The organism is Thermus thermophilus (genome assembly GCF_019974155.1).
In the GTDB taxonomy this organism is placed as follows: Bacteria; Deinococcota; Deinococci; order Deinococcales; family Thermaceae; genus Thermus; species Thermus thermophilus_C.
In genome coordinates this window covers 812,205-1,030,963 of the sequence record NZ_AP025158.1, presented here as the reverse complement: position 1 = coordinate 1,030,963, position 218,759 = coordinate 812,205, and the positions used below count along the sequence as shown (strand labels likewise).

210 protein-coding genes, 14 pseudogenes, 2 CRISPR repeat arrays and 1 riboswitch (2 of these 227 cut by a window edge) are annotated in these 218,759 nt (G+C 68.7%); of the genes and pseudogenes, 119 read left to right on the top strand and 105 right to left on the bottom strand.

Translation table 11 applies throughout. The annotated features are described in order from the left end of the window. The 3 genes in view from ftsA to TthTMY_RS05550 are tightly spaced (at most 13 nt apart) and all read left to right on the top strand, a layout consistent with a single transcriptional unit that may run on beyond the window. On the top strand, positions 1-1,195 hold the 3' portion of the coding sequence (ftsA, locus tag TthTMY_RS05560; RefSeq protein ID WP_011173162.1) for a cell division protein FtsA. Its footprint begins 41 nt before the window's first position; only the last 1,195 of its 1,236 coding nucleotides appear in the window; the start codon falls outside the window, past its left edge; the stop codon is at positions 1,193-1,195. Positions 1,196-1,207: 12 nt separating this feature from the next. Then, a complete protein-coding gene (gene ftsZ, locus TthTMY_RS05555; protein WP_096410573.1) occupies positions 1,208-2,266 on the top strand; it encodes a cell division protein FtsZ in 1,059 nt (352 codons plus the stop codon). A gap of 13 nt (positions 2,267-2,279) precedes the next feature. After that, positions 2,280-2,780, top strand: a complete 501-nt coding sequence (locus TthTMY_RS05550; protein WP_096410572.1) for a crossover junction endodeoxyribonuclease RuvC — start codon at positions 2,280-2,282, stop codon at positions 2,778-2,780. A gap of 107 nt (positions 2,781-2,887) precedes the next feature. Here TthTMY_RS05550 and TthTMY_RS05545 read toward each other — a convergent pair whose 3' ends face one another. Continuing rightward, positions 2,888-3,373: an adenosine-specific kinase gene (locus tag TthTMY_RS05545; protein ID WP_096410571.1), complete on the bottom strand. Its 486-nt coding sequence runs from the start codon at positions 3,371-3,373 to the stop codon at positions 2,888-2,890. A gap of 48 nt (positions 3,374-3,421) precedes the next feature. On the opposite strand from TthTMY_RS05545, the gene mqnC reads away from it, so the two are divergent. Beyond that, entirely contained in the window at positions 3,422-4,564 is a 1,143-nt protein-coding gene (mqnC, locus tag TthTMY_RS05540; RefSeq protein WP_096410570.1) for a cyclic dehypoxanthinyl futalosine synthase, read from the top strand. Between the two features lie 56 nt (positions 4,565-4,620). On the opposite strand, the gene trpA is transcribed toward mqnC, so the two are convergent. Together trpA and trpB are read right to left on the bottom strand one after the other, a co-directional pair. Further along, positions 4,621-5,418, bottom strand: coding sequence for a tryptophan synthase subunit alpha (gene trpA, locus TthTMY_RS05535; RefSeq protein ID WP_096410569.1), 798 nt, complete (start codon positions 5,416-5,418; stop codon positions 4,621-4,623). After that, positions 5,415-6,674 carry a tryptophan synthase subunit beta gene (gene trpB / locus TthTMY_RS05530; RefSeq protein WP_096410568.1) on the bottom strand — a complete coding sequence of 420 codons (1,260 nt, stop codon included), beginning with the start codon at positions 6,672-6,674 and terminating at the stop codon, positions 5,415-5,417. The genes trpA and trpB overlap by 4 nt, the downstream gene beginning before the upstream one ends. 36 nt (positions 6,675-6,710) lie before the next feature. Between trpB and thyX the strand changes: the two genes are divergently transcribed. Beyond that, the gene (gene thyX, locus TthTMY_RS05525; RefSeq protein ID WP_096410567.1) at positions 6,711-7,523 is read left to right on the top strand and encodes an FAD-dependent thymidylate synthase; all 813 of its coding nucleotides are present in this window, start codon (positions 6,711-6,713) and stop codon (positions 7,521-7,523) included. On the opposite strand, the gene ligA is transcribed toward thyX, so the two are convergent. Beyond that, a complete protein-coding gene (gene ligA, locus TthTMY_RS05520) occupies positions 7,520-9,550 on the bottom strand; it encodes an NAD-dependent DNA ligase LigA (RefSeq protein ID WP_096410566.1) in 2,031 nt (676 codons plus the stop codon). The two genes, thyX and ligA, sit on opposite strands and share 4 nt — an antisense overlap. Positions 9,551-9,621: 71 nt before the next feature. On the opposite strand from ligA, the gene TthTMY_RS05515 reads away from it, so the two are divergent. Then, positions 9,622-10,809, top strand: a complete 1,188-nt coding sequence (locus tag TthTMY_RS05515) for a BMP family lipoprotein (protein WP_096410565.1) — start codon at positions 9,622-9,624, stop codon at positions 10,807-10,809. A gap of 58 nt (positions 10,810-10,867) precedes the next feature. Then, positions 10,868-12,358 carry an ABC transporter ATP-binding protein gene (locus TthTMY_RS05510; RefSeq protein WP_096410564.1) on the top strand — a complete coding sequence of 497 codons (1,491 nt, stop codon included), beginning with the start codon at positions 10,868-10,870 and terminating at the stop codon, positions 12,356-12,358. An 85-nt stretch (positions 12,359-12,443) separates the two neighbouring features. On the opposite strand, the gene TthTMY_RS05505 is transcribed toward TthTMY_RS05510, so the two are convergent. From TthTMY_RS05505 to TthTMY_RS05480, 6 genes are all read right to left on the bottom strand, one after another. Beyond that, complete coding sequence (locus TthTMY_RS05505) at positions 12,444-13,373, bottom strand: hypothetical protein (RefSeq protein ID WP_096410563.1); 930 nt, start codon at positions 13,371-13,373, stop codon at positions 12,444-12,446. Further along, entirely contained in the window at positions 13,374-14,234 is an 861-nt protein-coding gene (locus tag TthTMY_RS05500; RefSeq protein ID WP_096410562.1) for an LptA/OstA family protein, read from the bottom strand. It abuts the gene before it with no gap. Further along, positions 14,231-14,779 carry a hypothetical protein gene (locus TthTMY_RS05495; protein ID WP_418952566.1) on the bottom strand — a complete coding sequence of 183 codons (549 nt, stop codon included), beginning with the start codon at positions 14,777-14,779 and terminating at the stop codon, positions 14,231-14,233. The genes TthTMY_RS05500 and TthTMY_RS05495 overlap by 4 nt, the downstream gene beginning before the upstream one ends. Before the next feature lie 11 nt (positions 14,780-14,790). Beyond that, positions 14,791-16,011: an IS256-like element ISTth4 family transposase gene (locus tag TthTMY_RS05490; protein WP_096410503.1), complete on the bottom strand. Its 1,221-nt coding sequence runs from the start codon at positions 16,009-16,011 to the stop codon at positions 14,791-14,793. 74 nt (positions 16,012-16,085) lie between these two features. Next, a complete protein-coding gene (locus TthTMY_RS05485) occupies positions 16,086-17,108 on the bottom strand; it encodes a lipid II:glycine glycyltransferase FemX (RefSeq protein ID WP_096410561.1) in 1,023 nt (340 codons plus the stop codon). A 3-nt stretch (positions 17,109-17,111) separates the two neighbouring features. Beyond that, on the bottom strand, positions 17,112-17,861 hold the full coding sequence (locus TthTMY_RS05480) for a response regulator (RefSeq protein WP_223903516.1): 750 nt from the start codon (positions 17,859-17,861) through the stop codon (positions 17,112-17,114). Between the two features lie 38 nt (positions 17,862-17,899). Between TthTMY_RS05480 and pheA the strand changes: the two genes are divergently transcribed. Then, the gene (pheA, locus tag TthTMY_RS05475; protein ID WP_096410560.1) at positions 17,900-18,733 is read left to right on the top strand and encodes a prephenate dehydratase; all 834 of its coding nucleotides are present in this window, start codon (positions 17,900-17,902) and stop codon (positions 18,731-18,733) included. On the opposite strand, the gene TthTMY_RS05470 is transcribed toward pheA, so the two are convergent. Together TthTMY_RS05470 and TthTMY_RS05465 are read right to left on the bottom strand one after the other, a co-directional pair. Next, complete coding sequence (locus TthTMY_RS05470; protein ID WP_096410559.1) at positions 18,720-19,121, bottom strand: hypothetical protein; 402 nt, start codon at positions 19,119-19,121, stop codon at positions 18,720-18,722. The two genes, pheA and TthTMY_RS05470, sit on opposite strands and share 14 nt — an antisense overlap. Next, a complete protein-coding gene (locus tag TthTMY_RS05465; protein ID WP_223903515.1) occupies positions 19,118-20,551 on the bottom strand; it encodes an O-antigen ligase family protein in 1,434 nt (477 codons plus the stop codon). The genes TthTMY_RS05470 and TthTMY_RS05465 overlap by 4 nt, the downstream gene beginning before the upstream one ends. Before the next feature lie 66 nt (positions 20,552-20,617). Between TthTMY_RS05465 and TthTMY_RS05460 the strand changes: the two genes are divergently transcribed. The 3 genes from TthTMY_RS05460 to bshA are packed head-to-tail and all read left to right on the top strand — an operon-like array spanning position 20,618 to position 23,460. Further along, positions 20,618-21,247, top strand: a complete 630-nt coding sequence (locus TthTMY_RS05460; RefSeq protein WP_096410558.1) for a hypothetical protein — start codon at positions 20,618-20,620, stop codon at positions 21,245-21,247. Beyond that, positions 21,244-22,350, top strand: a complete 1,107-nt coding sequence (locus TthTMY_RS05455) for an LptF/LptG family permease (RefSeq protein WP_096410557.1) — start codon at positions 21,244-21,246, stop codon at positions 22,348-22,350. Before TthTMY_RS05460 ends, TthTMY_RS05455 begins: the two co-directional genes overlap by 4 nt. A 9-nt stretch (positions 22,351-22,359) precedes the next feature. Then, a complete protein-coding gene (gene bshA, locus TthTMY_RS05450; protein WP_096410556.1) occupies positions 22,360-23,460 on the top strand; it encodes an N-acetyl-alpha-D-glucosaminyl L-malate synthase BshA in 1,101 nt (366 codons plus the stop codon). On the opposite strand, the gene lon is transcribed toward bshA, so the two are convergent. Then, complete coding sequence (gene lon / locus TthTMY_RS05445; protein WP_223903514.1) at positions 23,457-25,871, bottom strand: endopeptidase La; 2,415 nt, start codon at positions 25,869-25,871, stop codon at positions 23,457-23,459. The genes bshA and lon overlap by 4 nt on opposite strands. Before the next feature lie 112 nt (positions 25,872-25,983). Here lon and TthTMY_RS05440 point away from each other — a divergent pair, with 112 nt between their 5' ends. Then, positions 25,984-26,838 (top strand): DUF1517 domain-containing protein, encoded by an 855-nt coding sequence (locus tag TthTMY_RS05440; RefSeq protein ID WP_096410555.1) that lies wholly within the window; start codon positions 25,984-25,986, stop codon positions 26,836-26,838. Here the strand turns inward: TthTMY_RS05440 and TthTMY_RS05435 are convergent. Beyond that, complete coding sequence (locus tag TthTMY_RS05435; protein WP_096410554.1) at positions 26,835-27,767, bottom strand: L-lactate dehydrogenase; 933 nt, start codon at positions 27,765-27,767, stop codon at positions 26,835-26,837. The two genes, TthTMY_RS05440 and TthTMY_RS05435, sit on opposite strands and share 4 nt — an antisense overlap. Positions 27,768-27,782: 15 nt before the next feature. Here TthTMY_RS05435 and TthTMY_RS05430 point away from each other — a divergent pair, with 15 nt between their 5' ends. From TthTMY_RS05430 to TthTMY_RS05420, 3 genes are read left to right on the top strand one after another with little or no spacing between them, the layout of a single operon-like run. Then, positions 27,783-28,721, top strand: a complete 939-nt coding sequence (locus TthTMY_RS05430; RefSeq protein WP_223903513.1) for an alpha/beta hydrolase-fold protein — start codon at positions 27,783-27,785, stop codon at positions 28,719-28,721. Beyond that, complete coding sequence (locus tag TthTMY_RS05425) at positions 28,718-29,392, top strand: TerC family protein (RefSeq protein WP_096410553.1); 675 nt, start codon at positions 28,718-28,720, stop codon at positions 29,390-29,392. Before TthTMY_RS05430 ends, TthTMY_RS05425 begins: the two co-directional genes overlap by 4 nt. Then, positions 29,385-29,921 carry an SAM-dependent methyltransferase gene (locus TthTMY_RS05420; protein ID WP_096410552.1) on the top strand — a complete coding sequence of 179 codons (537 nt, stop codon included), beginning with the start codon at positions 29,385-29,387 and terminating at the stop codon, positions 29,919-29,921. Before TthTMY_RS05425 ends, TthTMY_RS05420 begins: the two co-directional genes overlap by 8 nt. Here the strand turns inward: TthTMY_RS05420 and TthTMY_RS05415 are convergent. Further along, a complete protein-coding gene (locus tag TthTMY_RS05415; protein ID WP_096410551.1) occupies positions 29,911-31,896 on the bottom strand; it encodes a (Fe-S)-binding protein in 1,986 nt (661 codons plus the stop codon). The two genes, TthTMY_RS05420 and TthTMY_RS05415, sit on opposite strands and share 11 nt — an antisense overlap. Positions 31,897-31,963: 67 nt before the next feature. Between TthTMY_RS05415 and TthTMY_RS05410 the strand changes: the two genes are divergently transcribed. Further along, positions 31,964-32,167: a hypothetical protein gene (locus tag TthTMY_RS05410; RefSeq protein WP_096410550.1), complete on the top strand. Its 204-nt coding sequence runs from the start codon at positions 31,964-31,966 to the stop codon at positions 32,165-32,167. On the opposite strand, the gene TthTMY_RS05405 is transcribed toward TthTMY_RS05410, so the two are convergent. From TthTMY_RS05405 to TthTMY_RS05350, 12 genes are all read right to left on the bottom strand, one after another. Next, positions 32,143-32,598 carry a divergent PAP2 family protein gene (locus tag TthTMY_RS05405; protein ID WP_008632547.1) on the bottom strand — a complete coding sequence of 152 codons (456 nt, stop codon included), beginning with the start codon at positions 32,596-32,598 and terminating at the stop codon, positions 32,143-32,145. The genes TthTMY_RS05410 and TthTMY_RS05405 overlap by 25 nt on opposite strands. Continuing rightward, the gene (locus TthTMY_RS05400; RefSeq protein ID WP_096410549.1) at positions 32,582-33,430 is read right to left on the bottom strand and encodes a bifunctional methylenetetrahydrofolate dehydrogenase/methenyltetrahydrofolate cyclohydrolase; all 849 of its coding nucleotides are present in this window, start codon (positions 33,428-33,430) and stop codon (positions 32,582-32,584) included. The genes TthTMY_RS05405 and TthTMY_RS05400 overlap by 17 nt, the downstream gene beginning before the upstream one ends. Further along, positions 33,431-33,886 carry a transcription antitermination factor NusB gene (gene nusB / locus TthTMY_RS05395; RefSeq protein ID WP_223903512.1) on the bottom strand — a complete coding sequence of 152 codons (456 nt, stop codon included), beginning with the start codon at positions 33,884-33,886 and terminating at the stop codon, positions 33,431-33,433. Beyond that, positions 33,870-34,208, bottom strand: coding sequence for an Asp23/Gls24 family envelope stress response protein (locus TthTMY_RS05390; protein ID WP_096410548.1), 339 nt, complete (start codon positions 34,206-34,208; stop codon positions 33,870-33,872). The genes nusB and TthTMY_RS05390 overlap by 17 nt, the downstream gene beginning before the upstream one ends. A 10-nt stretch (positions 34,209-34,218) precedes the next feature. Next, entirely contained in the window at positions 34,219-35,556 is a 1,338-nt protein-coding gene (accC, locus tag TthTMY_RS05385; protein WP_096410547.1) for an acetyl-CoA carboxylase biotin carboxylase subunit, read from the bottom strand. Beyond that, positions 35,553-36,050, bottom strand: a complete 498-nt coding sequence (gene accB / locus TthTMY_RS05380; RefSeq protein WP_096410546.1) for an acetyl-CoA carboxylase biotin carboxyl carrier protein — start codon at positions 36,048-36,050, stop codon at positions 35,553-35,555. The genes accC and accB overlap by 4 nt, the downstream gene beginning before the upstream one ends. 94 nt (positions 36,051-36,144) lie before the next feature. After that, complete coding sequence (gene efp, locus TthTMY_RS05375; protein ID WP_096410545.1) at positions 36,145-36,699, bottom strand: elongation factor P; 555 nt, start codon at positions 36,697-36,699, stop codon at positions 36,145-36,147. Further along, positions 36,696-37,598, bottom strand: coding sequence for a quinate 5-dehydrogenase (locus TthTMY_RS05370; protein WP_096410544.1), 903 nt, complete (start codon positions 37,596-37,598; stop codon positions 36,696-36,698). The genes efp and TthTMY_RS05370 overlap by 4 nt, the downstream gene beginning before the upstream one ends. 6 nt (positions 37,599-37,604) lie before the next feature. Then, the gene (locus tag TthTMY_RS05365; RefSeq protein ID WP_172844615.1) at positions 37,605-37,769 is read right to left on the bottom strand and encodes a hypothetical protein; all 165 of its coding nucleotides are present in this window, start codon (positions 37,767-37,769) and stop codon (positions 37,605-37,607) included. Between the two features lie 9 nt (positions 37,770-37,778). Next, on the bottom strand, positions 37,779-38,663 hold the full coding sequence (locus tag TthTMY_RS05360; protein ID WP_096410543.1) for an alpha/beta hydrolase family protein: 885 nt from the start codon (positions 38,661-38,663) through the stop codon (positions 37,779-37,781). A gap of 29 nt (positions 38,664-38,692) precedes the next feature. Beyond that, a complete protein-coding gene (gene speB / locus TthTMY_RS05355) occupies positions 38,693-39,574 on the bottom strand; it encodes an agmatinase (protein ID WP_096410542.1) in 882 nt (293 codons plus the stop codon). Between the two features lie 18 nt (positions 39,575-39,592). After that, positions 39,593-40,918, bottom strand: coding sequence for a M20/M25/M40 family metallo-hydrolase (locus tag TthTMY_RS05350; RefSeq protein WP_096410541.1), 1,326 nt, complete (start codon positions 40,916-40,918; stop codon positions 39,593-39,595). A gap of 17 nt (positions 40,919-40,935) precedes the next feature. Here TthTMY_RS05350 and TthTMY_RS05345 point away from each other — a divergent pair, with 17 nt between their 5' ends. The 11 genes and pseudogenes from TthTMY_RS05345 to TthTMY_RS05295 all read left to right on the top strand — a co-directional run. Further along, positions 40,936-41,427 (top strand): roadblock/LC7 domain-containing protein, encoded by a 492-nt coding sequence (locus TthTMY_RS05345; RefSeq protein ID WP_096410540.1) that lies wholly within the window; start codon positions 40,936-40,938, stop codon positions 41,425-41,427. A 6-nt stretch (positions 41,428-41,433) separates the two neighbouring features. Next, positions 41,434-42,024: a GTP-binding protein gene (locus tag TthTMY_RS05340; protein ID WP_223903511.1), complete on the top strand. Its 591-nt coding sequence runs from the start codon at positions 41,434-41,436 to the stop codon at positions 42,022-42,024. Between the two features lie 185 nt (positions 42,025-42,209). Beyond that, on the top strand, positions 42,210-42,314 hold the full coding sequence (gene cbaD, locus TthTMY_RS05335) for a ctochrome c oxidase polypeptide 2A (protein ID WP_008632613.1): 105 nt from the start codon (positions 42,210-42,212) through the stop codon (positions 42,312-42,314). A 2-nt stretch (positions 42,315-42,316) separates the two neighbouring features. Then, positions 42,317-42,823 (top strand): ba3-type cytochrome C oxidase subunit II, encoded by a 507-nt coding sequence (gene cbaB, locus TthTMY_RS05330; protein WP_011173203.1) that lies wholly within the window; start codon positions 42,317-42,319, stop codon positions 42,821-42,823. Positions 42,824-42,826: 3 nt separating this feature from the next. Next, positions 42,827-44,515: a ba3-type cytochrome C oxidase subunit I gene (gene cbaA / locus TthTMY_RS05325; protein WP_096410539.1), complete on the top strand. Its 1,689-nt coding sequence runs from the start codon at positions 42,827-42,829 to the stop codon at positions 44,513-44,515. A gap of 55 nt (positions 44,516-44,570) precedes the next feature. Continuing rightward, positions 44,571-45,041, top strand: coding sequence for a hypothetical protein (locus TthTMY_RS05320; protein ID WP_096412900.1), 471 nt, complete (start codon positions 44,571-44,573; stop codon positions 45,039-45,041). After that, a pseudogene (locus tag TthTMY_RS05315) lies at positions 45,038-45,667 on the top strand (MFS transporter); the annotation flags it as partial. The gene TthTMY_RS05320 and the pseudogene TthTMY_RS05315, both read left to right, overlap by 4 nt. 34 nt (positions 45,668-45,701) lie before the next feature. Continuing rightward, positions 45,702-45,971 (top strand): 30S ribosomal protein S15, encoded by a 270-nt coding sequence (gene rpsO / locus TthTMY_RS05310; RefSeq protein WP_096410538.1) that lies wholly within the window; start codon positions 45,702-45,704, stop codon positions 45,969-45,971. A gap of 61 nt (positions 45,972-46,032) precedes the next feature. Next, positions 46,033-48,174 (top strand): polyribonucleotide nucleotidyltransferase, encoded by a 2,142-nt coding sequence (gene pnp, locus TthTMY_RS05305; RefSeq protein WP_223903510.1) that lies wholly within the window; start codon positions 46,033-46,035, stop codon positions 48,172-48,174. Between the two features lie 56 nt (positions 48,175-48,230). Then, positions 48,231-49,952 carry a ribonuclease J gene (locus TthTMY_RS05300; protein ID WP_223903509.1) on the top strand — a complete coding sequence of 574 codons (1,722 nt, stop codon included), beginning with the start codon at positions 48,231-48,233 and terminating at the stop codon, positions 49,950-49,952. 3 nt (positions 49,953-49,955) lie between these two features. After that, positions 49,956-50,369, top strand: a pseudogene (locus TthTMY_RS05295) (universal stress protein); the annotation flags it as partial. Positions 50,370-50,423: 54 nt separating this feature from the next. Here the strand turns inward: TthTMY_RS05295 and TthTMY_RS11775 are convergent. The 4 genes and pseudogenes from TthTMY_RS11775 to TthTMY_RS05275 all read right to left on the bottom strand — a co-directional run. After that, a pseudogene (locus TthTMY_RS11775) lies at positions 50,424-50,513 on the bottom strand (signal transduction protein); the annotation flags it as partial. A gap of 26 nt (positions 50,514-50,539) precedes the next feature. Next, on the bottom strand, positions 50,540-52,957 hold the full coding sequence (locus TthTMY_RS05285; RefSeq protein WP_096412893.1) for a cation-translocating P-type ATPase: 2,418 nt from the start codon (positions 52,955-52,957) through the stop codon (positions 50,540-50,542). A gap of 31 nt (positions 52,958-52,988) precedes the next feature. Further along, on the bottom strand, positions 52,989-53,345 hold the full coding sequence (locus TthTMY_RS05280; RefSeq protein ID WP_096412891.1) for a response regulator transcription factor: 357 nt from the start codon (positions 53,343-53,345) through the stop codon (positions 52,989-52,991). Further along, positions 53,323-56,217, bottom strand: coding sequence for an ATP-binding protein (locus TthTMY_RS05275; protein WP_096410536.1), 2,895 nt, complete (start codon positions 56,215-56,217; stop codon positions 53,323-53,325). The genes TthTMY_RS05280 and TthTMY_RS05275 overlap by 23 nt, the downstream gene beginning before the upstream one ends. Positions 56,218-56,314: 97 nt before the next feature. On the opposite strand from TthTMY_RS05275, the gene TthTMY_RS05270 reads away from it, so the two are divergent. From TthTMY_RS05270 to TthTMY_RS05260, 3 genes are read left to right on the top strand one after another with little or no spacing between them, the layout of a single operon-like run. Beyond that, complete coding sequence (locus tag TthTMY_RS05270; protein ID WP_096410535.1) at positions 56,315-57,460, top strand: acyl-CoA dehydrogenase family protein; 1,146 nt, start codon at positions 56,315-56,317, stop codon at positions 57,458-57,460. Between the two features lie 11 nt (positions 57,461-57,471). After that, positions 57,472-58,215, top strand: coding sequence for an electron transfer flavoprotein subunit beta/FixA family protein (locus TthTMY_RS05265; protein WP_096410534.1), 744 nt, complete (start codon positions 57,472-57,474; stop codon positions 58,213-58,215). Between the two features lie 9 nt (positions 58,216-58,224). Then, the gene (locus TthTMY_RS05260; protein ID WP_172844614.1) at positions 58,225-59,169 is read left to right on the top strand and encodes an electron transfer flavoprotein subunit alpha/FixB family protein; all 945 of its coding nucleotides are present in this window, start codon (positions 58,225-58,227) and stop codon (positions 59,167-59,169) included. A gap of 153 nt (positions 59,170-59,322) precedes the next feature. Here the strand turns inward: TthTMY_RS05260 and TthTMY_RS05255 are convergent, their stop codons facing one another. Then, the gene (locus TthTMY_RS05255; RefSeq protein ID WP_223903508.1) at positions 59,323-59,763 is read right to left on the bottom strand and encodes a hypothetical protein; all 441 of its coding nucleotides are present in this window, start codon (positions 59,761-59,763) and stop codon (positions 59,323-59,325) included. A 92-nt stretch (positions 59,764-59,855) separates the two neighbouring features. Here TthTMY_RS05255 and TthTMY_RS05250 point away from each other — a divergent pair, with 92 nt between their 5' ends. Together TthTMY_RS05250 and TthTMY_RS05245 are read left to right on the top strand one after the other, a co-directional pair. Beyond that, a complete protein-coding gene (locus tag TthTMY_RS05250) occupies positions 59,856-61,421 on the top strand; it encodes an acyl-CoA carboxylase subunit beta (protein WP_223903507.1) in 1,566 nt (521 codons plus the stop codon). Between the two features lie 13 nt (positions 61,422-61,434). Next, complete coding sequence (locus TthTMY_RS05245; protein ID WP_096410531.1) at positions 61,435-62,094, top strand: type-5 uracil-DNA glycosylase; 660 nt, start codon at positions 61,435-61,437, stop codon at positions 62,092-62,094. On the opposite strand, the gene polX is transcribed toward TthTMY_RS05245, so the two are convergent. Then, positions 62,072-63,799 (bottom strand): DNA polymerase/3'-5' exonuclease PolX, encoded by a 1,728-nt coding sequence (gene polX, locus TthTMY_RS05240; protein ID WP_096410530.1) that lies wholly within the window; start codon positions 63,797-63,799, stop codon positions 62,072-62,074. The two genes, TthTMY_RS05245 and polX, sit on opposite strands and share 23 nt — an antisense overlap. 34 nt (positions 63,800-63,833) lie before the next feature. On the opposite strand from polX, the gene TthTMY_RS05235 reads away from it, so the two are divergent. The 3 genes from TthTMY_RS05235 to TthTMY_RS05230 all read left to right on the top strand — a co-directional run bounded on the left by TthTMY_RS05235 (position 63,834) and on the right by TthTMY_RS05230 (position 65,674). Continuing rightward, positions 63,834-64,082 carry an HTH domain-containing protein gene (locus TthTMY_RS05235; protein WP_096410529.1) on the top strand — a complete coding sequence of 83 codons (249 nt, stop codon included), beginning with the start codon at positions 63,834-63,836 and terminating at the stop codon, positions 64,080-64,082. A gap of 202 nt (positions 64,083-64,284) precedes the next feature. Then, complete coding sequence (locus TthTMY_RS11860) at positions 64,285-64,416, top strand: hypothetical protein (protein ID WP_267874007.1); 132 nt, start codon at positions 64,285-64,287, stop codon at positions 64,414-64,416. A 31-nt stretch (positions 64,417-64,447) separates the two neighbouring features. Then, positions 64,448-65,674 (top strand): aminopeptidase, encoded by a 1,227-nt coding sequence (locus tag TthTMY_RS05230; RefSeq protein ID WP_096410528.1) that lies wholly within the window; start codon positions 64,448-64,450, stop codon positions 65,672-65,674. 85 nt (positions 65,675-65,759) lie between these two features. On the opposite strand, the gene TthTMY_RS05225 is transcribed toward TthTMY_RS05230, so the two are convergent. Continuing rightward, the gene (locus TthTMY_RS05225) at positions 65,760-66,998 is read right to left on the bottom strand and encodes an O-acetylhomoserine aminocarboxypropyltransferase/cysteine synthase family protein (RefSeq protein WP_096410527.1); all 1,239 of its coding nucleotides are present in this window, start codon (positions 66,996-66,998) and stop codon (positions 65,760-65,762) included. 97 nt (positions 66,999-67,095) lie between these two features. Here TthTMY_RS05225 and TthTMY_RS05220 point away from each other — a divergent pair, with 97 nt between their 5' ends. From TthTMY_RS05220 to TthTMY_RS05205, 4 genes are read left to right on the top strand one after another with little or no spacing between them, the layout of a single operon-like run. After that, a complete protein-coding gene (locus TthTMY_RS05220; RefSeq protein ID WP_096410526.1) occupies positions 67,096-68,040 on the top strand; it encodes a TAXI family TRAP transporter solute-binding subunit in 945 nt (314 codons plus the stop codon). A 56-nt stretch (positions 68,041-68,096) separates the two neighbouring features. Continuing rightward, on the top strand, positions 68,097-70,070 hold the full coding sequence (locus TthTMY_RS05215; RefSeq protein WP_223903506.1) for a TRAP transporter permease: 1,974 nt from the start codon (positions 68,097-68,099) through the stop codon (positions 70,068-70,070). Next, positions 70,067-70,810, top strand: coding sequence for an amino acid ABC transporter ATP-binding protein (locus TthTMY_RS05210; RefSeq protein ID WP_324615480.1), 744 nt, complete (start codon positions 70,067-70,069; stop codon positions 70,808-70,810). Before TthTMY_RS05215 ends, TthTMY_RS05210 begins: the two co-directional genes overlap by 4 nt. An 8-nt stretch (positions 70,811-70,818) precedes the next feature. After that, a complete protein-coding gene (locus TthTMY_RS05205) occupies positions 70,819-71,214 on the top strand; it encodes a hypothetical protein (protein ID WP_093008220.1) in 396 nt (131 codons plus the stop codon). On the opposite strand, the gene TthTMY_RS05200 is transcribed toward TthTMY_RS05205, so the two are convergent. From TthTMY_RS05200 to TthTMY_RS05190, 3 genes are all read right to left on the bottom strand, one after another. Beyond that, positions 71,189-72,016, bottom strand: a complete 828-nt coding sequence (locus tag TthTMY_RS05200) for a patatin-like phospholipase family protein (RefSeq protein ID WP_096410524.1) — start codon at positions 72,014-72,016, stop codon at positions 71,189-71,191. The two genes, TthTMY_RS05205 and TthTMY_RS05200, sit on opposite strands and share 26 nt — an antisense overlap. Before the next feature lie 3 nt (positions 72,017-72,019). Continuing rightward, positions 72,020-72,433, bottom strand: coding sequence for a helix-turn-helix domain-containing protein (locus TthTMY_RS05195; RefSeq protein ID WP_096410523.1), 414 nt, complete (start codon positions 72,431-72,433; stop codon positions 72,020-72,022). Positions 72,434-72,494: 61 nt separating this feature from the next. After that, a complete protein-coding gene (locus TthTMY_RS05190) occupies positions 72,495-73,106 on the bottom strand; it encodes a PIN domain-containing protein (protein WP_096410522.1) in 612 nt (203 codons plus the stop codon). A gap of 26 nt (positions 73,107-73,132) precedes the next feature. On the opposite strand from TthTMY_RS05190, the gene trpC reads away from it, so the two are divergent. The 5 genes from trpC to TthTMY_RS05165 all read left to right on the top strand — a co-directional run bounded on the left by trpC (position 73,133) and on the right by TthTMY_RS05165 (position 78,092). Then, positions 73,133-73,897 (top strand): indole-3-glycerol phosphate synthase TrpC, encoded by a 765-nt coding sequence (gene trpC, locus TthTMY_RS05185; protein WP_096410521.1) that lies wholly within the window; start codon positions 73,133-73,135, stop codon positions 73,895-73,897. 4 nt (positions 73,898-73,901) lie between these two features. Continuing rightward, on the top strand, positions 73,902-74,609 hold the full coding sequence (gene hisA / locus TthTMY_RS05180) for a 1-(5-phosphoribosyl)-5-[(5-phosphoribosylamino)methylideneamino]imidazole-4-carboxamide isomerase (protein ID WP_096410520.1): 708 nt from the start codon (positions 73,902-73,904) through the stop codon (positions 74,607-74,609). Further along, entirely contained in the window at positions 74,597-74,914 is a 318-nt protein-coding gene (locus TthTMY_RS05175; protein ID WP_011228484.1) for a lipopolysaccharide assembly protein LapA domain-containing protein, read from the top strand. The genes hisA and TthTMY_RS05175 overlap by 13 nt, the downstream gene beginning before the upstream one ends. Further along, complete coding sequence (gene recJ / locus TthTMY_RS05170) at positions 74,911-76,911, top strand: single-stranded-DNA-specific exonuclease RecJ (protein WP_223903505.1); 2,001 nt, start codon at positions 74,911-74,913, stop codon at positions 76,909-76,911. Before TthTMY_RS05175 ends, recJ begins: the two co-directional genes overlap by 4 nt. 147 nt (positions 76,912-77,058) lie before the next feature. Further along, positions 77,059-78,092 (top strand): IS630 family transposase gene (locus TthTMY_RS05165; protein WP_096410519.1). Its coding sequence is split into 2 segments (ribosomal slippage): positions 77,059-77,548 and positions 77,548-78,092, totalling 1,035 coding nucleotides; the frame shifts between segments, so codons are not numbered across the junction. Positions 78,093-78,190: 98 nt separating this feature from the next. Here the strand turns inward: TthTMY_RS05165 and TthTMY_RS05160 are convergent. Further along, entirely contained in the window at positions 78,191-78,499 is a 309-nt protein-coding gene (locus TthTMY_RS05160; RefSeq protein ID WP_096410518.1) for a CopG family antitoxin, read from the bottom strand. Further along, the gene (locus TthTMY_RS05155; RefSeq protein ID WP_223903504.1) at positions 78,500-78,808 is read right to left on the bottom strand and encodes a BrnT family toxin; all 309 of its coding nucleotides are present in this window, start codon (positions 78,806-78,808) and stop codon (positions 78,500-78,502) included. A 378-nt stretch (positions 78,809-79,186) separates the two neighbouring features. On the opposite strand from TthTMY_RS05155, the gene TthTMY_RS05150 reads away from it, so the two are divergent. Continuing rightward, entirely contained in the window at positions 79,187-80,797 is a 1,611-nt protein-coding gene (locus TthTMY_RS05150) for an IS200/IS605 family accessory protein TnpB-related protein (protein ID WP_096410517.1), read from the top strand. Positions 80,798-80,799: 2 nt separating this feature from the next. Then, positions 80,800-82,104 (top strand): annotated as a pseudogene (locus tag TthTMY_RS05145) (amylo-alpha-1,6-glucosidase); the annotation flags it as partial. Between the two features lie 49 nt (positions 82,105-82,153). Here the strand turns inward: TthTMY_RS05145 and TthTMY_RS05140 are convergent. Genes TthTMY_RS05140 through TthTMY_RS05075 form a run of 14 tightly spaced genes read right to left on the bottom strand, consistent with a single transcriptional unit; the run spans position 82,154 to position 91,696 of the window. Continuing rightward, positions 82,154-82,993 carry an alpha/beta fold hydrolase gene (locus TthTMY_RS05140; protein WP_096410516.1) on the bottom strand — a complete coding sequence of 280 codons (840 nt, stop codon included), beginning with the start codon at positions 82,991-82,993 and terminating at the stop codon, positions 82,154-82,156. Positions 82,994-83,003: 10 nt separating this feature from the next. After that, positions 83,004-83,186, bottom strand: coding sequence for a hypothetical protein (locus TthTMY_RS05135; protein ID WP_096412884.1), 183 nt, complete (start codon positions 83,184-83,186; stop codon positions 83,004-83,006). Positions 83,187-83,202: 16 nt separating this feature from the next. Further along, the gene (locus tag TthTMY_RS05130) at positions 83,203-83,979 is read right to left on the bottom strand and encodes a 2-keto-4-pentenoate hydratase (protein ID WP_096410515.1); all 777 of its coding nucleotides are present in this window, start codon (positions 83,977-83,979) and stop codon (positions 83,203-83,205) included. Continuing rightward, positions 83,976-84,506 (bottom strand): Uma2 family endonuclease, encoded by a 531-nt coding sequence (locus tag TthTMY_RS05125; RefSeq protein WP_096410514.1) that lies wholly within the window; start codon positions 84,504-84,506, stop codon positions 83,976-83,978. Before TthTMY_RS05125 ends, TthTMY_RS05130 begins: the two co-directional genes overlap by 4 nt. Before the next feature lie 9 nt (positions 84,507-84,515). Continuing rightward, entirely contained in the window at positions 84,516-86,024 is a 1,509-nt protein-coding gene (locus TthTMY_RS05120) for an aldehyde dehydrogenase (protein WP_223903503.1), read from the bottom strand. Positions 86,025-86,034: 10 nt separating this feature from the next. Next, positions 86,035-86,730, bottom strand: a complete 696-nt coding sequence (locus TthTMY_RS05115; protein ID WP_096410513.1) for a 2-keto-4-pentenoate hydratase — start codon at positions 86,728-86,730, stop codon at positions 86,035-86,037. Beyond that, positions 86,727-86,921: a tautomerase family protein gene (locus tag TthTMY_RS05110; protein ID WP_096410512.1), complete on the bottom strand. Its 195-nt coding sequence runs from the start codon at positions 86,919-86,921 to the stop codon at positions 86,727-86,729. The genes TthTMY_RS05115 and TthTMY_RS05110 overlap by 4 nt, the downstream gene beginning before the upstream one ends. After that, positions 86,921-87,367, bottom strand: a complete 447-nt coding sequence (locus TthTMY_RS05105) for a DMT family transporter (RefSeq protein ID WP_223903502.1) — start codon at positions 87,365-87,367, stop codon at positions 86,921-86,923. The genes TthTMY_RS05110 and TthTMY_RS05105 overlap by 1 nt, the downstream gene beginning before the upstream one ends. A 6-nt stretch (positions 87,368-87,373) precedes the next feature. Beyond that, positions 87,374-87,607 (bottom strand): hypothetical protein, encoded by a 234-nt coding sequence (locus TthTMY_RS05100; RefSeq protein ID WP_223903501.1) that lies wholly within the window; start codon positions 87,605-87,607, stop codon positions 87,374-87,376. A 49-nt stretch (positions 87,608-87,656) separates the two neighbouring features. Continuing rightward, complete coding sequence (locus TthTMY_RS05095; RefSeq protein WP_161791374.1) at positions 87,657-88,127, bottom strand: flavin reductase family protein; 471 nt, start codon at positions 88,125-88,127, stop codon at positions 87,657-87,659. Further along, a complete protein-coding gene (locus TthTMY_RS05090) occupies positions 88,127-88,981 on the bottom strand; it encodes an NAD(P)-dependent oxidoreductase (RefSeq protein WP_096410509.1) in 855 nt (284 codons plus the stop codon). The genes TthTMY_RS05095 and TthTMY_RS05090 overlap by 1 nt, the downstream gene beginning before the upstream one ends. Before the next feature lie 9 nt (positions 88,982-88,990). Continuing rightward, positions 88,991-90,034 carry a 4-hydroxy-2-oxovalerate aldolase gene (gene dmpG / locus TthTMY_RS05085; RefSeq protein ID WP_096410508.1) on the bottom strand — a complete coding sequence of 348 codons (1,044 nt, stop codon included), beginning with the start codon at positions 90,032-90,034 and terminating at the stop codon, positions 88,991-88,993. Further along, entirely contained in the window at positions 90,031-90,954 is a 924-nt protein-coding gene (locus TthTMY_RS05080; RefSeq protein WP_096410507.1) for an acetaldehyde dehydrogenase (acetylating), read from the bottom strand. Before TthTMY_RS05080 ends, dmpG begins: the two co-directional genes overlap by 4 nt. Beyond that, positions 90,944-91,696, bottom strand: a complete 753-nt coding sequence (locus TthTMY_RS05075; protein WP_223903500.1) for an IclR family transcriptional regulator — start codon at positions 91,694-91,696, stop codon at positions 90,944-90,946. Before TthTMY_RS05075 ends, TthTMY_RS05080 begins: the two co-directional genes overlap by 11 nt. Before the next feature lie 307 nt (positions 91,697-92,003). On the opposite strand from TthTMY_RS05075, the gene TthTMY_RS05070 reads away from it, so the two are divergent. From TthTMY_RS05070 to TthTMY_RS11950, 3 genes are all read left to right on the top strand, one after another. After that, entirely contained in the window at positions 92,004-93,569 is a 1,566-nt protein-coding gene (locus TthTMY_RS05070) for a 4-hydroxyphenylacetate 3-hydroxylase family protein (protein ID WP_096410506.1), read from the top strand. A gap of 200 nt (positions 93,570-93,769) precedes the next feature. Further along, positions 93,770-94,744, top strand: coding sequence for a catechol 2,3-dioxygenase (locus TthTMY_RS05065; RefSeq protein WP_096410505.1), 975 nt, complete (start codon positions 93,770-93,772; stop codon positions 94,742-94,744). A 108-nt stretch (positions 94,745-94,852) separates the two neighbouring features. After that, positions 94,853-95,338, top strand: coding sequence for an ABC transporter substrate-binding protein (locus TthTMY_RS11950; RefSeq protein ID WP_418952564.1), 486 nt, complete (start codon positions 94,853-94,855; stop codon positions 95,336-95,338). Here TthTMY_RS11950 and TthTMY_RS05055 read toward each other — a convergent pair. From TthTMY_RS05055 to cas6, 16 genes and pseudogenes are all read right to left on the bottom strand, one after another. After that, the gene (locus TthTMY_RS05055; RefSeq protein WP_096410503.1) at positions 95,246-96,466 is read right to left on the bottom strand and encodes an IS256-like element ISTth4 family transposase; all 1,221 of its coding nucleotides are present in this window, start codon (positions 96,464-96,466) and stop codon (positions 95,246-95,248) included. The genes TthTMY_RS11950 and TthTMY_RS05055 overlap by 93 nt on opposite strands. 65 nt (positions 96,467-96,531) lie before the next feature. Beyond that, entirely contained in the window at positions 96,532-97,662 is a 1,131-nt protein-coding gene (locus TthTMY_RS05050; protein ID WP_223903498.1) for an IS4 family transposase, read from the bottom strand. Positions 97,663-97,704: 42 nt separating this feature from the next. Next, positions 97,705-98,004 carry an NAD(P)-binding domain-containing protein gene (locus tag TthTMY_RS05045; RefSeq protein ID WP_223903497.1) on the bottom strand — a complete coding sequence of 100 codons (300 nt, stop codon included), beginning with the start codon at positions 98,002-98,004 and terminating at the stop codon, positions 97,705-97,707. Then, entirely contained in the window at positions 97,997-98,665 is a 669-nt protein-coding gene (locus tag TthTMY_RS05040; RefSeq protein ID WP_096410502.1) for a 4-carboxy-4-hydroxy-2-oxoadipate aldolase/oxaloacetate decarboxylase, read from the bottom strand. Before TthTMY_RS05040 ends, TthTMY_RS05045 begins: the two co-directional genes overlap by 8 nt. Positions 98,666-98,677: 12 nt before the next feature. Continuing rightward, positions 98,678-99,388 carry a PIG-L deacetylase family protein gene (locus tag TthTMY_RS05035; RefSeq protein ID WP_096410501.1) on the bottom strand — a complete coding sequence of 237 codons (711 nt, stop codon included), beginning with the start codon at positions 99,386-99,388 and terminating at the stop codon, positions 98,678-98,680. Continuing rightward, the gene (locus TthTMY_RS05030) at positions 99,385-100,296 is read right to left on the bottom strand and encodes a DUF6282 family protein (protein ID WP_223903496.1); all 912 of its coding nucleotides are present in this window, start codon (positions 100,294-100,296) and stop codon (positions 99,385-99,387) included. The genes TthTMY_RS05035 and TthTMY_RS05030 overlap by 4 nt, the downstream gene beginning before the upstream one ends. Continuing rightward, positions 100,293-100,955 carry a GntR family transcriptional regulator gene (locus tag TthTMY_RS05025; RefSeq protein ID WP_096410499.1) on the bottom strand — a complete coding sequence of 221 codons (663 nt, stop codon included), beginning with the start codon at positions 100,953-100,955 and terminating at the stop codon, positions 100,293-100,295. The genes TthTMY_RS05030 and TthTMY_RS05025 overlap by 4 nt, the downstream gene beginning before the upstream one ends. Before the next feature lie 3 nt (positions 100,956-100,958). Continuing rightward, positions 100,959-101,366 (bottom strand): annotated as a pseudogene (locus TthTMY_RS05020) (VOC family protein); the annotation flags it as partial. Next, a pseudogene (locus TthTMY_RS05015) lies at positions 101,270-102,365 on the bottom strand (IS4 family transposase). The pseudogenes TthTMY_RS05020 and TthTMY_RS05015, both read right to left, overlap by 97 nt. 63 nt (positions 102,366-102,428) lie before the next feature. Next, positions 102,429-103,127 (bottom strand): annotated as a pseudogene (locus tag TthTMY_RS05010) (VOC family protein); the annotation flags it as partial. 61 nt (positions 103,128-103,188) lie between these two features. Further along, positions 103,189-103,626: pseudogene (locus tag TthTMY_RS05005) on the bottom strand (hypothetical protein). 671 nt (positions 103,627-104,297) lie between these two features. Continuing rightward, a CRISPR array of direct repeats spans positions 104,298-105,205; the repeat unit is 30 nt; unit sequence GTTTCAAACCCTCATAGGTACGGTCAAAAC. A gap of 180 nt (positions 105,206-105,385) precedes the next feature. Further along, positions 105,386-105,646: a CRISPR-associated endonuclease Cas2 gene (gene cas2 / locus TthTMY_RS05000; RefSeq protein ID WP_096410498.1), complete on the bottom strand. Its 261-nt coding sequence runs from the start codon at positions 105,644-105,646 to the stop codon at positions 105,386-105,388. Continuing rightward, entirely contained in the window at positions 105,647-106,432 is a 786-nt protein-coding gene (gene cas5 / locus TthTMY_RS04995) for a CRISPR-associated protein Cas5 (RefSeq protein ID WP_223903495.1), read from the bottom strand. It abuts the gene before it with no gap. Next, a complete protein-coding gene (gene cas7b, locus TthTMY_RS04990; RefSeq protein ID WP_096410496.1) occupies positions 106,360-107,325 on the bottom strand; it encodes a type I-B CRISPR-associated protein Cas7/Csh2 in 966 nt (321 codons plus the stop codon). Before cas7b ends, cas5 begins: the two co-directional genes overlap by 73 nt. Next, positions 107,306-109,201 (bottom strand): TM1802 family CRISPR-associated protein, encoded by a 1,896-nt coding sequence (locus TthTMY_RS04985; protein WP_096410495.1) that lies wholly within the window; start codon positions 109,199-109,201, stop codon positions 107,306-107,308. Before TthTMY_RS04985 ends, cas7b begins: the two co-directional genes overlap by 20 nt. Beyond that, positions 109,194-109,922, bottom strand: a complete 729-nt coding sequence (gene cas6 / locus TthTMY_RS04980; RefSeq protein ID WP_096412881.1) for a CRISPR-associated endoribonuclease Cas6 — start codon at positions 109,920-109,922, stop codon at positions 109,194-109,196. The genes TthTMY_RS04985 and cas6 overlap by 8 nt, the downstream gene beginning before the upstream one ends. Before the next feature lie 43 nt (positions 109,923-109,965). Between cas6 and TthTMY_RS11855 the strand changes: the two genes are divergently transcribed. From TthTMY_RS11855 to cas1b, 3 genes are read left to right on the top strand one after another with little or no spacing between them, the layout of a single operon-like run. Further along, positions 109,966-112,212 (top strand): CRISPR-associated endonuclease Cas3'', encoded by a 2,247-nt coding sequence (locus TthTMY_RS11855; protein WP_267874004.1) that lies wholly within the window; start codon positions 109,966-109,968, stop codon positions 112,210-112,212. 11 nt (positions 112,213-112,223) lie between these two features. Further along, positions 112,224-112,709, top strand: coding sequence for a CRISPR-associated protein Cas4 (gene cas4, locus TthTMY_RS04970; protein WP_229365150.1), 486 nt, complete (start codon positions 112,224-112,226; stop codon positions 112,707-112,709). Continuing rightward, positions 112,702-113,685, top strand: a complete 984-nt coding sequence (gene cas1b / locus TthTMY_RS04965; protein WP_096410491.1) for a type I-B CRISPR-associated endonuclease Cas1b — start codon at positions 112,702-112,704, stop codon at positions 113,683-113,685. Before cas4 ends, cas1b begins: the two co-directional genes overlap by 8 nt. A 65-nt stretch (positions 113,686-113,750) precedes the next feature. Here the strand turns inward: cas1b and TthTMY_RS04960 are convergent. Continuing rightward, positions 113,751-114,843 (bottom strand): annotated as a pseudogene (locus tag TthTMY_RS04960) (IS4 family transposase). 207 nt (positions 114,844-115,050) lie between these two features. Then, a CRISPR array of direct repeats spans positions 115,051-117,169; the repeat unit is 30 nt; unit sequence GTTTTGACCGTACCTATGAGGGTTTGAAAC. 112 nt (positions 117,170-117,281) lie between these two features. Here TthTMY_RS04960 and cmr1 point away from each other — a divergent pair. The 15 genes from cmr1 (at position 117,282) to TthTMY_RS04885 (ending at position 135,871) form a co-directional block, all read left to right on the top strand. Further along, a complete protein-coding gene (gene cmr1 / locus TthTMY_RS04955; RefSeq protein WP_096410489.1) occupies positions 117,282-118,271 on the top strand; it encodes a type III-B CRISPR module RAMP protein Cmr1 in 990 nt (329 codons plus the stop codon). A gap of 11 nt (positions 118,272-118,282) precedes the next feature. Next, entirely contained in the window at positions 118,283-119,188 is a 906-nt protein-coding gene (locus tag TthTMY_RS04950) for an RAMP superfamily CRISPR-associated protein (protein WP_096410488.1), read from the top strand. After that, entirely contained in the window at positions 119,185-122,163 is a 2,979-nt protein-coding gene (locus TthTMY_RS04945) for a hypothetical protein (RefSeq protein WP_223903494.1), read from the top strand. The genes TthTMY_RS04950 and TthTMY_RS04945 overlap by 4 nt, the downstream gene beginning before the upstream one ends. Positions 122,164-122,176: 13 nt before the next feature. After that, positions 122,177-122,833 (top strand): RAMP superfamily CRISPR-associated protein, encoded by a 657-nt coding sequence (locus TthTMY_RS04940; RefSeq protein WP_096410486.1) that lies wholly within the window; start codon positions 122,177-122,179, stop codon positions 122,831-122,833. Positions 122,834-122,849: 16 nt separating this feature from the next. Then, positions 122,850-123,695, top strand: coding sequence for a transposase (locus tag TthTMY_RS04935; protein WP_096410485.1), 846 nt, complete (start codon positions 122,850-122,852; stop codon positions 123,693-123,695). Positions 123,696-123,716: 21 nt separating this feature from the next. After that, entirely contained in the window at positions 123,717-124,136 is a 420-nt protein-coding gene (locus tag TthTMY_RS04930) for an RAMP superfamily CRISPR-associated protein (RefSeq protein ID WP_223903493.1), read from the top strand. After that, complete coding sequence (locus tag TthTMY_RS04925) at positions 124,136-124,504, top strand: hypothetical protein (protein WP_223903492.1); 369 nt, start codon at positions 124,136-124,138, stop codon at positions 124,502-124,504. The genes TthTMY_RS04930 and TthTMY_RS04925 overlap by 1 nt, the downstream gene beginning before the upstream one ends. Continuing rightward, positions 124,501-125,436 (top strand): hypothetical protein, encoded by a 936-nt coding sequence (locus TthTMY_RS04920; RefSeq protein WP_096410483.1) that lies wholly within the window; start codon positions 124,501-124,503, stop codon positions 125,434-125,436. The genes TthTMY_RS04925 and TthTMY_RS04920 overlap by 4 nt, the downstream gene beginning before the upstream one ends. Before the next feature lie 82 nt (positions 125,437-125,518). Then, the gene (locus TthTMY_RS04915) at positions 125,519-125,677 is read left to right on the top strand and encodes a hypothetical protein (RefSeq protein ID WP_223903491.1); all 159 of its coding nucleotides are present in this window, start codon (positions 125,519-125,521) and stop codon (positions 125,675-125,677) included. An 825-nt stretch (positions 125,678-126,502) separates the two neighbouring features. Beyond that, entirely contained in the window at positions 126,503-127,297 is a 795-nt protein-coding gene (locus TthTMY_RS04910; protein WP_096410482.1) for a carbohydrate deacetylase, read from the top strand. A gap of 13 nt (positions 127,298-127,310) precedes the next feature. Further along, on the top strand, positions 127,311-128,564 hold the full coding sequence (locus TthTMY_RS04905; RefSeq protein WP_096410481.1) for an MFS transporter: 1,254 nt from the start codon (positions 127,311-127,313) through the stop codon (positions 128,562-128,564). A gap of 2 nt (positions 128,565-128,566) precedes the next feature. Next, a complete protein-coding gene (locus TthTMY_RS04900; protein ID WP_223903490.1) occupies positions 128,567-130,291 on the top strand; it encodes a glycoside hydrolase family 2 protein in 1,725 nt (574 codons plus the stop codon). Between the two features lie 11 nt (positions 130,292-130,302). Further along, a complete protein-coding gene (locus tag TthTMY_RS04895; RefSeq protein WP_223903489.1) occupies positions 130,303-132,705 on the top strand; it encodes a glycoside hydrolase family 31 protein in 2,403 nt (800 codons plus the stop codon). After that, positions 132,702-134,750, top strand: coding sequence for a glycoside hydrolase family 2 TIM barrel-domain containing protein (locus TthTMY_RS11850; RefSeq protein WP_267874003.1), 2,049 nt, complete (start codon positions 132,702-132,704; stop codon positions 134,748-134,750). Before TthTMY_RS04895 ends, TthTMY_RS11850 begins: the two co-directional genes overlap by 4 nt. After that, the gene (locus TthTMY_RS04885) at positions 134,747-135,871 is read left to right on the top strand and encodes an MFS transporter (protein WP_223903488.1); all 1,125 of its coding nucleotides are present in this window, start codon (positions 134,747-134,749) and stop codon (positions 135,869-135,871) included. Before TthTMY_RS11850 ends, TthTMY_RS04885 begins: the two co-directional genes overlap by 4 nt. On the opposite strand, the gene TthTMY_RS04880 is transcribed toward TthTMY_RS04885, so the two are convergent. Beyond that, positions 135,847-136,944: an IS4 family transposase gene (locus tag TthTMY_RS04880; RefSeq protein WP_096410490.1), complete on the bottom strand. Its 1,098-nt coding sequence runs from the start codon at positions 136,942-136,944 to the stop codon at positions 135,847-135,849. The genes TthTMY_RS04885 and TthTMY_RS04880 overlap by 25 nt on opposite strands. Positions 136,945-137,007: 63 nt before the next feature. On the opposite strand from TthTMY_RS04880, the pseudogene TthTMY_RS04875 reads away from it, so the two are divergent. Further along, positions 137,008-137,196: pseudogene (locus TthTMY_RS04875) on the top strand (MFS transporter); the annotation flags it as partial. 168 nt (positions 137,197-137,364) lie between these two features. Here the strand turns inward: TthTMY_RS04875 and TthTMY_RS04870 are convergent. After that, a pseudogene (locus tag TthTMY_RS04870) lies at positions 137,365-139,979 on the bottom strand (BTAD domain-containing putative transcriptional regulator). Between the two features lie 203 nt (positions 139,980-140,182). Here TthTMY_RS04870 and TthTMY_RS04865 point away from each other — a divergent pair. Both TthTMY_RS04865 and TthTMY_RS04860 read left to right on the top strand, forming a co-directional pair. Further along, positions 140,183-140,644 carry a YbjN domain-containing protein gene (locus tag TthTMY_RS04865; RefSeq protein WP_093008743.1) on the top strand — a complete coding sequence of 154 codons (462 nt, stop codon included), beginning with the start codon at positions 140,183-140,185 and terminating at the stop codon, positions 140,642-140,644. Between the two features lie 9 nt (positions 140,645-140,653). After that, positions 140,654-141,334 (top strand): hypothetical protein, encoded by a 681-nt coding sequence (locus TthTMY_RS04860; RefSeq protein WP_223903487.1) that lies wholly within the window; start codon positions 140,654-140,656, stop codon positions 141,332-141,334. Positions 141,335-141,368: 34 nt separating this feature from the next. Here TthTMY_RS04860 and TthTMY_RS04855 read toward each other — a convergent pair whose 3' ends face one another. Next, complete coding sequence (locus TthTMY_RS04855) at positions 141,369-142,466, bottom strand: IS4 family transposase (RefSeq protein ID WP_096410480.1); 1,098 nt, start codon at positions 142,464-142,466, stop codon at positions 141,369-141,371. Between the two features lie 119 nt (positions 142,467-142,585). On the opposite strand from TthTMY_RS04855, the gene TthTMY_RS04850 reads away from it, so the two are divergent. After that, complete coding sequence (locus TthTMY_RS04850) at positions 142,586-143,458, top strand: hypothetical protein (RefSeq protein ID WP_223903486.1); 873 nt, start codon at positions 142,586-142,588, stop codon at positions 143,456-143,458. Between the two features lie 24 nt (positions 143,459-143,482). Here the strand turns inward: TthTMY_RS04850 and TthTMY_RS04845 are convergent, their stop codons facing one another. The 7 genes from TthTMY_RS04845 to cobT are packed head-to-tail and all read right to left on the bottom strand — an operon-like array spanning position 143,483 to position 149,295. Next, positions 143,483-144,802 (bottom strand): cobyrinate a,c-diamide synthase, encoded by a 1,320-nt coding sequence (locus TthTMY_RS04845; protein ID WP_096410479.1) that lies wholly within the window; start codon positions 144,800-144,802, stop codon positions 143,483-143,485. Next, positions 144,802-145,365, bottom strand: a complete 564-nt coding sequence (cobO, locus tag TthTMY_RS04840; RefSeq protein ID WP_096410478.1) for a cob(I)yrinic acid a,c-diamide adenosyltransferase — start codon at positions 145,363-145,365, stop codon at positions 144,802-144,804. Before cobO ends, TthTMY_RS04845 begins: the two co-directional genes overlap by 1 nt. A 20-nt stretch (positions 145,366-145,385) precedes the next feature. Then, on the bottom strand, positions 145,386-145,724 hold the full coding sequence (locus TthTMY_RS04835) for a DUF1640 domain-containing protein (RefSeq protein WP_096410477.1): 339 nt from the start codon (positions 145,722-145,724) through the stop codon (positions 145,386-145,388). 4 nt (positions 145,725-145,728) lie between these two features. Then, positions 145,729-146,451 carry an adenosylcobinamide-GDP ribazoletransferase gene (locus TthTMY_RS04830; RefSeq protein ID WP_223903485.1) on the bottom strand — a complete coding sequence of 241 codons (723 nt, stop codon included), beginning with the start codon at positions 146,449-146,451 and terminating at the stop codon, positions 145,729-145,731. Further along, positions 146,452-146,682, bottom strand: coding sequence for a hypothetical protein (locus TthTMY_RS04825; protein WP_223903484.1), 231 nt, complete (start codon positions 146,680-146,682; stop codon positions 146,452-146,454). 4 nt (positions 146,683-146,686) lie between these two features. Then, on the bottom strand, positions 146,687-148,261 hold the full coding sequence (locus TthTMY_RS11845; RefSeq protein WP_267874002.1) for a hypothetical protein: 1,575 nt from the start codon (positions 148,259-148,261) through the stop codon (positions 146,687-146,689). A 23-nt stretch (positions 148,262-148,284) separates the two neighbouring features. After that, complete coding sequence (gene cobT / locus TthTMY_RS04815) at positions 148,285-149,295, bottom strand: nicotinate-nucleotide--dimethylbenzimidazole phosphoribosyltransferase (RefSeq protein ID WP_096410476.1); 1,011 nt, start codon at positions 149,293-149,295, stop codon at positions 148,285-148,287. A 23-nt stretch (positions 149,296-149,318) separates the two neighbouring features. On the opposite strand from cobT, the gene TthTMY_RS04810 reads away from it, so the two are divergent. From TthTMY_RS04810 to TthTMY_RS04730, 17 genes are all read left to right on the top strand, one after another. Then, positions 149,319-149,852, top strand: a complete 534-nt coding sequence (locus TthTMY_RS04810) for a histidine phosphatase family protein (RefSeq protein ID WP_223903483.1) — start codon at positions 149,319-149,321, stop codon at positions 149,850-149,852. Between the two features lie 3 nt (positions 149,853-149,855). Then, positions 149,856-150,021: riboswitch (cobalamin riboswitch) on the top strand. Between the two features lie 89 nt (positions 150,022-150,110). Further along, positions 150,111-150,773 (top strand): nickel permease, encoded by a 663-nt coding sequence (locus tag TthTMY_RS04805; protein WP_223903482.1) that lies wholly within the window; start codon positions 150,111-150,113, stop codon positions 150,771-150,773. Further along, complete coding sequence (locus TthTMY_RS04800; RefSeq protein ID WP_223903481.1) at positions 150,770-151,870, top strand: cobalt-precorrin-5B (C(1))-methyltransferase; 1,101 nt, start codon at positions 150,770-150,772, stop codon at positions 151,868-151,870. The genes TthTMY_RS04805 and TthTMY_RS04800 overlap by 4 nt, the downstream gene beginning before the upstream one ends. Continuing rightward, positions 151,863-152,561, top strand: coding sequence for a precorrin-8X methylmutase (locus tag TthTMY_RS04795; protein WP_172844611.1), 699 nt, complete (start codon positions 151,863-151,865; stop codon positions 152,559-152,561). Before TthTMY_RS04800 ends, TthTMY_RS04795 begins: the two co-directional genes overlap by 8 nt. Further along, entirely contained in the window at positions 152,562-153,773 is a 1,212-nt protein-coding gene (gene cbiE, locus TthTMY_RS04790) for a precorrin-6y C5,15-methyltransferase (decarboxylating) subunit CbiE (protein WP_096410475.1), read from the top strand. Further along, positions 153,770-154,441 (top strand): SAM-dependent methyltransferase, encoded by a 672-nt coding sequence (locus TthTMY_RS04785; RefSeq protein WP_096410474.1) that lies wholly within the window; start codon positions 153,770-153,772, stop codon positions 154,439-154,441. Before cbiE ends, TthTMY_RS04785 begins: the two co-directional genes overlap by 4 nt. Beyond that, complete coding sequence (locus tag TthTMY_RS04780; protein WP_096410473.1) at positions 154,438-155,181, top strand: cobalt-precorrin-4/precorrin-4 C(11)-methyltransferase; 744 nt, start codon at positions 154,438-154,440, stop codon at positions 155,179-155,181. The genes TthTMY_RS04785 and TthTMY_RS04780 overlap by 4 nt, the downstream gene beginning before the upstream one ends. Before the next feature lie 4 nt (positions 155,182-155,185). Further along, entirely contained in the window at positions 155,186-156,073 is an 888-nt protein-coding gene (gene cobJ, locus TthTMY_RS04775) for a precorrin-3B C(17)-methyltransferase (RefSeq protein ID WP_096410472.1), read from the top strand. Beyond that, the gene (locus tag TthTMY_RS04770) at positions 156,066-157,145 is read left to right on the top strand and encodes a cobalt-precorrin 5A hydrolase (protein ID WP_096410471.1); all 1,080 of its coding nucleotides are present in this window, start codon (positions 156,066-156,068) and stop codon (positions 157,143-157,145) included. The genes cobJ and TthTMY_RS04770 overlap by 8 nt, the downstream gene beginning before the upstream one ends. Next, positions 157,142-158,245 carry a CbiX/SirB N-terminal domain-containing protein gene (locus TthTMY_RS04765; protein ID WP_096410470.1) on the top strand — a complete coding sequence of 368 codons (1,104 nt, stop codon included), beginning with the start codon at positions 157,142-157,144 and terminating at the stop codon, positions 158,243-158,245. The genes TthTMY_RS04770 and TthTMY_RS04765 overlap by 4 nt, the downstream gene beginning before the upstream one ends. Next, positions 158,246-158,608: a DUF3209 family protein gene (locus TthTMY_RS04760; protein ID WP_096410469.1), complete on the top strand. Its 363-nt coding sequence runs from the start codon at positions 158,246-158,248 to the stop codon at positions 158,606-158,608. Beyond that, entirely contained in the window at positions 158,605-159,300 is a 696-nt protein-coding gene (cobA, locus tag TthTMY_RS04755; RefSeq protein ID WP_096410468.1) for a uroporphyrinogen-III C-methyltransferase, read from the top strand. The genes TthTMY_RS04760 and cobA overlap by 4 nt, the downstream gene beginning before the upstream one ends. Then, the gene (gene bluB / locus TthTMY_RS04750) at positions 159,278-159,916 is read left to right on the top strand and encodes a 5,6-dimethylbenzimidazole synthase (RefSeq protein WP_096410467.1); all 639 of its coding nucleotides are present in this window, start codon (positions 159,278-159,280) and stop codon (positions 159,914-159,916) included. Before cobA ends, bluB begins: the two co-directional genes overlap by 23 nt. Next, a complete protein-coding gene (gene cbiB, locus TthTMY_RS04745) occupies positions 159,913-160,761 on the top strand; it encodes an adenosylcobinamide-phosphate synthase CbiB (RefSeq protein WP_096410466.1) in 849 nt (282 codons plus the stop codon). Before bluB ends, cbiB begins: the two co-directional genes overlap by 4 nt. Positions 160,762-161,052: 291 nt before the next feature. Continuing rightward, positions 161,053-162,048, top strand: a complete 996-nt coding sequence (locus TthTMY_RS04740; RefSeq protein WP_172844610.1) for a pyridoxal phosphate-dependent aminotransferase — start codon at positions 161,053-161,055, stop codon at positions 162,046-162,048. After that, positions 162,045-163,637: an IS200/IS605 family accessory protein TnpB-related protein gene (locus TthTMY_RS04735; RefSeq protein ID WP_223903480.1), complete on the top strand. Its 1,593-nt coding sequence runs from the start codon at positions 162,045-162,047 to the stop codon at positions 163,635-163,637. The genes TthTMY_RS04740 and TthTMY_RS04735 overlap by 4 nt, the downstream gene beginning before the upstream one ends. A gap of 132 nt (positions 163,638-163,769) precedes the next feature. After that, positions 163,770-165,794, top strand: a complete 2,025-nt coding sequence (locus TthTMY_RS04730) for a cobyric acid synthase (RefSeq protein ID WP_223903479.1) — start codon at positions 163,770-163,772, stop codon at positions 165,792-165,794. Here TthTMY_RS04730 and TthTMY_RS04725 read toward each other — a convergent pair. The 3 genes from TthTMY_RS04725 to TthTMY_RS04715 all read right to left on the bottom strand — a co-directional run bounded on the left by TthTMY_RS04725 (position 165,791) and on the right by TthTMY_RS04715 (position 170,171). After that, positions 165,791-167,299, bottom strand: coding sequence for an alkaline phosphatase (locus TthTMY_RS04725; RefSeq protein WP_223903478.1), 1,509 nt, complete (start codon positions 167,297-167,299; stop codon positions 165,791-165,793). The genes TthTMY_RS04730 and TthTMY_RS04725 overlap by 4 nt on opposite strands. Before the next feature lie 75 nt (positions 167,300-167,374). After that, entirely contained in the window at positions 167,375-167,812 is a 438-nt protein-coding gene (locus TthTMY_RS04720; RefSeq protein ID WP_223903477.1) for a hypothetical protein, read from the bottom strand. 301 nt (positions 167,813-168,113) lie between these two features. Further along, positions 168,114-170,171 (bottom strand): argonaute PAZ domain-containing protein, encoded by a 2,058-nt coding sequence (locus tag TthTMY_RS04715; protein ID WP_096410463.1) that lies wholly within the window; start codon positions 170,169-170,171, stop codon positions 168,114-168,116. Between the two features lie 270 nt (positions 170,172-170,441). Here TthTMY_RS04715 and TthTMY_RS04710 point away from each other — a divergent pair, with 270 nt between their 5' ends. The 5 genes from TthTMY_RS04710 (at position 170,442) to TthTMY_RS04690 (ending at position 174,584) form a co-directional block, all read left to right on the top strand. Then, positions 170,442-171,632, top strand: coding sequence for a hypothetical protein (locus tag TthTMY_RS04710; protein WP_096410462.1), 1,191 nt, complete (start codon positions 170,442-170,444; stop codon positions 171,630-171,632). Between the two features lie 5 nt (positions 171,633-171,637). Beyond that, entirely contained in the window at positions 171,638-172,051 is a 414-nt protein-coding gene (locus tag TthTMY_RS04705) for a hypothetical protein (protein ID WP_096410461.1), read from the top strand. After that, a complete protein-coding gene (locus TthTMY_RS04700) occupies positions 172,048-172,935 on the top strand; it encodes a metal ABC transporter substrate-binding protein (protein ID WP_096410460.1) in 888 nt (295 codons plus the stop codon). Before TthTMY_RS04705 ends, TthTMY_RS04700 begins: the two co-directional genes overlap by 4 nt. A gap of 51 nt (positions 172,936-172,986) precedes the next feature. Next, positions 172,987-174,096: a hypothetical protein gene (locus TthTMY_RS04695; protein WP_157745759.1), complete on the top strand. Its 1,110-nt coding sequence runs from the start codon at positions 172,987-172,989 to the stop codon at positions 174,094-174,096. 86 nt (positions 174,097-174,182) lie between these two features. After that, positions 174,183-174,584, top strand: a complete 402-nt coding sequence (locus TthTMY_RS04690) for a SaoD/DsrE family protein (protein WP_096410458.1) — start codon at positions 174,183-174,185, stop codon at positions 174,582-174,584. A gap of 76 nt (positions 174,585-174,660) precedes the next feature. On the opposite strand, the gene surE is transcribed toward TthTMY_RS04690, so the two are convergent. Both surE and TthTMY_RS04680 read right to left on the bottom strand, forming a co-directional pair. Further along, positions 174,661-175,395 (bottom strand): 5'/3'-nucleotidase SurE, encoded by a 735-nt coding sequence (gene surE, locus TthTMY_RS04685; RefSeq protein WP_093008343.1) that lies wholly within the window; start codon positions 175,393-175,395, stop codon positions 174,661-174,663. A 9-nt stretch (positions 175,396-175,404) separates the two neighbouring features. Beyond that, complete coding sequence (locus tag TthTMY_RS04680; RefSeq protein WP_096410457.1) at positions 175,405-176,169, bottom strand: sugar phosphate isomerase/epimerase family protein; 765 nt, start codon at positions 176,167-176,169, stop codon at positions 175,405-175,407. Positions 176,170-176,477: 308 nt separating this feature from the next. Here TthTMY_RS04680 and TthTMY_RS04675 point away from each other — a divergent pair, with 308 nt between their 5' ends. After that, positions 176,478-177,092, top strand: a complete 615-nt coding sequence (locus TthTMY_RS04675) for a bifunctional 4-hydroxy-2-oxoglutarate aldolase/2-dehydro-3-deoxy-phosphogluconate aldolase (protein WP_223903476.1) — start codon at positions 176,478-176,480, stop codon at positions 177,090-177,092. On the opposite strand, the gene TthTMY_RS04670 is transcribed toward TthTMY_RS04675, so the two are convergent. Then, positions 177,070-177,750 carry an IclR family transcriptional regulator gene (locus TthTMY_RS04670; protein ID WP_223903475.1) on the bottom strand — a complete coding sequence of 227 codons (681 nt, stop codon included), beginning with the start codon at positions 177,748-177,750 and terminating at the stop codon, positions 177,070-177,072. The two genes, TthTMY_RS04675 and TthTMY_RS04670, sit on opposite strands and share 23 nt — an antisense overlap. On the opposite strand from TthTMY_RS04670, the gene TthTMY_RS04665 reads away from it, so the two are divergent. The 9 genes and pseudogenes from TthTMY_RS04665 to TthTMY_RS04625 all read left to right on the top strand — a co-directional run. Then, a complete protein-coding gene (locus TthTMY_RS04665; RefSeq protein ID WP_223903474.1) occupies positions 177,718-178,632 on the top strand; it encodes a C4-dicarboxylate TRAP transporter substrate-binding protein in 915 nt (304 codons plus the stop codon). The two genes, TthTMY_RS04670 and TthTMY_RS04665, sit on opposite strands and share 33 nt — an antisense overlap. 41 nt (positions 178,633-178,673) lie before the next feature. Further along, positions 178,674-179,135, top strand: a complete 462-nt coding sequence (locus TthTMY_RS04660; protein WP_096410454.1) for a TRAP transporter small permease — start codon at positions 178,674-178,676, stop codon at positions 179,133-179,135. 47 nt (positions 179,136-179,182) lie between these two features. Next, the gene (locus TthTMY_RS04655) at positions 179,183-180,409 is read left to right on the top strand and encodes a TRAP transporter large permease (RefSeq protein ID WP_229365149.1); all 1,227 of its coding nucleotides are present in this window, start codon (positions 179,183-179,185) and stop codon (positions 180,407-180,409) included. A gap of 9 nt (positions 180,410-180,418) precedes the next feature. After that, a complete protein-coding gene (locus TthTMY_RS04650) occupies positions 180,419-181,123 on the top strand; it encodes an SDR family oxidoreductase (protein ID WP_096410452.1) in 705 nt (234 codons plus the stop codon). Continuing rightward, a complete protein-coding gene (locus TthTMY_RS04645) occupies positions 181,120-182,154 on the top strand; it encodes an Ldh family oxidoreductase (protein WP_096410451.1) in 1,035 nt (344 codons plus the stop codon). Before TthTMY_RS04650 ends, TthTMY_RS04645 begins: the two co-directional genes overlap by 4 nt. Beyond that, positions 182,147-183,076, top strand: a complete 930-nt coding sequence (kdgK, locus tag TthTMY_RS04640; RefSeq protein ID WP_096410450.1) for a 2-dehydro-3-deoxygluconokinase — start codon at positions 182,147-182,149, stop codon at positions 183,074-183,076. Before TthTMY_RS04645 ends, kdgK begins: the two co-directional genes overlap by 8 nt. A 14-nt stretch (positions 183,077-183,090) precedes the next feature. Next, the gene (locus TthTMY_RS04635; RefSeq protein ID WP_096410449.1) at positions 183,091-183,810 is read left to right on the top strand and encodes an SDR family NAD(P)-dependent oxidoreductase; all 720 of its coding nucleotides are present in this window, start codon (positions 183,091-183,093) and stop codon (positions 183,808-183,810) included. A gap of 321 nt (positions 183,811-184,131) precedes the next feature. Continuing rightward, a complete protein-coding gene (locus TthTMY_RS04630; RefSeq protein ID WP_096410448.1) occupies positions 184,132-185,124 on the top strand; it encodes a LacI family DNA-binding transcriptional regulator in 993 nt (330 codons plus the stop codon). A gap of 139 nt (positions 185,125-185,263) precedes the next feature. After that, a pseudogene (locus TthTMY_RS04625) lies at positions 185,264-185,386 on the top strand (family 1 glycosylhydrolase); the annotation flags it as partial. 100 nt (positions 185,387-185,486) lie between these two features. On the opposite strand, the gene TthTMY_RS04620 reads toward TthTMY_RS04625, so the two are convergent. The 6 genes from TthTMY_RS04620 to TthTMY_RS04600 form a co-directional block, all read right to left on the bottom strand. After that, the gene (locus TthTMY_RS04620; RefSeq protein WP_223903473.1) at positions 185,487-186,404 is read right to left on the bottom strand and encodes an MBL fold metallo-hydrolase; all 918 of its coding nucleotides are present in this window, start codon (positions 186,402-186,404) and stop codon (positions 185,487-185,489) included. Positions 186,405-186,631: 227 nt separating this feature from the next. Next, the gene (locus TthTMY_RS04615; RefSeq protein WP_172844608.1) at positions 186,632-186,850 is read right to left on the bottom strand and encodes a DUF4926 domain-containing protein; all 219 of its coding nucleotides are present in this window, start codon (positions 186,848-186,850) and stop codon (positions 186,632-186,634) included. Then, a complete protein-coding gene (locus TthTMY_RS11900) occupies positions 186,847-187,080 on the bottom strand; it encodes a DUF6883 domain-containing protein (protein ID WP_324615482.1) in 234 nt (77 codons plus the stop codon). Before TthTMY_RS11900 ends, TthTMY_RS04615 begins: the two co-directional genes overlap by 4 nt. A 161-nt stretch (positions 187,081-187,241) precedes the next feature. Continuing rightward, positions 187,242-188,105, bottom strand: a complete 864-nt coding sequence (locus TthTMY_RS04610) for a complex I NDUFA9 subunit family protein (protein WP_096410447.1) — start codon at positions 188,103-188,105, stop codon at positions 187,242-187,244. Beyond that, positions 188,106-188,693, bottom strand: coding sequence for a helix-turn-helix domain-containing protein (locus TthTMY_RS04605; RefSeq protein WP_096410446.1), 588 nt, complete (start codon positions 188,691-188,693; stop codon positions 188,106-188,108). Continuing rightward, positions 188,690-189,547, bottom strand: a complete 858-nt coding sequence (locus TthTMY_RS04600; RefSeq protein ID WP_096410445.1) for a MerR family transcriptional regulator — start codon at positions 189,545-189,547, stop codon at positions 188,690-188,692. Before TthTMY_RS04600 ends, TthTMY_RS04605 begins: the two co-directional genes overlap by 4 nt. Positions 189,548-189,656: 109 nt before the next feature. Here TthTMY_RS04600 and TthTMY_RS04595 point away from each other — a divergent pair, with 109 nt between their 5' ends. From TthTMY_RS04595 to hepT, 13 genes are all read left to right on the top strand, one after another. Next, entirely contained in the window at positions 189,657-190,508 is an 852-nt protein-coding gene (locus tag TthTMY_RS04595; RefSeq protein WP_096410444.1) for a phytoene/squalene synthase family protein, read from the top strand. Then, positions 190,508-191,770, top strand: coding sequence for a deoxyribodipyrimidine photo-lyase (gene phr / locus TthTMY_RS04590; protein WP_223903472.1), 1,263 nt, complete (start codon positions 190,508-190,510; stop codon positions 191,768-191,770). The genes TthTMY_RS04595 and phr overlap by 1 nt, the downstream gene beginning before the upstream one ends. A gap of 45 nt (positions 191,771-191,815) precedes the next feature. Beyond that, a complete protein-coding gene (locus tag TthTMY_RS04585; protein ID WP_096410443.1) occupies positions 191,816-191,995 on the top strand; it encodes a hypothetical protein in 180 nt (59 codons plus the stop codon). A gap of 9 nt (positions 191,996-192,004) precedes the next feature. After that, positions 192,005-193,174: a cytochrome P450 gene (locus tag TthTMY_RS04580; protein ID WP_096410442.1), complete on the top strand. Its 1,170-nt coding sequence runs from the start codon at positions 192,005-192,007 to the stop codon at positions 193,172-193,174. Then, complete coding sequence (locus TthTMY_RS04575) at positions 193,171-193,869, top strand: lycopene cyclase domain-containing protein (RefSeq protein WP_096410441.1); 699 nt, start codon at positions 193,171-193,173, stop codon at positions 193,867-193,869. Before TthTMY_RS04580 ends, TthTMY_RS04575 begins: the two co-directional genes overlap by 4 nt. Positions 193,870-193,873: 4 nt before the next feature. After that, on the top strand, positions 193,874-194,545 hold the full coding sequence (locus TthTMY_RS04570; protein ID WP_096410440.1) for a lysophospholipid acyltransferase family protein: 672 nt from the start codon (positions 193,874-193,876) through the stop codon (positions 194,543-194,545). After that, complete coding sequence (locus TthTMY_RS04565; RefSeq protein WP_223903471.1) at positions 194,542-195,564, top strand: glycosyltransferase; 1,023 nt, start codon at positions 194,542-194,544, stop codon at positions 195,562-195,564. Before TthTMY_RS04570 ends, TthTMY_RS04565 begins: the two co-directional genes overlap by 4 nt. Before the next feature lie 53 nt (positions 195,565-195,617). Continuing rightward, positions 195,618-195,878 carry a type II toxin-antitoxin system Phd/YefM family antitoxin gene (locus TthTMY_RS04560; RefSeq protein ID WP_223903470.1) on the top strand — a complete coding sequence of 87 codons (261 nt, stop codon included), beginning with the start codon at positions 195,618-195,620 and terminating at the stop codon, positions 195,876-195,878. Between the two features lie 20 nt (positions 195,879-195,898). Further along, a complete protein-coding gene (locus TthTMY_RS04555; protein WP_229365148.1) occupies positions 195,899-196,291 on the top strand; it encodes a type II toxin-antitoxin system VapC family toxin in 393 nt (130 codons plus the stop codon). 97 nt (positions 196,292-196,388) lie between these two features. Continuing rightward, positions 196,389-197,957: a phytoene desaturase family protein gene (gene crtI / locus TthTMY_RS04550; protein ID WP_223903469.1), complete on the top strand. Its 1,569-nt coding sequence runs from the start codon at positions 196,389-196,391 to the stop codon at positions 197,955-197,957. Next, entirely contained in the window at positions 197,954-198,952 is a 999-nt protein-coding gene (gene fni, locus TthTMY_RS04545; RefSeq protein ID WP_096410437.1) for a type 2 isopentenyl-diphosphate Delta-isomerase, read from the top strand. Before crtI ends, fni begins: the two co-directional genes overlap by 4 nt. A gap of 9 nt (positions 198,953-198,961) precedes the next feature. Continuing rightward, a complete protein-coding gene (gene mntA, locus TthTMY_RS04540) occupies positions 198,962-199,354 on the top strand; it encodes a type VII toxin-antitoxin system MntA family adenylyltransferase antitoxin (RefSeq protein WP_014511244.1) in 393 nt (130 codons plus the stop codon). Continuing rightward, the gene (gene hepT / locus TthTMY_RS04535) at positions 199,341-199,754 is read left to right on the top strand and encodes a type VII toxin-antitoxin system HepT family RNase toxin (protein ID WP_014630573.1); all 414 of its coding nucleotides are present in this window, start codon (positions 199,341-199,343) and stop codon (positions 199,752-199,754) included. The genes mntA and hepT overlap by 14 nt, the downstream gene beginning before the upstream one ends. On the opposite strand, the gene TthTMY_RS04530 is transcribed toward hepT, so the two are convergent. From TthTMY_RS04530 to TthTMY_RS04485, 10 genes and pseudogenes are all read right to left on the bottom strand, one after another. Continuing rightward, positions 199,751-200,698, bottom strand: a complete 948-nt coding sequence (locus tag TthTMY_RS04530; protein ID WP_096410436.1) for a YbgA family protein — start codon at positions 200,696-200,698, stop codon at positions 199,751-199,753. The two genes, hepT and TthTMY_RS04530, sit on opposite strands and share 4 nt — an antisense overlap. Further along, positions 200,695-201,471, bottom strand: a complete 777-nt coding sequence (locus tag TthTMY_RS04525) for a tryptophan-rich sensory protein (RefSeq protein ID WP_096410435.1) — start codon at positions 201,469-201,471, stop codon at positions 200,695-200,697. Before TthTMY_RS04525 ends, TthTMY_RS04530 begins: the two co-directional genes overlap by 4 nt. A gap of 79 nt (positions 201,472-201,550) precedes the next feature. Then, a complete protein-coding gene (galT, locus tag TthTMY_RS04520; protein ID WP_096410434.1) occupies positions 201,551-202,600 on the bottom strand; it encodes a galactose-1-phosphate uridylyltransferase in 1,050 nt (349 codons plus the stop codon). After that, a complete protein-coding gene (locus tag TthTMY_RS04515) occupies positions 202,584-204,014 on the bottom strand; it encodes a glycoside hydrolase family 36 protein (RefSeq protein ID WP_096410433.1) in 1,431 nt (476 codons plus the stop codon). Before TthTMY_RS04515 ends, galT begins: the two co-directional genes overlap by 17 nt. 220 nt (positions 204,015-204,234) lie before the next feature. Next, on the bottom strand, positions 204,235-205,836 hold the full coding sequence (locus TthTMY_RS04510; protein WP_223903468.1) for an acyl-CoA dehydrogenase family protein: 1,602 nt from the start codon (positions 205,834-205,836) through the stop codon (positions 204,235-204,237). A 308-nt stretch (positions 205,837-206,144) separates the two neighbouring features. Further along, positions 206,145-206,399: pseudogene (locus tag TthTMY_RS04505) on the bottom strand (chromosome partitioning protein ParB); the annotation flags it as partial. Positions 206,400-206,505: 106 nt separating this feature from the next. Beyond that, positions 206,506-206,982, bottom strand: a complete 477-nt coding sequence (locus tag TthTMY_RS04500; RefSeq protein ID WP_229365135.1) for an IS630 family transposase — start codon at positions 206,980-206,982, stop codon at positions 206,506-206,508. Positions 206,983-207,050: 68 nt separating this feature from the next. Continuing rightward, complete coding sequence (locus tag TthTMY_RS04495; RefSeq protein ID WP_223903126.1) at positions 207,051-207,578, bottom strand: winged helix-turn-helix domain-containing protein; 528 nt, start codon at positions 207,576-207,578, stop codon at positions 207,051-207,053. Positions 207,579-207,832: 254 nt separating this feature from the next. After that, positions 207,833-210,418, bottom strand: a complete 2,586-nt coding sequence (locus tag TthTMY_RS04490) for an arsenate reductase (azurin) large subunit (protein WP_096410431.1) — start codon at positions 210,416-210,418, stop codon at positions 207,833-207,835. Positions 210,419-210,429: 11 nt separating this feature from the next. Next, complete coding sequence (locus TthTMY_RS04485; RefSeq protein WP_096410430.1) at positions 210,430-210,912, bottom strand: arsenate reductase (azurin) small subunit; 483 nt, start codon at positions 210,910-210,912, stop codon at positions 210,430-210,432. A 213-nt stretch (positions 210,913-211,125) separates the two neighbouring features. Between TthTMY_RS04485 and TthTMY_RS04480 the strand changes: the two genes are divergently transcribed. The 3 genes and pseudogenes from TthTMY_RS04480 to TthTMY_RS11945 all read left to right on the top strand — a co-directional run bounded on the left by TthTMY_RS04480 (position 211,126) and on the right by TthTMY_RS11945 (position 212,418). Then, complete coding sequence (locus TthTMY_RS04480; protein WP_096410429.1) at positions 211,126-211,479, top strand: ArsR/SmtB family transcription factor; 354 nt, start codon at positions 211,126-211,128, stop codon at positions 211,477-211,479. A 39-nt stretch (positions 211,480-211,518) separates the two neighbouring features. After that, positions 211,519-211,617 (top strand): annotated as a pseudogene (locus TthTMY_RS04475) (DUF72 domain-containing protein); the annotation flags it as partial. A 471-nt stretch (positions 211,618-212,088) separates the two neighbouring features. Next, positions 212,089-212,418: a hypothetical protein gene (locus TthTMY_RS11945; protein ID WP_418952567.1), complete on the top strand. Its 330-nt coding sequence runs from the start codon at positions 212,089-212,091 to the stop codon at positions 212,416-212,418. Here TthTMY_RS11945 and TthTMY_RS04465 read toward each other — a convergent pair. From TthTMY_RS04465 to TthTMY_RS11840, 3 genes are all read right to left on the bottom strand, one after another. Next, positions 212,405-213,246 (bottom strand): IS5 family transposase gene (locus TthTMY_RS04465; protein WP_324615479.1). Its coding sequence is split into 2 segments (ribosomal slippage): positions 212,405-212,883 and positions 212,883-213,246, totalling 843 coding nucleotides; the frame shifts between segments, so codons are not numbered across the junction. The genes TthTMY_RS11945 and TthTMY_RS04465 overlap by 14 nt on opposite strands. 86 nt (positions 213,247-213,332) lie before the next feature. Continuing rightward, positions 213,333-216,311: a DUF11 domain-containing protein gene (locus TthTMY_RS04460; RefSeq protein WP_223903467.1), complete on the bottom strand. Its 2,979-nt coding sequence runs from the start codon at positions 216,309-216,311 to the stop codon at positions 213,333-213,335. A gap of 8 nt (positions 216,312-216,319) precedes the next feature. Continuing rightward, positions 216,320-218,759 carry the end of a hypothetical protein gene (locus TthTMY_RS11840; protein ID WP_267873999.1) on the bottom strand. The gene runs 2,948 nt beyond the window's last position, so the window shows 2,440 of its 5,388 coding nt (coding positions 2,949-5,388); the start codon falls outside the window, past its right edge; its stop codon occupies positions 216,320-216,322.

Here is a 218,759-nt window from a genome sequence, read left to right as displayed (position 1 = left end):
CACCGTCATCGGGGAGCTCGCCCCTGACGGCGTTTTGGACATCATCGGCGAGGGCACCGTCCCCTCCCAGGGGCTGCGGCGCGGGGTGGTGGTCAACCTGGAAAGGACCACGGAGGCCATCCGCCAAAGCCTCTTCCAGGCGGAAAGGGTGGCCGGGGTCAAGGTGGAGCGGGTGGTGGTGGGCGTGGGTGGCCCCCACCTCAAAAGCGTCACCAGCCACGGCCTCGCCGCCATCCGCCGCGGCCACACCATCGCCGAGGCGGACGTGGAGCGGGCCATAGAGCAGGCCAAGGCCTACCCCTTTGAAGGGGAGCTGGAGCTTTTGCACGCCCTGCCCCTGGAGTTCAAGGTGGACGGCCAGGAGGGGATCCGGGACCCCGTGGGGATGGCGGGGGTGCGCCTCGAGGTGGACGTCCACCTCATCGCTGCGGGCCGGGGCCCCCTCGCCAACCTGCGCCGGGCCGTGGAGGAAGCGGGCCTCGCCCTGGACGCCGTCTGCGTCCAGGCCCTGGCCAGCGGGCTCGCCGTCCTCACCCCCGAGGAGGAGGAGATGACCGTCCTCCTCCTGGACATCGGCGGCGGCACCACCGACGTGGCCGTCTTCCGGGGCGGAAGGCTCGCCCACTCGGCCGTGGTGCCCCTGGGCGGGGACCACGTGACCCACGACATCGCCCAGCTCCTCAAGATCCCCTTTGAGGAGGCGGAACGGGTCAAGCGCAAGTACGGGGCCGCCCTGCCGGAGCTCGCCGACCCGGAGCTCGTCCTGGAGATCAACCAGGAGGGCGGCGCCCTGGGCGAGGTTCCGGCCCCGGAGCTCGCCCGCATCATCCGGCCGCGGATGCGGGAGATCCTCCATCTGGCGCGCCAGAGCGTGGACGAAACCCTGGGGCCTTTGGAGATCCAGGTCAACCGCGTGGTCCTCACGGGGGGCGGGGCCCTCCTCCGGGGCACCGACCTCCTCGCCCGGCAGCAGTACGGCCTCCCCGTGCGGGTGGGCAAACCCCAGGGGGTTTCGGGGCTTACGGACGTGGTCGCCTCCCCCGCCCACGCGGCGGCGGTGGGGCTCGTCCGCTACGGGGCAAGCCTCCCCCTAAAGCCCCAGGAGGCCAAGCGGATCAGGGAAAAACCGGAGGACAAGCCCAAGGGCGAGGGGCTTTGGGCCAGGATCAAGGAGTTTCTGAGCAACCTGTTCTAGAGGGAGGGGGGTATGGAAGGAGCGGTCATCAAGGTCATCGGGCTCGGGGGTGCGGGGAACAACGCGGTGAACCGCATGATTGAGGCGGGGCTTTCCGGCGTGGAGTTCATCGCCGCCAACACGGACGCCCAGGTGTTGGCCAAAAGCCTCGCCGACCACCGGATCCAGCTCGGGGAGAAGCTCACCCGGGGCCTCGGGGCCGGGGCCAACCCCGAGATTGGGGAGAAGGCGGCCCTCGAGGCCGAGGACCTCATCGCCGAGGCCCTGGAGGGGGCGGACCTCGTCTTCATCACCGCGGGCATGGGGGGCGGCACGGGGACGGGAAGCGCCCCCGTGGTCGCCGACATCGCCAAGCGGCTCGGCGCCCTCACCGTGGCGGTGGTGACGCGCCCCTTCAGCTTTGAGGGCCCCAAGCGCATGCGCACCGCCGAGGAAGGCATCAAAAAGCTCAAGGAGCGGGTGGACGCCATGGTGGTGGTCCAGAACGACCGCCTCCTCTCCGCCGTGGACAAGAAGATGACCTTAAAAGACGCCTTCCTCATCGCCGACCGGGTGCTGTACCACGGGGTCAAGGGGATCACCGACGTCATCAACCTCCCCGGCCTCATCAACGTGGACTTCGCCGACGTCAAGGCCCTCTTGGAGGGCGCGGGCCAGGTGCTCATGGGCATCGGGGCGGGGCGCGGGGAAAACCGGGTGGAGGAGGCGGCCAAAAGCGCCATCCACAGCCCCCTCCTGGAGCGCTCCATTGAAGGGGCCAGAAGGCTCCTCCTCAACGTGGTGGGCTCCGAGGAACTCTCCCTCATGGAGGCCGCCGAGGTGGTGGAGAGGATCCGGGAGGCCACGGGCCACGAGGACGTGGACATCCTCTACGGGGTCACCTACGACGAGCGGGCCCAGGACGAGCTCCGGGTCATCCTCATCGCCGCGGGCTTCGCGGAGAGCACCGTGGTGCCCCGCCCCGCCCGCCCCGTGGACTTCCCCACGGGCCACGTGGACCTGACGAACTACGACATCCCCGCCTTCATCCGCTACGGGGACGGGGACTACCCGCCCAGGCGGGGCAACTGAGCTTCCCCTTCCCGTGGTCGTGGCCGGCATAGACCCCGGGATCACCCACCTGGGCCTCGGGGTGGTGGCGGTGGAGGGGAAGGGGGCCCTCAAGGCCCGCCTCCTCCACGGGGAGGTGGTGAAGACCTCGCCGCAGGAGCCCGCAAGGGAGAGGGTGGGACGGATCCACGCCCGGGTCCTAGAGGCCCTCCACCGCTTCCGGCCCGAGGCGGTGGCGGTGGAGGAGCAGTTCTTCTACCGCCAAAACGAGCTCGCCTACAAGGTGGGCTGGGCCCTGGGGGCCGTCTTGGTGGCGGCCTTTGAAGCGGGGGTGCCCGTCTACGCCTACGGCCCCATGCAGGTGAAGCAGGCCCTGGCGGGGCACGGCCACGCCGCCAAGGAGGAGGTGGCCCTCATGGTCCGGGGCATCCTGGGCCTGAAGGAGGCCCCGAGGCCAAGCCACCTGGCGGACGCCTTGGCCATCGCCCTAACCCACGCCTTCTACGCCCGCATGGGCGCGGCGAAGCCTCTCTAGATCCCACCCCATGCCGGCTTGCGCCAGCATGGGGGCCCCGGCAAAAGGTCCTAGGGAGCTTCCCCAAGCCAGTTGGACGAAGGGAAACCGGAAAGGGTATAGAGGCCCTAAAGCTTGTACCCCAGGCGCCGGAGGAGGTCCTTTCGCCAGGCCACCTCGGCCTCGTCCTCCACGCCCAGGGGCGTGAAGCCGTCCATGACCCCGAGGATGGCCCTTTGCTCCCCCTCCTCGGCCACCACCACCTTGAGGGGGTTGGCGGTGGCGGCGTAGATCCGCACCACCTCGGGGCAGGCCTTCACCGCGTGGAGGACGTTGATGGGGTAAAAGCCCTCCCCCAAGACGATGAGGAAGGCGTGGCCGCAGGCGAGGTTGAAGAGGTTTTTCACGGCGAGCTCCACCAGGGCCTCGTCCGTCCCCGAGCGGCGGATGAGGCGCTTGCCGCTCGCCTCGGAGAAGGCGAGGCCGAACTTGATCCCGGGGACTGCGGTCACCAGGGCCTCGTGGAGGTCCTCCACCGTCTTGATGAAGTGGGCCTGGCCCAGGATGACGTTGAGGTTCTCGGGCTTTTCAATGGGAATCACCTTGAGCTCCATGCCCCGATTTTACCGAAGGCCACCTTGCCCCGGGAAAAGGGGTGTAGGATGAAGGGCATGGACGTCCTGGAGAAGGCCGTGGCCGGGGAGAGGCTTTCCGAAGGGGAGGTCCTAAGCCTCTTCAGCCTCCCCTTGCCCGAGCTCGCCGCCGCCGCCCACGAGGTGCGGCTTAAGAAGACCGACCCCGAGGTGGTGACCTTCCTCATAGACCGCAACATCAACTACACCAACGTCTGCACCGTGGCCTGCGCCTTCTGCGCTTTTTACCGCACCAAGAGGCAGAAGGACGCCTACACCCTGAGCTACGAGGAGATCGCGAGGAAAGTGGAGGAGCTCTACCAGGTGGGGGGCAGGCGGATCCTCATGCAGGGCGGGGTGAACCCCGAGCTTCCCCTGGATTGGTACCTGGACCTCCTCCGCTACCTCAAGGGCCGCTTCCCCGACCTCCGCATAGACGCCTTCAGCCCCGAGGAGATCCTAGGCCTGGAACGCCTCACGGGCCTTAGGGCGGAGGCGATCCTGGAAAAGCTAAAGGAAGCGGGCCTGGACGGCCTGCCCGGGGCCGGGGCGGAGATTTTGGTGGACGAGGTCCGCCTAAAGGCGGCCCCCGCCCGGATCCGGACGGCGGACTGGTACCGCATCGTGGACGCGGCCCAGGCCCTGGGGCTTTACACCCTCGCCACCATGGTCATTGGCTTCGGAGAGGGCCCCAAGGAGCGCGCCCTCCACCTCCTCGGCCTCCGCGCCCAGCAGGACAGGGCCCTGGAGCGCTACGGGAACGGCTTCGCCGCCTTCGCCCTGTGGACCCTTCAGGTGGAGCACACACGCCTCAAGGGCAAGGCCCCCGGGGCCACGGCCCACGAGTACCTGAAGACCCTGGCCATCGCCCGCCTCGCCCTGGACAACTTCGCCCACTTCCAGGCCTCCTGGCCCACCCTGGGCTTCAAGGTGGCCCAGGCGGCCCTCTACTACGGGGCCGACGACTTCGGGAGCACCATGCTGGAGGAGAACGTGGTCTCGGCGGCGGGGGGGCACGGGCGCACCCACGCCACGGTGCGCCAGATCGTCCGCCACATCGTGGACGCGGGGTTTAAACCGGCGGAGCGGGACCCCCTCTACCGCATCCTCCGCTACCCAGACCCCGAGGCCATCCTGAAGGAGCCCGAGCCCCTGGAACTCCCCCTCGCCTAAGGGCGGTTCCCCCATGCTGGCCCAAGCCAGCATGGGGGCCCCGGTTTTTCTCAGGATTAGCCTTCCCTCGGGCCGGGGTTGGCCTCGAGGCGCTGGAGGCCCTGGCGGATCTCCTGGAGGAGGGGCGCAAGGGGCCTCCCCTCCTCTAGGGCCCGGATCAGGGCGCTTCCCACCACCACCCCGTCCGCCACCGCTGCCTGGGCAGCCGTGGTCCTGCCGGAAACCCCGAAGCCCACGGCCACGGGGAGGGGGGTCCTGGCCTTGATGCGCCGCACCAGGTCCTTCACCTCCTCGGGAAGCCTTTCCCGCATCCCCGTGACCCCGGTGACGGAGACGGCGTAGACGAAGCCCGTGGCGTGGCGGACCACGGTGGCGATGCGGGCGTCCGTGGAGGTGGGGGCGAGGAGGAAGACCGTCTCCAGGCCGATCTCCTGGGCGAGGCGCACGAGGCCTGGGTCCTCGTCGGGAGGGAGGTCGGGGAGGATCACCCCCGTGGCCCCCGCCTGCTTGAAGAGGCCGAAGAAGCGCTCCGGCCCCCAGGCCAGGACGGGGTTCAGGTAGGTCATGAGGAAGAGGGGCTTTTCCGTCATGGCCCGCACCTCCCGCACGAGCTCCAGGGTCCCCTGGACGCTCATCCCCTTCCTCAGGGCCAGTTCGCTTGCCCGCTGGATCACGGGGCCGTCCCCCAGAGGGTCGGAGTAGGGGAGGCCGATCTCCAGAAGGTCGGCGTAGGGCAAAACCTCCTCCACCGCCTGCAAAAAGCCTTCCCGGCTGGGGAAGCCTGCGGTGAGGTAAGGGATGAGGGCGGCCCTTCCCTCGGACCGGGCCTTGGCGAAGGCCTCCTGGGTGGTCACAGCTCCCCTCCCAGAAGGCGCATGGCCTCGGTCACGTCCTTGTCCCCCCGGCCGGAGAGGTTGATGACCACCACCTGGTCCTTGTCCATCTCCGGCACCACCTTGGCGGCGTGGGCGATGGCGTGGGCCGATTCCAAGGCGGGGATGATGCCCTCAAGCCGCGCCAGGAGCTTGAAGCCCTCGAGGGCCTCCTCGTCCGTGACGCTGGCGTACTCCGCCACCCCGGCGTCGGCGTAGTAGCTGTGCTCCGGCCCCACCCCGGGGTAGTCCAGCCCCGCGGAGACGGAGTGGGCCGGGGTGATCTGGCCGTCGTGGTCGTAGAGGAGGTACATGTAGCTCCCGTGCAGCACCCCCCGCTTCCCCGCCCCGATGCTCGCGGCGTGCCTGCCCGTGGAAAGCCCCTCCCCGGCGGCCTCCACCCCAATGAGCCTGGGGCGCTCCTCCTCGGGCAGGTAGGCGAAGGGGGCGAAGAGGCCGATGGCGTTGGACCCGCCCCCCACCGCGGCGATGAGGGCGTCGGGGAGGCGGCCGAAAAGCTCCTGGCTTTGCCGCTTCACCTCCTCCCCGATGACGCTCTGGAAGTCCCGGACCATCATGGGGTAGGGGTGGGGGCCCACCACGGAACCCAGGATGTAGAAGGTGGTGCGCACGTTCGTGATCCAGTCGCGGATGGCCTCGTTGGTGGCGTCCTTGAGGGTGCGGCTCCCCGCGGCCACGGGCCGCACCTCGGCCCCGAGGAGCTTCATGCGGAAGACGTTTAAGGCCTGGCGCCTGACGTCCTCCTCCCCCATATAGACCACGCACTCCATGCCGAAGAGGGCCGCCACCGTGGCCACGCTCACCCCGTGCTGCCCCGCCCCCGTTTCGGCGATGACCCGCCTCTTGCCCATGCGCCTGGCCAGGAGGGCCTGGCCCAGGGTGTTGTTGATCTTGTGGGCCCCGGTGTGGAGGAGGTCCTCCCGCTTGAGGTAGACCTGGGCCCCGCCCCAGTGCTCGGAAAGCCGCTTGGCGTGGTAGAGGGGGGTGGGCCTGCCGGCGAACTGCCTGAGGTAGTGGTCCAGCTCCTCCAGGAAGGCCGGATCCTTCTTGGCCTCCCGGTAGGCGGCCTCCAGCTCCTCCAGGGCGGGGATCAGGGTCTCGGGCACGTACCGCCCCCCGTAGGGGCCGAACCGCCCCCTCGCGTCGGGCAAGGGAAAGTCGGGTAGGGTCAGCATGCTTCGCTCCCTAAAGGCGCCTCGCGCCAAGACAACTCCCATCCTACCCCGGAGGGGCCTCCCGGTAAACTCGGGGGGATGGAAGGGCCTCTCACGATCCCGGTCTTGGACAAGGGCTTCGTCCGCCTGGTGGACCAGATGGGGGACGACCGCGCCATCGTCCAGGCGGCCCGGGTGTCCTACGGGGAAGGGACGAAGACGGTGCGGGAGGACGCCGCCCTCATTGACTACCTCATGCGCCACCGCCACACAAGCCCCTTTGAGATGGTGGTCTTCAAGTTTCACGTCAAGGCCCCCATCTTCGTGGTCAGGCAGTGGTTCCGCCACCGCACGGCGAGCGTCAACGAGGTCTCGGGGCGCTACTCCATCCTCAAGGAGGAGTTCTACGAGCCCGAGGCCTTCCGCAGGCAGGCGAGGAGGAACAAGCAGGCTTCGGAAGGGGCCCTCCTGGACGAGGAGGCCTTGGCCCTCCTAAGGAGGGTGGAGCAGGAGGCCTACGGGGCCTACCGGGCCCTTCTGGAGAAGGGCGTGGCCCGGGAGATGGCCCGGATGGTCCTTCCCCTCAACCTCTACACCGAGTTCTACTGGAAGCAGGACCTGCACAACCTCTTCCACTTCCTCAAGCTCCGCCTCGCCCCCGAGGCCCAGTGGGAGATCCGCCAGTACGCCCAGGCCATCGCCGAAATCGTCAAGGAGAGGGTCCCCTTGGCCTGGGCCGCCTTTGAGGAGCACCTTTTAGGAGGGGCTCTTCTCTCCCGCACGGAGCTTCGGGCCCTAAGGGGCCTCCTCACCCCCGAGGTCTACGAGAAGGCCCTGGCCTCTTTGGGCCTCGAGGGAAGCCGCCTTAGGGAGGCCCTGGAGAAGCTCTTCGGGCCCGGGGAGGTCCCTTAGACGAGCTCTTCCGCCTTCTTCCCCGTGCGGGCCTCTATGAGCCGGTAAAGCTCCTCCTCCGTGAGGGTGGGGACCCCTAAGGCCTTGGCCTTTTCCAGCTTGCTCCCCGGGGCCTCCCCCACCACGAGGTAGCTCGTCTTGCGGCTCACGGCGTCCGTCACCTTGGCCCCAAGGCGCCGGAGGAGGGCCTTCACCTCCTCCCGGGGGCGGGAAAGCTCCCCGGTGATCACGAAGGTGAGCCCTTTAAGGGCCTCCCCGCCCTTCTCCTTGGCCTCCATCTCCACCCCCGCCTCCTTGAGCCTTCGCACCAGGTGGCGGAAGGCGGGGTCCCTCAGGGTTTCCAGGATGGCCCTCGCCGTGAGCTCCCCCACCTCCTCCACCTCCAAAAGCTCCTCCAGGCTGGCCTCGAGGAGGCGGTCCATGGTCTGGAACTTGGCCGCCAGGTTCCGGGCCAGGACCTCCCCCACTCCCGGAAGCCCCAGGGCGTAGAGGAGGCGCTCTAGGCCCCTTTTCTTGCTCTCCTCTATCTGGCGGAGGAGGTTTTGGGCGCTCTTTTCCCCCATGCGCTCCAGGCCCACCAGGTCTTCCTTCCTCAGGCGGTAGAGGTCGGCCACGTCCTTGACCAGGCCCTTCTCCAAAAGCTTCTCAACGAGCTTCTCCCCCAGGCCCTGGATGTCCATGGCCTTGCGGGAGGCGAAGTGGCGGATGGCCTCAAAGCGCTTGGCGGGGCACAAGGGGTTGGGGCAGCGGTGGACCTTCCCCTCCTGGATGAGGCGATGGCCGCACTCGGGGCAGGCCTCGGGCCAGCGCACGGGCCGCTCCTTTCCCGTGCGCCGCTCCTTGAGGACCCGGAGGACCTCGGGGATGACCCCGCCCGCCTTGTGCACCAAAACCCAGTCCCCGATGCGGATGTCCAGCTCCTCTATGTAGCTTTCGTTGTGCAGGGTGACCCGGGAAACCTCGCTGCCCTCTAGGAAGACGGGCTCGAGGACCCCCACCGGGGTCACCCGCCCGGTGCGCCCCACCTGGAAGACCACGTCCAAAAGCCGGGTCTCCTTCTCCTCGGCGGGGAACTTGTAGGCGATGGCGAAGCGGGGGGCGCGGGCGGTGTAGCCGAGCTCCCGCCAAAGTTGCAAATCGTCCAGCTTCACCACCACCCCGTCCGCCTCAAAGGGAAGCTCCCGCCGCTTCTTCAGCCAGTCCTGGTAGATTCCCTCCACCCCTTCCGCCCCCACGGCCCGCGCGTAGCCGTGCTCCACGGGGAAGCCCTTCTCCTTGAGCCAGTGGAGGAGGGCGAACTGGGTCGCCACCCCTTCCCTCTCCACCTCTTCCAGCCCGAGCCCCAGGGCGTAGAAGGTGGCCCTGAGGCCCCGCTTGGCGGTGATGCGGGGGTCTTTTTGCCTTAGGGAGCCCGCCGCGGCGTTCCTAGGGTTTTTGAAGATCTTCTCCCCCCGCTCCTCCAGCTCCTCGTTGAGCCGGAGGAAGGCCGCTATGGGCATGTAGACCTCGCCCCGGACCTCGAGGCGCTCCGGCACCCCCTTGAGCCTCCTCGGGATGGTGGGGATGGTGAGGAGGTTCTGGGTCACCTCCTCCCCCACCTCCCCGTCCCCCCGGGTGGCCCCGTAGACCAGGACCCCATCCTCGTAGTAGAGGTTGACGGAAAGGCCGTCCACCTTGTGCTCCACGGTGTAGGCGAAGGGGCCCTTCCGGCCCAGGGCCCGCTCTATCCGCTCCTCAAAGGCCCTGACCTCATCCAGGGTGAAGGCGTTGTCCAAGGAGTACATGCGGGTGGGGTGGCGGACGGGGCGGAAGGTGGCCTCGAGGGGCCTCGCCCCCACTTGCTCCGTGGGGGAGTCCGGGCTTTTGAGCTCGGGAAAGCGCTCCTCAAGCTCCTTGAGCTCCCTAAGAAGCCGGTCGTACTCGGCGTCGGAGATCTCCGGGTCCGCCAGGACGTAGTAGCGGTAGTTGTGGTAGCGGATGAGGTCCCGTAGCTCGTTCACCCGCTTCCTCGCCTCTTCCAGGGTCATGACCCTAGTGTACCTTGGGCTATACTTTTCCTTGGACTAGGGGTGCGCCCCCTATCCCGAAAGGAGGCGTTATGAGGAGGCTTTTATGGTTGCTCACCTTAGGCGCGCTCGCCGTGGCCCTCACGGCCTGCCCCAGGAAAGCGGAGGAGCAGGCCGCCACGGAGACGGCTCCGGCCGAAGGGACGACCCTTCCCGGGGCCGACATCCGGGTGGGGCTTGCTTTTGACGCCGGCGGCAAGTTTGACCGCTCCTTCAACCAGTCCGCCTGGGAAGGGGCGCAGCGGGCGGCCCAGGAGCTCGGCGTCCAGATCTTTGACTTTGAACCCGCCGACCCCTCCCAGGTGGGCCAGGGCATCCGCACCTTCGCCGAGGAAGGGTTTGACCTGGTGATCGGGGTGGGCTTCGCCAACGAGCCCGCCATCACCGCCACGGCCGAGGAGTTCCCCAAGGTGAAGTTCGCCGTGATTGACGCCGTGCCCGGGGAAGGGCAGCTGGCCAACGCCCTGGGCGTGGTCTTCCGGGAGCACGAGGGGAGCTTCCTCGTGGGCTACGTGGCGGGCAAGCTCTCCCGCACCGGCGTGGTGGGGTTCATCGGCGGCATGGACATCCCCCTCATCCACAAGTTTGAGGCGGGCTTCCGCGCCGGGGCGGAGTACGCCTTCCAGGAGGACGGGATCCAGGGCCGGGTCCTGGTGGGCTACGTGGGCAACACCCCCGCCGCCTGGAACGACCCCGCCAAGGCCAAGGAGATCGCCTCCAGCCAGGCCCGCCAGGGGGCGGACATCATCTACGCCGCCGCCGGGGGCTCCGGCCTTGGCCTCATTGACTTCGTGAAGGAGGAGATGTGCCTCAGGGAAGGCAGGGCCGTACGCTTCGTCCGCGAGGACCGCTTCGCCGACGTGCCCAAGTACCCCGCCTACGAGGAGAAGTGCGGCGAGGGCGCCACGCCCCTCTTCTTCATCGGCGTGGACTCCAACCAGAACTACCTCGGCGACACCGACAACGACCCCACCACCCTCAACCACGGCCTGACCTCCATGGTCAAGCGGGTGGACGTGGCCGTGTACGACGCCATCAAGAGCGTCGTGGACGGCACCTTCCAGGGCGGGGTCAAGGACCTAGGCCTCGCCGAGGAGGGCGTGGGCTACGCCCTGGACGAGTACAACCAGGCCCTGATCCCGGAGGAGGTGAAGGCCCGCCTCGAGGAGCTGAAGCAGGCCATCATCAACGGGGAGATCCAGGTGCCCGAAACCCGCTAAGGGGCAGGGGCCCAAAGGCCGGGGCCTTTTGGCCCCGGTTTTCCCGTATACTCCTCCCGTGGCGAAGGCCCTGGTCCTCAAGGACATCACCAAGCGCTTCCCCCTGGTCCTGGCCAACGACCGCATCGGCCTGGACCTGGAGTGGGGCGAGGTCCTGGCCCTGGTGGGGGAAAACGGCGCGGGCAAGTCCACCCTCATGAAGATCGTCTACGGCCTCCAGCCCCCGGACGCCGGGGAGATGTGGGTGGACGGGAAGCCCTACCGGCCCAAAAGCCCCCAGGACGCCATCAGGGCGGGCATCGGCATGGTCCACCAGCACTTCATGCTGGTGGAGCCCTTCACCGTCTTGGAGAACCTGGTCCTGGGCCTCGAGCCCGGAAGCCCCCTCTTCCTGGACCTGGAGGCGGCCAGGAGGCGGGCGGTCCGCCTCATGGAGGAGCTGGGCTTTGAAGTGCCCCTGGACGAGAAAGTGGAGAACCTCCCCGTGGGCCTGCAGCAGCGGGTGGAGATCCTCAAGGCCCTCTACCGGGAGGCCAAAATCCTCATCCTGGACGAGCCCACCGCCGTCCTCACCCCCCAGGAGGCCGAGGAGCTCTTCCGTTTCCTAAGGGGCTACGTGGCGAGGGGGAACGCCGCCATCTTCATCAGCCACAAGCTGAAGGAGGTCCTCCAGGTGGCGGACCGCATCACGGTGATCCGGGACGGGAAGGTGGTGGGCACGGTGCGGGCCGAGGAGACCTCCCTGGAAGCCCTCGCCCGGATGATGGTGGGCCGGGAGGTGGTCTTGCGGGTGGAGAAGGGGCCGGCGAGGCCGGGGGAGGTGGTCTTGGAGGTGGAGGGCCTCGAGGCCCCGCCCCGCCTCAAGGGGGTGAGCTTCCAGGTGCGGGCCGGGGAGATCGTGGGCATCGCCGGGGTGGAAGGGAACGGCCAGACCGAGCTCGTGGAGGCTCTCACCGGCCTCAGGCCCTTTAGGGGCAAGGCCCTCCTCCTGGGCCGGCCCCTTCCCCCCTCGGCCCGGGGGGTCAGGGACTTTGGGGTAAGCCACGTGCCCGAGGACCGGCTCGCCCGCGGCCTCGTCCTGGACTTCTCCGTGAAGGAGAACGCCGTCCTCGGGGACCAGCACCGACCTCCCTTCCGAGGGTTTTTGGGCTTCCTGGAAGACGAAGCGGCCGAGGAGCACGCCAGAAGGCTCGTGGAGGCTTACGATGTCCGCCCCCGCTCCACCGCCCTCTCCGCCCGCCGCTTCTCCGGGGGGAACCAGCAGAAGATCGTGGTGGGAAGAGAGGTCCTACGAAGCCCAAGGCTTCTCGTGGCCGCCCAGCCCACCCGGGGCGTGGACGTGGGGGCCATTGAGTTCATCCACAAGGAGCTCGTCAAGGCCCGGGACCAGGGGCTCGCCGTCCTCCTCGTCTCCGCCGACCTCTCGGAGATCCTCGCCCTCTCCGACCGCATCCTGGTGATGCACGGGGGGCGCATCGTGGGGGAGCTCGCCCCGGAGGAGGCCACGGAGGAAAGGCTCGGCCTCCTCATGGCCGGGGTGACCGCCTAAGGCCCTCCCCGTTCCCGGCCGGGGAAGCCCTCTGAGGGCCTTTTGCCGGGGCCCGCACGCCGGCGCAAGCCGGCGTGGGGTGGCCTTACTCGCGAAGCTCCCCGGCCACCCGGCCGAGGACCACCACCTCCCCCGTCTTGAGGGCGTAGCGCACCCGCTCGCCCCGGACGAAGCCCTTCTCGTCCCGGCTCTCCACGCCGCCGTAGAGGTAGGCGTACCCCTCCTTCTCCCGGAGAAGCGCCCGCTCCGCCCGGGTGGTGCGGCCCCCCTGGACGAACTCCACGCCCCCAAGAAGCCAGAGGGCGTCCTCGTCCAGGAAGTAGCGGAGGGCCTGGGCCTTGCCCTTTAGGGGCTTCTCCCCTTCCCGGCTCAAGGCCAAGGGCCCTTCCAAGAGAGCCTCCCCGGTGTCATTGCGGTAGCGGAGCCTCACCCCCTCCACCCGGGTCGCCCCCTGGGCGAGGGCCACCGCCCCCGGGGCGGGCCGGACCTCGAGGCGCCCCTCCTCCTCCAGAAAGCGGGCCTCGCCCCCGGAGAGAAGAAGCTCTTCCCTCCCCCCCCGCTCCACCAGGGCCAGGGGCCCCCGGGCCTCCACCTCCTCCCCCAGGCGCACCTCCACCCCCTTGGGGTCGTAGAGGACGAGGCGGAGGTAGGTCTTCGCCCCTTCCTCCCCCGCCCGCCTAAGGCGCATCAGGTAGGGAAGCCCCTCCCGGAGGAGGTCCTTGTTGTAGGCGGCCTCCACCCGGTCCCCCGGGGAAAGGCCCTCCTCGAGGACGCTCCCCGCGTCCAGGAAAAAGGCCCGCTCCCCCACCACCGCGCGGTCCCCGGTGAGGGCCACAAGCTCCCCCACGTGGAGGTCCCCGTAGTCCGCGTAGAAGAGGCTCCCCTCCTCCCCCGAGACCCAGGCCACCACCTTCTTGTCCTTGCGGACGAGCTCCACCTCCGGGCGGTAGACCTCCTGGGCCAGGGCGAGGGCCAGGCCGAGGAGGAAAAGGAGGGGGAGCCTAGGCCAGGGCACCTACTTCTCCCCAAGCTTCTTAAAGTCCTCCACGGGGAGGCGGAAGGCCTTTCCGTAGACCCGGACCTGGTGGCGGTTCACGTTGTGGAGGAGGGTGGCCCCGGAAAGGCGGAAGCCCTCCTTCGCGTTCTCGCTCACGGCGGGCCTCCCCAAGACGATGGCCTCCCCGGTGGTGTCGTCGTAGTAGAGGCTCTCCCCCCGGGTCACGAGGTCGCCGTCCTCGAGGACCACTCCCCCGGTGGCGATGAGCTTCTTGGGGCCGGTGAGGCTCCGCACCTCCTTGGCCCGGATCCTCAGGTCCCCGTCCTTGCGCTTGCGGACGAGGACCACCTCCTTGGGGTCAGTGAAGACGGCGAGGCCCCGCTCCTCCTCGTAGTACACAAACCCCGCCCGCCCCTCCTGGTTGCCGCTCTTGAGGAGGGCGTTTTCCGTGGTGGAGGTGTCCGTGTCCACCTGGAAGGTCATGCGGCTCCCCTCCACCTCCACGGGATCCTCCCCGGGCTTGGGCTCCTGGCGCATGCGGGCAGGCCCCATCAAGACCCCTTCCCCGGTGCTTTCCCGGTAGACGAGGGTGGGCCCCCGGGCCTCCACCCGGCCCCTCCGCACCACCACGCCCCCCTCAAACCGGGCCTCCCGCTCCCCCTCCGCCTCCTGCATGGTCTTGCCCTTCGGGGCGATGAGGGTGGCCTTGGGGGCGAGGATGGCGAGGTCCTTCACCCGCCCCCGCACCTCCCCCTCAAAGACCCAGGGACCGTAGCGGAGGTCCCCGGAAAGCCGCCCTCCCTCCACCCGGATCACCCGCACCTCCGAGGCCGCGAAGACCAAGGCCATGCCCAAGAGCACCCATGCCGTCCGCTTCATCCGCTTCCTCCTTCCACCTGGCAAGGTCCGAAACTCCCCCCGGCGGGGAACTCAAACCGAGGGTTTTCCGCTTCAATCCGCTCCAGGGCGAAGTCGGAGCGGAAGCGCTCCGCCTCGCCCCGGAGGTTGGGCGCCTCAATCCGCACCCATGGGGCCAAAAACCCCTCCTTCTGCCGGATGAGGACGTCCCCGAGGCCGGGCCGGGAAAGCTCCAGGCGGTAGCACCCCTTCAGGATCTCCACCCGGGCGTAGGGGAGGCGGAGGTTGTCCCCGGGCTCCACCACCACCTCGGGGGCGAACAGGCGCAGGTCCAGCCTGCCCTCCACGTACCGCCCTCCGGAAAGCCCCCCCCGCACCCTAAAGCGCCCCCCCTCCTCCACCATCTCCTCCGCGGCAAAGCGCCACTCCACCCCTTCCTCCTCGGGAAAGAGGTGAAAGGCCACGCCGTAAAGCCGCACCCCCGCCTCCTTGGGCGCCTCGGCGGGACGGGGCCAAAGGACAAGGGCGAGGCCTAGGGCGAGAAGGAGGAGGAGAAGCCGCACCACGCCCGGTCGTGTCAAGAGTTATGTGTAAGAGTCTGTGTACGGGGGGCATACCGCTCCTGAAGCATCTTCTCCAGCACCTCCTTCACCTCCGAGAACCCCTTTAGTTTCCGTTCTGCCCACCTCCCTTCCTGCCTCTCTGACTCCAGGTAAAGGAGCTTGTACACCGCCTCTTCCTTAGGAAACTTGTGGTCCCGCACCTTCGTCCCCCGCCGTAGCTCCCGGATAAACCGCTCCATCAGGTTGGTGCTCCGCAGGTACGGCCAAAGCACCTTGGGGTACCCGTAGAACCGCAGGAAGGCCCCCGAATCCTGTACCCAAAGCCCCACCACCCCCGGGTACCGCGAACCCCAGGCGGCCTTCACCTCCTCCAAGGCCCTAAGGGCTTCATCCCTGCTCTCCGCCCCGTACACCCGCCTCAGGTCCTCCGCCAGCAGGCCCCGGTCCCGCGCCCGCACCTGGGACAGGCTCCACCGCACCCCGTGCACCACGCACCGCTGCCACTCCGCCTGAGGGTAGACCCTGCGGATCGCTTCAGGAAGCCCGGGCAGCCCGTCGGTGATGAAGAGCAATACCCGCCGCAGGCCCCGCTGCCAAAGCTCCCCCAGGACCCCCTCCCATCCCAGGGCGCTCTCCGTGGGCAACAGCCAGAACCCCAGGACCCGCCTCTCCCCATCAGGGGCGATGCCCAGGGCCACATACACCGTTTCCCGCACAATCCCTTCCCCTTCCCTGAAGACCTTTAAGGAAAGCCCGTCCAGGTAGACGAAGGCCATCTCCTCGGGCAAAGGCCGGGTGCGGAAGGCTCCTGCCGCCTCCAGGACTTGGTCGGTCAGAGCGCTTAGGGTCTCGTGGGAGTAGCGGTGGCCTAAGAGCAGGCTCAATATCTCGGCCGCCTTGCGCTGACTGACCCCGGCGGCGTACAAGGCCACAGCTACTTCCCCCACGTCCACCAGGCGGCGGGCGTAGGGCTTAAGGAAAGCCGGGTAATACCGAGATTCCCGATCCCTAGGGACCTTCAGGTCCACCTGGCCGAAGGTGGTCTCCAGCTTGCGGGGGTAGTAGCCGTTCCTGCGCCCCCCGTGCACCTGCAAGAAGGCTGTCCGGTCCAGCTCCAGAACCGTCTGCAGAACCTCGGCTACTGTCTCCCGCACCGCTTCCCTCAGCAAGATCCGCAAGGTATCCTGGTCCACGGGGCACCTCCTCGTGCTAAGGTGTGCCCCCCTATTAAACACGGGCCCTTACACATAAATCCTTACACGACCCCACGCCCCCCACGATAGCGAAAGGCGCTTGAGAAAGATGACACTCAGCCAAGGACGTCCCGAGGGTTGCCCCGCACCCGCAGGTTGACCCAGGTCTTCCTCAGGCGGAGGAGGAGCCTTAGGGGGCGGTAGAGGGGGGAGAGGGGCAGGACATAGGCGGGGAACTGGACCCGCTGGCCCCCAAACCCCTCCTTGAAGCGGTGGATCCCCTCGGCGTGGCTCCCCTGGGGGTTTTTGGGGATGCCCCAAAGGTCGTAGACGCGGTAGCCCCGGGCCATCCCGTGCCGGATGGCGGCGAGGTGCATGCCCATGGGGGCCTTGGCCTCGGGGTGCTTGCGGGTGCTGCCGCCGTAGAGGTAGGCCACCTTGCCGGCGAAGGCCACGAAGAGGCCCGCCGCCAGGGCCTCCCCGTCCTTCCGCGCCAGGGCGAGAAAGGCCTCCCCCAAGGGCTGGTTCATCTCCTTGAGGACCGCCCGGTAGTAGGCCTCGTCGTGCTGGAGGAGGCGGGCCCTCCGGTTGGTCTCCGTGAAGAGGCGGTAGAACTCCGGGAAGGCCTCCTCCCCCTCCACGGAAAGGGCCACCCGCTTGAGGGCGAGCCGGGCGTTCCGGCGGTGCATCTCCTTCATCCCCTTGAGGAGGGCCTCCTCCCCCTGGGTGAGGTCCAGCCAGAGGGAGTGGGCGGGCTGGATGGGCTCCTCCAAAAGGAGGCCGGGGAAGCGGGGGGCAGGAAGGTGGGCGGGAAGCCCCGCCTCCGGCTCCAGGACCAGGTGGGTGGCCCGAAGGGCCCGCCCCAAGGTCCGGGCCACCTGGGGCAGGTCCTCGAGGCGGTGGAGGGCGGGCCCCCTAGGGGCGTAGGCCAGGGCAAGCCCCCCGGGGAGGGGGCGGAGAAGAACCTGGGCCGCCCCCAAGAGCTCGCCCTCCCGGTAGACGGCCAGGCGCTTGGGCACCCAGCCGGAAAGGCGCTTCACCTCTCCCCAGCCCCAAGACTGCAGGGGGCTGGCGATGGGAAAGGCCGCCACGAGGGTATTCCAGGCCTCGGGCTCGTGGACTTCCAGAAGCTCCCACACCCCTCAAGGGTACAGGGCCCGAGCGAGGTCTTCCAGGAGGCCGTCCCCCTCCAGGGGAAGGCCCTGGCGCTCCAGGTAGGCCTCGAGGAGCCCGGCGAAGCGGGGGTCCTTCGCCCGGGCCGCCCGCTCGGCGATGGGCACCAGGGGCCAGCCGTAGGCCAGGTGGCCCAAAAGGTCGTAGAGGTCGTACGGCCCGGGGAGGATGCGGCGCAAAAGCGCCTCGGTCCAGCCCTTGGCCACCAGGTTTTGCAGAAGGGCCCGACGGCCTGCCGTTTTCCGCCAAAGCTCCCGGAAGCGCTCCTCCTTGGGGAGGGCCTGGGCGAGGCGGGAGCACACCTCCTGAAGGGTGGCCACCCGCTCCCCCCCGGGCAGAAGGTACCCCTCCCGGCCCAAAAGGCTTTCCACCGCCTGCTTCAACCGCCGCCCGGACACGGGTTTTTCCAGGAAGAGGTCCGCCCCCAAGGCCTTCCCCACCCCTTCCAGCTCCCGTCCTCCCCCGGTGAAGAGGATGACGGGGACCTTGCTCAGGCAGCGAACGGCGCGGATGCGCCCCAGGAGGGAGAGGCCGTCCATATCGGGCATCATGATGTCCAAAAGGATGAGGTCGGGGGTCTCCTTGCGCAGGTGCTCCAGGGCGGCCCTGGCCGAGTCCGCCACGGTCACCTCGTGGCCCGAGCCGGAAAGGAGCACCTCCAGGAGGTAGCGGATTTGGGGGTCGTCGTCCACCACCAAAAGGCGCGCCACGAAACCCATGCTACGGCAAGGGCCAAGGCCTAAGGTATCATGGGGCGATGAGGATCGCCTTCCAAGGCACGGAAGGGGCCTACAGCGAGGAGGCCTTGCTCAAGGCCTTCCCCGAGGCGAAGCCCGTGGGCTTTCCCACCTTTCACCAGGTCTTTGAGGCGGTGGAGGCGGGCGAGGCGGAGCTCGGGGTGGTGCCGGTGGAGAACACCACGGCGGGGAGCATCAACCAGACCTACGACCTCCTCCTGGAGAGCGACCTCCACGTGGTGGGGGAGATCGTCCACCGGGTGGAGCACTGCCTCCTCGCCCCCAAGGGCACGACGCTCAAGGACCTGCACGCGGTGAAGAGCCACCCCCAGGCCCTGGCCCAGTGCGACGGCTTCCTCGCCCGGATGCGCCTCTCCCCCATCCCCGTCTTTGACACTGCGGGGGCCGCCCGGGCCCTGGCGGAGAACCCGGAGCCCGGGGTGGGGGCCATCGCCTCGAGGCGGGCCGCCGAGCTCTACGGCCTGGAGGTCCTGGCGGAGAACATTGAGGACTACCCCCACAACTACACCCGCTTCTTCGTCATCGGGCGCGAGGAGGCGAAAAAGGGGGAGGGGCCCCACAAGACCAGCATCGTCTTCGCGGTGCGCCACCGCCCGGGAGGGCTTTTGGAGGCCCTTTCCGTCTTCGCCGAGGCGGGGGTGAACCTCACCAAGCTGGAGTCCAGGCCCCGGAGGGACAAGCCCTTCAGCTACCTCTTCTACCTGGACCTGGAGGGGCACCTGGAGGACCCCGGGCCCGCCCAGGCCCTCCTCCGCCTCCTCAGGCGGGTGGCCTTCCTCAAGGTCCTGGGCTCCTACCCCGCCCACGCCAACGGGGGCGTTAGCGCACCCTAAGCTCCCGCAGGAAGAGGTTCCGATCCTCCGGAGGGGCGTAGAGGTCGTTGAGGAAGGCGAGGACGAGCACGCCCCGCCCCGTGGTCCGGACCCGCACTTCCTTTAGGCCCAGGACCTCCCCCTGCCAGAGCACCCGGTCCCCCTCGGCCACCACGGCCCAGGGACCCTCCCCTTTCGCGGGGGTGCCCTCGAGGCGGAGGACCACCTCCGCCTCCCGGCAGAGGGGGATCTCCACCACGCCGTTGGCGTAGAGGTCCGCCCGCTCGGGGAGGGGCCCCGGGCGGCACCCGCCAAAGGGGAGGGGCTTCGGCGCAAGCCCCCCTTCCAGCCCCCAAAGCCCCGCCCCAAGCCCCAGGGCGAGGGCCAGGACCCCCAAGGCCCACCTCACCGCCCCACCTCCCCCTCCAGGAGGAAGGCGGGCCGCAAGGCCAAGCCCCCCTCCCGGAAGAGCACGAGCACGAGTCTCTTCCCCTCTATGGGGGTCTCGGGAAGGGGGAAGCGGACGGGCTTCTCCGCCGACCACTCCCAGCCGAGCCTCCGGCACCCCTCGGCGCAGAGCCAGACCTGGAGGCGGTACCCCTCGCCTTTCTCCAGGGCCACCGCCCCCTCGCCGCCCCGATCCGGGACGACGAGGTAGCGGAGGGCCGGGGGAGGCCCCTCGGGGCGGGCCGCCAGGTAAAGGAAGGGGAGGGACCAAAGGAGGGCCACCCCCCCGGCAAGCCCCAGCCCCAGGGGAGCCCGCCCCCCCTCGAGGCGGGCCAGGGCCATCCCCCCGAGGAGGAAGAAGACCTCGCCCCGGAAGGGGCTCGGGACGCTGAAGGGGTTGTCCACCATCCCCATCCCCAAATAGGCGGCGAGAAGGCCGAAGAGGAGGCCGTCCCCCCAGGCCCCCGCGAGGAACCCCCCGGCGAGGAGGAGAAGCCCCACCGCCCCGAAGACCCCCCCTTCCCCCAGGGCCTGGAGGAGGTGGTTGTGGGCGAAGGTCCAAAGCCCGCCCCAGGGCCTGAGCCAGTCGGGACAGGTAAGCCCCCGGGCCTCGAGGAGGGGAAAGAGGAAGCAGTCCCCGAAGAGCACCCCCCCGATCCGCTCCCCGAGGAGGTAGGGCCCCACCCCCGTCCAGGGGTGCTCCTGGAAGACCCGGTAGGCGGCGAGCCACACCCCCTCCCTCCCGGAAAGGTGGGCCTGGAAGAAGCGCTCCGTGGCGGGAAGGTTCAGGGCGAAGGCGGCGAGGAGAAGCCCACCCCCTAAGGCCAGGGCGAGAAGGCCCCGCCTGCGGAAGAGGAGGGCCGCCGCCCCGCCCACGAGGAAGCCCAGCATCCCCCCACGGCTCCCCGAAAGGAGGAGAACCGCCCCCCCCAGAAGGCCCAGGAGGGCCCGGAAGGGCCAGGGGTAGCGGAGGTGGAGGGCGAGGAGGAGGCCGAGCCCCCCGAGGAAGCCGAAGCCCACGGGGCTGTGGAAGGGGTGGCTGAGCCGGGCCCGCACCGCCCCGTCCCCCCAAACCCAGTAGGTGGCGGCGAAGCCCGTGAGGTAGAGGAGGAAGAGGCCCACGCCCCAAGCCCCAAGGGCCCGCTCCGGCCTGCCCAGGGCCACCCCAAGCCCCACCAGGCCGAGGACGTAGAGGAAGCGGAAGAGGGCCAAAGGCCAGGCCAAAGGCTCCGGGGCGAAGAGGGCGGGCAGGAGGAGGCTCGCCCCGTAGAGGGCGAGCAGGGCCTGCCCCCAAAGGGGAAGCCGCCGGACCCAGGGCACGAAGAAAAGGGCAAGCCCCGCAAGCGGGGGAAGGAGGGGCGCCAAGGCGAGGAGGAAGGCCAGACCGCGCACAGAGGCACTATACCGGGAAAGCCCCGCCTAAGCTTCCTTTCAGAAAGGACGGGTAGAGTAAAACCCATGAAGCGCCTGGCCTGGACCCTCCTCTTGGGCCTCGTGGGCCTCGCCCTGGGGGCCCGGTTCGCCACCTTCAGCGTGGAGCCCTTCGGGGCCCAGCGCCTGGACCTGGACACCGGCGTCACCACCCTCCCCCAGGGAGGGATCCTCACCGACAACGAGAACGGCCTCCGCCTCAAGGCGGCCTACATCGCCTACAAGGAAGGAAGCTTCGTCCGGGCCAGGGAGGTGGAGCTCCTCTCCGAGAAGGAGCGGTTTGCGGCTGCCTCCCTGGAGCACGACATCCCCAAGCAACAGGCCCTCTTCCAGGACCTCCTCTTCGCCAACCCCGACTTCCAGGACCTGAGGGCGGACCGCGCCCTGGCCCTCTTTGAGGAGGAGGTGGTGGTCCTGAAGGGGCGGGTCCAGGCCAAGTCGCCCAGGCTCCAGGCCGAGGCCCTGGTGGTGGACCTCAAGGCCCGGGAGGCCCTGGCCCTGGGGAGCTTCACCTACCAGGAGGGGAAGGCCACGCTGCGGGGCCAGGGGAAGGACGCCCGCCTTTACCTCCGCTTCGCGGGAGGGAAGGTGCAGGCCACGACCAAGCTCCCGGCCCAGGCGGCCCGCCTCGAGGCCTACGCAAAGCGCCTCCCATGATCCTCCACCGCTACCTCCTCAGGGAGAGCCTCCCCGTCCTCCTCCTCGCCCTCCTCTTCCTCACCGCCGTCTACCTCTTCGGCTTCTTCTACGCCGGGGCGAGGTGGCTTGAGGGGGTGCCCCTCCCCAAGATCCTCCGCTGGCTCTCCTACCACGTCCCCGGGATCTGGGTCCAGGTCTTCCCCATCGCCTTGGTGACCACCACGGTCCTGGTCTTCGGCAGGCTCGCCGCCGAGGGGGCCCACTTCGCCCTTCTTTCCGCCGGGATCCCCTTGGGGCGGGCGGCGCTCCCCCTCGTGGCCGTGGGGGCGGTCCTAAGCGGCCTCGCCCTCTACCTCCAGGAGTACGTGGTCCCGGAGGCCAACAACCGGGTGCGGGTGGCCTGGTGGGACGAGATCCACACCCAAGGGGCGGGCCTCTTCCGGCTCAAGGGGATGCAGATCCCCATAGGCCAGGGCAAGAGCCTTTACTTCCAGGACTTTGACATGGCGGCCAAGGAGATGGTGGGGGTGCGGATCACCGCCTTCCAGGGGGAGGTGGGCACCTTCCTCTTCGCCGAGCGGGGCACCTGGGAGGACAAGACCCTCACCCTCAAGGACTACCGCTACTACCAGGTGGACTTCGGCCAGGTGCCGGGGCTGGAAACCGCCCCCGACCTCCTCGCCCAGGTGCGCCGGGTCTTCCGGGTGGTGAGCCAGGGAAAGGCCCTGGAGGTAACCTCGGACCTCTCCCGGGCCCGGGCCATCGCCGACTACGCCGACACCTTCAGCTTCGGCCAGGACAGCCTTTCGGAGGCCTGGCGGAAGCTCAAGGACCCCTTCCTGCCCCCCTTGGAGAAGTGGCGGGCGCGGCTTGAGCTCCACTCCAAGCTCGCCCTTCCCCTCGCCAACCTGGTCCTCGTCCTCCTCGCGGCGGCCATGGCCCTCCGCTACGGGAAAAGCCCGGGACTTGCCCTGGGGATGAGCGTGGTCCTTGCCCTGGCCTACTACGGCGCCTTCTTCCTGGGCCGGGCCCTGGCCGGGATCGGGGCCCTCCCCCCTGAGCTTGGGGCCTGGGGGGCCAACCTGCTCTTCCTCCTTCTGGGCCTCAGGGCCCTTCGCTAGGCTTAGGGCATGCGCCGGGAGGAGCTTCGCCTGGGCCTCGTGGCCTACCCGGGCCTTGGGGGAAGCGGGACGGTGGCCGCCGAGCTCGCCGACCGCCTGGCCCGGATGGGGCACCGGGTCTACCTCTTCGCCACGTCCCGCCCCTTCCGCCTCCCCGAGGCGAGCCCCGTGGTCCACGTCCCCGTGGACCTCCCCTACTACCCCGTCTTCCCCGGACCCCTCTACACCCTCTCCCTGGCGGGCACCCTGGAGCGGGAGGCCAAGCGGCTTGGCCTGGACCTCGTCCACACCCACTACGCCGTCCCTCACGCCGCCGCGGCCTACCTCGCCTTCGGGGAAGGCCTCCCCCTGGTCCACACCCTCCACGGCACCGACGTCTCCGTGGTAGGGATGGACCCCGCCTTCCACGGCCCCACCCGCCGCGCCCTCGAGGCCGCCCGGGCGGTCACGGCGGTAAGCCGGGCCCTGGCCCAGGAGGCCAAGCGGGCCTTCGGGGTGGAGGCGGTGGTGGTCCCCAACGCCGTGGACCCGGAGCGCTTCCGCCCTAGACCTGAGCGCAAGAGGCTCTACGCCGAGGAGGGGGAGTGGCTCCTCGTGCACGCCTCCAACTTCCGCCCCATCAAGCGGGTGCCCGACATCGTCCGGGCCTTCGCCAAAATCAGGAAGCGCCTTCCCGCCAGGCTCCTCCTTCTGGGCACCGGCCCCGAGGAGGAGGAGGCCCGGCGGGTGGCGGCGGAGCTCGGCGTCGCCCCCTGGGTCACCTTCCACCCCCCCACCCCCCACCCGGAAGAGGTCCTGGGGGCGGCGGACCTTTTCCTCCTGGCCTCGGAGGAGGAGTCCTTCGGCCAGGCAGCCCTCGAGGCCCTGGCCTCCGGCGTCCCCGTGGTGGCCACGGCGGTGGGCGGGGTGGCCGAGGTGGTCACCCCCGAGGTGGGCCGGCTCGTGGAGCTCGGCAACCTGGAGGCCCTGGCGGAGGCCGCCTTGGACCTCCTGGGAAGCCCCCGCCTCCCCGAGATAAGGAGGAGGGCCCGGGAGTGGGCCCTCCTGCGCTTCCACCCGGAAAGGATCACCCGGGCCTACCTGGAGGTCTACGCCAAGGCCCTGGGCTAGGCGTGGGCCACGAGCTCCTTCTTCCTCCGGACGCTCCTAGAGCGCCTGCCCCCCTCCTCCAAGGCCTTGAGGCCGCCCACCAGGGCCAGGTCCAGAACCTGGTCCAGGTGCTCCACGAAGTGGAAGGTCATGTTCTGCCGGAGGGGCTTGGGGATGTCGGAGAGGTCGGGCTCGTTGAGCTTGGGCAGGATCACCTCCCGGATCCCGGCCCGCCTCGCCCCCAGCACCTTCTCCTTCACCCCGCCGATGGGGAGGACCCTGCCCGTGAGGGTGATCTCCCCGGTCATGGCGATGTCGTGCCGCACCGGCACCTCGGTGAGGGCGGAGACCAGGGCGCTCACGAGGGCCACCCCCGCGCTCGGCCCCTCCTTGGGGATGGCCCCCGCGGGCACGTGGATGTGGATGTCGGACTTGTCAAACTTCTCCAGAGGGATGCCGAAGCGGTGGGCGTTCTTCTTGGCGTAGGAGAGGGCGGCCCTGGCCGACTCCTTCATCACGTCGCCGAGCTGCCCGGTGAGGATGAGGTTGCCCTTTCCGGGCATCACCGAGACCTCCACGAACATGATGTCCCCGCCCACGGGGGTGTAGTACATCCCCGTGGCCACCCCCACCTGGGGATGGCGGGCCTCGGTCTCGGGGAGGAAGCGGGGCGGGCCGAGGTAGGCCTCCAGGTCCTTCTCCGTGATCCGCACCCGCTTCTTGCCCTCCTCCAGGATCCTGCGGGCGGCCTTGCGGAGGAGGGCCCCGATCTCCCGCTCCAGCTGCCGCACCCCCGCCTCCCGGGTGTAGTGGGTGATGAGGCGCATGAGGGCGGCCTCGGTCACCACCACCTGCTCGGGCTCGAGGCCGTTTTCCTTTAGCTGCCTGGGCAGGAGGTAGCGCTTGGCGATCTCCAGCTTCTCCTGCTCGGTGTAGCTGGTGAACTCAATGGGCTCCATCCGGTCGTAGAGGGGGGCGGGGATGTTCTGGGGGAAGTTGGCGGTGCAGATGAACATCACCTCGCTGAGGTCAAAGGGCACCCCCAGGTAGTGGTCCACGAACTCCTTGTTCTGGGCGGGGTCCAAGACCTCCAGGAGGGCCGCCGCCGGGTCCCCCTGGTAGGAGATGCCCAGCTTGTCCACCTCGTCCAGGAGGAAGACGGGGTTCTTGGTCCCGGCTTGCCTCAGGCCCTGGATGATCCGGCCCGGCATGGCCCCGATGTAGGTGCGGCGGTGCCCCCGGATATCCGATTCGTCCCGCACCCCGCCCAAGGAGATGCGCACGTACTTGCGGCCCAGGGCCTCGGCGATGCTCTTGGCGATGGAGGTCTTCCCCACCCCCGGCGGCCCCACGAAGAGGAGGATGGGGCCCTTGTTTACTTCTTCGGCCGGGATCTCCCCCCGCCTGGCCCTTTCCGCCTTGAGCTTGCGCACCGCCAGGTACTCCAGGACCCGGTCCTTCACCTTCTCCAGGCCGTAGTGGTCCCGTTCCAGGATCTCCTTGGCCCGCTCCAGGTCCAGGTTGTCCTCGGTGCGGGTGTTCCAGGGGAGGTGGACGATCCAGTCCAGGTAGGTGCGGATGACGCTGGCCTCGGCGGAGTCGGGGTGCATGCGGGCGAAGCGGTTGAGCTCCCGCTCCGCTTCCTGGCGCACCACAGGGGGAAGGTCCAGGGCCTCAAGCTTCCTGCGGAACTCCTCCACCTCCTGCTCCCCCTCCTCCCCGTGGAGCTCCCGCTGGATGGCCTTCATCTGCTCCCGGAGGAAGTACTCCCGCTGGTTGCGGTCAATCTCCTCTTTGACCTGCTGCTGGATGCGCCGCTGGGTCTCAATGAGGGCGAGCTCCCCCTCCAGGAGCACCAAAACCGCCCGCAGGCGCTCGGCCACGTTCGCCGTCTCCAGGACCTTCTGCTTGTCCTCGAGGCGGAAGTCCATGTGGAAGGCGACGTAGTCGGCGAGCTGCGAGGGGTCCTCCAGGTTCAGGATGAACTGGGCCACCTCCGGGGCCAGGTACTTCCCCTCCTTGAGGAGGGCCTGGAACTTGTCCTTGACCTCCCGGACCAGGGCCTTGACCAGAATGGGCTCCCCGGGCTCGTCGGCGAGGACCTCGCCGCGGGCCTCGAGGTGGTCCCCCAGGTCCAGCCACTCCTTCACCCGGACCCGGGCGAAGGCCTGCACCAGCACCTGGACGGAGCCGTCCGGGTTCTTGCGCATCTTGAGGATGTTGCAGGCCGTGCCCACCTCAAAGAGGTCCGAGGGCTTGGGGGTCTCCACCTCCTTGTCCCTCTGGCTCACGATGAGGAGAACCCGGTCGCGGGCCAGGGCCTCGTCAATGGCCCGGATGGAGATGGGCCTCCCGGCGTCTATGGGCATCACCATGGTGGGGTAGATGACCGAGCCCCGCACCGGGCAGACGGGCAGGGTTTCCGGTAGCATGCGTTCCCTCCTTTCTTCAGCGGTTCTGCGTTCGTCCATAGCCTAAGCCTACCTATGTCAAGTTTACTGCAAATCCTCGTTTTACGCAAAGGGCCCGGACGGAAAGCCCTTTATGCTAAGGGGCGTGAAGGCCCTGCGGGCCCTCGGCCTCCTCCTCCTCCTCCTCGGCCTCGCCCTCGGGCAGAAAAGCGGGGGCGGGGTCGGGGGCAGGCCCTACGCGCCCTCCACCCCGCCGCCCGTGAGCCCGGGGCCCGCCCCAGTCTACCCCACCCCCGCGCCCTCCTACCCCGTTCCCGGACCGGTGTACGTGTACCCCGGGGGCGGGGGGAGCCTGGGGGTGGCGCCGGTCCTCGTCTTCCTCGGCCTCGCCCTGGTGGCCTTCCTCATGGTCCGGGGGCTGAGCCAGGCCGGGGAGGAAGGGCCCCAGGCCAGCGTGGGCCGCCTGCGCCTCGCCCTCCTCCTTAGCCCGAGGGTGCAGCGGGCCCTGAGGCGCCTCGCCGAGGAGGCGGACACCACCACGGCCAAGGGGCTTGCGGACCTCGTGGACGAGGTGGCCTTGGTCCTCCTCCGGGAAGCTCCCGCCTGGCGCTTTGCAAGCTACGAGGCGCGGGAAGGGACGGAGGAAGAGGTCCTGGGCCGGTTTGACGCCTGGATGCTGGAGGACCGGAGCACCTACCAGGAGACCTTCCGGCACTTTGAGGGGAAGAAGGTGGAGGCGGCCTACGCCCCCAAGGTGGAGCCGGGCGGGCGCTACCTGGTGGCCTCCCTCGTCCTCGCCGTCCGGGGAAGCCTGCCCCCCCAGGCCCCCCTGGACCGGGAAAAGGCGAGGGAGGTCCTCCTCGCCTTCGCCGCCAGCACCCCCTTCACCCTCCTCGCCTTCCACCTGGCCTGGACGCCGGAGAAGGAGGGCGAGGGCCTCACGGAGGAGGAGCTCCTCGTCCTCTACTCAAATCTGGAAAAGATCTAAAACCCCAGGGCGAAGGCCGCCTCCTTGAGGATCTCGGCGCTTCGCCGCAAGGCCTCCCGCTCCTCCGGGCTCAGGCTCGGGTAGACGGTCTCCTCCACGCCCCCTGCGCCCAGGATGCGGGGCAGGGAAAGGCTCACCTCCAAGACCCCCTCCACCTCGGGGGTGAAGGCGCTCACGGTGTACACCCCCTTTTCGTCGGTGAGGATGGCCCGCACAAGCCGGGCAAGGCCCGCCCCGATGCCGTAGTACGTGGCTCCCTTCCCCTCAATGATCCGGTAGGCGGCCCGGCGGACCCCCTCGTCAATGCGGGCCCGGTCCTCCGGGGAGAGGGCCCGCCCCCGGGCCTCGGCGAACTCCAGGAGGGGCACCCCGCCCACCTGGGCGCTGGACCAGACCAGCACCTCCGAGTCCCCGTGCTCCCCCAGCACGTAGGCGTGGACCGACTGGGGAGCCACCCGAAGGTGCTCCGCCAGGAGGGCCCGGAAGCGGGCCGTGTCCAGGATCGTCCCCGAGCCCACCACCCGCCCCGGGGGCAGGCCGGAGAGGCGGTAGGCCACCTGGGTCATCACGTCCACCGGGTTCGTGGCCACGAGGAGCACCGCCTCCGGGGCCGCCTCCAGAACCCGGGGCACCACCTGGGCGAAGACCTGGGCGTTGCGGTCCAGAAGTTGCAGGCGGGTCTCCCCGGGGCGCTGGGCCACCCCAGCGGCGAGCACCACCGCCCGGGCCCCCTCGAGGTCCCCGTACGACCCCGCCCGCACCCAGACCGGGTGGGCGAAGGGCGTGGCGTGGAGGATGTCCTCGGCGTGGGCCTGGGCCAGCTTCCGGTCCAGGTCCACGAGGACCACCTCCCGCGCCACGCCGAGGAGGGCCAGGGCATAGGCGGTGGCGCTCCCCACCATGCCGCTTCCTACGATGCCGACCTTCACGGGTAGAGTATACCCGTGGTACGGGTAGGACGGAGGAGCGCCACCTTTTACCCGCCGGAAGGGGCCACCGCCCTCATCGGAGACTTCACCGACTGGGAGAGGAACCCCATCCCCCTCGAGGGCCCCCTCACCCTGGAGTTCCCCGAAGGGGCGTACGTGGAGTACGCCTTCCTGGACCGGGAGGGAAGGCCCTTTCCCGACCCCGAAAACCCCGAGAAGGCCGAAAACCCCTGGTGGAGTTACGCGCGGGCCATAAGGCTTCCTGGCTTCCGCTACGAGGCGCCCCCCGAGCCCATGGAAGAGCCCAAGGTGGCCCGGCACCGCCTGGGGGAGAGGCGCTTCTACGTGGCGGAGACGGGGCCTTCCCCAAAGGCCACGGTGGTGGCCCAGGACGGGGTGGCCTTCTACCGCACCGCAGGGCTCCACAAGGTGGCCCGGGCCCTTTTGGAGGCGGGGGAGGTCCCCCCGGTGCGCCTCGTCTTCGTGGAGCCCATAGACCGCAACGCCGAATACCGCTTCAGCGAGGCCTACGAGGCGGAGTTCCACCGGGTGCTGGAGGCGGTGGAAGGGGCCTACGGGCCCCTTAAGGAGGTGGTCCTGGTGGGGGCCTCCTTGGGGGGGCTTTTCTCCCTGTGGCAGGCCTGGAGGCACCCGGAGCGCTTCCCCAAGGTCCTCGCCCTCTCCCCCGCCCTCAAGGCCCACCCCGGGGGGAAAGACGCCTACCGGGACGAGGAGTGGCTTCTTGCCCGTTACGCCGAGGCCAGGCGCCTTCCCCGGGTCTACGTGGAGGTGGGGCTTTTGGAGTGGCTCCTCGCCCCCAACCGCCGCTTCGCCGCCCTCCTCGCCGACAGGAAGGCCCCCCACGCCTACCGGGAAAGGCCCAGCGGCCACAACTGGGTCACCTGGAAGCAGGCCCTGGCCCCGGGGCTGCGCTACCTCTTGGGGCCGCAATGAGCGGGGAGGGCCTCCTGGCGCTTTTCTCCGTGGCGGCCCTCGAGGCCTTGCTCTCCGGGGACAACGCCCTGGTTCTGGCGGTGATGGTGAAGCCCCTGCCCCCGGAGCTGAGGCGTAAGGCCCTCTTCTACGGCATCCTGGGGGCTTACCTTCTGCGAGGCCTCGCCCTCCTCTTCGCCGTCTTCCTCATCCGGCTCTGGTGGGTCCAGGTCCTGGGGGGGCTTTACCTCGTCTACCTCATGGTCCAGCACTTCCGCGACCACCCGGAGGCCAAACCCCTTCCCGAGGCCACGGCGGGGGAGTTTTGGCGGGTGGTGGTCCTCATCAACCTGGTGGACCTGGCCTTCGCCGTGGACTCCATCCTGGCGGTGGTGGCCTTCTCCAAAGACTTCCTCCTCGTGTTCCTCGGGATGGCCCTGGGGATCCTCTTCATCCGCCTCCTGGCGAGCTCGGTGGTGGCCCTGATGGAACGCTTTCCCGGGCTGGAAAAGGTGGCCTACGCCCTGGTGGGCTGGGCCGGGGTCAAGCTCCTCCTGGAGGGCACCCACACCCTCGCCCACCTCCTCCACCGCCCCGGGCTCGCCCTCACCCTCCCCAAGGGGGTCTTCTGGGGAGGTACCCTCCTCATCCTCCTCGTGGGGAGCCTCCTCGCCCTTCGCCGCCATGCCTAGGGACTGGGACGCCTTCTATCGGGAAGCCCAAGAGGAAAGGAAGCCCGCCTTTGTGGTGCGGGCCTACGGCCCCTTCGTCCCCGAAGGGCCGGTGCTGGACCTGGCGGGGGGGTTGGGGCGGAACGCCCGTTACTTCCTAGGGCGGGGCCACCCCGTGGTCCTGGTGGAGAAGAGCCGGGAGGCCCTGAAGAGGCTCCGGGGGACCCCGGGGCTTTCTCTCCTGGAGCTGGACCTCGAGGCCCCCGGGGCCCTGGCCCGCCTGCCCCAAGGCCCCTTCGCCGGGATCGTGATGGCCTACTACGTGAACCGGCCCCTCCTCCAAGGCCTCGCCCCCCTCCTCCTCCCCGGGGGGCTTCTCCTCGTGGAGGGCTTCACCCGCAAGGAGGCCCAAAGGCGGGGAAGGCCCCATAGCCCCTTCTACTGGGAAGGGGAAGAACTCCTCACCCCTCCCCCGGGCCTGGCCTTAAGGGCCTTTGGGGAGGGGTGGATGGGAGGGTACCGGGCCTACGCCGTCTACCTCAGGCCTTGAGGCCCCGGGCCACCAGCTCGGCGACGTCCAAGACCTCGAGGGGCCTCTCGTCCTGGGCGGTCTCCACGTTCATCATGGCCATGCAGAAGGGGCAGCCCGTGGCGATGACCTCGGCCCCCGTTCCCTTGAGCTCCTTGTAGCGGTTCTCGGAAACCCGCATGGCCCCAGGCTCCTCCTCCTTCCAGAACTGGGCCCCGCCCGCCCCGCAACAGAAGCTCCTCTCCCGGCTCCGGGGAGGCTCGGCGAGGGCGAAGCCCACCTCCTTTAGCACCTCGCGCGGGGCCTCGTAGACCCCGTTGTGGCGGCCCAGGTAGCAGGGGTCGTGGAAGACCACCTTGCGGGTTTCCTCCTCCACCCGGATCCGCCCCTTGCGCAAGAGCTCGGCGATGAACTCCGTGTGGTGGACCACCCGGTAGTGGCCGCCGAAGTCCTTGTACTCGTTCTTCAGGGTGTGGAAGCAGTGGGGGCAGGTGGTGACGATGGTCTTGGGGGCCACGGCGTTCAGGGTCTCCACGTTCTCCGTGGCGAGCTGGAAGAAGAGGTACTCGTTGCCCGCGCGCCTGGCGGCGTCCCCGGTGCACTTTTCCCGCCTACCCAAGACGGCCCAGTCCACCCCGCTGGCGTTCAGGATCTCCACCATGCTGCGGGCGATCTTCTGGGCCCGGGGGTCGTAGCTCGGGGCGCACCCCACCCAGTAGAGGACCTCGGGGTGGGGCTTCTCCTCCACCGTGGGGACGTTGAGCCCCTCCGCCCAGTCCAGGCGCTTGCCCTGGCCGATGCCCCAGGGGTTCCCGGAGCGCTCCATGCCCCGGAAGGCGTTGTTGAGCTGCTGGGGGAACTCCCCCTCCATGAGCACCTTGGCCCGGCGCACGTCCAGGATGTGAAGCATGGGCTCGTTGCCCACGGGGCAGACCTCCACGCAGGCCATGCAGGTGGTGCAGGCCCAGAGGGCCTCCTCGTTCAGGGCGAAGTCCATGAGGGGCCTGGGACTCTCCTTCCCGGCGGCGAACTCGGGGAGGATGGCGTTTAGCTCGTAGCGCTCGGAGATGAGGATGGCGGCCGGAGAAAGGGCCTTTCCCGTGGCGTAGGCGGGGCAGGCCTCCTGGCAGCGGTTGCACATGATGCAGGCGTAGGCGTCCAAAAGCCGCTTCCAGGAGAGGTCCTCCAGCTTCTCCGCCCCAAACTTCTCCTCCTCCTTCTCCAAGTCCAGGGGCGCGAGGGCCCCCGGCACCTCCTTGCGGAAGGCCAGGTTGATGGGGGCCATGAAGAGGTGGATGTGCTTGGAGCGGGGGAAGTAGGGCAGGAAGAGGAGGATGGAGCCCAAGGCGCCCCACCAGAAGAAGTGCTCGCCAAAGGTGAGGAGGGCGGGGGAAAGGCCGGAAAGCGCCCCGGCGAGGGCGCTCGCCACGGGCTGGAAGGGGTCCGGGCCTTCGCTTGCGAGCTGGAAGGCCTTGGAGAGGAGGCGGCTTCCCACGTGGAAGGCGATGAAGGCCCCCACGATGGCCGAGTCCCGGGCGATGCCCGCCTGGGCTTTCTCGTGCAGGCGCACCTTGGGGTTCCAGGTGAAATCCTGGGGAGCGAGGAGGTAGCGCCTAAGCATGAGGCCCAGGATGCCCACCAGGATCAGGGCGGTGAGGAGGTCGGCGATGAGGTTATAGGGGTTCCAAAGCCCTCCCCGGGCGTGGAGGCCGAAGAAGCCCTCCAGGAAGTCCACGAGGTTCACCAGGAGGTAGTAGACGAAGCCGTAGAAGACGAAGGCGTGGAGGAGGGAGACGAGGGGCCTCCTCTTGAAGACCGTCTGCTGGGTGAGGACAAGCCAAAGGGCCCGGCCGATGCGCTCGGGCAGGCGGTCAAAGCGCTCCTCAGGCCGCCCCCGCCTTATGGCCAGGTAGACCCGGCGGAAGCCCGTGTAGGCGTAGTAGAGGCTCAGGGCCGCGAGGAGGACGAAGAAGATTTTTTCCGGCAAGGTGAGCATGGGTGCCACCTCCTTATACTCGGTAAAAGTTTACCCCAAACTTGGCAAGGGCGTACAATGGCCTGCCGTGGAGACGGCGGCCTTTCTCCTCATGGCCTTCTTCGGGCTTCTGAACCTCTGGGTGTTCCATCGCTTCCGCAGGCCCCTCCTGCCCCTGGTGGCGGCCCTCTTCGCGAGCTTCTTCGCCTTCTTCCTCTCCCCCCTACTCGGCCTTGTCGCCTTCCTGGTGGGCCAAACCCTGGCCTTTTACGCCGCAGGGAAAAGCCGGTAGGCCCCAAGGGCCACGAGCCCTCCGATCAGGGCCCCCACCGCCACCTCCAAGTAGGTGTGCCCCAAAAGCTCCTTCAGGGGGCCCCGCTGGGGACCCAGGCGGATCACCTGGCCGAGCTCCTCCATGAGCTGGTTGAGGAGCTGGGCGTGAAGCCCCGCCGCCCGGCGGATCCCGGCGGCGTCGTACATGACGATGAGGGCGAAGACGGCGGCCACGGCGAAGAGGCTGGTGTCAAACCCTTCCCTGAGGCCCACGCTCACCGCGAGGGCGCTCACCGTGGCGGAGTGGGTGGAGGGCATCCCTCCGGTGTCCAGGAAGCGGTGCCACTGGAAGCGCCCCTCCAGGAGGTAGTAGAGGAGGAGCTTGAGGGTCTGGGCGGTGAGGTTGGCGAGGACCGCCGTCCAAAAAACGGCGTTAGCCAGAAGCTCCATGGCGCCTCAAGAGGGCGGCCTCGAGGGTGTTCCCCATGAGCATGGCCACGGTCATGGGCCCCACCCCGCCCGGCACGGGGGTGAGGGCGGAGGCCACCTCGGCCACCTCGGGGTGCACGTCGCCGAGAAGCCTCCCCTCCACGCGGTTCACGCCCACGTCCACCACGATGGCCCCTTCCCGCACCCACTCCTTCCGCACCAGGTGGGGCCGGCCCACGGCCACCACCAGGACCTGGGCCCTTCGGGTGACCTCGGGCAGGTCCTGGGTCTTGGAGTGGGCCAGGGTCACGGTGGCGTCCTCCCGCAGAAGAAGCCCCGCCAGGGGCTTTCCCACGATGTTGGACCGCCCCACCACCACCACCTCCTTGCCCCTAAGGTCCACCCCATAGTGCTTGAGGAGACGGACCACCCCTAGGGGGGTGCAGGGGAAAAGCCCCTTTCCCCCGCTCCAAAGCCGCCCCACGTTCAGGGGGTGGAAGCCGTCCACGTCCTTCAAGGGGTGGATGGCCTCGAGGACCCGCTGGGTGCGGATGTGCGGGGGGAGGGGAAGCTGGACCAGGATCCCGTCCACCTCCTCGTCGGCGTTGAGGGCGGCGATCCTTTCCAGAAGGGCCTCCTCGGGGAGGTCCTCCGGATAGACCTCCACCTGGCTTCGGTACCCCAAAGCCCGCGCCCGCTTGTCCTTAAGCCGCACGTAGGCCACCGAGGCCGGGTCCTCCCCGAGCCGGATCACCCGCAGGGAAGGGGTGAAGGAAAGGCCGCGTAGCCGGGCGCGGATCTCCTCGTAGACCGCCTCCGCCGCCTCGTGTCCCGAAAGCACCTGGGCCGCCACCTAAGCCTCCTTGGCCACCGTCTTCAGCTCCCCGGCCACTACCCGGCGGTAGACCCGGGCGAGCACCCCGTTGACGAAGCTCCCCGAGTGCTCGCCGCCGTAGCGGTTGGCGATCTTCACCGCCACCTCAATCAAGGGCTCAAAGGGCGTGGGTTCGTAGAGCATCTCGTAGACGGCCAGGCGCAGCACGGCCAGGTCCGTCTTGGCCATCTGGCGGAAGTCCCAGCCCTCCACCGTCTCCTCGAGCACCCGGTCCACCTCCTCCTGGTGGGCCTTGTACCCCGAGAGGAGGCGCCGGGCAAAGGCCACCCCCTCCTGGTCCAGGGGCTCGGCGTACCCCTCCTCCTCCCCGCCCATCTCCTCCAGGGCGTGCTGGAAAGCCTCCTCCAGCCCCATCCCCCCCACGGTGTGGGCGAAGAGGGCCCGCATGGCCAGCTCCCTAGCCCGCCTGCGCATGGTCCTCCTCCGGCACCACCTGGCCCACGGTGACGTTCACCGCCCGCGCCCGCCTCCCCGTGGCCAGGAAGAGGGCCTCGTCCACCTCCTGCTGCACCCGGGCGGCAAGCTCCGGAATGACCACCCCGTAGGGCACGGCCAGCAGCAGGTCCACCACAAGCCCCTCCGGGGTAGACTCCAGCCGCACGGGCCGCCCCCGGCGGAAGACATCCGCCAAGGAACGGGGGACGGCCTCGAGGGCCCTTACCCCCTCTATCCCCTTTAGGGCGCAAAGGACCACGGCCTCGAGGGCCTGCTCGCTGATCTCGTAGTCCACCCGCACAGGCCTCAGTCTACATCTCCATCCGCCGGGCCACGAAGTTGGTGTATACGGCCCCCCTGCGGAAGAAGGCGTTCTGGAGGACCTTCTGGTGGAAGGGGATGGTGGTCTTGAGGCCCGGGCCCTCAATCACCGTCTCGGAGAGGGCTCGCTCCATGCGCCTTATGGCCTCCTCCCGGGTGGGGGCCCAGACGATGATCTTGGCGATGAGGCTGTCGTAGTGGGGCGGGATCTGGTAGCCGGTGTAGAGGTGGCTGTCCACCCGCACCCCAGGCCCCCCGGGGAAGAGGAGGGTTTCCACCTTGCCGATGGAGGGCCTGAAGCCCTTCTCTGGGTCCTCGGCGTTGACGCGCACCTCTATGGCGTGCCCCCGGACCTGGATCTCCTCCTGCTTGAGCCAGAGCTTCTCCCCCTGGGCGATGCGGAACTGGGCCTGGACCAGGTCAATCCCCGTGATCATCTCGGTGACGGGGTGCTCCACCTGGATGCGGGTGTTCATCTCAATGAAGTAGAAGTTCCCCTCCTTGTCCACCAAAAACTCCAGGGTGCCCGCGGAGACGTACCCCACGTGCTCGGCGAGGCGCCGCGCCGCCTCGGCGATGGCCCGGCGGGTCTCCTCGGGAAGGAGGCTCGGGGCCTCCTCCAAAAGCTTCTGGTGGCGGCGCTGGATGGAGCAGTCCCGCTCCCAAAGGTGCACCACCCGCTCCCCGTCCCCCAGGACCTGGATCTCAATGTGCTTGGGCTCCTCTATGTACTTCTCCAGGTAGATGGCGGGGTTCCCGAAGGCGGCCCGGGCCTCCTCCTGGGCCTGGAGCACCGCCCGCTCCAGTTCCTCCTCCGTGTGGACCACGCGCATGCCCCGGCCCCCGCCTCCCGCGCTCGCCTTGAGGATCACGGGGTAGCCGATCTCCTGGGCCGCCCGCTTGGCCTCCTCCACGCTACCCAGCTCGTCCGTGCCCGGCACCGTGGGCACCCCCGCCTCCCGGGCCACCTTCCTCGCGGTGGCCTTGTCCCCCAGGGCCCTCATGTTCTCCGGGGTGGGGCCGATGAAGGTGATCCCGTGCTCCCGGCACATCTCGGCGAAGGTGGCGTTCTCCGCCAGGAAGCCGTAGCCCGGGTGGATGGCGTCCGCCCCGGTGACGATGGCCGCGGAGAGGAGGTTGGGGATGTTGAGGTAGCTCTGCCCCGAGGGAGGCGGCCCGATGCAGATGGCCTCGTCGGCGAGGAGAACGGGCAAGCTCTTCTCGTCGGCGGTGGAGTGGGCCACCACCGTCTTGATCCCGAGCTCCCGGGCCGCCCGGATGATCCTCAAAGCGATCTCGCCCCGGTTGGCGATCAGGACCTTCTTCATACCGGCTGGATAAGGAAGAGGGGCTGGCCGTACTCCACGGGCTCCCCGTTCTCCACCAGGATCTTCTTGACGATCCCCGAGACCTCGGACTCGATCTCGTTCATGAGCTTCATGGCCTCAATGATGCAGAGGACCTGCCCCTTCTCCACCCGGTCCCCCTCCTTCACGTAGGGAGGAGCGTCCGGGGCCGGGGCCCGGTAGAAGGTGCCCACGATGGGGGCCCGGACCTCCACGCACCCCGGGCAGTCGTCCTGGGGCTCCGCCTTGGCCTGGGGCTGGGGCTCCGCCGCCGGGACCGCCGGCGCGGGCGGGGTCGGGGCCGGTACCTCCGGGGGGGCCGCCAGAATGGGGGCCTGGACCTGGGGAACGCTCACCACCTGCACCTCCCCGCCCCGCCGCACGGTGAGCTTGTAGTCCGGGGTCTCTAGGGTGAGCTCGTTCACCCCGTGCTCCACCAAGGCCTGCAGGATCTGCTTCAGCTCCTTCGGCGTCATCGGTGCACCTCGCGGGAAAAGCTTACCCCATACACCCCTTACGGATTTCTGCACCGCGTCAAAATCCCGTAGAGGGGGCGGCTCCCCAGGCGGCCTAGGCCCGGCCCACGTACTCGCCGGTCCGGGTGTCCACCTTGATGACCTCTCCGGGTTCCACGAAAAGGGGCACCTGGACCACGGCCCCCGTCTCCAAGGTGGCGGGCTTGGACCCCCCGGAGACCGTGTCCCCCCGCACGCCCGGGGGCGTGTCCACCACCTTGAGCTCCACCACGGTGGGCGGGGTCACCTTGATGGGCTGCCCCTCATACATGTCCCCGAGGGCGGTCATGCCCTCCTTGAAGAACTCCGCCCCCACCACCCGGGAGCGGGGCACGGCGAACTGCTCGTAGGTCTCCAGGTCCATGAAGACCATCTCCTCCCCCTCCGGGTAGAGGTACTGGAGCTCCCGGGTTTCCACGTAGACGTCCTCCAGCTTCTCCCCGGAGTTGAAGGTGCGCTCCACCGTGGCCCCCGTCTCCAGGTTCTTGAACTTGGCCACCACCTTGGCGCCGCCGCGGCCCAGCTTCTGGTGCTGGTACTCCACGCACTCCCAAAGGCCGCCGTCCATCTTCACCTTGGTTCCGGGTCGCAGATCCGTCACGCTGATCATGCCTGTCCCTCCAGTTCCAACACCTGGGGCTTCAGCCCTATTTGGTCAATATAGCGGAGGTAGTCCGCCTCCCCGAGCTCCCGCCCCGCGAGGGCGACCAGCATGGCCTCCATCACGTTGGTCCCGAAGCTCCGGCCGCCAAGCCTCGGGGTGGTGGTGACGAGGCGCCTCACCCCCCGCTCCCGGAGGAAGGCCACGTCCTCCTCCGTGGTGGTGTTGGTGAGGACCGTCTTGCCCCGCATGTCCTTGGGCATGTGGCGCCGGATGTAGTGCCAGTCCCCGGCCACCACGTCGGCCCAGGCGTAGTAGCGGGCGCGCCAGTCCTCCCGCACCTCCTCCTGCTTCTTCCCCGTGGGGTAGAGAACGGAAAAGGGCAGGCGGGTGAAGAGGGGAAGGAGGAGGAAGGCGAGCTTCTGCAGGAAGGAGAGGCTGTAGAGGGGAATGGGCAGACCCAGGGCGAAGATGAAGTCCCCGTAGAGCACCTTCGCCCCCGCCTCGTCCAAGGCCTCGGCGAGGCCGAACCGGTCCACGGCCGAGGGCAGGAGGACCTTGGTCTTCCTCCAGTCTATAAGGGAGGCGAGCTCCCGCACCGCCCGCCTCTCCAAGGTGTGCTTGAGGCCGGAGCCGTCCACCACGGGGGTCTTCTTGGCCGCCTCCTTGAGCCTCAGGGCGTCCCGGAGGGCGTACCGCCGCCCTCCGGCGAAGAGGTAAAGGTCAATCCCGCCTAGGCCGATGGCGTCCACCTTGCCGTCCAGCTCCTGGATGAGGCAGAGGGCCCTCTGGAAATCCCCGTCCGTCCCCCGCCGCTCCAAGAGGACCCGCTCCCCCAAAAGCTCCACCTCGGCCGCGGCGTCCCGGCGGCTGCTGCCCAAGGAGACGGAAACCACGCGCTTGGCCACGGGGGGCTATTTTACACCCCAAAAGAGCCCGAGGAGAAAGAGCAGGAGGGCGAGGAGGAAGAAAAGCCAGGGGCGCCCGGCGCCGAGAAGCCGGGCGAGAACCCCGAAGACCAGGGCGCCGAAGGCCAGGGCGAAGAAGAGGGCAGAAAGGTGCTCCAAAAACGCCCGCACGGCCCAAGCCTAAAGCACCCGGCCCAGGAAGGCCAACACCCGCTCCCGGAAGACCCGGTCCACCTCCCCCCGGAAGAGGTGCCCCCCGGGGTAGCTGAAGCACTCCACGGGCTTTTTCAGGGCCTTGAGCCTGCGGCAGAGCTCCCAGGACCACTCCGGGGGCACCTGGGCGTCTTGAAGCCCGTGGTGGACGCTCAAGGGCACGGAAAGCTCCGCCAGGTAGGTCCAGGCGGAGGCCCGCCGGAGGAGCTCGGGCGAAAGGGCGAACAGCTCCCCTCCCCGAGCTCCCCCCGACCAGTAGCGGATCCGCTCCAGGTTCCTCCGCTCGTCCCCGCTCATGCTCCCGTAGAGGACCACGCCTCTTAAAGCAGGGTCCACCAGGCTCACGATCTGGGCGACGCCGCCCCCCATGGAGTGGCCGAAGAGGGCGATGCGGGCGGGGTCCGCCTGGGGGAAGGCCCCCCGGCGCACCTCGGCGAGGAGGTTCAGCACGTCCACGGCGTAGACGTGGCGGAGGCCTTGGGCCGGGGCGCCCTCGGAAGGGGGGTGGCCCCGAAAGTTCGGGTGGAGGACGAGGTAGCCCCTTTCCGCCAGGAAGTCGGCGTAGGGGGTGGTGTAGGCGAGGAGGCGGTAGCGGCTCGGCTCCACGTAGCCGTGGAGGACCACCACCACGGGGAAGGGGCCTCGGCCTTTGGGCAGGTTGGCGAACCCGTGGACCCGGAGGCCGTCGGAGAGGTGGGAGAACTGGACCCGGGTGAAGGCGGGCCTCTCCTCCAGGACCCGCTCCACGCGAAACCCTCCCTCCCCGTAGGTCCGCGCCCGGAGGTCAGGGAGGGTGAGGACCTGGGCCAGGGCCGGGAGGAGGAAGCAGGAAAGCCAAAGCCCGAAGCGCATGCCCCCAGGCTAAGGGGAAACCCCTCGGGCTAAATGTGGTCCACTTCCCGGGAAAGCCAGCCCGCCTGAAGCCCTTTCAGGCCGATGGCGTGGTAGACGAGCTGGGCCGCGGTCATCTCGGCGTGGAACTGGCCGTTGGGGGAGAGCTCCACGAAGTCCATGCCCACCACCTCTTTCTCCTGGAAGACGGCCTCGAGGAGGTCCACCACCTGGCGGTAGGAAAGCCCTCCCGGCAAGGGCGTCCCCACGCTGGGCATCACCGAGGGGTCCAGGGCGTCAAAGTCCAGGCTGATGTAGACCCGCTTCCCCAGGGCCTTAAGGATCTCCTCCAGGGGAAGCCCCTCCCGGTGGATCCGGTGGGCGGGAAAGAGGGCCACGCCCTTCTCCTGAGCCAAGCGCAAGGCCTCCCGGTCCATGGCCCGGATCCCCACCTGGACCAGGGGAAACCCCTCCGTGAGGAGGCGGTAGAAGGGGCTTGCGTGGGAGTAGACCGAGCCCTGCCACTCCGGGTAGAGGTCGGCGTGGGCGTCAATGTGGAGGAGGGAGAAGTCCCCCAGAGCCTCCCGGTGGGCCCGGACCAGGGGGTGGGTGATGGAGTGGTCCCCGCCCAGGGCCACCACCCACTTCCCCGCCTCGAGGTGCTTTAGGGCCTCCTCCCGGATCAGGCGGTGGCTTTCCTCGGCCATCCCCGCCACCCAGGGCACGGGCTCGGCGGCGTGGACCCCCACCTCCTCGGGGGCCACCCCGAGCTCCAAAAGAAAGGGCTCAAGCTCACGGCTCGCGAGGAGGATGGCCTCGGGGCCCCTCCGGGCCCCCGGGAGGAAGGAGAGGGAGAGGTCGTAGGGCACGGGCAGGACGACGACCCGCGCCTCCTCGTAAGGGGTATCCTTTTCGCCAAAGACGAGGCGCATACGCCAAGAGGGTAAGGCCTACCGGCCCAGGAAGAAAAGCTCCAGGAGGCGCAGGAGGGCCCGCACCCCCCGTTCAAAGTCCCGGATGCGGATGTGCTCGTTGGGGCTATGCACCCGGCTTCCCGGGTACCCCACCCCAAGGCCCACCGCCGGGGCCTTGAGGTGGTGGAGGAAGGGGTGCATGGGCCCCGAGCCCGCCATGTTGGGGTAGAGGACGGCCTTTTCCCCGAAGGCCTCCTCCAGGGCCCGCCGCGCCAGGGCCACGAAGGGGTGAGCGAGGTCGGAGCGGGCCGGGCGTTCCCCCTTCTCCAGGATCACCACCTCCACGTCGTGGAAGCCCTGGGCCTCGAGGTGACGCCGAAGGAGCTCCGGCACCTCCTCCGGGTCCTGGTCGGGGACGAGGCGGAAGTCCAGCTTGGCCCGGGCCTCCGCGGGGAGGACGGTCTTGGACCCGGGGCCCCCGTAGCCCGCGTGGAAGCCGTTGAAGTTCACGCAGGGCTCCGTGTAAAGGCGCTGGTTGAAGTCCAAGTTCCTCGCCCCGCCCAGGAAGTCCCTCACGCCAAAGGCCTCCCGAAGGGCCTCCGACTCGTCCGGGATCTCGGCCAAGACCTCCATCTCCAAGGGGGTGAGGGGGCGCACCTTGGCGTAGAAGCCCGGGATCAAGACCCGCCCCTCCTCGTCCCGAAGGGAGGCCAGGGCCCGGCTCAAGCGGTAGATGGGGTTTTCCACCACCGCCCCGTAGGAGGAGTGGAGGTCAAAGGCCGCGGTGCGCACCCTAAGCTCCAGGGCCACGATGCCCTTGAGCCCGGCGTAGAGGTAGGGCCTGCCCTTGGCGTCCACGCCTCCCGCCTCCCAGAGGATGGCCTCGGCCTTCAGGCGGTCCCGCTTGTCCGCCACGTAGGCCTCGAGGTGGGGGCTTCCCACCTCCTCCTCCCCCTCCACCACGAACTTCACCCGGGGGAGGAAGCCGTGCTTCTCCTGGAAGAGCCTCAGGGCCAGCACGCGGGCCACGAGCTCCCCCTTGTCGTCGTGGGCGCCCCGGGCGTACCAGGCCCCTTCCCGCTCGGCGAGGACGAAGGGGTCCGTGTCCCAAAGCTCCAGGGGGTCCGGGGGCTGGACATCGTAGTGGTTGTAGAAGAGGAGGGTCCTCTCCCCCTCCCCCTCCTCGGCGAAGACCACAGGGGGGCCGTAGCCCTCGTGAAGCTCGGCGCGAAGCCCCAGGCCCTCCAGCACCTCGGCCACCTTTTCCGCCCCTTCCCGAAGGGCCTTCCCCTCGGCGCTCACCGAGGGCACGGCCACGAGCTCGGCAAGGAGCGCCTTCGCCTCCGCGATCCAGGCCTCCATGGTAGACTGAGCATACTATGGTGGAGCCTTCCCTGGTCCTTTACGGCGCCCCCTACGAGCGGGCCGTGGAGGTCCTCGAGGAGACCCTAAGGGAAACGGGCGCCCGCTACGCCTTCCTCGTTGACCGCAAGGGCTTCGTCCTCGCCCACAAGGAGGCCCTCTGGGCCCCCAAGCCTCCTCCCTTGGACACCCTCGCCACCTTGGTGGCGGGGAACGCCGCCGCCACCCAGGCCCTGGCCCAGCTTCTGGGCGAAGCCCGCTTCCAAGAGGAGGTCCACCAGGGAGAGAGGATGGGCCTCTACGTGGACGAGGCCGGGGAGTACGCCCTCCTCGTCCTCGTCTTTGACGAGACCGCGCCCCTCGGCAAGGTGAAGCTCCACGGCAAGCGGGCCGCAGAGGCCCTCGCCCGCATCGCCGAGGAGGCCCTGGCCAACCCTCCCCGCCTCGCCCTGGACACGGAGTACCGGGAAGGGGCAGAAGCCCTCCTGGACGACCTCCTCCGCAACTAACCCCCCATGAGCACCATCAACTTCGCCAACCGGGAGATCAACTTCAAGATCGTCTACTACGGTCCCGGCCTCTCCGGAAAAACCACCAATCTGAAATGGATCTACAGCAAGGTGCCCGAGGGGCGCAAAGGGGAAATGGTCTCCCTGGCCACGGAGGACGAGCGCACCCTCTTCTTTGACTTCCTTCCCCTGGACCTCGGGGAGGTGAAGGGCTTCAAGACCCGGTTCCACCTCTACACCGTGCCGGGCCAGGTGTTCTACAACGCAAGCCGCAAGCTCATCCTGAGGGGCGTGGACGGGATCGTCTTCGTGGCCGACTCCGCGCCGAACCGCCTTAGGGCCAACGCCGAGAGCATGCGCAACATGCGGGAGAACCTGGCCGAGTACGGCCTGACCTTGGACGACGTGCCCATCGTCGTCCAGGTAAACAAGCGGGACCTGCCGGACGCCCTGCCGGTGGAGATGGTCCGGGCCGTGGTGGACCCTGAGGGGAAGTTTCCCGTCCTCGAGGCGGTGGCCACCGAGGGCAAGGGGGTCTTTGAGACCCTCAAGGAGGTGAGCCGCCTGGTCCTCGCCCGCGTGGCGGGGGGGTCTTAAGCGGCCCAGGGGCCCGGGGGCGGGGCGACCCCGCCCCCTTTTTACTCCCCACCCGTATCCCGGATTTTATAGGGACAAATGTCCCAAAAAGTCCCTTGTCCAAGGGACAAATGTACCTCACCGCAAAACGCGGTTTCCGCTACCATAGAGGCCGTATACGGCACCCGCCGTTAGGGAGGAGGGGTATGGAGGAAAAACCCAAAGGCGCACTGGCGGTCATCCTGGTCTTGACCCTCACCATCCTGGTCTTCTGGCTGGGGGTGTACGCCGTTTTCTTCGCTAGGGGGTAGGTATGGTGGACGAGCACAAGGCCCACAAGGCGATCCTGGCTTACGAGAAGGGGTGGCTCGCCTTCTCCTTGGCGATGCTCTTCGTCTTCATCGCCCTCATCGCCTACACCCTGGCCACCCACACCGCCGGGGTCATCCCCGCGGGGAAGCTGGAGCGCGTGGACCCCACCACGGTAAGGCAGGAAGGCCCCTGGGCCGACCCGGCCCAGGCGGTGGTGCAGACCGGCCCCAACCAGTACACGGTCTACGTCCTGGCCTTTGCCTTCGGCTACCAGCCGAACCCCATTGAGGTGCCCCAAGGGGCGGAGATCGTCTTCAAGATCACGAGCCCGGACGTGATCCACGGCTTCCACGTGGAGGGCACCAACATCAACGTGGAGGTGCTCCCGGGCGAGGTCTCCACCGTGCGCTACACCTTCAAAAGACCCGGGGAGTACCGCATCATCTGCAACCAGTACTGCGGCTTAGGCCACCAGAACATGTTCGGCACGATCGTGGTGAAGGAGTGAGCCATGGCGGTGCGTAGCGGCGAAATCGGCCGGATCTACGAGGCCTATCCGGAGAAGAAGGCGACCCTCTACTTCCTGGTCCTGGGCTTCCTCGCCCTCATCGTGGGAAGCCTCTTCGGCCCCTTCCAGGCCCTGAACTACGGGAACGTGGACGCCTATCCCCTTCTCAAGCGCCTCCTTCCCTTCGTCCAGTCCTACTACCAGGGCCTGACCCTGCACGGGGTCTTGAACGCCATCGTCTTCACCCAGCTCTTCGCCCAGGCCATCATGGTCTACCTGCCCGCTAGAGAGCTGAACATGCGGCCCAACATGGGCCTCATGTGGCTCTCCTGGTGGATGGCCTTCATCGGGCTCGTGGTGGCCGCCCTTCCCCTTCTCGCCAACGAGGCCACGGTGCTTTACACCTTCTACCCGCCCCTCAAGGGGCACTGGGCCTTCTACCTGGGGGCGAGCCTTTTCGTCCTCTCCACCTGGGTGAGCATCTACCTCGTCCTGGACCTCTGGCGGCGCTGGAAGGCGGAGAACCCGGGGAAGGTGACCCCCTTGGTCACCTACATGGCCGTGGTCTTCTGGCTCATGTGGTTCCTCGCCTCCATCGGGCTCGTGCTGGAGGCGGTCCTCTTCCTCCTGCCCTGGTCCTTCGGCCTGATCCAGGGCGTTGACCCCCTTATCGCCCGCACCCTCTTCTGGTGGACAGGCCACCCCATCGTCTACTTCTGGCTCCTGCCCGCTTACGCCATCATCTACACCATCCTTCCCAAGCAGGCCGGGGGGAAGCTGGTCTCCGACCCCATGGCCCGCCTCGCCTTCCTCCTCTTCCTCCTCCTCTCCACCCCCGTGGGCTTCCACCACCAGTTCGCCGACCCCGGGATTGACCCCACCTGGAAGATGATCCACTCCGTCCTCACCCTCTTCGTGGCCGTGCCGAGCCTCATGACCGCCTTTACCATCGCGGCGAGCCTGGAGTTCGCGGGGCGCATGCGGGGCGGCAAGGGGCTTTTCGGCTGGATCCGGACCCTCCCCTGGGACAACCCCGCCTTCGTGGCCCCGGTCCTGGGCCTCCTCGGCTTCATCCCCGGGGGCGCCGGGGGCATCGTGAACGCCAGCTTCACCCTGGACTATGTGGTGCACAACACCGCCTGGGTCCCCGGCCACTTCCACCTCCAGGTGGCGAGCCTCGTGACCCTCACCGCCATGGGCTCCCTCTACTGGCTCCTCCCCAACCTCACGGGCAAGCCCATCTCCGATGCGCAAAGGCGGCTCGGCCTGGCGGTGGTGTGGCTCTGGTTCCTCGGCATGATGGTCATGGCGGTGGGCCTCCACTGGCAGGGCCTTCTCAACGTGCCCCGGCGGACCTACATCGCCCAGGTGCCGGACGCCTACTCCCATGCGGCGGTCCCCATGGTGTTCAACGTCCTGGCGGGGATCGTCCTCCTGGTGGCGCTCCTCCTCTTCATCTACGGGCTTTTCAGCGTCCTTTTGGGCCGGGAGCGCCGCGTGGAGCTCGCCGAAGCCCCCCTTCCCTTCGCCGAGGTCCTCTCCGGCCCCGAGGACCGCAGGCTCGTCCAGGCCATGGACCGGATCGGCTTCTGGTTCGCCGTGGCGGCAATCCTCGTGGTCCTGGCCTACGGGCCCACCCTGGTGCAGCTTTTCAGCCACCTCAACCCCGTGCCGGGGTGGCGGCTCTGGTAGCCTAGGCCCTTTGTCCCTTGACCCCCTCCCCCAGGGAGGGGGAGACTTTTTGGGGATGCTCCTCGCCCGCGCCTACGCCATCGCGGCCCTCGAGGTCCTGCCCTTCTTCCTCCAGTTCCTAGGGCTTGGGCTTTCGGAAACCCTGGGGGAGGGGCTCTGCGGGAGCGCCCTCGGGGTCTCGGAGGCCGAGGCGGTGCGGTACGGCCTCGTGAGCGAGTACTACTTCTACGGCCAGGCCTTCCTCGTCCTCCTCGCCCTCAAGGCCACCTACGCTCTGGGGCTCGTCCTCCTCCGCTTCATGTACCCCGGGGAGGACCCCCCCTTCGCCCCCCTGGTGTGGCGGCTCGGGGTGGGGCTCTCCTCAGCCCTCCTCCTCCTCTTCTTCCTCACCCGCACCCTGCCCCTTCCCTTCCCCACCTCCCAGGGCCTAGCCCTCCTCTCCCCCGCCCCCCTGGACCCCCTCTCCCTCCTGATGACCGTCCCGGAGCCCTTCCTTCTCGGGCTCCTCTGGAGGGCCCGGCCGTGAGGCTTCCTCCTCTGGTCTACCTCCTCGGCGCCGTGAGCTTCCTCATGGACGTGGCGAGCGAGATGGTCTACCCCCTCCTCCCCCTCTTCCTGGCGAGCCTCGGAGCAGGCCCCGGGACAATCGGGCTGGTGGAAGGGGTGGCGGAGGCCACGGCGAGCCTCTTCAAGGTGGTGGGGGGGAGGCTTTCCGACCGGCTCGGGAGAAGGCGCCCCTTCCTCCTCCTGGGCTACGGCCTCCCCGCCCTGTTCCGGCCCCTCTTGGCCCTGGCGCAGACCCCCTTCCACGTCCTCCTCTACCGCTTCCTGGACCGGACCGGAAAGGGCCTCCGCACCGCCCCCCGGGACGCCCTCATCGCGGAAAGCGCCCCCAAAGAGGCCCTGGGCCGGGCCTACGGCCTCCACCGGAGCCTGGACACCCTCGGGGCCACCCTAGGCCCCTTCCTGGCCTTCCTTCTCCTGCCCCTTCTGGGCTTCCGGGGCGTCTTCTGGCTCTCCGCCCTGCCCGCCCTCTTGGCCTTCCTCCTCCTCTTCGCCGTGCGGGAGACGCCGTCTTCCTGGTTGACGGGACGGGGAGGAGGGCCTATCCTGGGTAAGGCTTGGCGGGAGACCGCCTCGAGGAGGAAGGGGCTTAAAGCGCCTTCCCGCCTGACGGAGGGAAAACATGCCCATCACGAAGGAAGAGAAGCAGAAGGTCATTCAGGAGTTCGCCCGTTTCCCCGGGGACACGGGGAGCACCGAGGTCCAGGTGGCGCTCCTTACCCTGAGGATCAATCGGCTTTCCGAGCACCTCAAGGTCCACAAGAAGGATCACCACTCCCACCGCGGCCTCCTGATGATGGTGGGCCAGCGCCGCAGGCTCCTCCGCTACCTGCAGCGGGAGGACCCCGAGCGGTACCGGGCCCTTATTGAGAAACTGGGCCTCCGGGGTTAAACTGGGGAACAGGTCGGGGGCGGGGCCGAAAGCTCCGCCCTTCGCTTTTGGAAGGAGCGCCATGGAAGGTACATCCAATGTCCCCCAAGCCCACCGCTACGAGCTCACCCTGGCGGGGCGGCCCCTCGTCCTGGAGACGGGCAAGTACGCCAAACAGGCCTCGGGGTCCGTCCTGGTCCGCTACGCCGACACCGTGGTCCTGGCGACGGCCCAAGCCTCGGAGACACCGGTGGAGGCCGACTTTCTCCCCCTCACGGTGGAGTTTGAGGAGCGGCACTACGCCGTGGGGAAGATCCCGGGGAGCTTCATGCGCCGGGAGGGGCGTCCCGGGGAGAAGGCCATCCTCTCCGCCCGCATGACGGACCGCCCCATCCGGCCCCTCTTCCCCAAGGGGTTCCGGCACGAGGTCCAGATCATCGTCACCGTCCTCTCCGCCGACCAGAAGAACCCGCCGGACATCCTGGGCCCCATCGCGGCGAGCGCCGCCCTCATGCTCTCGGACATCCCCTGGGAGGGCCCCATCGCCGCCGTGCGGGTGGGCCTCATCGGCGGGAGCTTCGTCCTGAACCCCACCCTGCAGGAGCTGGAGGAAAGCCAGCTGGACCTGGTGGTGGCGGGGAGCAAAGAGGCCATCCTCATGGTGGAGGCGGAGGCCGGGGAGGTGGACGAGGAGACCCTGGTTCAGGCCCTGGAGTTCGCCCACAAGGAGATGCAGCCCATCCTGGAGCTCCAGGAGGCCATGGCCCGGGAACTCGCCAAACCCAAGATGGCCTGGACCCCCCCGGAAAGCCTCCCCGAGGAGGAGAAGGAGGCCCTCTACCGCCTTGCCCTGGAGCGGGGGCTTTCCCAGGTCCTGCAGACGGCGAGCAAGGGGGAAAGGAGCCGGGCCCTTTCGGAGTTCGCCGAACGCCTCATCGCCGAGGCCCTCCCCAAGGGGGAGGACGGCACCCCGGACGAGGGCAAGAAGCCCCTCTACAAGAGCGCCTTTGACGAGGTGGTGCGCAGGGAGCTCAGAAGGCTCGTCCTCGAGGAGGGCAAGCGGGCGGACGGCCGCGGGCCTAAGGACCTCAGGCCCATCTGGATTGAGGTGGACGTCCTGCCCCGGGCCCACGGCTCCGCCGTCTTCACCCGGGGCGAAACCCAGGTCCTGGGCACCGTCACCCTGGGCACGGGCCGGGACGAGCAGATCCTGGACGACCTGGGCATAGACGAGACGGAGAAGTTCCTCGTCCACTACAACTTTCCCCCCTTCTCCACCGGGGAGGTGCGGCGCCTAAGGGGGGTCTCCCGCCGCGAGGTGGGGCACGGCAATCTGGCCAAGCGGGCCCTCAAGGCGGTGATGCCCAAGGAGGAGGACTTCCCCTACACCATCCGCGTGGTGGGGGACGTCCTGGAGTCCAACGGCTCTAGCTCTATGGCCACGGTCTGCGCCGGCTGCCTCGCCCTCATGGACGCGGGGGTGCCCATCCGGGCCCCGGTGGCCGGGGTGGCCATGGGCTTGGTGTGGGAGGGGAACCGGGCGGTGATCCTCACGGACATCCTGGGCCTCGAGGACGCCCTCGGCGACATGGACTTCAAGGTGGCCGGGACCCGCAAGGGGGTCACCGCCTTGCAGATGGACAACAAGGTGGGGGGCCTTCCCCGCGAGGTCCTGAAGGAGGCCCTCCTCCAGGCCCGGGAGGCCAGGCTCAAGATCCTGGACCTGATGGAGACCGTCCTCCCCGCCCCCCGGCCCGAGCTCAAGCCCTTCGCCCCAAGGATCCTCTCCCTCAAGGTGCCCGTGGAGAAGATCGGCCTCGTCATCGGCCCCGGGGGCAAGAACGTGCGCGCCCTGGAGGAGCTTGGGGTGGAGGTGGACATTGAGGAGGACGGGACGGTGCGCATCTACTCCAGCGACCTCGAGGCCGCCCTGGAGGCCAAGAAGCGCATAGAGGACCTCACCCGCGAGGCCAAGGTGGGCGAGATCTACGAGGGCACCGTCACCCGCATCACCCCCTTCGGCGCCTTCATCAGCCTCTTCCCCGGCACCGAGGGGCTTCTCCACATCAGCCAGATCGCCCCGGGCCGCGTGACGCGGGTGGAGGACCACCTCAAGGTGGGGGACGTGATCAAGGTCAAGGTCCACCGCATTGACGAGCGGGGCAAGATTGACCTGATCCGCCCCGAGCTGGAAGGCAAGATCCCCCCCAGGCGGCGCAAGTAACCCCTGGGGGCCTGACCTAACGCGCGTCCCGGCCAGGCCGGGAAGATGGGAGGCGTATGGAAAACCAGGAACGGAAGCCGAGGAGGAGGCGCCGGCGGAAGCCCCAGGAGGGGTCCCAGGGCGGCCCCCAGGATTACGTGGAGATCATCCCCTTGGGGGGGATGGGGGAGATCGGCAAGAACATCACCGTTTTCCGCTTCCGGGACGAGATCTTCGTCCTGGACGGAGGGCTCGCCTTCCCCGAGGAGGGGATGCCCGGGGTGGACCTCCTCATCCCCCGGGTGGACTACCTCATAGAGAACCGCCACAAGATCAAGGCCTGGGTCCTCACCCACGGGCACGAGGACCATATCGGGGGACTGCCCTTCCTCCTTCCCATGATCTTCGGCAAGGAAAGCCCGGTGCCCATCTACGGGGCGAGGCTCACCTTGGGGCTCCTACGGGGGAAGCTGGAGGAGTTCGGCCTGAGGCCCGGGGCCTTCAACCTGAAGGAGATCTCCCCCGACGACCGCATCCAGGTGGGGCGGTACTTCACCCTGGACCTCTTCCGCATGACCCACTCCATCCCCGACAACTCTGGGGTGGTGATCCGCACCCCCATCGGCACCATCGTCCACACGGGGGACTTCAAGCTGGACCCCACCCCCATTGACGGGAAGGTCTCCCACCTGGCCAAGGTGGCCCAGGCGGGGGCGGAAGGGGTTTTGCTCCTCATCGCCGACGCCACCAACGCGGAAAGGCCCGGCTACACCCCAAGCGAGATGGAGATCGCCAAGGAGCTGGACCGGGTCATCGGCCGCGCCCCGGGGCGGGTCTTCGTCACCACCTTCGCCAGCCACATCCACCGCATCCAGTCCGTGATCTGGGCGGCGGAGAAGTACGGGCGGAAGGTGGCCATGGAGGGGCGGAGCATGCTCAAGTTCAGCCGCATCGCCCTGGAGCTCGGCTACCTCAAGGTGAAGGACCGCCTCTACACCCTGGAGGAGGTGAAGGACCTCCCCGACCACCAGGTCCTCATCCTGGCCACGGGGAGCCAGGGCCAGCCCATGTCCGTCCTCCACCGCCTGGCCTTTGAGGGGCACGCCAAGATGGCCATCAAGCCCGGGGACACGGTGATCCTCTCCTCAAGCCCCATCCCCGGGAACGAGGAGGCGGTGAACCGGGTCATCAACCGCCTCTACGCCCTGGGGGCCTACGTCCTCTACCCCCCCACCTACAAGGTCCACGCCTCGGGCCACGCCTCCCAGGAGGAGCTGAAGCTCATCCTCAACCTCACCACCCCCCGCTTCTTCCTGCCCTGGCACGGGGAGGTGCGGCACCAGGTGAACTTCAAGTGGCTCGCCGAGTCCATGAGCCGCCCCCCGGAGAAGACCCTCATCGGGGAGAACGGGGCCGTTTACCGCCTCACCCGGGAGACCTTTGAGAAGACGGGGGAGGTGCCCCACGGGGTCCTCTACGTGGACGGCCTGGGGGTGGGGGACATCACCGAGGAGATCCTGGCCGACCGCCGCCACATGGCCGAGGAGGGCCTGGTGGTGATCACCGCCTTGGCGGACGAGGAGCCCGTGGTGGAGGTGGTCTCCCGGGGGTTCGTGAAGGCAGGGGAGAAGCTCTTGGGAGAGGTCCGGCGCATGGCCCTCGAGGCCCTGAAAAACGGGGTGCGGGAAAAGAAGCCCCTGGAGCGCATCCGGGACGACATCTACTACCCGGTGAAGAAGTTCCTGAAGAAGGCCACGGGCCGGGACCCCATGATCCTGCCCGTGGTCATAGAGGGGTGAGGGATGTATCGGTCCATCCTCCTGCCCACGGACGGAAGCGAGGCGGCGGAGAGGGGAGTGCGGGAGGGCCTCCGCCTGGCCCAAGCCCTGAAGGCCAAGGTGGCCTTCCTCTACGCCCTGGAGCCCTTGGGGCCGAGGCTTCTTTTGGGCCCGGAAGCCCTCCCCTACTACCAGGAGCTGGTGGAGGACCTGCGCAAGGAGGGGCTTGCCGCCCTGAACCGGGCCACCCGCATGGCCGAGGAGCTGGGCCTAGCCTTTGAGGCCCACCTCCTGGAGGGCCTGGCGGCGGAGGTCATCCTGAAGGAGGCGGAAAAGCACGACCTCGTGGTCCTGGGCACCCACGGGCGCACGGGGCTGGACCGCCTCCTCCTGGGGAGCGTGGCCCGGGAGGTGGCGCGGAGGAGCCCCAAGCCCGTTGAGGAAATCGCTCTCGGTCACGATGCCCACCAGCTTCCCCTTCTCGTCCACTACCAGGACGCTGCCGATGCGCTTTTCCAGCATCAAGGCCGCCACCTGGTCCAAGGTGGTCCCCAAGGGGACGCCCACCGCCGGGCTTGTCATGAGGTCTTTGACCTTGATGTCCTCCCTCATCTGGCCTCCTTTCGCCATACTACCCGGTCCACCGCCTCCGCCAGCCCCCAGGCCGAAAGGGCGCTGAAGAGCACCAGGCCCCAGGTCCAAGGAGGTAAGGGGACGGCCTCGAGGAGGCCAGGCCCCAGGGTCCCCAGGACGAGCTGCACGAGAATCCCTAGGGCCACGGCCCCGTGCAGGTAGGGGTTGGGGAGAGGACGGATGTGGGTATGCCGGGCGGCGTAGGCGAAGAAGAGCTGGCCGATGGCCATGAAGTGGAAGGTGGCGCTCCGGGCGGCCTCGAGGCCCACCGCCCCGGGAAGGAACCCCAAAAGCCCCAGGGCGACCCCCGCCTTGAGGGTGCCGGTGAGGAGGACGAAGCGGAGAGAAAGCCCGTCTAGGAGAGGGCTTTCCTTGGGTCGGGGGGGGCGGTCCAGGACCCCGGGGTTCCGGTCCAAGGACAGGGCTAGGGCGGGAAGCCCGTCGGTGATGAGGTTGATCCAGAGGATCTGCACGGCGGTGAGGGGGAGGAGGAGGTGCCCCGCCTCGTCGCGGAGGCCCAAGAGGGCGGCGAAGACCATCCCCAAGGCCACCACCAGGACCTCGGAGAGGTTGGTGGAGAAGAGGAAGCGCAGGAACTTCTGGATGTTCTCGTAGATGCTCCGCCCCTCCTCTATGGCGGCCACGATGGTGGCGAAGTTGTCGTCCAGAAGCACCAGGTCCGCCACCTCCCGGGCTACGTCCGAGCCCCGTTGCCCCATGGCCACGCCCACATCCGCCCGCTTGAGGGCCGGGGCGTCGTTCACCCCGTCCCCGGTCATGGCCACCACTTCCCCAGCCCTCTGGAACGCCTCCACGATGCGAAGCTTGTCCTCGGGCTTCACCCGGGCGAAGACGTCCACCTTCAGGAGCTCCTCCTCGGAAAGCTTCCCGATCTCTTCCCCTATGACCACGGTCTTCGCCGGAATCCCCACCCTCCGGGCGATGGCGAGGGCGGTGGCCGGGTGGTCCCCGGTGACCATCACCACCCGCACCCCCGCCCTCTGGACCCGCTCCACCGCTTCGGGCACCTCGGGGCGGGGCGGGTCCAGCAGGAGGACAAAGCCCAGAAAACGAAGCCCCTCTTCCCTCTCCCCCTCCCCGAAGGCCAAGGCCAAGACCCGGTAGCCCTCCCGGGCGTGGGCCTCGGCCTCTCCGAGAAGCCGCCGCTTCTCCTCCTCGGACAGGTCCAGGCGGGGAACAAGGGCCTCCGGGGCGCCCTTGAGGAAGCTCCCCAGAGAAGTGGTGACCCGCATGAACTTCCAAGCGCTGTCAAAGGGGCGCTCGGAAAGGCGGGGGTAGGCCTTTCTCAGCGCCTCCACGTCCAGGCCCCTCGCATGGGCGTGGCGGAGGAGGCCGAGCTCCAGAGGATCCCCCGCCCCGGTGGCGGGATCGGCGTCGTTGCAGAGGACCATGGCGAGGAGGGCCCCCTCGAGGTCGGGCCCCACCACCCGCTCCACCTCCATGCGGTTCTCCGTGAGGGTGCCCGTTTTGTCGGTGGCGATGACGGTGACGCTTCCCAGGGCCTCCACCGCCGAGAGGCGCCGCACCACCGCCTTCCGCCGGGCCATCCTTTCCACCCCCAGGGCCAAGGCCAGGGTGAGGACCGCGGGAAGCCCCTCGGGCACCGCCGCCACCGCCAGGGCCACGGCGAAGAGGACCACCTTGGCGGAAAACCCCTCCACCAGGAAGCCTAAGAAGGCAAGGAAGAAGGCGAGGAGGAAAACCCAGCGGGCCACCCGGCGGCCAAAGGCCTCCAGGCGTTTTTCCAGGGGGGTTCTCTCCTCCTCCATCCCCGCAAGGAGGTGGGCGATGCGCCCCATGGCGCTTTTCAAGCCGGTGCGCCTCACTTCCATCAGTGCCCTTCCCCGCACCACCAAGGTGCCGGCGAAGACCTCCTCCCCTACCCCCTTCTCCACGGGGACGCTCTCCCCGGTAAGGACGCTCTCGTCCACCGAGAGGCCGCTCCCTTCCAGGAGGACGCCGTCTGCGGGGACGCGGTCGCCGGCCTCGAGGCGCACCACGTCCCCAGGGACGAGCCCGCGGGCGGAAAGGCGTTGAAACCTTCCGTCCCTCAAGACCCAGACGGAAGGCTCGGCCAAGGCCTTGAGACGCTTCAAGGCCTCCTCGGAGCGCTTCTCCTGGAAGGCACCGAGGAGCGCGTTGAGAAGGAGGATGGCCAGGATGGCCAAGGCCTCTAGGGGCGCGCCCCGCCCTCCCTCGTAGAACCAGAGCAAAAACTCCAGGACGAAGGCAAAGAGCAGAAGGTAGACGAGCGGATTTTGAAGCTGGCGCAAGGCCTTGCGCCAAAAAGGCGGAGGAGGGCGCTCGGGCAAGGCGTTTGGCCCGTGGACCCTAAGCCTTTTCCCCGCCTCCTCTGAAGTGAGGCCCAGCATCATCCCTAGCCTATACCAAGGCCTTCGGGACCTATGCCCCCCGGAGAAGCCCCTCCACCACCCGCAAGAAGGCCTGGGCCTCAAAGGGCTTGCCCAGGAAGGCCTGGGCCCCGGCCTCGAGGGCCCGGCGCTGGCTTTCCTGGGAGACGCTGGCCGAAACGGCGAGGACCGGCGGTCCCGCCCCCTCCCGGATGCGGCGGATCACCTCCTCCCCGGGAATCCCGGGCATGATGAGGTCACAGACCACGAGGTCAAACCCTTCGGCCAGGCGCCTAAGGCCCGCCTCCCCGTTCGGGGCCCAGACCACCTCGTGCCCTGCCCGCTCCAGAAAGCGGCGGAGCATGTGCCCCACCAGGGGCTCGTCCTCAATCACCAGGATGCGGGCCATACAGAGGCAGGATAACCCGGAAGAGGCTCCCCTTTCCCTCCTCGCTCTCCACCTCTATCCGCCCCCCGTGGGCCTCCACGATGTGCTTGGAGATGAAAAGGCCAAGCCCGGTGCCGGAAACCCCCCGGGCGCGGGCGTTTTTGGCCCGGGCGTAGCGCTGGAAAAGCCGGGGGAGCTCCTCCTTGGGGATCCCGGGCCCGGTGTCCCGGACCTCCACCCACACCTCCTCCCCCCGCACCCCGGCCCAAAGCCGCACCGATCCCCCGGAGGGCGTGAACTTGAAGGCGTTGGCGAGGAGGTTGCCCACCACCTGGACGATGCGGTCTGGGTCCACCTCCACGAGGGGAAGCTCCTCCACCTCCACACAGAACTCCACCCCGGAAAGCCGGGCCACCCCCTGGAAGCTCCGGGCCAGGTCCAGAAGGAGGGGCTTAAGGTGCACGGGGCGCCGGGAGATCTCAAAGCGGCCCGCCTCGAGGCGGCTTGTGTCCAGAAGGTTGTCCACCATGGTCTTGAGGCGGAAGGCGCTTTCCAGGATGAGCTCCACGGACTCCTGGGCGCTTGGGGAAAGGGCCTCCTCCTGCAAGAGTTCCGCCAGGCCCATGATCACCGCGAGGGGGGTGCGGAGCTCGTGGCTCACCGCGGCGATGAACTCCCCCTTGACCCGGTCCGCCTCCAGCCTGGGCCTGAGGTCCCTCAGGTCCACCACCACCCCCCCCACCCTGGGGTCCTGGAGGAGGTTCCGCCCCCAGGCCTCCATGGGGATAGGGGTGCCGTCTTTGTGGAGGACCCGGAACGCCCCGGTGAGGGTGTGCCCCGGCTGGGAAAGGAGCTCCCCAAGCAGGGCTTCCGCCTTGGGCCGGTCCTCCGGGTAGACGAAGTCCAAGGCCTTCACCGGGGCCTCCTTGTACCCCTCGGGCTCGTAGCCCAAAAGGGTGCGCACGCTGGGGCTCGCGAAGCGGATGAAGCCTTCTTGGTCCAGCACGTAGACCACATCCTGGGAGTGCTCCAGAAAGGCCTTCAGGCGCTCCTCCTCGGCCTCCAGAAGGGCCAGGAAGCGCCCCTTCTCCAGCACCAGGGCGAGGAGGGTGGCCACCTGCCCCAGGCGGTGGAGAAGCCTCTCGGAAAAGCGCCGCCCCTGGCGGTAGCCAAGGAAGAGGGCCCCCCGGAACCCTTGCGTCCGGAAGGGGACCACGAGGGCGCTCTTTAGGCCCAAGGCCTCCGCCAGGGCGCAGTCCTCCGGGGCCAAGGCCTCCACCCCCAAGGGGGCCTCCTCCCCCAGGGCCCGCTCCAGGAGGTTGGGCCGGGGAAGCTCTTCGGGAAGGGCACAGGTGCTGTAGAGCACCTCCCCTTTCCCCCCGCTTTCCGCAAGGAGCACCCCTTCCTGGGCGGCGAAGAGGGCCAAGAGCCGCTCCACGATGGCCCGGGCCAAGGAGGGAAGGTCCCGCTGGCGGAGGGCCTCCTGGGCCACGTCCACCAGGGCCTGGGTGAAGGCCACCTGGTCCCTTAGAGCCCGCTCCGTGCGGGTGCGCTCGGTGATGTCGTGGAGGACCAAAATCCTCGCCTCCCCCACCTGCCGCCCCCGCACGCTGTAGGTGGCCCCGCCCAGGGCGAGCTCCAGCCTCCCCCCTTCCAAGGCGGGGGCCAAGGCGGCGGGAAGGTCCTCCAAGGCCACCTCCGCCCCCAAGCCCAAGGCCTCCCGGGCCCGGCCGTTGGCGAAACCCCGCTCACCGAAGAGGACCACCACGCCGTCGGGAAGCTCCTCCAGGATCTGGGAAAGCCGGGTCCTCTCCGCGGCCAGGGCTAAGGAGAGGCGGGTCTTTTCCCGGTAGAGCTCGGCGTTGCGGAAGGCCACCCCCGCCGCCCCGGCCAGAAGCTCCAGGTAGCGCACCTCTTCTTCGGAAACGGGAGGCCCTCCGGGCCCGTGGTCCACGGCCAAGACCCCGAGGACGGCCTCCTCGGCCACCACGGGCACGAAGGCCACGGTGGGCCCCATCCCCTGGGCCACCCCAGGGGGAAGGGCCTCCCGGGGCACCAGGAGGCTTCGCCGCTCCCGGGCGGCCCGGGCCATGGGGTCGGGGGAGGAGGCCAGGGCGAGGTGAAGGGCGCTTTTCCCCTCGGTCCAGAAGACCTGCCTTCCCTTCACGGTGAGGTGGCCGAGGAGGCTCTCCCCCCGCACCAGGGCCACGGTGGCCCGGTAAAAGCCAAGGCGCTCCACCAGGGCCCGGGCCAGGGTCTCCAGCACGGCGTTGGGGTCCAGGGCCCGGGCCACCTCGCGGGTGAGGGCGCCCACGTGGGCCAGAGCCTCCACGTGCCGGGAAAGGCGGGCCAGGGCCTGGTCCCTCTGGGCGAAGAGCTCCCCGTTTTTCAGGGCCAAGGCGGTGAGCTGGGCGAGGAGGGGAAGAAGGGGCTGGAGGGAGGGGGGAACCCCTTCCAGGGCCAGCACCCCCTTGGCGGCGAACCGGGGGCAGGAGGGGCAGATGAGGGCCCGGGTCTCTTGCGTGGCCCGGGGACGCTCCCGGCAACGCCTTTCAGGATCGGCCCAGCAGAAGGCCTCCTCCTCCCCCACCACGGGAAGAAGCCACTCCTCTCCCCGCCTAAGGGGTCCCTCGGCGAAGAAGGCCTCCTGCACCGGCCCCTTGGCGTAGAGGGGCAAGGCGATGGCCGAGACCGTGTAGTGCCGCCCCCGCCCCGAGGCCACCTCCCCCACGAGCTCCCGGGTCTCGGGGTGGTAGAGGAAGAGGGCCGCCCGCTCCACCCCCTCCTCCGTGGCCACCTCCAGGAGGTTCCGGAGGATCTGGGTGGGCTCGAGGTCCTTTAGAAGCGCCCGCTGAAACCGGGCCAGGACCTCCATCTGCCCCACAAGCCGCATCTTGCCCCAATGGTAGCATGGGGGCCGGGGTTGCCAGGGGCTTCCAAAAATCTTAGACTCGGTCAAAGGGGGAGCCCCCGGCGGAAGGAGGTGCGGGATGCCCATAGACTTCAGCCTCACGGAGGAGCAAAGGCAGCTCCAGGCCCTGGCCCGGCGCTTCGCCAAGGAGGTCATCCTCCCCGTGGCCCGGGAGTACGACGAGAAGGAGGAGGTCCCCTGGCCCGTGATTGAGAAGCTCCACGAGGTGGGCCTCCTGAACGCCATCATCCCCGAGGAGTACGGGGGGATGGGGCTCAAGATGCTGGACGAGGTCATCGTGGGGGAGGAGCTGGCCTACGCCTGCATGGGCATCTACACCATCCCCATGGCGAGCGACCTGGGCATCACCCCGGTGCTCCTCGCAGGGACGGAGGAGCAGAAGGAGCGCTTCCTGAGGCCCCTCACAAAGAAGCCCGCCCTCGCCGCCTTCGCCTTAAGCGAGCCCGGAAACGGCTCCGACGCCGCCGCCTTAAAGACCCGGGCCATCCGCCAAGGCGACCACTACATCCTGAACGGCACCAAGATGTGGATCTCTAACGGCGGCGAGGCGGAGTGGGTGGTGGTCTTCGCCACGGTGAACCCCGAGCTACGCCACAAAGGGGTGGTGGCCCTGGTGGTGGAGCGGGGCACCCCCGGCTTCAAGGCCGTCAAGATCCACGGGAAGATGGGGCAAAGGGCCTCGGGCACCTACGAGCTCATTTTTGAGGACGTGAAGGTGCCGGTGGAAAACCGCCTGGGGGAGGAGGGGGAGGGCTTTAAGATCGCCATGCAGACCCTGAACAAGACCCGGATCCCCGTGGCCGCGGGAAGCGTGGGGGTGGCGAGGCGGGCCCTGGACGAGGCCAGGAAGTACGCCAAGGAGCGGGAGGCCTTCGGCCAGCCCATCGCCAACTTCCAGGCCATCCAGTTCAAGCTCGCCGACATGCTCATCGGCATTGAAACCGCCCGCATGTACACCTACTACGCCGCCTGGCTCGCGGACCAGGGCCTTCCCCACGCCCACGCCAGCGCCATCGCCAAGGCCTACGCTTCCGAGATCGCCTTTGAGGCGGCCAACCAGGCCATCCAGATCCACGGCGGCTACGGCTACGTGCGGGAGTTCCCCGTGGAAAAACTCCTCAGGGACGTGAAGCTCAACCAGATCTACGAGGGGACCAACGAGATCCAGAGGCTCATCATCGCCAGGCACGTCCTGGCGGAGTGAGGAGGTGAGGGATGAAGTTCGTGGCGGTGATCCGGCAGGTGCCCGACGGCGAGAGCAGGCTCAGGGTCCAGGGGGACCGCGTGGACCTCTCCGGGGCCACGATGATCCTGGACCAGATGGACGAGTACGCGGTGGAGGAGGCCCTCCGCCTCAAGGAGAAGCACGGCGGGGAGGCGGTGGTGGTGGGCTTCGGCCCCGAGCGCACCGAGGAGGCCATCCGCACCGCCTTGGCCATGGGGATGGACCGGGGGGTGCACGTGGTCTACGAGGGCTTTGCCGACCCCGTGGCCGTGGCCGAGGCCCTGGTGGAGGTGCTCAAGGAGGAAGCCCCCACCCTGGTCCTCACCGGGGGGCAGCAGGCGGACTGGGACAGCCAAGCCCTGGGGGGGGCCCTGGCGGAGGCCCTAGGGGTGCCGGTGGTGGCCTGGACCACCGCCCTCGAGCTGGAAGGGGACACGGCCAAGGCCAAGCACGACCTAGACGAGGGGGCGGAGTGGGTTAGGGTGCGGCTTCCCGCCGTCTTCACCACGCAGCAGGGCCTGAACGAGCCCCGCTACCCCACCCTGCCCGGGATCATGAAGGCCAAAAAGAAGGAGATCCGGAAGGTGCAGGCGCGCCTTACCCCCAAGGTCACCCTGATTTCCGAGGAGATCCAGGAGAAGTCCAGGCTCGGCAAGATCCTGGACGGCAAGGACCCCGTGGCGGCGGCGGAAGAGCTCGTGCGGCTCCTCCACGAGGAGGCCAAGGTCATCTAGGAGGTGCCTATGGTGCTCGTAGTCTTGGACCACGACGGCAACCGGCTCAGGAAGGGAAGCCTCGAGGCCCTGACCCGGGCCCGGGACCTGGCCCAGGCCCTGGGGGGGAAGGTGGCCGGGGTGCTCCTCGCCGAGGAGAAGGCCCCCGTGGAGGAGGCCCGCAAATACGTGGAGGTTCTCTACACCGCCACCCTAGGCCCCTACACCGCCGAGAAGTGGGCGGCCGGGGTGCTTAAGGCCGCCGAGGCCAGTGGGGCCAAGGCGGTGGTGGCCCCCTCCTCCAGGCAGAGCCGGGCCTACTTGGGCCGGGTGGCCTACGCCCTAAGAGCGGGGCTTCTTGAGGACACCCTCGAGTCCCGCCTGGAAGGCGGCGAGGTCCACGCCACCCGCTACGCCTACCTGAACCGGGTGACCCAGAGGGTGAAGGCGGCCCTTCCCGTGGTCCTCACGGTGAAGCCCAACACCACTCCCCTCGCGGAGCCCCTTGGGGGCGAGGCCGAGGTGGTGGCCCTCAGCGTGCCCGAGGTGCCCACGGTGGAGGTCCTGGAGCGCCTCCAGGAGGAGAAGAAGGGCGTCTCCCTCACCGAGGCGGACGTGGTGGTCACAGGGGGCCGGGGCATGGGGAGCGCGGAGGCCTTTGGGCTTGTGGAGGAACTCGCCGCCCTCCTTGGGGGCGCGGTGGGGGCCACCCGGGCGGTGGTGGACGCGGGCTGGCGTCCCTACGCCGAGCAGGTGGGCCAGACGGGCAAGACCGTCCAACCCTCCCTCTACATCGCCCTGGGGGTCTCCGGGGCGGTGCAGCACCTGGCGGGGATGAACAAGAGCAAGTACATCGTGGCGGTGAACAAAGACCCCGAGGCCCCCATCTTCAAGCACGCCGACTACGGCATCGTGGGGGACGTGCACCAGGTGCTCCCTGCCCTGATTGAGGCGGTGAAAAAGCTGAAGGACTAAGTGGCTGCACGTTGATTTCGCAACACGGGTTGCCCGAAATAAGGCTTGGGAAGGTCCTTTTGGGGCCCCCACCGCGGCGAAAGCCGCGGTGGGGTACTTAGGGGAAAAGCCCCCCGCCTAGAGGCGGGGGGCTTCCTCTCCTTCCGGGTGGGATCACTCCTTTCTCGGCTCCTCCGGGGGAGGGGGTGGCGCTCCCTCGTCCAGCATCCGGGCCTCCTCCACCCCTTCGGGGGAAGCGGCCTGGCTTGGGCTTTTTTCCTCGGCCTTCTCGGTGGCCCTTTTGGGCTTTTCGGGGGCGCGGAGAAGCCGAAGGAAGAGGTAGAGGAGGAGAAGGAGGACGAGCACCCCCACCACGTAAGGCCAAGCGGGGGGCGCCGGCACCTCAGGAGCCGGGGGCGGGGAGAGAGGCTCGGCGGGGGTGCGGAAGACCTCCTCCTCCAGCCGGGCCACCCGCCCGGAAAGGGCCTTCAAGGCCTCCCCCTGGCCCTGGACCTGGGCCTCGAGGGCGGCCACCCTGGCCTGAAGCCCTTGGTAGGCCGTGTAGGCCTGGTACCCCAAAAACACGAGGACCGCCACCAGGACCAGTGCCAGCAACGCAGGAAGCCACCTTCTCACGCTTCACCTCCTTTCCGGGATAGGCCCAAGGTTTTCCGGCCGTCCCCGGCCATTGTATCATGCCCTGGACTATGGCCGATAACGCCCGGCTCATCCTGGACGAGCTCTTGGCGGAGCTGGAAGAAAGGCGCAAAAAGGTGCTCCTAGGAGGGGGCGAGGAGCGCATAAGGAAGCAGCACCAGCAGGGCAAGCTCACCGCGAGGGAGCGCTTAGACTACCTCCTGGACCCGGGGAGTTTCGTGGAGCTCATGCCCTTCGCCGAGCACCTGGAAACCGGGCTCATGGAGGGGATAGAGGCCCCCGCGGACGGCGTGGTGACGGGCTACGGCACCATTGGGGGCCGCCTGGTCTTCGTCTTCAGCCAGGACTTCACCGTGCTGGGCGGCTCCCTGGGCAAGATGCACGGCCGCAAGATCGCGAGCCTCATGGACCTCGCGGCCAAGGTGGGGGCCCCCATCGTCGGCCTGAACGACTCCGCCGGGGCCCGGATCCAAGAGGGGGTGGACAGCCTCTCGGGCTACGGGGAGGTCTTCTACCGGAACGCCATCTACTCCGGGGTCGTCCCTCAGATCTCCGCCATCCTGGGGCCTTGCGCCGGGGGCGCGGTCTACAGCCCCGCCATGACCGACTTCGTCCTCATGAGCCGGGGCACGAGCTACATGTTCATCACCGGCCCCGAGGTGATCAAGAGCGTCACCAAGGAGGAGGTGACCTTTGAGGAGCTCGGGGGGGCCGACGTCCACATGGAGAAAAGCGGGGTGGCCCATCTGGAGGGGAAGGACGACAAGGAGGTCCTGGACCTCATCAAGAAGCTCCTTTCCTACCTCCCCCAGAACAGCCGGGAAAAGCCCCCCGTCCTCACCCCCAAGGACGACCCCTTCCGCCCCACCCCGGAGCTTCTGGAGATCGTCCACCCCGATGCCCGCCGCCCCTACAACATGCACCAGGTGATCCGCACCCTCCTGGACGACGGGGAGTTCCTGGAGATCCAGCCCCGCTTCGCCCGGAACATCATCGTGGGCCTGGGGCGGCTCGGGGGGTACCCCGTGGGGGTCATCGCCAACAACCCCCGCTTCATGGCCGGGGCCTTGGACATCAACGCCTCGGACAAGGCGGCCCGCTTCATCCGCACCATGGACGCCTTCAACATCCCCCTCCTCACCCTGGTGGACGTGACGGGCTTCCTGCCCGGCGTGGCCCAGGAGCACGGGGGGATCATCCGCCACGGGGCCAAGATGCTCTTCGCCTACGCCGAGGCCACGGTGCCCAAGATCACCCTCATCGCCCGCAAGGCCTACGGGGGGGCCTACCTCGCCATGAACTCCAAGGACATGGGGGCGGACGTGGTCCTGGCCTGGCCCACGGCGGCGGTGGCGGTGATGGGGGCGGAAGGGGCGGCGAACATCATCTACCGCAGGGAGATCCAGTCCTCCCCTAACCCCGAGGAGACCCGGAGGAGGAAGATTGAGGAGTACCGCCGGGCCTTTGACAACCCCTGGGTGGCGGCGGGGCGGGGCTACATTGACGACGTCATTGACCCCACCCACACCCGGCGCGTCCTCTACCAGCACCTAAGGATGCTCTGGGAGAAGCAGGAGGAGAGGCCCAGGAAGAAGCACGACAACATCCCCCTGTAGGCACCTTTTAGGCGTGGACCTCGAGGCCTTCCGCACGGAGCTTGCCGCCTGCCGCCTCTGCCCCAGGCTCGTGGCCTGGCGGGAGGAGGTGGTGGGGAGGAAGCGGGCCTTCCGGGGCGAGCCCTACTGGGCCAAACCGGTTCCGGGCTTCGGCGACCCCCAGGCCAAGATCCTCCTCTTCGGCCTCGCCCCCGGGGCCCACGGGTCCAACCGCACGGGCCGCCCCTTCACCGGGGACGCCTCCGGGGCCTTCCTCTACCCCTTGCTCCATGAGGCGGGCCTCGCCAGCAAGCCGGAAAGCCTTCCCGGGGACGACCTCAGGCTCCACGGGGTCTACCTCACCGCGGCGGTGCGCTGCGCCCCGCCCAAGAACAAGCCCACCCCCGAGGAGCTCCGCGCCTGCGCCCGCTGGACGGCGCTGGAGCTCGGCCTCCTCCCCGAGGTGCGGGTCTACCTGGCCCTGGGGAGGGTGGCCCTCGAGGCCCTCCTCGCCCACTTCGGCCTGAGGAAGAGCGCCTACCCCTTCCGCCACGGGGCCCACTACCCCCTCCCCGGGGGAAGGCACCTCCTCGCGAGCTACCACGTCTCCCGGCAGAACACCCAGACGGGAAGGCTCACCCGGGAGATGTTCCTTGAGGTCCTGAAGGAGGCTAAGCGCCTCGCCGGGCTTTGAGCCAGGAGAGGAGGTCCTCGTAGTCCAAAGTGTTGAGCACCCGCTCGGGGCCGATCCAGGCCCTTTGCGCCGTGCCCACGGCGAGCTCCATGAAGCGGAGGTGGTCGGTCTGGTGGGCGTCGGTGGAGAGGCTTACCCAAAGCCCCATGCTGTAGGCCATGCGGGCGAGGTCGTCGGGGAGGTCCATGCGGTCGTAGTAGCCGTCAATCTCCACCGCCACGCCCTTTTCCTTGGCCTTCCGGAAGACCGCCTCCCAGTCGGCCTCAATGGGGGCGCGGCGGCCCAAAAGCCTCGCCGTGGGGTGGGCGAGGACGTGGACGAAGGGGTTCTCCAGGGCCTTGAGGAGGCGCCTGGTCTGGTCGGCCTTGGGGAGGTTAAAGCGGGAGTGGACGGAGACCAAAACCAGGTCCAGCTCCCTTAAGACCCAGTCCGGGTAGTCCAGGGTGCCGTCGGGGTGGATGTCCACCTCGGCCCCGGCGAGGAGGTAGGGGGGGCCGTGGGTCTCGTTGAAGCGGCGGATCTCCTCTATGCGCTTCAAGGCCTCCTCGGGGGAAGGCCCCCCCGCCACCCGCACCGCCGGGGAGTGGTCGGTGACGGCGAGGTAGCGGTAGCCCAGGGCCCTCGCCGCCTCCCAGAGCTCCTCCAAGGTGTTCTTCCCGTCGGAGTAGGTGGAGTGGACCTGAAGATCCCCTTTGATCTGGGAAAGCTCAAGGAGCCTAGGAAGCCTTCCCGAAAGGGCCGCCTCTATCTCCCCGTGGTCCTCCCGAAGAGGCGGTGGGATCCAGGGAAGGCCCAAGGCGGCGTAGACCCCCTCCTCCGTCTCCCCGGCGATCCTTTGCTCCCCCCGGAAGACCCCGTACTCGGAAAGCTTCAGGCCCTTTTCCTGGGCGAGGGCGCGAAGGCGGATGGAGTGGGCCTTGCTCCCCGTGAGGTACTGGAGGCCCGCCCCGTAGCTTTCCAAGGGGACCACCCTCAGGTCCACCTGGAGGCCGTTTTTCAAAAAGACCGTGGCCCTTTCCTTCCCCTTGGCGAAGACCTCCTTCACCTGAGGAAGGCGCACGAAGCCCTCCACCACCCGCTCGCCCTCTCTGCTCGCCACCAAAAAGTCCAGGTCCCCCACGGTGTCCTTGTAGCGCCTCGCCGAGCCGCAAAGCTCCGCCCGCTCCACCCCGGGAAGCCCCCTTATGGCCTCGAGGAGGCTTCGCGCCAGGGAGAGCACCGCCCCCAAGGGCCTCCGCTTCCCCGCCGCCTGGGCGAGGGCGAGGCCTTCCCGGATGCGGTCCGCCTTCTTGGGGCCAAAGCCTTTGAGCCGGGTGAGGTCCCCCCGCTCCAGGGCCTCCTTGAGCTTTTCCAGGGAGTCTATGCCGAGCTCCTGGAAGAGCTGCCGGGCCGTCTTGGGCCCCACCCCGGGGACCTCCATCACCTCGAGGACCCCCCGCGGGACCTTCCGGGAAAGCTCCTCGTGCTTCCCCACCTTCCCCGTGCGGAGGAACTCCAGGATCTTCTCCGCGAGGTCCGGCCCCACCCCGGGAAGCTCCATGAGGGCCTCCTTGCCCCTCTTGGCGATCTCCTCTATGGGGGTGTCCAGGTCGTAGAGGGTGCGGGCCGCCTGGTGGTAGGCCCGGACCCGGAAGGGGTTGTCCCCTAAAAACTCGCTCATGAGCCCGATTTCCTCAAAGATCCGGGCGAGCTCCTGGTTCCGCATACCCCCACTATACGGGTAGACTGGACGAAGCCCCATGCCGAGGCCGGACCGGTTTCGTAAAAAAGTTCTGGAGCTTCTCAAAGAAGCGGGAAGGCCCCTCCACTACACGGAGATCGGCCGCCTCCTCAAGGAGGACGGGCTCTGGAAGGACGTGAAGGAACCGGAGAAGATCGCCAAGATCCGCCTTTCCGCCCTGGCCCGCTGGCACCGAAGCCCGGTGGTGGCCCTGGGGGAAGGGCTTTACGCCCTCAGGGAAGAAGGCGGTACGAGCCCAGAACCCTGAGGTAGTTGGCCCGCTCAAAGGCGGCGGGCTCCGCCACCCGCCCTTCCATGTGGATGCGGTCTTTGACGACCGGGATGCTGTGCGGCGGGGAGGCCGGGGCGGGTGGCCACCCATCAATCCCGCGGGCGCGGATGCCCGGCAACCAGGGCGGTAGGGCCTCCCTCAGGGGGCAAGATACCTGTCCCAGGGGTAGAATGGGGGCATGCTCCGCTACCTCCTGGCCCTCGCCCTGGCCGCCTTGGGGGTGGCCCTCGAGGCCTACCGCCCCTTCCTCCTCCTCCTCGCGGGCCTCGTCCTCCTCCTCGCCCGGCCCCGAAGCTGCCCCAGGCCTTGACGAAGCCCCCCTTTAGGCGAAGACTTGGGGCGTGGACGCCTTCAAGCGCAACCTGGAAAAGCTGGCGGAACTCGCCATCCGCGTGGGGCTCAACCTGGAGAAGGGGCAGGAGGTCATCGCCACCGCCCCCGTTGAGGCGGTGGACTTCGTGCGCCTTCTCGCGGAGAAGGCCTACCGGGAGGGGGCGAGCCTCTTCACCGTGATCTACGGGGACCAGGAGCTTGCCCGCAAGCGCCTCGCCCTGGCGCCGGAAGAGGGGTTGGACAAGGCCCCGGCCTGGCTCTACGAGGGGATGGCCAAGGCCTTCAGGGAAGGGGCGGCGAGGCTTGCCGTCTCGGGGAGCGACCCCAAGGCCCTAGAAGGGCTTCCCCCGGAGAGGGTGGGCCGGGCGCAAAAGGCCAACGCCCGCGCCTACAAGCCCGCCCTCGAGGCCATCACGGAGTTCGTCAGCAACTGGACCATCGTCCCCTTCGCCCACCCCGGCTGGGCGAGGGCGGTCTTCCCAGACCTCCCCGAGGAGGAGGCGGTGAGGAGGCTCTGGGAGGCCATCTTCCAGGCCACCCGGGCCGACCAGGAAGACCCCGTGGCCGCCTGGGAGGCCCACAACCGCGCCCTCCACGAGAAGGTGGCCTACCTGAACGCCCGCCGCTTCCACGCTCTCCACTTCCGGGGGCCGGGGACGGACCTCGTGGTGGGCCTCGCCGAGGGGCACCTCTGGCAGGGCGGGGCCACCCCCACCAAGGGGGGCCGGCTCTGCAACCCCAACCTGCCCACGGAGGAGGTCTTCACCGCCCCCCACCGGGAGCGGGTGGAGGGGGTGGTGCGCGCAAGCCGCCCCCTGGCCCTGGGGGGCACCTTGGTGGAGGGGATCTTCGCCCGGTTTGAGAGGGGCTTCGCCGTGGAGGTGCGGGCCGAGAAGGGCGAGGAGGTGTTGAAGCGGCTTCTGGACACGGACGAGGGGGCGAAGCGCCTCGGGGAGGTGGCCCTGGTCCCCGCGGACAACCCCATCGCCAAGACGGGCCTCGTCTTCTTTGACACCCTCTTTGACGAAAACGCTGCAAGCCACATCGCCTTCGGCCAGGCCTACGCGGAAAACCTGGAGGGCCGCCCCTCGGGGGAAGAGTTCCGGAGGCGGGGGGGTAACGAAAGCCTCATCCACGTGGACTGGATGGTGGGCTCCGAGGAGATGGACGTGGACGGGCTTTACGAGGACGGCACCCGCATTCCCCTCATGCGGCGGGGAAGGTGGGTGGTCTAGGCGTCCCGCTAGAGCGACTTTCCCGAAACCCTAGCCCGGGCTGCGCGAAGGAACCTTCTCCGGGGGCCGCATGGGGGGAACAGACCTACACCGCCCCTAGGGCCTCCTCAAAGAGGGCGAGGAGGTCCTGGGGGTCTTCCAGGCCCACGGAGACCCGCACGAGCCCCGGGGTCACCCCGGCCTGGAGCCTCGCCTCCTCGGTGAGGCGGCTATGGGTGGTGGTCCAGGGGTGGACGAGGAGGGTCCGGGCGTCCCCGAGGTTCGCCGCCTTAAAGAGGCGGATGGCCCGGAGGAAGCGGCTTGCCGCCTCCTGGCTTCCCAGGTCCAGGGTGAGGATGGGCCCGCCCGAGGCCAGGTACTTCCGGGCGTTCCTGTGGGCGGGGTCCTCGGGAAGGCCCGGGTAGCGGAGGGCCTTCACCTTGGGGTGGCCCTGGAGGCGCTCGGCGAGGAGGCGCGCGGTCTCGCTCATCCGCGCAACCCTCAGGGCCACGGTCTCCAGGCCCTGGAAGAGGAGGTAGGCGTTGAAGGGGGAAAGGGCCATGCCGCAGAGGGAAAGCCCCAGGGTGCGGACCCTTTCGGGGAAGCACCTCGCCCCCAGGGCCTCCCAGGGGACCTGGCCCTTGAGGTCGGGCTGCAAAAACTGGGGGTAGTTCCGCCAGAGCCCGGTTTCCCGGGAAAGCACCGCCCCGCCCAAAACGGAGCCATGCCCCGAGGCCCACTTGGTGAGGCTTTCCACCACCACGTGGGCCCCCCAGGCCAAAGGCCGGCAGAGCGCCCCCGCCGCCCCGAAGGTGTTGTCCACCACCAGGGCCACCCCCTTCTCCTCGGCCAGGGTGGCCAGGGCCTCGAGGTCGGGCACAAGGAGGGCGGGGTTCGCCACGGTCTCCACGAAGACCGCGCGGGTCTTCTCGCTGAAGGCCTCCCGCACGGCCTCGGGCTCGGGGTCCACGTAGCGCACCTTTACCCCCATGAGGGAAAGCACCTGGCCGAAAAGCCCGATGGTCTGGCCGAAAAGCCCCTTGGCCGCCACCACCTCGTCCCCCGGGCGGAGGAGGGCGAGGAGGGCGGCGAAGGTGGCCGCCTGGCCCGAGGCCAGGACCACGGCCTCCAAGGCCCCCTCCAGGGCCTTGAGCCTCTCCTCCAGGGCCTTGGCCGTGGGGTCCTTCTGGCGCGCGTAGACGTAGCCTTCCCCGGTGGCGAAGCGCTCCTGGCCCTCTTCCAGGGTTTTGAAGCCGTAGGCGGCCACGGCGTAGACGGGAAGCCCCACCGCCCCGTGGGGGTCTTCGGGAAGCCCAGCGAGGACCGCGAGGGTGGCGTACTCCATACCCCCTAGTCTAACGAAAAACCCCTCCCCGGGCCGCGCGGCGCTTGCCAGAAGGGCAAGGGCCGGGTATACTACCGGCGGCACCAAGGAGGTGTGTATGAGGAAGCTCATCCTTGCCGCTTTGACGCTCGCAGGCCTGGGCCTGGCCCAGGAGTTCCTCACCATCGGCTCCGGCTCCACCACGGGGGTCTACTTCCCCGTGGCCACGGGCATGGCCAAGCTGGTGAACGACGCCAATGTGGGCCTCCGGGCCAACGCCCGCTCCACCGGGGGAAGCGTGGCCAACATCAACGCCATCGCCGCCGGGGAGTTTGAGATGGCCCTGGCCCAGAACGACATCGCCTACTACGCCTACCAGGGCTGCTGCATCCCCGCCTTTGAGGGCAAGGCCGTGAAGGGGATCCGGGCCCTCGCCGCCCTCTACCCCGAGGTGGTCCACATCGTGGCCCGGAAGGACGCGGGGATCCGCACCGTGGCCGACCTCAAGGGCAAGCGCGTGGTGGTGGGCGACGTGGGCTCCGGCACGGAGCAGAACGCCCGGCAGATCCTCGAGGCCTACGGCCTCACCTTTGACGACCTCGGCCAGGCCATCCGGGTGAGCGCCACCCAGGGCATCCAGCTCATGCAGGACAAGCGGGCGGACGCCCTCTTCTACACCGTGGGCCTGGGGGCTTCTGCCATCCAACAGCTCGCCCTCACCACCCCCATCGCCCTGGTGGCGGTGGACCTGAACCGGATCCAGGGCATCGCCAAGAAGTACCCCTTCTACGTGGGCTTCAACATCCCCGGCGGGACCTACAGGGGCGTGGACGTGACCACCCCCACCGTGGCGGTCCAGGCCATGCTCATCGCCTCGGAGAAGCTCTCTGAGGAGACGGTGTACAAGTTCATGAAGGCGGTCTTCGGCAACCTGGAGGCCTTCAAGAAGATCCACCCTAACCTGGAGCGCTTCTTTGATATACGGAAGGCGGTGAAGGGGTTGCCCATCCCCTTGCACCCGGGGGCGGAGCGCTTCTACAAGGAGCTGGGGGTCCTGAAGTAGGCTGAGAAGGAACGCCCTGGGGGCCCCGCCTGGGGCCCCCTTTGCCTGGAGGAAGGATGGCGCAGGACGCTTCGCTTTTGGTGGAGGAAAGTGAGCTCGGGGGGCGGAAGCCCAGGGGCCTGGCCCGCTACCTGCTCGTGGCCCTAGGGGTGGCCTGGAGCCTCTTCCAGCTCTGGGCCACGGAGGTCGGCACCCTGGACCCCTTGCGCCTGCGGGCGGTCCACCTGGCCTTCGCCCTGGCCCTGGCCTTCTTGGCCTACCCGGGGAAGAGGGGCCCCAAGGACCGGGTGCCCCTTTCGGACTGGGTCTTGGCCCTTTTGGGGGTGGCGGGGGCGCTTTACGTGGTCTTGGACTACTACGGCATCACCCAGCTCCGGGGCGGCATCCCGAGCGGGCGGGACGTGGTCATGGGGACCCTCACCCTCCTCGTCCTCTTCGTGGCGAGCTGGCGGGTGGTGGGGCCCGCCTTGCCCGTCATCGCCTCCCTTTTCATCCTCTACGCCCTCACCGGGCCCAAGGGCCTCATCCCCTACATGCTCCCCTCCTGGCTTCAGCTCCACGCCGGGAGCCAGTGGAGCCAGCTCATGGGCCAGCTCTACACCACCGCCGAGGGGATCTGGGGCGTGCCCCTGGGGGTCTCGGCCACCTTCGTCTTCCTCTTCGTCCTCTTCGGGGCCCTTTTGGAGAAGGCGGGGGCGGGGCGCTTCTTCATCCAGGCAGCCTACGCCCTCCTCGGCCACTTCCGGGGGGGGCCCGCCAAGGCGGCGGTGGTGGCGAGCGCCCTCACGGGGGTGGTCTCGGGGAGCTCGGTGTCCAACGTGGTCACCACGGGCACCTTCACCATCCCCCTCATGAAGCGGGTGGGCTACCCCCCGGAGAAGGCGGGGGCGGTGGAGGTGGCGAGCTCTTCCAACGGGCAGCTCATGCCGCCGGTGATGGGGGCCGCGGCCTTCATCATGGCGGAGTTCCTGGGCATCCCCTACAACCAGCTCATCCTCATCGCCCTCGTCCCCGCCCTCCTCGCCTACGCCACCCTCTTCCTCACCGTCCACCTCGAGGCCCTCGCCTTGGGCCTCAAGGGGGTGCCCCGCTCGGAGCTTCCCCCCCTTGGTCCCATCCTCCGCTCGGGGGCCCACTACCTCCTGCCCCTGGCCTACCTCCTCTACGCCCTGGTGGGCCTGAGGCTCACCCCGGAGCGGGCCGCCTTGAACACCGTCTTCTTCATGCTGGCCCTCATCCTCCTCCAGGAGGCCTGGCGAGCCCATAGGGGCGGGGCGGGGGTGGGTTTTGGGCTCTTGAGGGGAGGAAGGCTCATCCTGGAGGGCCTCGAGGCGGGCGCCCGGGGCATGGTGGGCATCGCCTTGGCCACGGCCACCGCCGGCGTCATTGTGGGCATCGTCACCATGACCGGCATCGGCTTCGGGCTCACGGACATCGTGGAACGCCTCTCCGGGGGGAACCTCCTCCTGGTCCTCCTCCTCGCCCAGCTCACGAGCCTCCTCCTCGGCATGGGCCTCCCCACCACCGCCAACTACATCGTCATGGCCTCCCTGGTGGTGCCCGTGGTCCTGCAGCTTTCTGAGAAGGCGGGCTACCCGGTGCCCCCGGTGGCCGCCCACATGTTCGTCTTCTACTTCGGCATCATGGCGGACTCCACCCCTCCTGTGGCCCTCGCCGCCTACGCCGCGAGCGCCATCGCCAAGTCGGACTTCTGGAAGACGGCGGTGCAGGGCTTCGTCTACGAGCTCAGGACCGCCCTCCTCGCCTACATGTTCTTCTTTAACCCCAAGCTCCTCCTCCTGGGGGTGGACTCCTGGCTTGAGGGCCTTTGGGTTTTCCTAACCGCCCTTTTGGGGATGACCGCCTTCGCCGCCGCCCTGGTGGGCTTCCTGCACAAGCCCACCCGCCTTTGGGAAAGGGCCCTTCTCCTGGGAGCGGCCTTGGCCTTGGTGGTCCCGGGCCTCCTCACGGACGCCATAGGCCTAGGCCTCTTCCTCCTGGTCTACCTCCTCCAGCGGGTGCGAAAATGAGGGCGGTGGAGCCCATCATCCGAATCCACAACCTGCACAAGTGGTTCGGTCCCCTGCACGTGCTCAAGGGGATCCACCTGGAGGTGGCCCCGGGAGAGAAGCTCGTCATCATCGGGCCCTCGGGCTCGGGGAAGAGCACCCTCATCCGCACCATCAACCGCCTGGAGGACTTCCAGGAGGGGGAGGTGTGGGTGGACGGCCTGAACGTCAAGGACGACCGGGCTCTCCGGGAGGTGAGGCGGGAGGTGGGGATGGTCTTCCAGCAGTTCAACCTCTTCCCCCACATGACCGTCTTGGAGAACATCACCCTGGCCCCCATGCGGGTGCGGCGCTGGCCGAAGGAGAAGGCGGAGAGGAAGGCTTTGGAGCTTTTGGAGCGGGTGGGGATTTTGGACCAGGCGGGGAAGTACCCGGGGCAGCTTTCCGGGGGCCAGCAGCAGCGGGTGGCCATCGCCCGGGCGCTCGCCATGGAGCCCAAGATCATGCTCTTTGACGAGCCCACGAGCGCCTTGGACCCGGAGATGGTGGGGGAGGTGTTGGACGTGATGCGGGACCTGGCGCGCGGGGGGATGACGATGCTGGTGGTGACCCACGAGATGGGGTTTGCCCGGGAGGTGGCGGACCGGGTGGTGTTCATGGACGGGGGGCAGATCGTGGAGGAGGGGAGGCCGGGGGAGATCTTCACCGCCCCCAAGGAGGAGCGCACCCGGGCCTTCCTGGAGCGGGTCCTCCACCAGTAGGGGGGCGGTTGGAGGTCTTCAGGGCCCTTTTGGACCCGGGGGCGGACCGGGCCTCGAGGCGCCGGGGGCTTTGGCTTTACGGGCTCGCCCTCTTCCTGGGGCAGGGGGGGGTCCTCCTTCTCCTTTCCCTTTTCCTCCCCCGGGCCTTCCACCCCGCCTTGTACCTCCTGGCCTTCCTGGGGGGGCTTTGGCTCTACCGCCAAGGGCGAGAAGCCTTGAAGGAGGAGGGCCCCTTGGCCCCCCTGGTGGCCGTGGGGCTCGGGGCGGCCCTCTTCTTCTTCCTGGGGGTGATGGGCCTTCTCCTGAGGCCCCAGGGGCTTTGGCTCCTTCCCTTGGGCCTCGCTCTGGGCCTAAACCTGGTGCGCCGGGCGGAGAGGCTTATCGCCGGGGGAAGAGGTCCCTAAGGCGCACCCGGGCCAGGGCCTGGACCTCCTTGAGCCGCTCCCGGGCCCGCTTCTGGCCGAGCTCGTAGACCAGGGGGAGTTTTTCGTGGTCAAAGGTGTCTATGGGGAAGGGAGGGTCCAGGGCGAGGACCAGGTCGGCCTCCCTGAGGGCCAGCGCCTTCAGGCGCCTCCGGCTCGCCTCGCCCGCCAGGAGGGCGGCCTCGAGGGCCGTCCTGGGCGGTTCCTTGGGCGGGGGGTTGGAGACGTCCACGGCCACCACCTTGGGGAAGAGGGCCTTGGCCGCCCGCACCGGCACCTTCTCCACCACGTCCCCGTCCACCAGAAGCCGCCCTTCCCAAGGGACCGGGGGGAAAAGGCCGGGGATGGCCATGCTGGCCAGCACCGCCTGCCACACCGGGCCTCGCCGGAGCACCACCTTTTCCCCCGTGAGGAGGTCGGCGGCCTGGATGGCCAGGGGAAGGGGGCTTTCCTCCAGGCGGGCCTCGCCAAAGAGGGCCTTAAGCCCCTCCTCTATCCGGCCTGTGGCCACCACGGCCGGGCGCCTGAAGGCGATGAAGAGCCGGGCCAAAGCCCGGAGGCTTCCCGCCCGGGAAAGCTCCGCCACCTCCCGGTCAAAGATGGCCTCGTGCACCTTCCAGGGGTCCTTGTGGCCGAAGGCCCAGGCGGCCGCCGCCAAGGCCCCGGCGGAGCTCCCCGCAAGGCCCCGGATGGGGACACCCGCCTCCTCCAAGACGGCGAGCACCCCGAGGTGGGCGTACCCCCGAACGCCGCCTCCCCCTAAGGCCAAGGCCACGCCGCGCACGGCCTAATACCCCAGGCCGAGCTCCTGGGCCTCGCCGATAAGCTCGTCCAAAAGCTCCCTGCCCCGCTTCCGGGAAGCCTCCAGGTAGGCCAGGAGGTCCTTGGCCCGGACCCGGCGGTGGGTCCCCACCTTGTGGTGGGGAATCTTGCCTTCCTCCAAAAGCCGGACCAGGTAAGGCCGGGAGACCCCGAGGAGCTCGGCCGCCTGGCCCGTGGTGAGCTCCGCTTCCAGGGGAACGATGCGCACCGCCTCACCCCGCAAAAGCGCCCCCAAAAGCTCCCGGAAAAGCCGGGCCAGCTCCGGGGTGAGCACCAAAGAGGTTTCCTCGAGGTGCAGAACCTTCCCGGGGGCGAGCTTTTCCCGGAAGGCCTTGACCGCTTCCGCCGAGGGCCTAGAGGTGAAGAGGAGACCGCCCATACCCAACCTCCAGGCCCCAGTTTACCGGATAAACGAAATAAACGCAACAGGCCCGGCCGGGTTAGAGGTACCCCTTGTAGGCCTCAAGGGCTTCTGCGAAGGTGATCAGCCCGGCCCGCCTCAGGCTTTCCAGGAAGGCCTCCACCCCGAGAGGGGGGTTGCGCAGGGCGCGGCGCTGGCGCCGAAGCACACCAAGAAGAGGGTCAAGCAGGAAGTTTTTCCGGATCAGCCTTTCGGCAAGTTCTGTGAGGTAGTCGTCGGGGTGGAGGGCCAGGAGTTCCCAGCGGCCAAGCTCCTCTTCGGGAAAGTCCCTGAGGTTGAAGGTGAGGATGGCCTCCGCTTTTCCCCACCAGGCGGCGGCCACCACGTGGCGGTCGTCTTCATCGGGGAGCTGGATTTCCTCCACCAGACTCTCGTAGCCCTCTACCAGGGGTTCTTGGAACGCCAAAACTTCCTTCATCTTTTCAGGGGTGGCCCAGATCCGCGCCTGCTGCTCCGGGGTGAGGTCAGGGCGGTCTTTAAGCAGGTTGTGGATCCACTCCTCCTGGACGCGCCGGTTCCACTTGAGCCGCACAAGTCCCTCCAAGGCCAGGCCCACGAAGAGGTCCCGGATCGGGGCGGGATAAAGGACGCAAGCATCCAGGAAAAGGGTCCTGGGAAGCGGGCGGGCCATGGCCCCATTCTAGGTAGAATGGCCCCATGAGGCCCGACCTTTCCCGCGTCCCCGGGGTCCTGGGGGAGATCGCCCGGATGAGAGCTCAAGAGGTGGCCCCCTATCCCCTCCCCGAGCCCCCCCCGGTCCCCTCCTTCAAGGAAGCCCTACTCCTGCCGGGGCTTTCCGTCATCGCCGAGGTCAAGAAGCAAAGCCCCTCCGCGGGGGTCATCCGGGAGGTGGACCCGGTGGAGGCCGCCCTGGCCTATCAGCGGGGCGGGGCGAGGGCGGTGAGCGTCCTCACCGAGCCCCACCGCTTCGGGGGAAGCCTCTTGGACCTCAAGCGGGTGCGTGAGGCGGTGGGCCTTCCCCTCCTGCGGAAGGACTTCGTGGTGGACCCCTTCATGCTGGAGGAGGCCCGGGCCTTCGGGGCGAGCGCCGCCCTCCTCATCGTGGCCCTCTTGGGGGAGCTCACGGGGGCCTACCTGGAGGAGGCGAGGCGGCTTGGCCTCGAGGCCCTGGTGGAGGTGCACACCGAGAGGGAGCTGGAGATCGCCCTCGAGGCCGGCGCGGAGGTCCTCGGGATCAACAACCGCGACCTCACCACCTTGCAAATAGACCTCGCCACCGCCCCCCGCTTAGGCCGCCTGGCCCGGGAGCGGGGCTTCGGCGGGGTTTTGGTGGCGGAGTCGGGGTATTCCCGAAAGGAGGAGCTGAAGGCTCTGGAGGGGCTTTTTGACGCCGTCCTCATCGGCACGAGCCTGATGCGGGCGCCCGATCTGGAGGCCGCCTTAAGGGAGCTTGTAGGATAGGGCCATGCGCCTCATCCCGGCGGTGGACCTGAAGTCGGGCAAGGCGGTGCGCCTCTACGAGGGGGACCCTGCCCGGGAGACTTCCTACGGGGACCCGGTGGAGGCTGCGCTGCGCTTCCAGGAGGAGGGGGCCACCCTCCTCCACCTGGTGGACCTGGACCGCGCCCTGGGCACGGGGGAGAACCGGGAGGCGGTGCGCCGGGTGGCGGCCTCCCTCTCCATCCCCTTCCAGCTCGCGGGGGGGATCCGGAGCCTCGAGGCCCTGCAGGAGGCCCTCTCCCTGGGGGCGAGCCGGGCGGTGGTGGGCACGGTGGCCGTGAAGGACCCGGGGCTTCTGGCGCGGATGCTGGAAGAGGTGGGCCCGGACCGCCTGGCCGTGGCCCTGGATGCCCGGGGCCTGGAAGTGGTGGTCTCGGGCTGGCAGGAGGCCGTCTCCGCCTCCGCCCTGGACCTCCTCCGGGCCTGGGCGGAAATGGGGGTGCGGACCCTCCTCTACACCGACGTCCGGCGGGACGGGACCCTGAAGGGCCTGGACCGGGAGGTGGTGGCCCGGGTGCGGGCGGCCTGGCCCCACGAGCTTATCGTGGGGGGAGGGATCGCCTCCCCGGAGGACCTCCACCTGCTCCAGGCCCTAGGTGTGGACGGCGCTTTGGTGGGCAAGGCCCTCTACGAGGGCCGGATCCGGCTAAAGGGGGCGGGATGGCGCTCGTGAACTGGCTCCTCCTGGTATCGGGACTGCTCGTGGCGGGCACGGGGCTTTACCTCTACGGGACCTACCCCTTCCTCGCCCTCCCCACCCCCTGGGGCCCCTGGCCCCTCTACCTCCTCCTGCCGGGGGCCTTCCTCCTGGGCCTCGGCGTGGGCGGGCTTTACGCCCTGGGCCTCGCCTGGGCTGGGCGGCGGGAGCGGGCGGCCGCCTGGAGGCGGGTCCGGGCCTTGGAGCGGGAAGTGGCCGAGCTGAAGAAGGCGCGCATAGAGGAGATCCCCCGCATCCCCGACCGGGACCTGGAGGCATGAGGGACCGGGTCCGCTGGCGGGTGCTTTCCCTCCCTCCCCTCGCCCAGTGGCGGGAGGTGATGACGGCCTTGGGGGTGGGGCCGGAGGCCGCCCTGGCCTACTGGCACCGGGGCTTTAGGCGCAGGGAGGACCTGGACCCCCCCCTCGCCCTCCTTCCCCTCGAGGGCCTGAGGGAGGCGGCGGCCCTCCTGGAGGAGGCCCTCCGCCAGGGGAAGCGGATCCGCGTCCACGGGGACTACGACGCGGACGGGCTCACGGGCACGGCCATCCTGGTGCGGGGGCTTAGGGCCTTGGGGGCGGATGTCCACCCCTTCATCCCCCACCGCCTGGAGGAGGGCTACGGGGTGCTCATGGACCGGGTTCCCGAGCACCTGGAGGCGGCCGAGGTCTTCCTCACCGTGGACTGCGGCATCACCAACCACGCGGAGCTTCGGGAGCTCGTGGAAAACGGGGTGGAGGTCCTGGTCACGGACCACCACACCCCCAAGGAGACCCCTCCCCCCGGCCTCGTCCTCCACCCCGCCTACACCCCGGGGCTTGGGGAGAAGCCCACGGGGGCGGGGGTGGCCTTCCTCCTCCTCTGGGCCCTCCACGAGCGCCTAGGGCTTCCCCCTCCCCTGGAGTACGCCGACCTCGCCGCGGTGGGCACCATCGCCGACGTGGCCCCCCTTTGGGGCTGGAACCGGGCCTTGGTGAAGGAGGGCCTGGCCCGCATCCCCACCTCCTCCTGGGTGGGGCTCAGGCTTCTGGCCGAGGCGGTGGGGTACACGGGGAAGGCGGTGGAGGTGGCCTTCCGCATCGCCCCCCGGATCAACGCGGCAAGCCGCCTCGGAGAGGCCGAAAAGGCCTTAAGGCTCCTTCTCACCGACGACGCAGCCGAAGCCCAGGCCCTTGTGGGGGAACTCCACCGGCTAAACGCCCGCCGCCAGACCCTGGAGGAGGCCATGCTCAGGAAGCTCCTCCCCCAGGCGGACCCCGAGGCCAAGGCCATCGTCCTCCTGGACCCCGAGGGGCACCCGGGGGTGATGGGCATCGTGGCGAGCCGGATCCTCGAGGCAACCCTCCGGCCCGTCTTCCTGGTGGCCCAGGGCAAGGGGACGGTGCGAAGCCTCGCCCCCATCAGCGCCGTGGAGGCCCTAAGGAGCGCCGAGGACCTTTTGTTGCGCTACGGGGGGCACAAGGAAGCGGCGGGTTTCGCCATGGACGAAGCCCTCTTCCCCGCCTTTAAGGCCCGGGTGGAGGCCTACGCCGCCCGCTTCCCCGACCCCGTGCGCGAGGTGGCCCTTTTGGACCTGCTCCCGGAGCCCGGCCTCCTCCCCCAGGTCTTCCGGGAGCTCGCCCTCCTGGAGCCCCACGGCGAGGGAAACCCCGAGCCCCTCTTCCTCCTCTTCGGCGCCCCGGAGGAGGTCCGGCGCCTCGGGGAGGGCCGCCACCTCGCCTTCCGCCTAAAGGGGGTGCGGGTCCTGGCCTGGAAACGGGGGGACCTCGCCCTGCCCCCGGAGGTGGAGGTGGCGGGCCTCCTCAGCGAGAACGCCTGGAACGGCCACCTCGCCTACGAGGTCCAGGCGGTGGACCTGCGGGAGCCCCAGGCGCTGGAAGGCGGAATCGCGCCTTTCGCCTACCCTCTTCCCCTTCGCGAGGCCCTGGCCCGGGCCCGCCTGGGGGAAGGGGTCTACGTCCCCGAGGACAACCCCGAGGGGCTGGACTACGCCAGGAAGGCGGGCTTCCGCCTCCTCCCCCCCGAGGAGGCCGGGCTTTGGCTCGGCCTCCCCCCGAGGCCGGTCCTGGGCAGGCGGGTGGAGGTGGCCCTGGGGCGGGAGGCGCGGGCCAGGCTTTCCGCCCCCCCCGTCCTTCACACCCCCGGGGCCCGGCTCAAAGCCCTCGTCCACCGCCGCCTCCTCTTCGCCTACGAGCGCCGCCACCCGGGCCTCTTCAGCGAGGCCCTCCTCGCCTACTGGGAGGTGATGGATGTACAAGAGCCCGCGGGAAGCACATGAGGCCCGGATCTACACCGGGGCCTACCGGGTCTACGGGATGATCCACCTGGTGCCCGGGGCGGGCACCGCCGACCTCTTAGAGGCTGTCGTAAAAGCCCGCCATCAAACCTCATGCGGCCCTAAGTGCCAATCCTTTATCATCTCAACATGGCAGCCCCCCTTCGGATCCAGCTGACCCCTGAGGAGGACCGGCTCCTCCTGGAGCTCTCCCTGGACCCAAGGACCCACAAGAAGACCCGCCTGTGGGCCATGATGGTCCGCCTGGCGGCCGAGGGTTGGACCGCCCCAAGGATCGCCCAGCACTTCCACAAGGACCGCACCACCGTCTACCTCGTCCTCAGGCGCTTCCTGAGGGAGGGCCTCCAAGGCCTCGTCTACCGCAAACCCCCGGGAGCCCCCAGGAAGTTCACCCCGGAGATGGCCGCCTTCGTGGAGGAGAAACTGGCGGAAGATCGGGTCTGGACCGCCCCGCAACTTGCGGAGGCCATAGCCGAGCGCTTTGGGGTCCGCTTGGCCCCCAAGGTGGTGGCCCGGCACCTCAGGGCCGTGGGGTATGTGTGGAGACGGACGCGGTACGTGCCCAGGGGTAGACCGGAGGCGGAAGAGGTGGAGGCCTTTGTGGAGGAGGAAGAGGAGGCAAAAAGGGGGCTCAGGAGGGGGTGATGGAGGTGGGGTACTTGGACGAGAGCGGGTTTGCCCTGACCCTGCCTCCCACGTACGCCTGGTGCCGGAGGGGGGAGGCGAAGGGGGTGCCGCGGGCGTGGGGCAAGGAGGGGCGGGTGAACGTGGTGGGGCACCTGGTGCGGGGCCGGGAGGGGGAGCGGCTTTTCTTTGCCCTTTTGGAGGGGCCGGTGCGGTGGGAGGTGGTGCGGGGGTATCTGGACCGGGTGGCCGAAGGTTTGGTCAAGCCCCTGAAGGTGTTCATGGACAACGCGCCCTTCCACCGGTCCCGTGGGGTGGAGGGGAGGAGGGGGGTGTGGCGAGGGCGTGGGCTGGAGGTGGCCTACCTGCCGCGGTACAGCCCCCATTTGAACCCCATGGAGAACATCTGGCGGCGGGTGAAGGGGTTTTTGATGCCGAGGCGGCACTACGGGAGCCTTGAAGAGCTGAAGGACGCGGTAGTGCAGGCCCTAAAGGCCCTGGGGGGTGTGGAGTTGAAAATCTTGGGGGAGGGTACTTAAGTGCCCGCGCCTTGATTTCGCCACATGGGACACCGGAAGTGGGGCTTTGCGAAGGCTCTTTTGGGGCCCCCGCTCTGGCGCAAGCCAGAGCGGGGTACTTAAATGACCCCTTCCCGCTTCTCCTCCTCGTAGAGCCTCTCCAGCACGAACTCCTTGAGGAGGGTCTGGTAGCCCTTGCCCTTCCTCCTCGCCATGGCCTTGAGCCGCCGCAGGAGGTCCTCGTCCAGGCGCAGGGAGATGGCCCGCGTCCTGGGGCGAGGAGGGAGCAGAAGGCCTTCCGGGGGCGGGGCCATGGCCTCCAGGAGGGGCTCGCCCAGTTCGTGCTCCCCCCAGAAGCGGGCCTCCTCCGCCTCGCTCCCGAACTCGGGGATCTCCTCCAGGCTTTGCACCTTGCGCTTTTTCCTCATCTACTTCCCCCTTCTCCGGTACCGCCGCTTCTCCCCAGGGGTGGCGTCCCGGGCGGTGATGACCCGTACCCTGCCCCGCCTCCGGGTGAAGACCAGGAAGGGGACCCAGCCCCCTTCCGTGGCCCCCAGGGCCGCCCAGCGCTCCTCCCCCCGCTGGGAGCGGGTCTTGAGGACCAGGCGGAGGGGGTCGGTGAGGGCCTCCTCGGCCTCCCAGGGGCGCACCCCGTGCCGGGCAATGTGGGCGACGTTGGCCTCGTCCCAGTCAAACTCCAGGGGGTGGCCTCCTATTTCCAGTATATACCAAGGCATACACGGGAGGGGAACACGACCGCCGGGACCTACCTGGCCGGGGCGGCCCTCACGGCGAGCCTCCTCAGGGGCTTTTGGGGTAGAGATGGGTTCACGCCCCTCTACTCCGCCCGCTTATCGGCGGACGAGGGAAGCCCTACGCCAAGGCGCCCAGGGGGTAGAACTGGCTTTCCGCCCTCAACCCCAAGGACAGGGCCCCCGGCCGGGAAGCGGGGCCAGTTTGGGTTATATTGAAGCGAGGAGGTGCAAACAGTTGAAAAATAACGCACCCTACTTCACCCTGACGCTCAAACGCTTCCGCTTCTCAGCGCTTCACTCCAGCAAGTTTCTCCAATGCAAGGGCCACAGACGGGTATACTCCCTCCCAGGAGGCCCCAGGTGAAGGCCAAGCCTAAAGCCACGCGGGAGCGCACCTCAAAGGAGAGGGCGAAGGCCTTCACCGGAGTCCAGGCCCTTCTCGTCTTTCCCTCTGAGGAGGACCGCAAGGCCACCCTGGACCTCATGCGCCGCTTCTCCGCTGGGGTGCGCTACGCCTACAACCGCCTCCTGGAAGGTCAGACCAGGGAGGAGCTCAAAAGGCAGGGCAGTCCCCTGTGCACCCGCAAGGTAGCCCCTTCGGGGCTGACCTTCCGCCTCAACACCCGCTACGCCGACGACGCGATCCTGAAGGCCCAAGCCGTCCTGGACTCTGCCCGGGAGAGAGGAGAGGACCCCCGGAAGGTGGTCTTCGGGGGGAGAAAGCTCTTCCAACAGCTCAAGCGCAGACACCTCTCGGGTAAACCCCTGAAGAGGCTCAAGCGGGACTGGAGGGAAAGGAGGCAAGGCCTCCTCTACTCCCGAGGGGACAGGACCAAGGGGGGCAACCTCAACCTGAGGCTCTTCGTCAAGGACGGAGCCTTATGGCTCCGGATCAACCTCGGAGACGGGAGCTACGCCCACGCCCTGGTGAGGACGGGCCACCCCAACCTGAGCGCCCTGGTGGGGAGGGTCTACGCCTCCCTCCCCTACAACGTGGCCCTCTCCTTGCGGGAGGGGAAGGTCTACGCCACCTTCACCTGGGAGGAGGAACCCGTTCCTCTCGTGGCCAAGAAGGAGAACGGGGTCCTGGCCGTAGACATCAACGCCGATCCCTACCACCTGGCCTTGGCGGTGGTGAGCCCTGATGGAAACCTCAGGAGGCACCTCACCCTCTCCCTGGAGGAGGTGGACCGGGCCCACAACAAGGGGGCCAAGGAACTCCTCCTCTGGAAGATCGCCCACCAAGCCGTCTCCCTGGCGGAGCAGTATGGGACCGCCATCGCCACCGAGAGGCTCAAATACCTCCCCAAGGGGAGGAGAGGAGACGGTTTGGGGAGGGTCTTCAGGAGGAAGGCCCACCGCTTCGCCTACGCTTCCCTTCTCCGGAAGGTCCACTCCTTGGCCCGGAAGAGAGGGGTCCAGGTGGTGGAGGTGAACCCCCAGGACACCTCCACCATCGGGATGCTGAAGTACGCCCCCCTTCTTTCCCTCTCCAAGGACGTGGCCGCCGCCTACGTGATCGGGAGAAGGGCCTTGGGGTTTGAAGAGAAGCTTCCCAGGGGGTACGAGAGGCTTCTCCGGGACGAAAGCTTCAGGGGCCACGTCCAGGGCTTCTACGCCTCCAAGGTGCAGGAACTCCGGGCCAAAAAAGCGCAGGAGCGCAACCCCTACCTGAGGCGCAGGCTTTCCCGGGAGATCGGGAGGGCGAAGCGCCACCTGGCCTTGCTTTCAAGCCTTCAGGGCTCACCGGGGAGCCAAAGGGAGGTCACCGACGGAAGGAACTCCCCTGGCGTTAATCCCTGGCGGGTCCTGAGGGCAGGCCTCTTCCTTCCCCTTCTCAGGAGCACGGTACCTCGTGACCTCTCCCCGCTGAAGGCCCTTCTTCATCGGGGAGCGTGGGAGGGGTGGGGGAGTAGCTTGGGTCCCCATCCTGGTGGGGGGCCGGAGTGCGCTAATGTGCACTCTACTTGACCAGGGAAGAGGCGACCCTGGCCTTGGAGGTGGCCCTGGAGAGCCCCCTCGAGGCCCCCGGGGCCCTGCCCAGCTACGAGGCTTTCCTGGCGGCCTTTCCCCCGGGAGAAGGCCCTTGGGCGAGGCCCCTCCGCCAGGCCCTCCTGGACCTCAGGGCCCTCCTCCTCGCCACCCCGGAGGGCCCCGTGCCCGCCGCCGGGATTCCCTGGTTCGTGGCCCCCTTCGGCCGGGATAGCCTCCTCACCGCCTTCATGCTCCTCCCCTGGGGAAAGGAAGTGGCAAGGAGCGTCCTCCGCTACCTGGCCAAGCGCCAGGGCGCAGTGTGGGACCCCTTCCGGGAGGAGGAGCCCGGCAAGATCCTCCACGAGGTGCGCCTGGGGGAGCTCTCCCGCACCGGCCGGGTGCCCTTCGCCCGCTATTACGGCACCGTGGACGCCACCCCCCTCTTCCTCGTCCTCCTGGGCCGCTACCTGGACCTCACCGGGGACCTCTCCCTGGTGCGGGCGCTCAGGCCCCACTGGGAGGCGGCCCTGGGCTGGCTGGAGCGGGCGGACCTGGACGGGGACGGCCTCTTGGAGTTCGCCCCCAGCGGCACGGGGCTTGCGGTCCAGTCCTGGAAGGACTCCCACGACTCCATGAGCCACGAGGACGGCCGCCTGGCCGAACCTCCCCTGGCGGTGAGCGAGGTCCAGGGCTACGCCTACGCCGCCCACCTGGCTGCAAAGGAGCTCTACCGGGCCCTTGGGGAGGAAGGAAGGGCAAAGGAGGAGGAGAAGCGGGCCCAGGAGCTCTTCGCCCTCACCCAGGAGCGCTTCTGGCTGGAGGAGCTTGGGACCTACGCCCTGGCCCTGGACCGGCATAAGGAGCCCCTTCGGGTGAAGGCTTCCGATGCGGGCCACCTCCTCTGGGCCGGGGCCGTGCCCCGGGAGCTTGTGGCCAAGCTCGTGGCCACCCTCTTTTCCCAGGAGATGTGGTCGGGGTGGGGGCTTCGCACCCTGGGGAGCCGTGAGGCCCGCTACAACCCCCTCTCCTACCACAACGGCTCCGTATGGCCCCACGACACCGCCCTCTTCGCCGGGGGGCTTTTCCGCTATGGGCTCAAAGAGGAAGGGTTGAGGGTGGCCCAGGCCCTCCTGGACCTGGCCCATTCCCAGCCCGACCTCCGCCTACCGGAGCTCGTGGGGGGCTTCCCCCGGGAGGAGGGCCTTCCCCCCGTGCCCTACCCCGTGGCCTGCCGCCCCCAGGCCTGGGACGCGGCGGCCCTCGTCTACCTCCACGCCCTGGCCGGGGGTTTCCGGGCCTGGTAGGGGAAGCGGGCACGAGGGCCTGCCCCCGGGCCTTCCCCCTCGGTTGCCCTTAGAGTTCCCCCTTGAGGAAGGCCCGCACCAGGCGGTGGAAGGCCGCCGCCCGCTCGATCTGCACCCAGTGGCTCGTCCGCCCCAGGAGGACCAGGTGGGCGTTTGGCAGGTGCTCCATGAGGTAGAGGCTCGTCTCCACGGGCACGATCCCGTCCCGGTGCCCGTGGAGGATGAGGACGGGGTGGTCCATCCGCCTGAGGGCTGAGGGGGGCACCACCAGCTGGTCAATGGCCTCCTGCCTCGGCCTCGGCCACATGGCCTCAAAGCTCCGCCGCACCTCGGGCCTCAGGGCGGCCTCGAGGCGCATCCGGGCGATCTCCTCCAGCCGGTCCCTGACGAACCCCTCGTCAAAGGCGAACCAGCGGATGGCGTTCCTCATGGCGCCCAAGGTGGGGTCCTCGTAGAAGCCCCAGATGCGGTCCAGCTCCGGGGTCAGGCGGAAAGGACCCCCCACTGGCCCCATGAGGACCACCCTCCCGAAGCGCTCCGGGGCCTCCATGAGGAGGTGCAGGGCGATGGCCCCTCCAAGGGAGTTCCCCACCAAGTGGGCCCGCTCCAGCCCCAGGGCGTCCAAAAGCCCCAGAAGCTGGTCCAGCCAAAGCCGCATCCAGGCCCGCGCTCCCCGGGGGGGCGGCTCGGGGTGGGTGCTCTCCCCGTAGCCCACAAGGTCCGGGGCCAGGCAGAGGAAGTCCCGCCCGAGCTCCGGTAGGGCCAGCTGCCAGTTGGAAAGCCCCGTGGCCCCCGGCCCCGAGCCGTGGATGAAGAGGACCGCCTCCCCCTCGCCCGCCCGGTGGAGGTGGGTTAGGAAGGCTCCCGTGGCGACCTTGACGCTTTCCATGTCTGCCTCCTTAGGCCCGCGGCGAGGGGCTTTGGGCCTCTTCCCCTTTCGCCCCCTCCTCCAGGACGAAGACCCGAAGCCTCCCCTTGGGGGTGCCGAGGACCTCCTGGAAGATGGCCTCGGCCTCCTCCTTCAGGGCCTCCCTCTCCTCCCGGGTGAGGGGCTTTTCCCGGGCGACCAGAACCTCCAGCATGGGCATGGGCCACCCCCTAGACGAACCTCAAGGCCAGGGCCCTCCCCCCCGTCCCCACCAGGGTGAAGAGGTCCCCCGGGCCTGCGGGCTGCACCGGGGCCCAGGCCCCGGACATCACGATGTCCCCGGGCTCCAGGGCCACCCCGAAGGCGGCGAGGGTGTTGGCGAGCCAGGCCACGGCCCTCGCCGGGTGGCCGAGGCAGGCCGCCCCCGTCCCCTGGGCCACGGCCTCCCCGTTCTTGTAAAGCACCAGGCCCAAGGCGGAGAGGTCCTCCTCCAGAAGGGCCCTCTCCCAGGGGGCCACGAGGAAGCCCCCAAAGGAGGCGTTGTCCGCCACGGTGTCCTCGAGGCGGATCCGCCAGTCGCGGACCCTGGAGTCCACGATCTCCAGGGCGAAGGCCACGGCCTCCGTGGCGGCGAGCACCTCCTGGGGCGTGACCCCAGGGCCCTCCAGCCTCCTCCCGATGAGGAAGGCGAGCTCCCCCTCCACCCGGGGCTGGAGGAAGAGGGAAGCCTCCACCTCCACCCGCTCCCCCACGCCAAAGAAGCGGCTTTCCCAGAGGTGGCCGAAGTCAGGCTGGTCCACCCCGAGCTGCTCCTGCACCGCCTTGGAGGTGAGCCCGATCTTCCGGCCCACCACCCGGTCCCCCTTCCCTAGGCGCAGGGCGTTCCAGGCCTCCTGCACCCGGTAGGCGGCCTCAATGCCCTTAAGGCCCCGGTCGGAGAGGGGCTCTATGGGCCTCCGCTCCTCCCAGGCCCGTTCCAGCTCTTCGGCGAAAGCTTCCGGATTCACAGCACCCCCTCGTACACCTCGTCCAGGGAGAGGCGCACCGGAGGACAGGCGAGGTCCACCCCGCTCCACTCCCGGTAGACCCAAACCTCCCCTTCCCGGAAGTAGCCCTCCCCCCTGCGCTCGCGGCTGTCCAAGAGAAGGTAGGCCTTAAGGGAGGGAAGCCTCAGGTAGCGCCGAAGCTTCCGACCCCGGTCCATGGCCTCGGTGCCCTCGGAGAGGATCTCCACCACCAGGCAGGGGCGCTCCTCGTAGCGGGGGTCGGAGGAGGGCTCGCAGACCACCATGAGGTCGGGGTAGAACACGTCCTCCCCCACCTTAAGCCGCATGTCCGCCACGTAGGCCTCGCACCCCGCCTTTAGGGCCGCCGGGGCGAGGCGCAGGAAAAGCCGGGTGAGGAGGCGGTTGTGTTCCCTCCCCGCCCCGGCCATGGCCCAGAGGCGCCCCTGGACGAGCTCGTGCTTCTCCTGGGAGGCCTCCTCCAGGGCGAGGTAGGCCTCCAGGTCCCACGCCTTCTCCCTTAAGGCCATGGCCCCATTCTAGCGGTTGGCGATGCAGACGTTCTTGGTCTCGTAGTAGAACTCGTAGCCGTAGTGGCCGCCCTCCCGGCCGATCCCCGACTGCTTGGCCCCGCCGAAGGGCACCCGGAGGTCCCGCACGAACCAGTCGTTCACCCAGACCGTGCCCACCTCCAGGGCCTCGGAGACCCGCACCGCCTGGCCCACGTCCCGGGTCTGGACGATGGCGTTCAGGCCGTAGGGGGTGTCGTTGGCCAGCGCTATGGCCTCCTCCTCCGTGTCAAAGGGCATCACCACCACCATGGGCCCGAAGATCTCCTCCTGGCAGACCTTGTCCGAGGGCTTCACGTCCACCACCACCGTGGGCTCCAGGAAGTAGCCCTTGTCAAAGGGGTGGGGAAGCTCGGGGCGCCTGCCCCCGGTGAGGATGGTGGCGGTTTCCCGGGCGATCTCCACGTAGGACATCACCTTGTTCAAGTGCTCCTCGGCGATCAGGGCCCCCATGCGGGTCTCGGGGTCCAGGGGGTCCCCCACCTTGAGGGACCGGGCGGCCTTCACCAGCCTCTCCAAGAAGGGCTCGTAGACGGAGCGCTGGACCAGGAGGCGCGACCCCGCCAGGCACACCTCCCCCTGGTTGAAGAAGCTCGCCCGCAGGGTCACCTCCACCGCCCGGTCCAGGTCGGCGCTTTCAAAGATGAGGTTGGGGGCCTTCCCCCCAAGCTCCATGGAGAGGCGCTTGAGGGTGTCCGAGGCGTTTTTCATGATGACCTTCCCCGTGGTGGTCTCCCCGGTGAAGGAGATGAGGCGCACGTCGGGGTGCTTGGTGAGGAGCTCCCCCGCGGAAGCGGGGCCGAAGCCGTGGACCACGTTGAAGACCCCCGGGGGAAGCCCCGCCTCGTGGGCGCACTTGGCGAGGAGCCAGGCCCCGAGGGGGGTGAACTCTGCGGGCTTGAGCACGGCGGTGTTCCCGAAGGCCAGGGTGGGCCCGATCTTCCAGGTGGCGAGCATGCTGGGCATGTTCCAGGGGGTGATGAGGGCCGCCACCCCTACGGGGAAGCGGAGGACGTAGTTGATGTAGCCGTTTTCCATGGGGTAGGCCTCGGAGCCGTGGGTCACGGCGAAGTCGGCGAAGAACTCGATGTTGTTGGCCATCCGGTCCACGTACCCCAGGCGGTTCTCGTGGATGGGCCGGCCCACGTCCAAGGTCTCCAAGACCTCAAAGACCGGCCTGTACTCCCGGATCTTCTCCGCGAAGCGGCGGAGGTAGGGGCGGCGCTGGCTCGGCGGCATCCTGCTCCACTTCTTGAAGGCCTCCTTGGCCGCGGCCACCGCCATCTCCACCTCCTTCTCCCGGCCTTCCGGGGCGGTGCCGATCACCTCCCCCGTGGCCGGGTAGACCACGGGGAAGGGGTTCTCCCCTCGGACGAACTCCCCCCCGATGTAGTGGGTGACCTCGAGGGGAAGCCGGAAGGGAAAGCCCAAAGCCTCAAGCCGCTCCACCGTTTCCTTGTAGATCTTGGGTTCCACCACGGCGCACCTCCTACACCACCCGGGCGAGGAGCACGTCCCCCTCGCCCCAGACCTCCAGCACGCCCCGCGCGAGGGGCACCGCCTGGGCCGGGGAGCCCAGGAAGACCACCTGGCCCGCCCGAAGCCCCCCGACCCTCTCCGCAAGCCAAAGGAGCCGCCTCCCGGGGTCCCCCAGGGCCTCCACGGGGCCCTCGGCCACCTTCTCCCCGTTCAGGTAGGCCCGGAGGCTTCCCCGCGGAAGCCGGGAGAAGCGCCTCGTCCCCAGGAGGAAGCCGCCCCCGGAGGTGTTGTCCGCCACCACCTCGGGGAGGGTGAAGCGGTAGCCCTCCCACACCGAGTCCAGCACGTCCACGGCGAGGAAGTACCCCCCCACCGCCCGGTAGGCCTCCCCCACGGAGGCCCCGGGGGGCAGGTCCTCCTTCAGGACCACGGCCACCTCGGGCTCGAGGCGGGGCTGGAGGAAGGCCTCCAGGACCACCCGCTCCAGGAGCATCCCGGGGTGCACCCGGCCGAAGACGGGCTCGGCGATCCCCATCTGCCGCTGCTTGGCCTCGGAGACCAGGCCCAGCTTGTAGCCCTTGAGGGGCCCGGGGAAGAGGGCCTCCTGGATGCGGTAGGCCTCCTCCAGGCCCACCCCCCACTCCCGCCCCCCGGGAAGGGTTCTCCTCTCCGCGCGGGCCTCCTTTACCGCCTCAAGAAGCGTCATGTCCCCTCCTTGTCCGAGAAGAGCACGCCCCCCGCCGCCCACTGGTCCCGGCGCACCTCGTAGAGGATCACCCGAACCTCCTCGTAGGGCTCGCCGAGAAGGCGGGAGGCCATCTCCGTGAGCCTCCGCACCAGCTCCCGCTTCTTCTCGGAGGGACGGCCCTCCAGCAGGGTCACCTTGAGCACCACCATCAGAACCTCCGCACCAGGTAAGCCCCGAGGAGCACCAGCAAGAGGCCGAGGAGGCGGGGGAAGTTCACGGGATGGCGGGGGTAAAGGAGCCCCAGGTGCTCCAGAAGGAGGGAGGCGAGAAGCTGCCCGGCGATGACTAGGGCGAAGGTGAGAAGGGGCCCAAGCCTTGGTGCCAGGGCGATCACGGAAACCACGTACACCGCCCCAAGAAGCCCCCCCACATACACCCACCCCGGGGCCTGGAGCATCCGGCCCCAGGGCCAGGAGGGCCCCGTGAGGAGGAGGGCCAGGAGGAAGAGGGCCAGGGTGCCCACGGCGAAGGAGACCAGGGCCGAGCGCACAGGCCCCCCCACCACCCGGGCGAGCTCGGCGTTGACCCCCGCCTGCAGGGGGAGCACCGCCCCCGCCAGGAGGGCCAGGAGGACCCAGGCCCCCACTAGCCCCACCCCCCTTCAGGCCCGCCTGCGGCTGTAGAGGTAGGCCAGGCCCCCCCAGGGAGGAAGGGCCCTATGCAGATTGGGGGGAAGGAGCTCCTCCGCCTCCGCACGGCAGCGGGGGCAGACCAGAAGAAGCCCCGTGTGGCCCGCGGCGGTGTAGTAGTAGAGGTGGTCCCGACCCTCCCGCCAGGTGAGGGCCCGCCCGCAGAGGTCGCAGCGAGGGGGAGAAAGGTCCCAGCCTCTTTCCATGGCCTCAGCATGGCCGCTTCCCCACCTCCTTTTGCGCTCCAAGCCACATTTAGCCCCACTCCCCCAGCCGGCCGTACCGGCCCGCGTAGTAGAGGAGGGGCCTCCCTTCCCGCCAGGAGAGGTACTCCACCTCCCCGAGGAAGAGGGTGTGGTCCCCCCCGGGGTAGACCGCCACCACCCGGGCCGCCACCTGGGCCAGGGCCCCCTTCAGTAGGGGCACCCCCGCCCGCTCCTCAAAGGCGATCTCCAGCCCCTCCTGGGGGCGGCCCGCGAAGTGGTCGGAAAGGGCCCGTTGTTCCTCGGCGAGGACGCTCACCCCGTAGCGCCCCGCCCGCTCCAAAACGGGCTTCGTCCGGGAGCGGTTGTCCAGGGAGACCAGGACCAGGGGAGGGTCCAGGGAGACGGACATGAAGGCGTTGGCCGTAAGCCCCCTAGGGTTTCCCCCCTCGTCGTAGGCGGAGACCACCGTCACCCCCGTGGCGAAGCGCCCCAGGGTCCTGCGGAACTCCGTGGGATCCATCACGCCAAACCTCCGTGGGCCTCGGCGAGCTTAAGCACCGCGGTCCAGTCCTCCTCCCCCATCCCCCGGGCCACCCCCTCCAGCATCCGGTCCAAGAGGAGGTGCCCGAGGGGCAGGGGCGTGTGGGTGGTGTCCGCCGCCTGGTGGATGAGGCGCACGTCCTTAAGCCCCAGGCGCAGGGCGAAGCCCGGAGGGGTAAAGCGCCGCTCCAGGAGGATGCGGCCGTAGTTCTCGTAAACCGGCGAGCGGAAGAAGGCCCGCACCACCTCGTAAAAGGCCTCCCGCCCCACCCCGTTCTTCTCCACCAGCACGTAGGCCTCGGAAAGGGCCTCCAGCATACTGGCGATGAGGAAGTTCCCCCCAAGCTTCACCGCGTGGGCCTGGTGGGGGCGCTCCCCCACCACGTGGACCTCCTGGCCCAAGGCCAAAAGGATGGGCCTCGCCTCCTCCAAGTCCCCCTCCTCCCCCGCCGCCACGATGCGCAAAGCCCGGGAGGCCGCCGCCTCGGGCCTCCCGAAGACGGGGGCGGCGAGGTAGCGCCTGCCCACCGCCTTGTGCCGTTCCTCCAGGGCGCGGGAGTAGGGCACCCCCAGGGTGCTCATGGCGATGTGGAGCCCCCCCTGGGGAAGCCCCTCCAGGATCTCGGGGAGGACGGCCTCCGTGGCGGCGTCGTCCGCCAGCATGGTGATGACCAGGCCCGTTCCCGCCGCCTCCTTGGGGCTTCCCACCCGGGTGAGGCCCTCCGCCTCCTTGGGGGTGCGGTTCCAGGCCAGGACCTCGTACCCCGCTTGGGCCAGGTTCTGGGCCATGGGGAGGCCCATGCGGCCAAGGCCGATAAACCCAACGCGCCTCATGGCCTCTCCCTAGTCCGCGAGGGCCCCCGCCTCCTTCTCCTTGAGCTCCAGGGCCACCCGCAGGATCCAGTCCTCCTGCCCCGCCACCGCCTGGCGTCGGCCCAGCTCCAAGAGGATGGCCAAGGGGTCCACGCCCAGTTCCTTCCCGATCCTCTTGGCGTGGAGGAGGAAGGTGGAGTAGACCCCGGCGTAGCCGATGGCCACGGAGTCCCGGTCGGGGTAGGGCTGGAAGTGGAGGATGGGCCCCATCACGTACTCGGCGGCGTCCAGGAGCTTAAAGACGTCCAGCCCCGGGTTGAGCCCCGCCTTGTCCAAGACGGCGGCCAGGACCTCCAAGGGGGCGTTCCCCGCCCCCGCCCCGTAGCCCCTTAGGGTGGCGTCCACCCAGTCCGCCCCCGCGGCCAGGGCCGCCAGGGTGTTCCCGATGGCGAGGCCCAGGTTGTTGTGGGCGTGGAAGCCCACCTTGGCCCGGGAGAGGGCCTCTTTTAGGGCCTTCACCCGGGCGTAGGCGTCCTCCGGGAGCATGGCCCCGGCGGAGTCCACGATGTAGACCACGTCCGCCCCGTAGGACTCCATAAGGCGGGCCTGCTCCGCGAGGAACTCCGGAGGGCGCATGTGGCTCATCATGAGGAAGCCCACCGCCTCTAGGCCCATCTCCTTGGCCATGCCGAAGTGCTGCTCGGAGATGTCCGCCTCGGTGCACTGGGTGGCGATGCGGACCATCTGGATCCCCGCCTCCACCGCCTCCTTGAGCTCCTTCCGGGTGCCGATCCCGGGAAGGAGGAGGGCCGCCACCTTGGCCCGCCGCACCGTCTCCCGCACCGCGCGGATGAGCTCCATCTCGTCCGTGCGGGAGAAGCCGTACTGGAGGGAGCTTCCCCCGAGGCCGTCCCCGTGGGAGACCTCTAGGGCGTAGACCCCCGCCTCGTCCAGGGCCTGGGCGATGGCCTTCGCCTCCGCCACCGTGTACTGATGCCGGTGGGCATGGGAGCCGTCCCGCAGGGTGGTGTCCACCACCACCGGGGGCTTGGCCGTGGAAAGGTCCCAGCTCACGCCACCACCTCCTCCGCGGGCTTCCCCAGGAGGTGCTGGGCGAAGACCTCCCCCACCCTTCGGGCGGAAGCCGTCATGATGTCCAGGTTGCCGGCGTACTTGGGCAGGTAGTCCCCCGCCCCCTCCACCTCCAGGAGCATGGAGACCACGGTGCGCTCCCCCCAGGGGGTGGGAAGCCTCTCAAACACCGGGTCCGCCTTCAGGCGGTAGCCGGGCACGTAGGCCTGGACCTCCCGCTCCATGGCCCGGACGCTCGCCACCACGGCCTCCCGGTCAAAGGCCTCGTCCTCCGGGATGCAGCGCACGGTGTTGGTCATGAGGATGGGGGGTTCCGCCGGGTTCAGGATGATGATGGCCTTCCCCCGCTTGGCCCCCCCGATGGCCTCCAGGCCCCGGGCGGTGGTGAAGGTGAACTCATCGATGTTCTGCCGGGTGCCGGGGCCCGCGGAGCGGGAGGCCACCGTGGAGACCATCTCCGCGTAGCGCACGGGGGCCACCCGGTGCACCGCGTAGACCAGGGGGATGGTGGCCTGCCCCCCGCAGGTGATGAGGTTCACGTTGTCCTGGTCCAGGTGCGCCTTCAGGTTCACCGGGGGCACCACATAGGGCCCCCGGGCCGCCGGGGTGAGGTCTATGGCGATCTTCCCCGCCTCCCTTAGGAGCTTGGCGTGGCGCACGTGGGCCTTGGCGCTGGTGGCGTCAAAGACGATCTTTATCTCCGGCCTTTCCAGGATGTAGGCGATGCCCTCGTGGCTCGCCTCTAACCCCAGGGCCCTCGCCCGGGCCAGGCCCTCGGAGTTGGGGTCAATCCCCACCAGAGCCACGAGCTCCATGTGCCCGGGGTTCTTCAGGAGCTTGTACATCAGGTCCGTGCCGATGTTGCCGGAGCCCAGGATGGCTACCTTGACCTTATCGGACATAACCTATCCTCCTTTTCGCCTCCTCGTAGCCTAAGGCCTCGGAAATCTCCTTGGCCGCCTCCACGATGACGTTTCGGTAGGCCTGCTTCATCTCCACAAACCGATACTTGGGGACGGAAAAGCTCAAGGCGGCCACCACCTGCCCCGTGTGGTCGCGGATGGGGGCGGCCACGCAGCAGAGGTCGGGAAGGTACTCCTCCAGATCGTAGGCGTAGCCCCGCTCCCGCACCCCCCTAAGCTCGGAAAGGAGTTCCTCCAGGGTGGTGATGGTGTTGGGGGTGAGGGCAGGTAGGCCGTGGGTCCTGACGATGGAGATCACCTCCTTCTCGCTCAGGCCGCTCAGGAGGACCTTGCCTAGGGCGGAGGCGTGGGCGTAGAGGTAGGCGCCCACGCCGGTGATGTTCACCTGGATGGCCCGGTTCCCCTGCTGCTTCTCCAGGTAGAGCACCCTGCCCCGCTCCAGCACCGCCAGGTGCACGGTCTCGCCGTAAAGCTCCGCCAGGCGGGCCATACGGGGGCGGGCCTCGAGGCGAAGGGGAACGGACTCCATGAGAACGCGGTTGAGCAGGGGGATACGCCAGCCCAGGCGGTACCGCCCCGAGGGCAGACGGTAAAGCATCCCCCCCTCCACCAAGGAGCAGAGAAGACCATGCACGGTGGCCTTGGGAAGCCCCAGGGCCTGGGCGAGCTCCGTGACCCCCCACTCGGGACGCTCCTCGGTGAAGAGGTCTAAGAGCTCCATAGCCTTCCTGACGCTCCGGATCACCTTTGGCACAGCCCTCAAAGGCCAGGGTAGCCCCTCAAGGTAAACTTCACAAGGAGCTCGTTCGCCATAAACGAACGAAAGCCCCCTTCCCAGGGCCCCAGGGCGGCTTGCGCCCCCATGGGATGGCACGAGGCCCCAGACCCCCTTCGGACAAGGGCCCATCCCGGGGTTCGTAGCCTGGAGCGCAATTCCTGTTCGTCTTGGGCGAACTTGCCCCTTTTCGGAAGGACCTCCCCTCCCCTAAGGTCTTAGATGACCCAAAAGGAGGTCAAGGGAGGTTGGGATGAACGAGCAGGTGAGGGAGCGGCTTAAGGCGTTGACCAGGCCCATGACGGGCGAGGAGTACCTGGAGAGCCTCAGGGACGGCCGGGAGGTCTACTTCATGGGCGAGCGGGTGAAGGACGTGACCACCCACCCCGCCTTCCGCAACACCGCCCGCATGTTCGCCCGCTGGTACGACCGGCTGCACGAGCTCCACAAGGAGGACCTGGAGCGCTCCAAGGACCCCTCGGGCTGGAAGTGGACCGTGCCCACCGAGTTCGGCAATGGCTGGACCCACCCCTTCTTCGTGGGGCCCCGAAGCGCCGAGGACCTCCTCAAGGCCCGGGACACCATCGCCGAACTGCAGCGGACGGTCTACGGCTGGGGCGGCCGCAGCCCCGACTACAAGGCGGCCTTCGTGGGCACCCTGGGCCCCAACGCCGAGTTCTACGCCCCCTACCAGGAAAACGCCCGCCGCTGGTACAGGGAGACCCAGGAAAAGCTCCTCTACTGGAACCACGCTATCGTCAACCCCCCCGTGGACCGGCACAAGCCCGTGGAGGAAGTAGGGGACGTCTACATGCACGTGGAGCGGGAGACGGACGCGGGCCTCGTGGTCTCGGGGGCCAAGGTGGTGGCCACGGGGAGCGCCTTCACCCACGTGAACTTCATCGCCCACTACGGGCCCCTCCCCATCAAGGACAAGAAGTTCGCCCTCATCTTCGTGGTGCCCATGGACGCCAAGGGGGTCAAGCTCATCTCCCGGGCCTCCTACGAGTTCATCGCCGCCAGGACGGGGAGCCCCTTTGACTACCCCCTCTCCAGCCGCCTGGATGAGAACGACGCCATCCTGGTCTTTGACAACGTGCTGGTGCCCTGGGAGAACGTCTTCGTCTACGGGGACGTGGAGAAGGTGAACGCCTTCTTCCCCCTCTCGGGCTTTGTCCACCGCTTCCCCTTCCAAGGGTGCACCCGCTTCGCCGTGAAGCTGGACTTCATCGCGGGCCTCATGATGAAGGCCCTGGACGTCACCGGGGTCTCCCAGTTCCGCGGCGTCCAGGCCCGTCTGGGCGAGGTCCTCACCTACCGCAACCTCTTCTGGGCCCTCACCGAGGCCATGGCCCGCGACCCCATGCCCTGGGTGGACGGCTACGTCCTGCCCAACCTTTGGGCGGGCCTCACCTACCGGGTGCTCGCCCCGGAGGTCTACCCCAAGGTCAAGGACATCATTGAGCGCGACCTGGCGAGCGCCCTCATCTACCTGCCCTCCCACGCCAAGGACTTCCAGAACCCCGAGATCCGGCGGTACCTGGACCAGTACGTGCGGGGCAACGGGGTGGACGCCGTCACCCGGGTGAAGATCATGAAGGCCCTCTGGGACGCCGTGGGCACGGAGTTCGGCGGCCGCCACGAGCTCTACGAGCGCAACTACGCCGGAAACCACGAGAACATCCGCATCGAGACTCTCGGGGCCATGGAGGCCGCCGGGGTCAACGAGGCCCTTAGGGCCTTCGCCGAGAAGTTCCTCGGGGAGTACGACCTGGAAGGCTGGAAGGTGCCCGACCTCATCAACCCCACGGAGGCCTGAGGTTTCCCCGTGGCCGCGCCGGGGTCCTGAGGGCCCCGGCTCGTTCCTCACATCCCGCGGGCGTTTGACTATAGCAAACACCCCCGCCGTTCAAACCTCCTTGGGCAGGATTTGACCATAGCGAACACCCCCCTTGCGCTTTACACTTTTAAGTGCCTAGCATACAATCGGCCTCAAGGCCAAAACGAGGGAGGTGAATCATGAAGCCGGAGCCGATTTTTGACGTGCACCAGCTGGCCCACGTGGAGATCTACACCCCTAACCCCGAAGGGACCCTCTGGTTCTTCCGGGACCTCCTGGGCATGGAGGTCACGAAGCAGGAGGGGCAGTCCGTGTACATGCGGGCCTACGAGGACTGGTACCACCACACCCTGAAGATCACCGAGGCCCCCAAGCCCGGCCTGGGCCACGTGGCCTGGCGCACCAGCTCCCCCCAGGCCCTGGAACGTCGGGTGAAGGCCCTGGAGGCCACGGGCCTCGGCAAGGGCTGGATAGACGGGGACCTCGGCCACGGCCCCGCCTACCGCTTCACCACCCCGGACGGCCACCCCATGGAGCTCCTCTGGGAGGTGGAGTACTACGAACCCCCCGAGGACAAGAAGACCCCCCTCCTCAACCGTCCCCAGAAGCGGCCCCTGAGGGGCGTACCCGTACGCCGTCTGGACCACGTCAACCTCCTGGCCTCGGACGTCACCGTTAACAAGAACTTCATGATGGAGCACCTGGGCTTCCGCCTGCGGGAGCACATCGTCATGAAGGACGGCACCGAGGCCGGGGCCTGGATTAGCGTGAGCCCCCTGGTCCACGAGATCGCCTTCATGCGGGACGGCAAGGGGGCCAAGGGCCGCCTGCACCACGTCTGCTACTGGTACGGCTACCCCCACGACCTGAATACCCTCGCCGACATCTTCCGGGAGGTGGGAATCAAGATCGAGGCCGGGCCCGGCAAACACGGCATCAGCCAGGCCATGTTCATGTACGTCCTCGAGCCGGGCGGCAACCGCGTGGAGCTCTTCGGCGACCCCGGCTACCTCATCTTTGACCCCGACTGGAAGCCCATCAAGTGGACGGAGGAAACCCTCGAGGCCGGCATCATCTGGTACGGCAGCCCCCTCCCTGCGGAGTTCTTCCTCTACGGCACGCCCGAGGTAGAAGAGCAGGTGGCGGCGGACTAAGCGGGAAAGTTTGCGGGGGGCCTGGAACTTCCCCGGGCCCCCCAATAGTAAGGAGGAGCCAGAATGGAGCCTTCAGGGCGGGATTTTCTCAAGTGAACCAGTGCCCTGGTGGTGGGCTCGGCCTTCCACGGTCTAGGAAAGGCCCAGAGCGGCACGATCAAAATCGGCTTCGTCAGTCCCAGGACCGGCCCCCTTGCGGCCTTCGCCCAGCCCGACGACTTCACCCTGGAGCAGGTGCGCAAGGCCACCGGCGGTAAGGTGCGGGTCGGGGGTAAGACCTATAACCTGGAAATCGTATACAAGGATTCCCAGTCCAACCCCAACCGCGCCGCCGAAGTGACGGCGGAACTCATCCTTAAAGACCGGGTCCACCTGGTGGTGGCCGGGAACACCCCAGAAACCACGGTGCCGGTGGCGGACCAGTGCGAGCTCAACGGCATTCCCTGCATCACCGACGACACACCTTGGCAACCCTATTTCTTCAGCCGTGGTGGGGTCGTGTCAAGAGTTATGTGTAAGAGTCTGTGTACGGGGGGCATACCGCTCCTGAAGCATCTTCTCCAGCACCTCCTTCACCTCCGAGAACCCCTTTAGTTTCCGTTCTGCCCACCTCCCTTCCTGCCTCTCTGACTCCAGGTAAAGGAGCTTGTACACCGCCTCTTCCTTAGGAAACTTGTGGTCCCGCACCTTCGTCCCCCGCCGTAGCTCCCGGATAAACCGCTCCATCAGGTTGGTGCTCCGCAGGTACGGCCAAAGCACCTTGGGGTACCCGTAGAACCGCAGGAAGGCCCCCGAATCCTGTACCCAAAGCCCCACCACCCCCGGGTACCGCGAACCCCAGGCGGCCTTCACCTCCTCCAAGGCCCTAAGGGCTTCATCCCTGCTCTCCGCCCCGTACACCCGCCTCAGGTCCTCCGCCAGCAGGCCCCGGTCCCGCGCCCGCACCTGGGACAGGCTCCACCGCACCCCGTGCACCACGCACCGCTGCCACTCCGCCTGAGGGTAGACCCTGCGGATCGCTTCAGGAAGCCCGGGCAGCCCGTCGGTGATGAAGAGCAATACCCGCCGCAGGCCCCGCTGCCAAAGCTCCCCCAGGACCCCCTCCCATCCCAGGGCGCTCTCCGTGGGCAACAGCCAGAACCCCAGGACCCGCCTCTCCCCATCAGGGGCGATGCCCAGGGCCACATACACCGTTTCCCGCACAATCCCTTCCCCTTCCCTGAAGACCTTTAAGGAAAGCCCGTCCAGGTAGACGAAGGCCATCTCCTCGGGCAAAGGCCGGGTGCGGAAGGCTCCTGCCGCCTCCAGGACTTGGTCGGTCAGAGCGCTTAGGGTCTCGTGGGAGTAGCGGTGGCCTAAGAGCAGGCTCAATATCTCGGCCGCCTTGCGCTGACTGACCCCGGCGGCGTACAAGGCCACAGCTACTTCCCCCACGTCCACCAGGCGGCGGGCGTAGGGCTTAAGGAAAGCCGGGTAATACCGAGATTCCCGATCCCTAGGGACCTTCAGGTCCACCTGGCCGAAGGTGGTCTCCAGCTTGCGGGGGTAGTAGCCGTTCCTGCGCCCCCCGTGCACCTGCAAGAAGGCTGTCCGGTCCAGCTCCAGAACCGTCTGCAGAACCTCGGCTACTGTCTCCCGCACCGCTTCCCTCAGCAAGATCCGCAAGGTATCCTGGTCCACGGGGCACCTCCTCGTGCTAAGGTGTGCCCCCCTATTAAACACGGGCCCTTACACATAAATCCTTACACGACCCGTGGTGGCGACCCCAAGAAAGGCTTTGATTGGACTTATGTACACGTCAAAACCTCCATAGGGCATAACCCCAAGGGACTTCCGCGCCTTCCTCCCCCTGCACCCCAGAGGGCAAGCGCCCAAAGGGTGAGCAGGTCCAGCCCCGCCCGGAAGAGGCTCTGCCCCAGCCTCCCGTGCTTCTTGGGCCTCGCCGGACGCACCCGGTGCAGCACAAGCCCCGTCCGAAACGCCCACACGAAGGCCAGGCTCAAGGGGACCAAAAGCCGCGAAAGCCTCTCCCCCCGCGTCACGTGCGTGGCCTCCAGGTCAAATCCCCGCCCCTTCAGGGCCCCAAAGAGCCGCTCTATCCCCCACCTGAGCCCGTACACCTCCAGCACCCGGTGAAGGTCCAGGTCCGTAGCCACAATCAGCCACTCCCGGACCCCAAGGCGCAACCCCACCACCCACATGCGCCGCCCGTAGACCCAGCACCGCCGCCTGGGCGCCCGGCTCTCTCCCACCTTCAGGAAGGCAAAGAGCTCCCAGGCCCGAGGGCCCGAGCCCAACCGCCACATCCGGGTGTTGGCCTTGATTCGGATGCACCGGGGGATGCCCTTCTCCTCCAGGTACCGGAACCACGCCTCCCCTATGAACTCCCGATCCGCCAGGAACCCCTCCACCCGGAGGTGGGGGAAGTGGGCCCTCAGGAAAGCCAAGGCCCTCTCCGTCAGGGCGATGCGTTCGGGGGTGGAGGAGTTGCCGTCGTGGGGGAGGAAGTTCCAGAACAGGGGGACGGCCAGGCCTTGGTACAGGAAGGCCAGCATCAGGAGGTTGACCTTGCTCTTCCCCAGCTCCCATTCGGTCCGGTCCATGACCAGGAGGAGCCCTTGGGGTTGGAGGAAGGTGATGCTTTCCGCCAGAGGCGGAAACACCTTGCGGACGAAGCGGGCATAGCCCTCCCCGTCCAGCCCCGGCCAGGCCAAGAACCGCTGTAACCTTCGGTAGGCGGAGCGGGGGTCAGGGCTGGCTATGGAGCCGAGGGGAAGAGCGAGTCTGGGGCCGCTTGTGGTGCGGGCGGTGACCAGAGCCATCACCAGGGCGGCCAGGAAGGTGAGGCGCCTGAGGTCGGCCTTCCAGTATCGCTTCAAGGCGTTGATGAGTGGGGTAAGCTGTTCCACGGGGACCACCTCCTATGGATACCTGCCCATCCACGTGGACGCAGGTCCATCCTAAAGGGGTGGTCCCCAGTTTTGACGTGTACTGAGCAGGTCCGCATAAACCTGCCCGGGCCGCAAAACCGGGGCCACCTTCTCCGCCACCTCCCGGGCCACCCGGGCCCAGTTCACCGAGAGGACTAGCGAGGCGCCCTCCGCCGCCTCGGCCTCGCTTTGAGCCCGCAAAAGGCCGGGAACGGTCTTTTCCGGAACAGGGTCAAAGCCCACCACCTCGGCCCCGGCCAGGAGGAGGTCTTGGGCGATGGCCGATCCCGCTTCCCCCAGCCCCAAGACGGCCACCCGTAGCCTAGCCATCCTCTCCTCCCCGAAGCCGCTCTGCCTCCGCCAAGGCCTCCCTCAGGTTCTGGCGCAACCCATAGACGTCCACGGAAAGCTCCCCCCGGGCGAAGCGTGCCCTCAAAGCCGCCTCCCGCTCCGCCCGCTCCCGGGCGCGCTGCAACACCTCCCGGGCCCGCTCCCTCGGGAGGACCACGACCCCGTCCCCATCCAACACCACATAGTCTCCTAGGCGCACCTCCACCCCTCCCACCCATACCGGGGTACCCAGGCCCAGCACCCTCTCCCGCCGGGCCCCCCTTGGGCTCACAAACCGCGCCCAGATGGGGAGCCCGAGGAGCCTGAGCCCGTCCGCGTCCCGCACCGCCCCGTCCACAAGGAGGGCGGCCACCCCCCTGGCCTTGGCCTGGGTGGCGAGGAGTTCCCCCACAAGGGCCACAGGCTCGGGTTCCGGCATGGCCAGGACCAGCACCTCTCCCGGGCGCACGGCCGCCATGGCCGCATGGACCCCCAGGTTATCCCCTTGGGCGCAGAGCACGGGAAAGGCGGGGCCAGCGGCCCGGCTGCCCTCGGGTAGGCGCACAAAGCCCGCCTCCACGAGACCCTTCCGCCCCGAGGCCTCGTACACCGTGGCGGTCCCCAGGGCCGCAAGCTCCTGGATCTCCTCCTGGGAAAGCATGCCCTCCCCTCCTCAAAGGGCCCGGAGCACCTGGGGCAGGACCCGCTGAAAGGCTTCGGCGCGTTCGATGTCCTTAAAGCCGGAGATCCGCCGCGCGTGGTTGGCCCTGTGCTCGGCCCGCTCGCTGTAGTAGCGGACGAGGTACGCCTGGGAGGCGAAGACCTCCATGGCCGCCCGCTTCTTCTCCCACGCCGGGGTGATGTCCAGAAAGAGGTTGGGCACAAAGCCGCACAGCTCGGGCTGATGGGGCTCAAAAAGCCAAAACTCGGGAGGCCGGATGGTCCGGAAAGCGCTCGCCACCCCCGCCCCCGAGGCCAGCTGGCGCGCCTTCTCCGTGGCCTCGTAGGCCACCGGGTGGTCGGGGTTGAAAGGATCCTTGGGGGTGTGGGTGATGAGGACATCAGGGGCAAAGTTGACCAAGATGTCCACGAGCCGCCAAAGGGCTTCCTCGCCCACCCTCAAGGGGTAGTCCCCGAGGTCCAGGCCCACGAACCCGGCCCCCAAAACCTCGGCGGCCCGTCTCGCCTCGGCCTCCCGGATGGCCTTGACCCGCTCCAAGGTCTGCCCGGGCTCCTTCCAAAGCTCCCCCGACTCCCCCCTCTCCCCGTAGCTCAGGGCCACCACCAAGGCCTCGCCCCCCTGGGCCACGGCGAGGGCGATGGCCCCACCCGCCCGCCACACGAAGTCCGCGGCGTGGGCGCTCACCACCAAAAGGCGCTTCACCTTTCCCCTCCCAAGGCCAGCTTCTCCGGCACGGTGACCGCCATATGCCGCACCTCCGCCTCGTCAAACCCCGCCTCCAGGAGGCGCTCGGCCATCAGGACCAGGCCCTCCTCCACCGGGGGGTTTTGGGGTTGCCCCAGGTCCGTGGAGACGAAGTTCCGCTCCAAGGGGGTGGCCCGGATAGCCCGGAACAAGGCCTCCCAAGGCACCTTCCCCGTGTGGGAAGGGGCGAAACACCGCTCCAGATAAGCCCCCCACCGGGCCAAAAGGCGCTGGTCTTCCAGGGAGAGGGCCTGGGTGGGGTAGTCGGGATGGGTCACCACCACCTGGGACACGCCCTCCTCCAGGGCCGCCTCCACCACGCGGAACACCTCCTCCCGGGAGAGGTGGCCCGTGGCCACCACCATCCCGTGCCGGGCCGCCACCTTCAGCACCGCCCGGGCCTCGGGGCGAAGCCTCCCTGAGGCGTCCAGGAGAGCAATGGGCTCGGGAACGGTACCCTCCTTCCGGAGGGCTTCCATGAGGCCCGCCCACTGGGGCCTTTTCTCAGGAGGAAGCTTCTCCAGGTGCCTGGCCTCGTTGGCCGCATCCACCGTGGGGAACCAGACGAAACGCGCTCCGGCCCGGGCGGCCACCTCCACCGCCAAAGGGTTCAGCCCTCCCACCCCGTGGTTGAGCACCACGGCCCCCAGAACCTCCACCCCGGGCACCGCCTTGCGCACCACCTGGGCCCGCTCCGCCGTCGGAGCGTAGTGGGACTTTAGGAGGAAGCCCTTTAGGCCCATCTCCCGGAAGCGCCGGGCCAGGGTGAGGTCATCGGTCTTCCTGGGCAAGAGGTCGGGCTCCACGTGCACGTGGAGGTCCCACCCCCCCTGAAGGAGGGCGAGGGCGCGTTCCCGGAAGCTCACGCAGGACCCCCTTTGGCCTGGCGCAAGGCCGCCATCACCCCTTGAAGGTGCTCCCGCATGGCCCGCTCCGCGGCCTCTTCGTCCCGGGCGGACACCGCCTCGAGGATCCGCCGGTGCTCCTCGAGGGAGCGCTGGGAACGACCCGGGACCAGGATGGTGCGGTACTGGTGGCGCACCCCCTGGGCCCGAAGGGCTTCGATGAGGCGGGCCGCCGTTCGGTGACGGGAAGCCTCCACGAGGGTACGGTGGAAGAGGGCGTTGAGCTCCGACATGGCCAGGAGGTCCCCCCGGGCGTAATGCTCCTCCATCTCCCTCAGAATGCCCTGAAGCCGGGCGATGTCCTCGGGGGTGGCCTTCCGGGCGGCATGGCGTGCGGCCAAGGATTCTAAGGCCATCCGTGCCTCCAAAACCTCCAGGGCTTCCTCTTCGGAGAGGATCCGGACCCAAGCTCCTCGGTAAGGCGCACTTTCCACCAGCCCTTCCTGCTCGAGGCGGGCCAAGGCGGTGCGGATGGCCGCCCTACCGAGGCCGAAGCGCTCGGCGAGGTCCTTTTCCACCAGGCGCTGCCCTGGAAGGAGCTCCCCCTCCAAAATCGCCGAGCGAAGCCGCTGGTAAGCGCTCTGCCCCTCCGTTACCTTGCCTTCCGGGACCACGGCCATCGCTCACTCCTCCACAGGGGGTACCCCGTAGGTATGGAAGCTTTCCACGGTCTTCAGGCCCCAGGCCTGGCCCTTCTTACGCTCCTCCTCGTTCCACACGATGGGCTTCCAGTCGGGGGCAAGGAGGAGCCTGGCCCCGGGAGAGGCGACCTCAAAGCGGCACCCTCCCGGCTCGTACACGTAGAGGAAAAAGGTCTGCTGGATGGCGTGCTTATGAGGCCCGGTCTCAATGAACACCCCGTGCTCGAGGCAGATGTCCGCAGCCCGCAACACCTCTTCCCGGCTGTCCACGGCGTAGGTAAACTGAGCTCTCATCACTTTCCTCCCCCCAGTTCCTGAAGCAACCTGACCAGCTCCTCCACCACTGCTTCCCTCCAAGGCGGGGGCCCCTGGGCCAGGGCGATCCGGCCCAGACGGAAGAGGCTTTGCCGCTCGGGATGGGCCAGAAGCCGGGGAAGCCATTCCCTGCCCTGCAAGCGCGCCCCCAGAAGGACCAAGAGCGCCATCCCCAAGGCCAGAAGCCATAACCACCCCCTGAGGCTCGCCCCCGTCCGCAGCCGATGGCGGTCCAGCCCAAACCCCTGCCCCTTCAGGTCCCTAAACCCCTCTTCAATCCACATCCGCCACCCATAGGGCGGCTCCCCCCCAAAAGGGCCCGAATAGGCCAGATACCAGGGATCCCGACCCCCTGGGTACACCAGGAGGGTGACTTCTACCCCCTCCCCACCGTGTCCGAAAAGGCGGACCTCCTCCCGCAGGGGGTGGACCACACGCCGGTAGCCCTCCTTCAGGGGAAGGCGCTTCCCCCTTGGGGTTCCACCTCCCGGTTCTGCCGCAGGCGGATGAGGAAGCCCATGCCCCACCCCTGGAGCTTTCGCATCAGGGAGACCCGGTCAAAGCCGCGGTCCAGGAGGAAGAGGGGGTATATCCCAGGTCCTGGACGGCGCGGCCCAGGCGGTGGAGGAACTCCTCCTCCACCCGGTTTTGACTGGGGAAAGGGGAGAGGGGGTGAAGAGCGAAGGCCACCACCAGGGCCCTTCCCTTGAGGGGAAGGGCGGCCACCAGGGCTTGGTGCCTACCGTCCTCTGTGAAGGTCCAGTCCACGATGAGGGGGAGGGGGCGGTCTTTGGGGAAACGAGGGACGAGGAGGGGGAGGAGGGCTTCGGTGAGGGCCCAGGGGTCTTGCAGGGTGGGGTGATGGAGGAAGCGCCAGAGGCGATTGAGGCGGCTTTGGGCCAGGGTGGGGAGGGGGGTTCTGCGGGCGAGGTCGGAGAGGGTGGGGTCCAGGGGGGTAGTGAGGAGGGTGGACAGGAAGAGGGCGAGGTTGGAGCGGATGGTTTTCCTGAGGGAGGCGAAGACCTTATGGACCCAGAGGGTGATAACTTGGGAAAGGGGGGTGGTGGGCGGCACACCTTACTTACCCCCCTCTTCTCTTCCCTTGTCAAGCCCCAGCCCTCAAAGTGATGAGAGCTCAGCGTAGGTAAAGTGGTGAAGCCTCCCCCGGGCCCCGAGATGGTCCTTGGTGATGGCCACGTCGTAGGTCTTGTTGTTGCACGTCAGCCAGGCTCCTTGCTCGCTGCCGTCGCTGAAGACGATCTGCTCCGTCAGCTTCATCCCCAGGTACCGCTCCATGAAAATCCGCACGGCGGTCACGTCCGAGGCCAGGAGGTTGATGTGGTCCAAGCGCCGGAGGTTGGCCCCCCGAGCCGGGAAGCGCGAAGCCTGGTTTTTCAAAGCCGGCCTTGTCTCCTCCGTGGGCCTGTACCAAACCGTTTCGTAATAAATCTCCATCAGGTGGCCGTCGGGGGTGCGGAACCGGTAGGCGGGCCCGTGGCCCAGATCTCCCTCCGTCCATCCCTCTCCCAGGCCGGAGGCCTCGAGGGCTTTCACCCGCCTCGCAAGCGCCGCGGCGTCCTTTGCCCGAAACGCAACATGTCCCAAAGCAGGCTTCCTCCCCCCTGTGAGCTTGAGGGTATGAAACTCGTAATCGTCCCAGGCCCGCAGGTAAAAGGAGTCCCCCTCCTGGCCGCTGATGGACATCCCCATCACCTCGGTGAAGAAGCGGAGGGATTCCTCTAGCCTCGGGGTGATCAACTCTACATGAGCCAGGTGGGCCAAATCCCCGTAGGGCCAGCGCCCTACGGCCTCCCAGAGTTCACTGGGCGCTTCCATAACACCTCCTGCTCTCAGGGTAGAAGAAGTCAACGATTTTGTCAACAATCTGTGGGCTTGCCTAGTAAACCGCCTTGTACCCCGGAGGGGGCGGGAGGAGGGAGAGAAGAACCCTAAGGCCGTAGGCGATGAGCTCCAAAAAGGCCCGGAGCATCGCCGTCCAAGGCTTCCGCTCCAAAAGGTACCCCCCACCCAGCCGCGTCTTCATCCCCGCCCCAAAGCCGGATCACCGGCCGCACCCCCGCCTCCCCCTATCCCACCCCATCAGCGCCAGAAGCCGCGCGTGCCCCCGCACCCGCCGCACCTCCTTCCCCCGGCGGAAGCGGAGAAGCCGGCCCTTGCTCCGGTAGGCCAGCCCCGTGGTGTCCATGAGGTAGAGAGGGGGAAAGCGCCGCCAGGTGTGCCGGCGCCTCGTCCGAAGCCGCTTCGCCTTCCGGCGAGGACTCCGGGGCGAGATGGGCCTCCAGTTCCCGGGCAAGCCTCTCCAGGAGGGCCTCAAGGAGTTTGGGGTCCAGGTGGTGCACGGCGTAGCGGGCCAGGGACTGGTGGGAAGGGAAGGGGCCTTCCATGAGGTCCTGGAGGAGGGCTTCCGTCTTGCGGTAGGTGAGGCGGAAGAAGGCGCGGAAGAGAAGGAGGGCCAGGTAGCTGCTTCCCCGTCAGGGGAACACCTTGCGGGCGTGGTCGTAGCGCCAGGGGCGGCCCCGCTTGCCTTTGGGGGTGGGAGGGCCACCTCCCGGGCCAGGCGCAGGCAGTGTTCCAGGACCTCCTTGGGGCTTGCCTCCCGGCGAACAAAGCCTCGCTTGTCCATCAGGAGGGAGATATACACCCGTCCTCCCGACCTTTGCAAGGCAAGCCCTAGGTACGGTCAAAACGGGTAGAGGACATGCTCCAGCGCGTGGCCCGGGAGATCGCGTTTCAAACCCTCATAGGTACGGTCAAAACGTGGGGGACCCGGTGCAGGTGGGGGCGTCCATCGGGGGTTTCAAACCCTCATAGGTACGGTCAAAACTCCTCGGAGGTGAGGCATGACCCTGGAAAAGCTCGGGTTTCAAACCCTCATAGGTACGGTCAAAACCCGTGTCTTCCCCTCGCATGAGGGCGAGGTCGGGGAGCTCTCATAGGTACGGTCAAAACTTCCCGTGTTGGTGGACCGGGGGCTCGTGGACCACCTGTTTCAAACCCTCATAGGTACGGTCAAAACAACTGGTCCCGTCATATTGACGGGTGAAAGGGGCCAGGGTTTCAAACCCTCATAGGTACGGTCAAAACCTGAGTGATCCGGCCAGGGCCCAGAGAGTTCGGTGAGTAGTTTCAAACCCTCATAGGTACGGTCAAAACCAGGGCCCCTGTGTCTTCGGGAAACCACACGGGCAAGGTTTCAAACCCTCATAGGTACGGTCAAAACGATCCCATTCGCGGGGTCCACCCCGGGCACACTGAGTTTCAAACCCTCATAGGTACGGTCAAAACCCCTGGTCAGGTGGAGGAGCGCTCGCTGGTTGTCCTGTTTCAAACCCTCATAGGTACGGTCAAAACCGTGGAAAAGCTCCGGACCATCACGCTCCTCTACGAGGTTTCAAACCCTCATAGGTACGGTCAAAACCTAGAGGTAGGTCAATACAACACAGGCACGGCAAACGGTTTCAAACCCTCATAGGTACGGTCAAAACCCGTCCAGCCGCAGGCGGTCTCCGGTGGCGAAGCGCAGGGTTTCAAACCCTCATAGGTACGGTCAAAACCCGGGGCCACGCCCAGGCCCAGTGGGGGTCGTAGATCGTTTCAAACCCTCATAGGTACGGTCAAAACTTGGCGACCACGAAAGGATCCTCGGTGAGATAGGCGTGTTTCAAACCCTCATAGGTACGGTCAAAACCGGGCCTCGCTAGAGGATGCCCCCCCAGTACCCACGTAGGTTTCAAACCCTCATAGGTACGGTCAAAACGAGCGAGTTCGTTCCAGGTCAATCCGCATGGCAGTTATGTTTCAAACCCTCATAGGTACGGTCAAAACTAGGGAACCGAGGAGAAGCACCGCGAAACGCCGCATCAGTTTCAAACCCTCATAGGTACGGTCAAAACAGCCAAAGCCTCGTCCTGCACGCCAGGCTCTCATAGAGCTTTAATCTCCGTTTTCAAGAACCTCTGCGGCCGAGATGGGGAAAACCCAGCCGCCTAGGGTCAATGTAGCAGGTCGGGGGGTGTGCGTCAACCCCCCCGGGTTTTGGGGGGGATCGGGGGTTGGCGCCAACTTGGACTTGGTCAAACGATCTGGCCCGGCTCGTTCTTGGAGGTGCCCAAAACCTCTATCCTCAGGGCCCCCGGGCCCGGCAGGACGTAAAAGCGCACCGCGTCCGTGGGCTCAATCACCTTCCTCACCTCCGCCTTGAGCCGAGCAAACTGGGCCGGAGAAAGCTCCCCCTCCAGCACCGAGTTCTGTACCCAGGTGAGGTAGCGCCGCCCCACCTGGAGCACCTTCGCCACCCGCTCCACCGCCACGTCGTAGACCATGACCACGTACATCTAGACCCGCACCACCCCCCAGACGCTCCCCTCCACGTGGAGGACCTCGCCCTCGTAGACCACGGACAAAGGGGCGCCCCGGGCTTCCAGGGCTAGCTCTTCCACCCGCCTTGGCACCCGCCCCGGGCCGAGGAGGACGGGAAAGCGGTCCCTGTAGACCTGGGTCCCTGGGGGCGGGCTCTTTAGGCGGAGCCGGGCCGCCTCCCACCAGCCCAGCCCCTCGCCCTCCCAGCCCCGCACCACCTCCCCCGGGAAAAGCCCCACCTCCTCGGCCCAGGCGAGGGCGAAGGCGCTCCCCAGGGAGAGGGGGTAGGCGGGGGCCTCGAGGGCCCCCGCCAGGCGCTGCAGGAGGTGGGCGTCCTCCGAGGCCACCCAGACCTCAAAGGCCACGGGCCTCCCCCCCTCCCCCACCAGGAACTGGAGGGGGATCTGGGTGCGCCCCTCCCCGGAAAGCCCCCGGAGCTCCTCCAGCCTGGCCTCCTTGATGAAGAGGTAGTTGACCGTCTGGAAGAGGTGCCGTTGCGCCCCAAGGGGACGGACGGAGAGGTAGAGGCCGGAGAGGGCCTTCGGGTACTCCGGCCCCAGGCCCAAGGCGGCCCCCAGGAGCCCCTGGAGGGCGGAAGGGGGCGGCACGGGATAGGTGAGGGCCGAGGAGTTGGTGTAGAAGCGGCGGAAGTGGGCCCGCTTCCCCTTGAGGACGAACCGCAGGGCCCTCAGAAGCGCACCTCCTCCAACGGGAACCCCTCCAGGGAAAGCCCCTCCACCCGCAGGTCCGGGTGGACCCAAAGGCGCACCCGCGCCACGGCCTCCCTGTACCGGGCGAGCCCCCGGGCGAGGGCGCGGGCGTCCAGGGTGTAGTCGGCCACGCTGCGGATGGCCTCCGGCGCCTTCCCTTCCGCGGGGCGGAGGGCGAGGCCGTCCCTGGGGTCCCCCAGGGGCCGGAAGCCCTCCACCCAGTCCACCCGCAGGTAGAGCCTCGGGGTCTGGCCCACCTTGCTCCGCGTGGTGGCCCCCTGCAAAAGCCCCTCCAGAAGGCCCTTCTCCAGGACCTCGAGGTCCTCCGGGGAAAGCCCCACCTTCTCCGCCCGGGCCCGGGACACCCGGCCCCAGAAGGCGATGAGGGCGTAGGGCACCCGGTGGTCCTTGCCGAAGGTGCCGTGCTCCCCCTTCCCCCCCTCCGTCCTCCCGGCGAAGTGGCTGGAGAGGGTGGCGGTGTAGACCTCCACGGGATGGAGGGAGTAGCCCCAGTCAAACTGCACGGGGCCCACGAACTGCCCCGTTCCCCCCTTGGCCTCCCCCTCCCCCTTGATGGGGAGGACCGCCCCGAAAAGGCGGACGTCCCGGAGGCGGCGCAGGTACCACTTGAGGAAGTCCGGGTCCAGGTCCTTCTTGGCCCCCGCTTCCCTGCCCGTCTCCTTGGCGTAGAGGTTCATGAGCTCCTGGAGCCTGCCGTCGGCGTCGGTGCGGCTTCCGTCCTCCCGGGTCCGCACCCAGACGTCCTCCCCCCGAAGGAGGAGGTAGTCCCGCACGTAGCGCTTGAGGCGCACGTCGCTCACAAGGAGCCGCCGCCCCACGTAGTCCATCCGGGGGCGGTTCTCCGCGTCGGGGTCCCCGTTGGGGTTGGTGTCCTTGGCCTCGTAGAGGAAAAGGATCTCGGCGTTAGGCACCTTCTCGGTCATGCTCCACCCCTTCTTGGTCTTGCTCCGCCTTCCTACCCTGCCGAAGCCTCCGGCTTCGCGCCTGGGCGTAGCCCATGAGGATGTAGTAGGGGACCTCCCGTTCGGAAAGCCCCCCCTCCGCCCGTTCCAGGAGGTCCGTGGCCCGGCCCAGGAGGTCCAGGACCTGGGTGCGCCCCTCCCCGTCCAGGTAGTGGACGGCCCTGGCCATCACCTCGGGGACCAGGTGGCGCACCCGCACGAGGCTCATCCCCTGCCAGCCCAAGGCCTCCAGGAGGGGCTCCTTGCGGTACTCGTAAAGCCGCGCCTGGGCCTGGCCCACCGCCTCCATGGCCTTGCCCAGGAGGTAGAGCCCCGCCTCGAGGGGGCCGAAGCCGTAGGCCCGGAAGACCTCCTCTTCCTCGCCCAAAGGAAACGCGCTCCTCACTTCCCTCTCCATGCTTCCTCCCCAAAGCCCAAGCCGCCTGAGGACCCAGATCCAGCCCGCCCCCAGAAGGGCGAGGTCCAGGGCCCCCTGGGGGCCCCTGAAACCCTGGAGGGCGTAAAAGGTGGCGTCCTCCCGGTAGGCCCGCTCCGCGGCCCGAAGCCAGAGGGGCAGGAGGGCCTTGGGGTCCAAGGGGAGGCCCAGGAGGATGCGGGAAAGCCAAGGAAGGGCGGGCCCAGCGTCCACCCCGCCCCTCCCCCGGGAGAGGGGCAGGAGACGGAGCCAGTCCCCAAGCCCCCTCACCGGGAAGCCCCGTCCCTGGGCCTCCTCAAGGGCCCGGAAAAGCCCCTCCACCCGGGAAGGGGGGACCTCTAGGACCACCTCCTCCACCTTGGTGGCCGCCTGGGCGCGGCGGAAGAAGAGGAGGGAGAAGCCGAGGTACCCCACCCCCTCCCAGCGAAGCCGGGCCCGCTCCAGGAACTCCCGCCAGGCCTCGAGGCGCTCCAGGCCCCGCACCTGGGCCAGGACCCGCTCCACCAGGCGGGCGAGGCCCCCGGGCTCGGGGTCGGCCCCGGGCAGGACCAGGGCCTCGGTCCCCAGGAAGCGCAGGGTGAGGCGCTCCAGGGCCAGGCGCTCCCCCACCTTCAAGGCGGTGAAGCACTCCCGGCAGAGGGCGTAGGCCCGAGGGAAGGCCTCCCCCCTGACCCCGGGGGCGAAGCCCTTCTTGTCCTGGATGAAAAACTTCAAACGGAAGGCGCTGGAGTCCGCCACCACCCTGTCCACCCGCCCACACCCGTGGCAGAGCCCTTTCTCGGCCCGGGCGAAGCGTTCCTCCAGAAGGATCCGCCTGAGGTAGGCCCGGTACTCCGGGGCCTCGGCCAGGGGCCTGCCCCGGAGGGCCAGGCTAAAGAGGGCGCCCTTCCTGGGTAGGCCCCAGACCCTTTCCAGAAAGGCCCCAAGGGCCTCCGCCAGGCCGCCGGCGTGCCGCTTCTTTTCCTCCAAAAGGGGCCAGGGGTCCTGGGCCACCTGAAGCCTCCCCCCCACCACCCGGAAGGGCCCCTCCTCCGCCTCCCTGGCCTCCTCCAGGCGGAAGTCCCGAAGGTCCAGCAGGTGGCGGACCTTTCCTCCGGGCTTGCCCGGGTCCCAGAGGAGGTCCTTCAGCAGGGGGTAAAGCCCCTCATCCTCCGCCATCTTCGTGGCCACCTGGCCCAGGAGGTAGTGGAGGCGGCTCGTGGTGGCCCGGTCCCGGGGGGCGTTGGCGGCCGGAGGGTCCCCCACCCAGAGGAAGCGGCGGCACTTCTCCCCGTCCAGCTCGTAGGGCACCAGACTGGCCCGCCGCGCCTCGGGATGGAGGTCCAGGAGGTAAAGGGTCCCCGAGGCCTCCTGGACCAGGTCCTCGAGGACATCCCCCTCCCCGGCCACCTCCCGGCCCATGCGGATCAGCTCCCTAAGCACCCTCCACCTCCCGCACGAAGCCGAAGCCCTGGCTGTTCTTGGCCCCAAGCCCGCTGAGGAGGGCGAGGCGCAGCAGGTGGGGGGGCCCCGCAAGGCGGTAGCGGCCCATCCACCCCTCCACCCAGGTGCCCTTGTACCGCTCCAGGCGCTTCTGGCGGGGGTGGAAGCCCAGGGGGACGACCTCGAGGCTTCCCCGGGGAAGGCCCAGGGCCTCCGCCTTGCGGTTGAGGTTCGCCTCCAGGAGGAGGGGGAACTCCCGGTTGAGGGGGTTGAAGTAGAGGGTCTTCCCCCCCTCGGTGCGGTAGGCGGCGATGGGGGCCAGGGCCTCCACCACCAGGCGCTCCCCCACGGGGAGGGGCTCCAGGCCCATCTCCACGAGGCGGAGGAAGAGGCCGTGGACCTCGAGGCCCCCCCGCCGCCACACCCCCTGGCCCAGGGCCCCCACCACCTCGGCCAGGGCCGAGGCGAAGTAGAGGGTGAGCTCCCCCTGGGCCAAAAAGGCCTTCTCCTCCTTCAGGTAGGTGAGCCCGAGGAGCCGGCTGAAGACGAAGAGCTTCAGGGGCCTCCTCCCCCCCAGAAGCCCCTCGTCGTGGAGCCGCTGGCCCAGGGGGGAGGGGAGGACGCCGTAAAGGGCGGCCTGGAGCCCTTCCCTGTAGGTCACGGGAAGGCGCCCCTCGGCGTAGAGGCGAAGCCGGATCCGCCCGCCGGAAAGGGAAGCCATCTTGTCTGAATTGTAGCACTTCCCTATCCTTAGCCCAAGGACCATGGCCCTCCTCGCCCGCACCGATCCCGAGGAGCCCCTCCTGGACCACCTCCAGGGCGTGGCCTCCCTGGCGGAAGGCTTCCTCGCCCCCCTGGGGCTCGGCCCCGAGGGACGGGTTCTCGGCCTCTGCCACGACCTGGGCAAGGCCACCCCCTATTTCCAGGAGATGCTCCGGGGAAAAAGGCCGAGGGGGGACCCCCTCACCTGGCACGCCCTCCCCGGGGCCCTCTTCGCCGCCTGGGTGGCGCAAAAGGAGGGGCTTAAGGAGCCCCTCTCCTTCTTTCTGGCCATCCTGGGGCACCACGGCAGCCTGCCCACCCCCTGGAACAAGCTTCCCCTCAAGCTCCTGAGGGAGGGTTTCCCCAGGGAGGGAGCCTGGAAGGGGCTTCCCGAGCAGCTTAAGGCCCTGGCGGGCCCGGACTTCAGGGCGCTGGTCCAGGCCCTGGGGCTTCCCGACCCCACCCCCTTCCTGGAAGGGGAGGCCCTGGAGGTGGCCAAAGCCCTCGCCCTCGAGGCCGACGCCCTCCTTAACCAGGAGGGGGAAGACCTCTCCCGCCACTTCCACCTGGCCCTCCTCTACTCCGCCCTCCTGGACGCCGACCGGAGGCAGGCGGGCCGGACCCCTCCCCCAAGCCCCGCCCCCATCCCCCCGGGGGCCGTGGAGGCCTACCTGAGGGGCCGCCCCGCCCAAGGCCCCCTCGCCCCCCACCGGGAAGCCCTCCTCCGGGGCGTGGCCGAGGCCCTGAAGGCCCCCCTGGAAGACCTCTTCCCCGCCCACCTCACCCTCACCGCCCCCACGGGGGCGGGCAAGACCCTGGCGGCCCTCCGCTTCGCCCTGGGGCTGAGGGAGCGGGTGCGGGAGGAGCTCGGCCTCCTCCCCAAGGTGGTCTACGCCCTCCCCTACGTCGCCATCGCCGACCAGGTGGCGGAGGTGGCCCAAGGGGTGCTGGAGGCGGCGGGCCTCTCCCCCGAAGACCACCTCCTCGTCCATCACCACCTGGCCCTTTCCCGGCTGAGGGAGGAAGACCCTGTGGAAGAGGCCCTTCTCCTCCAGGAGACCTGGGACCGGGAGGTGGTGGTGACCACCTTCCACCAGGTCTTCCCCGCCCTGGTGGGGCCGGGAAGCCCCCTGCGGCGCCTCCACGCCTTGGCCGAGGGGGCCATCCTGATCCTGGACGAGGTCCAGACCCTACCCGCGGAGCTTTGGCCCCTCCTGCGGGGCCTCCTCCGGGCCCTCCCGGGCCGGGTCACCGTGGTGAGCATGAGCGCCACCCAGCCCCGCCTGGTGGAGGGGAGGGAGATCGCCCCAAGGCTTCCGGAGTACCCCCGGCGGGTGCGGCTCGTCCGGGGGGAGGAGGGCACGCTCCGGGACCTTTCGGAAAGGCTCCTAAAGGAAGGCCCGAGGAGCCGCCTCGTCGTCCTGAACACGGTGCGGGAGGCGATGGAGCTCTACCGGAGCCTCAAGGAGGGGGGGCTTCCCCACCTCCACCTCCTCACCAGCCACCTCCTGCCCAAGCACCGGAAGGCCCGCCTGAGGGCCATCCGGGAGGCCCTGGCGGAGGGGCTTCCCGTGACCCTGGTGGCCACCCAGGTGGTGGAGGCGGGGGTGGACCTGGACTTCCGGGAGGGCTTCCGGGCCTTCGCCCCCCTGGAAAGCCTCCTCCAGGTGGCGGGCCGGGTGAACCGAAACGCCCTGGGGGAGGGGCGGCTTTGGGTCTTGGACCTGGAGGACCGGACGGGGGAGCGGGTCTACGGGAAGATCCTGCTCCACAGAACCCGGGCGGTGCTTGGGGAAAGACTGGCGGAAGGACTGTGGGACCTCGAGGCCTACGCCCTCCTCGAGGCCTACTACCGCCTGGTGGAGGAGGGGCTCAGCCAGAAGGAGGGTCGGCAGAGGCTCGCCGAGCTCGCCCGGCTGGACTACGAGGCCTTGGAGGGGCTCCGCCTCCTGGAAGGGGCCCCTACCCTCCCCGTCTTCGTGGAGTGGGATGAGGAGGCCACGGACCTCCTCCGGCAGCTGGAGGCGGCCTGGGGCCTCAGGGACCCCGGGGAAAGGCGAAAGGCCCTCCGCCGCCTCCTCCCCAGGCTCCAGGCCTACACCGTAAGCCCTCTCCTCCAGCGGGCCCTCAAGAACCTCCCCCCGCCCCTCCTGGGCCGGGAGGACTGGCGGCACGTGCCGCGGGAGGCCGTGGCCGATTACTACGACGAGGAGGTGGGGTTTAAGTGGGAGATGGACCAGTTCCTATAACGGCCACCCTCGTGGGCTACTACGGGGTCTGCCCCCGGGAGGCCTGGCTCATGGGGCACGCCCTAAGCCCCTTTCCCGATCACGAGCTCCTCGCCTTGGGCAGGCTCCTCCAGGAGACCGCCTACCGGGAGGCCCGCAAGGAGGTGGCCCTCCCGGGGATGCGCCTGGACCTCCTGACCAAGGGAAAGGACGCGTGGGTGGTGGCCGAGGTGAAGCGCCGCTCCGGCCAGCGGGAAGCCCACCTGCTCCAGCTCGGCTACTACCTCCTCCGCCTCGAGGCCTTGGGCCTCCGGGCCCAGGGGGAGCTTCGCTACCCGGAGGAGCGCCGGGCGGAGCGGGTGGCCCTCACCCCGGAGCTCAGGGCCAGGGTGCAGGAGGCGGAGCGGGCCCTCAAGGAGCTTTTGCAACGCCCCCTGCCCCCTCCGCCCAAACGGATCCCCGCCTGCTCGGGGTGCGCCTACTTTGAGTTCTGCTTCGTGGAGGAGAAAGATGGCTAAGCCGGTGTACGTGTTCTCCTCGGGGCGCCTGGGACGCCGGGCCAACACCATCGTCCTGGAAACGGAAGAGCGCAAGCGCCACCTCCCGGTGGAACAGGTGTCCGAGCTCTACCTCTTCGGCGAGGTGGACCTGAACAAGCGCTTCCTGGAGTTCGTCGCGCAAAAAGGGATCCTCCTCCACTTCTTCAACCGCTTCGGCTACTACGTGGGCTCCTTCTACCCCCGGGAGCACCTCTTGAGCGGCTACCTCACCCTGCGCCAGGCGGAGCACTACCTGGACGGCGGGAAGAGGCTGGACCTGGCCCGCCGCTTCGTGGAGGGGGGCCTGGGGAACGTCCTCCGCCTCCTGCGCAGGGAGGAGGCCCGGGGGGAGGGCCTCGAGGCCACCCTGGAACTCCTGGAGGAGCTTTTGGCCAAGGTAGGAGAGGCCCAAAGCGTGGGAGAACTCATGGCCCTGGAGGGCAGGGCCCGGGAGGCCTACTACCGAACCTGGGAGGCCCTCCTGGGAGAGGCTTGGGCCCTGGAGCGCTCCCGAAGGCCGCCCAGGGACCCCATCAACGCCCTGCTGAGCTTCGCCAACTCCCTCCTCTACACGGCCATCCTGGCGCAGATCTACCAGACCCACCTGGACCCCCGCATCGGCTTCCTGCACGAGGCCAACTACCGTCGCCACTCCCTCAACCTGGACGTGGCCGAGGTGTTCAGGCCCGTCCTCGCCGACCGGTTGGTCTTCCGCCTCGTGCGCAGGGGGCAGGTGAAGCCGGGGCACTTCCTCCGAGAGGGGGAAGGGGTCTTCCTCTCCGAGGCGGGAAGGAGGCTTGTAGTGGAGGAGTGGGAGAAGACCCTCCAGACCACCTACCAGCACCGCGCCTTGAGGCGGGCCGTCTCCTACAGGACCACCTTGCGCCTGGAGCTCTACAAGCTGGAAAAGCACCTGATTGGGGAACAGCCCTACACCCCCTACCGCCTGCGCTGAACTTTGACCAAGTCCAAGTTGGCGCCAACCCCCAATCCCCCCCAAAACCCGGGGCTGAGCTCTCATCACTTTCCTCCCCCCAGTTCCTGAAGCAACCTGACCAGCTCCTCCACCACTGCTTCCCTCCAAGGCGGGGGCCCCTGGGCCAGGGCGATCCGGCCCAGACGGAAGAGGCTTTGCCGCTCGGGATGGGCCAGAAGCCGGGGAAGCCATTCCCTGCCCTGCAAGCGCGCCCCCAGAAGGACCAAGAGCGCCATCCCCAAGGCCAGAAGCCATAACCACCCCCTGAGGCTCGCCCCCGTCCGCAGCCGATGGCGGTCCAGCCCAAACCCCTGCCCCTTCAGGTCCCTAAACCCCTCTTCAATCCACATCCGCCACCCATAGGGCGGCTCCCCCCAAAAGGGCCCGAATAGGCCAGATACCAGGGATCCCGACCCCCTGGGTACACCAGGAGGGTGACTTCTACCCCCTCCCCACCGTGTCCGAAAAGGCGGACCTCCTCCCGCAGGGGGTGGACCACACGCTGGTAGCCCTCCTTCAGGGGAAGGCGCTTCCCCCTTGGGGTTCCACCTCCCGGTTCTGCCGCAGGCGGATGAGGAAGCCCATGCCCCACCCCTGGAGCTTTCGCATCAGGGAGACCCGGTCAAAGCCGCGGTCCAGGAGGAAGAGGGGGTATATCCCAGGTCCTGGACGGCGCGGCCCAGGCGGTGGAGGAACTCCTCCTCCACCCGGTTTTGACTGGGGAAAGGGGAGAGGGGGTGAAGAGCGAAGGCCACCACCAGGGCCCTTCCCTTGAGGGGAAGGGCGGCCACCAGGGCTTGGTGCCTACCGTCCTCTGTGAAGGTCCAGTCCACGATGAGGGGGGGGGCGGTCTTTGGGGAAACGAGGGACGAGGAGGGGGAGGAGGGCTTCGGTGAGGGCCCAGGGGTCTTGCAGGGTGGGGTGATGGAGGAAGCGCCAGAGGCGATTGAGGCGGCTTTGGGCCAGGGTGGGGAGGGGGGTTCTGCGGGCGAGGTCGGAGAGGGTGGGGTCCAGGGGGGTAGTGAGGAGGGTGGACAGGAAGAGGGCGAGGTTGGAGCGGATGGTTTTCCTGAGGGAGGCGAAGACCTTATGGACCCAGAGGGTGATAACTTGGGAAAGGGGGGTGGTGGGCGGCACACCTTACTTACCCCCCTCTTCTCTTCCCTTGTCAAGCCCCAGCCCTCAAAGTGATGAGAGCTCAGAACCCGGGGGGGTTGACGCACACCCCCCGACCTGCTACATTGACCCTAGGCGGCTGGGTCTTCCCCATCTCGGCCGCAGAGGTTCTTGAAAACGAAGATTAAAGCTCTATGAGAGCCTGGCGTGCAGGACGAGGCTTTGGCTGTTTTGACCGTACCTATGAGGGTTTGAAACCCGTCTCCAAGCGCAGGGCTACCCGCACGCGGTGGCGTTTTGACCGTACCTATGAGGGTTTGAAACCTCCTCAGGCGGACGGAGGAGGAGTGGGCCCGGGCGAGTTTTGACCGTACCTATGAGGGTTTGAAACCTGGACAGAAAATGGAACGTGATCCCCCCGATTTTTTGGTTTTGACCGTACCTATGAGGGTTTGAAACATGGCCTCCTCCGAGGGGTTGTCGGCCACATACGCCCCGGTTTTGACCGTACCTATGAGGGTTTGAAACTAAAACCCGCCCTCAGGGACGAGGATGCGCCTCGCCCGTTTTGACCGTACCTATGAGGGTTTGAAACCCCTGATTGCCACCGCCACGCTGGGGACGCCATACACGCGTTTTGACCGTACCTATGAGGGTTTGAAACCCCTCTTCATCGGTAATAACCACCGCCCTCCAGTTGTGTTTTGACCGTACCTATGAGGGTTTGAAACGCGAGGAGGTGAAGGAGGTCTACCCCCCTCTCAGTTTTGACCGTACCTATGAGGGTTTGAAACGCGGGAAGGCCCCTACACCCTGGAGGAGGCCATCGGGGTTTTGACCGTACCTATGAGGGTTTGAAACCTGAGGCCTGTCGTTTGGTGGGGCTCGTGGAGGGGGAAGGTTTTGACCGTACCTATGAGGGTTTGAAACTCCCAAGGGACGTCCAGCTCGCTCAGGTCCCGCACGCGTTTTGACCGTACCTATGAGGGTTTGAAACTTTCTGGTCCATCTGGACCCCCAAGCCACAGGTGGGCGGTTTTGACCGTACCTATGAGGGTTTGAAACATACTCCGGGAGTTTTGCGGCCGCGCCCTAACCCGTGGTTTTGACCGTACCTATGAGGGTTTGAAACTTGGTTCGTCTGGGCTAACTTCGTCTGCGCTTCCCTGGTTTTGACCGTACCTATGAGGGTTTGAAACCTAGAGCCTCGGAACGGCGTATGCCGAGCCGGGGTTTTGACCGTACCTATGAGGGTTTGAAACACGGGGTGGCCCACCCCGTACGCTGTTAGCCCGGGAGGGTTTTGACCGTACCTATGAGGGTTTGAAACTTCTTCTCCCTCATCCTTGAGCCCTTTGTGCGGGGCGGGTTTTGACCGTACCTATGAGGGTTTGAAACCAGGCGAACAGCCCTGCATACGCTCCATGCCCGGGAAATGTTTTGACCGTACCTATGAGGGTTTGAAACCTATAATGGCAGTCGTATGAGGTTGAAAGGGGGTGAGAGTTTTGACCGTACCTATGAGGGTTTGAAACCCCGGGCTCACCTGCAGCCCGCTCACCACGTACTTGCGGGTTTTGACCGTACCTATGAGGGTTTGAAACATAGTCTCTCAACTTCATTTCTCCCCCCTCGAAAAGTTTTGACCGTACCTATGAGGGTTTGAAACACCTCCCTAATGGCCCGCCGAAGCTCCGGCAGGGCCATGTTTTGACCGTACCTATGAGGGTTTGAAACGGCGCTTTACCACCCTTTGAGCCCAAGAGATGTACCGTTTTGACCGTACCTATGAGGGTTTGAAACTTTTCTGCCTGCCGCCGTACGCCTGGAACTCGGGGCGTTTTGACCGTACCTATGAGGGTTTGAAACGTTTGACGCGCTCGGTACCTCCGAGGACCTGCGCCGGGAAGTTTTGACCGTACCTATGAGGGTTTGAAACACGTTCCGCTCGTTCAGCCACCGTGCAATTCTTTCCTGTTTTGACCGTACCTATGAGGGTTTGAAACAGAAGCGGGTCCAGGGTGGTGCGGAGCTGACTAAAGGTTTTGACCGTACCTATGAGGGTTTGAAACAGGCCGAGCAGGCGCTCAGGGCGCTGAGCGGGGCGTTTGTTTTGACCGTACCTATGAGGGTTTGAAACCAAGCGACCTCAAAGGGCCAACTACACCACCGCCCCGGAGTTTTGACCGTACCTATGAGGGTTTGAAACAAGTCCGCCGCCATACTGCCCGCCTACGCCGCCGCTCCCAGTTTTGACCGTACCTATGAGGGTTTGAAACCCCAAGCCGTACCCGGGGTTTACGCCGTGCGGCTCCTAGTTTTGACCGTACCTATGAGGGTTCGAAACTCCTCTGGTCCTTTTGCGGAGGGGGGCTTGCGTAAAGGGAGACTTCAGGCTACACTTCCGGCAAAACCATCCTATCGCCGCAGTTCTTCTTAGGGAGGGTCGCAAAGAGTTTATGGAGCCCAAGGAGTGGAAGCTCAAAGCCCTAACGGACATATGGACGGGAGACAGGGAACGAAAGGGAGACCGCCTTACACCCACGGGGCTCATGGGCTCCCTGCGCTGGTGGTTTGAGGTCCTGGTGCGCGGATTGGGGGGAAAAGCGTGCGACCCTACAGCCGAAAACGTACGTTGCCCGGGTGATAACAAAAAACCGCACGAAGGTGGCCACCACTGCGTAGTTTGCGAGCTCTTTGGTTGCACCGGATGGGCACGCAAGTTCCGGCTGATGGTTCTGGACGACAAGGGCCAGGTCATCCAGAACCAGATCCGGGCAGGTCAGACCTTCGTCTTGCGCTTCATCCCCCTGCGGCCCATCGCCCCGGAGGAGTGGTGCCTGCTGGATGCCACCCTGCGCCTGATCGCGGATTACGGCGCTATCGGCGGAAAGACGGTGTTCAAGCCGTCGGATGAGCCAGGACGCGAGAACGTCTTGCATCACAAAGACTTTGGCCTTGTAACCATTGAGCAGCGTCCGGAAGGGGTTGGTTGTAGTCGAGCAATTGCAGAATATGTGCGCGATGCACGGTGGCGCAAGAATTTCAGTGATAGCGCTTTTTCATGGGCTTCGCTGCAAAACTTCTGGTGTGTGAAGGGGCGGTATCTGGCGAGGCAAGATACTGATACCAGCTCTTTCAATTTTGTTATTGGTCGTCCGGAACCTAAAAACCAATCCTCACAGGGTGATTCCTGGCTGGCTGGAAGACGCCCTAATCGGCAATTAGGTATTGAGCCGGAGAGCAAGAAAGTCTTTAGCTTCAAAGAACCTCCGAGGACATTCGGTTTTGTGCAGGACGAAGAGGAGTTTTCACAAATTGTTGAGAAATTACGCATTCTGAGAGACGGTGATGGGAACGGCAGGCAACCGGATCCAGCGTGGGCCTCATTTGATCCAGATAGGGAGTTTCTAAAAGGCAGGCAAATTATAAAGCAACTATTCCAATAGGAGGGGAATGTATGACGTGGGATTATTTTGTTGCTCTATCTGATAACCCTGGCGAGCAAGAAACCCTGGCGCGCCCCGAGGGACTTTCGGGCGGCTTTGTGGATGAGGTATCGGTGCGTTTCTTCCAGGGGGATAAAGAAAGTGCGCGTCGCCGCTATATGGAAGGTGCAAATGGTGATATCAGGTTACCTGAAATAATTTCAGAAAATGCACCCGATTTCTCATCTCTCCCCTCCTCCACCTGGGTTGCCCTTCAGGTAGACTTTGAACTCCTCACCCCCTGGTACTCCAAGGACGACCGCGTCTTTCACCTGCTGGACAACCCGGTGTGCAAGGACCGGGTCTTCGGGGTGCCTTTCATGGCCGCCTCGTCCTGGAAAGGGATGCTGCGCTGGGCCTTCCGAATGTGCACAAAAAAATTGGTCGGACCGGAACAAGAAACCGACGAAGGAAAACTCAAGCAAGCCAAAGCCTGGGAATGGCATCTCTTCGGAAACGAAAAGGGTGAAGGTGAGGAGTTCAGCCGAGGCGCGCTGGTCTTCTACCCCACTTGGTTCAACAAGATCGGCTTTGAGGTCATCAACCCCCACAGCCGGGAGCGCCGCGCCGGCACCCAGCCTATTTACTACGAAGTGGTGCCGCCTGGAGCACAGGGCACGCTCTCGCTCCTCTACGCGCCTTGGCCGGGAATGAAGCCCGCGGTGAAAGCCGAGGAAGTCTTACCGAAACTGTTTGAGGCCGTTGAGGCCTTGCTCACCACCTACGGCATCTCCGCTAAGCGCACGGTGGGTTGGGGAACGGCAAAAATCCTGAAGTGGCGCGCGTTTCACAAGACGGAAGGCACCGTGGAGAAGGACAACCGCGCCGACCTTGAGCGAGAAGTGCAAGCCTGGCTTTCCGCAGGAGGTACGCCATGAGCACTACCTTCTCTCCGGCCGAAACTTTGCGCCAATACCGGCCCCTGCTCCTGGCCGTGGAGGCCATCGGCTGGTTCCACATGGCCGGCAAGGCCCGGGCCGAATTCCTGCGCCGCCAGGGGGGCGAGGGCAACGACTACCAGGAGCGCCAATGGCACAAGCAGGAAACGCCTCCTTTCCCCTGGGATGATCTGCTGGATTGGGTACGGCGGTATTACAGCGCCAGCATTTCTAAGGCCTGGCCGAACACGTTTGCCGACTTTACCGAAAAACACGCGGGGCAAGACCCCGGCCTGTTAGGGCTCCTCCAGGCCGGGCACGGCATCGTCTCCGGCGTGGAAAAGAATCTGCCAGGTTCCACGTCCGAATACCTCAAGCAATATGCCCCTCACATGTGGCTCTCCTCTCCCTGGGGGTATCCCAAGCGCAACCTGCTGGCCGACCCGCCGGAGATCCTCTCGCCGCAGGGCTGGCGCCGGCTGGTGGGCGAAATCCGCCGGGTGCTGGAGGAACTGCGCGACCTGGGCACGCAAAATGTCCAAGATGTGGCCCTCTGGCGGCGCTGGCGGGAGAGCGCCATCGGCGAAGGGTCTTTCATCCGCCGGGCTTTTCTTTCCACCCTGGCCGAGACGCGGTTGCCCAACAACGACGTGACCCTTTGGGACCAGTCCTACGTGGCCGCGGCCCTGTTCAAGAGCGCGGTGGCTGGGGCACTACTAAACAGTAGCTTCCCCTGGCCAGACGACGACATCAAACAAAAGACCCGCTGGCGTCTGCTCACCGTGGCCATCGGCACCGAGCACTACGAGGCCCGCTCGGTGAAGATCGGCGACTGGACGGGCGCCCAGGGCGCGATCATGGAATTCTTCTCCAGGATAGCCGAACTGGTGGAGGTAGACCTGGCCGTAGGCTCCTTGCTTTACCGGGACGGCGCAGTGGTCGTTTTCTCCTTCCCCGGTGAACGGTTTGATGAGGCAGTGCAGGCTAGCTGGCTGAATGGATGGGAGCAGTGGCTACAAGAACAGGCGGACAAAATCGCCCTTGATCTTGACCTGGAAACCCCACCCCATGTGCGCCTGAGCCATCCTACCCGCTCCTTGGTGCCCATGGTGCGGGAGTGGAAGAGAGCGAGGAGCACGGTGGCCATCCCCGTCCACAAGCCGTGGAATATCCGCTGGCTAATGCCTTCTGAAGCCCGTGGCCACGTGTGTCCGGTCTGTGGGGTGCGGCTCAACGGCGACCCCACCAACAAGGGCAAGCCCTGCGCCGTCTGCCGGGAGCGCCGCCATCACCGTCGCGACGCCTGGCTCCAGGGCAAAATGGGCAACGACACCGTCTGGTTTGAGGAGGTGGCCGACCGCAACAGCCGCCTGGCCCTCCTCACCTTCTCGCTGGACCTGGAAGACTGGCTCAGCGGCGAACGGGTGGACAGCCTGCGGGCACAGGCGATTCCAGAATGGGTGCGGTTCAATCCTTGGCTTGATGGCACCCCTAATCCAGTAGATCCGCAACGGCCTTATGGAAGCTTGACGACCTATGTGAAAGGTAAACTTGCTTCTTTTGACCCGAAGGACCCAGTGTTAAAGAACTTGCAAGAGAGCTACCGACACGAAAAGGACTGGCAGTCTTTTTTCCAAAAGGTTGTTGAAGACCGCGCGGACGCGCCTTCTTGGGGGACTCTGAACGACGACCAACGCGCCGTCTGGCTAACCCATCAGCTCTTCCGCAAGCTCCCCTCCCCCGGCCGGGTCTACCGCTTCTGGCGGGAGGCGGAGGAGTTCTTCCGTGACCTTCTGAGAGAGTTCCGTCAGCTGGCCTCCCGCAACGAAAACCCTTGGCGGATACGCCGCCTGGTGCTGAAGCCCCAGGATCCAAGCGGCTGGTCTGACCTCACCCTCTACAACGGCCACTGGCGAGGACAGCCGATCAGCCTGCTCTACGTGGGGAGTTTAGGAGGATTCGTAACCGCCTCTAACCTGGCGAGGCTTCTGCGGGCGGAGGAGGGGATGGACGTCTTTCAGAATGCCAACATCTCGCTGGAAGACGAAGATACACCTAGCCAGCACCGGAATATGACCGTGGATAGGGTCATTAACCGGCCGCAGTCTTACGGGCACCTGGGGGTTTACCATCCCGTGATTCCCTTGGAGGTTTCTCCCCTGCGCTTCCGGGTGCTGGTGCCCCTGGAGGCGGCGTCAGGGTGCGTGGACCTGGCTTTCGCCTGGTGGAAGGAGCGTTTCGCCCGCGTGTGGGACCGCCTCCCCCTCCGCGTAGGGGTGATCGGCTTCCCGCTCCTTGTGCCCTACCAAGCGGTGGTGGAAGCGGCCCGCAACGTGGAGGATGCTCTCGCGGAGGGCGGGGAAACCTGGCAGGTTCGGGAGGTAGAGCGCGCTGGTGGGGCCGTCGCCTTGCGCCTGCAGCGCAAGGACGGCCGTGAAACCCTCCGGATGGTCCCGGTAGACCTCCCTGACGGCCGTCCGGACGTCTTTTATCCTTACGTTGCCGTGGAGGACCCGAAGCCCCGTTTCCCCAAAGACTTCCAACACCCCAACGGGCAAGTCTACCGCCACGTGACCGATCTGCGGCCAGGGGATGGTTTCAAGGTCTTCCCCGCTCGGGTGAAGACCCTCTTCATGGAAAGCGCCGCCGCCCGCTTTGACGTCACTCCTCCACGCTACCTGGAAGACTGGACCGCCATGCGGGAGGTGTGGAGGCTCCTCCAACGGGTAGCCCCCAGCCAGACCGCGCTCCAGCGCCTGCGAAGCGAACTGGCCCGGCTGGAAAAGGATTGGCGATCGGCCGATGGCCGCCTGGAGGCCTCGCCGGAGCTATGGGAGGAAACCCTGCGCAGCGTCCTGGCGCACCATTTGGGCGTGCACGGCGCTGCGTTTGAGGCGCTTACTGCGGCTGCCGTAGACGGCGTGCTGCAATGGGCGCTGGATTGGCATATGACCGCATTGAAAGAGAGCCTGTAAAGGAGGCGCAGCCATGACAAGTTACGCAAAATTTGTCCAGATCGGCCTTGCCCTGGATCCCATCCACGTGGGCGCCGGTGGTGCCCGCATCGGCCGGGTGGACCTGACCATCGTGCGCGACCCGGCCACCCAGGTGCCCAAGATCCCCGGCTCCAGCCTGGCGGGGGTGTACCGGACCTACGTGGCGATGGCGGAACACGAAAGGACCCCCAATCGCCAGGTTGACGGTAAAGAATGGCCGATTTACCCAAATTGTGCTGGCCTGGGGCAACCTAAAGAAAACCAGGCCAGAACGGAAGAAGAGAAAAAGTACCGACGCGGTCACTGCGGCCGGCCCGATTGCCCGGTATGCACTGTCTTCGGCTTCGCCCGCGGCGCGGGCCAGGAGGGCGGCTTCGCCGGTCTGGCCGCCTTCACCGATGCCCATGTGCTCCTCTTCCCCGTCCCCACCCGGCAGGGGCCCATGTGGGTGACGGGGCCCATGGCGCTTCGGCCCATCTACCCGGACATCCAGGGTGTGGACGGCAACAAGGTCTATCTCCAGAAAGGCTCCGATAACCAGCTGAATCTGGGGTGGCTCCTGTTGCCGGTGGAAAAAAGAGATATGGGGGAAATAAAGCAGAAACTTCATGCCTTCGTGTGCTACTTGATCTGGACCCCCGGGGTGTGAAAAAAGAGGGGGTGCCATGCGGCAAGATCGTGAGCACCCCCTTTACCATCTTGACGCAGAGACCCTTCTCGTGGCTATCTACGTCTGGGTAGATGACGAACTGAAAGCCCTGCAGGCCCAAGGATTCAAGCTCCCCCCAAAGCAAAAGCACCAGAAGGCCACCCTGGCCGAGCTCTTGACCCTCGCCATCTTCGTCCTGTTGCAAGGCCAGGACCTCGCCAAAGGCTACCTGGCCGCCAAGACCACCCTCAAGGCCTACTTCCCCTCCCTCCCCCACCTCTCCCGCTTCTACCGGGTCCTTCAGAAGGCTCAGGGGTTGTTGGCTCACCTGGCCATAAGGCTCTCCGGAGGGCAAGGTCTTCTGCAGGTGGTGGACCTCAAACCCATCCCCCTGGCCCACGGCCACCGGATTCACGGCTTGGACCTTCCTGAGGCCGCTGTGGGGGTGGGCCCCCTGGGGGCTTTCGCGGGCTACGTTCTCATGCCGGTGATGAACGAGCGCGGCCTCTTTTTTCGTTGGGCTATCCTCCCCGGGAATGCCCGGGAGACCTGGGGGAGGGACCTGCTGGACGGTCTGCCCGCGGTCTTGGGGGACCGGGGCTTTCGCTGGGTCCAGGGGGTCAAGACGCCACCCTATCGGGTCAGGGGAGGAACGGTGGTGGAGACGGGATGGAAAGAGTGGATGGGGAGGGTACGGAACTGGATTGAGACGCGGTTTAGCGTGATGGTGCGGTCTTTGGGGCTTCATCGGATAGAAGCGCGGTCCTACTGGGGGCTGGTGGCCCGGGTGAATCTCATCCTGCTCGTTCACAACCTCATACGTAGCCGGGTGCTTCTCAGGATGGCCGGGGTGGAGCTATGAGGTAGCACACGAAGGCATGAGTTGTGCGTTCCGGAATACATCCAATCCCGCCTTGCCCTCGTGCCCGACAGTCTCTTCTCCCACATCGTCAACAGCAACCTGGAGGTGCGCACCTCCGTCTCCATCAACCCGGAAACCGGGGCGGCAGAGGAGGGGGCGCTGTTCTCCTATGAGGCCCTGCCGCGGGGCACGGTGCTGGTGTGGGAGATCATCGCCAAGAACCCTGCCCACTTCCAGATTAGCGGGCAAAAGATTACGGCGGTCTCTGACCCGCAAGGGGTTCACGAGGTAGCCCAGAAAGCCCACCCCTACCTGGAGCACCTGGGCATCGGCGGCATGGGCACCCGTGGTATGGGGCGGGTTAAGGTGGTGTACGAGGGCCGACCCGTTCCGCCCTGCAACGGTTCACCCGCAGGCCAAGGAGGGGGTGGCCAGCCATGATGAACCTGGACATCCGGTGTGCCGAGTTGGGGCGACAGCTGGCCTCGGTCCGGGACCAACGGGGCAAGCCTATAGAAGAGAAAGTGCTCAACGCAGCCCTCGCCGTCTTGGAGGAACAGGGGCCGTACGCCATGTTCCTTTACCTCAAGGCGAGGCAAGAAAAGGTGGCGGGCCCAATGGCAGAAAAGTCCTTGGCCTTCTTGAAGGACGTGTTCGCGAAAGAGCTCCAGGAGACCCGTGACATCCTGGAGGCGGTAAAGAAGCTTTCGGAGGATCTGGACAAGCTCCTCTTCGCCCGCGACCTCCTGCGCACGGCCTTAGCCTACGCCCGATACCACGTGAAAGCTAGAGACGAGGGCGCCGCATGAAGTGGGAGCTCTACCGCTGGGTGTGGCGGCTTCGCTCGCCCTTGCATCTGGGGACCGCGCCCGCGGGTTCCCTCAACCGCACCCGGCTCTACGTGCCCGCCTATACCCTCCGGGGAGCGCTGATCAACGCGCTCGCCGGCAAGTTGGGCGTAGGTCCTTCCGCGTACCAGAAGGCCACCCAAGCCCTGGACTCCCGGTTCCGCCTCACCTACCTCTTCCCTGCCGAGCGGGAAGGGGACAAGTGGTTTGCCTGGCTACCCCGCTACAAGGAAGGCCAGGGCCTGGTTTGGCAACGCGAGGGTAGAGAGGATTCTATCCCGGACCGCCGCTTCCGGATGAAGCTCCTCTCCACCCGCACCAGCACGGCCATAGACCCGGGAAGCGATACCGCCTCCGACGGCACCCTTAGGGAGGTGGAGGTCATCCACCCCTGGTTCGCCGGGGAAGAGCCCCGGGAGGTGTTCCTGGTGGGTTATGTTCTCTACCTGCCGGACTCCTCTAAGGGCTCAGCCTCCCCCGGGGGCCTCGAGGCCCAGGCCAACCGGGAGGCTACTCCTGTGGAGGAGGAGGCAAAGAAGTACCTGCTTGAGGAAAAGGGGCTCGAGGTCTTCGTGGGCGGGGAACTCCGCTACGGCCTCGGCAGGATAGAACTCGTGCACCGGAGCCAAGAAGCAAAAGCTTCCCTATGGGATGTCCAAGTAGACCCCAACCAAAACGACCCTGTTGTAGACAGGCCCGGACTCCTCTTGGCCCACGGGTTCGCGGGCGGTGATCAAGGCGAATTCAAAGGTTCCCGGGAGTGCGTTGCGGTGTGGGACAACGCACCCGGCAGAGGAGGCCTCAAGAGCCGGGGCCTGGCCTGGACACCGGGCACGATCCCGCCAGAGCTACGCTGGCGCATCCGTGAGGACGGGTTCTGGGAACCGGCCTGATCGGGGCGGCCCCAACACGCGACTTTTGAGCTGGTCCCAAAAAGCTTGCCCCATCGGTCCGGAACCGGCCTAGAATAAAGGCGTGCGCGCTCGGCGCAAACTTCGCCTGGTCTTGCGGAACAAAGAGGGAAGGCAGACCCTGGTGGTCCCCCTGCTCCTCTTCGCCGCGGCCCTTCTGAACCTCGGCAAGGTGGTGTTTCGCTGGAGCGACCTGGCCGTCCTTTGGCTCGTTTTTTCCTGAGCGAGGCCTCCCGCCTTTCCTCCACCCCCTGGCCCCCTCTCCCCTTCTGGGCCAGGCTGGGGCTCCTTTTCCGCTTCCTCCCCGCCCGGGAGGAGCGGGGCGTGCTTGCGGGGAAGCCCTTTAGGGGGCGCCTTCCCGTCCTGGCCTACGACCTGGAGAGGGAGGGGTTCGCCTTCGGGCTTCTGCCCGAGGGGGTCTCCTTAAAGCTTCCCGAACTCCTCTTCGCCGCCCTCCTGGAGGCGAACCCCTTCCGGAACCCCCACAACCCCTGCCCTGGAGGAACGCCCCTCGTCCTTCCCTGGGGAGAGGGAGAAGTCCACCTGTGCGCCCCACGGGAGGCCCCGGAGCTTGGATGGGCGAAGTTTCGCCTCTTAAGGGTGGGGGCGCGGACGTTGAAGGTGGAGCCCCCCATGCCCCTTGCCCGCCTGGGGGGCTTCTGGAGAGCGGGGCGGCGTTTCCCCATCTCTTCGGGCCCCGGGTGCCGCCGGGCCTTGCCCGGCGGCTTCTGGAAGCGCCCATCACCCGGGAAACGGCGGCGCTCCTGGACCACTTTCTGGAAGGAGGGTCTACTCCCTAAGGACCCCCGACGGCGGGCAGGAAAAGCTTTCTCCGCCCTCGGGAAGGACGTGAAGCCCTCTAGAGCGGGGCTCCGCTACGGAGCCGCCACGAGGGAGAGGGGGAACCTAAGTACCCCACCGCGGCTTTCGCCGCGGTGGGGGCCCCAAAAGGACCTTCCCAAGCCTTATTTCGGGCGACCCGTGTTGCGAAATCAACGTGCAGCCGCTTAGGCTAGAATGGAAGCCAGGCGGGGAAAGGAGGTTTTCCGTGGACCTTTTGGAGCGGCTCGGACTCGGAGGGCGGCGGGTCCTCATCCTCCACCACGACGACCTGGGCCTAAGCCACGCGCAAAACGGCGCCTACCAGGCCCTGGGCCTCCCCACGGGGAGCGTGATGGTCCCGGGGGCCTGGGCGAGCGGGGTCAAGGGGGAGGACTTAGGGGTGCACCTGGTGCTCACCAGCGAGTGGCCCGCCCCCAGGATGCGCCCCCTCACCGAGGGGGAAAGCCTCAGGGACGAGGCGGGCTACTTCCCGGAAAGCCTCGAGGCCCTCTGGCGCAAGGCCCGCGCCGAGGAGGTGGAGCGGGAGCTTTGCGCCCAGATCGAGGCGGCGAGGAGGCTCTTCTCCCCCACCCACCTGGACACCCACCAGGGAGCGGTCCTAAGGCCCGACCTCGCCGAGGTCTACCTGCGCCTGGCCCAGGCCTACCGGCTCGTGCCCCTCGTCCCCGAAAGCCTCGAGGGCCTCGGCGTCCCCCCTCTGTTCCTCTCCGAGCTGGAGCGCCTCCTCTACACGGCCCCTTTCCCCCGGGTGCGCTTCCTTGACCCCTACGGCCTCCCCCCGGAGGAGCGGCTCGGCTTCTACCTGGGCCTCGCCCACCTCCCCCCGGGCCTCTACTACCTGGTCCACCACAGCGCCCTGCCCACCCCCGAGGGCCGGGCCCTCCCCGACTGGCCGACGCGGGAAGCGGACTACTTCGCCCTCTCCCACCCCGAGGTGCGCCGGGTCCTCGCCGAGTTCCACCCCCTCACCTGGCGCGCGGTGCGGGAGGTCCTTTTTTAAGGAGGCGGGGACGATGAGGAAGTGGCGCTACGCCTCGGGACAGCTCGGCCTGACCCTCGTCTCCGAGAGCTTCGGCACCTACCTCGCCTTCTTCTACCTGGAGAGGCTCGGCCTCTCCGCCGCCCTCTACGCCCTGGCCCGGACGGCCTACGCCCTCTGGGACGCGGTGAACGACCCCCTCTTCGGCCACCTCTCGGACCGCACCAAGACCCCGTGGGGCCGGAGGCGGCCCTGGCTCCTCCTCGGCGTCCCCCTCTTCCTCCTCGCCTACCTCCTGGTCTTCTGGGTGCCCGACTGGGCCCGCTCCCCGGCCGTCCTCCCCTACTACTTCGCCCTGGCCATCCTCCTCTACGAGACCATGGCCACCGTGGTCTGGACCAACCACGGGGCCCTCTTTCCGGAGATGTTCCGGGGCCTCAAGGAGCGGGCCGAGGCCGCCGCCTTGAAGCGGGGGGCGGAGCTTCTGGGCCTCATCCTCGGCATCGCCCTCGCCCCCATGGTCTACGCCCGGGTGGGGTTTTTCGGCATGGCCCTCCTCTTCGCCGGGCTTGCCCTTTTGGCCTTCCTCTACTTCTTCCCCGGGATCCGGGAGGACCCCCGGGCGGGAAGCGGCCTGGAGCTTTGGGCCTCCTTCCGGCTTGTCCTGGCCAACCGGGCCTTCTGGGTGGTGGCCCTCGTGGGCCTCCTCTTTGAGTTCGGGCGCATGGTGCTCCAAACGGCCATCCCCTTCTACGCCAAGCACGCCCTGGGACTGGAGGAAGGGGCCACCACCTTTCTCTTCGCCGCCGTCTTCCTGGCAGCCCTCCCCTCCGCCCTCCTCTGGGGGCGCCTGGCGGGGGTCTGGGGAGGCAAGCGGGCCTGGCGGCTGGCTCACCTCCTCATGGGCCTCGCGACCCTCCTCCTCTTCCTGCCCCAAAGCCTCCCCGCGGCCCTCCTCGCCGGGGCCCTGGTGGGCGCGGGGTTCGCCGGGGTGCGGGTCACGGGAGAGGTGGTGATGGCCAAGGTCATCGACCTGGACGCCGAGCGGACGGAAACCCGGAGGGAAGGGGCCTACTACAGCCTGGTGGGGCTTTTGGGCCGGGCCGCGGGCGCCCTGGTGGGGCTTTCCTTCGCCCTCCTCACGCCCCTCTTCGGCTACGTGAGCGGGGAGAACCCGGGGCCGAACCCCGAGGCGGCCTTCCGCTTCCTAGGGGCGGTGGTCCCCGGAACGGCCATCCTCCTCGCCTACGCCCTCACCGCCCTCTTCCCCCACGAGGTCAAGGAGTGAGGATGCGGCTGGACCCCAACCACCCCAGGCCCACCCTCCAGCGCCCCGGCTGGCGGAGCCTCGAGGGCCACTGGGACTTCGCCCTAAGCGAGGCCGAGGCGCCCGGTGGGGTGCGGTTTAACCGGAAAATCCTCGTCCCCTTTCCCCCCGAGGCCCCGGGAAGCGGGGTCGGGGAGGCCTGGGTGGGGGTGGCCTGGTACCGGAAGGTCCTGCGGGCAAGGCCCCGGCCGGGACGGCGGCTTTTCCTCCGCTTCGGGGCCGTGGACTACCGGGCGGAGGTCTTCGTGAACGGGGTGCGGGTCCTGGAGCACGAGGGAGGGCACACCCCCTTCGGCCTGGACCTCACTCCCTTCCTGGGGAGGCCCATGGAGGTCTTGGTGCGGGCCGAGGACGACCCCCTGGACCCGGAGGCGCCCCGAGGCAAGCAGGCCCTGGGGGAGCCCGGGGGCATCTTCTACCCCCGCACCACCGGGATCTGGCAACCGGTCTGGCTGGAGTGGGTGCCGGAAAGCCACATCGCCTCCCTGCGCCTCACCCCGGACCTCAAGGCCCTGGGCTTTCACCTCGAGGTCCAGGCCCGGGGCGAGGGGGAGGCGGTGGAGGTGGCCCTCTTCCCCGGGGTGAGAGGGGAGACCCCCCCGGGGGAGGAGCCCTGGCTGGAGGCCCGCTTCCCCCTCCTCGAGGGGAGGGCCTCCGGGTTCCTCGGCCTCCCCGCGAGGGGGAACCCGGAAGGCCTCCTTTGGCGGCCGGAAACCCCCGTCCTCTTCCCCTTACGCCTCCGCCTCCGCTCCGGGAAGCGGGTCCTGGACGAGGTCTACAGCTACGGGGGGCTCAGGGAGGTGGCCGCCCGGAAAGGGGTCTTCTTCCTCAACGGGGAGCCCTACTTTCCCAGGCTGGTCCTGGACCAGGGGCTCTGGCCCGAAGGCCACCTCGCGCCCCCGGGCCTCGCCGCCCTCCGGCGGGACGCGGCGCTCGCCAAGGCCCTGGGCTTCAACGGGGTGCGCAAGCACCAGAAGGTGGAGGACCCCCGCTACCTCCACCTGGCGGACCGGCTCGGCCTCCTCGTCTTCGCGGAGATGCCGAGCTTCTTCCGCTTCTCCCCCAAGGCGGCCCGGCGCTACCTCGCCGAGCTCGCCGAGGCCCTGGAGCGGGACCGGAACCACCCTAGCCTGGTGGCCTGGATCCTCTTCAACGAGGGCTGGGGCCTCACCCCCTGGCGGGCCGAGACCCTGGCCTTCCTCCAGGGGGCCTTCCTCCTGGCCCGCGCCCTGGACCCCACGCGCCTCCTCGTGGACAACGACGGCTTTGAGCACGGACCCCTTTGGGACCTCCTCACCGTGCACGACTACGCTCCTCCGGAGGTCCTGGCCCGTAGGTACGGGGAAGGCCTCCCCGAGGCCCCCATGGGCCGCCCCCTCGCCCTGGCGGGCCTTCCTCCAGGGGTGCGCCCCTTCCTCTCGGAGTTCGGAGGGCTCAGGCTCAAGGGGCCCGGCCCGGGCTGGGGGTACCGGGAGGCGGAGGACGAGGAGGCCTTCTTGCGGGAGGTGCTCCGCTACCTGGAAACCGCGTGCGGGAGCCGCCTGAGCGGGTTCTGCTACACCCAGCTCTACGACACCTTCCAGGAGGAGAACGGCCTCCTGGACTTTTGGCGGAGGCCCAAGGTGCCCCCAGAAAGGGTCCGGACCTTCCTGGAGGGTTGCGAGGCAAGGCGGCTTCTCGCGGAGTAGGAGGTGGGAGGGTGGCTGTTCCCGGAAAAGGCCTGGGGAAGAAACTCTGGAGCGCGGCGGAGATGGCGGCCCTCCTGGGCCCCGGCATCCTCCTCCTCGCCGTCCGCTACGCCCGGGAGCGGGACCGCTGGATGCCCCGGGACCCCCTTCCCCCTTGGAAGGGGGTGGGGAGGGTGCAGGGCCTCGGTCACGCGATAGCGTACCTCGAGGCCATCCCCGGCGGGGTGAGGATGCGCTTTGCCGAGGCCGAGCTGGAGGCGGTCTTCCTGGGGGAGGACCTCCTCCGCCTCACCTGGTCCCCCGGGGAGGCCTTGCCGCCCTACGCCCTGGCCGAGGAGGCCTCCCCCCTGGAGCCCGAGCGCCTCCGGGGGCCGGACGGGGCCCTCCTCCTCCGCACGCGCCGCCTCACCCTCGCCCTCGGGGAGGAGGGCCTGGAGGTCCGGGACGAGGAGGGCAGGCTCCTGCGGCAGGAGGCCTACCCGGAGCGGGCGGGAAGGGCGTGGCGGCACCGGGTCCGGCTCGCGCCCGGGGAGCGGGTGCTGGGCCTGGGGGAGCGGGCCCACCCCCTGGACCGCCGGGGCGGGGCCTTCCGGCTTTGGAACCGGGACCCGGGGGGAAGCTACGGCCCCGGGGAGGACCCCCTTTACCTCTCCGTCCCCGTCTGGCTCTCCCTCCTGCCCCAAGGAGGGTACCTGGCCTTCTACGAGAACCCCGCCGAGGGCTTCGCCGACCTCAGGGGGGAGGAGGCCTGGATGGGGTTTTTGGGGGGGACCTTCCGCTACTACCTCATCCCCGGCCCCCTGGAGGCGGCCCTGTGCCGCTACGTACGCCTCACGGGCCTTCCCCCGATGCCCCCCCGCTGGGCCCTGGGCTTCCACTACGCCCGCTGGGGGCTCAGGACCCGGGGGGAGGTGGAGGAGGCGGTGGCGGGCTTCCTGGAACGGGGCCTCCCCTTGCGGGCGGTGCACCTGGACATCGACTACATGCGGGGCTACCGCGTCTTCACCGTGGACGAGGACCGCTACCCCGACCTCGAGGGCCTGGTGCAGGCCTTCCGGGAGAAGGGGGTGCGCACCGTCCTCATCCTGGACCCCGGGGTAAAGGCGGAGAAGGGGTTCCCCCCTTACGAGGAGGGCCTAAGGGAAGGGCTCTTCTGCCGCCTCCCCTCCGGGGAGGTGGTCCGGGGCCCGGTGTGGCCGGGGCTCGCCGCCTTCCCCGACTTCACCGACCCCAAGGCCCGGGCCTGGTGGGGGGAGAAGCTCGCGGGGTTCTTGCGGATGGGGGTCGCGGGCCTCTGGCTGGACATGAACGAGCCCGCCCTCTTCGCCGCCTGGGGGGAGCCCACCCTGCCCGCAAGCGCCCGCCACGCCCTCGAGGGCCAAGGGGGGGACCACCGCCTCGCCCACAACCTCTACGGCCTCCTCATGGCCCGGGCGAGCTGGGAGGGGTTCCGGAAGCACGCCCCGGAACGCCGCCCCTTCCTCCTCACCCGGTCGGGCCACGCGGGGGTGCAGCGCTACGCCTGGGCCTGGACGGGGGACGTGGAGAGCACCTGGGAGGGCTTGAGGACCACCTTGCGGGCCCTCCTAGGGCTTTCCCTCTCCGGGGTCTACTTCGTGGGCTCGGACATCGGGGGCTTCAGCGGCAACCCCTCCCCCGAGCTCTACCTGCGCTGGTTCCAGATGGCGGCCCTCACCCCCTTCTTCCGCCTCCACGCCGCCCGCTGGACCAAGCGCCGGGAGCCCTGGCGCTTCGGGGAGGAGGTCCTGGAGGGGGTGCGGCGGGCCATGGCCCTGCGGGAAAGCCTCCTCCCCTACCTCTACACCCTGGCCCACCGGGCAAGCCGGGAGGGGAGGCCCCTCCTTAGGCCCCTCTTCTTGGAGGGAGGGCCCTACACGGAGGAGGCCTTCCTCCTGGGGGAGGCCCTCCTGGTGGCCCCCGTCCTGGAGGAGGGGGCGCGGGCCAAGGAGGTGCCCCTCCCTCCGGGCGGCTGGTACCCCTGGGGGGAGGACCAGGCCCTCCAGGGCCCCACCTGGGCGCGGCTTCCCGCCCCCCTGGACCGGATCCCCCTCCTGGTGCGGGCCGGGACCGTCCTCCCTCTCCTGGAGGAGGGCGGCCTGGCCCTCCACCTCTACGCGGGGGCGGAGGGGGCGGAGGGCCGCCTCTACTGGGACGAGGGGGAGGGGGAAGGCCCTTATAGGCTGGACCGCTTCCGCCTCTTCCCGGCCGAGGGGGGCTTCCGCCTCCTTTGGCGGGGGGAGGGGGAGCTCCCCTGGCCGTGGGAAAGGGTGCGGCTTAGGCTTTTCGGCAAGCGGCTTCTCCGGGCCCACGTGGAGGGGGAGGCCCACGCCGCCGAGGGGGACGGGGTCCTCCTTCCCCCTTTCCGCGAGGCCCTTTTGGAGGTGGAGGGATGAGGGTGGAGAAGGCGTGGTTTCTGGCGGATGGGGCAGAGGCCCCGGAGAGGCTTCCCGAGGGGGGCTTCCGGGAGGTGACCCTGCCCCACCAGTGGAGCCTGGAGGGGATCGAGGCGGAGGTGGGCTGGTACCGCCTCGCCCTGCCCGAGGCAGGGCCCAGGCGCTTCCTCCGCTCCTTCGGGGACTACTACCAGGAGGCCTGGCTGGACGGGACCTACCTGGGCCGGCACGAGGGCTACTTCTTCCCCTGGGTCCTGGAGCTTCCCAAAGGGAAGGAGCTCCTCCTAAGGGTCTCCGCCCCCAAGGAGCCCCCTGGGGTCTGGCCCCGGTTCAAGCGGCAGATCAAGGGGGTCTTCGGCCAGCACGACTGCCGCCCCGGGGGGACCACGGCGAGGGGCCAGGAGCGGGGAACCGGGGGGCTATGGGGCGGGGTGGAGGTCTGGGCCCGGGAGGAGGTGGCCCTCCTCGGCCTCACCCACCGCCTCTTCCCCCGGCCCGGGGGGTGGCGGCTTTGGGTGCGCCTTCTGGTGGACGCCCAAAGGCCCTTCCGCGAGCGGGCGCGCCTCGCCCTGAGCCCGGTCAACTTCCCCGGGGAGGTCCTGGAGCGGGAGGCCCCCCTGGAGGGGGAGGCGGGGCGGGGTTGGCGGGAGGCGGTCTGGGACCTGCCGGAGATGCCCCTTTGGGAGGTGTGGGAGCGGGGCTTTCCCCACCTCTTCCGCCTCGAGGCGGAGCTTATGGGGGCGCGGCTTGCCGTCCCCTTGGGCTTCCGCACCGTGGCGGTGGACGGGGAGGGCTGGCTTCTTCTCAACGGGAAGCGGCTTTTCCTGCGGGGCACCAACGCCATCCCCACCCAGTGGCTTGCGGGCTACTCCGAGGAGATGGCGCAAAAGGACGTGGCCCTCATCAAGGAAGCGGGCCTCAACGCCGTGCGGGTCCACGCCCACGTGACCCACCCCGCCTTCTACGCGGCCTGCGACCGGGAAGGGGTCCTGGTCTGGCAGGACTTCCCCCTGCAGTGGGGCTACGCCCCGGACGAGGCCTTCGCCCAGGAGGCCCTGCGCCAGGCCCGAGCCATGGTGGAGGTCCTGGGGGCCCACCCCAGCGTCTACCTCTGGTGCGCCCAGAACGAGCCCACCCACAACCGCCACGCCCTGGGCCCCCTCCTCGCGGGAGCGCTAAGGGCGGCGGACCCCACCCGGCCCGTGAAGGAGGCCTCGGACTTCCGGGAGCACCCCTACCCCGGCTGGTACTGGGGGCATTACCGGGACTTCCTCGCCCTCCCCGGGGCCCCCCTCCCCTCGGAGTTCGGGGCCCAGGCCCTGCCCCGGGCGGAGCTCCTGAGGCGGGTCCTGGGGGAGGCCGCCTGGCCCCCCAGGTGGGAGGTCTGGGCCTACCACAACTTCCAGCCCCACGAGACCTTCCGGGTGGCGGGGGTGGAGGTGGGGGAGAGCCTGGAGGAGTTCGTGGAGCGCTCCCAGGCCTACCAGGCGAGGCTTATAGAGTTCGCCGTCCACGCCTACCGGAGGGCCAAGGGGAAGGTGGTGGGCTACTTCCAGTTCATGTTCGTGGAGCCCTGGGAGGGGATCACCTGGGCGGTGGTGGACGTGGAACGGGTGCCCAAGAAGGGCTACTTCGCCCTCAAGGAGGCCAGCAGCCCCGTCCTCCTCTCCCTGGTGCCCTACCGGGAAAGGGTGGAGGTGGGCGGGCCCCCGTTGCAGGAGGCCTGGCTCATCAGCGACCTGGACCGGCCCTTAAGCCTAAGGGTCCGCCTCCGCCTCGAGGGCCCCACCACCCTCCTCCTCCACGAGGAGGAGGTGGCCCTGGAAGCGGGGGAGGTGCGGCGGTTTTTCCGCCTGGGGGAGCTTTGGGAAAGCCCCCTCGAGGTCCAGGCCCGCTTCCTGCCCTTGCAGGAGGCCTTGGCCCGCATCCCCCCCGGGGCCTACCGCCTGGTGGGGGAGGCCTGGGAGGGGGAAAAGCTCTGGTCCCGCCACGTCCTCAGCGTGGAGTACCTGGAGCCCATCCTCCCCCTGGAGGTGGCCTGGTGAGGCCGCCCTACCTGGCCTACGCCCTGGGGGGCCTGGGCCTCACCCTCCCCGCCCAGACCTTCGGCACCTACCTGGCCTTCTACTACCTGGACCGCCTGGGGATGCCCGCGGGCGCCTTCGCCCTGGCCCGGCTCATCTTCTCCGTGTGGGACGCGGTGAACGATCCCCTTTTCGGCTACCTCTCGGACCGCACCCGGACTCCCCTAGGCCGGAGGCGGCCCTGGCTCCTCCTCAGTCTGCCCTTTTTGCCCCTCGCCTTCTACCTGGCCTTCAGCGTGCCGGAGGCCTTCCGGGAGGGCGCGAGGCTCTTCTGGTACTGCCTGGGGGCGATGCTCCTCTTCGAGACCTTCTCCGCCCTGGCCTGGGTCAACCACGCCGCCCTCTTCCCCGAGCTCTTCCAAAGCCGGGAGGAGCGGGCCCGGGCCAACGCCTGGCGCCAAGGGTTTTACTTCCTGGGCCTCACGGCCAGCATCGCCCTGACCCCCCTGGTGTACGCCGCCTTGGGCTTCCCCGGCATGGCCCTCCTCTACGGAGCCGTGGGGGGCGGGCTCGTCCTCCTCTTCCTCCTTTCGGTGCGGGAGGACCCCAGGGCCCGGGAGGCCGAGCCCCTTCCCTTCGTCCCCGCCTTCCGGTACACCCTGGGAAACCGCGCCTTTTGGATCTACGCTCTGGCGGCGCTTTTTCTCCTCTTCGCCGTGGGCCTCTTCGGGGCGGCCATGCCCTTCTACGCCAAGTACGCCCTGGGCCTTGAGGAGGAGGCCACCGCCCTGCTCTTCGCCTCGGTCCTCCTCGCCGCCCTGCCCTCCGTCTCCCTCTGGGCCCGCCTCGCCGGCGCCTTGGAGCCCAAGAGGGCCTGGCTTTGGGCCATCGGCCTCCTCGCCCTCGGGGCCCTCCTCCTCCTCTGCCCCCGGGGCCTCCTCGAGGCCCTGCCCGTGGGGGTCCTGATCGGGGTGGGCTTCGGGGGCGTACTCGTCCTCGGGGACGTCCTCCTGGCGGAGGTCATTGACCGGGACGCCGCGGCCACGGGGAGGCGGCGGGAGGGGGTGTACTACAGCGTCTACGGCTTCGTCAACCGGCTCTCGGGGCTGAGCTCTCATCACTTTCCTCCCCCCAGTTCCTGAAGCAACCTGACCAGCTCCTCCACCACTGCTTCCCTCCAAGGCGGGGGCCCCTGGGCCAGGGCGATCCGGCCCAGACGGAAGAGGCTTTGCCGCTCGGGATGGGCCAGAAGCCGGGGAAGCCATTCCCTGCCCTGCAAGCGCGCCCCCAGAAGGACCAAGAGCGCCATCCCCAAGGCCAGAAGCCATAACCACCCCCTGAGGCTCGCCCCCGTCCGCAGCCGATGGCGGTCCAGCCCAAACCCCTGCCCCTTCAGGTCCCTAAACCCCTCTTCAATCCACATCCGCCACCCATAGGGCGGCTCCCCCCCAAAAGGGCCCGAATAGGCCAGATACCAGGGATCCCGACCCCCTGGGTACACCAGGAGGGTGACTTCTACCCCCTCCCCACCGTGTCCGAAAAGGCGGACCTCCTCCCGCAGGGGGTGGACCACACGCTGGTAGCCCTCCTTCAGGGGAAGGCGCTTCCCCCCTTGGGGTTCCACCTCCCGGTTCTGCCGCAGGCGGATGAGGAAGCCCATGCCCCACCCCTGGAGCTTTCGCATCAGGGAGACCCGGTCAAAGCCGCGGTCCAGGAGGAAGAGGGGGGTATATCCCAGGTCCTGGACGGCGCGGCCCAGGCGGTGGAGGAACTCCTCCTCCACCCGGTTTTGACTGGGGAAAGGGGAGAGGGGGTGAAGAGCGAAGGCCACCACCAGGGCCCTTCCCTTGAGGGGAAGGGCGGCCACCAGGGCTTGGTGCCTACCGTCCTCTGTGAAGGTCCAGTCCACGATGAGGGGGAGGGGGCGGTCTTTGGGGAAACGAGGGACGAGGAGGGGGAGGAGGGCTTCGGTGAGGGCCCAGGGGTCTTGCAGGGTGGGGTGATGGAGGAAGCGCCAGAGGCGATTGAGGCGGCTTTGGGCCAGGGTGGGGAGGGGGGTTCTGCGGGCGAGGTCGGAGAGGGTGGGGTCCAGGGGGGTAGTGAGGAGGGTGGACAGGAAGAGGGCGAGGTTGGAGCGGATGGTTTTCCTGAGGGAGGCGAAGACCTTATGGACCCAGAGGGTGATAACTTGGGAAAGGGGGGTGGTGGGCGGCACACCTTACTTACCCCCCTCTTCTCTTCCCTTGTCAAGCCCCAGCCCTCAAAGTGATGAGAGCTCAGGCTCTCGGGGCCCCTGCAGGCCCTCGCCTTCGCCCTCCTCACGCCCCTCTTCGGCTACGTGAGCGGGGAGAACCCGGGGCCGAACCCCGAGGCGGCCTTCCGCTTCCTCATGGCCGTACCCCCCTTCGCGGCAAGCCTCCTGGCCCTGGCCCTGGCCGCGCGGTTTCCCTACGGGACGAGGGGGTGAGGCGCGGGGGCCTGCCGGGCCCCGGAGGCCATGGTCCCCCTCCCCGTCCACCGGCGCCGGGTGGGTTGCGGCAAGAAGGGGTGCCGGGAGCGCCCCCACGGGCCCTACCCCCACCTCCCCGCAACCCCGGCTCGGGCCTCCCCGGTCGCCAAATCAAGGGGCGGCCCCTTAGCCCCCGAGCTCCCGGAGGAAGGCCTCCACCTCGGGGGAGGGCCTCTCCCCGAGCTCCTCCCAAAGCCTCCGCCGGTAGCGCTCCAGGTAGGCGAGGGCCCGGGCCCGCTGCCCCCGGGCGAGGCAGCCCTCCACCAGGGGAAGGAGGGCCTCCTCGTCCAGGGGGTCAAGCTCCAGGAGGCGCTCCAGGTACCTGGGCTCCCCCTTCTGGAGGAAAAGGGCCCGCACCCGGTGGAAGACCTCCTCCCGCTTCCGGTCCAGGAGGGGGTGGTCCAGGCCCGGGAAGAGGGGCTCCCGGTAGAGGGCGAAGGCGGCCTCCGCGTCCTCCCGCCATAGGGCCTCCTCCAGGGCGTGGAGGTCGCAGGCCAGGTGCCTAAGCCCCTCCTCCCCCAGGTAGGTGGGGAGGCCCCAGGGTTCCAGGGCCTTCCTGAGGCGGTTCAGCCAGACGTAGAGGTTGTTCAAGGCGGCCTCCTCGGAGAGGTCCGGCCAGAGAGCAAAGGCCACCTCCTCCCGGGGCAGGCCCAGGAGGAGGAGGGCGAAGACCTCCCGCCCCTTGCCCTTGAGCTCCACCCCGCCCAAGGGGTTCCTCACCCGGAAGCTCCCCAGGACCTCCACCCGGAGGGGAGGGATCTCGGCAAGCCGCAGGGCCACGGCCTCCTTCCAGCCGCTCCTCAAGACCTCCTCCAGGGGGTAGGCCCGGGCGAGCTCCGGGCGCTTCCGGGGCAGGAGCCCAAGGGGGACGAGGCCGGGGAGGACCCGCTCCCTGGCGTCCGTGAGGGAGAGGAGGGCCTCGAGGTCTTCCTCCTCCCGCAGGAGGCGGTAGCGGGCGGCGTGCCAGTAAAGCCTCTCCTCCCGCTCCTCGGGGCGCGGGGGGAGGAGGGCGGGGTCTTCTCGGAGAAGGGCCCGGGCGAGGGCGGGGAGGAAGCCCCGAAGGCCTTCCAAAAGCCCGGGGTCCCGGCGGAGGCTGGCGAGGAGGGCCCTTCCCCGCTCCACCAGGTAGGGGTTTTCCAAGAGCTCCGCCTGGGCCACGAGGCGGGCGAGGGCCTCGGCGTCCTCCTCCAGGTGGGCGAGGAGCATCCGGGCCTCGAGGGCGGCCAAGGGGTGGCCCTCGGCCTCCTGGGCCCGCCTCAGGTGTTCCCGGGCCTTCTCCCGCTCCCCCAGGAGGAGGTAAAGCCGCCCTAGGTCGCGGAGGTGCCCCGCCAGGTTGGCGGGCCCAAGGGGCCCAAGGCGTCCCACGGCCTCCTCCAGGGCGGCGATCCGGCCGAGGAGGCTTCCTTCCCGCTCAAAGCGCAGGAAGGCCAGGTTGGTGAGGGGGGCGAGGCGGTAGGGGCTCCCCGGGGGAAGCCGCCTCAGGGCCTCCTCCAAAAGGGCCTCCGCCTCCTCGGGCCTGCCCTCCTCGTAGGGGACGCGGGCGGCGTCGTTGAGGAAGCGCCCGGCGAGCTCTCCTTCCACCCGATCCAAGAGGGCGAGGCCCCGCTCCAGATGGGCCCGGGCCTCGGGAAGGGCCTTCCCCAGGAGGGGCTCGGCCTCGTAGTAGGCGAGGTGCCCGAGGGCCTGAAGGGCCAAGGCGGGGTCCTCCTCCCGGGCCAGGGGCTCCAGGAGGGCGAACCCCTCCCGCCTCCCCACCTGCAAAAGGGCCTCCCCAGGCGGAGCCGGGTGCGGGGCCCGCCCCGCCGCAGGAGGCCTTCCCAGGCCAAGAGCTTTTCCGCGGGGATGGGGAGGGGGATGGGGCTTTCCAGGAGGCGGAGGAGCTCCGCCTCGAGGCCCGCCCCGAAGAGGGCCTCGGCCCAAAGCTCCGGGGGAAGCCTCCCCTCGGCCTTCCGCACCGCCTCCTGGACCTCCGCCCTCAGGGTCCTCTGGGCCATCTCCCGGAGGAGGGGGTGGAGGCGGTAGCCCGGGGGGACCCGCTGGAGGAGCCCTTTTTGGAAGAGGCCCTCCGTGACGGGAAGGGCCTTTTCCGCGGGCAGGAGGGGAAGGGCGGCGAGGAGGAGGCCTTCCTGGAACTCCTCCTCCGAAAGGCTTTCCCGCAGGCCCTGGAGGAGGGCCATGGGCTCCGGGGGCCTTCCGGTGAAGGCGGAGAGGAAGAGGGGGAGGGCCCAGCCCCCCGTGGCCCGGTGGGCCTCCCGCCACCCCTCCCGCCCCCCGAAGAGGGCCTCCGCCTCCTCCTCGGTGAAGGCGAGGTCCGGGGCCTTCAGGTGGACGAGCCTTCCCTCGGCGAGGAGCTTGGGGAGCTCGGGGTAGGGGAGGAGCTTTCGGCTCGCCAGGACGAGGAGGCAGGGGAGGGTGCGGAGGAGGGGGGAGAGGGCCTCCTCCCCGGTGAGGTCCTCGAGGACCACCAGGGAGGGCACCTCCCCCAAGGCGGCCACCACCGCCCCCCAGGGGGCCTCCCGGGGAAGGCCCAGGGCCTCGGCCAGGAGGGCCCTGGGCTCCCCCAAAAGGGCGCTCGCCCAGAAGGTGCGCAGGCCAAGCCTGGAGGCGAGCTGCCCCGCCAGGACGCTCTTGCCGAAGCCCGCGGGGGCCTCGAGGTGGACGGCGAAGCCCGGCTCCTCGGGGAGGAGGTCCAAAAGCCGCTTCCGCTCCAAGTAGACCGGGCTTTGCCAGGCCAGGGCCATGGACGTAAACATTCTAGCCCCAAGCCCCGGCCTCCGCGACTCCCCCAAGGCCCCGGACCCGCCCTCCCCCACCCCGTTTAAGCGCCGTGTAATAAGAAATCCTCCTGATCCTGTTCCCCAGCGCTCCCAGGCCACCCGTAGAAGAGGACACGGCCAGCGCGACGTTCTCGTGATAAGGGAAAAGCCTACGGGGAGTTCTTATGATGCGGTGGCTTCTCGCCCTGGGGCTCCTCTTCCTGGCCCCGGCCCTCGCCCAGGGGGGGGTGCGCACCTCCATCACCGTGGGGGAGATGGAGGCCCTCCTGAAGGCCTGGGGCTTCCGCCACGAGCGGGAGGACGGAAAAGAGGGGCCCTACTTCGTGGTCTACTTCGGCGACCTGAAGGCCACCCTGCTGCTCCTCCGCTGCGAGGGCGACCGGTGCCTGGCCCTCCTCCTTGGGGGGAGCTTCACCGGCTTCGCCCCGGAGAAGCGGCCGGACCACGCCAGGATCAACGAGTGGAACCGCGAGAAGCTCTTCTCCCGGGCCTACCTGGACGAGGACGGGGACCCGGTGGTGGAGGCCGACCTGGACCTGGAGGGGGGCGTCACCGACGGGGCCATCCGGGAGTTTCTGGAAACCTTCAGGGAGACCTTGGAGGCGTTCGCCGACTGGATCGGCTTCTAGGAGGTACGGATGCGGGAGCTTGCCTTTCCCCCTGAGGCGCGCTGGCGCCTCTGGTGGGCCCTGGTCCTGGGGATCGTCTTCCTGGGTCTGGGGCTTGTGGCCAGGGAGCCCCTCTTCGCCCTCCTCGGCCTCCTCTTCCTTGGGCCTTTCCTGGTCCACTACCGCCGCACGGGCTACGCCCTCACCCTGGAGCCCGAGGGCGTGCGCCACCAGGGGCGCCTCTTCCCCCGGGAGCGCCTCCAGGAGGCGCGGCTGGAGCCCTTGCGCAACCGCCTCTGGCTGGACTTCGGCGGGGAGGGCCTTCCCCTTCCCCTGGGCCTTCCCGGCTGGGACGAGGCCCTGGCCCACCTGGGGGTGGCCTGGCGGGAGGTGCCGGGCCTGGAGGCCTATCTCCTCGGGCAGCGGGGGCCTGTCTGGTTCTGGGGCGGCCTCCACCCGCCCCGGGAGGCCCAGGGGGTGCACGCCTGGGCCCTTGGGGTCTACCGGGGGCACTTTCGGCGGATCTACGGGGCCCTGGGGCTCGCCCTTCTGGGGTTCCTCCTCATGCTCCCCCAGGCCACGGAGACCCTGGGCCTGGTCCTGTTCGCCTTGGGGGGTTTTCTCTTCCTCTGGTGGCTGGACGCCTTTCCTCACGACATCGCCTCCTACTACCGCAGGCCCAAAGGCCGCTACAACCCCCTAGACCCCTGAGCTCTCATCACTTTGAGGGCTGGCTGAGCTCTCATCACTTTCCTCCCCCCAGTTCCTGAAGCAACCTGACCAGCTCCTCCACCACTGCTTCCCTCCAAGGCGGGGGCCCCTGGGCCAGGGCGATCCGGCCCAGACGGAAGAGGCTTTGCCGCTCGGGATGGGCCAGAAGCCGGGGAAGCCATTCCCTGCCCTGCAAGCGCGCCCCCAGAAGGACCAAGAGCGCCATCCCCAAGGCCAGAAGCCATAACCACCCCCTGAGGCTCGCCCCCGTCCGCAGCCGATGGCGGTCCAGCCCAAACCCCTGCCCCTTCAGGTCCCTAAACCCCTCTTCAATCCACATCCGCCACCCATAGGGCGGCTCCCCCCCAAAAGGGCCCGAATAGGCCAGATACCAGGGATCCCGACCCCCTGGGTACACCAGGAGGGTGACTTCTACCCCCTCCCCACCGTGTCCGAAAAGGCGGACCTCCTCCCGCAGGGGGTGGACCACACGCCGGTAGCCCTCCTTCAGGGGAAGGCGCTTCCCCCCTTGGGGTTCCACCTCCCGGTTCTGCCGCAGGCGGATGAGGAAGCCCATGCCCCACCCCTGGAGCTTTCGCATCAGGGAGACCCGGTCAAAGCCGCGGTCCAGGAGGAAGAGGGGGGTATATCCCAGGTCCTGGACGGCGCGGCCCAGGCGGTGGAGGAACTCCTCCTCCACCCGGTTTTGACTGGGGAAAGGGGAGAGGGGGTGAAGAGCGAAGGCCACCACCAGGGCCCTTCCCTTGAGGGGAAGGGCGGCCACCAGGGCTTGGTGCCTACCGTCCTCTGTGAAGGTCCAGTCCACGATGAGGGGGAGGGGGCGGTCTTTGGGGAAACGAGGGACGAGGAGGGGGAGGAGGGCTTCGGTGAGGGCCCAGGGGTCTTGCAGGGTGGGGTGATGGAGGAAGCGCCAGAGGCGATTGAGGCGGCTTTGGGCCAGGGTGGGGAGGGGGGTTCTGCGGGCGAGGTCGGAGAGGGTGGGGTCCAGGGGGGTAGTGAGGAGGGTGGACAGGAAGAGGGCGAGGTTGGAGCGGATGGTTTTCCTGAGGGAGGCGAAGACCTTATGGACCCAGAGGGTGATAACTTGGGAAAGGGGGGTGGTGGGCGGCACACCTTACTTACCCCCCTCTTCTCTTCCCTTGTCAAGCCCCAGCCCTCAAAGTGATGAGAGCTCAGCCTAGACCCGGAGTTCCAGAGGCTTGCAGAAGGGAAAGGGAGAAAGGAGGAAGCATGACCGGAGGTAAGCGCGTCCCCTGGCTCAAGGCCTTGGCCCTGGGGCTGGGCCTCTCCGCCCTGGCGCAACAGGTCTCCTACCCGCCGAGCTTCGGCCCCTACGAGGCCCTGCGGCAGCAGGTCCACGCCCAGTGCCAGGGCTACCTCCAGCAGGGCAACCTCACCCAAGCGGGGCGGGCCTACGCCCTCTGTCTGCAGCAGGTGGCGGCCTCACTTTCGGTCTGCCCGCCGGGAATGGACTTCTTCAGCTTCCAGGCCTGTGTGGCCGCGGCCTCGGCGGGCTACCCCGCTCCCGGCAAGGCCGTCCTCACCCGACCCGCCTACCGGGTGGAGGTCCGGGGGGGCGTGGAGCGGGAACGGGACCCGCGCACGGGGCAGGTCCTGCGGGAGAAACCCGTCTCCCCGAGGCTCCTCTTCACCCTAGAGCGCACCCCCCAGGGGGTGTACCGGGGGGTGACCTACGACGAGCGCGGGGCCCCTGAGACCACCTACTGGGTTTCGCCGAGCTGCGAGCTCCTGGACCCCCAAGGGAGGCCCGCCATGGACGGGTTCAGCTGCCCCGTCTTCCCGGGAAAGCCCTACCTAAGCTGGATCCTGCCCCCGCCCACCCCGGGGCTGGTGCCGAGCAGCATCCTGTACCTGGCGGGGCGGTACTTTGACGACTTTGACGGGGACGGCCAACCCGAGGACGGGTACGCCTACACCGGGGGAACGGGGGGGAAGGAGTTCACCTCGGGGAACGTGCACCTCATCGCCTACGACGTCGGGACCGGCCTCCTCAAGTACGAGTACCGGATGGCGGTCCGGGAGAGCCAGGCCACGTACGCCAGCTACGCGATGGAAAAGCTCCTCCTCTTCCAGGTGCGCTGAGGAGGCCCCTCGGACACCCCCACCCTAGGGGGTTCGGGGAGGGGTGGAGTCGGCCAGGGCGAGGAGCCGCTCCGCCCCCTCAGGCCTCGCGGGGAGGTAGAGGTGGACGAAGCTCGCCAGCACCCGCCCGTCGGTGTACCCCTCCACCTCCTCTCCGCCCAGGCGGCGCCAGGCGGGGCTTGGGGAGGCGGGAAGCCTGGCGTAGTGGAACTCGTGCCCCTTGAAGGCCTGGCCCTTCCGGGCCACGGGGCTATCCCTTAGGGCCTCCACCTCCCGGTAGCCGAGGACGGGCCTCTCCGCCATGCGGGCCTCCCCCGGGACCAGGCCCACCATGGGAAAGAAACCCTCCCCCACCCAAAGCCCCTGGGAGAGGTACATGTACCCCCCGCACTCGGCCACGATGGGGCCGGGGAAGCGGCGGATGGCCTCCCGCAGGGCCAGGTTCGCGGAAAGCCGCTCGGCGAAGAGCTCGGGGTAGCCGCCCCCGAGGAGGAGGGCGTGGGCTTTGGGGAGGGTCTCGTCCTCGAGGGGGCTGAAGGGGACGAGCTCCGCCCCCAGGGCCTCCAAAAGCTCCAGGGCCTCGGGGTAGTAGAAGGCGAAGGCCCTATCCCAGGCGTAGGCCACCCGGGCCCGGGGCGGGCGCTTTGGGGGGAGAAAGGGCCCGGCCTCGGGGAGGGGCGGGGCGGTGGCGGCGAGGCGGAGGACCTCTTCCAGGTCCACGCGGAAGGCCCGCCTCAGGGCCTCGAGGGGCGGGGCCGCCTCCCCGGCGAGGACCAGGCCCAGGTGGCGCTCAGGAAGCTCCAGGGCGGGGTCTTGGGGAAGCCAGCCGAGGAGGGGGAGGCCCACGGCCTTTAGGGCCTCCTTCAGGATCTCCGCGTGCCGCTCCGAGCCCACCCGGTTGGCGAAGACCCCCACCACCCGCACCCCCGGGTGGAAGTCCCGGAAGCCCAGGGCGAGGGGGGCGATGGAGCCCGCCATGCCCTTGGCGTCCACCACCAGGGCCACGGGGGCCTTGAGGAGCCTCGCCACCTGGGCGGTGGAGCCCACCTCTCCCCGGGGGTCCTTCCCGTCAAAGAGGCCCATCACCCCCTCAATCAGGGCGAAGTCCGCCCCCCTCGCCCCGTGGCGGAAGAGGGCGAGGAGGCCCGTTTCGTCCAGGAAGAAGCCGTCCAGGTTGTAGGGCTTCCGGCCCGCGGCCTGCTCCAGGTGGGTGGGGTCAAGGTAGTCCGGCCCCACCTTGAAGGGCTGCACTCTTAGGCCCCGGGCCCTAAGGGCGAGGAGAAGGGCCAGGGAGACCGTGGTCTTGCCCGCGCCCGAGTGGGGGGCGGCGAGGAGGAGGCGCATCAGTGCTCTATCCCCCTCTGGGCGGGGACGCCTTGGTCAAAGGCGTGCTTCACCTTCCGCATCTCCGTCACCGTGTCGGCCAACTCCAAGAGGGCCTCGGGGGCGCCCCGCCCCGTCACCACCACGTGGACGTGGGGAGGCCTCGCCCGCAAGACCTCCAGGAACTCTTCCAGAGAAACCCAGCCGTAGCGCAGGGGGTAGGTGGCCTCGTCCAGGACCACGAGGTCGTAGGCCCCGGAAAGAAGCACCTCCTTAGCCCGCCCCCACCCCTCCTGGGCTAAGCGGGCGGAGGCCTCGAGGTCCCGGCTCCTCCAGGTGAACCCGTCCCCCAGGCCCTCTATGGGGATGCCCAAAAGGGCGAAGGCCCGGTGCTCCCCGAAGCGGGCGGTTCCATGCTTAATAAACTGGAAAATCCGCACCTTAAGCCCCCGGCCATGGGCCCTGAGGGCAAGGCCGAAGGCGGCCGTGCTCTTGCCCTTCCCGTCCCCGGTGTAGACCAAAAGGAGACCTCTTCGCTCTCCTTGGGGCTTGGCGTAGGGCTTGTGGCGTTTGGGCGCCTCCATGGGAAGAACTTACACGGCCCCTAGCGGAAGAAGGCGGAAAGGAGGGCCAGCACCACCCCCAAGGCCGTGAGGTAAAGCATCACCCTGTTGAAGGCGGAACCGATTTCGGCCTTCATCTCCTGGCGCAAGGCCAAGATCTGGGCTTCCAGTCGGTTCTCCACCTCCTGGATCCGCTTCCCCAAGCCCTGGAAGCGCTCCTCCAGCCGGGCTTCCCGCTCCCTGAGCTCCGCCTTCACCTCTTCCCGCAGGGCGTCTATGCGCCGGGAGAGGTCCTGGATGAGGGGAGGGAGGACGGCCACGGTGGTCTCCACCACCCCCTCCAGCTTCTCCAGGCGCTCCAGGAGGCGGTCCTCGGACATAGCCCTATGGTAAACCAGGCCCGGTACGGGAGGAAGGGACCTGCCCAAGCAGGGCCTGGGCCAGGAGGAGGACCGCCTCCCCCAGGGCGATCATGGCCCCGAGGGCATCCCCGTTCAGCCCCCCCAGGCGGGCCCAGGCCAGGCGGGCCACCCCCCAGGCGGCGAAGAGGGCGAGGAGGGCGGGAAGGGGGTAGAGGAGAAGGAAGGGCAGGGCGGGAAGGAAGGCCCAGGGCCAGGGCCCCCCCCGGACCAGCCCCGCCATCCCCGGGCCCAGTAGGGGGTAGCGGTGGAGGAAGGGGAGGAAGGCGAAGCGGGCCCACCCCGGGAAGAGGAGGAGGAAGAGGGGGTCTTGCACCAGGGCCAGGGCCTGGAAGAGGAGGAGGAGGTAGACCCCTCCCACCCCGAAGGCGAAGGCCCCCAGGTGGGGGTCCTTGAGCACCCTCAGGCGCTCCTCCCTAGGCCTCGCCCCTAAGAGGGCGTCCGCCAGGTCCAAGAGGCCGTCCAGGTGCAAGAACCCCGTGAGGCCGAGGAGGAGGGCGACCCCAAGGGCGGCGGAAAGCCCCGGGGGGAGGGGCGAGAGGGCGAGGAGGGCCAGGGGAAGGCCCAGGAGGTAGCCCGCCAAGGGGAAGAAGGCCACGCTCCGCTTGAAGTCCTCCTCCCCCACCCCTTCGGGGGCCACGGGCAACACCGTGAGGAGGGCGAGGGCGAGGCGGAGGGCTCGGAGCACCTAAAGCGCGCGGATAAGCGCCCGCCTGAGATCCTCGGGAAGGCCCACCTCCCCGGCCCCCGCGAAGGCCAGGAAGCGCCGCTCCAGTTCGGCGAGGGCCTTTTCCTCCGCTTGGGAGAGGGGAAGCCTCCCCTCCCGGACGAGGCGGGCGAGCAGGGAGCGAGCGCCGGGGTCTAGCCCCTCCAGGAGGTCCCGCAGGGCTTCCGGGTCCAGGAGGTCCTCCAGCCCCATGCCCTCATCCACCTCGAGGCCCACGAGCCAAAAGGCCCTGAGGCTGAAGGGCAGGCGCCGGGACCAGTCCTCCAGACCGCCCCCTTCGGGAAGGGGTTTCTCCCGCCAGGGCCTTTGCGCCTCGAGGCGGCGTATGCGGAGGGGGTAGACCTCGAGGCGGTCCAAGAACATGGCCCTGCTCCCGAGGGGGACGAGGAAGGCCTCCTCCACCTCCTCCTCCGGGGGAGCCAGGAGGAGCCAAGTGAAGAGGAACTCCTCCGGCCATAGGGCCCCGGGCGGGGGCTCGGGAGGGGAGAGGGGGGGCGAGGGGGTCCCGCTTGAGCTCCAGGCGGAGGCGCAAGGCCTCCCTCACCCCCCAGGGGAGCTCCTCCCGCAGCAGGCGGCGCACCCGCCCCTCGGGCCACTCCCTAAAGGGTCGGTACAGGAGGGCGTAAAGCTCCAGGAGGAGGCTGCCCGGGAAGGCCTTACGGAAGTGGGCCACCTCCTCGGGGGAAGCCGCGGCCGCGGCCGCCTCCCGCTCCTCCGGGGAGGCCCCGAGGAGCTCCCCGAGGCTCGCCGAGGGCACGAAGGGCGGCCTCCCCTCCTCCAGGGAGCGCAGGCGCACCACCCACTCCCGCATCTCCTGCCCCACGTCCTCCGGAGAAAGGAGGCCTGAGCGCAGGAAGGGCCTACCCCAAGAGGCGAGCTCCTCCACCCCCAGGCGGAGAAGCCAGGGCCGGAAGGCCTCCCGGGCGAAGGGCGGGAGGGGCGCGTCCGCCCGGCCCAGAGGGAGGAAGAGCTCCAAGGGGACCAGGGGTCTCCCCTCCTCTGCCGCCTCCAGGGGTTCTTGCAAACGGGGAAAGCGGTCCCTCAAGGGCGGGTCAAAGGACCGGTCCAGCTCCAGGGACACCCTCCCCTCCCCCACCCCCAGGGCCAGGAGGGCGAGCCCCTCGGCGAGGTGGGGGTCCTTGGGGCGCCGGGCGAGGAGGGGCCGGGCCTCCTCCGCCAGGGAGGGCCCTTCCTGGGGGAAACGGGCGAGGAGGCGGGCCAGCTCCACCCGCCAGTCCCCGCCCCAAGCCTCCCCGAGCTCCCCGGCGAGGCCCTGCGCCTTGAGGAAGGCCCCGCGGACCAGGTACAGGCGCACCAGGAGGTAGCCCGGATAGGGGGAAGGGCGTTTGCGGAAGAACCCTTCCAGGGAAGGGATGTCCTCCTGGTAAAGCCACCGCTCCACCTCCCGGGCCACCTCCAGAGGAAGCCCCTGCTCCTCCAGGACGGCCTCCGCCCAGGCGGCGTCCCCTGGGAGGGGGAGGCCCCGCCGCTCCAGGAAGCGGGCCAGGTCCAGGAGGTGAGCGGGAAACTCCGTGCCGTAGATCCGCCAGAGCTCGGCGCAGGCCTCCCCACCCATGGCCTTGGCCCCGAGTTCCATGAGGCGGAGCCCTTCGTAGACTCCGTCCGAGGTGAAGCGGAGGTAGCCGTAGAGGAACCGGGCCTCCGGGTCCTTGGGGTGCCTGCGGTAGGCCCGCTCCGCGTGCTCCAGGGCCCCGAGAAGGTCCCCCTCCTCCAGGAGGTCCCAGGCCCGTTCCAGATCCCAGCGCCTCATGAGGGGATTATATTCGGGGGCCTTCACCCCCGGAACACCCCCGCCTCCTGGAAGGTGGCCATGTGGAGGATGCGGGCCGCGGCCCGGAGAAGGGGCATGGCGAGGACCGCCCCCGTCCCCTCCCCCAGGGCGAGGTCCAGGTCCAAAAGGGGCCTTAGGCCCAGGGCCTCCAGCTGGTGTCGGTGCCCAGGCTCCCGGGAGAGGTGGCCGGCGAAGAGGTGGTCCCTGAGGCCCGGCGCCATCCTCCAGGCCAAAAGGGCCCCCGCGGTCACGGGAAAGCCGTCCAGGACCAGGGGAAGCCCGGCCTCGTAGCCCTCGAGGTAGACCCCGGCGATGGCCACAAGCTCAAGCCCCCCCACCTCGGCCGCCACCTCCAGGGGGTCCATGCCCGGGCGGAGGCGGGCGAGGGCCCGGGCCACCGCCTGGCGCTTCCGCTCCAAACCCTCCTCCCCCACCCCCGTCCCCCGGCCCACCACGGCCTCGGGAGGAAGGCCCAGGAGGGCGGCGGTGAGGGCGGCGGCCGCCGTGGTGTTGCCGATGCCCATGTCCCCGGCGGCGAGGAGGGTGGCCCCTTCGGCGATGGCCCGCCTCGCCGCCTCGCGGCCCGCCTGGAGGGCCCTTTGGGCCTCCTCGAGGGTCATGGCGGGGCCTTGGGCGAGGTTCGCCGTCCCCGGGCGCACCTTGCGCTTAAGAAGCCCCGGGTGGTCGGGAAGCTCCCCCACCACCCCCACGTCCAGGACGTAGACGGCGCAGTCCGCCGCCTGGGCGAACTGGTTGATGGCGGCGCCCCCACGGAGGAAGTTCAGGACCATCTGCCGGGTGACCTCCTGGGGGTAGGCCGAGACCCCCTCGGCCACCACCCCGTGATCGGCGGCGGCCACCACCACCGCCCCCCGCCCGAGCTCCGGCTTCACCCGACCCTGGAGGGCGGCGAGGCGCAGGGCCACCTCCTCCAGATGGCCCAAGGCGCGGGGGGGCTTGGTGAGCTCCTCCATGCGCGCCCTAGCCTGGGCAAGAACCTCGGGATCCCGCATGGAAGGAAGTTTACCCTAGGGGCATGGAGCTTTGGCTCGTGCGCCACGGGGAGACCCTATGGAACCGGGAGGGAAGGCTTCTCGGCTGGACGGACCTCCCCCTCACGGCGGAGGGGGAGGCCCAGGCGAGGAGGCTCCGGGGGGCGCTTCCCCCCCTTCCCGCCTTCAGCTCGGACCTCCTGCGGGCGAGGCGGACGGCGGAGCTCGCGGGGTTTTCCCCGCGCCTTGCCCCCGAGCTTCGGGAGATCCACTTCGGAGCGCTGGAGGGGGCCCTTTGGGAGGCCCTGGACCCCCGCTATAGGGAAGCCCTCCTCCGCTTCCAGGGCTTCCACCCCCCGGGAGGAGAGAGCCTCTCCGCCTTTCAGGAGCGGGTCTTCCGCTTCCTGGAGGGGCTTAAAGCCCCTGCGGTCCTCTTCACCCACGGGGGGGTGGTGCGGGCGGTGCTCAGGGCCTTGGGGGAGGACCGCTTCGTGCCCCCGGGGAGCGCGGTGGCGGTGGACTGGCCCAGGAGGGTGCTCGCCCGCCTCTCCCTTGACGGGAAGGAAGCGACCGGGTAAAACACAGGCGAGAGCGGCCGGGGTGCCCCAGGGCCCGGATGTCCTGGGGCGCAAAAGGGGGAAGACCGGTGAAAGTCCGGCGCTGTGCCGCAACGGTAACCGGCCCAAAGCCACAGGCCTAGCGTCTTGGCCGGAAGCCCGAATACCCGCCCCGGTGCGCGCCTCACCTGCCCCCGAGCAGGGGCGAAAGGAGGCGGTAATGAAGAGAAGCGGATACCGGTCCCAAGCCCTCTTCTCCCCGAAAAAGGCAGGTGCCCCGTGACGGGCCTCGAGCTCCTGGCCGTGGCCCTGGGGATGCGCCACGGCGTGGACCCTGACCACCTGGCGGCGGTGGACGGGCTCTCCCGGGTGAGGCCCTCGCCCCTTAACGGCGTCCTCTTCGCCCTGGGGCACGGGGGAGTCGTCACCCTCCTGGCCTTCCCCGCGGCGAACCTCCTCGGGCGGGTGGACCTCGAGGCCCTCCACCTCCCCGCCTTCCTCCTCCTCCTGGTGGCGGCCCTGAACCTCTACCGGCTCCTAAAGCCCACCCCTCCCACCCCCCCGAAAGGGCTTCCCCTCCTCAACCCCCTCCTCCTCGGGGTCCCCTTCGGCCTCGGGTTTGAAACGGCCAGCCAGCTTTCCGCCCTGGCCCTCTCCGCCGAGCTTTCCCCTTTGCGCCTCGGGGCCTTCTTCACCCTGGGGATGCTGCTCGTGGCCGGGGTGGACGGGCTTCTGGCGAGCCGTCTGCAGAACCTGGCCAAGGACTCCCGAAGGGCGGAGGAGGCGAGCCGCCTCCTCGGATGGGCGGTGGTGGCCGTGGCCCTCCTTTTGGCCCTGGCGGAGCTTGGGGGGGTGGACCTCGAGGCCCTTGCCCTGCCCCTAGGCCTTGGCCTCTTCGGCCTCCTGGTTTCCTTGAGGCTCTACGCCCTAAGGCCCGCATGAGCCACCCTTACCCCCCGCCCCGGGACAAGAAGGGAAGCCGCATCGGCTTCACCACGGGGGCGAACGCCGCCGCGGCGGCCAAGGCCGCGGCCCTCGCCCTCCTCGGGGAGGCCCCGGAGGTGGTGGACATCTGGCTCCCCGCGGGGTGGCGGCAACCCTTCAGGGTCTTCCGCCTAGAACGGAAGGGGGACGGGGTCCTGGTGGGGATGATCAAGGACGCCGGGGACGACCCCGATGTGACCCACGGGGCGGAGATCCAGGCCTTTGTGCGCTTTGCGAGCGAAGACCGCCTCGAGGGGGGCGAGGGGGTGGGGGTGGTGACCAAGCCCGGCCTCGGGGTACCTGTAGGGGAGCCCGCCATCAACCCCGTGCCCAGGCGGATGATCTGGGAAGCGGTGCGGGAGGTGACGGAAAGGCCCCTCGCCATCACCATCGCCATCCCCGGCGGGGAGGAGCTCGCCAAGAAGACCCTAAACCCCAGGCTCGGGATCCTCGGGGGGCTTTCCGTCCTCGGGACCACGGGGGTGGTGAAGCCCTACTCCACCAGCGCCTTCCGCATGAGCGTGGTCCAGGCGGTGGGGGTGGCGCGGGCGAACGGGCTCTTGGAGATCGCCGCCACCACGGGGGGCAAGAGCGAGCGCTTCGCCCAAAGGCTCCTCCCCCACCTCCCCGAGATGGCCTTCATAGAGATGGGGGACTTCGTGGGGGACGTCCTCCGGGCCGCCAGGAAGGTGGGGGTGGAGGTGGTGCGCGTCGTGGGAATGATCGGGAAGATCTCCAAGATGGCCGACGGCAAGACCATGACCCACGCCGCCGGGGGCGAGGTGAACCTCTCCCTCCTCCTTTCCCTCCTCAAGGAGGCGGGGGCAAGCCCCAAGGCCCTCAAGGAAGCGGAAGGGGCGGCCACCGCCCGCCGCTTCCTGGAGATCGCCTTAGAAGAGGGCCTGGAGCTCTTCTTCGTGAACCTCGTCCGCCTCGCCCGGGAGAAGCTCCAGGCCTACATCGGGGAAAGGCCCTTTGTGAGCGTGGCCCTCACGGACTTTGACGAAGGGCGGTGCCTCGCCGCCTGGCCCGACCGGGAGGTGTACCGTGGATGACCTGATCAGGGCGCAGAAAAACCCCGCCCACCAGATGACGGAAAAGGGGCGGGCCATAGAGGAGGAGAGCTTCCGCATCGTGGACGAGGAAGCGGGGCCCCACGGGTTTTCCCCCCTGGAGTGGCCCGTGGTGCGCCGGATGATCCACGCCACCGCCGACTTTGAGTACAAGGCGCTTACCCGGTTTAGCCCGGGAGCGGTGGAGGCCGGGCTAAAGGCCATCCAAGAGGGGGCGCGGATCCTGGTGGACGCCCGGATGATCGCCTGCGGCCTAAACCCGGAAAGGCTCAGGCTCTTCGGCAACGAGGTGGTGGAGCTCCTCGCCCACCCCGAGGTGGTGGAAAGGGCCAAGGCCACGGGGGGGACCCGGGCCGAGGCGGCGGTGGCCTACGCCTGGGAAAAGGGGCTTCTGGACGGGGCCATCGTGGGGGTGGGGAACGCCCCCACCTTCCTCCTCGCCCTGGTGGAGGCCATCCGGCAAGGGGCGAGGCCCGCCCTGGTCCTGGGGATGCCCGTAGGCTTCGTGAACGTCCTCGAGGCCAAGCGGGCCCTCATGGAGGCCCCGGTGCCCTGGATCGTCACGGAGGGCCGGAAGGGGGGGAGCACCCTGGTGGTGGCCGCCCTCCACGCCCTGATCCGCCTCGCGGCGGACGGGGGGGTGGACACCTCCAAGGCCCACAGGGAGGGGTAGATGGTCTACGTGATCGGGATGGGCGCGAGGGGCCGGGAGGGCCTGAGCCTCGAGGCCCTAAGGCGCCTAGAGGAGGCGGAGGTCTTGATCGGCGGCAAGCGCCACCTCGCCCACTTCCCCGACCACCCCGGGGAGAAGGTGCCCGTCCAGGGCCCTCTGGAGGCCCTTTTGGACCTGGCGGAAACACGGCTTAAGGAGGGGAAGAAGGTGGCCTTCCTGGCCTCGGGGGACCCCCTCTTCCACGGGATCGGCAAAAGGGTCCTGGAACGCTTCCCCGAGGCCGAGGTCCACCCCGCCCCCACCGCCTTCCAGGAGGCCTTCGCCAGGCTTAAGCTCCCCTGGGACGGGGCCCGCTTCTTCTCCCTCCACGGAAGGCCTTTGGGTGGGGTGCTCCTGGAGCTAAGCCTTTCCCCCCTCTCCGTGGTCTACACCGACCCCGAGCACACCCCGGCGCGGATCGCCCGGGCCCTCTTGGAGATGGGCGTGGACGCCCGGGCCCACGTGGCGGAGCGGCTTGGGGAGGAGGACGAAAGGGTGCGGAGCTTCGCGGGCCTAAAGGAGGTGGCCGAGGAGCGCTTCCTGGACCCCAACGTCCTCATCCTGGAGGCCAAGGGGCCCCTTCCCCCAAGGCTCGGCTTCTTCCCCGACGAGGCCTTTGAGCAAAGGATGCCCAAGAAGGGGCTCATCACCAAGCGGGAGGTCCGCCTCCTCGCCCTGGGCCTCCTCGGCCTTCCCCCGAACGGGGTCCTATGGGACATCGGCGCCGGGACGGGAAGCGTGGGGATTGAGGCGGCGAGGCTCGCCCCTTGGGGGGAGGTCTACGCCGTGGAGAAGAACCCCGAGTCCTGGCCCCACATTGAGGAGAACGCCCGCCGCTTCGGGGCCTTTAACCTCCACCTGGTCAAGGGGGAGGCCCCAAAGGCCCTAGAGGGCCTCCCCGCCCCCCATGCCGTCTTCGTGGGGGGAAGCGGGGGGGAGCTTGAGGAGATCCTCCGGGTGAGCCTCGAGGCCCTGAGGCCCGGGGGAAGGCTCGTGGTGGCGGCCATCACCCTGGAGAACCTCCTTGCGGCCTACGGCTTTTTGAAGGGAACGGGGCTCCCCCTGGAGGGCTTCCAGGTCCAGGCGAGCCGGGTGGTGCCCCTCGCCCGCTACCACCGCCTCGAGGCGCAAAACCCCATTACCCTTCTCGCCGTGACCAAGGAGGTCGCATGAAGCTTTACCTGATCGGCCTGGGCCCCGGCGACCCCGAGCTCCTCACCCTGAAGGCGCTAAGGCTCATCCAAAGGCTCCCCGTCCTCTTCTACCCCAAGGAGGAGGGGAGGGAGCCCATCGCCTTGGGGATCGCCCGGCCCTTCCTCCCCGAGGGCAAGCCCCTCCTCCCCTTGCCCCTCTTCACCGGGGGAGACCGCAAGGAGGCGGAGAGGGCCAGGAGGGAGGCGGCCCACAGGGTCCGGGAGGCCCTTTCCCGCTACGGAGAGGGAGGGTACCTCGTCCTGGGGGACAGCCTCCTCTACGCCTCCCCCTTGAACCTCCTCCCCTATCTGGAGGGGGTTGCGGTGGAGGCCGTCCCCGGGATCAGCGCCCATCAGCTGGCGGCGGCCAGCCTCCTTAAGCCCATCGCCCTGGGGGAAGAAGGGTTCGCCGCGGTGACGGGGCTTGGTCCCGTGGACCCAGAGGGCCTGAACCGCTTCCAGAGCGTCTTCGTTTACAAGGCCAAGGACCTCGAGGCCCTAGAAAAGGCCTTTCCCGACCGGGAAGGGTGGGCCTTTTTGCGCCTGGGGATGCCGGGGGAGAGGGTCCTGCCCCTAGGGGCGGCCAAGGGAGTGGCGCGGGACTACTGGACCCTGGTGGGGCTTTGGCGAAAGGGGGGGAAAGGATGAGGCCCGTGGTGCACGTGGTGGGCGGGGGGCCCGGGGACCCGGAGCTCCTCACGGTGAAGGGGGCGAGGCTTCTGGGAGAGGCCCGCTTTGTCCTCTACACGGGAAGCCTCTTCCCCGAAGGGGCCTTGCGGGCGCTTGCCCCAAAGGCGGCGCTTCTGGACTCCAAGGGGATGACCTTGGAGGAGATCGTCCTGGCCCTGGCCGAGGAGGCCCAGAAGGGCGGAGGGGTGGTCCGGCTCCACTCGGGGGACCCGGGGCTTTACGGGACCCTTCTGGAGGAGAAGGAGGCCCTCGAGGCCCTCGGGGTCGGGGTGGAGGTGGTGCCCGGGGTCACGGCGGCCTTCGCCCTGGCGGCGAGGGCGGGCCTCTCCCTCACCGCCCCGGGGGTGGCCCAGGCGGTGGCCTTCACCCGGCTTGGGGTCAGGACCCCCGTCCCTGAGGGCCAGGACCCCAAAAGCCTTGCCCGCAAGGGGCTGACCCTTGCGGTCTACCTCTCGGGGATGCACCCAAGGAGGCTATCCCGGGAGCTTCTGGAAGCGGGGCTTCCCGGGGACACCCCGGTGCTCTACGGGCACAAGGTGGCCCAGCCGGGGGAGGAGGTGGGGCTTACGGACCTTAAGGGCCTCGCCCACCTCCCCGCCCGGGACACCACGGTCTATTTGGTGGGGGAGGCCTTGAGGGCCAAGGGCACGAGGAGCCGGCTTTACGACCCGGACTTCAAACACCGCTACAGGAGGTGAGGGCATGGGAGAACTCTTCCTGGTGGGCATGGGCCCCGGGGACCTTCCGGGCCTTACCCAAAGGGCCCGGGAGGCCCTGGAAGGGGCGGAAGTGGTCATCGGCTACAGCACCTACGTGAAGCTCTTGGAGGAGATGGGGCTCCTTGCGGGGAAGGAGGTGGTCAGGAAGGGCATGACCGAGGAGCTGGACCGGGCGGAGGAGGCCCTGGAGCGGGCCCTTTCTGGCCAAAAGGTGGCCCTCGTCTCCGGAGGGGACCCGGGGATCTACGGGATGGCGGCCCCCGTCTTGGAGCTCATGGAGGAGCGGGGCCTAAAGCGGGTGGACGGGGGGGTGGGGCTTCCCGGAAGGTTCGCCGGGGAGGAAGGGGAGGTTTTCCTCGCCGTCATCCCCGGGGTCACGGCGGCCAACGCCGTGGCGAGCCTCCTGGGAAGCCCCATAGCCCACGACACCTGCCTCATCAGCCTCTCCGACCTCCTCACCCCCTGGCCCCTCATAGAGCGGAGGCTCCACGCCGCGGGGCAGGGGGACTTCGTGGTGGTCCTCTACAACCCCCAAAGCAAAAGGCGGGACTGGCAGCTTAGGAAAAGCGCCGAGATCCTCCTGGGATACCGCCCCAAGGAAACCCCGGCCGCCTTGGTGAAGAGCGCCTACCGCAAACGGCAGGAGGTCGCCCTCACCACCCTGGAGGGGCTAAAGGAGGCGGAGGCGGGCATGCTCACCACGGTGGTCATCGGCAACAGCCAAAGCCGCTTTTACGAAGGCACCTTCCTCACCCCCAGGGGCTACGCCCTGAAGTACGACCTGGGCACCAAGGAAGCCCTCCCCGGGAAAACCCCAGGGCTTTCCCTGGTCAGCCCCGAGGGGGCTAGCTCGGGGAGGCGGGATGCCTGAACTTGGGCCCTTGCGCCCCGAGAGGGTGGCCGTCTACACCCTCACCCTCCCCGGCCTCGCCGTGGCGGAGAGGATCCAAAGGGCCCTCCCCGGGAGCACCCTCTACGCCGCGGCCAAGTACCGGGGCCTCTCGGAGGGGGCGGTCTACTTTGAGGAGCCCATCAAGGAACTCCTCCTCAAGACCTGGGCCCTCCACGACGGCCACGTCTTCGTCATGGCCTCGGGGATCGTCCTCCGGGCCATCGCCCCCCTGATCCTGGACAAAAGGGTAGACCCTGCCGTTTTGGTGGTGGACCTCAAGGGACGCTACTTCGTCCCCCTCCTCGCCGGGCACCTGGGCGGGGCAAATCCCTTAGCCCGCCACCTCGCCGAGGCCCTGGGGGGTGAGGCCGTCCTCACCACGGGAACGGATAGCCTCCGCGCCCCCGCCCCCGACCTGCTGGCCAAGGCCCTTGGGGCCCGGGTCCCCGACTGGAGCCCCCTCAAGGAGGTCTCCGCCCTCCTGGTGGACGGAAGGGCCGTGGGCTTCTGGTCGGACTGCGTGGACCTCAGCCCTTTGGGGCGTTACCCCATGGTGCGGGTGCTCGAGGAGCCCCGCCCGGAAGGGGTGGAGGGGATGGTTCTCTTCACCGTGCGCAAGGCCTTCCCCCTTCCCGTCCCCGCCTTCTTCGCCCACCCCCCCGCCCTGGTCCTGGGGATCGGGTGCAACCGGGGAACCCCCCTGGAGGAGATCCGGCGGGAGGTCTTCGCCTTCTTGGAGGAAGGGGGCTTCGCCCGGGAAAGCCTTAGGGTCCTGACCACGGCCGAGCTCAAGCGGGACGAGGCGGGGCTTTTAGCCTTCGCCGAGGAGGTGGGCCTCCCCCTGCGCTTCTACCCCAAGGAGGTCTTAAACGCCCAGAGGATCCCCAACCCCTCGGAGGCCGTCTTCCGCCACACGGGGCTATGGGGGGTGGCCGAGGCCGCCGTCTTGGCGGAAGGGGCGAGGCTTCTCGTGGAGAAGACGAAGCGGGGGAACCTCACCCTGGCCCTAGGGGTCCTATCCCTGGGGATCCCCGAGGAGGCCCTGCCGTGATCCTCCTCGCCGCCCACGGCTCCCCCGACCCCAGGGCCCAGGCCCTGGCCCAGGGGCTCAGGAAGGGGCTGGAAAGGCGGCTTGGAGAGGAGGTGCTTTTGGGTTTCATAGAGCACCAAAGCCCTACCCTCCTCGAGGCCGCCTTGGAGCTCGCCAAGGGAGGGGGCGGGGTGGTCCTCCCCCTCCTCCTCCTCGGGGCGGGGCACCTAAAGGCCGACCTGCCCCTTGCCCTGGAGGCGGCCAGGGGCCGGTACCCCAAGGCCCGCCTCCTCCTCGCCCGCCCCCTCGGCACCCACCCGGCCCTGGTGGCCCTCTGGGCGGAGCGGCTTGGGCGCAGGGGGGCCACGCCGGAGGACGGGGCGGTCCTGGTCCTGAGGGGCGGCACCGACCCCGGGGCGAACGCGGAAGGGGCGGCCCTCGCCCGGCTCATAGAGGAGAAAACCGGGGTGCCCACGGTCCCCGCCTACGCCGCCAAGGCGAGGCCCACGCCCAGGGAGGCCCTTCTGCGCCTCGCCGCCTTGAGGCCGAGGAGGGTCTTCCTCCTCCCCCACCTCTTCTTCCGGGGGGTGGTGGAGGAGAGGCTCCAGGGCCGGGTGGCGGGCCTGGACCTGGAGATTCTCCCCCCCCTCATGGGCCACCCCGCCCTCCTCGAGGCCCTAGCCGACCGCTACCGAGAGGCCCTGGAGGGCGGGTACGCCCCCTGCGACACCTGCCGCTACCGCTTTCCCCTGGGCCGCTTCGCCCCGAGGCGGGAGGCCCAGATCGCGGGGCTAAGGGCCCTCCGCCACGCCCTCTTCGCCCCGGGCCGCCACCCCCACGGGCCCTTCACCCACCTCCTCCTCTGCACCGGGGAGGACTGCCGGGCAAGGGGGGCCCTGGGGCTTCTGCGCCGCCTGGAGGAGGGCCTGAGGGACCTCGGGCCCCTGGTCCAGCTCACCCCTACCCCTTGCCTCAGCCGCTGCGGCAAGGGGCCCGTTCTCATCGCCTACCCCGAAGGGGTGGTCTACGGAGGGCTCTCCCCGGAGGACGCCCTCCCCCTGCGGAAAACCCACCTAGAGGGAGGGGAGGTCTACCGGGAAAAGCTTTTGGAGGTGATCTAGATGGCGTGCCACGAGCTTTCGGCCCTGAGGATCGCGATCGGCGAGCTTTTGGAGAAGGAGGCCCACGACCTCCTCCACGAGCGGGAGGAGCTTGCCCCCGTGCTTGGGGAAAGGCCCGAGCTCAAGCGCCTCGCCGAGGCCAAGACCTTTCCCGCCCTGGAGGAAGCCCTAAGGGAGGCCCTCCTCCACCTGGAGGAAAGGGCCGCCCAGGAGCCCGAAGAGCCCTACTGGCGTGGGCTTCTCCTGGCGGTGGAGGCCATGGAGGGGCGCCTTAGGGCCCTTAAGGCGGAGGCCGAGGCCCTCTACCAGGACCTGGACGCCCTCCACAGAAGGCTCCACCGCCTCTTCCCAAGGCGGCGATGAGGGGGAAGGTCTACCTGGTGGGGGCGGGGTTCGGAGGGCCGGAGCACCTCACCCTAAAGGCCCTTAAGGTCTTGGAGGTGGCCGAGGTGGTCCTCCACGACCGCCTGGTCCACCCCGGCGTCCTCGCCCTGGCCAGGGGGGAGCTCGTCCCCGTGGGCAAGGAGGGCTACGGGGAAAAGACCCCCCAGGAGGCCATCACGGCGAGGCTCATCGCCCTGGCCCGGGAGGGACGGGTGGTGGCCCGGCTCAAGGGGGGGGACCCCATGGTCTTCGGGCGGGGCGGGGAGGAGGCTTTGGCCTTGAGGCGGGCGGGCATCCCCTTTGAGGTGGTCCCGGGGGTGACGAGCGCTGTGGGAGCCCTTTCCGCCCTGGGCCTTCCCCTCACCCACCGGGGGCTTGCCCGGAGCTTCGCCGTGGCCACGGGGCACGACCCCGCCCTCCCCCTCCCCCGGGCGGACACCCTGGTCCTCCTCATGCCCCTCCACGCCCTGGGAGGGCTCAAGGAAAGGCTTTTGGAACGCTTTCCCCCGGAAACCCCCCTCGCCCTCCTCGCCCGGGTGGGCTGGCCGGGGGAGGCGGTGCGGCTGGGCCGGGTGGAGGACCTCCCGGGCCTCGGGGAAGGCCTCCCCTCCCCGGCCCTCCTGGTGGTGGGAAAGGTGGTGGGGCTTTATGGCGAGCTCTTGGGCCTTTAGCAAGGCGGAAAGGGAGGCGGTCTACCGGGCCCTCCTTACCCGCCGGGACATCCGCCACTTCCGGCCCGACCCCATTCCGGAGGAGGTCCTGGAAAGGCTCTACCAAGCCTTCCACGCCGCCCCGAGCGTGGGGCTCACCCAACCCTGGGCCCTCGTGGAGATCCGGGAAAGGGCGACCAAAGAAAGGGTCTTCGCCCTTCACCAAAAGGCAAGGGCCCGGGAGAGGGTCCTTTTTCAAGGAAAGGCCCAGCAAGTCTACGACCGCCTGCGCCTCGAGGGCCTCCTCGAGGCTCCCCTGCACCTCGCCGTCTTCCAGAGGCCCGTCGCGAGAAGCCTCGGCCACCACACCATGCCCGAGACCCTCGCCTACTACTCCGTGGTGCTGGCCGTGGGCAACCTCTGGACCGCCGCCCGGGCCGAGGGGATCGGGGTGGGGTGGGTGAGCATCCTGGACCCCGAAGCGGTGGCCAGGCTTCTGGGAGCCCCACCGGGCTACCGGCTTCTGGCCTACCTCTGCCTGGGATACCCCCGCGCCTGGCCGGACGAACCCCTTTTAGAGCGGGCGGGCTGGCGCCGAAGGGAGCCCCTTTTGCGCTACCGGGAGCGCTTCCCATGAGCCTCCTCCTCGCCCTCCTCCTGGACGCCCTCTTCGGGGAGCCCCCTCCCAGGCTCCACCCCGTGGTCTGGATGGGGCGGTACCTCGCCTGGGCCTGGAAGCGGGTCCGGGGCTTCCCGTCTGGGGCCTTCTACTGGGCTTTGGGGGCCCTCCTCTTCGCCCTGCCCGCCTTTCTCCTGGACCTCCTCCTTAGGCCCTTGGCCTGGGGGTGGGTGGCCCTTGGCCTCCTCCTCAAGCCCCTCTTCAGCCTGAGGATGCTCCTTGAGGAGGTCTTTGAGGTGGAAAAGGCCCTGGGGGAGGGCCTCGAGGCGGGAAGAAGGCGCCTTTCCCGCATCGTGAGCCGGAGAACCGCAGACCTCTCCGAGGAGGAGGTGCGGGAGGCCGCCCTGGAAAGCCTCGCGGAGAACCTCTCGGATAGCCTCCTCGCCCCCCTCCTCTACTACGCCCTCTTCGGCCTCGGGGGGGCCGCCCTCTACCGCTACGCCAACACCGCCGACGCCATGTGGGGCTACCCGGAGCACGGGGCGAAGGGCGCCTTCGCCGCCCGGGCGGACGACCTCTTGAACCTCCTTCCGGCCCGGCTCACCGGGCTTCTCCTCTGCCCGCTTGGGCTCTGGGGGAGGCTTTGGCGGGAGGCCCGCAAGACCCCTTCCCCCAACGCGGGCTTCCCCATGGCCGCCCTGGCCTTGAGGCTTGGGGTGCGCCTCAGGAAGCGGGGGGCCTACGCCCTGAACCCCCTGGCCCCCTCCCCAAAGGCCCGGCACACCCGGGAGGCCCTCTGGCTCGCGGGGGGCCTGGGCTACGGGGTGGGCCTCCTCCTCGCGGCGGCCACGGGGCTTTGGTAGGCTTTGGGGGTGGCGCAAAGCCGGGACCTTTCCCTGGGGGAAGGGCTGGCGCCCTTCGCGGGGCCGCAGGGGAAGAAGGCCGCCTTGCAGAGGCCCGGGGCCCCTCGGCGGCGGGCCTCCTCGAGGCGCCCGCCCAAAGGTTCCCCGTGCCCGAGGCGCGGCCGGACGCCGCCAGGGAGCCGGACAAACACCCCAAGCCGGGACCCCGAGGCCTCGCCAAAGGGCGCCCTCCGCCTCCGTCCTTAGCCTAGGCCCCACTCGGCCTCCCGCGGCTTCCCTACCATGGAAGGCATGCTGGACGACGTCCTCCGCCCCATCCACGGGGGCACCGACGAGGGCCCCGAGCCCCTCTACGATTTCTCCACCAACGCCAACGCCCTAGGCCCCAACCCCGTGGCCCTGGACTACCTCCGCCGGGCCGACCCGAGCCGCTACCCCGACCCCCTCTACCGCAGGCTAAGGAAGGCCCTGGCCGAGGCCCACGGGGTCTCCCCCGAACAGGTGGCCGTGGGCACAGGGACGAGCGAGCTCATCCACCGCCTGGCCCGCTGGACCTACCTGCGGGGGCCCATCCTCCTCCTCCCCCCCACCTTCGGCGAGTACGCCCGGGCCGCCCGGGCCCTGGACCTGCCCCTCTGGGAGGCGGAAAGCCCCGAGGCCTTCCTGGAGCTCCTCCCCAAAAGCTCCCTCGCCTTCCTCTGCGTGCCCAACAACCCCACGGGGGAGGTCTACCCCTTCCTGGAGGAGGCGGCGAGGCGCGCAGGAGGCGCCCTGGTCCTGGACCTCGCCTACTACGACCTCATGGCCTCCCCCCCGCCCCTTCCCCAAAAGGCCTTCCGCCTCTATAGCCCCAACAAGGCCCACGGCCTCACGGGGGTGCGGGCGGGGTACCTCCTGGCCCCCCTGGACCTCACCCACTTCCAGAACCTCGCCCCTTCCTGGCCCGTTTCCGTGTATGGGGAGGCCCTGCTCTACGCCCACCTGGACCCGGAGGCCCGGGCCTGGCTGGAGGAGAGCAAGAGGGAGCTCTTCCGCCTCCGCCGCCTCCTCGCCGAGGGGCTTAGGGGGCTTGGCCTCGAGGTCCGGGAAAGCCCCGCCAACTTCCTCCTGGCGCGGGTGGGCCGGGCCACGGAGGTGGCGAGGGCCTTGAGGGAAAGGGGCATACGGGTGCGGGACTGCACCAGTTTCGGCCTTCCCGAGTGGATCCGGCTCTCGGCCCAGCGCGAAGAGGCCATCCGAGCCCTCCTCGAGGCCCTGGAAGGGGTCCTTGCTAGACTGGGGGCATGACCCCGGAGCTTGCCCGCTACCTGGAGGAGGCCCTGGGGCGGCTGCGGGCGGCCCTGGACCTGGAGGCCCTTTACCTCTTCGGCTCCCACGCCCGAGGGACGGCGGACCGGAGGTCCGACCTGGACCTCCTGGTGGTGGCCCCCGCCGTGCGCTACGCCTACAACCGCCTCCTGGAAGGTCAGACCAGGGAGGAGCTTAAACGGGCAGACGGTTTCCTCTGCACCTCCTTCCGCCTCAACACCCGCTACGCCGACGACGCGATCCTGAAGGCCCAAGCCGTCCTGGACTCCGCCAGGGAGAGAGGAGAAGACCCCCGGAAGGTGGTCTTCGGGGGGAGAAAGCTCTTCCAACAGCTCAAGCGCAAGCACCTCTCGGGCAAGCCCCTGAAGGAGCTCAAGCGGGAGTGGAGGGAGAGGCGGCAAGGCTTGCTCTACTCCCGGGGAGATAAGACCAAGGGGGGCAACCTGAACCTCAAGCTCTTCGTCAGGTACGGGGTTCTGCAACTCCGGATCAACCTCGGGGACGGGAGCTACGCCCACGCCCTGGTGAAGACGGGCCACCCCAACCTGAGCGCCTTGGTGGAGAGGGTCTACGCCTCTCTTCCCTACAACGTGGAGCTCTCCCTCAAGGACGGCAAGGTCTACGCCACCTTTACCTGGGAGGAGGAGCCCGCGCCCCTCTTGGCCACGAAGGAGAAGGGAGCCCTGGGCATAGACATCAACGCCGACCCCTATCACCTGGCCCTGGCGGTGGTAGGGGCAGACGGGAACTTGAAGCGCCACCTGACCCTCTCCCTGGAGCCCGTGGACCGGGCAGAGAACAGGGGAGCCAAGGAGCTGGTCCTCTGGAAGGTGGCGCACCAGGTAGTTTCTCTGGCCCTGGAGCACGGCGTGGCCATCGCCACCGAGCGCCTGAAGCACCTCCCCAAGGGGAGGAGAGGAGACGGTTCGGGGAGGGTCTTCAGGAGGAAGGCCCACCGCTTCGCCTACGCTTCCCTTCTCCGGAAGGTCCACTCCTTGGCCCGGAAGAGAGGGGTCCAGGTGGTGGAGGTGAACCCCCAGGACACCTCCACCATCGGGATGCTGAAGTACGCCCCGCAGCTTTCCCTGTCCAAGGACGCGGCCGCCGCGTACGTGATCGGAAGGAGAGCCTTAGGGTTCAAGGAGAAGCTCCCCAAAGGCTACGGGAAGCTTCTCCGGGACGAACGCTTCAGGGGTCACGTCCAGGGCTTCTACGCCTCCAGAGTCCGGGAACTGCGAGCCAAGAAAGCGCAGGAACGAAACCCCTACCTCAGGCGCAGGCTTTTCCGGGAGATCGGGAGGGCGAAGCGCCACCTCTCCTTGTTTTCAAGCCTTCAGGGCTCTCCGGGCAGCCAAGAGGGGTCAACCGAGGGAAGGAACTCCCCTGGCGTTAATCCCTGGCGGGTCCTGAGGGTAGGCCTCTTCCTTCCCCTTCTCGGGCGCGAGGTGCCGAGGGACTTCTCTCGCCTCAAGCCCATCCTCTTCAGGGGATCGTGGGAGGGGTGGAGGGGTTGCTTAGGTCCCCATCCTGGTGGGGGGCCGGAGTGCGCTAATGTGCACTCTACTTGACCAGGCCATCGTCCTCACCCCCGAGGAGTTCCAAGAGCGCCGGGAACTCCCCTTCCTCCAGGGGGTGCTATTGGAGGCGAAACCGCTTTATGAGCGTGGAAAAGCGCCGGCTTGAGGACCGGGAGGTGCGCCTTGGGAAGGGCTAAGGCCCTCATCGTCTGGGGCACGGGAAGCGGGGTGGGGAAAAGCCTCTTCGCCGCGGGGCTTCTCCGCCACTTCAAAAGGCTTGGCCTCAAGGCCGCCCCCTTCAAGGCCCAGAACATGGCGAACCACGCCCGGGTGGTCCGGGGCGGGGAGGTGGCGAGCGCCCAGTGGCTCCAGGCCCTGGCGGCAGGGGTGGAGCCCGAGGTGCGCATGAACCCCGTCCTGGTGAAGCCCTTCGGGGAGAGGGGGGCCCAGGTGGTGGTCTGGGGGAAGGTGGACCCCTTCCTCTCCGGGCTTCCCTGGAAGGAGAGGAGGCCCCACCTCGAGGCCCCCGTCCGCGAGGCCCTGGAAGGCCTCCTCGCCGAGCACGACCTCCTGGTGCTGGAGGGGGCGGGAAGCCCGGTGGAGCGGAACCTCTGGCCCGACCTGCCGAACCTAAGGGTGGCCGAGTGGGCGGACGCCAAGGCCCTCCTGGTGGCCGACGTGGACCAGGGCGGGGCCCTGGGGGCGCTCTACGGCACCTGGGCCCTCCTGGGGGAGCACCGAAAGAGGCTCGTGGGCTTCGCCTTCAACAAGTTCCGGGGGGACCTGGAGCTCCTCAAGCCCGCCTACGGCCTCCTTACGGGCTGGACCGGCCTCCCCGTCCTCGGCACCCTGCCCATGCTCCCCCTCGCCCTCCCCGAGGAGGACGGGTTCCGCTACCGCCAGCCCGCCGGGAATGGCCCCAAGGTGGCCCTCCTCCGCTACCCCCACGCGGCCAACCTGGACGAGTTCTGGCCCCTCTCCGAGCTCGCCCGCCCGGTCCACGCCACCTCCCCCGAGGAGGCGGAAGGGGCGGAGCTCCTCATCCTCCCGGGAAGCCGCCTCCCGGCGCGGGACCTCCCCTGGCTTCGGGCCTTCCTCCCCCTGATCCAGAGGCACCTGGAGGCGGGCAGGCCCGTCCTCGCCGTCTGCGGCGGGGCGGAGATGCTCGCCGAGGCCCTCTTGGACGAGGAGGGGGTGGAGGAAAGGGGCAAGTTCCCCGGCCTCGGCCTCCTCCCCTACCGGGTGCGCATGGCCCGGGAGAAGACGGTGGAGCGGAGGCGGGTAAGGCTTCGGGGGCTTTCCGGGTACTGGGGGAGGCTTGAGGGCCTCGAGGTGGAGGGGTACGAGATCCACCACGGCCAGGGCCTCCCCCTCGTCCACCAGGAAGGCCCCCTCCTCGCCACCTGGCTCCACGGCCTCCTGGAGAACCCCGGGGTGCAAAGGGCCCTCTTCGGCCGGGAGGCAAGGGGGCTGGAGGAGGCCCTGGAGGCCCTGGCGGACGCCCTGGAACGCCACCTGGACCTAGGGGCCCTCCACCGGGCCCTGGGGCTTGCGGGGAAGGCCTTCCCCGCGGCAAGCCCCCTTGGGGCCCCCACCGAGGCTTTCGCCTCGGTGGGGCATTTAGACCCGCCCCCACCCCCCGGCCTCGTCCTCCTCTTGGGCGGGGCGAAAAGCGGCAAAAGCCGCTTCGCCCAGCGGCTCGCCGGGCCCTTCGCCACCCTGGTGGCCACCGCCGAGGCCCGGGACGAGGAGATGGCGGAGAGGATCCGCCGCCACAAGGAGGAGCGCCCCCCCACCTGGGAGACCCTGGAGGAGCCCCTGGACCTCCCGGGGGCCCTAAAGAGGGCCCGCCACCCCACGGTGGTGGTGGACTGCCTCACCCTCTGGGTCGCCAACCTGATGGAGCGGGGCCTGGACCCCCTCTCGGAGGCGAGGCGCTTCCTAAGGGCAGTGGAGGAAAGCGGCAAGAGGGTCATCGCCGTCTCCAACGAGGTGGGGATGGGGATCGTCCCCCAAAACCCCCTCGCCCGCCGCTACCGGGACCTCCTGGGCCAGGTGAACGCCCTCCTGGCCGAAGCGGCCCAGGAGGCCTACCTCCTGGTGGCGGGCCGCCCCCTGCCCCTCGGGGGGGGCAGGGTCCCCCCCCAGGAAGCCGGAAGGCCCGGCCCCCAGGGAGGGGAGCCGGGCCCCGGCCGACCGGCCCCTTAGGCCAGCACGTCCTCGGGGTGGCGCGTCCCCTGGGGCCTGGCCTTGAGGATCTCCAGGGCCTCCTCCTCGCTCATCGCCGGGTTCTGGTAGCGGAGGCCCAGGGCCTCCCCCATGAGGCGGAAGACGTGGGTGTTGTCCAAAAGGCCAAGCTGGAGGAAGCGGAGGCCCTGGCCGTAGAGGAGGAGCATCACGGGGCTCGCCGTATGCTGGCCCGAGCCATAGCCGATGTTGGGCCGGTCGGGCCTTTGGGCGTTCCGCTGCACCATGGCCCAGGCCAGGGTGTTGGCCGGCTGGACCCCGTGGCGCACCCCCTCCGGCCAGTAGGCCCTCTCCCGGATGGCCCGCACCACCCTTTCCGCCTCGGGGTCCTCGAGGGCCACCCCCTTCATGGCCCGGAAGGCCTCCTTGACCTGGGAAGCCTCCGGGGCCTGGCCGAGGACCCGGAGCATGTGCTCAAAGCTCGCGCGTTGCGGTTCCAGGAGGTCCAGCCCGTGGGAGCTCTCCAGGTAGCTCCGCCCGGCCCCGTAAAGCCCCCCCACCCCGGTGGCGTGGTCCGAGACCACGATGAGGAGGGTGTCCGGGTTCCGGTCCACGAAGGCGGTGAGGAGCTCCAGGGCCTCGTCCGCCGCCAGGACGTCCCAAAGGGTGGCCCCGGCGTCGTTCAGGTGGTTGGCGTGGTCAATCCGCCCCGCCTCCACCTGGAGGACGAAGCCCCCGCGGTGGGCGGCGAGCCGGGGTAGGGCGGCCTGGACCATCTCCTTGAGGCTCGGCACCCCAAGGCCCTGGAAGCGGCGGTCAATCTCGTAGGGCACGTGGCTGTCGGAGAAGATGCCCAGGAGCCGGGTGGCGTTGGAACGGGCGAGCTCCTCGGGGGTGCGCACCACCCCGTACCCCTTGGCGGCGAAGGCGGCGTAGAGGTCCTTCCCGTCCTTGCGCTTGGCGGGGTTGAAGAAGCGGTCCCCGCCCCCCAGGTAGACCTCGGCCCCGAACTCCAAGTACTGCTCGGCAATGCGCTCCTCAGCGTTCCGGTCGGGGTTGGAGACCACGAAGCTCCCCGGGGTGGCGTGGGTGACGGTGGTGGTGGTCACGAGCCCCACGGCCTTCCCCGCCTCCTTGGCCGCGGCGAAGAAGGGCTTGAGGGGGGTGCCGTCGGCGTGGATGGCGAGCCCCCCGTTCACCGTCTTCACCCCGCAGGAAAAGGCGTTCCCCGCGGCGCTGGACTCGGTGACGTAGCTGGTGAGGCTGTAGGTGTTGATGAGCCCGTTGGGGTAGCGGGCGAGGAGGCGCTCCAGAGCCAGGACCCGCCCCTGCCGCCTCCGGGCGTAGGCCTGGGCGATGGCGTAGTCCTCCCAGGAAAACCCGTCGTAGACGAAGACGATGAGGTTGCGGTACCGCCTGCCCAAAGAGGGGCCGTCTTGGGAAGGCGCCCCCTGGGCCTGGCTCCGGGGCAGGAGGGCCAAGGCCCCCGCGGCCAAGCCGCCTTTCAGAAGGTCCCTTCGCCTCACGTTCCTCACCTCCAGGCCCCAAGCTAAGGGACGCGTGTCAGGAAACGGTCAGGGCCTCGCGCCCCGGGCCTCGCCCTAGCGGGCAGGACAGTCCAGAGGGGGATGGGGGTCTGCGGGCGCCACCTCTACCCGGTAGGCATCGGGCCGGGCCAAGGGTTTCAGGAAGACCCCCACCCCCTCCCCTCCCCGGGCCATGCGCAGGGTGAGCTGGGGCCCGCCCAGGAGGGGAAGGGCGTTGTAGGTGCGGCAACGCAGGGCGAACCCCCTCCCCTCGAGGGCCTTCTGGAACCTTTCCCCGAGCTCCTCAAGGCCCTGGGGCCGGTAAGGAGAGTCCTGCGGAAAGGCAAACTCCGTGACCTCCACCTCCCCCTCCACGATGCGGGCGAGGAGGAGGCCGTCCGGAACCACTAGGCCAAACCGCTGGGACACGGGGAGCTCGTAAACGGGACGGGCCAAGGGAACGCAGGCGGCCAGGAGGACCAAGGGGATCCACCCCAAGAAGGGCCTCAACATCTGACGCCTCCGATCAAAGGGTAACCCCGGGAAGAGGAAGCGGCCTTGAGGCCGCCTTTAGGGTTGCCCGGGTACCCTTTCGCGGGCCGCTCCGCCCGGGCCCCGGGGCTTGACGGGATCCAAAGCGGAGGGGCCATGAGGAGGGCGCAAAAACCCTGTCCCAGGCAGGACCCCTGGCCTTGGGCATCCTCTCCTTCGGCCCCAAGGGCCCTCCCTGCCTCGTCGTGGGCTAAGCGGCCGCACGTTGGCTTCGCCACGTGGGATGCCCGAAACGAGGCCTGGGAACCCCCCCTTTTGGAACTTAGACGAAGAAGAGCTTGTCCCGGTCCACCTCCTTGAGGTGACGGATCCCCAACCGGCCCACCTCCTTCACCAGACGGTCCGCCAGGTGAAGGGGAGCGGGAAGCCGGGGAAAGGCGAACCCACTCGCCGGGTAGAGGCGGGTCAGATGGAAAATCTGGCGGGCCAGGGCCTCGAGGGGCGTGTCCCCCGCCTCGTGCACCAGCTTCAGGGGCCGGGGCGTGCCCCGGAAGTCCCTGTGGACGGTGAGGAGGAGAAAAGTCTTGTCCTCCAAGGGAACGAAAAGCCCGTCCGCCAGGCGCCCCTGCACAGGATAGACCCGCCCCCCACCCGACTTGCGCACCGAAACCAAATCGTAGGCTATGCCTTCCCGGGCAAGGACCTCCAAGGCCAGGGCGAACTCGTCCTGGGGCACGCGGCCGTCCCGAAGGAGGAGGACCCGGGAAGGAAGCCTCCCCGCCTTGCGTTTGAAGGCCCAGAGGGTCTCCTCCAAGAGGTCCCAAACCACCTCCTGGGGGATCCGCTCCCCGGCCTGGGCCTCGGGGAGGGTCCAGAGGAGGTAGCCGCCGTCTTCACCCACGGCGCAGGCCGCGCCCCCGAAGCGAAAAGACTCCCTTCCGCCAGCGTCAAAGCCCACGGCGAGCTCGGCGGGGTAGGGGCCCCTTAGGGCCACCACCTGAAGCCCGGCCTTGGCCAGGAGGCCTAGGAGGGCGTTCTCCCAGCGGTGGCGTTCCCCCTCCCGCAAGGGGACGTTGAGGATTTGGCTGGGAAGGCCTTCCCTAAGGAAAAGGGCCTTCAGGCGGTTGCGGCCCTCCCAGGTCATGGGCGGGGTGAGCACCAGCACGGCCTGGACCCCCTTCTCCTTGGCTTCCCGCAGGGCCTCGCGGAAGGCAAGGCCTTGAGCGGGATCGGCACGGAGGGTGTGCAAACGGAGGGGGGCCCCGCTCGCCTCAAAGGCCTGGAGCAAGGCCCGCCGAAGAAACTCCGGCCACCCTTGGGCCCCGTCTAGGCGCAGGAGGGCCAGGGCGGTCTCCTGGGCCCGGTAAAGGCCCACGCGAAGGGCGTCCGCAGGCTTGCCTACGGCCTTGCGGCCCACGAGCCTAGGGGCTTCCAGGCGGTAGGCCGGGGTGCGCACCGCCTCGGGAGTGCCCAGGCCCAGGCGCCGGCCAATCCAGCCAGCGATCTCCTGGGTCCTTCGGCGCCGCTCTTCCCAGGGCAAGGAGAGGGCCAGGCTCCCCTCTTCTTCATGAAGGTCTTCCAGGGTAAGGACGGGGATCAAAAGGCCCGTCAGATGGGGGATGGGCTTTCGCGGATCCTTGGGGTCCGCCACCCAGGCCACCCGCCCCTCTTCCCGGCCCTGGAGGTGGCCCTTGGAAGTGTGGTACTCCAGGAGGCTTAAGCCGCCCGGGAGAGGGAGCGCCTTGGGGTCTTCCTCTCCTACCCGGAGGAGCTCCCAGGTGCGCCGGTCGTAGGCGTTCCGGACCCGTTTGGGCAGGGGGTGGCCTTGGGCGAGCCAGGACTCGAGGGACATCTCGCAGAGGATCCGGTAAGCGGGGTCCACCTCTAGGAGAAACGCCCCCGAGTCGGAAACCCAAAGGTCCAGGACGGCCCCCCCAAGCACCCGCCACCCGGGCCCCCGGGCGTGCTCCTTCCGGTACACCGCAAACCCCTCCACCCAGACCCCATTGAGGCGCCGGAGGTGCTCCTGAAGGAACCTTCGGGCCAGGGCCGAAAGCACGCTCCGCTCCCCGGGGTCCTTGGGGTCCAGAGGCTTCCTCCCCTTGGGGTAGAGGCGGTAGGCGTAGGTCTGCCCCATTCGCGCCAAGGTGCCCTCCAGGGCCAGGACCTCAGGGGGCGACCAGGAGGCGAGGCCGTCTCCCATGCGCACCGTAACGCCCCCCGCCCGACGGGCCAGCTGGGCGAGAAGGGGGTACACCTCCTCCCGCCCCGGCGGAGGGTCCAAAACCACCTGTAGGTGCCAAGGCCTAAGCTCCTCAGGGTTCAGAAGCCGCAGGGCGAAGCGGTTGAGGAACACTTCCGTTTTTCTAAGGTGGTTCATATCTTGGCTCAGATTTGCATAAGAGTCGCCAAGGATCAAGGGAGGGGGTTTTCCCGGCGCTTAAGCTTGTCTCCCGGACCATGGCGGCCTAGAGGGGGAAAGAGGGGGCTAAGCACCCTGCCGCGGCGGGGGCCCTAAAGGGAAGCTTCCGAGCCTTGTTTCGGGCAACCCGTGTTGCGAAATCAATGGGGAGCCGCTTGGGTCCCGGGGCTTGACAAAATGATAATGCACTTTCATTATCTAAAAGCGGAGGTGCGAGGTGCTATGAGAATGGCGCAAAAAACCCTTGTTTGGGCGGGCCTTCTGGCCATCGGCCTCCTTTCTCCGGCCCTCGGCCACGCCGCGGTCCCGGAGGCCCCGGAGGTCTACCGGGCGGAGGCCCGCCTCTTCGCCCTGGACAACCGCCCCGGGACAACCCGCCTCCTGGCGGTGGACCTCCCCGAGGGCAAGGTGGTGGCGGAGCTCTCCCTGCCCCCCCGGGGGATGAGCCTGGTGGCCGCCCCCTCGGGCCGGTACCTCCTGGTGTCCCGGGGGAGGGACACGGACCGCCAGTGGCTCACCGTGGTCTGGACGGGGAAGGAGGAAGGGCGGTGGAGCCGTCCCGTGGTGGCCAAGACCCTCCTCCTGGGCAAGGGCTGGAACATCGGCCACGGGGCGGAGGCCTACACCTACAGGGGCCGGCTCCTCGCCTTCTCCGAGCGCACCGGGGAGGCCCTCCTCTTCGGGGAAGAGGCCCTGGCCCCGGAAAACGCCTTCCTCCACGAGCGGATCCGGCTTCCCAACCCCGACCACTACCACCTGGTGGAGGCCCCCGAGGGCACCTACCTCACCCTCCTGGCCCGGGGGCAGGTGGTCCTCTACCCCAAGGGCCTGGGCGGGGAGGAGGGCGGCCGCTTCCCCTGCCCCGTGGAGCACGGGGAGGCCTTCCACCGGGAGACGGGGCGGAGCTTCTTCGCCTGCGCCCGGGAGGTCCTGGCCGTGGAGGCGGCCAGGGAGCTCCAGCGCATCCCCTACCCCGTGCCCGGGGAGCGGATCGGGGCCTTCCTGGAGGGGAAGGGGGTCTTCTTCGGCTACTCCGATGGGGTAAAGCACCTCCAGCGCCTGGACCCCGTGGGCCTGCGCCTCACCCCCATCCCCCTGAGCGGGGTCTTCCTCCGGGGAGCGGCGGACGGGGAGAGGCTTTACGTCCTCCTCACCGACGGGAGGCTCCAGGTGCGGGAGGCCCGGGAGGGGAGGCTTCTTAAGGAGGTCCGGGTCGCCCCCAGGCCCTTCCCGGAGGTGGACGAGGACACCGGGGGGGCCATCTACCCGGACCTCGCCCCCTGGGAGGAGCGGGGCCTGGTCTACGTGAGCCTCCCCCACCTGGGCCTGGTGGCGGAGGTGGACGCGGCCCGCGGCCAGGTGGCGCGCTACCTGCGCACGGGGGGAAGCCCCACCCGCCTCGTCCTGGTACGGCCATGAACCCTATGCCCGTGGTCATGTACCTCATGGGCCTCGAGGCGGCCCACGGCCTCCTAGAGGAGCTGGGCTTCGCCAAGCGGCCCCACCCCCAAGGGGTAGGCTCCAGCCTCTACCTCCGGGAGGACACCGTGCTCCACTCCACGGGGATCTGGCACCGGGGGGTCCTCTACCACCGGCCCAAGGAGCGGTTCTACCGGGCCCCCCTTCCCCCCTACCCCCCGGAGGTCCACCCCCAGGCGGAGCCCCTCCCCTTCGCCGAGGGCCTGGCCCACCTCCTGCCCTTCCTCAAGGCCTACGAGGCCCAGGTGGCCCGGGCGCGGGGGGAGGGGCGGGGCCGGTTCCTGCGCCGCCTGCCCCCTGGGGCCAGGCGGCACCTGAAGGACTGGAAGGCCCTCTTCGGTGAAGGGGTGGGAGCGTGACGAGGACGTGGCGCGTCCTTGGCCCGTGGCTTCTTGCCCTTTGGGCCTCCCTGGCCCTGGCCCAGGGGGTGGTGGCCACCACCCCCGTCCTGGCCAGCCTCGCCCAGGCGGTGGCCGGGGAGCGGTTCCGGGTGGAAAGCATAGTCCCCCCGGGGGCGGACCCCCACGCCTTTGACCTGCGCCCCTCCGCGGTGCAACAGCTCGCGGGGGCCCGGCTCCTCATCGCCAACGGGCTTGGCCTCGAGCCCTACCTGCCCAGGCTCAAGGCCCTCCTCCCCCCGGGGGCGGAGGTGCTGGAACTCGCCCCCAGGATGCCCGACCCCATCTGCGGCCTCCGGGGCCTCCAGGAAAGGGGGGTCCACCTCCACGGGGACTGCGACCCCCACATGTGGCTGGACCCCACCTACGGGGTGCGGTACGCCGAGGTCATCCTGGAGGAACTCCTGCACCTGGACCCCAGGGGGGAGGCGGCCTTCCGGAGGAACCTGGAAAGCCTTCGCCGTAAGGCCCTGGAGGAGGACGCCGCCCTCCGGGCCTGCCTGGGCGGGCGGAGGCTCCGCCTGGTGGTGGCCCACCTCTCCCTCTCCTACCTGGCCCGCCGCTACGGCCTGGAGGTGGTTGGGGCCCTGCGGAGCGCCCACGGGGCGGAGGAGGGGGTGAAGGGGCGGATCGCCCTCCTCCGGGAGGCGGAGCTTAGGGGGGTGGACCTGGTGGCGGCCGAGCCCCAGTACGACCCGGCCCCCCTGCGCCGCCTGGCGGAGGAACTGGGGGCCAGGCTTGTGGTCCTCTACACGGATGTCCTGGACCGGAGGGTTCCGGGCTACCTGGAACTCCTCCGTTGGAACCGGGAAAGGCTTTGCGAAGCGGTGAGGGAACGGAGGTAGACCATGCGAAGGAGCGCGTCTTGGTTGGCGGCGGTGGCGTTGACCTCAGGCGTGGCCCTGGCCCATGGGCACGGCGGGGAAGGAACCTTCACCCGCGTGGCCGTGGCGGATGCCCAGCGGCCTCTGGTCCTGGTCTTGGACGAGGAGGGGAAGGAACTCGGCCGCTTCACCGTCCCCTCCCCGGCAAGGCTGTACCCTCTCCCCGGGGGCCAGTACGTCCTGGGGGTGCACGGCGAGGCGGGCGCCCTCTCCTTCCTCTTCGGGGGCTTCCGCCTGGAGGACCACGGGGACCACCAGGACGTGAAGGAGGAGGTCCCCTACGTGGCCGCCACCCTGCGCACGGGGCCCAAGCCCACCCACGCCTTCGTGGGGGAGCAGCACCTCGCCGTCTTCCACGACGGGGACGGGACCGTGGCCCTCTTTGACCTGAGGCGCCTGGGGCTGGACTTCACCCCGAGGCTCGTGGCCACAGGAGGGGCGGACCACGGGGCCGTGGCCTTCCTGGGGGAGGTCCTCCTGGTGGGGGGGATGGAGCGGGGCCAGGTGGAGGCCTACACCCTGGAGGGCAGGCGGGTTCTCACCCTGCCCCAGGCCTGCCCCCGGCTCCACGGGGAGGCGGTCTTGGGGAACGTGGCCGTTTTCGGTTGCTCAGACGGGGTCCTCTTGGTGGAAGCCCGGGGCCAGGGCCTCTTGGGCCGGAAGCTCCCCTACCCTGCCGGGGCCCCCCAAGGGGTGCGCACGGGGACGCTCACCGCCCACCCCGCCCACCCCTTCCTGGTGGGGAACTTCGGGGCAGGGATCCTCTTCATCCATCCCCAGGAGGGGCACCTGGAGGCCCTCGCCCTTCCGGCCCCTCCCCTGCACCTCGCCTTTGACCCCGAAGGGGAGGCCCTTTACGCCCTCACCGCGGACGGACGCCTCCACAAGCTGGACCCCAAAGCGCGCCGGGTGGTGGGGAGCCTGGAGGCCGTGACCCCCTGGGCCCAAGGGGCCCCCCGGCCCGGGCTGGCGGTGGGGCACGGGGTGGCCTTCCTGGCGGACCCCGCCAAGGGCGAGGTGGTGAAGGTGGACCTGGAGGGCTTCAAGGTGGCAGGGCGCTTCCCCGTGGGCGGGGCGCCCTGGGCCGTGGCCCTCTTCCAGGTGGCGGGGGTGGAGCACTAAGGGATCCGGCTGGGGCCGGGCTGGCCCGGCCTCAATAAGTTGACAAATAACTGAGAAACGATTATCAATAAACTCGGAGGTGAACCGTGCGCGTAGCCTACGTGCTCTCAAGCCCTAGAGCGGCAAGCCACAAGCTCGGCCAGATGATCCTTCCCCAGCTGGAAGCGGGGACCCACGGGGTGGAGGTGGTGGGGATCTTCTTCTTTGACGACAACACCCTGATCCTGCAGAAGGGCAACCCCATCGGGGAGCGGCTCGCCAAGGTGGCCAAGGAGAAGGGCATCCTCCTCATGATGTGCGACCTCTGCGCCCTGGAGCGTGGGCTGGCCACGGGGGAGCCCCGCTGGTGCACTCCGGAAGGGGAGGGACGCACCACCCCCGGGGAGTGCCGGGTGGCCCCCCACGTGGTGGAGGGGGTGGAGGTGGGGTGCTTCCCCGACCTCTACCGGGCCCTGGCGGGCCGGGTGGACCAGGTGATCACCCTGTAGCCGGCCCGCCGCTACCCCGGAGCGGGAAAAGGCCTCCCGCAAAAACCCGGGCCTTCCCTTGGTGGGGATGAGGACGCTAATCATGGGCCAGGGCGGGCTGGAGCCTGGCCTCGTCCGTGAGGTCCAGGCGGAGGGGCGTGGCGGAAACGAAGCCCTGGGCCACCGCCCAGCGGTCCGTCCCCTCCTCCGCCTCCTTGAGGGGCCTCGAGGCGAACCAGTAGAAGGGCCGGCCCATGGGGTCCTCCCCCGGGATCACCACCCCCTCGTAGGCCCGCACCGACTGCCGGGTCCAAAGGAACCCCTTGGGCCTTAGGGGCAGGTTCACGTTCACCAGGAAGGGCCGCTCCAAAAGGAGGAGGGTCTCCAGGGTCCGGAGGAGCCAGGGGCGAAGCCCGGAGAAGTCCGGGACCTCCCCGTTGAGGGGCACGCTGAAGGCCGCGGCGGAGAGGCCGAAGAGGTAGCCCTGTTTGGCCGCGGCCACGGTGCCCGAGTGCCAGATCTCGTGCCCCAGGTTGCTCCCCAGGTTCACCCCGGAGAGGACCAGGTCCAAGGGGCCGAAGAGGTAGAGGCCCAGGGCCACGCAGTCCGCCGGGGTCCCCCGCACCCGGTAGGCGGGGAAGTGGGGGCCGTGGAGGGGAGCGGGGTGGGGGTAGGCCCGCACGGGGTGGGCGATGGTGATGGCGTGGCCCGTGGCGCTCTGCTCCGTGTCGGGGGCGGCCACGAAGACCTCCCCGAACTGGGCCGCCGCCTCCGCCAGGGCCCAAAGACCAGGACTGAAGATGCCGTCGTCGTTGGTCACCAGGATCCGCATGGCCTCACCCTAGCGGCCTTCCATCAGGAGGCGGTCAAGGGCCGTCTTCCCTTCCCCGGCGAGCGCTTGAAGGAAAGCCAGGGAGGCCTCCGGGTCCTCCCTCACCTCCAGCACTAGGGGGTTCCCAAGGAAGGGACGAAGCCACTCCCCGTGGTTCAGGACCCCCCGGCCCAGGTTCCAGTGGCGGTCGTAGACCCCGTCCGTGTCGTTCAGGTGCAGGTGCTCGGGGCCCAGGGCAAGCCAGGGCCCGGGGTCGGGGGTCCGGCTGAAGACCCGGGCGTGGGCGGCGTCAAAGCAGAAGCCAAGCTCCCCGGCATGGGCCTCCAAAACCGGCCTCAGGACCTCCGGGCAGGGCTCGTGGCTGTTCTCCAGGAGGAGGCGCACCCCCAGGGTGCGGGCCCGCCGCACCACCAGCCCCAGGGCCTCCGCCAGGGGTAGGGCCCGCTCCAAGGCTTCCTCCGGGGTGTGGCCGTGGGGGATCCCCGAGTGGAAGACGGCCCGGTCTGCCCCAAGCTCCGCCGCACGGTCCAGCCCGAAGAGGAGCCTGCGCAACGTGAGGCCCCTCACCTCGGGGTCCGGCGAGAGAAGGTCTAGGTTCCAGAAGGGAAGGTGCACGGAAAGCTTCCCGGGAAGCCGCCTCCGTAGGCTTTGGAAGAGGGCCTCGTCCTCCAAGAGGGCGGGGTCCAGGTAGACCTCCGCCCCAAGGCCCAGGGCCTGCAGGCGGGGAAGGGCCTCCTCCGCCCGGGAAAGGGGGAAGGCCAGCCTGACATCCATGGCCCCAGCATGCCCCCGGCGTGTCAGCCTCCGGTCAGCTACAGGAACTCCAGGGGGCTTTGCCGGAGGGCAGCCAGGAGCCCCGGGGCAGGAGAAAAAACCCGGGCCGCGCCCCCAGGAAACCCGCTCCCGACAGGGCCCGCCCCCAGCCCAAGACCACCTCCACCCCCCGTCTCCCAGGGGACCATGGCGAAGACCAGACCCCGAGGGGCATCCAAAATGAAGTGCTTCCCTGAATTGGGACCACCCAAGAAAGAAGCCGAGGGGTGTAGTCTGACAGAGCAGCAAGGTGCCCTACCATGGAAGGCATGGATCCCTTAGCGGTCCTTGCGGAAAACCGCCTCCTCCCCCTCCTCACGGTGCGGGGAGGGGAGGACCTTTTGGGGCTTGCCCGGGTCCTAAAGGAGGAGGGGGTTGGGGTTTTGGAGATCACCTTGCGGACGGAGAAGGGCCTCGAGGCCTTGAAGGCGCTCCGGAAAAGCGGCCTTCTTCTGGGAGCGGGCACGGTGCGGAGCCCCAAGGAAGCGGAGGCGGCCCTCAAGGCCGGGGCTGCCTTTCTCGTCTCCCCAGGGCTTTTGGAGGAGGTGGCCGCCCTGGCCCAGGCCCGGGGGGTGCCCTACCTCCCCGGGGTCCTCACCCCCACCGAGGTGGAGAGGGCCTTGGCCCTAGGGCTTTCCGCCCTAAAGTTCTTCCCCGCCGAACCCTTCCATGGGACCCGGGTCCTAAAGGCCTACGCCGAGGTCTTTCCCGAGGCGCGCTTCCTCCCCACGGGAGGCATCAAGGAAGAGCACCTCCCCCACTACGCCGCCTTGCCCAACCTTTTGGCCGTGGGGGGAAGCTGGCTCTTGGAGGGGGACCTGGAGGCGGTCCGGGCCAAGGTACGGGCCGCCAAGGCCCTCCTTAGCCCCCAAGCTCCCGGCTGATCCGCTGGGCAGTCTTGACCACCTCGGCCGCCACCTCGGGAAGCCTTTCCTCGTCCAGGTATACGGCGGCGGTGGAGACGCTCACCGCTGCCACAGGTTCACCCCGACCGTTGAGGATGGGCGCGGCCACGCACCGTACGCCGGGCTCGTTCTCCTCGAGGTCCAGGGCGTAGCCCCGCGCCCGCGTGGCGAGGAGCTCCTCCCGAAAGCGGGCAAAGTCGCTCAGGGTGTTGGGGGTGCGTTTAAGCCCCGGGGTAAAGGCCATGGGCCACCTCTCCTCCGGCAAGAAAGCGAGAAGGGCCTTACCCAAGGCGGTGGACTGGGCGGGAAAGCGGCTTCCGATCTGGCTGGCGAGAAGAAGCTCCCTTTTGCCCGGCACCTTGTCAATGTAGACCACTTCCTTTCCATCCAGGACCGCCAGGTGGACGGTTTCCTTGGTGGCGTCCCGAAGAGCCTCGAGGTGGGGCCGGGCCAGGGCGGGCAGGGAGAGCTCCTCGTAGGCCTTAAATCCTAGACGGATGAGCTTGGGACCCAGGAAGTACCCCTTCCTGGGCTCCCGCCGCAGATAACCCTGGTGGAGATGAAGCGGATAGCGGCGGCATTGGCAGCGGTTTTGGGGCTGGCCTTGGCCCAGACCTACACCCTGCGCTTCAACCACGTCCTGGGCCCCAACCACCCCTACCACGCAGGCTTCCAGACCTGGGCCGAACGGGTGGCCCAAAGGACGGGCGGGGATCTTCGGATCCTGGTCTTCCACAGCTCCCAGCTGGGGATTGAGGAGGACATCATTGAGCAGCTCCGCCAGGGCATCCCCCTGGGGCAGAACACCGACGGGGCCCGTCTCGGCAACTACGTGAAGGAACTCGGCGTTTTCAACGGCCCCTATTTTGTGGCGAGCTACGAGGAGGTGGAAAAACTCGCCAGCCTGCCCGTGGTCCAGGGCTGGGTTGAGCGCCTGGCCCAGCAGTACGGAATCCGGGTGGTCTGCCTCAACTGGGTCCAAGGCTACCGCCACTTCATGACCAACAAGCCCGTGCGTCGGCCCGAGGACCTCAGGGGCCTCAGGATCCGTACCCCGCCCGCTCCCGTCTGGCAGGAGTCCGTGCGGGCCCTGGGCGCGACCCCGGTGGCCCTCCCCTTCGGCGAGATCTACTCTGCCCTCCAGCAGCGGGCCATTGACGGGGCCGAGCTGGTTTACGCCAACATCCCCGACATGAGCCTGTGGGAAGTGCTGAGGTACGTCAACGAGACCAAGCACTTCCTCCTCATCAACTTCCAGGTGGTGGGGGAGGCCTGGTACCAGCGCCTGCCCGCCAACTACCGGCAGATCCTGCGGGAGGAGTGCGTGCGCGCCGGGCGGGAGACCTCCATGCGGATCCAGCAGGAGGAGGCCCGCATCAAGCAGCTCGTCCAGCAGCGGGGCATGACCATCGTGAGCGATGTGGACCTCGCCGCCTTCCGCAAGGCGGCCGAGACCGCCTATGAGCGGCTTGGCCTCAAAGCGGTGCGGGATGCCCTCTACCAGGCCTTGAGGAAGTAGTCCTTTCGCCCCCCGGGCTCCGGGGGGCCTTTTTGCCGCGCATGAGTAGACCAGCGAACGTTCTCCAACGCGTGGAAGAGTTCTTGGCCAAGGCCTTTCTCCTTGCCTCCACCCTCATCGTCTTCGCCGGAGGGGTGGGGCGCTTTCTTGGGCATCCCCTGGACTGGTCCATAGACCTGGCCACCTTCACCTTCGCCTGGGCGGTGTTCCTGGGCGGGGACCTTGCCCTTCGGGAGAACCGGCACGTGGCCGTAGAGAACCTCCTCCGCCTCCTGCCCCCGGGGGCGAGGCGGTGGGCCAGGGTGGGGGTCTGGCTTCTCGTCGCCCTCTTCCTGGCCCTCCTCTTCGTCTATAGCCTTCAGGCGGCCTACCAGACCCGCTTCCGAAGCTTCCAGGGAATTCCCGGCTTCAGCTACACCTGGGTCACCTTGAGCGTGAGCGCGGGAAGCCTTCTCATGTTCTTCACCGCCTTAGGAAGGCTCCGCCAAACCTTTAGGGAGTAGACATGCTCTTGAGCTTTGCCGCATTCCTGCTCCTGCTGCTTCTAGGGATGCCCGTGGTCTTCGCCATCGGGATCGGGGGGCTCGTCTTCTTCCTCACCCAGCCCGGCCTCCAGCTCACCATGCCGGTGCAACTGGCCTTGGCGGAGACCCAGAACTTCTCCCTCTTGGCCATCCCCACCTTCATCCTGGCCAGCAACCTGATGAACGAGCTAGGCGTGACCCGGAGGCTCCTCCGCTTCGCCCACGTGGTGACGGGGTTCGTACGAGGGGGGCTGGCCCAGGCGAGCGTCCTCCTGGGCTTCCTCATGGGAGGAGTTTCGGGCTCAGCCATCGCCGACGCCACCATGCAGGCCAGGCTTCTGGGCCCCGAGATGGTGCGCCGGGGGTACTCCCCGGGGTTCATCGCCGCCCTCCAGGGGTTCTCCGGCCTCCTCGCCGTGGCCATCCCCCCGAGCATCGGCCTCATCCTCTACGGGAGCATTGGCCAGGTGTCCATCGGCCAGCTCTTCGCGGGGGGAATCGGGGTGGGGGTGCTCCTGGCGGCGGCCTACATGCTCACCGTGGCCCTTTTAGCCCGAAACCGGGGGTACCTTCCCGAGGCCGCCCCACCCACGGCCAAGGAAGTCTGGGATGCGTTCCGAGAAGGGCTGTTCGCGCTCCTCTTCCCCTTCCTGCTCCTGATCACCTTACGCTTTGGGATCTTCGTGCCCTCGGAAGTGGGAGCGGGGGCAGTGGTGTACGCCCTGTTGGTGGGGCTCATCTACCGGGAGCTCACCCTTGAGCGGGTGAACCGGGCCTTGGCCCACTCCGTTCGGGACGTGGGCATGGTGGCCCTCCTCATCGCCATGGCTGCGGTTTTGGGCTACGGGATGAAGTGGGAGATGTTCCCCCAACGCGTCTCGGCCTTTCTCCTGGAGGCGGTGCAGAACCCCCAGGTGGCCCTCCTCCTCATCCTCTTGGCCCTCCTCGTTTTGGGCACCGTGCTGGACTCCACGGTGATGATCATCCTCCTCACCCCCATCCTGGTGCCCGCGGCCAAAGCGCTGGGCATTGACCTGGTCTACTTCGGCGTCCTCATGGTGCTCACCTGCGCCGTGGGGCTCCTTACACCCCCCGTGGGGCTTTCCATGTACTCGGTGTGTTCGGTGATGGGGTGCGGCATCGGGGAGTACATGCGGGAAGGATGGCCTTTCCTCTTGGCGACCCTTTTTGTGCTGCTTCTGGCCTACCTTTTCCCCGGGGTGGTGCTCTTCCTGCCCCGGCTCCTCTTCTAAGGAGTGGACATGAGGCTTAAAGGGAAGAAAGCGCTGGTCATCGCGGCGGGACAGGGGATCGGCCGGGCCATTGCCGAGGCTTTTCAGAGGGAAGGGGCCGAGGTCCTGGGAGCCACCCTACATCCGGAGAAACTCCAGGAGGTGGTTCCCGCGGTGCACCTGGATGCCCGGGACAAGGAAGCGGTCTTCCGCCTCATCCAGGGCCTGGACCGGCTGGACGTCCTGGTGAACGCCCAGGGGGTGGTACCGGTGGGAGGGCTTTTAGAGGCCACGGACCAGGACTGGGAGGAAGCCTTCCTTCTGAACGCCAAGAGCGTCTTCTGGGCCATGCAAGCCGCCCTCCCCAAAATGGCCGCCCAGGGCGGGGGAAGCGTCATCAACATCGCCTCGGTGGCGGCCTTCAAGGTGGTGCCCGGCCGCTTCGTCTACAGCGCCACCAAAGCCGCCTTGGTGGCCATGACCAAAGCCGCGGCCTTAGAGTTTGCCCCAAAGGGCGTGCGGGTGAACGCCATCTGCCCCGGGACCGTAGACACCCCTTCCCTGCGGGAGCGGGCCGGGGGAGAGGAGGGCCTTAGGGCCTTTGCCGAACGGCAACTCCTCAAGCGCCTGGGCCGTCCCGAGGAGATCGCCGCCTTGGCGGTCTACCTGGCTTCGGACGAGGGGGCCTTCGCCACGGGGAGCGCCTTCGTGGTGGACGGGGGGATGAGCCTGTGAGGTGGCGGGCGGACTTCCTCTTGGCCTGGGCGGAGGCCCTTTTGCGAAAGGCGGGGGCGGACGAACCCTCCGCCAAGGCGGTGGCCTGGGCCCTGGTGGAGGCGGACCTCAGGGGGGTGGGAAGCCACGGGCTTTGGCGCCTCCCCGTTTACGTGCGCCGCCTCGAGGCGGGCCTGGTCAACCCCAGCCCCACCCTGCCCCTGGAGGAGCGGGGCCCCGTGGCCCTCCTGGACGGGGAACACGGCTTCGGACCCCGCGTGGCCCTAAAGGCCGTGGAAGCGGCCCAAAGCCTCGCAAGGAGGCACGGCCTTGGGGCCGTGGGCGTCAGGCGGAGCACCCACTTCGGCATGGCAGGCCTCTACGCGGAAAAGCTGGCTCGGGAGGGCTTCGTGGCCTTGGTCACCACCAACGCCGAGCCCGACGTGGTGCCCTTTGGGGGGCGGGAGAAGGCCTTGGGCACCAACCCTCTGGCCTTCGCCGCCCCGGCCCCTCAAGGGATCCTCGTGGCCGACCTGGCCACCTCGGAAAGCGCCATGGGCAAGGTCTTCCTAGCCCGGGAGAAGGGGGAGCGGATCCCCCCAAGCTGGGGGGTGGACCGGGAGGGGAACCCCACGGAAGACCCCCACCGGGTCTACGCCCTAAGGCCCCTCGGGGGACCCAAGGGGTACGCCCTGGCCCTTTTGGTGGAGGTCCTCTCGGGGGTTCTGACGGGGGCGGGGGTAGCCCACGGCATCGGCCGCATGTACGACCAGTGGGACCGCCCCCAGGACGTGGGCCACTTCTTCCTGGCCTTGGACTTTGGCCGCTTCGTGGGAAAAGAGGCCTTCCTGGAACGGATGGGCGCCCTTTGGCAAGCCCTAAAGGCCACTCCCCCGGCGCCGGGGCACGAGGAGGTTTTTCTCCCCGGGGAGCTGGAGTCCAGGAGGCGGGAACAGGCTTTGGCGGAGGGCGTGCCCCTCCCGGAGCGGGTGGTGGCGGAACTCAGGGCCCTGGGGGAGCGCTACGGCGTGCCTTGGAGGGACGATGCTTGAGGTGGTGACGGCGGGGGAGCCCCTGGTGGCCCTGGTGCCCCAGGAGCCCGGGCACCTTCGGGGGAAGCGCCTTCTGGAGGTGTACGTGGGCGGGGCCGAGGTGAACGTGGCCGTGGCCCTGGCCCGGCTTGGGGTCAAGGTGGGCTTCGTGGGCCGGGTGGGAGCGGACGAGCTTGGGGCCATGGTGGAGGAAAGGCTCCGGGCCGAGGGGGTGGACCTTACCCACTTTCGCAGGGCGCCGGGGTTCACGGGGCTTTACCTGCGGGAGTATTTGCCTTTGGGACAGGGAAGGGTCTTCTACTACCGGAAGGGCTCGGCGGGAAGCGCCCTTGCCCCCGGAGCCTTTGACGCCGACTACCTGGAGGGGGTCCGCTTCCTTCACCTAAGCGGCATCACCCCGGCCCTTTCTCCCGAGGCCTGGGCCTTCAGCCTGTGGGCCATGGAGGAGGCGAAGCGGCGGGGGGTCCGGGTGAGCCTGGACGTGAACTACCGCCAGACCCTCTGGTCCCCCGAGGAGGCCCGAGGCTTCCTGGAGAGGGCCCTTCCCGGGGTGGACCTTCTCTTCCTGAGCGAGGAGGAGGCGGAGCTCCTCTTCGGCCGGGTGGAGGAGGCGTTGCGGGTTCTCTCCGCCCCCGAGGTGGTCCTGAAGCGGGGCGCAAAGGGAGCTTGGACCTTCGTGGACGGGAGACGGGTGGAGGGGAGTCCCTTCGCCGTGGAGGCGGTGGACCCCGTGGGTGCGGGGGACGCCTTCGCCGCCGGTTACTTGGCAGGGGCGGTGTGGGGGCTATCGGTGGAGGAAAGGCTTCGCCTCGCCAACCTCCTCGGGGCTTCCGTGGCGGCGTGCAAGGGAGACCACGAGGGGGCACCTTACCGGGAGGACCTCGAGGTGCTCCTGAAGGGAGCAAAATCCTTTCTTCGGTAGGAGGAGGTGAGGACATGGAACGGAAAGCCTTGGTTACAGGGGGAAGCCGGGGCATCGGCCGGGCCATCGCCGAGGCCTTGGTGGCCCGGGGTTACCGGGTGGCCATCGCCAGCAGGAACCCGGAGGAGGCGGCTCAGAGCCTCGGGGCCGTGCCGCTTCCCACCGACTTGGAGAAGGACGACCCCCAAGGGCTCGTCAAGCGGACCCTCGAGGCCCTAGGCGGCCTCCACGTCCTGGTCCACGCCGCGGCGGTGAACGTGCGTAAACCCGCCCTGGAGCTTTCCTACGAGGAGTGGCGCCGGGTGATCTATCTGCACCTGGACGTGGCCTTCCTTTTGGCCAAGGCGGCGGCGCCCCACATGGCGGAGGCGGGCTGGGGACGCGTGCTCTTCATCGGATCGGTGACCACCTTCACCGCCGGGGGGCCCGTGCCCATCCCCGCCTACACCACGGCCAAGACGGCCCTCCTGGGCCTCACCCGGGCCCTGGCCAAGGAGTGGGCCCGCTTGGGGATCCGGGTGAACCTCCTCTGCCCGGGCTACGTGGAAACGGAGTTCACCCTCCCCTTGCGGCAGAACCCCGAGTTCTACGAACCCATCACCGCACGGATTCCCATGGGGCGCTGGGCGAAGCCTGAGGAGATCGCCCGCGTCGCCGCGGTTCTTTGCGGGGACGAGGCGGAGTACCTCACGGGCCAGGCGGTGGCGGTGGACGGGGGCTACCTCATCTACTGAAAAGGCACGGGAGGCGCCACGTCTCCGGAGAAGGACCTCATGGCCTTCGCCCTCCTGACCAGGGGGAGCCCCTAGAAACCACCCTGCGCCGGGGCCTCTCTTCCAGCTTGCGCCCGCATGGGGCGGCACCAAGCGGTAGGCCTCGCCGCCTGGGAACGGCCACCGCCCCGGCTCCCCCAGGGGGTCGGAGCAGGGCTTTTAGAAGAAGGCGGTTCGCACCCGGCCCGTCGCGGCCGGGGGCGGGAGGGGAGCCGGACCGGGACGAGGGCTCGAGGCCCCTCTTGCAAGCGCTTTCAACAGGTGCTATACTCCCCGGCAAAGATGACCAAGGCTCGCCCCACCATCGCCGAAGTGGCCCGCCGCGCGGGCGTCTCCCCGGCCACGGTGTCCCGGGTGCTCAACGGCACCGCCCGGGTCTCCCAGGAGAAGGTGCGGGCGGTGCTCCAGGCGGTGGAGGAGCTGGGCTACGCCCCGAGCCCCCTGGCCCAGGGCCTGGCCACGGGGCGCTCCTACGCCGTGGGCATCCTCCTTTCGGACTTCGCCAGCCCCTTCTTCGGCCCCATCCTCGAGGCCCTCACCCTGGAGCTGGAGGCCACCCCCTACCGCCCCATCGCCGTGCCCGGCCACTGGAGCCTGGTGCGGGAGCTGGAGGCCCTGGAGTTTTTGAAGGCCCACCGGGTGGAGGCCCTGGTCCTCCTCGGCACCGCCCTGGACGGGGAGGCCTTGGGGGAGTTGGGCATCCCCGTCCTCGCCTTCGGCCAGCGGGTAGAGGGACCGAAGGCCTGGTCCCTTTGCCTGGACAACCAAAAGGCGGCCTACGAGGCCACGCGCTACCTCATGGACCGGGGGCACACCCGCATCGTCCACATCTCCAGCCACCGGGGAGGGATGGACGTCCGGGAGCGGCTTCTCGGGTACCGCAAGGCCATGCGGGAGGCGGGCCTCGAGGCCCGGGTGGTCTACGGCGACCTGGAGGAGGAGGGCGGCTACCGCGCGGCGGCGGAGGCCTTTCGCCGCTACCCCGACACCACCGCCCTCTTCGCCGCCAATGACCAGACGGCCTTCGGCGCCCGGCTTTACCTCTACGAGCAAGGGCTTCGCGTGCCCGAGGACGTCTCCCTCGTGGGGTTTGACGACATCGCCTTAAGCGCCTACCAGATCCCCCCGCTCACCACCGTGCGCCAGCCCATCCAGGAGATCGGCATAGCCCTGGGCCGCGCCCTCCGGGCGGTCCTCGCGGGGGAGGTGCCCACCTTGCCCCGCCTGGAGCTGACGCTGGTGGAAAGGGCCTCGGTAAGGGAGGTGGGAGCCTGAGAAAAACGGCGGCCCTTAGGCTTTAGGCCCTTGGCCCACCCCGAAAAGGGGTGGAGGACGCGAAAGGAGGTTCTCATGGTTAAGAAAGCGCTTTCAAGCCTTCTCGTCCTGGCCTCCCTGGCCTTCGCCCAGAAGACCTGAGTGGGCCTTCGGCTACACCCGGCGCTTCGGCCTCTACTACGTGGACTTCCCCAGCCAGAGGCGCATCCCCAAAAGGAGCGCCCTCTGGTTCCGGGAGCGGATCGCGCGGGCCCAAACCTGAGCGCCCGCGTGTTGATCCCGCCCCTTAGGGCCCCCGAACCGGGGAGGGTGGAGGCTTCTCCACCCTCCCCATAAGGGCCTCGAGGTCCCGGGAAGAGGCCCTAAAACTCAAAGAAGGCCGGGACGAAGGCGTAGCCCTCCCCTTCCCGGCGGATGTACCCAACGGCGGGCCAGGGGAAGTGGTAGGCGGTGATGAGGCTCCGCTCCTCGGAGACCTTCTGGAAGAGGCGGGCCCGGGTCCGCACCACCTGCGCCTTGTCCATGTCAAAGCCCAGGTAGGCCTGGGGGAAGCGGAGGGAGAGGAGGTAGTGGCCCGCCGCATCCCCGAAAATGAAGAACCTCTTTCCCTGGGAGGTGGCCTCGAGGCTCATGTGCCCCGGGGTGTGGCCGAAGGAGGCCACGGCCCGCACCCCCGGGAGGATCTCCTCGCCGTCCTCCACGGGCCGGATGCGCTCCTTTAAGGGCACGAGGGCCCTTTGCACCGCGGGCGAGGGGTTCTGAAGCCAGAACTCCAGGTCCACCCGGCCCATGAGGTGCTCCGCCTTGGGGAAGACGGGCCGCCCCTCCCCGTCCACCAGCCCCCCGATGTGGTCGGGGTGGCCGTGGGTGAGGAAGACGTGGGTGATGTCCTCGGGAAGGTAGCCGGCAAGCTCCAGGTGGGCGAGGAGCCGCCCCCCACTTCCCGCACCCCTCCCCGTGTCCACGAGGAGCCTGGCCTCCCCCAGGTCCAGGAGCACCGGGTTGAAGTTGTTGCGGGTGGCCTCCGGATCCAGGAAGTTCTCCACGAGCGTCCTGCGGAAGTCCTCCTGGAGCTCCGGGTTCGCCCCCCAGTTGGGGAGGAGGGGGCCTGGAGGGGACTGGCCGTCGGAGAGGACCACCGCCTGGATCTCCCCTACCCGGAAGCGGTAAAAGCCGCCCCCGTTCACCCCCTTGGGCGCGCGCCCCTGGGCCCGGCCCAAGGAAAGGCCTCCCGCCGCCAAAAAAAGCCCCGCACCGGTGAGGAAACGCCTGCGGTCCACTCGCCACCTCCTTTGCGGGCAGGATAACCCTGACCGGGGCCTGGAAGCGTGCCCCAGTTCACCTTGGTGGCGGCCTCTAAGCACCCCCGGGGCCCGAAGGAAGCTTCCCCAGCCTCATTCGGGCATCCCATACCGCTCGGGCAGGCTCGGCCTCAAGGTAGGGGCTTCACCTGTGAGGAAGAAGAAGCTGGGCACCGCCACGGGGAGCCGGGCCTACAGGCTTTCCCTCAAGCGCTCTTGGCCCGCAGGAGGGCGGGGCCCCTCAGGGGCGCCACCTCCTCCTCCGCCAGGTCCAGAAGGGCCAAAGTGTTCCCTTCGTGGTCCACGAACTCCACCACGTACCCCCCGTGGGGGTAGACCAGGACCACGGTCCCCACGTTCCCGGCCTCGAGGCCCCACTCCTCCTTGTCCCGCTTCAGGACCACCAACTCGTGCTCCCGGATCATCGCCCCCTCCAGGGATAGGCCGTCACCAGACGGGCCGCCGCACCCTCCTTCTCAAGGTACCAAACGCTCTGCAAAAAAACCTCCCGCCTAGGGCCGCGAAGGGGACCCCTAAGGACCAGCACCAGGCCCTCGCCCAGGAAGCCTGGTCTGCGGGCCACCTCCTCCGCCTCCTCGGCATGGCGGAGCAAAGCCCTTTCCAGGGCCTCGGGATTACCCGGGGAAAAACCCAGCGCCGTGAAGAAGCGGGCCTTGCTTCCCCCTCGGGATGTTTGGGGTTGAGGAGGTACTCCGTGATCCTGGCCCTAGGGACAAAGAAGTCCACGAAGGAAGCTTACCGCGTCCCCTTCCCTCTATGGGCAAACCCCTCTTCTTCACCCCGAGGAGCTAAACCTTAACAGCGAAGGTACCGGGGCAAGACCTCCTCCAGGGCCTGGGGCGCGGGCAGAAGCTCCCTTAGGGCCTCGGGGAAGGGGGCGGTGTTCCCTTCCTTGAGCATGAGGTACTGGTCCAGGGTAAGGGGGCTTATGGGCAAGGGGGAAAGGAGGGGCACGAGGCGGTCCATGAGCCAAAGGGGAAGGGAAAGAAAGGGCTTCCTCCGCCCCAGGACCTCCATCACCAGCTGGAGGAGCTCGCGGAAGGTATACTCCTTAGGCCCCACCAGGTCGTAGGTCCCCTCGAGGCCCCGCTCCAAGGCCCCCACGAAGGCCTCCGCCACGTCCCCCACGTACACGGGCCGGAAAGGAAAGCTCCCGTCCCCAATGAGGGGGACGAAGGGGAGGGGGGCGCAGACGAGGCCCCTCAAGACCCCGCCGAAGAACTCGTCCCCGGGGCCGAAGATGAGGCTTGGGCGGAAGATGGCGTGGCTCAGGCCGCTTTGGCGCACCAGGGCCTCCCCTTCAGCCTTGGTCCGGTGGTAACGGCTTGGGGCGTTTGGCCTTGCCCCCAGGGCGGACATGTGGAGGAGGCGGCCCACCCCGGCCCGTTCCATGGCCTTCAGGAGGTTCCTCACCCCCTCCACGTGCACCGCCCGGAAGGTCTGGTCCCTTTCCCGAATGATCCCCGCGAGGTAAACGGCGGCCTCCGCCCCCTCGAGGTCCGGCACCTCCCGGGCGATGTCCCCTTCCACGAGGACCGCCCCCTGGGGCAGGGGCCTGGACCTGCGGGCGAGGACCAGGGGGGTGTGGCCCCGAAGGAGAAGGCGGCGCACCACCTCCTGGCCCACGAAGCCCGTTCCGCCGACGACGAAGACCCGCATTCAGGCCGCTTCCAGGACGCCGCCCGCCTCCTGCTCCAAGGCGGCGAGGTCCAGGAGGTAGATCCTGCGGTAGGCGGTAAGGATGAGCCCCTCCCGGCGGAGGTCGGCGAGGACCTTGGAAACGGATTCCCGGATGGAGGCGGTGGCTTCGGCGATGTCCTCGTGGGAGACGGTGACGTAGATGCCCTGCCTGTCCCGGGCCGAAAGCGGGGTGTCCGCCAGGAAGAGGAGGTAGCGGGCGATGCGGGCGCGAAGCTCCCCCGTCTGCAGGTGGGCCTCGTAGGCCTGGACCCGGCGCATCTGCCGGGCGAGGTTTCGGACCACCCGGTGCAGGGCCTCGTGGTCCATGGCCCCGGGGTCCAGCTCCTGGACCACCACGTCCGTCATGGCCTCGGCGGTGTAGCGGTAGGCCTTCCCCTCCAGGGCCTCCTCCCCGAAGTAGTCCCCGGGAAGAACGTGGCGCAGGGTGATGAGGCGGCCGTCGGGAAGGAGCTCCACTACCCGCACCAGGCCCTTTTCCAGCCGGTAGAGGGTGCGGGCCTCCTCTCCCCTCAGGTAGATGACTTCCTTCCGGGCAAAACCCTTCATATCGCCTCCTTTTCTGACCCCCTACGAGACCAAAGCGCCTCGGCGAGGTCCTCCAGGGTCCCCAAGTACTCGGCGCCAAGCCTCCTGGCCTCCTCCGGCCCCGCCCCCTGCCCCCCGAGGAAGACCCGCGGGGCGAGGTCCTTAAGGGCCCCATCGGGGAGGGCCCTTAAAGGCTCAGAGAGGAGGGCGGAAAGGACCACCGCTCTTGCCCCGAGCCGCCGGGCCAAGGCCCTGAGGTCGGGCAGAGGGGTGTCGGGGCCGAGGTAGAGGGCCGGGACCCCCTTGCGGCGGAGGTGGTAGGCGGCGAGCATGGCCCCGATCTCGTGCCGCTCCCCGGGAGGGGTGGTGACGAGGACGGGGGGCCCGGGGGGGGAGCCTGCGAGGTCCAAAAGCTCCTGGAGCCTTGCCCGGAGGAAGGTGGAGGCCAGGTGCTCCTCCGCCACCCCCATCTCCCCCCGGTGCCAGGCCTCCCCCACCTCCCGGAGGACGGGGAGGAGGAGGTGCTCCAGGACGCCCTCCGGGCCCCAAAACCTAAGCCCCCGGCGGAAGAAGGCCTCGGCCCCGGCGAGGTCCCCCCGGAGGAGGGCCTCGAGGAGGCCGGTCCCCAGGTTCTCAGGGGGCAGCTTCTGGGCCAGGTAGCGGCGGATGGCGGCTTGGGGCGTGGCCCCCTCCTCCAGCCAGCGCTTGATGGTCTTCAGGGCCTCCACGTCTTCCGCGCTGTAGAGGCGGTGCCCTCCCGGGGTACGCCGGGGCTTGGGGAAGCCGTAGCGGCGCTCCCACTGGCGGAGCACCTCGGCGGAGAGGCCGGTCATGGCCTCCACCTCGGCGATGCTGTACACCCCGGAGGAGGTCATGGCCTAAGGGTAGCAGGTTGTACAACTCCTGTCAAGGTCTTGTACAGCTTGGCCGAGTGTGGGCGGGACAAAAGTCCCGTAAAAGGGGTACACTGAAACTGAGCTCAGTATGGAGCCCGATTGGAAAGCCCTCCTCCGGATCCTCCGGGCCCACTCCGCCACCTTCTACCTGGGAAGCCTCCTCTTCCCCAAGGAGGCCCGCAAGGGGGCCTGGGCGGTCTACGCCGCCTGCCGCCTGGGGGACGAGGCGGTGGACGGGGAGGGCGGGGGCCCCAAGGCCCTAGAGGCCTGGTGGGCAGGAGTGGAGCGGGCCTACCGGGGAAGGCCCCTCGCCGAGTGGGAGAAGGGCCTCGCCTGGGCCCTGGAGCGCTGGGACATCCCCTTTGAGGCCTTCGCCCACATGCGGGAGGGCTTCCAAACCGACCTCGGCCCCGTGCGGCTCAGGACAGAGGAAGAGCTCCTCCGCTACTGCTACCAGGTGGCGGGCACCGTGGGGCGGATGATGACCCCCATCGCCGGGGGGGATGGGGAGGCGGAGGCCCGGGCGATCCAGCTGGGCCAGGCCCTGCAGCTCACCAACATCCTCCGGGACGTGGGGGAGGACCTGGAGCGGGACCGGGTCTACCTGCCCATGGAGCTCCTGGAAGCCTACGGGGTGCGCCTGAGCGACCTTATGGCGGGGCGCATCACCCCGGGGTACCGCGCCCTCATGGCCCACCTGGAGGGTAAGGCCCGGGCCCTCTACCGGGAGGGGCTTACGGGCCTGGGCCACCTCAAGGTGGGCCGGGCGGCCATCGCCCTTGCCGCCTTGCAGTACCGGGGGATCCTGGACAAGCTCAGGCTCTCGGGCTACGACAACCTGGGAAGGCGGGCCCACCTCAAGGCCTGGGAACGGGTCCTTCTCGTCCCCAAGGCTCTCCTCACCGCCCGTTTTCCCCCAAGGCCGGAGGGAAGCCCCTGATGGGCCCCTTTCTCGTCTGGCACCGGGGCGACCTCCGCCTCCACGACCACCCGGCCCTCCTGGAGGCCCTGGCCCGGGGGCCGGTGGTGGGCCTCGTGGTCCTGGACCCCAACAACCTGAAGACCACCCCGAGGCGGCGGGCCTGGTTCCTGGAGAACGTCCGGGCCCTTAGGGAGGCCTACCGGGCCCGGGGCGGGGCCCTTTGGGTCCTGGAGGGCCTCCCTTGGGAGAAGGTGCCCGAGGCGGCGAGGAGGCTTAAGGCCCAAGGGGTCTACGCCCTGAAAAGCTACACCCCCTATGGCCGCCACCGGGACGCCCGGGTGGCCGAGGCCCTTCCCGTCCCCCTCCACCTCCTCCCCGCCCCCCACCTCCTCCCCCCCGACCTCCCCAAGCCCTACCGGGTCTACACCCCCTTTAGCCGCCTCTACCGGGGGGCCGACCCGCCCCTTTCCCCTCCCGAGGCCCTGCCTAAGGGGCCGGAGGAGGGGGAGATCCCCCGGGAAGACCCGGGGCTTCCCCTCCCCGAGCCGGGGGAGGAGGCGGCCTTGAGGCGGCTTTGGGGCTTCCTCGAGGCCAAGCTTCCCCGCTACGCCGAGGAACGGGACCGGCTGGACGGGGAGGGGGGCTCGAGGCTTTCCCCCTACTTCGCCCTGGGGGCCCTCTCCCCGAGGCTTGCCGCCTGGGAGGCGGAGAGGCGGGGCGGGGAGGGGGCGAGGAAGTGGGTGGCCGAGCTCCTTTGGCGGGACTTCTCCTACCACCTCCTCTACCACTTCCCCTGGATGGCGGAAAGGCCCCTGGACCCGAGGTTCCAGGCCTTCCCCTGGGAGGAGGACGAGGCCCTCTTTCAGGCCTGGTACGAGGGGAAGACGGGGGTCCCCCTGGTGGACGCCGCCATGCGGGAGCTAAGGGCCACGGGCTTCCTCTCCAACCGGGCCCGCATGGCCGTGGCCCAGTTCGCGGTGAAGTACCTCCTCCTCCCCTGGAGGAGGGCGGAGGAGGCCTTCCGCCACCTCCTCCTGGACGGGGACCGGGCGGTGAACCTCCAGGGCTGGCAGTGGGCGGGAGGGCTTGGGGTGGACGCCGCCCCCTACTTCCGGGTCTTCAACCTGGTGGCCCAAGGGGAACGGCACGACCCCGAGGGGCGTTGGCTCAAGCGCTGGGCCCCGGAGTACCCCTCCTACGCCCCCAAGGACCCCGTGGTGGACCTGGAGGAGGCGAGGAGGCGCTACCTGCGCCTGGCGAAGGGCCTCCCCCGAGGGTAGGCGGGGGTACACTCCTGGGAGGGGCCTCCCCGGTAGAGTGCGGGCATGTTCAAGGTGAAGGACCCGGAAAAGGCCCTCAAGGCCATCGCCCTCTTCCGCTACGCCCTGGCGGCCCTCTTCCTCCTCCTCGCCCTCCTCCGCCCCGAGAAGCTCCTCTTCGGAGGCTTAGGCATCCTCGCCCTCCTCATGGCCCGCTCGGGGTACTGCCCCCTGGTGCGCCGTTAAGATGCTCCCATGAAGCGCCTCTCCCTGAGGGAGGTCCAGCCCTACCTAAGAAACCTCCAGCAAGACCCCCTCTCCGTCCTCCTGGAGTGGGGCCGGGCCCACCCCCGGCTCCTCGTTCCCCTGCCGGGCTTCCCCTTGGCCCTGGTCTTTGACCCCGAGGGGGTGGAGGGGGCGCTCCTCGCCGAGGGGACCACCAAGGCCACCTTCCAGTACCGGGCCCTCTCCCGCCTCACGGGAAGGGGCCTCCTCACCGACTGGGGGAAAAGCTGGAAGGAGGCCCGCAAGGCCCTCAAGGACCCCTTCCTGCCCAAGGCGGTCAGGGCCTACCGGGAGGCCATGGAGGAGGAGGCCCGGGCCTTCTTCGGGGAGTGGCGGGGGGAGGAGCGGGACCTGGACCGGGAGATGCTCGCCCTCTCCCTGCGCCTCCTCGGGCGGGCCCTCTTCGGGAAGCCCCTCTCCCCAAGCCTCGCGGAGCACGCCCTTAGGGCCCTGGACCGGATCATGGCCCAGACCCGAAGCCCCCTGGCCCTCCTGGACCTCCCCGCCGAGGCCCGCTTCCGGAAGGACCGGGCCGCCCTCTACCGCGAGGCGGAAGGGCTCATCGCCCACCCGCCCCTCTCCCACCTCCCCCGGGAACGGGCCTTAAGCGAGGCGGTGACCCTCCTGGTGGCGGGCCACGAGACGGTGGCGAGCGCCCTCACCTGGTCCTTTCTCCTCCTCTCCCACCGCCCCGACTGGCAGGAGAAGGTGGCGGAGGACGAGGCCATGGCCCTCGCCGCCTTCCAGGAGGCCCTGAGGCTCTTCCCCCCCGCCTGGGTCCTCACCCGGAGGCTGGAAAGCCCCCTCTCCCTGGGAGGGGACCGGCTTCCCGCGGGCACCACCTTGGTCCTCTCCCCTTACGTGACCCAGAGGCTCTACTTCCCCGATGGGGAGGCCTTCCGGCCCGAGCGCTTCCTGGAGGAAAGGGGGACCCCTTCCGGGCGCTACTTCCCCTTCGGCCTAGGGCAGAGGCTCTGCCTGGGGCGGGACTTCGCCCTCCTCGAGGGCCCCATCGTCCTGCAGGCCTTCTTCCGCCGCTTCCGCCTAGACCCCCTCCCCTTCCCCCGGGTCCTCGCCCAGGTCACCTTGAGGCCCGAGGGCGGGCTTCCCGCGCGGCCCAGAGAGGGGGTGCGGGCGTGACCTACCTGGCCTTCCACCTCGTCTTCCTCCTCCCGCCCCTTCTCCTCCTCCTGGCCACGGGCCTTCCCCGGCCCCCTAGGCTCTGGGCCTACCTCCTCATGCCCCTCATCGCCCTCCTCTACACCACCCCCTGGGACAACTACCTGGTGTGGCGGGGGGTCTGGGGCTACCCGGAAGGGAGGGTGCTCCTGCGCCTCGGGTACGTGCCCCTGGAGGAGTACCTCTTCTTCCTCCTCCAGCCCCTCCTCACCGGGGCCTTCCTCCACCGGGTGGCGGGGGCGCCGCCTTCGGCGGGGCGGGGCCTCGCCCGGGTGGTGGGGGGCGGGGTGTGGCTCCTCGTGGCCGCCCTGGGGGTCCTCCTCCTCGCCCTCGGGGGGAAGGGGCTTTACCTGGGGCTCATCCTCGCCTACTTCGCCCCCGTCTTCGTCCTGCAGTGGGCCTTCGGGGGAGACCTCCTCTGGGGCTGGCGGCGGGCCCTCCTCCTCGGGGCGGGCCTCCCCACCCTCTACCTCTGGTTCGCCGACGCCTGGGCCATCCGGGAGGGGATCTGGTGGATCTCCCCCCAGTACACCCTAGGCCTTGGGGCCTTCGGGCTTCCCCTGGAGGAGATGGCCTTCTTCCTCTTCACCAACCTGGCCGTGGTCCAGGGCCTCCTCCTCGCCTGGCACCCCGAGGCCCTGAGGCGCCTAAGATAACCCCGTGGCCGACCTCTGGGAACGCCTGAAGGACAGGCCCACGGGCAAGGCCCTGGGCCTCGTGGTGGAGGCCCTCCTCCTGCGAAGCCTCAAGGGGAGCCTCCGGGGGGTCTACCTGAGGGGGGAGGCGCCCGCGGGCCCCCTGGTCCTCGTCCTGAACCACCACGGCTTCTTTGACGGCCACCTGGTTTGGCTTCTGGGGAGGCTCTACCGGAGGCCCCTAAGCCTCCTTGTGGCCGAGGAGAACCTGCGGGCCTTCCCCGTGCTGAAGCTTGTGGGGGCCTTGGAGGCGGGGCGGGTGCGGGAGGCCCTGCGGAGGCTTAGGCGGGGGGAGTGGGTGGCCCTCTTCCCCGAGGGGGCCATGCGCTACCCGGGGCCCCTGGGGCCTCTTAAGGAAGGGGCTTCTTGGCTTGCGGAAAAGGCGGGGGTTCCCCTCCTCCCCGTGGCCTTAAGGGTGGCCCTCCGGGGGTACGAGCACCCCGAGGCCTTCGTCTGGATCGGGAAGCCCATCCCCCCCAAGGAGGCCGGGGCCCTGGGGGGGCTTCTCCAGGGGCTGGACGCCCTCCTCGCCCAAACCCACCCCCGGGAGGTGCCGGAGGGCTTCCAGGAGGTGCTTCGGGGGAGGCGGAGCCTGGAGGAAAGGGTGCTTCCCCTGGTGAGGCTCTTTCGGCCATGACGGGGGACTTCTTCTTCGGGGTCTTCCTCTTCCTCCTCCTGAGGTGGCTCGCCCTTCTCTATAACCTCCTCGCCTTCCCCCGCCTAAGGCCCCGCCCCACGCCCCCGAGGCCCACGGCCTCCATTCTCGTGCCGGCCCGGAACGAGGCGGAAAACCTAAAGAGGACCCTCCCCGCCCTCCTCCGGCAGGGGGCCCTCGAGGTCCTCGTCCTGGACGACCTCTCCGAGGACGGCACCGCCCAGGCCGCCCTGGAGGCGGCGGGGCACCACCCCGCCTTCCGCCTCCTCCGGGGCGCCCCCCTGCCCCCGGGCTGGACGGGGAAGAACTGGGCCTGCTTCCAGCTCGCCCGGGCGGCGCGGGGAGAGGTCTTGGTCTTCACCGACGCCGACGTCCTCTGGGAGGAGGGGGCCTTGGGGGGGCTTCTGGAGGCCCTTCAGGGGAAGGAGATGGTCTCCGCCCTCCCCCGGCAGGAGGTGGGCCTTAGGGAGGGCGCCCTGGTGGCCTTCGTGATGCACGGGCTCCTCTCCTTCCTCCCCCACCCCCTTCTGGAAAGGCTACGGGTGGCGAACGGCCAGGTCCTGGCCTTCCGCAGGGCGGCCTACCTCGCCCTCGGGGGGCACAAGGCGGTGAAGGGGGAGGTCCTGGAGGACGTGGCCCTGGCCCGAAGGGCACGGACCTACGGCCTCTTCCTGGGCAGGGGGCTTTTCCGGGCGCGGATGTACCGGGGCTATGGGGAGGCGGTGGCGGGCTTCGCGAAGAACTTCCTGGCGGTCCACCTGAAGAACCCCGCCGTCCTCCTGGGCTCGGCCTTTTACCACCTCGCCCTCTACACCCTGCCTTGGCTCTTTGGGCGTTGGGAACTTGGGCTTATGGGCCTTCTGGAGCGGCTTTGGGTGCAGAAGGCCCTCGGGGGGCCCCTCTGGCCCGCCCTCCTCACGCCCCTCGCCCCCCTTCTCCTCCTCCCCGTCTACCTCCTGGCCCTCCTCCCGGGAAGGCGCTGGAAGGGGCGGAAGGTGTAGGGGGCGTGGCCTCTGAACTAGACAGACCGGTCTTTTCCGTTTACCCTGAGGGGGTGAAGGCCATCTGGCAACTCCAAGAGGCCAAAGCCCGCTTCTCCGAGGTGGTGGAGCGGGCCCTCAAGGGGGAGCCCCAGCTCGTCCTCCGGCGGGGCAAGAAGGCGGTGGTGGTGCTGGACTGGGAGACCTACGCCCGCCTCGCGGGGGAAGAGGCCTCGGTCCTCGAGGCCCTAAGACCCCCCAAGACCCTCCCCAATGAGGAGGTGGAAGCCCTCTTCCAAAGGCAAAAGACGGGCTTCCGGGAGGTGGACTTCTGAGGTACCTGCTGGACACCAACGTGGTCTCCGAGGCCGTCAAGCGGCGGCCTCACCCCAAGGTGGTGGCCTTCCTGCGCCACCTTAAAGTGGGGGAGGCGTACCTCTCCGCCCTCACCTTGGGCGAACTGGTCCAGGGGGTGGCCCGGGCCCCGGAGGCCCGAAGGGCCACCCTCAGCCGATGGCTCTCGGGGCTGAAGGCAAGCTTCTCGGGGCGGATCCTTCCCCTGGACGCCGAGGTGATGGAACTCTGGGGCGAGCTCACCGGAAAGGCCATGAGGGAGGGCAAGCCCCTCTCTCCCCTAGACGCCATGCTGGCGGCCACGGCCCTACGGCACGGCCTGACCCTGGTCACCCGGAACACCGAGGACTTCCGCCACGTCCCCGTGCCCCTCGCGAACCCCTGGGAAGGGTAACCCTAGGCAGCCTCACAGGCCCACCTTCTCCCCCGGGGCAATCCCTGTGTGGGCCAGGCCCAACTCAGCGGGGGAGTGGCCTGGTAGACTCCTCCTCATGCGGGCCATCGTCATCGGAAGCGGGGTGGGGGGGCTCTCGGCGGCCATCCGCCTCGCCGCCATGGGCCTTCAGGTCCTGGTCCTGGAAAAACTGGACGGCCCCGGGGGAAGGGCCTTCGTCCACCGGGCGGAGGGCTTCACCTTTGACATGGGGCCCACGGTGATCACCGTCCCCCCCTTCCTGGAGGACCTCTTCGCCACGAGGCCCGGCGACCCCAGGCTCTACCCCGACTTCCCAGAGGAGGAAGGGCTTAAGCACACGGAGCGCTACGTGAAGCTCGTCCCCGTGGACCCCTTCTACCGCCTCCACTTCCCGGACGGCACCCACTTTGACTACAAGGACGACCCCGCGCACCTGGAGGGGGAGATCGCCCGCCTCGCCCCGGAGGACCTCGAGGGCTACCGCCGCTTTGAGGCCCACGCCAAGGCCCTCTTCCAGAAGGGCTTTTTAGAGCTCGGCTTCACCCACTTCGGAAGCCTCCTGGACCTCCTCAAGGTGGCCCCGGACCTCCTCCGCCTGGACGCGGTGCGGCCCCTTTTTAGCGTGGTCTCCCGTTACTTCAAGAGCCCCAAGACCCGGCAGATCTTCTCCTTTGAGCCCCTCCTCATCGGGGGGAACCCCCTGCAGGTGCCCGCCCTCTACGCCATGATCCACTTCGTGGAGCGGCGCTGGGGGGTGCACTTCGCCATGGGGGGGACGGGGGCCCTGGTGCGGGGGCTCGTCCGGAAGCTGGAGGAGCTCGGCGGGCAAATCCGGTACAACGCCCCCGTGCGCCGCATCCTCACCAAGGGGCGGCGGGCCGTGGGGGTGGTCCTCCAGGACGGGGAGAAGCTGGAGGCCGACCTCGTGGTCTCCAACGCCGACTACGTCCACACCTACGGCGAGCTCCTCGCCCCCGAGGACCGCACCTGGAACGGCGACTGGCGCCTCAAGCGCACGAGGCTTTCCATGAGCCTCTTCGTGGCCTACTTCGGCTTCAAGGCCCGGGGGGACGAGGGGGAAAGGCTAAAGCACCACAACGTCCTCTTCTCCCACCGCTACGAGGGGCTTCTCCGGGACATCTTCCAGCGGAAGACCCTCCCCGAGGACTTCGCCCACTACCTCCACCTCCCCACCCTCACCGACCCCTCCTTAGCCCCCCCGGGGCACCACGCCGCCTACACCCTGGTCCCCGTGCCCCACAACGGGAGCGGCCTGGACTGGGGGAGGCTTGGCCCCCTCTACCTGGAGAAGGCCCTCCGGTACCTGGACGAGGCGGGGTACCTCCCCGGGCTCATGGACCGCCTGGTCTACACCCACTTCATCACCCCGGACTACTTCCAGTGGACCCTGAATAGCCACCTGGGCAACGCCTTCGGCCCGGAGCCTGTGCTCTGGCAGACGGCCTCCTTCCGCCCCAAGAACCGCTCCGAGGACGTGAAGGGGCTCTACCTGGTGGGGCAGAGCTACCAGCCGGGGGCGGGGCTCCCCAGCGTGATGATGTCCGCCAAGATCACGGCCCGGCTCATCGCCCACGACCTGGGCCTGGAAAAGGCCCCCAAGGGCCTTGTGGAGGCGCGGGGGTGAACATCCGGGAGAGGAAGCGGAAGCACCTCGAGGCCTGCCTCCGGGAAGAGGTGGCCTACCAGAAGACCACCACGGGCCTCGAGGGCTTCCGCCTCCGCTACCAGGCCCTGGCGGGCCTCGCCCTAAGCGAGGTGGACCTCACCACCCCCTTCCTGGGGAAGACCCTGAAGGCCCCCTTCCTCATCGGGGCCATGACCGGGGGGGAGGAAAACGGGGAGAGGATCAACCTGGCCCTGGCGGAGGCCGCGGAGGCCTTAGGGGTGGGGATGATGCTGGGCTCGGGCAGGATCGTCCTGGAGCGCCCCGAGGCCCTAAGGAGCTTTAGGGTGCGCAAGGTGGCCCCAAAGGCGCTCCTCATCGCCAACCTGGGCCTCGCCCAGCTCAGGCGCTACGGGCGGGACGACCTCCTCCGGCTCGTGGAGATGCTGGAGGCGGACGCCCTCGCCTTCCACGTGAACCCCCTGCAGGAGGCGGTGCAGCGGGGGGACACGGACTTCCGGGGCCTTTTGGAGAGGCTCGCCGAACTCCTTCCCCTACCCTTCCCCGTGATGGTGAAGGAGGTGGGGCACGGCCTCTCCCGGGAGGCGGCCCTGGCCCTACGGGACCTCCCCCTGGCGGCGGTGGACGTGGCCGGGGCCGGGGGAACGAGCTGGGCCCGGGTGGAGGAGTGGGTGCGCTTCGGGGAGGTGCGCCACCCGGAGCTCTGCGAGATCGGGATCCCCACGGCGAGGGCCATCCTCGAGGTGCGGGAGGTCCTGCCCCACCTCCCCCTCGTGGCCTCCGGAGGGGTCTACACGGGGACGGACGGGGCCAAGGCCCTGGCCCTGGGGGCGGACCTCCTGGCGGTGGCCCGCCCCCTCCTCAGGCCCGCCCTGGAGGGGGCGGAACGGGTGGCGGCCTGGATTCAGGACTACCTGGAGGAGCTCAGGACCGCCCTCTTCGCCATCGGGGCGAGGAACCCGAGGGAAGCCCGGGGGCGGGTGGAGCGGGTGTAGACTGGAGGCGTGAGGGCCCCGGAAGAAAGCCTTCGCGAAGTCCTCGCCCGCTTTCCCCAGGTCCAGGCCGCCTTCCTCTTCGGCTCCCGCGCCGAGGGAAGGGCGCGGGCAGACAGCGACTGGGACCTCGCCCTCCTCCTCTCCCCGGAGGAGCCCGACCCCACCCTCGAGGTCCTGGGGGCCCTGGTGGAAGCGGGGCTGGAACGGGTGGACCTGGTCCTCCTCCACCGGGCCCCGCCCCTTCTCGCCTTCCTCGCCGTGATGGGGAAGCCCGTCTTTCTCCGCGAAGGTTTTGACCTCGGAAGCTACGTCTCCCGCGTGGCCCGGGAATGGTGGGACACCGAGCCCCTCCTCCGGGTCCAGCGGGAGGCCATAAAACGGAGGTGGCTTGACCCGTCCTGAGATCCTTAGGCGCAGGCTTTCCCACCTGGAGGCCTACCTCCGCATCCTCCGGGACCTCTCCCGTTACACCCTGGAGGAGTTTCTGGAAAATCCCGAGCGTTACGGGGCCGCAGAGCGCTTTCTCCAGCTCGCCATAGAGGCCCTGACCGACATGGCCGCCCACGTGGCCGCCGACGAAGGTCTAGGCCCCTTTGAGAGAGCCCGCGACCTCGTGGACCTCTTCCTGGCCCAGGGGTACGTGGACGAGGCCCTAGCAGAAAGGTGGCGGCGGATGATCGGCTTCCGTAACCTCTTGGTGCACGAGTACCTGGACATAGACCGCCGCATCGTCCACCGGGTGCTCCGGGAAAACCTTCAGGACCTCGAGGCCCTGGGCCGGGTCTTCGCCCGGTTCCTCTAGGCCCCGGGGACGTGCATCAGCGCCCGGGGATACGGCTCCAGGAGGGCTTGGGCCTCCACGTAGGGCTCGGCGAAGCGCCGGGCCCAGGAGGCGAGGAGGGCCAGGGGAGCCTCGAGGGGCAGGCGCTCCTCGCGGAAATCCGCAAGGAGGTCCAGGAAGTGGGCCTTCTCCTTTGGGGTGAGGGCCTTCTTGAAGTAGCCGAGGGCGTGGAGGAGGGCGTCGGCCATGGCCCCGAGGCGCCAAAGCCTCTCCGTGGCCCGCAAGAACCCCTCCTCGTAGGCCCCACGGACCTCGGGAAAGGGCCTCCCCTGGGCCCCGGCGAGGAGGCGGCCCAAGGCCCTCGCCTCCTTCTGGCTGTAGGCCAGGAGGAGGAGCTTGTAGCGGGCGTGGAAGGCCATGAGGCCGGGGAGGTCCTCCACCCGCCGAAGCCGGGCCAAGGCGAAGATGCGGGTGAAGAAGTGGGCCCGGATGCGGGGGTTGGTGAGCCTCCCCTCGTCCTCCTTGGGAAGGAGGGGGAAGGCCTCCTCCACCGCCTTGGCGAAAAGCCCGGGGCCTTTCCCCACCACCCCGCCCCCTTCGGCGTGGGCGTAGCGCTTGGCGTCCTTCAGGGCGCAGGAGGGGGAGCGGTTCTTGAGGAGGAAGCCCTCCACCTCCCCAAGGCCCTGGAGGAAGCCCAGGCTGAAGGCCCGCATCCTCTCCGTGAGGTCCTCCCCCGTCTTGGGCTGGACCATCCTCGGACCCTCCTCCCCCCGCACCAGGCGCACCACGGGCCTCGGCACCCCGAGGCCGATCTCCACCTCCGGGCAGACGGGGAGGAAGTCCACGTGCGCCTTCAGGGCCGCCACCACCTTGTCGGGGATGAGCTCCCCCGAGTAGCGCACCGCGGCGAAGCCCAGGCAAGCGCTCACCACGACGCGGGGCCTGGGCCACGCCCCTGGGCTCATCGGTACCCCCCGGAGGGCCGCCCCGCCATGCCCCTGAGGGCGGCGGCGAAGGCGAGGCCCACGAGAAGCGCCGCGCCCCAGGTGGCCAGGGTCACGAAGCCGCTGCTAGGGAAGCGCACGCCGATGCCCACGAGGGCCCAAAGGAGGATGGCCACAAACACCCCGTCCCGTTCGCGAAGGGCCAGGGCCCACGCCAGGACGAGGGCGACGCCCATCCACGCCTCCTGGGAAAGCCCCCAGCCGGACCATCCCGCGTAGTCCAGAACCGCGGTGACGTTCGCGACGGCGGCCAAGGAGATCCAGCCCAGGTAGAGGCTGAAGGGCGCGTCCACAAGCCAACGCTCCCAGGGACTCGAGGGCCCCAGCCCACGCCGCAGGTGGAGGTAGATGGCAAGAAGCGAGGCCAGAAGCGCGCCCATGGCCAAAAGGGTGAGGGGAAACCGCTCGTAATGCCAGAGGAAGACCCAGGCCGCATTGGCCAGGTTGGAGACGAGGAACCAGGGGCGCACCCCGGCCAGCCTGGGATCGTCCCTCACCGCGGGGCGGAGCTGGTGGACGGAGAACGCCAGAATCCCCACGTAAATCAGGCCCCACGCCGCAAAGACGTACCCCGCCGGGACGAAGTAGACCCCAAACCGGTCGGAGATCTCCCCGGTATTAAGGCCGTTCAGGGGAAGGGCGTTGGCGGCGGCGTTGACCGCGATGGTCGCCAGGGCGCTGAGCAACGCGAGCCACGGGAGGAGCGCCTTCGGAGCCGCTTTCACCCTTTGCATTCTATGTTTCACGAAGAACGGGTTTGTACTCTAGGGCAAAGTCCCCACCCCAGGACGCCCCACGCCTGGGCTTTGGCCGTCACGGCAGCGCCGCCCTAAGGGCCTTCGCGGTCTCCTCGGGCAGGGCGTCCACCACGAAGGTCCCCGCCCCGAGCTCCGTCCCCGCCAGGAACTTGAGCTTGTCCCGGGTGCGCCTTGGGGGGTAGAACTCCACGTGGAAGTGGAAGGTGCGCTCCTCCCCCAAGGGCGCGGCGTGGAAGACCATGACGTAAGGGAAAGGCTCCCCATAGAGGGCGTCGTACCGGGCCACCACCCGGCCCAAAATCCTGGCGAAGGCCGCCATCTCCCCCTCGGAGAAGGTCCAGGGGCCGGGGTGCCTCTCCACGGGGGCCACCCAGACCTCAAAGGGGTAGCGGGCGAAGGGGGGGACGAAGGCGAGGAAGCCCTCCTCCTCGTCCACCACGTAGGGCCCAAGCTTGGGGAAAAGCTCAAGGAGCACGGGCCTTTCCCGGAAGGCCTGGCCCTCCCGCTCCAGGACGGGGGGCACGAAGGGGTAGGCGTAGATCTGGCCGTGGGGGTGGTGGAGGGTCACCCCCACCGCCTCCCCCCGGTTCTCAAAGGGCATGACGAAGCGCACCCCGGGAAGGGCGTAGAGGGCCTGGTACCGGTCCCGCCAGGCCCAGGCGAGGAGGAGCCGCTCTTCCTCCCCAAGGGTGGCGAGGCTTCCCACGTGGGCCGGGGTGTAGACCACCACCTCGCACCGCCCCATAGCCTCCCCCACAGGCACGGGAAGCCCCTCGGGAGGGGGAGGGGCTTCCCCCACGAAGGAGGGGAAGCGGTTCTCAAAGACGGCCACCTGGAAGGAGGGGAAGGGGATCTCCGTGGGAAAGCCCCCTTCCCGGCTCGGGCACAAGGGGCAGTGCTCCTTGGGAGGGAGGAAGGTGCGCTCCTGGCGGTGGGCGGCGTAGACCACCCACTCCCCCCTCAAGGGGTGGTAGCGGAGGTGGGGGGCGGGGCGGAAGGGCTCGGCGTGTTCGGGGAGGGGGGGGTCCTCGAGGGGGTTCAGGCTGTAGAGGAGGAGTTCCCTCCCGTCGGCCTTCCTGTGGAGGCGCTTATAGAAGGGCGGCATAGTCCACCTCCTCCTCCCCTACCCTAAAGCGGTAGGGACCGAGGCGCCGCGCCGGGACCTCCCGGGCGAGGAAGGCCTGAAGGCGCGCCCTCTCCTCCGCAAGAAGCCACGAGGGCGGATCGGAAGTGGCCTTGAAGCCGGTGAAGTGGGCCAAGGCCTCCTGAAGCCGCATCTCCTCGGGGGAAAGCAGGTTAAAGCGGGTGCGGAAAAAGACCACATCGGGGTCCACATGGACGTTCTCCATGAGCCAGAGGCGGTGGAGGGTGGAGCGGAGGGCGTTCTTGAGGCCCGGCCCCGTGGGGTCGGAAAGCCATATGGAGCGGTCCTCGTTGTCCCAGTAGGGGGCCACGTCCGGGCCTACCCGGAGGCCATCGGCGAGGCCCAGGGAGGCGAGGACGGGGGCCCCGCAGAAGAGGAGGTAGGCCTCTTTCGCCGCCTCCCGCAGGCGGGCCATGGCCCTCCGGTAGCGGGCCTCCCCCTCGGCCCCCGGGAGGGCAGCGGCGTAGAGGAAGTCCAGCTTCAGGTAGTCATACCCCCAGGCGAGGGCCTTGCGCACGAGGCCCGCGGCCCACTCCACCACCTCCTCGTTCCCAGGGTCCAGGGCGTAGAGGGGCTTCCCCCAGTTGAAGCCCGCCCGCACGGGCCTCCCCTCCTCGTCCCGAAGAACCCAGTCGGGCCGCCTTTGGAAGAGGAGGCTATCCGCCGTGACCAGAAAGGGGGCGAGCCAAAGCCCAGCCCTCAAGCCCCTTTCCCGGACCCGCTGGGCCAGGTAGGCCATGCCCCGGGGAAAGCGCTCGTTGGGCTCCCAGTCCCCCAGGGCCCGCTGCCAGCCGTCGTCCACCTGGAAGACCTCAAAAGGAAAGGCCGCCACCTCGTCCAGAACCCGAAGAAGGAGGTCCTCGCTAATCCCCGTGTAGAAGCTGTACCAGGAGCACCACACCCTGGGGGGCCTCCCGGAAAGGCGCCTGGGGAGAAGCCGGGCGTAGGCGGAAAAGACCTCCTCTTCCTCGCCGTAGGCCAGGAACCAGGCCCCGCCTTCCCCGGCGTAGCGGCCAAGGAGGAGGTCCCCCCGGCCCAGGACCCGCGCCCCAAGGTCCAGGGCGCCGAGGAGGAGCACCCTCCCATCGGGCCCCCTAAGGGCCCCCAGGCCGCTTCCCCACCACGCCCCGGCCTCCAGGAGGAAGGGGTCATCCGCCTGGGGGCGGCGCGCCTCGGGGAGAAGGGGCGTGGGGGCCTGAGCGGGGTCCACCCAGGCGGCGAGGCTCCAGCTCTGCCAGCCGTGGCGGAAGAACCCCTTGGCGGGGAAAGGGGGAAAGACCCGCACCTCCCTGCCCCAAAGGCGCACTCCCCCCGGGGCCTCTTCTAGGCCGTCCGCCGAGAGGAAAACCTCCACTCCTCCTAGGCTCAGCCTCATCTTTCCTCCCTGCCGCCCAGGGTACCCCACCCCGCCCGGCCTCGAGGCCCCACGTGGGCACCTCTCCCCTATCCGGAGGCGAAGCCTCCCCCAGGCCAAGCCGTTCCTATGCCCAAGCTACCAAGGCCCTCAAGGCAGGCGCTGCGCCAGAACCCAAGGGAGGGCGGCCGGGGCGGCGAGGCCGAGAAGAGCGAGGAGGAAGGTGGGGGCCAGGGCGGCCTCACGCCCCGCCCTCGGGCAGGTACAACACCCGCACGCCCAGGGCCTCAGGCGGATAGTCCTCCCCGAGGAGGAAGCGGCGGGCGTAAAGCCCGGCGAGCTCCCGGTAGCGGGGCCCGGCGGTGGCGCTCGCCTCGAGGAGGCCCGCCACCGCCGCGGCGTCCGCCAGGCGCCTCAGGGCCGTCTTGGCCGAGAACTGGGCGGCCTCGGGCTCGAGGGCGGCGAGGCGGTCCAGGGTCTTGCGGGCGGCCGCCAAGACCCCCTCGGCCTCCTCGCCCCGCCCCTCCAGACGCGCCTCCAGCCAGGCGAGGAAGGGCCTATGGGCCCCCTTCTTCTGCATGGCCTCCAGGAGGTCCAGGGCCTGGATGTTGCTCGGCCCCTCCCAGATGGGAGTGATCAGGGACTCCCTGTGCCAGCGGGCCACGGCGTACTCCTCCAGGAAGCCCAGCCCTCCGAAGAGCTCCATGGCCAGGCGGGTGATCTCGGCGCTGTGCTCGGCGGTGCGGTTCTTCGCCAGGTGGGAAAGGAAGCGGGCCAGGTGGTAAGCCTCGCCATAAGGGGGCCTCTCGTGCCAGGCCCGGTCAAAGGCCTCCACCGCCGCCAGGGCCAAAGCCAGCCCCCCTGCCTGGCGCACGGCGAGGTCCAGGAGGTCGTAGCGCACCAGGGGATGGTCCGCGAGGAACCTCCCGAAGCTCTGCCGCCGCCGCACCCGCTCCCGCGTCTCCAAGAGGGCCTTGGCGGCAATCCCCATGGCGGCGATGGCGTTGGCCAGGCGGGCGACGGTGAGGGTCTCCAGGGTGTAGTAGATCCCCTCCTCCGCCCGGCCGATGAGATAGGCCTCGCTCCCCTCCAGCTCCACCTCCCCCGAGGGCACGGCTCGGGTGCCGCTTTTCCGCTTGAGGCGGCGCACCCGGTAGTTCAGGCGCCCCTCGCGGTCCAGCCTGGGCAGGAGGAAGAGGGCCAGTCCCTTGGGGCCAGGGGGCGCCCCCTCGGGCCGCGCCGTCACCAAGGCCACATCGGCAAGACCCGCCCCCGAGGCGAAGTACTTGTCCCCCCCGTAAAGGCGCCAGACCTCCCCTTCCCTGCGGGCCACGGTGCGGTTCGCCCCGAGGTCGCTTCCCCCCTGGATCTCCGTCATCCAGGTGGCCCCAAAGGCCTCCCCGTAGAGGACCTGCTCCTTCCAAGAGGCGAGCCCGGGGGCGTACTTGTGGATGGGGTAGGCCACCTGGTGGGTAATGGTGAGGATGCAGTAGAGCCCGCCGTCGGCCAGGAGGTAGCCCAGGGCGAAGTGGTGGTGCCAGCTCCCTCCCTCGTAGGGCGGGCGGACGATCGGGCGCAGGCGCTTGAGCACTTCCCGCTGCACGGGCGACAGGCGCACCCGGTCCACCCGCTTCCCGTCCAGGTCGTGCATGACGAGCTCGGGACCCGCGTCCTGGTCAATGTGGTAGGCGGCCTCGTAGACCTCCCGCCCCATGTAGGCGCCCCAGGCGAGGAGCTCCGCCTCCTTCTCCCGCGCCCCGGGCCAGAAGTGGCGGAGGAGGTCCCTAAGCTCCGGGTCCGCCTCGTAGTGGTTCTTGCCGTAGGCGTACGAGATCCACTCCATTAGCCCCCCCGTTGAAAGGCATTATACCCGGTTCAAAAACGCAGAAAAAGGCTCCCACAGGGCGTCCCAAGCCATGGGGCCGGAACGCTGAGCCCACCTTAAGGGCCTCGAGGCCCCCAAAACGTTCTGGGGAACCCTCCTCCTCGCCCCGTCCCGCATTCGGTAAAGGAACCACCTCCCCAAGTCTTCCGATACCCCGAGGAACCCCCAGGCAGGCCAGAAGCCTCCGCGCTTCCCCCCAACAATACCGGGCCATGGCGGAGAGGCTTTTCCCCGCTCCTAGACTCCCCCACCCGGACCTCGCCCTCCCCCAAGGAAAGGCTCCCCTTCTGGTCCTCGGGGAGGAAGAGGAGGGGAAGAGGGGCCTGGACAAAGCTTCCCCAGGTCATGCGGCCCAACGTCTTGAAGGCCTCCTCCACCCTCCGGGCCTCAGGGCTACCCATAACGTTATGGGTAGCTTTCCCCCTCCTCTCGTTCTGCATCCGGTGGGGGAGGGCCACCGCTTCCTCGGCGGACCTCCCCAAGTCTTCCGATAGGAGGGCAAGGACCCCTATGGTCTCCTCGCAGAGGATTTGGATTCCTCCACACCCCGGTAGCGGGCGGCGGGCTCAGAGGCTGTCGTAAAAGCCCGCCATCAAACCTCATAAGAAATCCCCCTGATCCATTCCCTCAGCATCCTCCCGGCCACCAGTGAAAGAGGGTATGGCTCCGAATCAGGCCCGGCTGGGTCTGCAGGTAGGCGCACCGGGCCTCCACCCTCGCCCAAAGCTCCTCCTCCGTCTCCACCCGCCCGTTGGCCACCACCGCGTCCACCAGAGGCCACACCCGCTCCACGGGTTGGAGCTCGGGAGAGTAGGGCGGCAGGAAGACCAAACCCACCCCCTCCGGCACCTCCACCCGCCCCGACACGTGCCACCCCGCCCGGTCCAAGACCAAAAGCAAAAGCTTCCCCTCCCCAGCCCCACGCAACCGGGCAAAGCGCCTTAGCACCTCCGAGAAGACCACAGCGTTCACCGTGGGCAAAAGCCAAAACTCGCTCTCCCCTGTACCCGGACGCACGAAGCCGTACACGTAAAGCCACCGGTACCGCGGCCGCACCCAGGCCAGGGGCGTCTTCCCCCGGGGCGCCCACACCCGCCGGTACACGGGCTTCAGGCCCAACCTGTGTTCGTCAAAAGCCCAAAGCTCCAGGACAAGCCAGGGGAAGAGGCACTTCAGGAGGACAACGGTGAAGAAGAGTTTTTTTTGAAGGCCTCCCCCTCTTCCACGTCCCTCTCCCGGTGCCGGGGACGGGGGCGGAGGGGGGCGAAGCCCAGGCGCTTCATCCAGGTCCAGGCCCGCCTGGGGTCCACGGGACGGCCCAGCCTCTCCGAGAGCCACAGGGCGGCGTTCCTTATCGTCCATATCCCGTCCTGGGGATGGGGCTGGAGGAGGGCCTGGCGGAAGGCTTCCTGAAGCTCCGGGGAGAGCAAGGGGGGCTGGCCTGGGTTTTGGTGCCGGAGGTCGGCCATGGGCTGGCCTTCGTTGTAGCGGTGGAGGGTGTTGCGGACCCAGCGGGTGGAGTAGCCCAGGGTCTGGGCCACCTGGGGGATGGAGTGGCCTGTGGCGAGGAGCCAGATGGCGTGCCAGCGGGCGCGTTCCACGGGGTCTTCGCTTTCCCGGTAGAGGGCGTGCAGGTTGTCCGGGTGATGCCGCAGCTTGAGTTCCAGCCGGGGGCGGCGTTGGTGTTTGGTCAGCCGCATGACCCCATACTAAGAGAAAAACCCAGGGGGAGTTCTTATCAGAGGCTGTCGTAAAAGAGTGGTATCCTTGAGGGGTGATAAGAAATTCTCCTGATCCTGTTCCCCAGTGCTCCCAGGCCACTCGTAGAAGAGGACACGGCCAGCGCGACGTTCTCGTGATAAGGGAAAAGCCTACGGGGAGTTCTTATGAGGCCATTTTACCCGGCAAAAGCCGGGGCGCCCCCGAACCGAGGGGGCGCCCGGAAGGGGAGGGCTTAGTCAAACTTGTTCTGCTGCAGGAAGCTCGCCGTCTGCTGCACGAAGGGGATGGCCCCGGCCACCTTGCGGAGGTTGGCCCGAGTGCCCTTGTACCAGGGGATGGTGGTCTTGGGGTCGGTGTAGCCGGAGACCAGGGAGTTGGAGGTGCCCCGCCAGTGGTACATCACCAGGAAGAGGGTGCCCGGCTTCACCGCGTCCGTGACGTAGACGACGAAGGTACCGTTCCCCTCCTCGTTGTAGACCTCCACCAGGTCCCCGGACTGGAGGCCGAGGCGCTTGGCGTCCTCGGGGTTCACCTCCACGTAGGGGAGGGGGAGGGCCAGGGCCTTCTCGGGGAGGCGGCGGTCGTGGTAGGCGGTCTGCCAGATGGTCTGGGCCCGGCCGGTGGTGACCCAGAAGGGGTACTTCTCCGCCATCCCGGGCTCCAGGTACTTGGCCACCTCCGCGGGGTAGCCCTCCCAGTCGTCGGTGCCGTACCACTTGAACTTGCCGTCAGGGGTGCCGAACTTGTAGGTGTAGCGCCGGACCGTGCCCACGAGCTTCCCCGTCTTGGGGTCGCGGCGCACGGGGGTCTGGATGCCCTTCTGGCCCAGCTCCTTCAGGAGCTTGTAGGTGACCCCCTTGTAGTTCTCGGCCTCGAGGAGCGCCTCGTCCTCCTCGGAGACGGTGTTGTCCCGGAACTCCTCGGCCCCGGCGAGGAAGACGTCCTCGTCCGTCTTCCAGTCCTTGCCGAACTCAAACTTCTTCGCCTCCTCAAACTTGCCCTCGGCCCGGTAAAGCTCGGCGATGCGCAGGCCCACCCACTTGAAGATCTCCCAGTCGGGCTTGGCCTCCCCGGGCGGGTCCATGAACTTCTCGTAGAGGCGGAGGAGGCGGCTGTTGCAGTTGATGGAGGTCTCGTTGGCCTCGCCCCAGCCGGCGGCGGGGAGGATGAGGTGGGCGTCCCGGGCGGTCTCGGTCATGTAGATGTCCTGGACCACCATGAAGAGGGCGTCGGGGTCCTGGTAGAGGATGTCCAGGATCTTCTGGGCCCGCTCCCGGATGGTCCCGGGCTCGCCCCCGGCGCCGAGGGCCCTGGTGAGCTTCTCCGTGCGCTCGTGGATGCGCTTGCGGAAGACCTGGTTGTTGGGGGTGGAGAGGTAGGGGTCGTTGGCGATGACCCAGTAGAACTTGCCCTTGCCCTCAATGAGGAACTTGTCCACGTTGACGGGGGGCCCGCCCCGGTAGATGGAGCCCGGGGTGGGGGCGGGGGGACGGACGTACCCCTCCTGGTGCCCGCCCTGGCGGCCGCAGCCCGTGCCGGGCCGGCCGATGTTGTGGGTGAGGACGGCGAGCTGGACGATGGCCGCCACCTGGTCGTAGTTCTTCATGTTCCAGATGATGCCCTTCTCGTAGATGGTGAGGGTGCGGCGCTTGAACCGGCCCGCTTTGGGCTTGGCGATCCAGTCGGCGGCCTTCTCAATCTCCGCCCGGGAAACCCCGGTGATGCGCTCCGCCTGGGCCATGAACTCATCGTAGGGCACGGAGAGCTTGAGGCTTTTCGCCTTGTACTCCTCAAAGAGGGCCATGTCCGTGCGGGCCTGGAGGTAGGCCATGTCGTAGTAGCCCTTCTCCCAGACCGCCCGGGCGATGGCGTTGGCCAGGATGTAGTCCGTGCCCAGGTTGGGCCGGAGGAGCATCACCCGGTCCGGGGCCACCTGGGCGGCCACGGTGTAGGAGCTGGTCTTCCTGGGGTCAATGACGATGAGGTAGCCGGGCTCGGCGGGCTCGCCCCGTTCAAAGACCTGCTGCTTCTCCGCCACCGTGGCCCCCTGGATGTTGGGGAGCATGTGCTCCACGTAGAACACCGTGGCCGTCTCGTAGGAGTTCGCCCCCCAGAGGACGATGGTGTCGGCGAGCCGGGCGTCCTCGTAGGTGTAGTTCAGCTCGTGGACGCCCCTCTCCCGGCTTCCCCAGACCTCGGAGTTGTAGGCGGGGCGGTTGTGGATGGCGATGTGCTTCACGGAGAGGGCGGCGAAGAAGAGCTTCCCGGCGGCGTAGTTGTCCTCAAAGCCCTGGCCCGAGCCTCCGTGGTCGTAGCACTTCACGGCGATGTTGTCGTCGTTGCCGTCCCGGTCCCGGATGCCCTTGATGAGGAGGCCCATGAGGGTCAGGGCATCCTGCCAGCTGATGGCCTGGAACTGGTCGCCCACCCTGAGGAGGGGGTAGGTGAGCCGGTCCTGGGTGCCCCGGTCCAGGCTCCAGACGGTGAGGGCGTTGGTGCCGCCGCGGATGGAGTAGTCGCCCCGGTTGATGGGGCTGTCCTTGGCAGGGACGATGACCACGTGGTACTGCCGGCCGTCCCTGCCCACGGTGACGGCGTGCATGGTCTCCGTGTAGCTCTGGCCGGCCAGGGGGGGCTGGGGCGTGGAGAGGTCCAGGCCAAAGGCGTTCTGCTCGGGTTTCACGCCCCCCTCTTCACCCACGGGCCACACGTAGACCTTGTAGCCGCACCCCACGTTGCAGTACTGGCAGACCTGGTTGTAGACCTTCGCGTTCTTAGGCGGAATGGGAAGCTTGTCCCTACGGGGAATGAGCGCCATACCCTACCTCCTCACACGTTCTTCACGCGGCCCCAGATGAGGCCCGCCACGGCCACGGCGTAGATGTCGCCCTTGCCGTCCACGCGAAGGGGAATCTGGGGGAGCCAGGAGCTGGCCAGGCCCTGGTAGGGCTGGCCCGCCTTGGCGGGGTCAAACATGGAGTAGTGGCAGCGGCAGAGGAAGCGGCCTCCCTCGTACTGGACGGGGCAGCCCATGTGGGTGCAGAGGGCGGAGAAGGCCACGATGTCCCGCTCCCGCCCCACCCCGCCGATGGCGGGCCGGCCGAGCTTGACCAGGATGGCGGGGGAGGAGGCGTCGGGGTAGTTGAAGGTGATGGGCTGGCCCGTCTTGACCTGGGAAAGGTTGGCCACCTTCACCGCGGGGTAGGTGAGGCTCGGGGCGTACCAGAGCTGGGCCTTGCCGCCTGCGGCGAAAAGGGCCGTGGCCGCGGCGGTGAGCTGAACAAAACGCCTCCGGCTCAGGGTTTGCGCCATACCTTTGTCCCTCCTTTGACGGTTTGAACGTTATCATAGCAGATCGGCGTTTGTCAACAGAAACAAAACGTCTCCAAATATACCTCACCAGGGTATACAAAGAAAAACCCTCTTCCCTAGCGGGATGCGGTGCGGGTAGGAGAAGGAGCCATAAGGAGATTTTGAAGTCTACCTGGGGTGGTTCTCAAGAGGTCCGCATGGCATAATGGGGCCATGCGCGGGAAAGACGTGACTCAAGGCCGCCTCGAGGCCCTGGCCCATCCCGCCAGGGTGGCCATGGTCCGCCTTCTGGCGGAACTCCCCGACGAGCACACCGCCCGCGATCCCCGCTGCGGCACGGCCTACGGGGTCTGCTTCTGCCACCTGCAGGAGAAAACAGGCCTCTCCGCCCCCACGGTAAGCCACCACCTGCGGATCCTTCGGGAGGCGGGCCTGGTGGAGGGGGTGCGGGTGGGCCGGTGGACCTACTACCGCCTCCGCCCAGGGGCCCTGGAAGCCCTGGCTCACGAACTCCTGCGCCTGGCCCAGCAGGCGAGGAAAGCTCTGGAAGCCGAAAGGGCGGTCTAGACTCCACCAAGCGGAAGGCTTTTCCCTTACCATGAGGGCGTGGCGGAAATCCGGGTGGGCACCGCCAGCTGGACCGACCCTACCCTCCTCGCCTCCGGCTGGTACCCCCCTGGGGTGAGGAACCACCCGGAAAAGAAAAGAGGCCAGGACCGCTTCATCCCTCACTTCCTTAGGAAAGCCTGGTCCCCGGCCCCGTCAAGCCCCGGGGGGCTTGCCTTGCAAAGGTCGGGACGACGGGTGTATACTCCCGCCCCGATGGGCAAGCGAGGCTTCGTTCGCCGGGAGGCAAGCCCCAAGGAGGTCCTGGAACACTGCCTGCGCCTGGCCCGGGAGGCGGCCCTCCCACCCCCAAAGGCAAGCGGGGCCGCCCCTGGCGCTACGACCACGCCCTTTACCTGGCCCTCCTTCTCTTCCGCGCCTTCTTCCACCTCACCTACCGCAAGACGGAAGCCCTCCTCCAGGACCTCATGGAAGGCCCCTTCCCTTCCCACCAGTCCCTGGCCCGCTACGCCGTGCACCACCTGGACCCCAAGCTCCTTGAGGCCCTCCTGGAGAGGCTTGCCCGGGAACTGGAGGCCCACCTGGCCTCCTTGTCTTCCCCTGAAGGGGATGGCCCTCCAGAGGGTGGAAGCGAGGAGGGGCAGGGGCCGGGAGGCCCCCAGGCCTCTTCCCCAGAAGCCCCTCCCGGGGCGCTTTCCCCCCCTCTACCTCCTGGACACCACGGGGCTGGCCTACCGGAGCAAGGGAAGTGATATCCTTTTCTTGTTGTATTCTTCGTCCATGACCGTGGCCGACCACCTGACCCTGAACGAGCTGTGGCGGAGGGTCAAGAAGGCCAAGGACCCGATAGAGAAGCATCGCTTCCTGGCCGTCTACCACGCCAAGCGGGGACTCAGAGGCTGTCGTAAAAGCCCGCCATCAAACCTCATGCGGCCCTAGCCAGCCGCTTCACCAACAAGCGTAGCATGCCCAGATACACCCAGGCCTCGCTCACCCCAGGGTTGGCTTCATAGTCCTTGGCGAGCCGCCGATTCCGCCCCAGCCAGGCAAAGGTCCGCTCCACCACCCACCGCTTGGGCAAGGGCTTGAACCCCCTCTCCCGCGGAAGCTCCGGCGCCTTCTCCCCCTCCCGCACCCAGACCCCTCGCACCCCCGCGTAGGGACGGGCCACCACCTCAAGCTCCAGCCCCAGGGAAGAAGCGAGCCCCTTGAGGCCCCGGTACCCCCAGTCCACAAACAGCTTCCGCACCCTTGGCCAAAGGGAGAGGTCCATCCCCAGGAGCAAGGCCTCCCCACCCCGCTTGTCGTGCTCGTTGGCCGGGTGCACGAAGGCCTTCAGCAAGCGGCCCCCCGTGTCCGTCAGGATCTGGCGCTTTCTCCCCTTGACCTTTTTGGCCCCGTCGTTCCCTCGGGGCCCCCTTTTTCCGTGGTCTTCACGGACTGGCTATCCATCACCAGAGCGCTGGGCGAAGCTTGCCTCCCTTCTCGCTCCCGGTCCTGGCGGGCCAGGGCCTGGACGGCCTTCTCCCAAATGCCTTCCTTCTGCCACTTGCGGAAGTAGTGGTAGACGGTGGACCAGTGGGGCAGATCATGGGGCATGGCCCGCCACTTGATGCCGTTTTCCAGGACGTAAAGGATGGCGTTAACAATCTCCCTCCTCGGCACCTTGGCGGGGCGGCCGCCGGGCTTGGGGGCGGGGATGAGGGGCTCCAGGAGGGCCCACTCCGCATCGCTGAGGTCGCTGGGGTAAGATCGTCTAGAGCTCACCCCTCAAGGATACCACTCTTTTACGACAGCCTCTGATAAGAAATCCTCCTGATCCTGTTCCCCAGCGCTCCCAGGCCACCCGTCGGTCAGCGGATCTGGGCCCGGTAGCACACCTCCCCCGCCTCCCCCGGGCCCACGTTGCCCACCTCCACCCGCACCACCCCGCCCGAGATCTCCCCGGCGTCGTCCGCTGGGGAGGCGGTGAGGTAGAGGGTGGCGCTTCCGTGGCTCCAGCGGATGGCCTTCCCCCCGTAGTCGGGCACGGAGGGGAGGGGGTCCGTGAAGAAGGGAATGGGGTCGGTGAGGAGGAACTGGCTCACGGGGGCCGTGCCCAGGTTGCGGTAGGCCACGCAGTACTCCAGCACCTCCCCCGGCCTCCCCTCCCCCACGGTGCCGAAGCCCGTGCCCTGGGTGACGTTCCGCACCTTTTTCTCCAGGCGGACCTCGCCCCCTGAGACCGTGGTGGTGTCGGCAAGGCTCCGCAGGTCCACCACCCCGGGGTTGTTGGCCCAGGCGAGGGCCCCTTGGAGGAGGGCCACGTCCACGGCCCCCGCAGGCACCCCCGGGGGCACCAGGACCCGGGCTTCCAGGGCGCAGGCCTTCAGGCTCCCGTCGGCTTCCCGGGGCCAGGAGGGGCCCACGGGGAGGGTCTGGGGCAGGGAAGCGAAGCCCTCCCCGGGGTCGTCAAAGTCTCCGTCGCAGTTCCCGTCCACCCGAACCTGGACCGGCCAGGAGGGGGCGTTAGCTAGGGAGAGGGTGAGGCTTCCCAGGGTGCCCGGGCGGTAGAGGTGGGGGTAGACCACCACCCCGGGGCTTGCCGTCTGGCCTGTTTGCGGCGGATAAAAGCGGCTTTCCCGCACCACGCCGAAGTTGCGGGCCACCTCGGTTCCGGCGATGGCCGCGGCGTCCAGGGTGGGGAAGGCGGGGTTTTGCGCCCCGGCCCAGCTGGGGACCTTATGGGCCGTGCTCCCGTCGTTCCAGCCCGTGGCCGGGCGCAAGGGGTGGGAGAGGGTGAAGGAGCCGAAGTTCCAGGGGACGTAGAGGACGTAACGGCCCTGGCCGTCGGTGGTGGCCGAGCGGGCGGCGCTTCCCTGGGCGGTGACCGCCACGCCGGGGACGCCCCTTTCCCCGCCCGTCTGCCAGGCGTCGTTGGCGGCCCCGCCCCCTTCCCCGTCGTCGTAGAAGACGGTGCCCACGAGCCTCGCCCCGTGGAAGAGGCCGAAGTCCAGGCCCGAGAGGTTCTGGGAGACGTTCAGGCTGAGGCTACCCGAGGGGGGGTTGACGAAGAGCCAGCCCGAAGGGGGGGTGGGGGTGGTGTCCGAGAGGTTATTGTTGTCGTCCAGGAAGAGGGTGTAGCTCCCCGGGGCCACGCCCGTGAAGCTGAAGACGCCGCTTCCCGGGTCCACCTGGACCTGGGCCACCACGCTTCCCCCTTGGAGGAGCTTCACCCAGACCGTGGCCCCGTCGCTCCAGCTCTCCCCGGGGGACTTGAGGCCGTTGGGCTCGAGGTCGTGGTAGACCTGGCCCGCCAGGGTGAAGCCCACCACCGTGACCGAAGCGCTCACGGTGGCCTCCTTGCTGTAGCTGGTCCCCAGGGTCTGGGCGTTGTAGTTCACCCTGGCGGTGTTGACAAGGGTGCTGCCCGCGGCCTCGGGGAGGACCTGCACCCGGAAGCGCACCTCCGCCCCTTGCCCGGGGGGGATGAGGCCCCCTTGGCTGGCGTTCGCCCCGGTGCCAAGCCGGAAGCGCACGCAAGGCCCTCCCCCGGCCTCGGGGCAGCTTGGGCTGTACTCGGCGATGTCGTCACCGGGGGCGTCCGTGAAGGTGCCGGTGGGCGCCCCCAGGGCGTTTTGCACCACCCGGAGGCTTCCCGGGACGTACTGGGTGCCCGCCGGGATGGGGTCCACCACCACCACGTTGGTGGCCCCGTCCAGGCCGGTGTTGGTGAAGCTCACGGCGTACTCCAGGAGGTCCCCCACCCGTAGGTCCCCGCCGTTGAGGTCGGAGACGGTCTTGGTGAAGGTGGTGACGAGGTCGGGGAGGTAAAGGTCCACGGCGAAGGCCATGACCGCGGGGAAGTACACGTCTTGTGAAGACGTAAACTGGACCGTGGCGGAGGTGGCCCCGTTGGGGATCCTCCCGGTGGCGTCCACCAGGTCCACGTCCACAGCCATCTGGTTCACGAAGTCCGGAGTCTTGTTGGTGAAACGGCTTCCCAGGTCAGAGATGGAACTATTGAAAAAGTTGTTCACCGGGTTCTGCGCGTCGCTCAAGGCGGAGCCGTTGAGGAGGAGCTGGTCCCCGGTGATGCCCCCGTCTCCCTCGTAGGCCACAGCCCCCACCCGGGCGTTCACGGGGCCCACCAAGGGGGTGAGGAAGCCCGAGAGGGTGATGAGCACGTTGTTACCGCTACTAACACTCGCCAGGCCGTCGTAGACCACCAGATTCTTGAAGGTGGCGCTGGGGTCGCGGTAGACCACCACCAGGCTCCAGCCCGCGTAGTAGCCAAGGCCATCGTTGCCTGTCTGCGCCAGGATGCCGCCCACCCAGTAGGTACCGCTCCCTGCAGAAGCCACCAGGCCCGTGACGTCGGCGAAGGCCACGTAGGGGCGGGAGGTGGAGGTCCCCTGAGTGGTTATGGTACCGAGAAGGGAGCCCGTGATGGCCTGGTAGGCCGTGGCCCCCGGGGGCTTGAGGTAGATGGTGTTCCGCCCGGAAGCGCTCTGGCCAGCCCTAGCCCCCCAGTAGAGGCCCGCCCACAGGACCTGGGCGCCGGGAGGAAGGCTGAGCTGGGCGGCGCTGGAGCCCCCTCTTCCCGTGGGCCAGGTGGGGTTGGCGGGGTCGGCGTTCAGGAAGACCATATTGGTGTTGTTGTTCGCGTTTGGATTGTTCATCGTCGTGGTGTTGCAACCGTACGTTCCTGAGCCCTGGGCGCACATCAGGGTGTTGCCCACCATGCGGATCTCGCCCCGCTCGTTGGCCTCAAAGCGCTTCGCGAAGGGCGTGACCACCTGAGCCTGGGCGAGGCCCGGGAGGAGGACCAGGAGGACCAAGATGGCTCTCATCCAGAACTTCATCGGCTCCCTCCGAAGACGTCCAGCCTCAGGTAGACCCCCTCGGGGGCGAAGAGGCTCGGCCCGAACTGGTAGCCCAAGGAGAGCCAGAGGGGGCTAAAGCGCAGGGTGCCCTCCACGGAGAAGCTTAGGCTCCCCGCCCCGGTGGCGGGCTGGAAGGTGTAGGCGGCCCCGCCCCCAAGGCCCAGAAGCTCCGTGGGGAAGAGGGTGGCGTAAAGCCCGAGGGCGTAGGTGGCCCCCTCTGGGTCAGGGAAGGGGTAGCGGTAGCCGAAGGCCGGGCGCACGGAGAAGGCGAGGGAAGGGGCGTAGGCGGCGGAAAGCTGCCCCTCCAGAAGGCCCGTCTCCGTGGCGTAGCGGTGGTAGGTGAGGAGGGAGAGGACCGGGGAGCGGAGGGCGTAGGCCAGGCTGAAGCGCCCCTTCACCTCGGGGAGGAGGGAGAGGGCGAAGTCCAGGCCCAGGGTGTTCTCGGGGTCCAGGCTCCCCGCCGCCCCGCCCCGGAGGGTGAGCTTGGGGCCGAGGGCCCCTTCCACCCCGAAGGTGGCCACCAGGCCCTCCCGGGCGTAGCGGAGGCCGAGGCTTCCCCCAAGCTCCCCCTGCCCCCCGGAGAAGGCGTAGAGGGCGTAAAGGCCCAGGTTCGCCGAGAGGTTTTCCGTGAGGGGAAGGGGGGCCTCCAGGCCGAAGCGGGCGCGGTTCCCCTCCCCGCTCGCCGTGGGGAGCTGGTAGGAGAGGGCCAGGTTGGCGCTCCCCAGGCGCTGGCGCAGGCCAAAGGCCCCCTGCAGGCCCTCCCCCCAGAGGTAGGCCAGGCTTCCCTCCGCCTCCAGGGCTTCCCCTAAGGGCCAGAGGAGGTCCAGGCGGGTCTCCTGCCCGCCGGAGAGGAGGGAAGCGTGGGAGAGGCCGAAGCGGGCCCGGCCCTCCTGGTAGGCGGCCCGGCCCAGGAGGTAAAGGCTTCCCTCCCGCCAGGCGTAGCCCGCCCCCAGGCCGAAGCGGAGGCCCTGGGCGAGCTTCGCCTCGTAGACGAGCCCGGTGCGGGCGGGGGTGGTGTGCTCCAGGGCCACCGCCCCGAAGCCCAGGTCGTAGGCCGCCCGGAAGGCCCCCTGCACCTCCCCGCCCTCCTCGTAGGCCAGGTTGCCCCGGGCCTCCAGGGGCCCCTCCCTCAGGGCGGCGGAGAGGCCGAAGCGCCACTTCCCCGCGAAGGTGGCCTCGAGGCCCACCCCGCTTCCCCCTTCCCCGTAGGCCAAGGAGGCCCCCAGGGCGTAGCCCTGGGAGGCGAAGCCCTGGAGGTCCAGGCGCAGGTACCCCCCAAGCCCGAAGCGCCAGGGGCCCGACTGGTAGGCCGCCTGGGCCCCCAGGGCGAGCTCCTCCCGGGGGGCGGAGAGGGGAGCGTACTCCGCCACGAGGCGCACCGGGGCGAACCCGGGGGTGAAGGGGGCGAGGGGCCTTGCCAAGACGATCTCCCCGCTCAGGAAGTCGTAGGTGTAGTCCACCCCGGCCTCCAGGGCCCTGGTCCTTCCCCCCTCCACCAGGAAGAGGCGGAGGGAGCCCGGGGCGGGGCTTCCGGAGAGCCGGTAGAAGGCGGTGCCGTCGGGGACGATCTCCTCCCGCACCTGGCCTTTGGGGAGGAGGGCCAGGAAGGCCTCCACCCTGGCGTCGCCCCGGGTGGCGAGGCGGAGGGCGGTGGCCTCCCCAAGGCCCGGGGCCAGGGGGCCCCGCTCGTAGGCGAGGGTGTACTCCGGGGTGGTGTAGCGCAGGGCCACGGGGTCGTCCGAGGCCAGGGGGCGCCGGGCCTCCTCCCCCGAGCCGGTGACGGGGAAGAAGCCCGCCTCGGGGGCCTTGGAAAGCCCTCCCGTGGTGTCCAGGGCCCCCTGGAGGAAGCCCCCTTCCAGGGGGGTTTCCACGTAGCCCCGGGCGAGGCCGAAGAAGCGGGGCCTTCCCTCCTCGGGGTCGTAGGCCACGCCCACGCTCCCCTGGGCGAGCCAAAGGGCCTCCTGGGAGCCCCCGGCGAAGAGGCGGAAGGACCTCTCCAGCTCGTTGAAGCGGGCCCGGAGGCGCACCTCCTGGGGGGTGAGGAGGGGCCTAAGCATCACCGTCCCCACCCCGTCCCGCAGGAGCACCTGGTAGCCGGGCTCCAGGGGGCTCGCGTCCGGGGCCACGGGCTCGGGGGTGGCCTCGAGGGTGGCGAAGCCGAAGCCCGTGGGGAGGCCCATCCCGTCCACCGCCTTCAGGCGGAACTCCAGGGGGGTGCGCCCGTCCGCCCTGAGGCGCACGGGCTCGAGGACGAGGTCCTTGGGGGCCCCGGGCCGGAAGACCTCCACCTTGTCGTAGAAGCCCGGGCCTTCCACCTCAATGACGTTCCTGCCGGGGAGGAGGGGCACCCCGTAGTAGGCCAGGCGCTGCACCTTGCGCCCCTCGTCGTACTGGGCCTCCCCGAGGAGGCGGCTT

What these genes read in the sequence shown, in the direction of transcription:
- TthTMY_RS04525 (WP_096410435.1), bottom strand. Translation starts at nt 201,471, where the DNA reads ATGCAAAGGGTGAAAGCGGCTCCGAAGGCGCTCCTCCCGTGGCTCGCG.
- TthTMY_RS05175 (WP_011228484.1), top strand. Translation starts at nt 74,597, where the DNA reads ATGGCGCTCGTGAACTGGCTCCTCCTGGTATCGGGACTGCTCGTGGCG.
- TthTMY_RS05455 (WP_096410557.1), top strand. Translation starts at nt 21,244, where the DNA reads ATGATCCTCCACCGCTACCTCCTCAGGGAGAGCCTCCCCGTCCTCCTC.
- kdgK (WP_096410450.1), top strand. Translation starts at nt 182,147, where the DNA reads ATGCTTGAGGTGGTGACGGCGGGGGAGCCCCTGGTGGCCCTGGTGCCC.
- TthTMY_RS04845 (WP_096410479.1), bottom strand. Translation starts at nt 144,802, where the DNA reads ATGCGCCTCCTCCTCGCCGCCCCCCACTCGGGCGCGGGCAAGACCACG.
- TthTMY_RS11845 (WP_267874002.1), bottom strand. Translation starts at nt 148,261, where the DNA reads ATGAGGCGCTGGGATCTGGAACGGGCCTGGGACCTCCTGGAGGAGGGG.
- TthTMY_RS05515 (WP_096410565.1), top strand. Translation starts at nt 9,622, where the DNA reads ATGAGGAGGCTTTTATGGTTGCTCACCTTAGGCGCGCTCGCCGTGGCC.
- TthTMY_RS04940 (WP_096410486.1), top strand. Translation starts at nt 122,177, where the DNA reads ATGACAAGTTACGCAAAATTTGTCCAGATCGGCCTTGCCCTGGATCCC.
- TthTMY_RS11850 (WP_267874003.1), top strand. Translation starts at nt 132,702, where the DNA reads ATGAGGGTGGAGAAGGCGTGGTTTCTGGCGGATGGGGCAGAGGCCCCG.
- cbaD (WP_008632613.1), top strand. Translation starts at nt 42,210, where the DNA reads ATGGAGGAAAAACCCAAAGGCGCACTGGCGGTCATCCTGGTCTTGACC.
- TthTMY_RS05260 (WP_172844614.1), top strand. Translation starts at nt 58,225, where the DNA reads ATGGTGCTCGTAGTCTTGGACCACGACGGCAACCGGCTCAGGAAGGGA.
- TthTMY_RS05350 (WP_096410541.1), bottom strand. Translation starts at nt 40,918, where the DNA reads ATGGAGGCCTGGATCGCGGAGGCGAAGGCGCTCCTTGCCGAGCTCGTG.
- TthTMY_RS05080 (WP_096410507.1), bottom strand. Translation starts at nt 90,954, where the DNA reads ATGTCCGATAAGGTCAAGGTAGCCATCCTGGGCTCCGGCAACATCGGC.
- cas1b (WP_096410491.1), top strand. Translation starts at nt 112,702, where the DNA reads ATGGCTAAGCCGGTGTACGTGTTCTCCTCGGGGCGCCTGGGACGCCGG.
- TthTMY_RS04680 (WP_096410457.1), bottom strand. Translation starts at nt 176,169, where the DNA reads ATGGATGTCAGGCTGGCCTTCCCCCTTTCCCGGGCGGAGGAGGCCCTT.
- TthTMY_RS04635 (WP_096410449.1), top strand. Translation starts at nt 183,091, where the DNA reads ATGGAACGGAAAGCCTTGGTTACAGGGGGAAGCCGGGGCATCGGCCGG.
- TthTMY_RS04710 (WP_096410462.1), top strand. Translation starts at nt 170,442, where the DNA reads ATGGCGCAAAAAACCCTTGTTTGGGCGGGCCTTCTGGCCATCGGCCTC.
- cmr1 (WP_096410489.1), top strand. Translation starts at nt 117,282, where the DNA reads ATGGAGCCCAAGGAGTGGAAGCTCAAAGCCCTAACGGACATATGGACG.
- TthTMY_RS04515 (WP_096410433.1), bottom strand. Translation starts at nt 204,014, where the DNA reads ATGAGGCTGAGCCTAGGAGGAGTGGAGGTTTTCCTCTCGGCGGACGGC.
- TthTMY_RS05025 (WP_096410499.1), bottom strand. Translation starts at nt 100,955, where the DNA reads ATGGCCGTGGTCCCGGAAGGCAAGGTAACGGAGGGGCAGAGCGCTTAC.
- TthTMY_RS05320 (WP_096412900.1), top strand. Translation starts at nt 44,571, where the DNA reads ATGCTCCTCGCCCGCGCCTACGCCATCGCGGCCCTCGAGGTCCTGCCC.
- TthTMY_RS04900 (WP_223903490.1), top strand. Translation starts at nt 128,567, where the DNA reads ATGCGGCTGGACCCCAACCACCCCAGGCCCACCCTCCAGCGCCCCGGC.
- TthTMY_RS05115 (WP_096410513.1), bottom strand. Translation starts at nt 86,730, where the DNA reads ATGACGCTTCTTGAGGCGGTAAAGGAGGCCCGCGCGGAGAGGAGAACC.
- TthTMY_RS05340 (WP_223903511.1), top strand. Translation starts at nt 41,434, where the DNA reads ATGAGCACCATCAACTTCGCCAACCGGGAGATCAACTTCAAGATCGTC.
- TthTMY_RS04595 (WP_096410444.1), top strand. Translation starts at nt 189,657, where the DNA reads ATGGAGCCCGATTGGAAAGCCCTCCTCCGGATCCTCCGGGCCCACTCC.
- TthTMY_RS04530 (WP_096410436.1), bottom strand. Translation starts at nt 200,698, where the DNA reads ATGAGCCCAGGGGCGTGGCCCAGGCCCCGCGTCGTGGTGAGCGCTTGC.
- TthTMY_RS04835 (WP_096410477.1), bottom strand. Translation starts at nt 145,724, where the DNA reads ATGTCCGAGGACCGCCTCCTGGAGCGCCTGGAGAAGCTGGAGGGGGTG.
- TthTMY_RS05250 (WP_223903507.1), top strand. Translation starts at nt 59,856, where the DNA reads ATGGCCGATAACGCCCGGCTCATCCTGGACGAGCTCTTGGCGGAGCTG.
- TthTMY_RS04705 (WP_096410461.1), top strand. Translation starts at nt 171,638, where the DNA reads ATGCCCGTGGTCATGTACCTCATGGGCCTCGAGGCGGCCCACGGCCTC.
- TthTMY_RS04600 (WP_096410445.1), bottom strand. Translation starts at nt 189,547, where the DNA reads ATGACCTCCTCCGGGGTGTACAGCATCGCCGAGGTGGAGGCCATGACC.
- TthTMY_RS04655 (WP_229365149.1), top strand. Translation starts at nt 179,183, where the DNA reads ATGCCCGTGGTCTTCGCCATCGGGATCGGGGGGCTCGTCTTCTTCCTC.
- TthTMY_RS05285 (WP_096412893.1), bottom strand. Translation starts at nt 52,957, where the DNA reads ATGCTGGGCCTCACTTCAGAGGAGGCGGGGAAAAGGCTTAGGGTCCAC.
- TthTMY_RS04660 (WP_096410454.1), top strand. Translation starts at nt 178,674, where the DNA reads ATGAGTAGACCAGCGAACGTTCTCCAACGCGTGGAAGAGTTCTTGGCC.
- TthTMY_RS04865 (WP_093008743.1), top strand. Translation starts at nt 140,183, where the DNA reads ATGCGGTGGCTTCTCGCCCTGGGGCTCCTCTTCCTGGCCCCGGCCCTC.
- TthTMY_RS04510 (WP_223903468.1), bottom strand. Translation starts at nt 205,836, where the DNA reads ATGGAGTGGATCTCGTACGCCTACGGCAAGAACCACTACGAGGCGGAC.
- TthTMY_RS04495 (WP_223903126.1), bottom strand. Translation starts at nt 207,578, where the DNA reads ATGCGGCTGACCAAACACCAACGCCGCCCCCGGCTGGAACTCAAGCTG.
- TthTMY_RS05280 (WP_096412891.1), bottom strand. Translation starts at nt 53,345, where the DNA reads ATGGCCCGCATCCTGGTGATTGAGGACGAGCCCCTGGTGGGGCACATG.
- TthTMY_RS04735 (WP_223903480.1), top strand. Translation starts at nt 162,045, where the DNA reads ATGACCCCGGAGCTTGCCCGCTACCTGGAGGAGGCCCTGGGGCGGCTG.
- ftsZ (WP_096410573.1), top strand. Translation starts at nt 1,208, where the DNA reads ATGGAAGGAGCGGTCATCAAGGTCATCGGGCTCGGGGGTGCGGGGAAC.
- TthTMY_RS05100 (WP_223903501.1), bottom strand. Translation starts at nt 87,607, where the DNA reads ATGGAAAGAGGCTGGGACCTTTCTCCCCCTCGCTGCGACCTCTGCGGG.
- TthTMY_RS05140 (WP_096410516.1), bottom strand. Translation starts at nt 82,993, where the DNA reads ATGGAAAGCGTCAAGGTCGCCACGGGAGCCTTCCTAACCCACCTCCAC.
- TthTMY_RS05215 (WP_223903506.1), top strand. Translation starts at nt 68,097, where the DNA reads ATGGCGCAGGACGCTTCGCTTTTGGTGGAGGAAAGTGAGCTCGGGGGG.
- pheA (WP_096410560.1), top strand. Translation starts at nt 17,900, where the DNA reads ATGAGGATCGCCTTCCAAGGCACGGAAGGGGCCTACAGCGAGGAGGCC.
- TthTMY_RS05270 (WP_096410535.1), top strand. Translation starts at nt 56,315, where the DNA reads ATGCCCATAGACTTCAGCCTCACGGAGGAGCAAAGGCAGCTCCAGGCC.
- TthTMY_RS05440 (WP_096410555.1), top strand. Translation starts at nt 25,984, where the DNA reads ATGCTAAGGGGCGTGAAGGCCCTGCGGGCCCTCGGCCTCCTCCTCCTC.
- TthTMY_RS05075 (WP_223903500.1), bottom strand. Translation starts at nt 91,696, where the DNA reads ATGGAGCTCTTAGACCTCTTCACCGAGGAGCGTCCCGAGTGGGGGGTC.
- TthTMY_RS04585 (WP_096410443.1), top strand. Translation starts at nt 191,816, where the DNA reads ATGTTCAAGGTGAAGGACCCGGAAAAGGCCCTCAAGGCCATCGCCCTC.
- TthTMY_RS05405 (WP_008632547.1), bottom strand. Translation starts at nt 32,598, where the DNA reads ATGGAGCTTCTGGCTAACGCCGTTTTTTGGACGGCGGTCCTCGCCAAC.
- TthTMY_RS04850 (WP_223903486.1), top strand. Translation starts at nt 142,586, where the DNA reads ATGACCGGAGGTAAGCGCGTCCCCTGGCTCAAGGCCTTGGCCCTGGGG.
- TthTMY_RS05040 (WP_096410502.1), bottom strand. Translation starts at nt 98,665, where the DNA reads ATGCTTTCCCAGGAGGAGATCCAGGAGCTTGCGGCCCTGGGGACCGCC.
- cbiE (WP_096410475.1), top strand. Translation starts at nt 152,562, where the DNA reads ATGGTCTACGTGATCGGGATGGGCGCGAGGGGCCGGGAGGGCCTGAGC.
- mqnC (WP_096410570.1), top strand. Translation starts at nt 3,422, where the DNA reads ATGAAGGGCATGGACGTCCTGGAGAAGGCCGTGGCCGGGGAGAGGCTT.
- efp (WP_096410545.1), bottom strand. Translation starts at nt 36,699, where the DNA reads ATGATCAGCGTGACGGATCTGCGACCCGGAACCAAGGTGAAGATGGAC.
- nusB (WP_223903512.1), bottom strand. Translation starts at nt 33,886, where the DNA reads ATGCGCAGGCGGGCTAGGGAGCTGGCCATGCGGGCCCTCTTCGCCCAC.
- surE (WP_093008343.1), bottom strand. Translation starts at nt 175,395, where the DNA reads ATGCGGATCCTGGTGACCAACGACGACGGCATCTTCAGTCCTGGTCTT.
- TthTMY_RS04610 (WP_096410447.1), bottom strand. Translation starts at nt 188,105, where the DNA reads ATGCGGGTCTTCGTCGTCGGCGGAACGGGCTTCGTGGGCCAGGAGGTG.
- TthTMY_RS05235 (WP_096410529.1), top strand. Translation starts at nt 63,834, where the DNA reads ATGCCGAGGCCGGACCGGTTTCGTAAAAAAGTTCTGGAGCTTCTCAAA.
- TthTMY_RS05500 (WP_096410562.1), bottom strand. Translation starts at nt 14,234, where the DNA reads ATGAAGCGGACGGCATGGGTGCTCTTGGGCATGGCCTTGGTCTTCGCG.
- speB (WP_096410542.1), bottom strand. Translation starts at nt 39,574, where the DNA reads ATGCGCCTCGTCTTTGGCGAAAAGGATACCCCTTACGAGGAGGCGCGG.
- TthTMY_RS04650 (WP_096410452.1), top strand. Translation starts at nt 180,419, where the DNA reads ATGAGGCTTAAAGGGAAGAAAGCGCTGGTCATCGCGGCGGGACAGGGG.
- cobO (WP_096410478.1), bottom strand. Translation starts at nt 145,365, where the DNA reads ATGGAGGCGCCCAAACGCCACAAGCCCTACGCCAAGCCCCAAGGAGAG.
- TthTMY_RS05195 (WP_096410523.1), bottom strand. Translation starts at nt 72,433, where the DNA reads ATGGGCGGTCTCCTCTTCACCTCTAGGCCCTCGGCGGAAGCGGTCAAG.
- TthTMY_RS04615 (WP_172844608.1), bottom strand. Translation starts at nt 186,850, where the DNA reads ATGATCCGGGAGCACGAGTTGGTGGTCCTGAAGCGGGACAAGGAGGAG.
- pnp (WP_223903510.1), top strand. Translation starts at nt 46,033, where the DNA reads ATGGAAGGTACATCCAATGTCCCCCAAGCCCACCGCTACGAGCTCACC.
- TthTMY_RS04490 (WP_096410431.1), bottom strand. Translation starts at nt 210,418, where the DNA reads ATGGCGCTCATTCCCCGTAGGGACAAGCTTCCCATTCCGCCTAAGAAC.
- TthTMY_RS05110 (WP_096410512.1), bottom strand. Translation starts at nt 86,921, where the DNA reads ATGGTGGTGCTCAAGGTGACCCTGCTGGAGGGCCGTCCCTCCGAGAAG.
- TthTMY_RS04485 (WP_096410430.1), bottom strand. Translation starts at nt 210,912, where the DNA reads ATGGCGCAAACCCTGAGCCGGAGGCGTTTTGTTCAGCTCACCGCCGCG.
- TthTMY_RS04810 (WP_223903483.1), top strand. Translation starts at nt 149,319, where the DNA reads ATGGAGCTTTGGCTCGTGCGCCACGGGGAGACCCTATGGAACCGGGAG.
- TthTMY_RS04770 (WP_096410471.1), top strand. Translation starts at nt 156,066, where the DNA reads ATGCCTGAACTTGGGCCCTTGCGCCCCGAGAGGGTGGCCGTCTACACC.
- cobT (WP_096410476.1), bottom strand. Translation starts at nt 149,295, where the DNA reads ATGCGGGATCCCGAGGTTCTTGCCCAGGCTAGGGCGCGCATGGAGGAG.
- accB (WP_096410546.1), bottom strand. Translation starts at nt 36,050, where the DNA reads ATGACGCCGAAGGAGCTGAAGCAGATCCTGCAGGCCTTGGTGGAGCAC.
- TthTMY_RS04780 (WP_096410473.1), top strand. Translation starts at nt 154,438, where the DNA reads ATGAGGCCCGTGGTGCACGTGGTGGGCGGGGGGCCCGGGGACCCGGAG.
- TthTMY_RS04580 (WP_096410442.1), top strand. Translation starts at nt 192,005, where the DNA reads ATGAAGCGCCTCTCCCTGAGGGAGGTCCAGCCCTACCTAAGAAACCTC.
- TthTMY_RS05210 (WP_324615480.1), top strand. Translation starts at nt 70,067, where the DNA reads ATGAGGGCGGTGGAGCCCATCATCCGAATCCACAACCTGCACAAGTGG.
- TthTMY_RS05420 (WP_096410552.1), top strand. Translation starts at nt 29,385, where the DNA reads ATGCCTAGGGACTGGGACGCCTTCTATCGGGAAGCCCAAGAGGAAAGG.
- TthTMY_RS05155 (WP_223903504.1), bottom strand. Translation starts at nt 78,808, where the DNA reads ATGCCTTGGTATATACTGGAAATAGGAGGCCACCCCCTGGAGTTTGAC.
- TthTMY_RS04950 (WP_096410488.1), top strand. Translation starts at nt 118,283, where the DNA reads ATGACGTGGGATTATTTTGTTGCTCTATCTGATAACCCTGGCGAGCAA.
- trpB (WP_096410568.1), bottom strand. Translation starts at nt 6,674, where the DNA reads ATGGGAGTTGTCTTGGCGCGAGGCGCCTTTAGGGAGCGAAGCATGCTG.
- TthTMY_RS05225 (WP_096410527.1), bottom strand. Translation starts at nt 66,998, where the DNA reads ATGGAGTACGCCACCCTCGCGGTCCTCGCTGGGCTTCCCGAAGACCCC.
- TthTMY_RS05125 (WP_096410514.1), bottom strand. Translation starts at nt 84,506, where the DNA reads ATGGCCTTAAGGGAGAAGGCGTGGGACCTGGAGGCCTACCTCGCCCTG.
- rpsO (WP_096410538.1), top strand. Translation starts at nt 45,702, where the DNA reads ATGCCCATCACGAAGGAAGAGAAGCAGAAGGTCATTCAGGAGTTCGCC.
- TthTMY_RS05360 (WP_096410543.1), bottom strand. Translation starts at nt 38,663, where the DNA reads ATGCGCTTCGGGCTTTGGCTTTCCTGCTTCCTCCTCCCGGCCCTGGCC.
- crtI (WP_223903469.1), top strand. Translation starts at nt 196,389, where the DNA reads ATGCGGGCCATCGTCATCGGAAGCGGGGTGGGGGGGCTCTCGGCGGCC.
- TthTMY_RS05480 (WP_223903516.1), bottom strand. Translation starts at nt 17,861, where the DNA reads ATGGGTTTCGTGGCGCGCCTTTTGGTGGTGGACGACGACCCCCAAATC.
- accC (WP_096410547.1), bottom strand. Translation starts at nt 35,556, where the DNA reads ATGAAGAAGGTCCTGATCGCCAACCGGGGCGAGATCGCTTTGAGGATC.
- TthTMY_RS05160 (WP_096410518.1), bottom strand. Translation starts at nt 78,499, where the DNA reads ATGAGGAAAAAGCGCAAGGTGCAAAGCCTGGAGGAGATCCCCGAGTTC.
- TthTMY_RS05460 (WP_096410558.1), top strand. Translation starts at nt 20,618, where the DNA reads ATGAAGCGCCTGGCCTGGACCCTCCTCTTGGGCCTCGTGGGCCTCGCC.
- TthTMY_RS05300 (WP_223903509.1), top strand. Translation starts at nt 48,231, where the DNA reads ATGGAAAACCAGGAACGGAAGCCGAGGAGGAGGCGCCGGCGGAAGCCC.
- bluB (WP_096410467.1), top strand. Translation starts at nt 159,278, where the DNA reads ATGGCGAGCTCTTGGGCCTTTAGCAAGGCGGAAAGGGAGGCGGTCTAC.
- TthTMY_RS05275 (WP_096410536.1), bottom strand. Translation starts at nt 56,217, where the DNA reads ATGCGGCTTGTGGGGCAGATGGAGGTCCTGGCCCGGTTTCAGCGGGCG.
- hisA (WP_096410520.1), top strand. Translation starts at nt 73,902, where the DNA reads ATGCGCCTCATCCCGGCGGTGGACCTGAAGTCGGGCAAGGCGGTGCGC.
- TthTMY_RS05545 (WP_096410571.1), bottom strand. Translation starts at nt 3,373, where the DNA reads ATGGAGCTCAAGGTGATTCCCATTGAAAAGCCCGAGAACCTCAACGTC.
- cbiB (WP_096410466.1), top strand. Translation starts at nt 159,913, where the DNA reads ATGAGCCTCCTCCTCGCCCTCCTCCTGGACGCCCTCTTCGGGGAGCCC.
- TthTMY_RS04460 (WP_223903467.1), bottom strand. Translation starts at nt 216,311, where the DNA reads ATGAGAGCCATCTTGGTCCTCCTGGTCCTCCTCCCGGGCCTCGCCCAG.
- TthTMY_RS05095 (WP_161791374.1), bottom strand. Translation starts at nt 88,127, where the DNA reads ATGGATCCCACGGAGTTCCGCAGGACCCTGGGGCGCTTCGCCACGGGG.
- TthTMY_RS04565 (WP_223903471.1), top strand. Translation starts at nt 194,542, where the DNA reads ATGACGGGGGACTTCTTCTTCGGGGTCTTCCTCTTCCTCCTCCTGAGG.
- TthTMY_RS04480 (WP_096410429.1), top strand. Translation starts at nt 211,126, where the DNA reads ATGCGCGGGAAAGACGTGACTCAAGGCCGCCTCGAGGCCCTGGCCCAT.
- TthTMY_RS11860 (WP_267874007.1), top strand. Translation starts at nt 64,285, where the DNA reads ATGCTCCGCTACCTCCTGGCCCTCGCCCTGGCCGCCTTGGGGGTGGCC.
- TthTMY_RS05415 (WP_096410551.1), bottom strand. Translation starts at nt 31,896, where the DNA reads ATGCTCACCTTGCCGGAAAAAATCTTCTTCGTCCTCCTCGCGGCCCTG.
- lon (WP_223903514.1), bottom strand. Translation starts at nt 25,871, where the DNA reads ATGCTACCGGAAACCCTGCCCGTCTGCCCGGTGCGGGGCTCGGTCATC.
- cas2 (WP_096410498.1), bottom strand. Translation starts at nt 105,646, where the DNA reads ATGTACGTGGTCATGGTCTACGACGTGGCGGTGGAGCGGGTGGCGAAG.
- TthTMY_RS05045 (WP_223903497.1), bottom strand. Translation starts at nt 98,004, where the DNA reads ATGGCTAGGCTACGGGTGGCCGTCTTGGGGCTGGGGGAAGCGGGATCG.
- TthTMY_RS04825 (WP_223903484.1), bottom strand. Translation starts at nt 146,682, where the DNA reads ATGGGGCTGGAGGACCTCCTGGACCCGGAAGCCCTGCGGGACCTCCTG.
- cas7b (WP_096410496.1), bottom strand. Translation starts at nt 107,325, where the DNA reads ATGACCGAGAAGGTGCCTAACGCCGAGATCCTTTTCCTCTACGAGGCC.
- TthTMY_RS05220 (WP_096410526.1), top strand. Translation starts at nt 67,096, where the DNA reads ATGAGGAAGCTCATCCTTGCCGCTTTGACGCTCGCAGGCCTGGGCCTG.
- TthTMY_RS04860 (WP_223903487.1), top strand. Translation starts at nt 140,654, where the DNA reads ATGCGGGAGCTTGCCTTTCCCCCTGAGGCGCGCTGGCGCCTCTGGTGG.
- cobJ (WP_096410472.1), top strand. Translation starts at nt 155,186, where the DNA reads ATGGGAGAACTCTTCCTGGTGGGCATGGGCCCCGGGGACCTTCCGGGC.
- TthTMY_RS05425 (WP_096410553.1), top strand. Translation starts at nt 28,718, where the DNA reads ATGAGCGGGGAGGGCCTCCTGGCGCTTTTCTCCGTGGCGGCCCTCGAG.
- trpC (WP_096410521.1), top strand. Translation starts at nt 73,133, where the DNA reads ATGAGGCCCGACCTTTCCCGCGTCCCCGGGGTCCTGGGGGAGATCGCC.
- TthTMY_RS04785 (WP_096410474.1), top strand. Translation starts at nt 153,770, where the DNA reads ATGAAGCTTTACCTGATCGGCCTGGGCCCCGGCGACCCCGAGCTCCTC.
- TthTMY_RS04925 (WP_223903492.1), top strand. Translation starts at nt 124,136, where the DNA reads ATGAACCTGGACATCCGGTGTGCCGAGTTGGGGCGACAGCTGGCCTCG.
- TthTMY_RS04605 (WP_096410446.1), bottom strand. Translation starts at nt 188,693, where the DNA reads ATGAAGGGTTTTGCCCGGAAGGAAGTCATCTACCTGAGGGGAGAGGAG.
- TthTMY_RS04715 (WP_096410463.1), bottom strand. Translation starts at nt 170,171, where the DNA reads ATGAACCACCTTAGAAAAACGGAAGTGTTCCTCAACCGCTTCGCCCTG.
- galT (WP_096410434.1), bottom strand. Translation starts at nt 202,600, where the DNA reads ATGCCGCCCTTCTATAAGCGCCTCCACAGGAAGGCCGACGGGAGGGAA.
- ligA (WP_096410566.1), bottom strand. Translation starts at nt 9,550, where the DNA reads ATGACCCTGGAAGAGGCGAGGAAGCGGGTGAACGAGCTACGGGACCTC.
- TthTMY_RS05065 (WP_096410505.1), top strand. Translation starts at nt 93,770, where the DNA reads ATGAAGCCGGAGCCGATTTTTGACGTGCACCAGCTGGCCCACGTGGAG.
- cbaA (WP_096410539.1), top strand. Translation starts at nt 42,827, where the DNA reads ATGGCGGTGCGTAGCGGCGAAATCGGCCGGATCTACGAGGCCTATCCG.
- TthTMY_RS04760 (WP_096410469.1), top strand. Translation starts at nt 158,246, where the DNA reads ATGGCGTGCCACGAGCTTTCGGCCCTGAGGATCGCGATCGGCGAGCTT.
- recJ (WP_223903505.1), top strand. Translation starts at nt 74,911, where the DNA reads ATGAGGGACCGGGTCCGCTGGCGGGTGCTTTCCCTCCCTCCCCTCGCC.
- cobA (WP_096410468.1), top strand. Translation starts at nt 158,605, where the DNA reads ATGAGGGGGAAGGTCTACCTGGTGGGGGCGGGGTTCGGAGGGCCGGAG.
- TthTMY_RS04905 (WP_096410481.1), top strand. Translation starts at nt 127,311, where the DNA reads ATGAGGAAGTGGCGCTACGCCTCGGGACAGCTCGGCCTGACCCTCGTC.
- TthTMY_RS04630 (WP_096410448.1), top strand. Translation starts at nt 184,132, where the DNA reads ATGACCAAGGCTCGCCCCACCATCGCCGAAGTGGCCCGCCGCGCGGGC.
- cbaB (WP_011173203.1), top strand. Translation starts at nt 42,317, where the DNA reads ATGGTGGACGAGCACAAGGCCCACAAGGCGATCCTGGCTTACGAGAAG.
- bshA (WP_096410556.1), top strand. Translation starts at nt 22,360, where the DNA reads ATGCGCCGGGAGGAGCTTCGCCTGGGCCTCGTGGCCTACCCGGGCCTT.
- TthTMY_RS04740 (WP_172844610.1), top strand. Translation starts at nt 161,053, where the DNA reads ATGCTGGACGACGTCCTCCGCCCCATCCACGGGGGCACCGACGAGGGC.
- TthTMY_RS11945 (WP_418952567.1), top strand. Translation starts at nt 212,089, where the DNA reads ATGGCCCTCCAGAGGGTGGAAGCGAGGAGGGGCAGGGGCCGGGAGGCC.
- TthTMY_RS04920 (WP_096410483.1), top strand. Translation starts at nt 124,501, where the DNA reads ATGAAGTGGGAGCTCTACCGCTGGGTGTGGCGGCTTCGCTCGCCCTTG.
- TthTMY_RS04800 (WP_223903481.1), top strand. Translation starts at nt 150,770, where the DNA reads ATGAGCCACCCTTACCCCCCGCCCCGGGACAAGAAGGGAAGCCGCATC.
- cas6 (WP_096412881.1), bottom strand. Translation starts at nt 109,922, where the DNA reads ATGGCTTCCCTTTCCGGCGGGCGGATCCGGCTTCGCCTCTACGCCGAG.
- TthTMY_RS05190 (WP_096410522.1), bottom strand. Translation starts at nt 73,106, where the DNA reads ATGGCCCGCCCGCTTCCCAGGACCCTTTTCCTGGATGCTTGCGTCCTT.
- polX (WP_096410530.1), bottom strand. Translation starts at nt 63,799, where the DNA reads ATGCGGAACCAGGAGCTCGCCCGGATCTTTGAGGAAATCGGGCTCATG.
- TthTMY_RS05345 (WP_096410540.1), top strand. Translation starts at nt 40,936, where the DNA reads ATGGTGGAGCCTTCCCTGGTCCTTTACGGCGCCCCCTACGAGCGGGCC.
- TthTMY_RS05135 (WP_096412884.1), bottom strand. Translation starts at nt 83,186, where the DNA reads ATGCTGGAGGTTCTGGTCGCCCGGGAAAAGCCCCTCACCCGGGAGGAG.
- TthTMY_RS05070 (WP_096410506.1), top strand. Translation starts at nt 92,004, where the DNA reads ATGAACGAGCAGGTGAGGGAGCGGCTTAAGGCGTTGACCAGGCCCATG.
- TthTMY_RS04945 (WP_223903494.1), top strand. Translation starts at nt 119,185, where the DNA reads ATGAGCACTACCTTCTCTCCGGCCGAAACTTTGCGCCAATACCGGCCC.
- TthTMY_RS04675 (WP_223903476.1), top strand. Translation starts at nt 176,478, where the DNA reads ATGGATCCCTTAGCGGTCCTTGCGGAAAACCGCCTCCTCCCCCTCCTC.
- phr (WP_223903472.1), top strand. Translation starts at nt 190,508, where the DNA reads ATGGGCCCCTTTCTCGTCTGGCACCGGGGCGACCTCCGCCTCCACGAC.
- TthTMY_RS05090 (WP_096410509.1), bottom strand. Translation starts at nt 88,981, where the DNA reads ATGAGGCGCGTTGGGTTTATCGGCCTTGGCCGCATGGGCCTCCCCATG.
- TthTMY_RS05265 (WP_096410534.1), top strand. Translation starts at nt 57,472, where the DNA reads ATGAAGTTCGTGGCGGTGATCCGGCAGGTGCCCGACGGCGAGAGCAGG.
- TthTMY_RS04935 (WP_096410485.1), top strand. Translation starts at nt 122,850, where the DNA reads ATGCGGCAAGATCGTGAGCACCCCCTTTACCATCTTGACGCAGAGACC.
- TthTMY_RS04720 (WP_223903477.1), bottom strand. Translation starts at nt 167,812, where the DNA reads ATGTTGAGGCCCTTCTTGGGGTGGATCCCCTTGGTCCTCCTGGCCGCC.
- TthTMY_RS11855 (WP_267874004.1), top strand. Translation starts at nt 109,966, where the DNA reads ATGGCCCTCCTCGCCCGCACCGATCCCGAGGAGCCCCTCCTGGACCAC.
- thyX (WP_096410567.1), top strand. Translation starts at nt 6,711, where the DNA reads ATGGAAGGGCCTCTCACGATCCCGGTCTTGGACAAGGGCTTCGTCCGC.